Origin of the sequence: Halorussus salinus (genome assembly GCF_004765815.2) — an archaeon.
Taxonomy (GTDB): domain Archaea; phylum Halobacteriota; class Halobacteria; order Halobacteriales; family Haladaptataceae; genus Halorussus; species Halorussus salinus.
Window position 1 is genome coordinate 1 of sequence record NZ_ML974127.1, and the last position, 203,248, is coordinate 203,248.

General features: G+C 66.6%; 194 protein-coding genes, 4 tRNA genes, 1 other RNA gene, 2 pseudogenes and 1 CRISPR repeat array. Of the genes and pseudogenes, 118 read left to right on the top strand and 83 right to left on the bottom strand.

Annotation, left to right across the window (positions count from 1 at the left end):
* Nucleotides 1-120 (top strand): annotated as a pseudogene (locus tag EPL00_RS00005) (IS6 family transposase); the annotation flags it as partial.
* A 173-nt stretch (nucleotides 121-293) separates the two neighbouring features.
* Here EPL00_RS00005 and EPL00_RS00010 read toward each other — a convergent pair.
* Together EPL00_RS00010 and EPL00_RS00015 are read right to left on the bottom strand one after the other, a co-directional pair.
* Nucleotides 294-2,138: an excinuclease ABC subunit C gene (locus tag EPL00_RS00010; RefSeq protein ID WP_135852428.1), complete on the bottom strand. Its 1,845-nt coding sequence runs from the start codon at nucleotides 2,136-2,138 to the stop codon at nucleotides 294-296.
* A gap of 9 nt (nucleotides 2,139-2,147) precedes the next feature.
* Nucleotides 2,148-2,756 (bottom strand): hypothetical protein, encoded by a 609-nt coding sequence (locus tag EPL00_RS00015; RefSeq protein ID WP_135852427.1) that lies wholly within the window; start codon nucleotides 2,754-2,756, stop codon nucleotides 2,148-2,150.
* 208 nt (nucleotides 2,757-2,964) lie between these two features.
* Here EPL00_RS00015 and EPL00_RS00020 point away from each other — a divergent pair, with 208 nt between their 5' ends.
* On the top strand, nucleotides 2,965-3,225 hold the full coding sequence (locus EPL00_RS00020; RefSeq protein ID WP_135852426.1) for a hypothetical protein: 261 nt from the start codon (nucleotides 2,965-2,967) through the stop codon (nucleotides 3,223-3,225).
* A 48-nt stretch (nucleotides 3,226-3,273) separates the two neighbouring features.
* Here the strand turns inward: EPL00_RS00020 and EPL00_RS00025 are convergent, their stop codons facing one another.
* On the bottom strand, nucleotides 3,274-4,194 hold the full coding sequence (locus tag EPL00_RS00025) for a thermonuclease family protein (protein WP_238398092.1): 921 nt from the start codon (nucleotides 4,192-4,194) through the stop codon (nucleotides 3,274-3,276).
* Between the two features lie 154 nt (nucleotides 4,195-4,348).
* On the opposite strand from EPL00_RS00025, the gene EPL00_RS00030 reads away from it, so the two are divergent.
* The 4 genes from EPL00_RS00030 to EPL00_RS00045 all read left to right on the top strand — a co-directional run bounded on the left by EPL00_RS00030 (nucleotide 4,349) and on the right by EPL00_RS00045 (nucleotide 7,412).
* Nucleotides 4,349-5,275, top strand: a complete 927-nt coding sequence (locus EPL00_RS00030; protein ID WP_135852425.1) for an ABC transporter ATP-binding protein — start codon at nucleotides 4,349-4,351, stop codon at nucleotides 5,273-5,275.
* Entirely contained in the window at nucleotides 5,272-6,153 is an 882-nt protein-coding gene (locus EPL00_RS00035) for an ABC transporter permease (protein WP_135852424.1), read from the top strand. Before EPL00_RS00030 ends, EPL00_RS00035 begins: the two co-directional genes overlap by 4 nt.
* Before the next feature lie 76 nt (nucleotides 6,154-6,229).
* Nucleotides 6,230-6,907 carry a winged helix-turn-helix domain-containing protein gene (locus tag EPL00_RS00040; RefSeq protein WP_135852423.1) on the top strand — a complete coding sequence of 226 codons (678 nt, stop codon included), beginning with the start codon at nucleotides 6,230-6,232 and terminating at the stop codon, nucleotides 6,905-6,907.
* Nucleotides 6,900-7,412 (top strand): hypothetical protein, encoded by a 513-nt coding sequence (locus EPL00_RS00045; protein ID WP_135852422.1) that lies wholly within the window; start codon nucleotides 6,900-6,902, stop codon nucleotides 7,410-7,412. Before EPL00_RS00040 ends, EPL00_RS00045 begins: the two co-directional genes overlap by 8 nt.
* A 5-nt stretch (nucleotides 7,413-7,417) precedes the next feature.
* Here the strand turns inward: EPL00_RS00045 and ligA are convergent, their stop codons facing one another.
* Nucleotides 7,418-9,496 (bottom strand): NAD-dependent DNA ligase LigA, encoded by a 2,079-nt coding sequence (gene ligA / locus EPL00_RS00050; RefSeq protein ID WP_135852421.1) that lies wholly within the window; start codon nucleotides 9,494-9,496, stop codon nucleotides 7,418-7,420.
* A gap of 167 nt (nucleotides 9,497-9,663) precedes the next feature.
* Between ligA and EPL00_RS00055 the strand changes: the two genes are divergently transcribed.
* Complete coding sequence (locus tag EPL00_RS00055) at nucleotides 9,664-10,506, top strand: hypothetical protein (RefSeq protein ID WP_202932512.1); 843 nt, start codon at nucleotides 9,664-9,666, stop codon at nucleotides 10,504-10,506.
* A 124-nt stretch (nucleotides 10,507-10,630) separates the two neighbouring features.
* On the opposite strand, the gene EPL00_RS00060 is transcribed toward EPL00_RS00055, so the two are convergent.
* Nucleotides 10,631-10,867: a PRC-barrel domain containing protein gene (locus EPL00_RS00060; RefSeq protein WP_135852420.1), complete on the bottom strand. Its 237-nt coding sequence runs from the start codon at nucleotides 10,865-10,867 to the stop codon at nucleotides 10,631-10,633.
* Between the two features lie 196 nt (nucleotides 10,868-11,063).
* On the opposite strand from EPL00_RS00060, the gene EPL00_RS00065 reads away from it, so the two are divergent.
* A complete protein-coding gene (locus EPL00_RS00065; protein ID WP_135852419.1) occupies nucleotides 11,064-12,251 on the top strand; it encodes a pyridoxal-phosphate-dependent aminotransferase family protein in 1,188 nt (395 codons plus the stop codon).
* 12 nt (nucleotides 12,252-12,263) lie between these two features.
* Nucleotides 12,264-13,696: a CRISPR direct-repeat array (repeat unit 37 nt; unit sequence GTTTCAATCCCGTGCTGGGTTTTCTGGGTTCTGCGAC).
* Between the two features lie 109 nt (nucleotides 13,697-13,805).
* Here EPL00_RS00065 and EPL00_RS00070 read toward each other — a convergent pair.
* Nucleotides 13,806-15,038 (bottom strand): MFS transporter, encoded by a 1,233-nt coding sequence (locus tag EPL00_RS00070; protein ID WP_135852418.1) that lies wholly within the window; start codon nucleotides 15,036-15,038, stop codon nucleotides 13,806-13,808.
* Between the two features lie 134 nt (nucleotides 15,039-15,172).
* On the opposite strand from EPL00_RS00070, the gene EPL00_RS00075 reads away from it, so the two are divergent.
* Nucleotides 15,173-15,511, top strand: coding sequence for an AbrB/MazE/SpoVT family DNA-binding domain-containing protein (locus tag EPL00_RS00075; RefSeq protein WP_135852417.1), 339 nt, complete (start codon nucleotides 15,173-15,175; stop codon nucleotides 15,509-15,511).
* A complete protein-coding gene (locus EPL00_RS00080; RefSeq protein ID WP_135852416.1) occupies nucleotides 15,508-15,975 on the top strand; it encodes a type II toxin-antitoxin system VapC family toxin in 468 nt (155 codons plus the stop codon). The genes EPL00_RS00075 and EPL00_RS00080 overlap by 4 nt, the downstream gene beginning before the upstream one ends.
* A gap of 4 nt (nucleotides 15,976-15,979) precedes the next feature.
* Here the strand turns inward: EPL00_RS00080 and EPL00_RS00085 are convergent, their stop codons facing one another.
* The gene (locus EPL00_RS00085; protein ID WP_135852415.1) at nucleotides 15,980-17,053 is read right to left on the bottom strand and encodes a S66 peptidase family protein; all 1,074 of its coding nucleotides are present in this window, start codon (nucleotides 17,051-17,053) and stop codon (nucleotides 15,980-15,982) included.
* Nucleotides 17,054-17,156: 103 nt separating this feature from the next.
* Here EPL00_RS00085 and EPL00_RS00090 point away from each other — a divergent pair, with 103 nt between their 5' ends.
* Together EPL00_RS00090 and EPL00_RS00095 are read left to right on the top strand one after the other, a co-directional pair.
* On the top strand, nucleotides 17,157-17,357 hold the full coding sequence (locus EPL00_RS00090) for a hypothetical protein (RefSeq protein ID WP_135852414.1): 201 nt from the start codon (nucleotides 17,157-17,159) through the stop codon (nucleotides 17,355-17,357).
* Nucleotides 17,354-17,632 carry a hypothetical protein gene (locus EPL00_RS00095; RefSeq protein WP_135852413.1) on the top strand — a complete coding sequence of 93 codons (279 nt, stop codon included), beginning with the start codon at nucleotides 17,354-17,356 and terminating at the stop codon, nucleotides 17,630-17,632. The genes EPL00_RS00090 and EPL00_RS00095 overlap by 4 nt, the downstream gene beginning before the upstream one ends.
* Here EPL00_RS00095 and EPL00_RS00100 read toward each other — a convergent pair whose 3' ends face one another.
* The gene (locus EPL00_RS00100; protein ID WP_135852412.1) at nucleotides 17,633-18,715 is read right to left on the bottom strand and encodes a family 43 glycosylhydrolase; all 1,083 of its coding nucleotides are present in this window, start codon (nucleotides 18,713-18,715) and stop codon (nucleotides 17,633-17,635) included. It abuts the gene before it with no gap.
* A gap of 366 nt (nucleotides 18,716-19,081) precedes the next feature.
* On the opposite strand from EPL00_RS00100, the gene EPL00_RS00105 reads away from it, so the two are divergent.
* The 3 genes from EPL00_RS00105 (at nucleotide 19,082) to EPL00_RS00115 (ending at nucleotide 22,906) form a co-directional block, all read left to right on the top strand.
* Nucleotides 19,082-20,416 (top strand): O-acetylhomoserine aminocarboxypropyltransferase/cysteine synthase family protein, encoded by a 1,335-nt coding sequence (locus EPL00_RS00105; RefSeq protein ID WP_135852411.1) that lies wholly within the window; start codon nucleotides 19,082-19,084, stop codon nucleotides 20,414-20,416.
* Nucleotides 20,413-21,624, top strand: a complete 1,212-nt coding sequence (gene metX, locus EPL00_RS00110; protein ID WP_135852410.1) for a homoserine O-acetyltransferase MetX — start codon at nucleotides 20,413-20,415, stop codon at nucleotides 21,622-21,624. The genes EPL00_RS00105 and metX overlap by 4 nt, the downstream gene beginning before the upstream one ends.
* Nucleotides 21,625-21,886: 262 nt before the next feature.
* Complete coding sequence (locus tag EPL00_RS00115) at nucleotides 21,887-22,906, top strand: matrixin family metalloprotease (RefSeq protein ID WP_135852409.1); 1,020 nt, start codon at nucleotides 21,887-21,889, stop codon at nucleotides 22,904-22,906.
* 8 nt (nucleotides 22,907-22,914) lie between these two features.
* Here the strand turns inward: EPL00_RS00115 and EPL00_RS00120 are convergent, their stop codons facing one another.
* A complete protein-coding gene (locus EPL00_RS00120) occupies nucleotides 22,915-23,370 on the bottom strand; it encodes a hypothetical protein (RefSeq protein WP_135852408.1) in 456 nt (151 codons plus the stop codon).
* 70 nt (nucleotides 23,371-23,440) lie between these two features.
* Between EPL00_RS00120 and EPL00_RS00125 the strand changes: the two genes are divergently transcribed.
* Complete coding sequence (locus tag EPL00_RS00125; protein ID WP_135852407.1) at nucleotides 23,441-23,620, top strand: hypothetical protein; 180 nt, start codon at nucleotides 23,441-23,443, stop codon at nucleotides 23,618-23,620.
* 195 nt (nucleotides 23,621-23,815) lie between these two features.
* Here EPL00_RS00125 and EPL00_RS00130 read toward each other — a convergent pair whose 3' ends face one another.
* A complete protein-coding gene (locus tag EPL00_RS00130) occupies nucleotides 23,816-24,913 on the bottom strand; it encodes an aminopeptidase (RefSeq protein WP_135852406.1) in 1,098 nt (365 codons plus the stop codon).
* Nucleotides 24,914-24,993: 80 nt separating this feature from the next.
* Nucleotides 24,994-26,076 carry a CNNM domain-containing protein gene (locus EPL00_RS00135; protein ID WP_135852511.1) on the bottom strand — a complete coding sequence of 361 codons (1,083 nt, stop codon included), beginning with the start codon at nucleotides 26,074-26,076 and terminating at the stop codon, nucleotides 24,994-24,996.
* A 173-nt stretch (nucleotides 26,077-26,249) separates the two neighbouring features.
* Here EPL00_RS00135 and EPL00_RS00140 point away from each other — a divergent pair, with 173 nt between their 5' ends.
* Nucleotides 26,250-26,741 carry an Lrp/AsnC family transcriptional regulator gene (locus EPL00_RS00140; RefSeq protein ID WP_135852405.1) on the top strand — a complete coding sequence of 164 codons (492 nt, stop codon included), beginning with the start codon at nucleotides 26,250-26,252 and terminating at the stop codon, nucleotides 26,739-26,741.
* A 10-nt stretch (nucleotides 26,742-26,751) separates the two neighbouring features.
* On the opposite strand, the gene EPL00_RS00145 is transcribed toward EPL00_RS00140, so the two are convergent.
* Nucleotides 26,752-29,382, bottom strand: coding sequence for a valine--tRNA ligase (locus EPL00_RS00145; RefSeq protein WP_135852404.1), 2,631 nt, complete (start codon nucleotides 29,380-29,382; stop codon nucleotides 26,752-26,754).
* Nucleotides 29,383-29,606: 224 nt separating this feature from the next.
* On the opposite strand from EPL00_RS00145, the gene EPL00_RS00150 reads away from it, so the two are divergent.
* A complete protein-coding gene (locus EPL00_RS00150; RefSeq protein ID WP_135852403.1) occupies nucleotides 29,607-30,317 on the top strand; it encodes an endonuclease/exonuclease/phosphatase family protein in 711 nt (236 codons plus the stop codon).
* 327 nt (nucleotides 30,318-30,644) lie between these two features.
* On the opposite strand, the gene EPL00_RS00155 is transcribed toward EPL00_RS00150, so the two are convergent.
* Nucleotides 30,645-31,274, bottom strand: coding sequence for a hypothetical protein (locus tag EPL00_RS00155; RefSeq protein ID WP_135852402.1), 630 nt, complete (start codon nucleotides 31,272-31,274; stop codon nucleotides 30,645-30,647).
* 327 nt (nucleotides 31,275-31,601) lie between these two features.
* Between EPL00_RS00155 and gnd the strand changes: the two genes are divergently transcribed.
* Nucleotides 31,602-32,507, top strand: coding sequence for a phosphogluconate dehydrogenase (NAD(+)-dependent, decarboxylating) (gene gnd / locus EPL00_RS00160; RefSeq protein ID WP_135852401.1), 906 nt, complete (start codon nucleotides 31,602-31,604; stop codon nucleotides 32,505-32,507).
* 456 nt (nucleotides 32,508-32,963) lie between these two features.
* Nucleotides 32,964-33,764, top strand: coding sequence for a hypothetical protein (locus EPL00_RS00165; protein ID WP_135852400.1), 801 nt, complete (start codon nucleotides 32,964-32,966; stop codon nucleotides 33,762-33,764).
* Nucleotides 33,765-33,767: 3 nt separating this feature from the next.
* Here the strand turns inward: EPL00_RS00165 and EPL00_RS00170 are convergent, their stop codons facing one another.
* On the bottom strand, nucleotides 33,768-34,382 hold the full coding sequence (locus EPL00_RS00170; protein WP_135852399.1) for a DJ-1/PfpI family protein: 615 nt from the start codon (nucleotides 34,380-34,382) through the stop codon (nucleotides 33,768-33,770).
* A gap of 171 nt (nucleotides 34,383-34,553) precedes the next feature.
* Here EPL00_RS00170 and EPL00_RS00175 point away from each other — a divergent pair, with 171 nt between their 5' ends.
* From EPL00_RS00175 to EPL00_RS00195, 5 genes are all read left to right on the top strand, one after another.
* Complete coding sequence (locus EPL00_RS00175) at nucleotides 34,554-35,195, top strand: helix-turn-helix domain-containing protein (RefSeq protein ID WP_135852398.1); 642 nt, start codon at nucleotides 34,554-34,556, stop codon at nucleotides 35,193-35,195.
* An 80-nt stretch (nucleotides 35,196-35,275) separates the two neighbouring features.
* Nucleotides 35,276-35,623, top strand: a complete 348-nt coding sequence (locus EPL00_RS00180) for a HalOD1 output domain-containing protein (protein ID WP_135852397.1) — start codon at nucleotides 35,276-35,278, stop codon at nucleotides 35,621-35,623.
* A 104-nt stretch (nucleotides 35,624-35,727) separates the two neighbouring features.
* Entirely contained in the window at nucleotides 35,728-36,303 is a 576-nt protein-coding gene (locus tag EPL00_RS00185) for a 2Fe-2S iron-sulfur cluster-binding protein (protein WP_135852396.1), read from the top strand.
* A 115-nt stretch (nucleotides 36,304-36,418) separates the two neighbouring features.
* Entirely contained in the window at nucleotides 36,419-37,882 is a 1,464-nt protein-coding gene (locus tag EPL00_RS00190) for an MATE family efflux transporter (RefSeq protein WP_202932513.1), read from the top strand.
* A 49-nt stretch (nucleotides 37,883-37,931) separates the two neighbouring features.
* Nucleotides 37,932-38,004: transfer RNA gene (locus EPL00_RS00195), tRNA-Arg, on the top strand.
* A gap of 175 nt (nucleotides 38,005-38,179) precedes the next feature.
* Here the strand turns inward: EPL00_RS00195 and EPL00_RS00200 are convergent.
* Together EPL00_RS00200 and EPL00_RS00205 are read right to left on the bottom strand one after the other, a co-directional pair.
* Nucleotides 38,180-38,632 carry a hypothetical protein gene (locus EPL00_RS00200; RefSeq protein ID WP_202932514.1) on the bottom strand — a complete coding sequence of 151 codons (453 nt, stop codon included), beginning with the start codon at nucleotides 38,630-38,632 and terminating at the stop codon, nucleotides 38,180-38,182.
* Entirely contained in the window at nucleotides 38,629-39,288 is a 660-nt protein-coding gene (locus EPL00_RS00205; RefSeq protein ID WP_135852395.1) for a nucleotidyltransferase domain-containing protein, read from the bottom strand. Before EPL00_RS00205 ends, EPL00_RS00200 begins: the two co-directional genes overlap by 4 nt.
* Nucleotides 39,289-39,524: 236 nt before the next feature.
* Between EPL00_RS00205 and EPL00_RS00210 the strand changes: the two genes are divergently transcribed.
* The 6 genes from EPL00_RS00210 (at nucleotide 39,525) to EPL00_RS00235 (ending at nucleotide 45,934) form a co-directional block, all read left to right on the top strand.
* On the top strand, nucleotides 39,525-40,559 hold the full coding sequence (locus EPL00_RS00210) for a C40 family peptidase (RefSeq protein ID WP_162224115.1): 1,035 nt from the start codon (nucleotides 39,525-39,527) through the stop codon (nucleotides 40,557-40,559).
* A gap of 108 nt (nucleotides 40,560-40,667) precedes the next feature.
* The gene (locus EPL00_RS00215) at nucleotides 40,668-41,711 is read left to right on the top strand and encodes a DUF1611 domain-containing protein (RefSeq protein WP_135852393.1); all 1,044 of its coding nucleotides are present in this window, start codon (nucleotides 40,668-40,670) and stop codon (nucleotides 41,709-41,711) included.
* 47 nt (nucleotides 41,712-41,758) lie between these two features.
* Nucleotides 41,759-42,832, top strand: a complete 1,074-nt coding sequence (locus EPL00_RS00220) for a dipeptide epimerase (RefSeq protein ID WP_135852509.1) — start codon at nucleotides 41,759-41,761, stop codon at nucleotides 42,830-42,832.
* 59 nt (nucleotides 42,833-42,891) lie between these two features.
* Nucleotides 42,892-43,626, top strand: coding sequence for a helix-turn-helix domain-containing protein (locus EPL00_RS00225; RefSeq protein WP_135852392.1), 735 nt, complete (start codon nucleotides 42,892-42,894; stop codon nucleotides 43,624-43,626).
* The gene (locus tag EPL00_RS00230; protein WP_135852391.1) at nucleotides 43,623-45,794 is read left to right on the top strand and encodes a S9 family peptidase; all 2,172 of its coding nucleotides are present in this window, start codon (nucleotides 43,623-43,625) and stop codon (nucleotides 45,792-45,794) included. Before EPL00_RS00225 ends, EPL00_RS00230 begins: the two co-directional genes overlap by 4 nt.
* Nucleotides 45,791-45,934: a hypothetical protein gene (locus EPL00_RS00235; protein ID WP_162224116.1), complete on the top strand. Its 144-nt coding sequence runs from the start codon at nucleotides 45,791-45,793 to the stop codon at nucleotides 45,932-45,934. Before EPL00_RS00230 ends, EPL00_RS00235 begins: the two co-directional genes overlap by 4 nt.
* Nucleotides 45,935-46,120: 186 nt before the next feature.
* On the opposite strand, the gene dacB is transcribed toward EPL00_RS00235, so the two are convergent.
* From dacB to lysA, 8 genes are all read right to left on the bottom strand, one after another.
* Complete coding sequence (dacB, locus tag EPL00_RS00240; RefSeq protein WP_162224117.1) at nucleotides 46,121-47,527, bottom strand: D-alanyl-D-alanine carboxypeptidase/D-alanyl-D-alanine endopeptidase; 1,407 nt, start codon at nucleotides 47,525-47,527, stop codon at nucleotides 46,121-46,123.
* Nucleotides 47,524-48,816, bottom strand: coding sequence for an ABC transporter ATP-binding protein (locus EPL00_RS00245; protein WP_135852389.1), 1,293 nt, complete (start codon nucleotides 48,814-48,816; stop codon nucleotides 47,524-47,526). Before EPL00_RS00245 ends, dacB begins: the two co-directional genes overlap by 4 nt.
* Entirely contained in the window at nucleotides 48,813-49,865 is a 1,053-nt protein-coding gene (locus EPL00_RS00250) for an ABC transporter ATP-binding protein (protein ID WP_135852388.1), read from the bottom strand. Before EPL00_RS00250 ends, EPL00_RS00245 begins: the two co-directional genes overlap by 4 nt.
* The gene (locus tag EPL00_RS00255; RefSeq protein ID WP_135852387.1) at nucleotides 49,865-50,914 is read right to left on the bottom strand and encodes an ABC transporter permease; all 1,050 of its coding nucleotides are present in this window, start codon (nucleotides 50,912-50,914) and stop codon (nucleotides 49,865-49,867) included. The genes EPL00_RS00250 and EPL00_RS00255 overlap by 1 nt, the downstream gene beginning before the upstream one ends.
* Before the next feature lies 1 nt (nucleotide 50,915).
* The gene (locus EPL00_RS00260) at nucleotides 50,916-51,866 is read right to left on the bottom strand and encodes an ABC transporter permease (protein WP_135852386.1); all 951 of its coding nucleotides are present in this window, start codon (nucleotides 51,864-51,866) and stop codon (nucleotides 50,916-50,918) included.
* An 82-nt stretch (nucleotides 51,867-51,948) separates the two neighbouring features.
* Nucleotides 51,949-53,673: an ABC transporter substrate-binding protein gene (locus EPL00_RS00265; protein WP_135852385.1), complete on the bottom strand. Its 1,725-nt coding sequence runs from the start codon at nucleotides 53,671-53,673 to the stop codon at nucleotides 51,949-51,951.
* 78 nt (nucleotides 53,674-53,751) lie between these two features.
* Nucleotides 53,752-54,225: a hypothetical protein gene (locus tag EPL00_RS00270; protein WP_135852384.1), complete on the bottom strand. Its 474-nt coding sequence runs from the start codon at nucleotides 54,223-54,225 to the stop codon at nucleotides 53,752-53,754.
* A 27-nt stretch (nucleotides 54,226-54,252) separates the two neighbouring features.
* Nucleotides 54,253-55,596 (bottom strand): diaminopimelate decarboxylase, encoded by a 1,344-nt coding sequence (gene lysA / locus EPL00_RS00275; protein WP_135852383.1) that lies wholly within the window; start codon nucleotides 55,594-55,596, stop codon nucleotides 54,253-54,255.
* A gap of 426 nt (nucleotides 55,597-56,022) precedes the next feature.
* On the opposite strand from lysA, the gene EPL00_RS00280 reads away from it, so the two are divergent.
* Together EPL00_RS00280 and EPL00_RS00285 are read left to right on the top strand one after the other, a co-directional pair.
* On the top strand, nucleotides 56,023-57,102 hold the full coding sequence (locus EPL00_RS00280; protein WP_135852382.1) for a M42 family metallopeptidase: 1,080 nt from the start codon (nucleotides 56,023-56,025) through the stop codon (nucleotides 57,100-57,102).
* Nucleotides 57,099-58,001 carry a serine hydrolase gene (locus EPL00_RS00285; RefSeq protein ID WP_135852381.1) on the top strand — a complete coding sequence of 301 codons (903 nt, stop codon included), beginning with the start codon at nucleotides 57,099-57,101 and terminating at the stop codon, nucleotides 57,999-58,001. Before EPL00_RS00280 ends, EPL00_RS00285 begins: the two co-directional genes overlap by 4 nt.
* Nucleotides 58,002-58,030: 29 nt before the next feature.
* Here EPL00_RS00285 and EPL00_RS00290 read toward each other — a convergent pair whose 3' ends face one another.
* Together EPL00_RS00290 and EPL00_RS00295 are read right to left on the bottom strand one after the other, a co-directional pair.
* A complete protein-coding gene (locus EPL00_RS00290; RefSeq protein ID WP_135852380.1) occupies nucleotides 58,031-58,852 on the bottom strand; it encodes an ABC transporter permease subunit in 822 nt (273 codons plus the stop codon).
* Entirely contained in the window at nucleotides 58,849-59,796 is a 948-nt protein-coding gene (locus tag EPL00_RS00295) for an ABC transporter ATP-binding protein (RefSeq protein ID WP_135852379.1), read from the bottom strand. Before EPL00_RS00295 ends, EPL00_RS00290 begins: the two co-directional genes overlap by 4 nt.
* Nucleotides 59,797-60,085: 289 nt before the next feature.
* Here EPL00_RS00295 and EPL00_RS00300 point away from each other — a divergent pair, with 289 nt between their 5' ends.
* Nucleotides 60,086-61,627: an MATE family efflux transporter gene (locus EPL00_RS00300; protein ID WP_238398094.1), complete on the top strand. Its 1,542-nt coding sequence runs from the start codon at nucleotides 60,086-60,088 to the stop codon at nucleotides 61,625-61,627.
* 26 nt (nucleotides 61,628-61,653) lie between these two features.
* Here EPL00_RS00300 and EPL00_RS00305 read toward each other — a convergent pair whose 3' ends face one another.
* Entirely contained in the window at nucleotides 61,654-62,694 is a 1,041-nt protein-coding gene (locus tag EPL00_RS00305) for an ornithine cyclodeaminase family protein (RefSeq protein WP_135852378.1), read from the bottom strand.
* A gap of 54 nt (nucleotides 62,695-62,748) precedes the next feature.
* A complete protein-coding gene (locus tag EPL00_RS00310) occupies nucleotides 62,749-63,060 on the bottom strand; it encodes a DUF5789 family protein (protein WP_135852377.1) in 312 nt (103 codons plus the stop codon).
* A 429-nt stretch (nucleotides 63,061-63,489) separates the two neighbouring features.
* Between EPL00_RS00310 and EPL00_RS00315 the strand changes: the two genes are divergently transcribed.
* Nucleotides 63,490-64,227 (top strand): creatininase family protein, encoded by a 738-nt coding sequence (locus EPL00_RS00315; RefSeq protein ID WP_135852376.1) that lies wholly within the window; start codon nucleotides 63,490-63,492, stop codon nucleotides 64,225-64,227.
* A 57-nt stretch (nucleotides 64,228-64,284) separates the two neighbouring features.
* On the opposite strand, the gene EPL00_RS00320 is transcribed toward EPL00_RS00315, so the two are convergent.
* Nucleotides 64,285-64,791 (bottom strand): DUF5790 family protein, encoded by a 507-nt coding sequence (locus tag EPL00_RS00320; RefSeq protein ID WP_135852375.1) that lies wholly within the window; start codon nucleotides 64,789-64,791, stop codon nucleotides 64,285-64,287.
* 182 nt (nucleotides 64,792-64,973) lie between these two features.
* Between EPL00_RS00320 and EPL00_RS00325 the strand changes: the two genes are divergently transcribed.
* On the top strand, nucleotides 64,974-65,378 hold the full coding sequence (locus tag EPL00_RS00325; RefSeq protein ID WP_135852374.1) for a CBS domain-containing protein: 405 nt from the start codon (nucleotides 64,974-64,976) through the stop codon (nucleotides 65,376-65,378).
* Between the two features lie 462 nt (nucleotides 65,379-65,840).
* Here the strand turns inward: EPL00_RS00325 and EPL00_RS00330 are convergent, their stop codons facing one another.
* Nucleotides 65,841-66,191, bottom strand: a complete 351-nt coding sequence (locus EPL00_RS00330; RefSeq protein WP_135852373.1) for a dihydroneopterin aldolase family protein — start codon at nucleotides 66,189-66,191, stop codon at nucleotides 65,841-65,843.
* Nucleotides 66,192-66,362: 171 nt separating this feature from the next.
* On the opposite strand from EPL00_RS00330, the gene EPL00_RS00335 reads away from it, so the two are divergent.
* The gene (locus EPL00_RS00335) at nucleotides 66,363-66,971 is read left to right on the top strand and encodes a translation initiation factor IF-2 subunit beta (protein WP_135852372.1); all 609 of its coding nucleotides are present in this window, start codon (nucleotides 66,363-66,365) and stop codon (nucleotides 66,969-66,971) included.
* 51 nt (nucleotides 66,972-67,022) lie between these two features.
* Here EPL00_RS00335 and EPL00_RS00340 read toward each other — a convergent pair whose 3' ends face one another.
* Nucleotides 67,023-67,250, bottom strand: coding sequence for a DUF7860 family protein (locus EPL00_RS00340; protein WP_135852371.1), 228 nt, complete (start codon nucleotides 67,248-67,250; stop codon nucleotides 67,023-67,025).
* A gap of 90 nt (nucleotides 67,251-67,340) precedes the next feature.
* Here EPL00_RS00340 and EPL00_RS00345 point away from each other — a divergent pair, with 90 nt between their 5' ends.
* Together EPL00_RS00345 and azf are read left to right on the top strand one after the other, a co-directional pair.
* The gene (locus EPL00_RS00345) at nucleotides 67,341-67,577 is read left to right on the top strand and encodes a hypothetical protein (RefSeq protein WP_135852370.1); all 237 of its coding nucleotides are present in this window, start codon (nucleotides 67,341-67,343) and stop codon (nucleotides 67,575-67,577) included.
* Nucleotides 67,578-67,629: 52 nt separating this feature from the next.
* Nucleotides 67,630-68,385, top strand: coding sequence for an NAD-dependent glucose-6-phosphate dehydrogenase Azf (azf, locus tag EPL00_RS00350; protein WP_135852369.1), 756 nt, complete (start codon nucleotides 67,630-67,632; stop codon nucleotides 68,383-68,385).
* Between the two features lie 21 nt (nucleotides 68,386-68,406).
* On the opposite strand, the gene EPL00_RS00355 is transcribed toward azf, so the two are convergent.
* Nucleotides 68,407-69,024, bottom strand: coding sequence for a DUF309 domain-containing protein (locus EPL00_RS00355; RefSeq protein ID WP_135852507.1), 618 nt, complete (start codon nucleotides 69,022-69,024; stop codon nucleotides 68,407-68,409).
* Between the two features lie 122 nt (nucleotides 69,025-69,146).
* Between EPL00_RS00355 and EPL00_RS00360 the strand changes: the two genes are divergently transcribed.
* Nucleotides 69,147-70,511: an outer membrane protein assembly factor BamB family protein gene (locus EPL00_RS00360; RefSeq protein WP_135852368.1), complete on the top strand. Its 1,365-nt coding sequence runs from the start codon at nucleotides 69,147-69,149 to the stop codon at nucleotides 70,509-70,511.
* Nucleotides 70,508-71,707 carry an outer membrane protein assembly factor BamB family protein gene (locus tag EPL00_RS00365; RefSeq protein ID WP_135852367.1) on the top strand — a complete coding sequence of 400 codons (1,200 nt, stop codon included), beginning with the start codon at nucleotides 70,508-70,510 and terminating at the stop codon, nucleotides 71,705-71,707. Before EPL00_RS00360 ends, EPL00_RS00365 begins: the two co-directional genes overlap by 4 nt.
* A 364-nt stretch (nucleotides 71,708-72,071) precedes the next feature.
* Here the strand turns inward: EPL00_RS00365 and EPL00_RS00370 are convergent.
* Nucleotides 72,072-72,144 (bottom strand) — tRNA-Arg (locus tag EPL00_RS00370).
* 127 nt (nucleotides 72,145-72,271) lie between these two features.
* Here EPL00_RS00370 and EPL00_RS00375 point away from each other — a divergent pair.
* Entirely contained in the window at nucleotides 72,272-72,877 is a 606-nt protein-coding gene (locus tag EPL00_RS00375) for a hypothetical protein (RefSeq protein WP_135852366.1), read from the top strand.
* A 197-nt stretch (nucleotides 72,878-73,074) separates the two neighbouring features.
* Nucleotides 73,075-74,523, top strand: coding sequence for a single-stranded DNA binding protein (locus EPL00_RS00380; RefSeq protein ID WP_135852365.1), 1,449 nt, complete (start codon nucleotides 73,075-73,077; stop codon nucleotides 74,521-74,523).
* 36 nt (nucleotides 74,524-74,559) lie between these two features.
* On the opposite strand, the gene EPL00_RS00385 is transcribed toward EPL00_RS00380, so the two are convergent.
* Nucleotides 74,560-74,778 (bottom strand): hypothetical protein, encoded by a 219-nt coding sequence (locus tag EPL00_RS00385; RefSeq protein WP_135852364.1) that lies wholly within the window; start codon nucleotides 74,776-74,778, stop codon nucleotides 74,560-74,562.
* Between the two features lie 306 nt (nucleotides 74,779-75,084).
* Between EPL00_RS00385 and EPL00_RS00390 the strand changes: the two genes are divergently transcribed.
* The 4 genes from EPL00_RS00390 to EPL00_RS00405 all read left to right on the top strand — a co-directional run bounded on the left by EPL00_RS00390 (nucleotide 75,085) and on the right by EPL00_RS00405 (nucleotide 77,555).
* Complete coding sequence (locus tag EPL00_RS00390; protein ID WP_135852363.1) at nucleotides 75,085-75,516, top strand: histone family protein; 432 nt, start codon at nucleotides 75,085-75,087, stop codon at nucleotides 75,514-75,516.
* Between the two features lie 215 nt (nucleotides 75,517-75,731).
* Nucleotides 75,732-76,751: a histone deacetylase family protein gene (locus EPL00_RS00395; protein ID WP_135852362.1), complete on the top strand. Its 1,020-nt coding sequence runs from the start codon at nucleotides 75,732-75,734 to the stop codon at nucleotides 76,749-76,751.
* A 182-nt stretch (nucleotides 76,752-76,933) separates the two neighbouring features.
* Nucleotides 76,934-77,176 (top strand): antitoxin VapB family protein, encoded by a 243-nt coding sequence (locus tag EPL00_RS00400; protein WP_135852361.1) that lies wholly within the window; start codon nucleotides 76,934-76,936, stop codon nucleotides 77,174-77,176.
* A complete protein-coding gene (locus tag EPL00_RS00405; RefSeq protein WP_135852360.1) occupies nucleotides 77,157-77,555 on the top strand; it encodes a PIN domain-containing protein in 399 nt (132 codons plus the stop codon). Before EPL00_RS00400 ends, EPL00_RS00405 begins: the two co-directional genes overlap by 20 nt.
* 2 nt (nucleotides 77,556-77,557) lie before the next feature.
* Here the strand turns inward: EPL00_RS00405 and EPL00_RS00410 are convergent, their stop codons facing one another.
* Complete coding sequence (locus EPL00_RS00410; protein WP_135852359.1) at nucleotides 77,558-80,062, bottom strand: heavy metal translocating P-type ATPase; 2,505 nt, start codon at nucleotides 80,060-80,062, stop codon at nucleotides 77,558-77,560.
* 413 nt (nucleotides 80,063-80,475) lie between these two features.
* Nucleotides 80,476-80,921, bottom strand: an RNA gene (gene rnpB, locus EPL00_RS00415) — RNase P RNA component.
* 186 nt (nucleotides 80,922-81,107) lie between these two features.
* Between rnpB and EPL00_RS00420 the strand changes: the two genes are divergently transcribed.
* Nucleotides 81,108-81,710 carry a TIGR00296 family protein gene (locus EPL00_RS00420; RefSeq protein ID WP_135852358.1) on the top strand — a complete coding sequence of 201 codons (603 nt, stop codon included), beginning with the start codon at nucleotides 81,108-81,110 and terminating at the stop codon, nucleotides 81,708-81,710.
* Between the two features lie 212 nt (nucleotides 81,711-81,922).
* On the opposite strand, the gene EPL00_RS00425 is transcribed toward EPL00_RS00420, so the two are convergent.
* Nucleotides 81,923-83,074, bottom strand: coding sequence for a nicotinate phosphoribosyltransferase (locus EPL00_RS00425; RefSeq protein ID WP_135852357.1), 1,152 nt, complete (start codon nucleotides 83,072-83,074; stop codon nucleotides 81,923-81,925).
* 108 nt (nucleotides 83,075-83,182) lie between these two features.
* A complete protein-coding gene (locus EPL00_RS00430) occupies nucleotides 83,183-84,703 on the bottom strand; it encodes an Hvo_1808 family surface protein (RefSeq protein ID WP_135852356.1) in 1,521 nt (506 codons plus the stop codon).
* A 148-nt stretch (nucleotides 84,704-84,851) separates the two neighbouring features.
* Here EPL00_RS00430 and EPL00_RS00435 point away from each other — a divergent pair, with 148 nt between their 5' ends.
* Both EPL00_RS00435 and EPL00_RS00440 read left to right on the top strand, forming a co-directional pair.
* Nucleotides 84,852-85,424 carry a cysteine hydrolase family protein gene (locus tag EPL00_RS00435; protein WP_135852355.1) on the top strand — a complete coding sequence of 191 codons (573 nt, stop codon included), beginning with the start codon at nucleotides 84,852-84,854 and terminating at the stop codon, nucleotides 85,422-85,424.
* A 101-nt stretch (nucleotides 85,425-85,525) separates the two neighbouring features.
* Nucleotides 85,526-86,971 carry a short-chain fatty acid transporter gene (locus EPL00_RS00440; RefSeq protein WP_135852354.1) on the top strand — a complete coding sequence of 482 codons (1,446 nt, stop codon included), beginning with the start codon at nucleotides 85,526-85,528 and terminating at the stop codon, nucleotides 86,969-86,971.
* A 25-nt stretch (nucleotides 86,972-86,996) separates the two neighbouring features.
* Here the strand turns inward: EPL00_RS00440 and EPL00_RS00445 are convergent, their stop codons facing one another.
* Nucleotides 86,997-87,506 (bottom strand): DUF7344 domain-containing protein, encoded by a 510-nt coding sequence (locus EPL00_RS00445; protein WP_135852353.1) that lies wholly within the window; start codon nucleotides 87,504-87,506, stop codon nucleotides 86,997-86,999.
* Nucleotides 87,507-87,684: 178 nt separating this feature from the next.
* Complete coding sequence (locus tag EPL00_RS00450) at nucleotides 87,685-88,692, bottom strand: hypothetical protein (protein WP_238398095.1); 1,008 nt, start codon at nucleotides 88,690-88,692, stop codon at nucleotides 87,685-87,687.
* Here EPL00_RS00450 and EPL00_RS00455 point away from each other — a divergent pair.
* From EPL00_RS00455 to EPL00_RS00465, 3 genes are all read left to right on the top strand, one after another.
* Nucleotides 88,691-89,392: a lipoate--protein ligase family protein gene (locus tag EPL00_RS00455; protein ID WP_135852352.1), complete on the top strand. Its 702-nt coding sequence runs from the start codon at nucleotides 88,691-88,693 to the stop codon at nucleotides 89,390-89,392. The genes EPL00_RS00450 and EPL00_RS00455 overlap by 2 nt on opposite strands.
* Before the next feature lie 60 nt (nucleotides 89,393-89,452).
* A complete protein-coding gene (locus EPL00_RS00460) occupies nucleotides 89,453-89,896 on the top strand; it encodes a DUF5518 domain-containing protein (RefSeq protein WP_135852351.1) in 444 nt (147 codons plus the stop codon).
* A 135-nt stretch (nucleotides 89,897-90,031) separates the two neighbouring features.
* Complete coding sequence (locus EPL00_RS00465) at nucleotides 90,032-91,342, top strand: dihydroorotase (protein ID WP_135852350.1); 1,311 nt, start codon at nucleotides 90,032-90,034, stop codon at nucleotides 91,340-91,342.
* Between the two features lie 454 nt (nucleotides 91,343-91,796).
* On the opposite strand, the gene EPL00_RS00470 is transcribed toward EPL00_RS00465, so the two are convergent.
* The 7 genes from EPL00_RS00470 to EPL00_RS00500 form a co-directional block, all read right to left on the bottom strand.
* Nucleotides 91,797-91,958 (bottom strand): hypothetical protein, encoded by a 162-nt coding sequence (locus tag EPL00_RS00470; RefSeq protein WP_162224118.1) that lies wholly within the window; start codon nucleotides 91,956-91,958, stop codon nucleotides 91,797-91,799.
* 49 nt (nucleotides 91,959-92,007) lie between these two features.
* Complete coding sequence (locus EPL00_RS00475; protein ID WP_135852349.1) at nucleotides 92,008-92,376, bottom strand: DUF7268 family protein; 369 nt, start codon at nucleotides 92,374-92,376, stop codon at nucleotides 92,008-92,010.
* Nucleotides 92,377-92,378: 2 nt separating this feature from the next.
* On the bottom strand, nucleotides 92,379-93,335 hold the full coding sequence (locus EPL00_RS00480) for an ABC transporter permease (protein ID WP_135852348.1): 957 nt from the start codon (nucleotides 93,333-93,335) through the stop codon (nucleotides 92,379-92,381).
* Between the two features lie 2 nt (nucleotides 93,336-93,337).
* Complete coding sequence (locus EPL00_RS00485; protein WP_135852347.1) at nucleotides 93,338-94,351, bottom strand: ABC transporter permease; 1,014 nt, start codon at nucleotides 94,349-94,351, stop codon at nucleotides 93,338-93,340.
* Between the two features lie 122 nt (nucleotides 94,352-94,473).
* A complete protein-coding gene (locus EPL00_RS00490; RefSeq protein ID WP_135852346.1) occupies nucleotides 94,474-96,219 on the bottom strand; it encodes an ABC transporter substrate-binding protein in 1,746 nt (581 codons plus the stop codon).
* A gap of 122 nt (nucleotides 96,220-96,341) precedes the next feature.
* Entirely contained in the window at nucleotides 96,342-98,021 is a 1,680-nt protein-coding gene (locus EPL00_RS00495; protein ID WP_135852345.1) for an ABC transporter substrate-binding protein, read from the bottom strand.
* A 239-nt stretch (nucleotides 98,022-98,260) separates the two neighbouring features.
* Nucleotides 98,261-100,756, bottom strand: coding sequence for an ABC transporter ATP-binding protein (locus tag EPL00_RS00500; RefSeq protein WP_135852344.1), 2,496 nt, complete (start codon nucleotides 100,754-100,756; stop codon nucleotides 98,261-98,263).
* A 576-nt stretch (nucleotides 100,757-101,332) separates the two neighbouring features.
* Between EPL00_RS00500 and EPL00_RS00505 the strand changes: the two genes are divergently transcribed.
* The 3 genes from EPL00_RS00505 to EPL00_RS00515 all read left to right on the top strand — a co-directional run bounded on the left by EPL00_RS00505 (nucleotide 101,333) and on the right by EPL00_RS00515 (nucleotide 103,237).
* The gene (locus EPL00_RS00505) at nucleotides 101,333-101,764 is read left to right on the top strand and encodes a universal stress protein (RefSeq protein WP_135852343.1); all 432 of its coding nucleotides are present in this window, start codon (nucleotides 101,333-101,335) and stop codon (nucleotides 101,762-101,764) included.
* A 109-nt stretch (nucleotides 101,765-101,873) separates the two neighbouring features.
* Nucleotides 101,874-102,152 (top strand): hypothetical protein, encoded by a 279-nt coding sequence (locus tag EPL00_RS00510; protein ID WP_135852342.1) that lies wholly within the window; start codon nucleotides 101,874-101,876, stop codon nucleotides 102,150-102,152.
* A 68-nt stretch (nucleotides 102,153-102,220) separates the two neighbouring features.
* Entirely contained in the window at nucleotides 102,221-103,237 is a 1,017-nt protein-coding gene (locus EPL00_RS00515; protein ID WP_135852341.1) for a carbohydrate kinase family protein, read from the top strand.
* Here the strand turns inward: EPL00_RS00515 and EPL00_RS00520 are convergent.
* A complete protein-coding gene (locus EPL00_RS00520; RefSeq protein WP_135852340.1) occupies nucleotides 103,234-104,043 on the bottom strand; it encodes a BtpA/SgcQ family protein in 810 nt (269 codons plus the stop codon). The genes EPL00_RS00515 and EPL00_RS00520 overlap by 4 nt on opposite strands.
* 153 nt (nucleotides 104,044-104,196) lie before the next feature.
* Between EPL00_RS00520 and EPL00_RS00525 the strand changes: the two genes are divergently transcribed.
* Both EPL00_RS00525 and EPL00_RS00530 read left to right on the top strand, forming a co-directional pair.
* Nucleotides 104,197-104,820, top strand: a complete 624-nt coding sequence (locus EPL00_RS00525; protein ID WP_135852339.1) for a hypothetical protein — start codon at nucleotides 104,197-104,199, stop codon at nucleotides 104,818-104,820.
* Between the two features lie 9 nt (nucleotides 104,821-104,829).
* Nucleotides 104,830-104,970, top strand: a complete 141-nt coding sequence (locus EPL00_RS00530) for a hypothetical protein (RefSeq protein ID WP_162224119.1) — start codon at nucleotides 104,830-104,832, stop codon at nucleotides 104,968-104,970.
* Here the strand turns inward: EPL00_RS00530 and EPL00_RS00535 are convergent, their stop codons facing one another.
* Entirely contained in the window at nucleotides 104,971-106,116 is a 1,146-nt protein-coding gene (locus EPL00_RS00535) for a DHH family phosphoesterase (RefSeq protein ID WP_135852338.1), read from the bottom strand. It abuts the gene before it with no gap.
* A gap of 343 nt (nucleotides 106,117-106,459) precedes the next feature.
* The gene (locus tag EPL00_RS00540; protein WP_135852337.1) at nucleotides 106,460-106,882 is read right to left on the bottom strand and encodes a DUF5807 family protein; all 423 of its coding nucleotides are present in this window, start codon (nucleotides 106,880-106,882) and stop codon (nucleotides 106,460-106,462) included.
* Between the two features lie 182 nt (nucleotides 106,883-107,064).
* On the opposite strand from EPL00_RS00540, the gene EPL00_RS00545 reads away from it, so the two are divergent.
* Both EPL00_RS00545 and EPL00_RS00550 read left to right on the top strand, forming a co-directional pair.
* Complete coding sequence (locus tag EPL00_RS00545; protein ID WP_135852336.1) at nucleotides 107,065-107,643, top strand: DUF1684 domain-containing protein; 579 nt, start codon at nucleotides 107,065-107,067, stop codon at nucleotides 107,641-107,643.
* Nucleotides 107,640-108,065 carry a hypothetical protein gene (locus tag EPL00_RS00550; RefSeq protein ID WP_135852335.1) on the top strand — a complete coding sequence of 142 codons (426 nt, stop codon included), beginning with the start codon at nucleotides 107,640-107,642 and terminating at the stop codon, nucleotides 108,063-108,065. The genes EPL00_RS00545 and EPL00_RS00550 overlap by 4 nt, the downstream gene beginning before the upstream one ends.
* Nucleotides 108,066-108,097: 32 nt before the next feature.
* Here EPL00_RS00550 and EPL00_RS00555 read toward each other — a convergent pair whose 3' ends face one another.
* Complete coding sequence (locus EPL00_RS00555; protein ID WP_135852334.1) at nucleotides 108,098-108,778, bottom strand: class I SAM-dependent methyltransferase; 681 nt, start codon at nucleotides 108,776-108,778, stop codon at nucleotides 108,098-108,100.
* Nucleotides 108,779-108,913: 135 nt separating this feature from the next.
* Between EPL00_RS00555 and EPL00_RS00560 the strand changes: the two genes are divergently transcribed.
* The gene (locus EPL00_RS00560) at nucleotides 108,914-109,354 is read left to right on the top strand and encodes a DUF2391 domain-containing protein (RefSeq protein WP_135852333.1); all 441 of its coding nucleotides are present in this window, start codon (nucleotides 108,914-108,916) and stop codon (nucleotides 109,352-109,354) included.
* Nucleotides 109,355-109,462: 108 nt separating this feature from the next.
* Complete coding sequence (locus tag EPL00_RS00565) at nucleotides 109,463-110,050, top strand: DUF7090 family protein (protein WP_135852332.1); 588 nt, start codon at nucleotides 109,463-109,465, stop codon at nucleotides 110,048-110,050.
* A gap of 470 nt (nucleotides 110,051-110,520) precedes the next feature.
* On the opposite strand, the gene engB is transcribed toward EPL00_RS00565, so the two are convergent.
* Nucleotides 110,521-111,141, bottom strand: coding sequence for a GTP-binding protein EngB (gene engB / locus EPL00_RS00570; RefSeq protein WP_135852331.1), 621 nt, complete (start codon nucleotides 111,139-111,141; stop codon nucleotides 110,521-110,523).
* 396 nt (nucleotides 111,142-111,537) lie between these two features.
* On the opposite strand from engB, the gene EPL00_RS00575 reads away from it, so the two are divergent.
* The 3 genes from EPL00_RS00575 (at nucleotide 111,538) to EPL00_RS00585 (ending at nucleotide 115,145) form a co-directional block, all read left to right on the top strand.
* Entirely contained in the window at nucleotides 111,538-112,842 is a 1,305-nt protein-coding gene (locus EPL00_RS00575; RefSeq protein WP_135852330.1) for a TIGR00341 family protein, read from the top strand.
* 84 nt (nucleotides 112,843-112,926) lie between these two features.
* Nucleotides 112,927-113,676, top strand: a complete 750-nt coding sequence (locus EPL00_RS00580) for an SIMPL domain-containing protein (protein ID WP_135852329.1) — start codon at nucleotides 112,927-112,929, stop codon at nucleotides 113,674-113,676.
* A 143-nt stretch (nucleotides 113,677-113,819) separates the two neighbouring features.
* On the top strand, nucleotides 113,820-115,145 hold the full coding sequence (locus EPL00_RS00585) for a TIGR00341 family protein (protein ID WP_135852328.1): 1,326 nt from the start codon (nucleotides 113,820-113,822) through the stop codon (nucleotides 115,143-115,145).
* Between the two features lie 115 nt (nucleotides 115,146-115,260).
* On the opposite strand, the gene EPL00_RS00590 is transcribed toward EPL00_RS00585, so the two are convergent.
* A complete protein-coding gene (locus EPL00_RS00590) occupies nucleotides 115,261-116,226 on the bottom strand; it encodes an NOG1 family protein (protein ID WP_135852327.1) in 966 nt (321 codons plus the stop codon).
* Between the two features lie 162 nt (nucleotides 116,227-116,388).
* Here EPL00_RS00590 and thiD point away from each other — a divergent pair, with 162 nt between their 5' ends.
* The 4 genes from thiD to EPL00_RS00610 all read left to right on the top strand — a co-directional run bounded on the left by thiD (nucleotide 116,389) and on the right by EPL00_RS00610 (nucleotide 118,992).
* Nucleotides 116,389-117,777, top strand: coding sequence for a bifunctional hydroxymethylpyrimidine kinase/phosphomethylpyrimidine kinase (gene thiD, locus EPL00_RS00595; RefSeq protein ID WP_135852326.1), 1,389 nt, complete (start codon nucleotides 116,389-116,391; stop codon nucleotides 117,775-117,777).
* Nucleotides 117,778-117,948: 171 nt separating this feature from the next.
* Nucleotides 117,949-118,533 carry a hypothetical protein gene (locus EPL00_RS00600; RefSeq protein ID WP_135852325.1) on the top strand — a complete coding sequence of 195 codons (585 nt, stop codon included), beginning with the start codon at nucleotides 117,949-117,951 and terminating at the stop codon, nucleotides 118,531-118,533.
* A gap of 2 nt (nucleotides 118,534-118,535) precedes the next feature.
* Nucleotides 118,536-118,700 (top strand): hypothetical protein, encoded by a 165-nt coding sequence (locus EPL00_RS00605; protein WP_162224120.1) that lies wholly within the window; start codon nucleotides 118,536-118,538, stop codon nucleotides 118,698-118,700.
* A gap of 7 nt (nucleotides 118,701-118,707) precedes the next feature.
* Nucleotides 118,708-118,992 (top strand): hypothetical protein, encoded by a 285-nt coding sequence (locus tag EPL00_RS00610; protein WP_135852324.1) that lies wholly within the window; start codon nucleotides 118,708-118,710, stop codon nucleotides 118,990-118,992.
* A gap of 16 nt (nucleotides 118,993-119,008) precedes the next feature.
* On the opposite strand, the gene EPL00_RS00615 is transcribed toward EPL00_RS00610, so the two are convergent.
* Both EPL00_RS00615 and EPL00_RS00620 read right to left on the bottom strand, forming a co-directional pair.
* The gene (locus tag EPL00_RS00615) at nucleotides 119,009-119,359 is read right to left on the bottom strand and encodes a four-helix bundle copper-binding protein (protein ID WP_135852323.1); all 351 of its coding nucleotides are present in this window, start codon (nucleotides 119,357-119,359) and stop codon (nucleotides 119,009-119,011) included.
* 103 nt (nucleotides 119,360-119,462) lie between these two features.
* A complete protein-coding gene (locus EPL00_RS00620) occupies nucleotides 119,463-120,140 on the bottom strand; it encodes a DUF4396 domain-containing protein (RefSeq protein ID WP_135852322.1) in 678 nt (225 codons plus the stop codon).
* Nucleotides 120,141-120,324: 184 nt separating this feature from the next.
* Here EPL00_RS00620 and EPL00_RS00625 point away from each other — a divergent pair, with 184 nt between their 5' ends.
* From EPL00_RS00625 to EPL00_RS00680, 12 genes are all read left to right on the top strand, one after another.
* Nucleotides 120,325-120,522: a heavy-metal-associated domain-containing protein gene (locus tag EPL00_RS00625; RefSeq protein ID WP_135852321.1), complete on the top strand. Its 198-nt coding sequence runs from the start codon at nucleotides 120,325-120,327 to the stop codon at nucleotides 120,520-120,522.
* A 658-nt stretch (nucleotides 120,523-121,180) separates the two neighbouring features.
* Entirely contained in the window at nucleotides 121,181-123,994 is a 2,814-nt protein-coding gene (gene mutS, locus EPL00_RS00630; RefSeq protein WP_238398096.1) for a DNA mismatch repair protein MutS, read from the top strand.
* Between the two features lie 107 nt (nucleotides 123,995-124,101).
* The gene (locus EPL00_RS00635) at nucleotides 124,102-126,093 is read left to right on the top strand and encodes an acetate--CoA ligase (RefSeq protein WP_135852320.1); all 1,992 of its coding nucleotides are present in this window, start codon (nucleotides 124,102-124,104) and stop codon (nucleotides 126,091-126,093) included.
* Between the two features lie 657 nt (nucleotides 126,094-126,750).
* Nucleotides 126,751-128,589, top strand: coding sequence for a bacterio-opsin activator domain-containing protein (locus EPL00_RS00640; RefSeq protein WP_135852319.1), 1,839 nt, complete (start codon nucleotides 126,751-126,753; stop codon nucleotides 128,587-128,589).
* 180 nt (nucleotides 128,590-128,769) lie between these two features.
* Nucleotides 128,770-130,761: an acetate--CoA ligase gene (acs, locus tag EPL00_RS00645; protein ID WP_135852318.1), complete on the top strand. Its 1,992-nt coding sequence runs from the start codon at nucleotides 128,770-128,772 to the stop codon at nucleotides 130,759-130,761.
* 83 nt (nucleotides 130,762-130,844) lie between these two features.
* Nucleotides 130,845-131,363, top strand: coding sequence for a DUF4212 domain-containing protein (locus tag EPL00_RS00650; protein ID WP_135852317.1), 519 nt, complete (start codon nucleotides 130,845-130,847; stop codon nucleotides 131,361-131,363).
* Complete coding sequence (locus EPL00_RS00655) at nucleotides 131,360-133,051, top strand: VC_2705 family sodium/solute symporter (RefSeq protein WP_135852316.1); 1,692 nt, start codon at nucleotides 131,360-131,362, stop codon at nucleotides 133,049-133,051. Before EPL00_RS00650 ends, EPL00_RS00655 begins: the two co-directional genes overlap by 4 nt.
* Nucleotide 133,052: 1 nt before the next feature.
* Nucleotides 133,053-133,517, top strand: a complete 465-nt coding sequence (locus tag EPL00_RS00660; RefSeq protein ID WP_135852315.1) for a universal stress protein — start codon at nucleotides 133,053-133,055, stop codon at nucleotides 133,515-133,517.
* The gene (locus tag EPL00_RS00665; protein WP_135852314.1) at nucleotides 133,514-133,759 is read left to right on the top strand and encodes a hypothetical protein; all 246 of its coding nucleotides are present in this window, start codon (nucleotides 133,514-133,516) and stop codon (nucleotides 133,757-133,759) included. Before EPL00_RS00660 ends, EPL00_RS00665 begins: the two co-directional genes overlap by 4 nt.
* 70 nt (nucleotides 133,760-133,829) lie before the next feature.
* Nucleotides 133,830-136,004: a DNA mismatch repair endonuclease MutL gene (gene mutL, locus EPL00_RS00670; protein ID WP_135852313.1), complete on the top strand. Its 2,175-nt coding sequence runs from the start codon at nucleotides 133,830-133,832 to the stop codon at nucleotides 136,002-136,004.
* 1,184 nt (nucleotides 136,005-137,188) lie between these two features.
* Nucleotides 137,189-137,800 (top strand): DUF7342 family protein, encoded by a 612-nt coding sequence (locus EPL00_RS00675; protein ID WP_202932515.1) that lies wholly within the window; start codon nucleotides 137,189-137,191, stop codon nucleotides 137,798-137,800.
* A gap of 7 nt (nucleotides 137,801-137,807) precedes the next feature.
* Nucleotides 137,808-138,269 (top strand): RidA family protein, encoded by a 462-nt coding sequence (locus tag EPL00_RS00680; protein ID WP_135852311.1) that lies wholly within the window; start codon nucleotides 137,808-137,810, stop codon nucleotides 138,267-138,269.
* A 4-nt stretch (nucleotides 138,270-138,273) separates the two neighbouring features.
* Here EPL00_RS00680 and EPL00_RS00685 read toward each other — a convergent pair whose 3' ends face one another.
* From EPL00_RS00685 to EPL00_RS00700, 4 genes are all read right to left on the bottom strand, one after another.
* On the bottom strand, nucleotides 138,274-139,578 hold the full coding sequence (locus EPL00_RS00685; protein ID WP_135852310.1) for an O-acetylhomoserine aminocarboxypropyltransferase/cysteine synthase family protein: 1,305 nt from the start codon (nucleotides 139,576-139,578) through the stop codon (nucleotides 138,274-138,276).
* Nucleotides 139,579-139,706: 128 nt separating this feature from the next.
* Nucleotides 139,707-140,522 carry an SIR2 family NAD-dependent protein deacylase gene (locus tag EPL00_RS00690; protein ID WP_135852309.1) on the bottom strand — a complete coding sequence of 272 codons (816 nt, stop codon included), beginning with the start codon at nucleotides 140,520-140,522 and terminating at the stop codon, nucleotides 139,707-139,709.
* An 82-nt stretch (nucleotides 140,523-140,604) separates the two neighbouring features.
* Entirely contained in the window at nucleotides 140,605-141,261 is a 657-nt protein-coding gene (locus EPL00_RS00695; protein ID WP_135852308.1) for a hypothetical protein, read from the bottom strand.
* Nucleotides 141,262-141,351: 90 nt separating this feature from the next.
* Nucleotides 141,352-142,323 (bottom strand): oxidoreductase, encoded by a 972-nt coding sequence (locus EPL00_RS00700; RefSeq protein ID WP_135852307.1) that lies wholly within the window; start codon nucleotides 142,321-142,323, stop codon nucleotides 141,352-141,354.
* 93 nt (nucleotides 142,324-142,416) lie between these two features.
* Here EPL00_RS00700 and EPL00_RS00705 point away from each other — a divergent pair, with 93 nt between their 5' ends.
* Nucleotides 142,417-142,836, top strand: a complete 420-nt coding sequence (locus tag EPL00_RS00705) for a hypothetical protein (RefSeq protein ID WP_135852306.1) — start codon at nucleotides 142,417-142,419, stop codon at nucleotides 142,834-142,836.
* Nucleotides 142,837-142,888: 52 nt separating this feature from the next.
* Here EPL00_RS00705 and EPL00_RS00710 read toward each other — a convergent pair whose 3' ends face one another.
* Complete coding sequence (locus EPL00_RS00710; RefSeq protein WP_135852305.1) at nucleotides 142,889-143,068, bottom strand: hypothetical protein; 180 nt, start codon at nucleotides 143,066-143,068, stop codon at nucleotides 142,889-142,891.
* A 135-nt stretch (nucleotides 143,069-143,203) separates the two neighbouring features.
* Between EPL00_RS00710 and EPL00_RS00715 the strand changes: the two genes are divergently transcribed.
* Together EPL00_RS00715 and EPL00_RS00720 are read left to right on the top strand one after the other, a co-directional pair.
* Complete coding sequence (locus EPL00_RS00715; protein ID WP_238398097.1) at nucleotides 143,204-143,962, top strand: DUF7119 family protein; 759 nt, start codon at nucleotides 143,204-143,206, stop codon at nucleotides 143,960-143,962.
* 262 nt (nucleotides 143,963-144,224) lie between these two features.
* The gene (locus EPL00_RS00720) at nucleotides 144,225-144,479 is read left to right on the top strand and encodes a hypothetical protein (RefSeq protein ID WP_135852304.1); all 255 of its coding nucleotides are present in this window, start codon (nucleotides 144,225-144,227) and stop codon (nucleotides 144,477-144,479) included.
* A 111-nt stretch (nucleotides 144,480-144,590) separates the two neighbouring features.
* On the opposite strand, the gene EPL00_RS00725 is transcribed toward EPL00_RS00720, so the two are convergent.
* Nucleotides 144,591-144,719: an integrase gene (locus EPL00_RS00725; RefSeq protein ID WP_135852303.1), complete on the bottom strand. Its 129-nt coding sequence runs from the start codon at nucleotides 144,717-144,719 to the stop codon at nucleotides 144,591-144,593.
* 160 nt (nucleotides 144,720-144,879) lie between these two features.
* Complete coding sequence (locus EPL00_RS00730; RefSeq protein ID WP_135852302.1) at nucleotides 144,880-146,154, bottom strand: M20/M25/M40 family metallo-hydrolase; 1,275 nt, start codon at nucleotides 146,152-146,154, stop codon at nucleotides 144,880-144,882.
* 83 nt (nucleotides 146,155-146,237) lie between these two features.
* On the opposite strand from EPL00_RS00730, the gene EPL00_RS00735 reads away from it, so the two are divergent.
* Both EPL00_RS00735 and EPL00_RS00740 read left to right on the top strand, forming a co-directional pair.
* Nucleotides 146,238-146,350 (top strand) — tRNA-Lys (locus EPL00_RS00735).
* 465 nt (nucleotides 146,351-146,815) lie between these two features.
* Nucleotides 146,816-147,946: an NAD(P)/FAD-dependent oxidoreductase gene (locus EPL00_RS00740; protein WP_135852301.1), complete on the top strand. Its 1,131-nt coding sequence runs from the start codon at nucleotides 146,816-146,818 to the stop codon at nucleotides 147,944-147,946.
* 33 nt (nucleotides 147,947-147,979) lie between these two features.
* Here EPL00_RS00740 and EPL00_RS00745 read toward each other — a convergent pair whose 3' ends face one another.
* Nucleotides 147,980-149,029 carry a DUF1611 domain-containing protein gene (locus tag EPL00_RS00745; RefSeq protein ID WP_135852300.1) on the bottom strand — a complete coding sequence of 350 codons (1,050 nt, stop codon included), beginning with the start codon at nucleotides 149,027-149,029 and terminating at the stop codon, nucleotides 147,980-147,982.
* Between the two features lie 103 nt (nucleotides 149,030-149,132).
* Here EPL00_RS00745 and EPL00_RS00750 point away from each other — a divergent pair, with 103 nt between their 5' ends.
* The 3 genes from EPL00_RS00750 (at nucleotide 149,133) to EPL00_RS00760 (ending at nucleotide 152,660) form a co-directional block, all read left to right on the top strand.
* Entirely contained in the window at nucleotides 149,133-149,828 is a 696-nt protein-coding gene (locus EPL00_RS00750; protein WP_135852299.1) for a helix-turn-helix domain-containing protein, read from the top strand.
* A 137-nt stretch (nucleotides 149,829-149,965) separates the two neighbouring features.
* A complete protein-coding gene (locus tag EPL00_RS00755; protein ID WP_135852298.1) occupies nucleotides 149,966-151,444 on the top strand; it encodes an APC family permease in 1,479 nt (492 codons plus the stop codon).
* Nucleotides 151,437-152,660: a M20 family metallopeptidase gene (locus EPL00_RS00760; RefSeq protein ID WP_135852297.1), complete on the top strand. Its 1,224-nt coding sequence runs from the start codon at nucleotides 151,437-151,439 to the stop codon at nucleotides 152,658-152,660. The genes EPL00_RS00755 and EPL00_RS00760 overlap by 8 nt, the downstream gene beginning before the upstream one ends.
* Nucleotides 152,661-152,687: 27 nt before the next feature.
* Here the strand turns inward: EPL00_RS00760 and ddh are convergent, their stop codons facing one another.
* From ddh to EPL00_RS00780, 4 genes are all read right to left on the bottom strand, one after another.
* Nucleotides 152,688-153,623, bottom strand: a complete 936-nt coding sequence (gene ddh, locus EPL00_RS00765; protein WP_135852296.1) for a D-2-hydroxyacid dehydrogenase — start codon at nucleotides 153,621-153,623, stop codon at nucleotides 152,688-152,690.
* Between the two features lie 686 nt (nucleotides 153,624-154,309).
* Nucleotides 154,310-155,173 carry a halocin C8-like domain-containing protein gene (locus tag EPL00_RS00770; RefSeq protein WP_135852295.1) on the bottom strand — a complete coding sequence of 288 codons (864 nt, stop codon included), beginning with the start codon at nucleotides 155,171-155,173 and terminating at the stop codon, nucleotides 154,310-154,312.
* A gap of 243 nt (nucleotides 155,174-155,416) precedes the next feature.
* Nucleotides 155,417-156,688, bottom strand: a complete 1,272-nt coding sequence (locus EPL00_RS00775; RefSeq protein WP_135852294.1) for an eIF2B alpha/beta/delta subunit family protein — start codon at nucleotides 156,686-156,688, stop codon at nucleotides 155,417-155,419.
* 82 nt (nucleotides 156,689-156,770) lie between these two features.
* Nucleotides 156,771-158,363 carry an Hvo_1808 family surface protein gene (locus tag EPL00_RS00780; protein WP_238398098.1) on the bottom strand — a complete coding sequence of 531 codons (1,593 nt, stop codon included), beginning with the start codon at nucleotides 158,361-158,363 and terminating at the stop codon, nucleotides 156,771-156,773.
* Between the two features lie 144 nt (nucleotides 158,364-158,507).
* Between EPL00_RS00780 and EPL00_RS00785 the strand changes: the two genes are divergently transcribed.
* The 3 genes from EPL00_RS00785 to EPL00_RS00795 all read left to right on the top strand — a co-directional run bounded on the left by EPL00_RS00785 (nucleotide 158,508) and on the right by EPL00_RS00795 (nucleotide 161,319).
* On the top strand, nucleotides 158,508-159,041 hold the full coding sequence (locus tag EPL00_RS00785) for a metallophosphoesterase family protein (RefSeq protein ID WP_135852293.1): 534 nt from the start codon (nucleotides 158,508-158,510) through the stop codon (nucleotides 159,039-159,041).
* Nucleotides 159,042-159,497: 456 nt separating this feature from the next.
* Complete coding sequence (locus EPL00_RS00790; protein WP_135852292.1) at nucleotides 159,498-160,289, top strand: coenzyme F420-0:L-glutamate ligase; 792 nt, start codon at nucleotides 159,498-159,500, stop codon at nucleotides 160,287-160,289.
* A complete protein-coding gene (locus EPL00_RS00795) occupies nucleotides 160,276-161,319 on the top strand; it encodes a 5,10-methylenetetrahydromethanopterin reductase (RefSeq protein WP_135852291.1) in 1,044 nt (347 codons plus the stop codon). Before EPL00_RS00790 ends, EPL00_RS00795 begins: the two co-directional genes overlap by 14 nt.
* A 7-nt stretch (nucleotides 161,320-161,326) precedes the next feature.
* Here the strand turns inward: EPL00_RS00795 and EPL00_RS00800 are convergent, their stop codons facing one another.
* Complete coding sequence (locus EPL00_RS00800) at nucleotides 161,327-161,533, bottom strand: hypothetical protein (RefSeq protein ID WP_135852290.1); 207 nt, start codon at nucleotides 161,531-161,533, stop codon at nucleotides 161,327-161,329.
* Between the two features lie 111 nt (nucleotides 161,534-161,644).
* On the opposite strand from EPL00_RS00800, the gene EPL00_RS00805 reads away from it, so the two are divergent.
* Nucleotides 161,645-162,025 (top strand): DUF7573 domain-containing protein, encoded by a 381-nt coding sequence (locus tag EPL00_RS00805; RefSeq protein ID WP_162224121.1) that lies wholly within the window; start codon nucleotides 161,645-161,647, stop codon nucleotides 162,023-162,025.
* Between the two features lie 30 nt (nucleotides 162,026-162,055).
* Here EPL00_RS00805 and EPL00_RS00810 read toward each other — a convergent pair whose 3' ends face one another.
* Nucleotides 162,056-162,664, bottom strand: coding sequence for a TetR/AcrR family transcriptional regulator (locus EPL00_RS00810; RefSeq protein ID WP_135852289.1), 609 nt, complete (start codon nucleotides 162,662-162,664; stop codon nucleotides 162,056-162,058).
* 256 nt (nucleotides 162,665-162,920) lie between these two features.
* Between EPL00_RS00810 and EPL00_RS00815 the strand changes: the two genes are divergently transcribed.
* The 5 genes from EPL00_RS00815 to EPL00_RS00835 all read left to right on the top strand — a co-directional run bounded on the left by EPL00_RS00815 (nucleotide 162,921) and on the right by EPL00_RS00835 (nucleotide 168,565).
* Nucleotides 162,921-163,895, top strand: coding sequence for an AAA family ATPase (locus tag EPL00_RS00815; protein ID WP_135852288.1), 975 nt, complete (start codon nucleotides 162,921-162,923; stop codon nucleotides 163,893-163,895).
* Between the two features lies 1 nt (nucleotide 163,896).
* Nucleotides 163,897-164,979, top strand: coding sequence for a DUF58 domain-containing protein (locus EPL00_RS00820; protein ID WP_135852287.1), 1,083 nt, complete (start codon nucleotides 163,897-163,899; stop codon nucleotides 164,977-164,979).
* Nucleotides 164,976-167,255 (top strand): transglutaminase TgpA family protein, encoded by a 2,280-nt coding sequence (locus EPL00_RS00825; RefSeq protein WP_135852286.1) that lies wholly within the window; start codon nucleotides 164,976-164,978, stop codon nucleotides 167,253-167,255. The genes EPL00_RS00820 and EPL00_RS00825 overlap by 4 nt, the downstream gene beginning before the upstream one ends.
* A gap of 168 nt (nucleotides 167,256-167,423) precedes the next feature.
* Nucleotides 167,424-167,717, top strand: a complete 294-nt coding sequence (yciH, locus tag EPL00_RS00830; protein ID WP_113276842.1) for a stress response translation initiation inhibitor YciH — start codon at nucleotides 167,424-167,426, stop codon at nucleotides 167,715-167,717.
* Between the two features lie 437 nt (nucleotides 167,718-168,154).
* Entirely contained in the window at nucleotides 168,155-168,565 is a 411-nt protein-coding gene (locus tag EPL00_RS00835) for a DUF5809 family protein (protein WP_135852285.1), read from the top strand.
* A gap of 1 nt (nucleotide 168,566) precedes the next feature.
* Here EPL00_RS00835 and EPL00_RS00840 read toward each other — a convergent pair whose 3' ends face one another.
* Nucleotides 168,567-169,085: a metal-dependent transcriptional regulator gene (locus EPL00_RS00840; RefSeq protein WP_135852284.1), complete on the bottom strand. Its 519-nt coding sequence runs from the start codon at nucleotides 169,083-169,085 to the stop codon at nucleotides 168,567-168,569.
* A gap of 209 nt (nucleotides 169,086-169,294) precedes the next feature.
* On the opposite strand from EPL00_RS00840, the gene EPL00_RS00845 reads away from it, so the two are divergent.
* Together EPL00_RS00845 and EPL00_RS00850 are read left to right on the top strand one after the other, a co-directional pair.
* A complete protein-coding gene (locus EPL00_RS00845; protein ID WP_135852283.1) occupies nucleotides 169,295-169,825 on the top strand; it encodes an NUDIX hydrolase in 531 nt (176 codons plus the stop codon).
* Complete coding sequence (locus EPL00_RS00850) at nucleotides 169,822-170,400, top strand: NUDIX hydrolase (RefSeq protein ID WP_135852282.1); 579 nt, start codon at nucleotides 169,822-169,824, stop codon at nucleotides 170,398-170,400. Before EPL00_RS00845 ends, EPL00_RS00850 begins: the two co-directional genes overlap by 4 nt.
* Before the next feature lie 12 nt (nucleotides 170,401-170,412).
* Here EPL00_RS00850 and EPL00_RS00855 read toward each other — a convergent pair whose 3' ends face one another.
* Both EPL00_RS00855 and EPL00_RS00860 read right to left on the bottom strand, forming a co-directional pair.
* On the bottom strand, nucleotides 170,413-171,060 hold the full coding sequence (locus tag EPL00_RS00855) for a helix-turn-helix domain-containing protein (protein ID WP_135852281.1): 648 nt from the start codon (nucleotides 171,058-171,060) through the stop codon (nucleotides 170,413-170,415).
* Between the two features lie 62 nt (nucleotides 171,061-171,122).
* Entirely contained in the window at nucleotides 171,123-171,782 is a 660-nt protein-coding gene (locus EPL00_RS00860) for a uracil-DNA glycosylase (RefSeq protein WP_135852280.1), read from the bottom strand.
* Nucleotides 171,783-171,859: 77 nt separating this feature from the next.
* Between EPL00_RS00860 and EPL00_RS00865 the strand changes: the two genes are divergently transcribed.
* On the top strand, nucleotides 171,860-172,405 hold the full coding sequence (locus EPL00_RS00865; RefSeq protein ID WP_135852279.1) for a GNAT family N-acetyltransferase: 546 nt from the start codon (nucleotides 171,860-171,862) through the stop codon (nucleotides 172,403-172,405).
* Nucleotides 172,406-172,414: 9 nt separating this feature from the next.
* Here the strand turns inward: EPL00_RS00865 and EPL00_RS00870 are convergent, their stop codons facing one another.
* From EPL00_RS00870 to EPL00_RS00880, 3 genes are all read right to left on the bottom strand, one after another.
* Nucleotides 172,415-174,358 (bottom strand): hybrid sensor histidine kinase/response regulator, encoded by a 1,944-nt coding sequence (locus tag EPL00_RS00870; protein WP_135852278.1) that lies wholly within the window; start codon nucleotides 174,356-174,358, stop codon nucleotides 172,415-172,417.
* A gap of 155 nt (nucleotides 174,359-174,513) precedes the next feature.
* Nucleotides 174,514-175,791, bottom strand: a complete 1,278-nt coding sequence (locus EPL00_RS00875; protein WP_135852277.1) for a ribonuclease catalytic domain-containing protein — start codon at nucleotides 175,789-175,791, stop codon at nucleotides 174,514-174,516.
* A gap of 135 nt (nucleotides 175,792-175,926) precedes the next feature.
* Entirely contained in the window at nucleotides 175,927-176,226 is a 300-nt protein-coding gene (locus tag EPL00_RS00880) for a DUF7562 family protein (RefSeq protein WP_135852503.1), read from the bottom strand.
* 184 nt (nucleotides 176,227-176,410) lie between these two features.
* Here EPL00_RS00880 and EPL00_RS00885 point away from each other — a divergent pair, with 184 nt between their 5' ends.
* Complete coding sequence (locus EPL00_RS00885) at nucleotides 176,411-176,809, top strand: rhodanese-like domain-containing protein (RefSeq protein ID WP_135852276.1); 399 nt, start codon at nucleotides 176,411-176,413, stop codon at nucleotides 176,807-176,809.
* 12 nt (nucleotides 176,810-176,821) lie between these two features.
* Here the strand turns inward: EPL00_RS00885 and EPL00_RS00890 are convergent, their stop codons facing one another.
* From EPL00_RS00890 to EPL00_RS00900, 3 genes are all read right to left on the bottom strand, one after another.
* Nucleotides 176,822-177,298: a DUF5810 domain-containing protein gene (locus tag EPL00_RS00890; RefSeq protein WP_135852275.1), complete on the bottom strand. Its 477-nt coding sequence runs from the start codon at nucleotides 177,296-177,298 to the stop codon at nucleotides 176,822-176,824.
* 389 nt (nucleotides 177,299-177,687) lie between these two features.
* Complete coding sequence (rimI, locus tag EPL00_RS00895; protein ID WP_135852274.1) at nucleotides 177,688-178,200, bottom strand: ribosomal protein S18-alanine N-acetyltransferase; 513 nt, start codon at nucleotides 178,198-178,200, stop codon at nucleotides 177,688-177,690.
* 790 nt (nucleotides 178,201-178,990) lie between these two features.
* Complete coding sequence (locus EPL00_RS00900) at nucleotides 178,991-180,967, bottom strand: aconitate hydratase (protein ID WP_135852273.1); 1,977 nt, start codon at nucleotides 180,965-180,967, stop codon at nucleotides 178,991-178,993.
* Between the two features lie 167 nt (nucleotides 180,968-181,134).
* On the opposite strand from EPL00_RS00900, the gene EPL00_RS00905 reads away from it, so the two are divergent.
* The 4 genes from EPL00_RS00905 (at nucleotide 181,135) to EPL00_RS00920 (ending at nucleotide 183,582) form a co-directional block, all read left to right on the top strand.
* Nucleotides 181,135-181,629 carry a deoxyuridine 5'-triphosphate nucleotidohydrolase gene (locus EPL00_RS00905; protein WP_135852272.1) on the top strand — a complete coding sequence of 165 codons (495 nt, stop codon included), beginning with the start codon at nucleotides 181,135-181,137 and terminating at the stop codon, nucleotides 181,627-181,629.
* Between the two features lie 110 nt (nucleotides 181,630-181,739).
* Nucleotides 181,740-182,768: a hypothetical protein gene (locus EPL00_RS00910; RefSeq protein ID WP_135852271.1), complete on the top strand. Its 1,029-nt coding sequence runs from the start codon at nucleotides 181,740-181,742 to the stop codon at nucleotides 182,766-182,768.
* A gap of 69 nt (nucleotides 182,769-182,837) precedes the next feature.
* Nucleotides 182,838-182,987, top strand: coding sequence for a hypothetical protein (locus tag EPL00_RS00915; protein WP_162224122.1), 150 nt, complete (start codon nucleotides 182,838-182,840; stop codon nucleotides 182,985-182,987).
* A gap of 10 nt (nucleotides 182,988-182,997) precedes the next feature.
* Nucleotides 182,998-183,582: a hypothetical protein gene (locus EPL00_RS00920; RefSeq protein WP_135852270.1), complete on the top strand. Its 585-nt coding sequence runs from the start codon at nucleotides 182,998-183,000 to the stop codon at nucleotides 183,580-183,582.
* A gap of 75 nt (nucleotides 183,583-183,657) precedes the next feature.
* Here EPL00_RS00920 and trpB read toward each other — a convergent pair whose 3' ends face one another.
* Complete coding sequence (trpB, locus tag EPL00_RS00925; RefSeq protein WP_135852269.1) at nucleotides 183,658-184,830, bottom strand: tryptophan synthase subunit beta; 1,173 nt, start codon at nucleotides 184,828-184,830, stop codon at nucleotides 183,658-183,660.
* Between the two features lie 225 nt (nucleotides 184,831-185,055).
* On the opposite strand from trpB, the gene EPL00_RS00930 reads away from it, so the two are divergent.
* From EPL00_RS00930 to EPL00_RS00945, 4 genes are all read left to right on the top strand, one after another.
* Nucleotides 185,056-185,355: a DUF5789 family protein gene (locus EPL00_RS00930; RefSeq protein WP_135852268.1), complete on the top strand. Its 300-nt coding sequence runs from the start codon at nucleotides 185,056-185,058 to the stop codon at nucleotides 185,353-185,355.
* Between the two features lie 514 nt (nucleotides 185,356-185,869).
* Nucleotides 185,870-187,414 (top strand): alpha,alpha-trehalose-phosphate synthase (UDP-forming), encoded by a 1,545-nt coding sequence (locus tag EPL00_RS00935; protein ID WP_135852267.1) that lies wholly within the window; start codon nucleotides 185,870-185,872, stop codon nucleotides 187,412-187,414.
* Between the two features lie 26 nt (nucleotides 187,415-187,440).
* The gene (gene otsB / locus EPL00_RS00940; RefSeq protein ID WP_135852266.1) at nucleotides 187,441-188,328 is read left to right on the top strand and encodes a trehalose-phosphatase; all 888 of its coding nucleotides are present in this window, start codon (nucleotides 187,441-187,443) and stop codon (nucleotides 188,326-188,328) included.
* A gap of 139 nt (nucleotides 188,329-188,467) precedes the next feature.
* Nucleotides 188,468-189,385 carry a hypothetical protein gene (locus EPL00_RS00945; protein ID WP_135852265.1) on the top strand — a complete coding sequence of 306 codons (918 nt, stop codon included), beginning with the start codon at nucleotides 188,468-188,470 and terminating at the stop codon, nucleotides 189,383-189,385.
* Between the two features lie 78 nt (nucleotides 189,386-189,463).
* Here the strand turns inward: EPL00_RS00945 and EPL00_RS00950 are convergent, their stop codons facing one another.
* Both EPL00_RS00950 and EPL00_RS00955 read right to left on the bottom strand, forming a co-directional pair.
* Nucleotides 189,464-191,428 (bottom strand): ABC transporter ATP-binding protein, encoded by a 1,965-nt coding sequence (locus EPL00_RS00950; protein ID WP_135852264.1) that lies wholly within the window; start codon nucleotides 191,426-191,428, stop codon nucleotides 189,464-189,466.
* Nucleotides 191,429-191,587: 159 nt separating this feature from the next.
* Nucleotides 191,588-191,857 carry a DUF7538 family protein gene (locus EPL00_RS00955; protein ID WP_135852263.1) on the bottom strand — a complete coding sequence of 90 codons (270 nt, stop codon included), beginning with the start codon at nucleotides 191,855-191,857 and terminating at the stop codon, nucleotides 191,588-191,590.
* A gap of 91 nt (nucleotides 191,858-191,948) precedes the next feature.
* Here EPL00_RS00955 and EPL00_RS00960 point away from each other — a divergent pair.
* Both EPL00_RS00960 and EPL00_RS00965 read left to right on the top strand, forming a co-directional pair.
* Nucleotides 191,949-192,022 (top strand) — tRNA-Val (locus EPL00_RS00960).
* 343 nt (nucleotides 192,023-192,365) lie between these two features.
* Nucleotides 192,366-193,598, top strand: coding sequence for a PQQ-binding-like beta-propeller repeat protein (locus EPL00_RS00965; protein ID WP_135852262.1), 1,233 nt, complete (start codon nucleotides 192,366-192,368; stop codon nucleotides 193,596-193,598).
* A gap of 97 nt (nucleotides 193,599-193,695) precedes the next feature.
* On the opposite strand, the gene EPL00_RS00970 is transcribed toward EPL00_RS00965, so the two are convergent.
* Nucleotides 193,696-194,217 carry a hypothetical protein gene (locus EPL00_RS00970; protein WP_135852261.1) on the bottom strand — a complete coding sequence of 174 codons (522 nt, stop codon included), beginning with the start codon at nucleotides 194,215-194,217 and terminating at the stop codon, nucleotides 193,696-193,698.
* A gap of 177 nt (nucleotides 194,218-194,394) precedes the next feature.
* The gene (gene glnA2, locus EPL00_RS00975; protein WP_135852260.1) at nucleotides 194,395-195,759 is read right to left on the bottom strand and encodes a gamma-glutamylputrescine synthetase; all 1,365 of its coding nucleotides are present in this window, start codon (nucleotides 195,757-195,759) and stop codon (nucleotides 194,395-194,397) included.
* 258 nt (nucleotides 195,760-196,017) lie between these two features.
* Between glnA2 and EPL00_RS00980 the strand changes: the two genes are divergently transcribed.
* The 6 genes and pseudogenes from EPL00_RS00980 to EPL00_RS23410 form a co-directional block, all read left to right on the top strand.
* Nucleotides 196,018-197,379: a diaminobutyrate--2-oxoglutarate transaminase gene (locus EPL00_RS00980; protein WP_135852259.1), complete on the top strand. Its 1,362-nt coding sequence runs from the start codon at nucleotides 196,018-196,020 to the stop codon at nucleotides 197,377-197,379.
* Nucleotides 197,376-198,902, top strand: a complete 1,527-nt coding sequence (locus EPL00_RS00985; protein ID WP_135852258.1) for a pyridoxal phosphate-dependent decarboxylase family protein — start codon at nucleotides 197,376-197,378, stop codon at nucleotides 198,900-198,902. Before EPL00_RS00980 ends, EPL00_RS00985 begins: the two co-directional genes overlap by 4 nt.
* A 17-nt stretch (nucleotides 198,903-198,919) precedes the next feature.
* Nucleotides 198,920-200,830, top strand: a complete 1,911-nt coding sequence (locus EPL00_RS00990) for an IucA/IucC family protein (RefSeq protein WP_135852502.1) — start codon at nucleotides 198,920-198,922, stop codon at nucleotides 200,828-200,830.
* Nucleotides 200,827-201,414: a GNAT family N-acetyltransferase gene (locus tag EPL00_RS00995; RefSeq protein ID WP_135852257.1), complete on the top strand. Its 588-nt coding sequence runs from the start codon at nucleotides 200,827-200,829 to the stop codon at nucleotides 201,412-201,414. Before EPL00_RS00990 ends, EPL00_RS00995 begins: the two co-directional genes overlap by 4 nt.
* Nucleotides 201,411-202,919, top strand: a complete 1,509-nt coding sequence (locus EPL00_RS01000; protein WP_202932517.1) for a lysine N(6)-hydroxylase/L-ornithine N(5)-oxygenase family protein — start codon at nucleotides 201,411-201,413, stop codon at nucleotides 202,917-202,919. Before EPL00_RS00995 ends, EPL00_RS01000 begins: the two co-directional genes overlap by 4 nt.
* Nucleotide 202,920: 1 nt before the next feature.
* Nucleotides 202,921-203,248 (top strand): annotated as a pseudogene (locus EPL00_RS23410) (IucA/IucC family protein); the annotation flags it as partial.

The following is a 203,248-nucleotide window of genomic DNA, read 5'->3' on the forward strand; positions in this document are numbered from 1 at the left end:
TTCCGCGAGGTAAAACGACGAACTTCTTCGTTTTCGAACGCGTTCCGCAACGCCGAGCTAGAAACAGCAGAATCGTGGTTGCAAGCCTTCGCCGTCTGGCACAATTCATGCCAAACTTAACACGACCTATGTGGGAACGGTATATAATGCTCGTGGGAGGAATATATAAGGCCTGTGGGAATCAGGGAAAGCGGTCTTGTGCTTGGTCAAGCAAACGGTGGTATCGAACGCAGGGTTTTGATACCGAAGCGAACTTTTTCACGCACGTAAAATTCGCCGGGCGACGGCGACACTCACAACCGCGTCCGAATCGTTTCGGCCGTCTTCTCGCCCACGCCCTCGACCGCCTGCAACTCCGCGAGCGACGCCTCCCGAATCCCCTCGACGCTCCCGAACCGGCGAAGGAGCGCGCGGCGGGTCTTCGGGCCGATACCGGGAACGTTGTCGAGTTCGGTCGAGACCTCGTCGCGCAGGGTCTGGTGGTACTGGACCGCGAAGCGGTGGGCCTCGTCGCGGACGCGCTGGAGGAGGTGGAGATGGTCGGCGTCGTCGGGCCAGTCGAAGGTGCCGTCGGGCGTCACGACTATCTCCTCGTCCTTGGCGAGCGCGACCGCGGGCACGTCCCAGTCGGCGTCCGCGAGGGCGTCTCTGGCCGCCGAAAGCTGACCTTCGCCGCCGTCGATGAGCAGGAGGTCCGGGTCGGGCCGGTCGTCTCTCCCTTCGACCGCACGAGAAGCGCGCCAGCGAATCAAGTCGTACATGTTCGCGTAGTCGTCGTTCTCGTCGGTCAGCTTCTTGCGGCGGTAGCCCGACTTGTCCGCCGACCCGTCATCGAAGGCCACGTCGCTCCCGACCGCGTGCTTGCCCTGCGCGTGGCTCACGTCGAAGCCCTCGATGCGCCGGGGCACCGTATCGAGGTCCAGCGCGTCGCGGAGCGCGGCGAGCGCGTCGGGTTCGCTCGCGCCCCGTCGGGCGTTCTTCAGCGCGAGGTCCACGAGCGTCGCCTCCCGGCCAGCGCCGGGGACGCGGGCGGCGACGCCCTCGCTGTCGAGCCAATCGAGGACCTCGTCGTCGTCCGGGCGGTCCGAAACGAGGAGGGCGTCGGGCAGGTCGCGTTCGGCGTAGTACTGGGTGACGAACGCCGAGAGGACCGCGCTGGCGCGGGTGTCGGCGTCGTCGCCCTCCGGAATCGTCACGGCGTGGCGCTCGCGGTCCACGAGTTGTCCCGACTCGCTGTGGAGGCGCGCGACGGTCGCCGAGTCGCCCTCCAACGCGACCCCCAGTACGTCCACCGCGCGCTGGTCGCTCCGGTCGGCGACCGCCTCGCCCGCGCCGCCGTGGAACCCCTCCACCGCGTCGAGTTTGTCCCGGAGGTTCGCGGCGCGCTCGAACTCCCGGTTCTCGGCGGCCTCCTCCATCTGCCTGCGGAGCGGGTCGGCGAGGACGCCGGTCTCGCCCTCGAAGAACCGGACCACCGACTCCACGTCGGCGACGTAGGATTCCCGGTCGATTTCGTCGGTGCAGGGTGCCGTACAGAGGCCGATGTCGTAGTCCAGACACGGCCGGTCGCGGTTGCTGTACTTGTGGTCCGAACAGCCCCGGACGCCGTAGGTCTCCCTGAGCGCCTTCACGACGACCTCGACCTGCGTCTTTCGAGTGAAGGGACCGAACACGCGCGGGCCCGAGACGGTAGGGCCGCCGCCGGGCGCGCCCCCGCCACCTCCGGCCGCGCTCGCGCCGCCGTCGCTCCGCGTCCCGCCGGTCCGCCGCGCACGAGCCTCGGGGTCCGGGTCTCGCGTAATCTCGATGCGGGGGAACTCGTGGCCGGTGAGTTGCACGAGCGGGTAGGACTTGTCGTCTTTCAGTCGGACGTTGTACCGCGGTTGGAACCGCTTGATGAGGTTGGCCTCAAGCAGGAGGGCTTGGGTCTCGGTGTCCGTGACCGAGTAGTCGATACTGTCGGCGCGCCGGACCATCCGGCGGATGCGCCGACTCCGAGGGTCGGCGTACGACCGCACGCGGTCCCGGATGTCCACGGCCTTGCCGACGTAGACGACCGTCCCGCCGTCCTCGAACTGGTAGACGCCGGGCTGACGTGGCAACTCCCCGGCGCGCTCGCGTACCGCGTCCCCATCCATCGACCGCCGCTAGTCGCTACGCGGTTTTGAACTTGTTCCTACCGCGGCCCGGAGCCGTCTGGCGACCTCCTCGGCGTCGTCGTCTCGGACCGGCACCCGCATCGGGTCCCGGCCTGCGCGTTCGATGACGAGTTCGCGTTCGCGGGAACTGAAGTAGAATCCGATGAGGGCGAGCGCACCGACGACCAGCAGTCCGCCGCCGACGAGGAGAACCGTCGTCAGCATCCCCAGCGCTTGCGGGAGAAGAGAGACGAGTTGCGCGATACCAGCGCCGGGGGCGTCCTCGGGCGGCGTCACGCCGCCGAGGCTGTCGAGGAGACCGCTGGTCTCCAACAGCAGGCCGCCGCCGAACAGCACCGCGCCGTAGACGCCCGCGCGGACGCCCCACCCGACGTAGGAGTCCTCGCCCGTGGTCTCGACGGTAGCGTCTACGACGTTCGGCCGGTCGGCGTGGTCGAACCGGCGGCCCTCCCCGTCGGGCGTGAACACGAGGACGCGGTGGGTCGTGACGGCGACGCGGGCCCCTTCGACGGTGAACTCGTCTTCGACCTCCTCGCCCTGAAACAGCATCTCGGAGAGTCGGTCGTCCGTCGCTTGGGACAACGGAGACTGGCTCATCGTCATCGGGTCGCCGACGGCGAGTCGAAACCATTCCGGCCGATACCCCGTCCTCCGGGTCCCCAACTGTCCTGCAACCCGTAGTCCATCATTTGAATCTCGATACGCCGCTTTCCATCTTAACGCTACTGGCGTACAGTGTGTCGCACGTTCACGTCGTTCACCGACGACCCGGAGGTTTCAACTCGCTCCCGAGAGAGGTGCCGACATGGACGACGAGCGACTCTGGCTGGTCGAACGAACCTACACGGACAAGGGACTCGTCTCGCTGGTGTACGCCACCACCGACGGCGAACGCTATCTTCAGAAACAGCGGTCGATGAACATGCTCAACCACGTGGACGTAACCGCGGCCGTCGAAGCCGACCCCGACTCGCTGGACGCCGTCGAGGAGGCCGAGACCCGCGAGCAGTACGCGGGCGAGGCGACTCGGATGGCCGACGAACACGACCCCGACGACGCGGTTTGAGCGGTCGCTGTCGGTCGTTTCGTCAAAAACGATAAATGCGAGTCGGCGTCAGTAGGACCGACGGTCCACTTCCTCGCCGTTCTCGTCGTAGAGGTACGCGGTGTCGCCGTAGTCGTTCCAGATTTCGTAGCCGAAGTCGGCGTAGAGGTCGTCGTAATCGTCGTAACCGCTTCCGGAGTGGACCCAGACCGACTCGCCCGCGCCGAGCGTGAAGCCGCTCGGGAAGGTGTAGCTGTTTCCGGCCTCGTCTTCGAGCGTGTAGCCCGAGAGGTCGAGTTCGCCGGTGCCGGTGTTCTTGATGTGGACGCGCTCGTCGTTCAACTGGTCGCCGCCGGTGTAGACCCACTCGATGGAGGCGGTGCCGCTGTCGGTGTCGCCGCCGCTACCGCCGTCGTCGAGCGTCGTACAACTCCAGAGACCGACCAGATTGTTCTGCGCGGTGGTCTCGGCGCTGTAGAACGTCTCGCTCTGGCTGAAGGTGCTGTCGTAGACGCGAGCGTGACCGTTTTCGATGAGGTCGAGGTTGAAGTTCTCGCCGTTCACGTAGATGTAGGCCAGCAGGCGACCGTAGTCGCCGCGTCGGTCCGACTGGCTGTCGAACTTGAGCGTGACCGTCTCGCCGACCAGCGTGTCCTTCGTGAACTGGCTGGCCTCCTCTCCGGCGCTCCGAAGACAGTCCGCGCCCTCTTGGGTGTTCGGGACGCCCTCGAACTCGCTGGGGGAGTTCTCGACGTTGACCTCGGGCGTGTCCACGCCGAGGAGACGCACGGTGTCGGTCGAACCGTTCTGGTACTCCACGTCAACGGTGTCGCCGTCCGCCGCGCTCGTGACCGTCACGGTCACGGAACCACTGATGCTACTCGTCGATACGTCTTCGGTCGTCGGAACGACCGCCGCGCTTCCGGCGACGGTCAGACTCCCGACGAGCGCCACTACCATCAGAATCGAAAGGAACTGTTTTCGTGCCACGATTCCGCGTAGTAGTTTTTATCGTAAAAGTACTTCTAATAAATCTCGCCGGGCTACGTTCGGGTATTTTCCGCACGGTTGTCCGCTGGCGTTTTCCAAATTCGGCGACACGATAAGACAAGGGTTTACGTAGGAGAACGCAAAACCCCCGCGCATGGCCGCCATCGAAATCGACGGAGTAACGAAGCGGTACGGCGACGTGGTTGCCGTCCGCGACCTCTCTTTCGAAGTCGAGGAGGGCGAGGTGTTCGGCTTCCTCGGTCCGAACGGCGCGGGCAAGTCCACCACCATCAACATGCTGTTGGACTTCGTGCGCCCGACCGACGGGGAGATTCGAGTCCTCGGCCGCGACGTTCACGACGAGAGCGTCGCGGTCCGGGAACACCTCGGTGTCCTCCCCGAGGGGTTCTCGGTGTACGACCGACTGACCGGCAGACAGCACTTGGAGTTCGCCATCGAGTCCAAGGAGGCCGACGACGACCCCGACGCCCTCTTGGAGCGCGTCGGCCTCTCGGGCGACGGCGACCGGAAGGCCGGTGGCTACTCGAAGGGGATGGCCCAACGCCTCGTCCTCGGGATGGCGCTGGTCGGCGACCCCGACCTCCTCGTCCTCGACGAACCCTCCACCGGACTCGACCCGCAGGGTGCCCGCCAGATGCGCGACATCGTGCGCGAGGAGGCCGACCGCGGCGCGACGGTCTTCTTCTCCAGTCACATCCTCGGACAGGTCGAGTCTGTCTGCGACCGCGTGGGCATCCTCCGGGACGGACAGTTGGTCGCCGAGGACTCCATCGAGGGCCTGCGCGAGACGACCAGCGCCGACACCGTCCTCCGAATCACCGTCGGCGACGTGCCCGAGGAGGCCCTCGCCGAGGTGCGCGCCCTCGACGGCGTCTCGGAGGTCGAGGCGAACGAAGACGGCGACCGCCTCACCGTCTCCTGCGAGAACGACGTGAAGACGACCGTCCTCTCGACGCTGGAAGACGCGGGCGTAGACGTGGTTGACTTCGAGACCGACGAGGCCTCGCTCGAAGACCTGTTCATGGACTACACCACCGACCAACGGGCGGTGGAAGCATGACGTGGCAGGCCATCGCCCGGAAGGACTTCCGGGACGCGGTGCGCTCGAAGTGGCTCTGGGGACTGTCGGCCATCTTCTTCGGTCTCTTCGTCGGGAGCGCCTACCTCATCGGCTCGAACGTCGAACCGAACGGAAACGGCCCCATCACCGCCGAAGTGTTCATCCCGACGCTCGGGGAACTCGTCGTCGCGCTCGTCGTCCCGCTGGTCGCCATCGTCGTCGCCTACAGTTCCGTCATCGGCGAGCGCGAGTCGGGCGCGCTGAAGCTACTCCTCTCGCTTCCCCACTCCCGGCAGGACGTGGTGGCCGGGAAAGCCACCGGTCGGAGTACCGTCCTCGCGCTCCCGATTCTCGTGGCGATGCTCCTCGCGGCGGTGGTCTTGGCCATCTACGGCGTGGACGTGGGACCGCTGAAGTACCTCGCGTTCATCGGCCTGACGCTTCTCCTCGGGGTCACGTTCGTCAATCTCGCAGTCGGCGTCTCCGCGGCGGCGTCCACGAACCGCCGGGCGATGCTCGGGACGGTCGGTCTCTACGTCGTCCTGACGATGCTCTGGACGCAGGTCCGGCGCGTCCTGCTGGTGTTCAACGACAAACTCGGACTCGGCTGGGAGCAGATGACCCTCGTGAAGTACGGGCTGTTCATCAAGTTCTTCAACCCGATTCGAGCCTACGAGACGCTCGTCACCCGACTCTACACCGACAGCGTGCTGAGCGCGCGACTCTACGGCGCGGGTCGGCAGGGTCAACTCATCGCCCAGCAACTCGGCGACGTGCCCGTCTACCTCACGGATTGGGTCGTGCTGGCCCAGTTCCTGCTGTGGTTGCTCGTCCCGGTCGCACTCGGCTATCTGGTGTTCCGGAACTCGGACCTCTGACCGGAACCCAAACCGCCGGATTGAAAACTATATTTTTGGCCCAAAATATTACTTTCTTGCCACCGTCTGTCGAGACATGTCCAACGACGAGTCCGGCAATCCCGACACGCCCGGCAATCCCGACACGCCCGGCGATACCGACACTTCCGACGACGCCGACACCCCACCGTCGATAGACGACGTGGACCCCTTCGAGTCGGAAGCACTGGCCGGTGAGGTTCCCGACGACCTCGACGGAGCAGTCACCGCCGAGTGGAAAGCAACGACCACGGCGTTCCAGCGCATCCACACCGTCCTCGAAAACACCTACGAACCGAAGACGACCGCCGAGGTAGCGGACGCGGCCGCCACGACGAGACCGACGGTGCGCAAGCACGTCGAACCCTTGGTCGAGGCCGGACTGGTCGAGGAGCGCGACGACGGCCGCGCGACGCGATACGCGTGGAGCGAGACCCAGCGGCGCGTCAATCGCGTCGCCGACCTCGCGGAGCGACACTCGGCGGCCGACCTCGACGCGAAGGTCCGGCGGGCCAAAGAGCGAATCGCCGAGTTCCGCCAGCGGTACGACGCCGACGCGCCGAACGACCTCGCGGAAGCCCTCGACTCGGACGACACCGAGGGGTGGGACGACTTGGCGACGTGGCGGACGCTCGAAGCCGACCTGAAGCGTCTGCGGGCCGCCCAGTCGATGGCCGACTACCTCGCTGACTCTGGACCGAACACAGGGCGACGCGACCGGTCGAACCATGCGTAGCGAGAGAGGGACCGTCTCCCGGAGCAAACTCGAAACCGTCGAGGCGACGTTCCGCGACAGACTCGGCGGACTCGTGAAGTCGGTCGAGTGGGTCCCGGAGTATCACGTCGGTCCGAAGGAACTCCGAATCCGACTCTGGTCGGGCATCCTCGCCGACGAAGGGCGGTTCGACGTGACGTGGTGGACTCGCCACGGGTACAAGTACCACTACGTCGAAGGAGAGCCAAACGGTGAGAAGGGTCCGGATACCGAGGAGAACCGGGACACCGAGGAGCGCGACGCGGATGGAGCGACCGCTGGCCTCCAGTTCCGGTTCGGGTGGGAGCGACGCGCTGGCGTCCCGAACAAGCACTTCCACCCGCCCGACGACCTCGACGCGCATCGGGAATCGTGCATCCGCCACGAGGACGTGACGCGGGTGACGCTCGCAGTCATCAAGTGTTGGCACGCCGCCGCGACCGCAGGCGACCCGGAGAAGCTGAACGCGCTCGCGGACCCGCCCTAATCGGGTTACCGAACTTCGCGGTCGTCCAGCAGTTCCTCGAACTCGCTCTCGGAGAGTACCGGGACCTCGTTCTCGTCGGCGTCGTCCAGTTTCGTCCGGCCGGGACTGTCGCCCGTAACGAGGTAATCCGTGTTGCCCGAGACGCTACCGGTCGCGTTCGCGCCGTGGTCCTCGACCAGTTGCTGGGCCTCGTTCCGGGTGTAGCCGTCGAGCGACCCCGTGAAGACGAAGGTGAGGCCCGCGAGTTCGTCGCCGGTCTCGGTCGCGCTCGGGGTCTCCAGCGGGCCGATGGCGTCGAGCAGGTCGTCGATGACCCGCTCGTTCTGTTCGGACGCGAAGAACTCCGCGATTTGGTCGGCGACTTTCGGACCGATTCCCGCGACCCGTTCCAACTCGTCGCGGGTCGCGGTCCGAATCGCGTCGAGGTCGCCGAACTCGCGGGCGAGGTCCGCGGCGGTCGCCGGGCCGACCTTCGGGATGCCGATGGCTGAGAGGAACTCGCGGAGTCGCGGGTGTTTGGACCCGTCCAGTTCCGCCAGCAGGTTCCGGGCGCTGGTCTCGCCCCAGCCGTCGAGTCCGGTCAGGTCGTCCTCCTCGATGCGGTAGAGGTCCGCGAGGCTATCCTCCACGAGTCCGGCGTCGATGAGTTGCTCGACGCGCTCGCCGCCCAGTCCCTCGATGTCCAACCCGTCGTCGCTGGCGTAGTACTCAACCGCACGCTGGAGCTGTGCGACGCAGGCCAGTCCGCCGGTGCAGTAGGCCATCGGGCCGTCGAACTCCACCGCGCTGTCGCAGACCGGGCAGTGGTCGGGGAATTCGTAGTGGCCCTCGGCGTGTTTCTCGACCACCTCGGCGACGTAGGGAATCACGTCGCCCGCGCGCTCTACGTCCACCTCGTCGCCCACGTTGACGTTCATCTCCGCGATTTCGTCGGGGTTGTGGAGGCTGGCGCGCGAGACGGTGACGCCGCCCACGTCCACGGGTTCGAGGAGGGCCACCGGAGTCAGTCGCCCGGTCCGGCCGACCTGCACCGTGATGTCGGTGATGGTCGTCACCTCCGAGCGCGCGGGGAACTTGTAGGCGAAGGCCCACCGGTAGTGGCGCTCGGTGGTGCCCAACTCCTCGCAGAGCGAGAGGTCGTCTACTTTGACGACGACTCCATCTATCTCGTAGTCCAAGTCCGGGCGGGCTTCCATCAGACGGTTGCGGTAGTCGATGGCGGCTTCTACGTCGTCGGTGCGCTCCGAGCGGTCCTCGACCCGCAGGCCCCACTCGGGCAGGGTCTCGTGCTGTTCCCAGTGGCTCTCGAAGTCGTACGACGAGTCCAGTACGTCGAAGAAAAAGCAGTCCAGCGGCCGCCCGGCGGTCACGGAGGGGTCGAGTTGGCGGAGGGTGCCCGCCGCGGCGTTCCGTGGGTTGGCGAAGGGGTCCTCGCCGCGCTCGACGCGCTCGCGGTTGAGTTTCCGGAAGGCCTCCTCGGGGATGTGGACCTCGCCCCGGAGGACGAGTCGGTCGGGGTAGTCCCCCCGCAGTCGGTGGGGCACGCTGGCGATGGTCCGGACGTTCTCGGTCACGTCCTCGCCGGTGTAGCCGTCGCCCCGCGTGGCGGCCCGGACGTACTCGCCCTCTTCGTAGACGACTTCGACCGAGAGACCGTCGAACTTGGGTTCGCAGACGTAGCGCAGGTCGTCGGCTCGCTCGCCGACCGCTCTGCGCACGCGCTCGTCGAACTCCCGCACGTCCTCGGCGTCGCCGCCCGAGTCGATAGAGAGCATCGGCGTGACGTGTTCGACCGTCCCGAGTTCGTCCAGCGGTTCCCCGCCGACGCGCCGGGTCGGACTGTCGTCGGTCCGGAGACCGAACGCGTCTTCGAGGTCCTGCAACCGGGTGAAGAGGGCGTCGTACGTCCGGTCGGCGATTACCGGGTCGTTCTCGACGTAGTAGCGGTAGTCGTGGTAGCGAATCGCCTCCCGCAACTGTTCGGCCTGTTCGCTGGCCTCGTCCTCGCTCAACTCCTCGACCGGCCGGAACTCGGTCGGCGGCTCCTCGACGTAGGGGTTCTCGTCGGCGCTCGCGCTCGCCATTAGGTGGGGATTGTTCCTTCTCCGGTAAAAAGTCGGGTCTCCTCGGTAGTCCGCGAGGACTGGCTTAAACTTCCCACGGTACGCGTCGAAACCGAGAGGAGGGAGCCGTCCGACGCGCCGAAATGCAAAACGTTATGTGGGGGTGGTGATACCACCTCTCAAGGTCGATGTCCGCCCCCAACGACGCCCCCGAATCGAACGACGACCACCCCCACGAATCGAACGCTAACTACCCCTCCACACGGAACGCAGACCGTCCTCTCGACTCGAACGACGACGTTCCCGAAGAACCAGCCGACGCCTCCACGGACCCACGCCTGAACGAGAAGTACGTTCGCCGACTCCCCGACGCGAACCTGACGCTCGTCGGGGTCGTCCACGACCACCCGGCGAGCGTCCACCGCGCACGTGAGGTCGTCGCCTCGCGCGCCCCCGAGGTCGTCGCGCTCGAAGCGCCGCCGCTGGCGGTGCCCCTCTACGAGGCTTACGCCCGCGAGTCCCGTGCCCCGCCGACGTTCGGCGGCGAGATGAGCGCCGCCGCGCAGGCCGCCCGCGACGAGGAGGCCGAGGTCGTCGGCATCGACGGGCCGACGGTGGCGTTCTTCGCGCGACTCGCCCGGAACTGCCGGGCGGCCGACGCCTCGCTCGGGACGCTCCGGCGAGTCGTCTCGGGCGTCACCTCGGTCACTCGCCACGCGCTGACCTGCCGGGTCGCGGCCGCCGTCGCCTCGCGGACCGCGCTCCGCGTCGAGGTGGACGACCCAGTGGCCCACGACTGCGACCGGTGGGACCCGCCCGCGGTGCAGGCCAGCGACGAGCGCGCCCAAGCCCGGCGCTCCCAGTCGCTCCTCCGAGCGTTTGACCCTCCTCGGCCGGTTCGGCTCCGGGACGAGACCCGCGAGGAGTGCATGGCCGAGAACCTCTCGGCGCTGTGCGAGCGCGGCGAGACGGTCGCTGTCGTCGGTCTCGACCACCTCGACAGCGTTGCCGAGCAGGTCGAAGTCGAGTGAGCAGGACGACCCCCGAGCGAGCAGGACGACCTCGAGTACGCAAGCGCAATTGAACGAACGAGCGAAGCCGAGCGAACTGCGGAAAAATGAGCGATGAGCGTCTGCGGTCGCACGAAGACTCGCGCTACAGGTCGCTTCGGAGTCGGACCTCGTCGTCGGTGACGGCGTCTACCCGACTCTCGTCGAGCGGGTAGGTGTCCTCGTCGCTGTCGCCCCAGTCGAGCGAGGCTTTGATCTTGTCCGTGATGCCCGCATCCGGGTTGACGTAGGCCGTGTCGCCGCGGACTTCCTGAATCATTCCTACCTTGTCGTCGCCCATCATCACGGGCTTGCCCTCGTCGCTGTCACTGAATTGTGCCATAGCAACGGGATTACCACGGGATGCCTGATGGGTACTGTGGCCTTGGACTGTCAGGTCGCGGTCGAGTTCGGCGAGGAGCGTCCCCGGCCTTGTCGGATTCGGGGACGAGACGCCCCGAATCAATCACTCCCTGCAGAGATGGCGGGTATTGCGACGACCCCGCGTACTTAAGCCCAGTCCGTCCGAGGAGGGACACATGCGTGAGGACTTTCTCCTCCTGAATCCGGGGCCGGTTCCCGTGACCCGCGAGGTACGACAGGCGATGAGCGAACCCATGGTCTCGCACCGCTCCGCCGAGTTCGAGGCCGTTTACGAGCGCGCCCAAGACGCGCTCGACCACGTGTTCACCGGATCGACGCTCGACGGCGAATCGACCGCGAGCGACGGGACGAGTCTCGTCTTCAACGGCACGGCGACGATGGCGATGGAGGCCGCAGTGGCGAACCTCGTCGGAACCTTGAGCGGGCGCGGCGACGACGGCAAGGTCGTCCCGCTCGTCAACGGCAAGTTCGGGCGGCGCTTCAAGCGAATCGCCGACCGGTACGCCTCCGTGGACCCCGTGGAAGCGACGTGGGGCCACTCCCTCGACCTCGACGAAGTTCGGGAGACGGTGGACGATGAGACGGACGTGGTGACGATGGTCCACAACGAGACCAGCACGGGCCTGCTGAACCCGGTCGAGGAGGTCGGGGAAATCGCCGCGGAACACGACGCCCGCTTCGTCGTGGACGGCGTGACCTCCATCGGCGGCGACGAGTTCCGCATCGACGACTGGAACGTGGACGTGGCAGTCACCGACGCCCAGAAGTGTCTGGCGGCACCGCCGGGGACCTCCGCGATGTACGCGACCGAGGAGGCCCAAGAAGCGTTCGACGGCGACGCCGCGCCGTTCTACGAGGACTTAGACTGGCACCTCCGGAAGGCCGACTCCCACCAAACGCCGTTCACGAGCGCGGTCCCGCTGTTCCGCGGGCTGGCAATCGCCGTCGAGGATATCGTCGAGGAGGGCATGCCCGAGCGAATCGAGCGCCACCGCGAGCAGTCCAAAGCCTTCCGCGAGGCGTTCACCGCGATGGGGCTGGACCTCTTCGCCGAGCGCAACGACGCCACGGAGTACTCGAACACCCTGACGGCGGTGTCGCTCCCGACCCACACCCGCGAGGACCCCGAGGCCTTCTTCGACGCCATCGAGGAGCGCGGCGTCTCCATCTCGGGCGGACAGGCCCACCTCGGCGGGGAAATCTTCCGCGTGAGCAACATGGGCAACCTCTCCAGCGAGCAGATTCTCCGCGGGATTCGCACCATCGGCGAGGCCTTCGAGGAGACCGGCGAGGACGTGGACACTGAGGCTGGCGTCGAGGCGGCGCGCGAAGTTCTGCGGTAGGTCGCCGTAGGGGTTTCAATCCCGTGCTGGGTTTTCTGGGTTCTGCGACAAGGTCGCATCCCACGAGACGCGCTCGAAGTTCTCCGAGTTTCAATCCCGTGCTGGGTTTTCTGGGTTCTGCGACCTCGATGGAAGCGTGTGACGGGTCGCTCCTCATCATGTTTCAATCCCGTGCTGGGTTTTCTGGGTTCTGCGACCGCGTCGTTCGCGGCGGCCGCGGTACCGACTCCGAGTTTCAATCCCGTGCTGGGTTTTCTGGGTTCTGCGACCGACCAGTGGGTCCAACAGCGGGGCTTCCCCGGTCCGTTTCAATCCCGTGCTGGGTTTTCTGGGTTCTGCGACGCAACGACGTTCTGGTCGCCGACCTCGATGTGCGTCCGCGGTTTCAATCCCGTGCTGGGTTTTCTGGGTTCTGCGACAGCTGTATCGACATACAGTTTACAGATAGCTGTATACGTTTCAATCCCGTGCTGGGTTTTCTGGGTTCTGCGACAGGGAGGACGAAGCGGTTCCAGTCGTCGGTCGGACGTGGTTTCAATCCCGTGCTGGGTTTTCTGGGTTCTGCGACACGTGTTATAGTTCACCTTCTCCGGGCTGAGTCCAACGACGTTTCAATCCCGTGCTGGGTTTTCTGGGTTCTGCGACTCGTCAAGTGGCGCTCGAAGAAGATTCGCCAAGAGTTGTTTCAATCCCGTGCTGGGTTTTCTGGGTTCTGCGACAATCACCACGTAGCCGGTGACGACTGCGAGTGCCAGGTTTCAATCCCGTGCTGGGTTTTCTGGGTTCTGCGACCACGATAAGACCGGCTGGGTGATTCGGCGATTTGCAGAGTTTCAATCCCGTGCTGGGTTTTCTGGGTTCTGCGACTCGCGGCCTCGTAGAACCACTGGGCTTGCTCGATGTTTCAATCCCGTGCTGGGTTTTCTGGGTTCTGCGACGGTGGTCGAACTGGGCTTTGATGGTCGCGGCGTTCGTTTCAATCCCGTGCTGGGTTTTCTGGGTTCTGCGACGCGGCGAAGAGTACGAGCGCCTGTGGAACGACATGTTTCAATCCCGTGCTGGGTTTTCTGGGTTCTGCGACGGATTATCTCACCGTTCATCGTCCACCTCGGGACGTTTCAATCCCGTGCTGGGTTTTCTGGGTTCTGCGACTCGCGGGTCTGGGCGCGACTCATCGACACGCCCGAGTTTCAATCCCGTGCTGGGTTTTCTGGGTTCTGCGACGCGAGCGCGAACCCGGCCTCCTCGGCGAGGTCCGCGTTTCAATCCCGTGCTGGGTTTTCTGGGTTCTGCGACTGCTGTACAACCGGAAGTACATCAATCGGTCCGACCGAGTTTCAATCCCGTGCTGGGTTTTCTGGGTTCTGCGACATTTCAGGACCCTCAAGGCTTCTTCCCGGTTTTCTCCGTTTCAATCCCGTGCTGGGTTTTCTGGGTTCTGCGACAGGGGGTGAAAATCGGTCCAGAGGCCCCAAAAAGATTTCTCTTGGCGTCGTCGGCGACGCCGACTTCGTGGACCGGGGCTGTACAGAGAGTTTAAAAAGGTCCACGAAGCTACCCGCCGAACGCGCTCGCGCTTTCGGGGTCGATGCTGAGGAACGTTGGAATCGACACGGCGGCGACGGCGATTTCCAGCGCACCCGCCGCGACGAACGCCGCGAGGAAGCCGAACTCGTCGGCCACGGTCCCGCCGACGAGGATGCCCGCGAGGAAGCCAATGCTCCCGCAGGCGTTGAACCCCGCCATCGCGGTCCCGCGGCCCTCCTCGGGCGAGAGGTCCGAGACCAGCGCCATCGTCGCCGGAGCCATCAGCGCGCCGATGACGCCCACGACGACCATCCCGATGCCTGCGGTCGCCACGGTCGGGGCGAGTCCGACCCCCACCACGGCGAAGCCGTACAGCGCCGACCCCGCGACGATGGGACCGGTCCGGCCGATTCGGTCCGAGAGGAGACCGAAGGGATACTGCAGAAGCGCGAACGGCGTGAAGAACAGTCCGAGCATGACGCCCGTCGCGGCGGCGTCGAGACCGAACGCCTCCCGGAAGTAGACCGTCCCGACCAGTGCGAAAAAGCCCGCGGTGAACCGGTCCACGAACCCGAAGACGTAGGGGAGTCCGAGGAGCGGCCGGTCGGTCAGGGTCGCCAACGCGGTGCGAATCCGGCCCTCGGCGTCGGCGTCCGAGCTATCGCTGGCCGACGCGTCGCTGGCCGACGAGGGCGCGCGGTCGGGTATCGAGAGCGCGACCAGTCCGGCGACGACGAGCAGACCTCCGGCGGCGTAGAGCGGGACGAGCGGGCCGACGCCGTAGAGTTGCCCGCCGAGGGGTGCGCCGACCGCGGTGCCGAGACCGATGGCGATGCCCGCCGCGCCCATGTTCTTGCCGTGGCCGCCGGATAGGTCCATCAGCATCGTCATCGCCAGCGAGAACGCGCCGATGGTGGTCGCGCCCTGCACCGCCCGGAGCGCCAGCACCTCGCCGAACGACAGCGAGAGCGCGCCGGGGAGCGCGGCGAGCGCGACGTAGCCGACCGCCCCGCCGAGCGCGCCCGCGGCGACCAGCGGCGTCCGGCGGCCGAGTCGGTCGCTGGCCGCGCCCCAGACGCCCGCGAACGCGACGAACGCCGCGAACTCCGCGGCGAGAAACCACATGCTCGCGTCGAGCGCCGTGGTCGCGCCGACCGCCGCCACGAGGTCCGGGACCCCCGGATAGAGGAGGACCTGCGCCAGCAGGACGGCGAACACGACGGTCGCCAGTCGGATTCGGTCGCGCCTTGGAGTAGTCACTGAGACGTACGGTACTGGGAAGCGCGCGGCCTTGTAAGTCGCGGAAGCGGTCGGCGCTTCCCTCGTGACTCGACGGAGGGAGCCGAGGTTGATACTCTCGAAACGCTTATTCTGTTCCCACCGGTAGTGGGAATATGCCGAAAGTGGACTCGAAAGGCCGTATCGTTCTGCCGCAGGACCTCCGCGAACGACTCGGACTCGACCCCGGAACCGAAGTGGCCGTGCGCGAGGAGGGCGGCCGCGCGGTCGTCGAACCCGGAGAGAGCGCCGACGAGATTATTTGCGACCTCGAAACCCGAATCGAGGAAGCGGCCTCGCGCCGGGAGCGTCCGCGCTACGACGACCTAGAGGGTGAGGCCCGCGACCACCTCGAAACGATTCGGCGGCAGGCAAGCGGTTCAGGGGAGACGGGACACGATTCGGACGAGACCGCGAGCGACACGGACGACGAGACGCCGAACGGGGAGCGATGAGCGACGGCCCCTACCTGTTCGACGTTGGCGTCACCGCGCTCGCTCACGCGGGAACGCCTGTCAGTGAGACGCCGCTCTCGTACGTTCGGGAGGCTATCGCCGGAGAAATCGACGCGGTCGTCCCCTACCCGTCGCTCGTCGGTGCCCACCACGTCCTCACGTCGGTCTACGGATTCTCGAACGAGGATGCGTCGAGTCTCATGCAACGATTCATGGACGCCAATCGCGTTCACTGGTACGACGAGATGCGTGAAGAGACCGTTCGGGAAGGGTTCCAGTGGGCTGGCGATGCGAATATCGAGGGGTGGGACGGGTACTACGCCAGAGTCGCTATCGAGGAGGGCGTCGAGACGATGCTGACGCTGGACGACGACTTTCGGCGCATCGAGGGCATCTCGACCGAAGTCGTCCTCACGACCGACGAGTTCGAGCGATTGAACCGGTATCTGGACCACCGAACCTGATTCCTTACTCGCCGACCGAAATCCGCTCGCTTTCGGGGTCGATTTCGACGCGCCCGCCGACCGGTATCGGGACGCTCGGCGCGGTGTGGCCGAAGTCAACGTCGAAAACGACCGGCGCGTCCGGGTTGTACTCGCCCACGACTTCCGCAATCGTCTCGCGTTGGTCCTCGCGGTACTCGTCGCGGCCCTCCGGGCCGGGGTCCTCGAAGAGGTTGCGGGCCTTCGGGCGGCCGACGAGGAGACCCGCGAACTGCTCCAGCAGGCCGCGCTCGCCCATCCCGATGAGCGTCTGGCGCACGTCCATCGCGGATGGTAGCTCCTCGGAGGTCTCCAACAGGAGGATGCGCCCTGCCAAGTCCTCGGGTGCTGGCAGGTAGCGGTCGGTCCGCAACTGCATATCCACGATTTCGAGACAGCCGCCCCACGTCCGCCCCGAAACCGCGGTCTCCGGCCCGCGGAAGGTCCAGCCCGGATTCGGCTCCATCTCGCGGTGTTGGTCTAAGGTGTCGGGGTCGCCCCAGTCCAAGTCGTCGTCGGTGAACTCGTCGGCCGGGCGGAGGTCGCCGAAGGCGTCGAGGTCGTCGGCGAAGAACGCCGTCTCCAGATGCTCGACCGTGTAGTCGTGCATCGACCCCTGCATGGCGAGGTCGGTCAACAGCGTCCCGCCGTAAAAGGAGACGATGCCGAGGTTCCAGAGGTAGCACGCGAGGTTGGTGTTGTCGCTGATGCCGTAGAATCTGGTCGGGTTCTCCCGCAGGACTTCGGGGTTGAGGTGCTTCAGGATGCGAACTTGGTCGAACCCGCCGATGACGGTGACGACGCCCGAAATCTCGGGGTCCTCGAAGGCGTCCATCACGTCTCGGGCGCGCTCGTCGGGGTTGTCGTAGAGGTAGTCGCTGTCCTTCGTGGCGGTCGGGAACTCGACGGGTTCGAGGTCGAACTCCTCGCGGAGGCGCTCCAGTCCCAACTCGTAGACGTGGGGGTAGTCGGTCGCTCGGTTGGAACCGGGCGCGACTATCGCTACTTTGTCGCCGCGGTCCAGCGCGGGCGGGACGACGAACTCGCCGAACTCGCTCATGGCCCGCGGTTCGGTGTCGCGTTTCCTATACGTTTCGGGACTGCGGGAGCGAGTCCCACGGCGAACCCGCAGATTGATGGCAACGCTCTGCCAGTACTCGCGCATGGCCGACCCCGAACTGCTCGCTCGTCTCGACAGAATCGCCCTCCTACTTGTCGCCCTCCTCGCGGTCGAACTGCTCGAACTGTTGGACGTGGACGCGCTGTTCCTCCTGCTGGCCGGTATCGCCGTCTCCGTCTTCGGCTTCGCGTACCTCTGGGGCCGGTCGGTCGTCGGTCTTCTCTCCGAGGAGGGAGTCCGATGACCGAGGACGGCGGCGACCCGGACCGCGGCGACGACTCGAACCGCGGCGACGACCTCGACCGCCTCGAAGCGAAGGTGGACCGACTCGACGAGAGACTCGCCGGACTCGAAGCCACGCTCGACCGTCTGGCGCTCTTGGTCGGCGCGTCGCTGGTCGTGCAACTCGCGGCCCTCCTCGGCGGCGACCTGCTCTTGAACCTCCTTTTGGTCTTGCTCGCGCTCGGCTTCCTCGGTCTCGTGGTGGTCTTTCTCGTCGCGCTCGGCAAGCGTCTGTAGTCACTCGCCGACCGGCGACGCCTTCCCGACCGGCGACGCCTTCCCGACCGGCGGCACCCTCCCGACCGCGCTCGGCGTGCCGTTCTCGCCGACCGCGGGCCACCCCTCGCGCCAGCGAATCCGGTCGAGCATCAGGACCCGCCGAGGAGTGTCGGCGACCCACGCGTTCCCCCGGACGTAGGCGTGGTACAGGAGCCACCACCCGCCGCGCTCGTCGCGGACGACCGCGCAGTGGCCCGGCCCCACGAACCGGTCGCCGGAGTGGAGAATCGTCGTCCCGGTTGCGCCCGCGTCGGTCAGGGGCGCGCCCGACCGGTTTCGATACGGACCGCGTAGCTCCTCGGCGCGGCCGACCACGAGATGGTAGGTACTCTCCGCGCCGCGACAGCAGGTCCCCCGCGAGCCGAAAAAGTAGTAGTAGCCGCCGCGCTCCACGACGTAGGGCGCTTCCACGCCGTCGCCCGCTATCCGGAACGTCTCGCCCGCCACGGCGAGGCCGTCGGCGGTGAGTCGGACGCCGTAGATGCCCCGCTTGCTCCCCCAGAAGAGGTACGGTTCGTCGTCGCCGCGGACGAACAGCATCGGGTCGATGGAGTTGGGGACGCCGACCTCCTCGCTCCGGAGGAGGCCGCCCCGAGGCTCGAAGGGACCGGTCGGGTCCGAGGCGGTGGCGACGCCGACGCCGGGGTCGTCGGCCCGGAAGTCGGCGTCGGAGTAGTAGAGGAGCGTCCGCCCGTCGAGGCGGCCGACGCCGGGTGCCCAGAGACCCCGGTACCGGGACCACGGCGGTTTCTCCTCGAACGCGGGGCCGACGAACTCCCAGTCTACGAGGTTCGGCGATTCGAGAATCGGAATCAGTTCGCGGTCGGGACCCGCGTCGGGCTTCCACGGGTGGTAGGTGCCGTAGGCGTAGTAGGTGTCGCCGACGCGAAGCACGTCGGGGTCCGGGAATATCTGGTCGTGGACGGGGTTGCGGTAGGTCTCTCGTTGGGATTCTCGGGAGCGTTCGGTCTCGGCGGGGGTGGAGTCTGCTGTTCCGAACCAAGCGACTCCCGCGCTGGCGAGGAGTTCGCGCCGATTCACGCCGGGAGTATGCTACTGAATCGCAAAAAGATTCGGTCGGATTATCGGAACAGCGACGAGGACGCCGGGGACGATTCGACGGAATCGAAATCCGAAGAACAACGGAGAGCTAGCTTCAGGCTTGAGCGATGGAGTCACCGCAACCGCCCCGCACGGCACCGCGACGGCAGGCCTCGCACCTCCCCAACCTCCTCGCTCACTCGTCTCCTCCGGATACTCGTTCGCTCGTCCCTCGCGCGATGGGCGCGTCGCGGTGGGCGACGCGCCCGCACGCGCCAACGTAACAAATCGAATCTCAGTCCCGCCGTCTGCAATCCTTGCCGTAACTGAGGGTTATAACTTCGCGTAGAAATATGCGTGTAGTACATGACTGACCCCGAGGAGGCGGCCGACCAGCCCCGCTTTTCGACCCGGAGCCTCCACGCTGGCCACGGAGCCGACCCCGCGACCGGGGCGCGCGCACCGCCCATCTATCAGACGACCTCCTACGCGTTCGAGGACGCCGACCACGCCGCGGACCTCTACGCGCTGGAGGGCGACGGCGACATCTACTCGCGCATCTCGAACCCCACCGCGGAGTTTCTGGAGAAGCGACTCGCCTCGCTGGAAGGCGGCGCGGGCGCTGTCGCCACCGCGAGCGGGATGGCCGCGTTCGACGCGTTGCTCCTCGTGCTGGCCGAGCAGGGCGACAACGTGGTCTGTTCGACCGACACCTACGGCGGGACCACTGCCTATCTCAGCCACAACGCGAGCAAGCGCGGGGTCGAACCCCGGTTCGTGGACACCCTCGACTACGAGGCATACGAGGAGGCCGCGGACAACTCGACCGCGTTCGTCCACGTCGAGACGGTCGGCAACCCCTCGCTGGTGACGCCCGACTTCGAGCGCGTGGCCGAAATTGCGCACGACGCCGGGGCACCGCTCGTGGTGGACAACACCTTCGCCACGCCCTATCTCTGCCGCCCGCTCGACCACGGCGCGGACGTAGTGTGGGAGTCCACGACGAAGTGGCTCCACGGGAGCGGGACCACCGTCGGGGGCGTCCTCGTGGACGGCGGGAGTTTCGACTGGGAGGGCCACGCCGACCGGTTCCCCGAAATCGCGGGCGACAACCCCGCCTACCACGACACCGACTTCGCGCGGGACTTCCCCGACGCGCCGCTGGCGGCCGCGGCGCGCTGGCGGGCGCTCCGGAGTTTGGGCAACCAGCAGTCGCCTTTCGACGCGTGGCAGACCCTGCAAGGGCTGGAAACCCTGCCGCTCCGGATGGACCGCCACTGCGAGAACGCCGCGATTCTGGCGGAGTACCTCGCGGACCACGACGAGGTAGCGTGGGTCGCGTATCCGGGCTTGGAGAGCCACGAGACCCACGAGAACGCCAGCGAGTATCTGGACGGCGGATACGGCGGGATGATAGCGTTCGGACTGAAAGCGGGCTTCGAGGCCGGGAAGGCCTTCTGCGAGAACGTCGAGTTGGCCAGCTTTCTGGCGAACATCGGCGACGCGAAGACGCTGGTCATCCACCCCGCCAGCACGACCCACGCACAGCTCTCGCGCGACGAACAGGAGTCGGCGGGCGTCTCGCCGGACCTCGTGCGCCTCTCGGTCGGCATCGAGGACCCCGCCGACCTGCTGGCCGACGTGGAGCAGGCCATCGAGAGAGCTACGTCCCCCCGACCCGGAGAGACAGACGACACATGAACCGGACCCGCGACACCGCCGACCTCGGACGCTTCGAGTTCGAGTGCGGTCGGTCGGTCCCCCTCGAAGTCGCCTACGAGACCTACGGCGAGTACGACGGGAACAACGCCGTACTCGTCTGTCACGCCCTGACCGGAAGCGCGCACGTTACCGGCCCGAAGCGCGGCGACACCGACGGACAGGCCGCGGCGTGGTGGAGCGACGTGGTGGGGCCGGGGAAGGCCATCGACACTCGGAAGTACTTCGTCGTCTGCGCGAACGTGCCGGGGTCCTGTTACGGGACGACCGGTCCGGCCAGCGAGGACCCCGAGACCGGCGAGGCGTACGGCACCGACTTCCCGGCCGTGACGGTCGGCGACTGGACGCGAGCGCAGGCGAAACTCTTGGACCTCCTCGGGGTCGGCCCGCTCCACGCCGTCGTCGGCGGGAGCGTCGGCGGCATGAACGTCTTGGAGTGGGCCAAGCGCTACCCCGAGCGCGTCGATAGGGTGGCCCCGATAGCCACCGCGGCGCGGCTCGACCCCCAGATGCTCGCCATCGACAGCATCGCGCGGCGAGCCATCACGACCGACCCGAACTGGAACGGCGGCGACTACCACGGCACCGACGACGAGGGCGACCGACGGCCGAAACCCACAGACGGCCTCGCGGTCGCCCGCCAGTTGGGCCACGTCGGCTACCTCTCGAAGGACTCGATGGACCGGAAGTTCGGCCGCCGGTCGGCGGGCCGGGCCGCGATGGCAGAGGCCTTCGCGCCCGACGACCCCGCGGGCGACTTCTTCCCCTACCGGGAGGTCGAGTCGTACCTCGACTATCAGGCCGAGAAGTTCGTGGAACGCTTCGACGCGACCAGCTACCTCTACCTGACGCGGGCGATGGACCACTACGACCTCTCGTCGGGCTACGACTCGGACGCCGACGCGCTCGCCGGGTTCTCGGGCGAGGCGCTGGTCGTCAGTTTCACCGGCGACTGGCACTTCACGGTCGAACAAGCCGACCTCCTCGCGGAGGCCTTCGAGACGGCGGGCATCGACGCGGCCCACCACGTCGTGGAGAGCGACCACGGCCACGACGCCTTCCTCGTGGAACCCGAGGAGGTCGGGCCGCCGCTCCGGGACTTCCTCGACGCGGGCGTCGAGGGCCGGGCGGTCAGCGACGCCGACGAGCGGGAGTTCGCGCCGGTCCACGCGAGCCTCTTCGGAAAGTGAGCGGTCGGCGAACTTCCGGAATCGGCCGTGGGACCTGTCGGACCGCGTTAAGCCGTCGTTGACGGCGATTAAGGCGAGCGCGAGCAGGTTCGCGCCCCGACTGCTTCGATTAACGTACTGATGTGTTCGGGGTAGCGTCCGGCGGCCGGTCGTTAGCGTCTCGATTGGTCCGGGTTAGTATCTCGGTGGGGAATCGGGGGTCCACGTTAGCGTCTCGGTGGGCCGCAAACCTTGATACGGCACGACGTTGTGCCTCTGGTCGATGTGGCGAACACTGTTCGTCGCTGCCCTCCTCGTGCTGTCGGGGTGCGCCACTCACGCGCCCGGCACCGAGGCGGACGCCGACCGGTCGGCGACCCATCGGGCGCTCACGCCCGAGGAGACGCCCGACCGGCCGAATCCGTGGGGGGAAGGGGAGCTGACGGTCGCTATCAACAACACCGCGAACGAATCGCGGGAGTTCCGGCCGCTGGTGTCCGACGCGCTGGATTTCTGGGCGTCGAACAGCACGCGCTTCGCCGGGTTCTCGCTGAACTACGAACTGGTCCCGAACGCGTCGAACCCCGACATCGTCGTGGAGTTCGTCGAGTCCATCGAGTCGTGCGCCAACGTCAGCGACCCGGCGGGGTGCGCGCCGTACGTGACCGCTGGCGGGCAGGTCTCCCGTCCCGTCTCCATCGAGGTGGTCGGCTCCTACGACAACTCCTCGACGCTCCTCATCCTGAAACACGAACTCGGTCACACGCTCGGGCTGAACCACTCCGCCGAACCGCAGTCGGTCATGGCTCCGACCTCGCAACTCCGGACGCTCCCGCGGCCCAACGCCACCGAGCGCGACCTGCCGTGGACCGACGCTAACTTCTCGGTCTACCTCGACGCGGCCCGGACCGACGACCCCGAGGAGACCCGCGAGCAGGTTCGCCGCGCGCTCGACTACTACGCCGACGGCGCGAACGGGACCGTCCCCGAGAACGCCTCCTTCTCGTTCACGGAGAATCGCTCGGCCGCGGATGTCGTCGTGGCGTTCACCGAGGACCTGCCCTGCCGGACCGGCGACAGCGGTTCCTGCGGTCGGGTCCGGGGCAACGACCCGGACGGCGACGGCGCGCTCGAACGTTACGACCACCTCCGGGTCACGCTGAGCGACATCGACACCGCGGCGGTCGGCTGGCACGTCGGCTACTGGCTCGGCTACGGGTTCGGCTTCGAGGAGGACCCCGACTGGCCCGCGCCGTTCCGGAACGCGACCTACGAGGACCGACGCGAGGCGTGGTGGAAGTAACTCGCGTGTCAGTCCCGAGAGAGTTCGATTTCCGCCTCGCCGCCGGGCGCGGCCCCGGCCGCGAGCGTGCCCGCGACCGCGTAGGCGGTTCCGCAGGCGAGCGCGGCCCCGACGCCAAGAAGCGCATCGTAGCGTGCGGCCGCGCCCGGCGGGAGCCACCGCGCACCGGTCGCCAGCAGGTAGTTGACCGGCCAGAGCGCGCCCTCTGGCGTTCCGGGTTGGAGCGACCACCAGACCGCGACCGCGAGCGCCGCGCCGCCGAGCAGTCCCGCGAGGAGACCGTGACGAACGCGCTCGTGCCACGCCCCGACTCCGCGCCCGGCGAGGTAGCCGCCGACGAGACCGCCAGCGAGGACTCCGGCGAACGCTGGCCAGCGCGCGCCCTCCGGAAGCGCGGTGGCGGCCGCGACGAACGCGATAGCGGCGTCGATGGTCGCGCCGACGAGGACGGCTCTCCGGTTCACGTCGGACCTTGGGCGCGGCGCAGGGAAAAGCGTGAACACTTTTTTCAGAAATCGAACCGAACACTCGCGTATGAATCCGAGAAGTCAGTCGAAACCGGCGCAGGTGGTCGGTCTCCTCGTAGCCGCCGTCGCGGTCGTCGGCTACGTCGGGTTCGGGTGGCGGTTCGGCGGCGAGTCGAGTCCGGTCGCGGTGGGTCTCGCGCTGGTCGCGGTCGTCGCCGCGGCGTACTTCACGGTTCGCGGCGAGTGAGACCGGCGAGAGGACGGCGAGTACTCACTCCTCGAAGCCCTCTTCCCACCGGAAAGTTCCAGTCCGACCGTTTTCGTCGTCGGGTATCCTCGTCGCTTCGCTCACTGCGGACACCCCTCCTCGAAAAACGTCGATGAAAAGCCCCGCTCGCTCCGCCGTCGCTCGCTCGCAAAATCTGGACCGAGAGGTGAACGATTACTCCTCGAAGCCCTCTTCCCACCGGAACGTGCCGTCGCGCTGGACGACCTCGCCGTCTATCTCCATCCGGGAGTCCTCGCTCATATCCGTAATCATGTCCACGTGGACCGCGCTCTGGTTGCCCTGCTGGCCCTCGGGGAGACACGACGAGTAGGCACGGCCGACCGCGAGGTGAACCGTATCGCCCATCTTCTCGTCGAAGAGGATGGAGTCGGTGAACCGGTCGATGCCCCGATTCATCCCGATTCCCAACTCGCCGAGTCGCTTCGCGCCCTCGTCGGTCGTCAGGATGTCTTCGAGCGCCCGTTCGCCCACCTCGGCCGACCAGTCCACGACCTCGCCCTCCTCGAAGGTGAGGTGAACGTCGCGGATGCGCGCGCCGTCGTGAGTCATCGGCACGTCGAAGTAGACCTCGCCCTCGGTGGCCTCGGGGGCGGTGAACACCTCGCCGCTCGGGAGGTTGTGCGAGTCGTAGGCGACCGAGGCGGCGCTGTTGACCGCGGTTCGCTCCTCGATGGACATCGTGAGGTCGGTCTCCTCTTTGACGAGTCGGACCTCGCTCCCCTCGTCGATCAGGTCCTTCATGTTCGCCATCTCGTCGGCGAGGCTCTCCCAGTCCCGGAGGATGGCGTCGTACACGAAGTCCTTGTACTCGCCGTACCCCATCCCGGCGTTCTGGGCGTGGGCGCGGGTCGGGTGCATGGTCGAGACCCAGTCGGTGTCCATCGTCCGAGCCTTGATTTCGGTCCGGGACTTCTTGTACGCGGCGCGGTTCTCGCCGGGCACGGCCCCCTTCGCGGCGGTGTTGCGCTTGGCCCGGAGCGAGAGGACCACGTCGGCGTTCTCCAGCATCGACAACTCGAAGTCGGGGTTCGGGTCGAAGTCGCCGTCGTGGCTCCGGACGAAGGCTGACTCCACCTCGTCGGAGACGTACGTCGCGAGGTAGTTCGCGCCGCGCTCGCCCAGTTTCTCGGCGACTGCGACCGCGAGGTCGTGTGCGCCCTCGTCAACCCGGACGACCACGTCGTCGCCCTCCTCGACGCGGGCGCTCCAATCGACCAACACCTCGGCGTGTTCGGCAATTCGCTGGTCCATGTCGTGTCCGGTTGGTGCGTCGGGGGCAAAACGGCGACGGTTCCGGGTGGGTTTCGATTACGCGCGAAAATGGGGACCGGTCAACTCGGCACCGCGCCGGGTCGAGACTGCCCGTGGTCCAGCGGGTCCTCGATTTCGCCCATCACAGCTTCGAGCGCGTCGGTCGCGGTCAACAGGCCGACCACCTCGCCCTCCGAGAGGACGAGCGCGAGTTCCTGACTCTCGGCTTGGAACTGGTCGATGGCGTCGCTGACGGTCGTGTCGGCCGAGACGGTCATCGGCGGGGCGGCCACGTCCGCCAGCGTGGTCTCCCCGTCGCGCAACTCGTCGATGTTGTCGAGGACCGCTGGCACGTAGACGACGCCGAGGAAGTCCTCTTCGTCGCTTCCGACGAGGGGATAGCGAGTGTGGGGCGACGACGACATGCGGTCGAGGTTCTCCTCCATCGAGTCCTCGGTCGAGAGGTAGATTACGTCGTCGTCCTCGACCATCACCGACTCGACGGCCTTGTCCCCCGCGGCGAGCGCGCTCAGCACCTCGTCGTGGCGCTCGTCGGAGAGTTCGCCCCGCTCCAGCACCGAGTTCAGCCTGTTGTGGAGTTGCGCGCGGGTCTCGATGGCGTCCTCCTCGGCTTCGAGCCACGCGCCGGTCATCTCGACGCCGAACAGCCTGAGCGTCCACTTCGCGACCCAGTCTCCGAGCGTAATGAGCGGGGAGATGACCACGTAGAACCAGTACAGCGGCGTGGCACCGTATCTGCAGACGAACCGGGACCGCTCGACGCCGAGGTACGTCGGGGTCTGCTCGCCGTGCGTGAGGTGGATGAGGTTGATGATGGCGTACGCGATGATCGCCCCCGCTCCTATCGTCGCGAGCGTCGTGCCAGCGAACAGCGGCGCGAACAACGCCGCCAGTGCGGGTTCGGCGACGATACCGACCGCGATGCTCGACGCCGTGATACCGACTTGACACGTCGTCAGGTACAGTTCGAGGTCCTGCGTCATCTCCCACGCCCGTTCGAGCCGGGAGTCGCCGTCCACGAACTCGCTCTCGGTGAACTGGCGGGCGCGCGTCAGCGCGAACTCGATGGCGACGAAAAAGCCGTTCGCCAGAATGAGCAACAGTCCCGCGAGTAACCGAAGACCGATTTGAGCCGTACCCATCGATGCTGACATCGGCGCGAGATTGGCATGCCAGCAATTAGAAAGTTGTGGCTTCGATACGTGATTTAAATACTAACATCACGCTCTGACACTGAGTTCGGTTTTTCCTGTCGAATCGAGCGCCGCCGTGGAGAACCACCGTTATTACGCTCCGGGCGCAACTCGTCGTACAGATGCGAATTCGCGACCTCGACGATTTGGACAAGCAGATAGTTTACGCGCTCCAAGCCGAGGCGCGACACACGTCGTCGAGCGACATCGCCGAGCAACTCGACGTGTCGGCCAGCACCGTCCGGAACCGGATCCAGCAACTCGAAGCCGACGGCGTGATTCGGGGGTACCACGCCGACGTGGACTACGAACGGGCGGGGTTCCAACTGTTCACGCTCATCGTCTGCACCGCGCCGATTCCCGAGCGCGAGGAGCTAGCCGAGCGCGCGGTCGAAGTCTCGGGCGTGGTGGAGGTCCAAGAGGTGATGACCGGCGAGGGCAACGTCCTCGTGCGCGCGGTCGGCGCGGACGGCGACGACCTGAGTCGCATCGGCGAGGAGCTAGACGAACTGGGTCTCAAAGTGACGGGCGAAGACATCGTCCGGAACACGCACCGCCACCCCTACCACCGGTTCGAGAACGGCGGGACGGACGACGAGAAAGACGACGAGTGAGGAGTCGGTTTCAGGGGAAGACGAGCGCGGTCGCGTGGTCGGTCTCCAGCACTTCGACCTCCTCGCCGCTCTCGGCGCGGTACTCCTCTTCGATTTCGACGGCGTCGCCGTCGATGGTGACCTCCTCGTCGTCCACCGTGAGGGTTATCTCGCCCTCTATCTCCTTCTGATTCTTGAGTTGGTTCAGGTCGGCCGATTCGAGCGCGGCGACGACCTGTCCGGCCTTGTCGCGGAACTGCGGGCCGATCTGGCTGTGGTCGGGGTCCACGCCGACCGGGACGAGTTCGACGCTCGGCTGGCCCGCTTCGAGGTAGACCGGCGCGTTGACCGCCTCGCTCAGGTCGTAGGTGTCCCAGCCGCGGCCGAGGTCCGAGTAGACCTCGATGCGGTCGAGTTCGGCGTTGAGCGCCATCCCGGCGTCGGACTTCCACGCACGAATCTCGCTGGCGACCTCCGCGATGAGGTCCCCGCGCTCCTCGGCCTCGGGGTCCGAGAACTCGATGTCGGGCCACGCGGCGGCGTGGACGCTCCCCTCGGTGCCGGGGAGGTGGTCGTAGAGTTCTTCGGCGAAGTGCGGCGAGAACGGCGAGAGCATCCGGACCGACGCCGAGACCGCGGTGTACAGCGCCTTGCGAGCGGCGTCGCGCTCGCCGGGCCGCCCCTCGTAGAGGCGTCCCTTGACGAGTTCGAGGTAGTCGTCGGCGAGGTCGTTCCAGACGAACTCCCGGAGTTTGCGGAGCGCGGCGTCGAAGCGGTAGGCCGCCATGTCGTCCTCGACAGCCTCGACGGTCCGCGAGAGCTTCGTCAGAATCCACTTGTCGGCGTCGCGGTACGCCGGAGCGTCGATGTCGGGGGTGTCCTCGTCCAGATGCTCGGCGGAGAACTGGAAGATGTTCCAGAACTTCGTGAGGAACCGGGAGGCCGACTTGACCTCCTTCCACTGGAACTGGATGTCGCTACCGGGCTGGCCGCCGAGCGCGAGGGCCTGTCGCACCGAGTCGGCGCTGTACTCGTCGATGGCCTCCTCGGGACCGACCGCGTTGCCCCGCGACTTGCTCATCTTGTGGCCGTCGTCGCCGAAGACCATGCCGTTGACCAGCGACTCCTCCCACGGAATCTCGTCTTCGAGCGCAGTGACCCGCAGGAGCGTGTAGAACGCCCACGTCCGGATGATGTCGTGGCCCTGCTCGCGGAGCGTGGTCGGGGTGAACTCCTCGTCGGGCCAGCCCTGAACGTGCATCGGCGAGATGGACGAGTCCATCCACGTGTCCATCACGTCGGTCTCGCCCTCCCAGTCGGTTCCACCGCACTCGGGACAGGCGTCGATTTCGGGGACGGTCTCGGTGGGTTCGACGGGTAGTTCGCCGATTTCGGCGGTGTGGATGTACTCACAGTCGTCGTTCCCGCAGAACCACGCGGGGATTGGCGTGGCGAACACGCGCTGTCGGGAGATAACCCAGTCCCACTCCATCCCCTCGGTCCAGTCTTCGAGACGGTCGTACATGTGGTCGGGAATCCACTCGACCTGCTCGGCCTTCTCTAAAATCTCGTCTTGGCGGACCTCCACGAACCACTGCTCCTTGCTCAGGATTTCGATGGGGGTGTCACAGCGCCAGCACGCGCCGACCGACTGGTCGGTCGGTTCGGTGTCTTGGAGGTAGCCCTCGTCGTCCAAGTCCTCGGCGATGGTCTCCTTGGCGTCCGCGATGGCCATGCCCTCGTACTCCCCAGCGAGTTCGCCGAGACGGCCGTCCTCGGTGAAGACGGGGCGCAGGTCGAGGTCGTGTTCGGCCCACCAGTCCACGTCCTGCTTGTCGCCGAAGGTACAAATCATGACCGCGCCGGTCCCGAAGTCGCCGTCCACGTCGTCGTCGGCCAGCAGTTCGACCTCTTGGCCGAACAGCGGGACCTCGAAGGTGTCGCCGATGCGCTCGGCGTACCGTTCGTCGTCGGGGCTGACCGCCATCCCGACGCAGGCCGCCAGCAGTTCGGGCCGCGTGGTGGCGATTTCGATGTCGTCGTTCTCGACGCCGGGGAAGGTGATGTAGTGGAGCGTCCCCTCGCGGTCGACGTTCTCGACTTCGGCGTCCGCAATCGCAGTCTCGCACCGCGGACACCAGTTGACGGGGTGTTCGTCGCGGTAGATGTAGTCGTCTTCGTCGTCCTCGTCGGACATCTCCACGAACGACCGCTGGGTCTTCTCCCAGTAGTCGGCGTCCATCGTGCGGTACTCCGCCGACCAGTCCTGTGAGAATCCGAGCGACTGCATCGTCTCTTTCATCCCGTCGATGCGGTCCTCGGTGTACTCGACACAGAGGTCCCGGAACTCCTCGCGGGGCACGTCGGTCCGGTGGATGTCCTCTTCCTCCTCGACTTTGACCTCGGTCGGCAGGCCGTGACAGTCCCAGCCCTGCGGGAACAGCACGCTATCGCCGATGAGTCGGTGGAACCGCGCGGCGAAGTCCATGTAACTCCAGCCCAGCGCGTGGCCGAGGTGGAGTTGCCCGGTCGGGTACGGCGGCGGGGTGTCCACGACGTAGTCCGGTTCGCCCTCGGGGTTGTAGACCTCGGAACCGCGCCACTCCTCTTGCCACTTCGGTTCGACTTCTTCTGGGTCGTAACTGTCGGGAACGTCTGTCATAGTGTGGGTGTAGCTGACTCTGTCGGGGGAGTAGTCCTCGGAGAAAGACGCGCCGCTGCGCTGGACAGTTCAACGTACTACCGACGCAGTCAGCCTCATACGTTACAGGAACGGACGGGTACTGATAAAGGTTCTCGTCTGTTTGCGGGAGGTTCAGGCTGATACTCCCTACTTGTCGCTGTCGAACGATTGATTAGCTACCGACATCGGAATATAATTACTGAATGACGACATTTGTGACGTGGAACTGTAACATGGCGTTCCGGAAGAAGCGCGACCAGATACTCCGATACGACCCGGACGTACTCGTGATTCAGGAGTGCGAAAATCCGGCGACGAGAGGCGACTGGTCCGCGTTCTCGGACTGGGTGTGGGTCGGGGAGAACGACGACAAGGGTCTCGGTGTCTTCGCCAGAAACGGAATTACGGTCGAACTGGCAGACGACGACGTAACCGAAAGCCGATACGTCGTGCCGGTGGAAGTAGACGGAGCGAGGAATCTCCTCGCGGTCTGGGCGATGAACGACGAAACCGAGCCGAGAAAACGCTACATCGGACAGGTCTACACCGCTCTCCGCCAGTACCGCGACTTCGTGAACTTGGACACCATCGTCGCTGGCGATTTCAACTGGAACGTCGAATGGGACGAGTCGCCGAAAAGCCCGCTCTGCGGAAACTTCGAGCAAACCGTGAAAATCCTGAACGAAATCGGATTGGAGAGCGTCTATCACAGCCGAACAGGTGCCGAGTTCGGGGAGGATGATGACCCGACGTTTTTCATGCACAAGAAGAGAGTAAGAAATTATCATATTGGCTATATTTTCGTCTCGGAGGGTGTGAGTGAATCGGTCCGAGAGTACACCGTCGGAACCTACGACAAGTGGATAGACGCCAGCGATCACATGCCAACTATCGTCCGATTCGATACGAGGTGAATCGCAAAGTTCTCGGGCGTGTTCGGACGCGAAATCCGCGGATAAATGCTGCCTTGGCAAGTGGCTTGCTGGATTCGAAGCACCGGTCTCCGATATACTTAATACGTATGTGGCCCGTACGTATCGGGTACACAATCGGTACGTAGTCCAAGAGCGACCACCGCCACACGAAACGGCGTGTGTTCACGCTACGGCTACCCATTTGGTGATATTATGAAAGAAAAAGCCCTCGAAATCATGCAGCAGGATGTCGAAGAGAATCGCGCTGCATACCTCAAGATGGCCGAAGCCGAATCCATCGACAGTAACGACCGATAGCTACTGTTTTCATCTTTGTTCGCGTGCGGCGTTGAGCGCACGCCCCAACCGCTCAGTCGAATGAGTATGGCTTCTGTTGGATTCTACGTCCAAGAAGAGGTGCCGGAAGTGGCGGTGCCACACATGGTAGAGTTCGTCTTTCTTCCACAGCGTATCGAACTGGACACTGACGACGAAGTTACGGACGAACTTCGCTTTGAGTACCGTCCGGTCAATTCCACGTCCGGGCCACTCGCTCGGTAGCGGAATCTCGTTTAGATACAGCAACGCTCGAAGACTTCCGATTGCAGTTCGGTGATTTGCGTCCGGGAAGAAATGGAGCCCCGAGATAGCTCGCACCCAGTGAGCGCACTGTTGCACCAGCGGTTCGTGGCGTGGAAGTTCGCGGAGTACACGGTTGAGGTCGCTCTCCGAGACGTTTCCGATACGCCGTTCCGTGACCTGTCGTGACTCTCTGACTAATCCGTACTGGTGTGACTCGTCCTCGTACCGCTCGAAATTGAACGCAATAATCGTCTCGGCGTCGATACCACTTACGTCGGTGATTCGTTCGTCGCGCTCTCGCCATTGGGGTGCGATTCGTGAGGCCTCGACGGCTATATCGTCGTCATCTTCGGGAAGGTCGAGTTCACCTGCCACGTATTCGCGACCTCGGTCGGTCAACTCGTACACGTCGTGAGTGGTCGGTCGGAGAAGTCCGCAGTCACAGAGTTCTCGGCATTGTATTCGGATGACGCTCTCACGCCTGCGGCTTTCCGCGATGGCGCGCGGAGAAGCGGGACCGGAATTAGACAGCCATTCCAATAGTTCGCGGTACGTGAGGAACGCCTGCTCCGAAGAATTCATTACAACTACTAACCCGACCAACTGTTTAAATAATTTTGACATTGGTTGGGCTGACAGCTATCGCTCTACGACTACCGCGAAACCGCAACCCCTACCTTCGCCCCCGAACCACCCTCTCCCATGCAACTGGGCGTCATCGGACTGGGCCGGATGGGCCGCATCGTCGTAGACCGAGTACTCGACGCGGGACACGACGTGGTGGCCTTCGACTTGGACGAGGAGGCCGTCTCCTCGGCCGCCGAAGCGGGCGCGACCCCCGCCGACTCGGTGGTGGACCTCGCGGAGAAACTCGGCGACGAGAAGCGCATCTGGCTGATGGTCCCCGCCGGGGAGGCCGTGGACGCCGCGCTGGACGACCTCGAAGCCCACCTGACCGACGAGGATGTCGTCGTAGACGGCGGCAACTCCCACTTCGAGGACTCGACGCGCCGAGCGGAATCGACCCCCGCGGCGTACCTCGACTGCGGGACCTCAGGCGGACCGGCGGGCGCGGAACTGGGCTTCTCGCTAATGGTCGGCGGGCCGGAGTGGGCCTACGACGAGATGACCCCCGTCTTCGACGCGGTGGCGACCGGTCCGGCGGGCCACGACCGGATGGGTCCTGCGGGGTCGGGCCACTACGTGAAGATGGTCCACAACGGCGTCGAGTACGCGCTGATGCAGGCCTACGGCGAGGGGTTCGAGTTGCTCGCGGAGGGCCAGTACGACCTCGATTTGGAGGCGGTCGCCCGGACGTGGAACAACGGCGCGGTGATTCGCTCGTGGCTCCTCGAACTCTGCGAGGAGGCCTTCGCCGAGGAGGGCACCGACCTCGGGGACGTGGACGACTACGTGGCCGGTGGCTCCACGGGGACGTGGACGGTGCAGGAGGCGTTGGAACAGGAGGTACCGGTGCCGCTCATCTATCAGGCGCTCGGCGAGCGGTTCGGGTCGCGGGCGCGTGACGACGGTCGGTTCTCCCGGCGACTGGCGAACCGACTCCGCTACGGGTTCGGTCGCCACGAGGTCGCGCGACGCGAAGAGTAACTTCCTAAAGTAGCGAAACCGGTGTAGCGCCGAGTTTCACGTCCCGAGTGGCGTCGCCGTGAGTAGCGAGCAGACCGGCGAATCGCAATCGAATCGGGTTAAAGTTAGATTTCCTTCGAAAAATACTATGTGTGAGTGGAAATATCTTACATCCGGAGGTGAACGAGATGATAGACATCTTCCCGCGTAACCCGTACATCTGCATCCATCCCTGCACGCCGTGAGCGACACCCGTGCGAACAGTGCGCCAACCGACTTTCCCCCGATTCCGCGTTCGATACACGGTAGGCTCCTCTCTATCACGTTGATAGAACCCTGTAGACACGCTAAAACTCACTGAACGTCTCCGTGGCCCACACACGTTTCGTTCTTGAGAAACCTTCGTGCGGTAGTTCTATGCTATCGTGGCACACACTGGCGTCGCCTTGATACTCGTCGGACGCCAACGAGACCGATATGTCCGCGCCCGTCTCGCTCTACTTCAGCGACTTCGCGGACGAACGCGGGCGGGTGGACTACTACTGGTCGCGCCTGCGGTCGCTCGACGTGCCGGTCCCCGAGACGACGTTCGTGTCGCTCGAATCGACCGAGGAGGGCTACCGATGGGACACCGACGAGATACTGGCGTTCATGGCCGACCGCGACCGCCACCGGGCGTTCGTCCGGACGCAGTACAAGGCCGCGACGGTCCGCCTCCGCGAGGGGTCGTTCGTGTCGCGGCGGGACGCCGACGCCGTAGACCGGACCGTCGCGTCGCTCCTGAACCAGAACGACGAACAGGGCTGGCCCCACGGCGACAGCCTCGTCGTCCGGGAGTGGCTGGACCTCGACTTCTGTCGGTTCCCGAGCCACTCGTGTCACCCCTCGGTCCGGTTCTTCGTGGACGATGGCGGACTTCTCGGCGGGACGCCGTGTCGCCCGGACGCCTCCGAGATGGTTTGTGCGGGCCGCTACGAGTACGTCGCGCCGATTCTGGAAGGCGTGTCGTTCGAGACGCCGCGCCGGTACGCCGAGCGAATCGCCGCCGAGTTCTCGGAGGCGACGTGGGGCGTCGATTTCGTCCTCGACGCGCGCGGCGACTGGTACTGCACCGAGTTCAACTTCAACGGCGTCTACTGGAACCGACTCGAAGAGCGATGGTGGGACATGTGCGGACAGGGCGACTTCGAACCGCTCGGGCCGACCGAACTCCACTCGGCCGCGCTGTGGGGTCTCCGGCCCGCGTCGGCCGACGACGACCGCGACCGCTGGTGGTGACGGTCAGGACTCGTCGCTTCGGTGAATCGCTCCCCGCGTGTCGTACTCGATGGTTGTCGCCACCTCCTCGGCGACCTCCTCGCCGCAGAGCCGCGCGACCAGATGGAGCGCCAAGTCGAGTCCGGAAGTCACACCGCCCGCGGTCAGCACGTCGCCGTCGTCCACCACGCGGGCGTCCACGACTTCGGCGTCGGTCGCTTCGAGGTCGTCGCGTGCGCTCGCGTGCGTGACCGCGGGCCGACCGTCCAGCACACCGGCCTCGGCCAGCAACATCCCGCCGGTACAGACTGCGGCGAGTTCGACCCCGCGCTCGTGGAGCGCCGCGAGCGCGCGGGGCAGGTCGCCCTTCTCGGCCTCGCCCCACGCGCTCGCGTCCGCCCGGTCGTTCCACCCGCCGCCGGGCACGACCACGAGGTCCGGGTCGGCGTCGCCGAGGAGTCCGTCCACTTCGATTCGGAGGCCGTGGCTCGCGGTGACGGTCTCGTCGGCGTCGAGCGCGCGCAGGCTCACGTCGAGGTCACAGCCCCGAGCCGCGGCGTTCGAGAACACTTCGTAGGGTGCGACCGCGTCCAGTTCGTCGAAGCCGTCGTAGACGACGACCGCGATTTCGGTTGCCATGCCGGAGGCTCACAGCGAGCGAGTAAAAGCGTGTCCTCGCGGACGGTCGGCGTTCGGACGCCGACCCCGGTGATGGGTCGTACTGACGGTGTGTCCCGATTCGCACCGAACGTGTCTCTCGATTGATGAGCGGGGGAAACCGCTATTTGGGTCGGATGCCTCTCTACGTCAATGGCAACCGAAGCCACGTTCGAGGTGGATTCGGACCAGTTCCCGCTCGGAACCGTCTTCGAGAATCATCCGGACGTGACCGTCCAGTTGGAACGACTGGTGCCCGCCGAGGACGCGATCATCCCCTACGTCTGGGTCCGCGGCGTCGACGGCGACGGTCTCGACGCGGCGTTCGAGTCCCATCCGGGGGTTCGACGCGCCCGACTCGTCGACAGCGTGGACGACGACTCCCTCCTGAAAGTCGAGTGGGACCCCGACTCCGAGGGGTTCCTCCGGACGCTCGCGGAGACCGATCTGCTCCTGCTCAGCGCCACGGGGAACGAAACGAACTGGACGTTCGAGATTCGCGGCGACGACCACGGGGACGTGGCCGCCTTCGAGGAGACCTGCCGAAGCCGAGGCATCGACCTGCGGTTAACCGCGGTCCACGCGCTGACGCCGATGGACGGCGACGGCGACTACGGGCTGACCGACGCCCAGCGCGAGGCGTTGGAACTCGCCTACGAGCGGGGCTACTTCGACTCGCCCCGGCAGGTGACGCTGGCCGAAATCGCCGCGGAACTCAACATCTCCCAACAGGCGCTCGCCGCCCGAATCCGACGCGGGACCCGGAGTCTCCTCGGTGAAACGATCACGAAGTAGCCGACCTACTTAAAAAACCGTTGTATAATCAAACGTCAGGATGAATCTCGCGCCCTGCGTACTACCGGGAGTACCCGATTATGCGTGGCAACGACGACGGCGTTCGGCAGGACGGGCGAGACGACGAGCATTCGACTCACTCTGCGGGGTTGGCGGAAGACTCTCCCCATCGAGTTTCGTACGACACTCCCGCCAAGCGCCCGAGTCAGGCGGTCGTGGAGGCCGTCTCGGAAGTAACGGACACCAACCTCACCGACATCGGCCCGCTGTACTCGGCCATCGACCCGGAGGCGCTCGACAAACTGTTCCGACGCGACGACGGCCGAGGAGCGCCGACCGGCCGAGTCACCTTCGCGCTCGACGGCCACGAGGTGACGGTCCGGAGCGGGGGTGTCGTGGAGGTCCGCGCCGACGGCGACGACGAGTGACGAGCGGCGACGGACGGTGAGGACCGACGGCGAATCCCGGTAGCGACCCCCGCTGTCGGCTGGCAATCACAATGCTGTTAAACCACCCTTCCGTAGCCCCACGCATGGTAGACGCACTGGGTCTGGGACTCGGGCTAACGCTCGTCCTCATCGTGGTGGCTCTCCACTACTCCGAGGGCACCGAGTGGCGAACCCCCGACGACATCTCTCAAGAGGTACTCGAACGCCGGGCCGAGACCGTGCCGGAGACCGACTTCCCCGAGCCGATGAACCGCTCCATCGGCGGCGGTGGCGGCGCGGTCGCGGTCGGCGGCGGTGCCGAAGGTGAACTCGAAGGCGAGGACGACGAGGAGGCGGGCTTCGACCCGGCGGCCATCTCCGACGACGAAGTCGAGTACTTCGACGTGGAGTACGTCAACGAGGGCGAGACCGTCGAAGTGGCCAACAACGAGACGCTCCTCGAAGCGGGCGAAGACGAGGGCTGGGACCTGCCCTACGCGTGTCGGCAGGGTCAGTGTCTCTCGTGCGGTGGCAAGGTACAGGACGGTGACGCACACGATTACGTCCGCCACAGCAACAACGAGACGCTCGGCGAGGACGAGGTCGAGAAGGGGTACGTTCTGACGTGTACCGCCTACCCGACCGACGACCTCGCGCTCGAAACGAACGAGACGCCCTGAGACGCCGGTCGCAGTGTACTCGCGTTCCGAACGGGAGCCGCGATCTCTTTTCCGGACGACGGCGTACAATTTCAACCCGAAGCATTAAAATCCTAAGGGGTATTGAGGTTGGACCGTGGCATCGGAATCCGACGACATCACCGAGGGTGGACTGGTCCGTCCCCTCTTCCATCTGGCGTGGCCCATCGTGGTCACGCAGTTGTTACAGGTCGCCTACAACGTGGGCGACGCCTTCTGGTTGGGGCGCTACTCCGCGAACGCGGTCGGCGCGGTGAGCCTCGCGTTTCCCATCATCTTCTTCTTCATCGCGTTCGGCGGCGGGTTCAACGTCGCGGGAAGCACGCTGGTCGCCCAGTACATGGGTGCCGACAGCGACGGGTCGGCCGGAAAGGTCGCGGGCCAGACCCTCGGATTCGTCGTCCTCGTCGGGACGGTGCTGAGCGTCGTGGGTCACTTCGGCTCCGGACCGATGCTGTCGCTGTTCCCGAGCGACGCCGCCACCGCCGACGAGGTGGTTCCGCTGGCGGCCGACTACATGGAGATATTCTTCCTCGGACTCCCGTTCATGTTCGGCTTTCTGGCGTTCTCTGCGCTCCTGCGGGGGTACGGCGACACCCGGACGCCGATGCGCGTCATGGCGCTGACGGTGGTCCTGAACATCGTGTTGGACCCACTGCTGGTCTTCGGGGTCGGCCCGATTCCGGCGCTCGGCATCGAGACCGCCCTCGTCCCCGAGTTGGGCATCGAGGGTGCGGCAATCGCGACGCTCGTCGCCCGCGCGGTCGGCGGTATCGTCGGCGTCTACGTGCTGTTCTTCACGACCACCGGACCGGATGTCCACCTCGGCCACCTCGCGCCGGACCTCGGCTACGTCGAGGACATCGTACGCATCGGGATTCCGTCGGCGCTCGAACAGTCTGCTGGCGCGCTCGCGATGGTGATGCTGACGGTGATGATAGTCACCTTCGAACCGTCGGTCATCGCGGCCTACGGCCTCGGGAACCGACTCATCTCGCTGGTCTTCCTCCCGGCGGTCGGTCTCGGCAAGGCGACCAACACCGTGGTCGGCCAGAACCTCGGCGCTGGCAACGCCGACCGGGCCGAGAAGGCCGTCAAACTCGCGGCGAACGTCGGCGCTGGCGTGATGTTCGCGCTGGCGGTCGTCGCCGCGGCGGTGCCCGAACCGATCGTCGAGGTCTTCATGGCGACCGGCACCGCCGAGGCCGCCAAGACGGTCGAACACGCCTCGGAGTACCTCCGGATTCGGACGGTCGAGTTCGCCTTCATCGGCGTCTTTCAGGTGCTGGTCGGGGCGTATCGGGGCGCTGGCAACACCAAGACCGCGATGGCCTTCTCGCTGGTCACGCTGTGGCTCATCCGCGTGCCAGCCGTGTACCTCCTCGCGTTCGAGACGACACTCGGCGCGACCGGCATCTGGGTCGGCGTCGCGCTCGGCCACATCGTCGGCGCTATCGGCGCGGCGGCGTGGTTCACCCGCGGGACGTGGAAAGAGGCGGTCATCGACAGCGAACTGACGGAGACTACGACCGACGCGGACGCTCCCGTCACCGAGGACTGATTGCGTCTATCACAACCGTTAAGCCGCCGAGCCAAGTACGACCGTGTGAGGGCGGCTAGTTCAGCGGACAGAACGCTTGGTTCCGGACCAAGAGGTCATGGGTTCAAATCCCATGCCGCCCGCGTGAACACTTTCTCAGCTAATTTCTCGCCCTTCGGGACTTAATACGTCATATTTCTTGTTCGGATGGTCTTCCTCTTCGTTCGATAATCGAACGGACTCCCCTATTGGGACTTGACAGATAGTTGGATTCGACCCATCTTCTCGGTCACTGACAGAGACAGTCTTGCGTCCGCGTCAACGCGACCACTTCCTCGTGAAGCGTCTCGGCGAGCGAGAAGACCGTTTCGGCGCGATACTCCCCACCGATGCCCGTTCGATAGTACGATTCCGACCGATCTCGATCCAGAGCTTTTCGAGTCGGTCGGCGATATCCTGCGAGAACAACCCAGCACGGACGCCCTCGTCGTAGACCTCGGTGTGTCGCTGACCGGCAACGTCGTACCCCTTCTCCTCGACGTAGAACTGTATCGACCGCTCGATGGCGACGAACGACGCTTCGATGATTACCGTAAAGTGGCCGTTTCGGTCGAGGAGAAAGCCCGCGGCGTCGAGGAGCCGACACGCTTTCCGCAACTGGAGGACCGACGACTCGGAGACGTACTCCAAGCCGACCTCCGGATTTTCGGGCCTGCGCTGGAAGGCGTCCTCCGTATCGCCGAGTGCCTCCTCCAGTTCGTTCGAGGTCATTCGCCCTCTCCTCCGAACACGTCGCGCTTCATTCGGTCGAACGTCTCGGTCTCGTACAAGACAATCCCTTCTTTGAGAATCGGTTGGAGGTTTTTACCCCGATTTCGGGCACTCTCGACGGATTCGACGAACACCTCGAACTCGTATCGCTGGCCGTCGATGGGTTCCGCTTCGAGGTCGCGCTTCACGTCCGAGATGGTCCGGCGCGCGGTCACCAGCTCGTCGTCGTTCTCGACTAGCACGAACGCGTCGATATCGCTCACGCGGTCGGCCTCGCCACGCGCCACACTCCCGAAGCAGACGACCCCTGCGACCGACGCCACTTCGTCGGCGACTTGCTCCACGAACGCGCGAAGCGGTTCTCGGAACTCCGCCTGCGGAATCTCCAAGAACGGGTCGTCGGCCTCGCGGAGTCGCGCCTCCTCGATTCGGTAGAGGGTCTTTCGGCCGCTATCTCGCCGGACGACTAGTCCGAGCGTTTCGAGTAGAGAGAGTGCCTTCGAGACGCTCGGTCCGCCGAATCCGGTGAGTTCCTGTAGCTCGCTGTTTGTGAACTCGTCGGTCGGATTCTGCGCCGCTATTTCGAGGATGTCGTCCATCGCCTCGTACCTGAAAATCTGGTCGTCGGGGAGGGGAAGTCGTATCTCGATGTGCATCTCTGTTATATATGGCGTAATTGTTTATGCCTCATGTAAAGGTTTGTTATCTCTATTGAACGAGATGCTACCCAGTAGACCGTCAGAGCCTCGATGTAAATATGGAGGTAGAGCCTCTATACTGCCAGAAAGGAACTTAGCGTTCCCGGTCCGAACGAACGCCCATGCCGCCCGTGATTCTACGGCGACCTGTCGAGGCGATAGTTCTTACTCGTCGGCCCGAGATAGGCCGACAGATGACCACGACAGTTCGACTCCGCCACGTACTCGACAAGTGTGAGACCGAGTGGGCACCCGACCCGCGCTCGACAGTCTTCGACCTAACTCCTGACGTGAACGGCGAGTACGTGTCGCTCTCGGGGACCGTGATGACGGTCGAGCAGTTGGCACGTGCGACGATGGCGGTCGAAGCCGTCGTCGGGGTCGCAGTAGACTCGAACGACGTGACGGTTCTCGCCGACGAGCAAGAGCCCCGGAGCGTCACCGAACCGGTCGTCTCGGTCCGCGGGGAACCGGACGAGGAGGCCGAACGAGTGACGCAGGTACGCTACGGCTCGAATCTCGTCGCCTACGACGCCGACGGTGCGTGGCGACGAGTCCGGACTCCCGACGGTTACGTCGCGTGGGTCGAGCGCGCTGCGCTCTGTAAACCCGCGGATATCGACGCCAACGCGGTGGTATCCGCGGCGGTCGTCCGCGACGAAGACGACGGCGGTGACGTTCCCGAAGCGTTGTACGCCGGGACCGAGTGCGAGGTGCCGGAGTTCGCTCGTTCGGACGCCGCTGACGCCAGCGAGTCTGACCCCCACGGACGCGTCCGCGTCCGGTTCCGGACCGGCGAGGAGACCACGCTGCCCGCCGAAGCGGTCGCTCCGATTCCCGACGAACCGACCCGCGAGGGCGTGGTCGCCGCCGCGCGAAGCTACCTCGGCACCGAGTACGTCTGGGGTGGAACGACCGTCGAGGGTATCGACTGCTCGGGGCTGACGTGGATGGCCTACCACCGAAACGGTATCGCGCTCCCCCGCGACGCCGACCTCCAGCGGCGAATCGGCGACGAGGTCGCCAGCGAAGATGTTGTGCCCGACGACCTCGAACCGGGGGACTTGCTCTTCTTCCCCGGTCACGTCGCGCTGAGTCTCGGCGGGGCCGAGTTCGTCCACGCCTACGGCGACGCGAACGAGGTAATCGTGGACAGCCTCGACCCGGACGCCGAGAACTACAACGCGCGACTGGACGAGGAGTTCGAGTTGGCGACCCGACTAATCTGAGAATCCGGCACGAACTCGCTGAAAACTATCCGAGGGAGCGCCCGCGGAACCGTCGACCCTTCCATGCGTGGGGGTCCAATTTTACCGTTCCGTCCGTCAGAGTGACGCATGGATTTACGGAGTGCGTTCGACCCGCCGGTCCCGACCGTCGTCCTCGCGGAGGGCGAGTTCGGCCGACCGGGCGGGAAGACTGCCAACGGCGTCGTCAGTCACAGCGAACTCTTCGCGGCGCGGGCGGTCGTGGACTCGACCCGCGCGGGCCAGACGGTAGACGAGGTCCTCGACCATCCCGGCGACTCGGACGTGCCAATCGTCTCGTCGGTCGAGGAGGCCCTGACGGTCGCCCCCGAGGCCGAGGCGCTGGTCGTCGGCGTCGCGCCCGCGGGCGGCGAGTTGCCCGACGAGTGGAAGGCCGACATCCGGGACGCGATTCGGGCGGGATGCGACGTGGTGTCGGGTCTGCACGTCTTCCTCGGCGAGTCGCCCGAGTGGCGCGAGTTGGCCGACGACGCTGGCGTCCGCCTGTTCGACGTACGCAAACCGCCCGGAGAAGACCAGTTACGCGTCGGCGACGGCCGCGTAGACGACGTGGACGCGACGGTGGTCCTCACGCTCGGCACGGACTGTGCGGTCGGCAAGCGTACGACCACCTTCGAGTTGTATCAGGCCGCGAAAGAGGCCGGACTCGACGCTGGCTGGGTCGCCACCGGCCAGACCGGCACGATGGTCGGCGCGCATCGGGGCGTCGTCATCGACCGCGTGCCCGCGGATTTCACCGCGGGCGTCGTGGAGGAGTTGGTCTGTGGCGTCGCCGAGGACCACGACCTCGTCTTCGTGGAGGGGCAGGCCGCGCTCTCCCATCGGGCCTACTCCGGAGTCACGCTCTCGCTGTTGCACGGCGCGAACCCCGACGCCGTGGTGCTGGCCCACGACCCCGACCGCGAGCGACGAACCCACTTCGACCAGTTCCCGGTCGGTTCGCCGGACGCCGAAATCGACCTGATAGAGTCGCTGGCCGACACCGAGGTCGCCGCCGTCTCGACGTGGGGCGACCCGGCCGACAGCGACCTCGGTCGCCCCGCGGCGAACGTCTACCACGAGGGCGGCCCGGCGCGACTGTTGGACGCCGTGCGGGAGGCGACCGACTCGTGACCGACGACGCCGGAAGCGGCGACCTCGAAGGTGACGCCGGGTCCGAAATCCGGGTCGCCGAGGTCCGAGCCGACCCCCTGAATCTCGAACTCGACGCACCCTTCGAAATCGCGCTCGGCACGCGTCACGAAGCCCGGAACCTCCTCGTGGAAGTCGAGACTGACGAGGGCGTCGTCGGCTACGGCGAGGGGTCGCCCCTGCCGCCCGTGACCGGCGAGACGCAGGGTGCCGCGGTAGCGATTGCGCGGGAGGCCGGAGACCTCCTCGAAGGTCGAAATCTCGCGGACTACCGCGCGCTCTGTAGTGACCTCCGGGCGGCGTTCCCCGGCGCGAACTCGGCGCTGTTCGCGCTCGAAACCGCGGTGCTGGACGCCTACTGCCGGAGCCGAGGGCTGGCGCTCTCGGAGCTGTTCGGCGGCCCTCCTCGACCGGTCGAGACCGACCTGACGATTCCCATCGTCGGGGCCGACGAAGCCCGCCAGCGGGCGAGCGCGGCCGCGACTGCGGGTGACGGCGCGGGCTTCGCGCACCTCAAAATCAAGACCGGCGACGAGGTCGAGGCGGCGGTCGAGCGCGTGGTGGCCGCCCGCGAGGGCGCGCCCGACGCCGAACTCAAGGTGGACGCCAATCAGGGCTGGACGCCCGAGGAGACCCTTCGGTTCGTCCGGCGACTCGGGGAGCGCGGCGTCGAGTTGGGGCTCCTCGAACAGCCGGTCCACCGCGACGACCTCGCGGGGTTGGCGCGGGTCCGGGACCGTGCGCGAGTCCCGGTCGCGGCCGACGAGGCGGTCTTCTCGCCCGAGGACGCGCTCGCGGTCGTCCGGGCCGACGCCGCCGACGTGCTGAACGTGAAGTTAGGCAAGTCCGGCCCGATTGCGGCCGCGGAAATCGCCGCCATCGCAGAAGCCGCGAATTTGGAGTTGATGGTCGGGTGCATGCTCGAAAGCGCGCTCGGCATTCACGCGAGCGCCCACGTCGTGGCGGGCCTCGGGTCGTTCGACTACGTGGACTTGGACGGTAATCGCCTGTTGGCCGAGGATGTAGTGGCGTCGGGCCCGGAGTCGGGTCCCGAAATCTCGATTACCGGGCCGGGTCACGGCGTCGTCCCGGAGCGGTCGTGACGACGCCGCACTGCCGCGAGCGGAACACTCATTACCATCGTGCAATGTCATCATAACTCATGAGCGTGACGCGCATCTCGGAGGCCGACGACGGCGTCTCCTACAAGCAGGTCGAACTCGACCTCTGGCACCCCAACTGCTGGACGCTGGAAGTGACCGACGACCACCCCGATACCCACGTCATCGAGAAGTCGCTGTACCCCACCGACGACCAGATAAAGGGCGACTTCCTGCTGGTCGCTGACGGCGAGACGGACATCGAGACGTTCGTCGAGGCCATCGACGACCACCGCGTCGTCGGCGAGGTCGCGGTCCTCAAGCAGTCGGCCGAGCGCGCTCGCGTCGTCGTCAACTACGAGCGCACGAGCAGTATCGTCCCCGACATCGTGAACTCGGAGTTCATGCCGGTGGACCCGGTTCACATCACCGAGGGCACCGAACACTGGACCGTGCTGGTCAAGGCCGACCGACTCGGCGAAGTGGTCGAAGCGATGCAGGCCGAGTACGACGTGGACGTGAGTTCGATTCGGGAGGCCGACTCGAAGGAGAGCGTCGAGTTCGCCGACTTCGTGGACCAAGTGGAAGACCGCCTCTCTGCCCGCCAGACCGAGAGCCTGCTGAACGCTCGGCGCATCGGCTACTACAACTGGCCCCGCGACGTGTCGGCCGACGCCGTGGCCGACTGTCTGGACGTGAGCAAGCCGACCGTCCTCGAACACCTCCGGAAGGGCGAACAGAAGGTGTTGAACCTCTGTCTGGACGAACTCGAACGCCGGAAGGGTCGCCAGCGATGACCGGCGGTCGGGACGCCAACAGTGACGAGTCGCGGCGAGCCGACGCCGACGCACCGCCACAGGACGACGCCGACGAATCGTCGCCCGACGACGCCGACCTCGAAATTGCAGACGTTCTCGACGTGGACTACCCGAGCGCGCCCGAGTGGTCGGCCGACGGCGCGTTTCTCGGAACGCTCGTGTACGAGGACGACGGGAACGTCCTGCTGGTCGCCGACGCTGACTCTCCGGCCGACGCCGACGCTCCCGCCGACTCGTGGCGCGTCGCGCCGGACGCCGACATCGAGGGCCACGCCACCGGCTTCGCGTGGGCACCCGAGTCCCGACCGACCGAGTTCGTCCTGACGACTGACGCGGGCGAGACCTACCGGGGCGACGCCGCCGACCGCTCGCTCCGACTCGTCGCCCGGTCGCCCGGCGGCGAGGCTCACCACGAGTGGTCGCCGTCGGGCGACCACCTCGCGTTCTACCACGACGGAGCGGTCTGCGTCCGGGACGCCGACTCGGGTGCCGAGCGCCTCCTCGACCTGCCGACCCGCGACACGTTCCTCCCCGGCGAGCGCACGCTGGCGTGGAGCGATTCGGGTGGTCTCCTCGGCTTCTCGTTCACCGACCGCGAGTCCCGGCAGGTCGGCGTCGCGGACGCGGCGTCGGGCGAGTTGCTCTGGCGGACCGACGCGCCCGCGTCGTGTGCGAATCCGACGTGGCTCGCGGACGGCCGGGTCGTCTTCGAGCGCATCGAGGAGAACCGGACCGTCCGGTCGATAGTCGCAGTTGACCCCGACTCCGGCGACGAGACCGAACTGGTCCGCGACGAGGACGAGCGCGGCACCGTCTCGTCGGGCGCGCCGACCGTCTCGCCCGACGGGACGCGACTCGCCGTCGCGCTCCCGCTCGACGGGTGGGAACACGTCTACGTCCTGCATTGCGAGACCGGCGAGCGTCGGCAGTTGACCACGGGCGCGTTCGAGGACAAGGGACTCGCCGGGTCGTCTCCCCAGTGGGTGGACGACGAGACGCTGGCGTTCGCGTCGAACCGCCGGGACCCCGGCGAGCGACAGCTTTTCGCGGTCGATACCGAGACCGAGGAGACCCGCCCGCTGGTCGAATCGCGGGGCACGAACGTCTCCCCGCGACCGTCGCCCGACGGGGACCGACTAGCGTACGTCCACGCCGACGCCGGAGTGTCGCCCGAGGTCCGGGTGCAGTCGCTCGGCGAGGGCGACGGTACGAGCGACAGCGCGGACGACGCGCCGGAGCGAGTCACGCGCTCCGTGGTCGAAGACTGGCCAGTCGCGCCGCTCGCGCCCGAGGCGGTCAGTTTCGAGAGCGCGGACGGCCACGAGATTTCGGGCTACCTGTTCGACCCGCGGGAGGCCGAGGTAGGCGAGGCTGGTGCGGGCGACGGACGGGCGGCCGACGCGACCGACGGCGACGACGAGGCCGACCTGCCCGCGGTAGTCTGGGTCCACGGCGGCCCGATGCGCCAGATGCGCGACGGCTGGCACTCCTCGCGGTCGTACGGCCTCGCCTACGCGTTCCACCAGTACCTCGCGCGGCGGGGCTACGTCGGCCTGCTGGTCAACTACCGCGGCGGCATCGGCTACGGCCGGGAGTTCCGCCAGTCGCTGACCGAGGGGTACGGCCGCGACGAGATGGCCGACGTGGTGGCTGGCGCGGAGTTCCTGCGCGAGCGGGAGTTCACGCCGGGAAACGTCGGCATCTGGGGCCTCTCGTACGGCGGCTACGCCGCGCTCCAGATTCTCGGCACCCACCCCGAGGCGTTCGACGTGGGCGTCAACCTCGCGGGACTGGCCGACCTCGAACTGTACGAGGAGTGGGCGACCGAGACGAAGTTTCCCGCCATCGAGTCCACCCAGTCGCTGACCTTCGGCGGGAACCCGTGGACGGCCGACGACGAGTGGGCCGCGGCGAGTCCGAAGACCCACTTCGGGAACTACGAGGCACCGGTGTACAACTTCCACGGCACGGGCGACTCGTACGTCAACTTCGAGCAGTTGGACGTAGTTATCGAGGGGATGCTCGACCATGAAAACGAGTACGAGGCCGAGTACTACCCCGGCGAGAACCACGTCTTCGCCGAGCGCGCGACGTGGGAGCGCACCTTCGAGAAAATCGAGTCGGCCTTCGAGACGCATCTGAAGTGACCGACGACGTGGTAGACAAACCTATAGACGTTTTCGACATAGATATAGAAAACCGAGAGAAACACCTTTCATTCTCTACCCGGACGGCGACCGACTCGCCCCCGCGAACGCTCGACCGGGAAACCGCCGGGGTGGGGTGAAGGGGCCGCCCGCTCGCGGCCGAAGGCCGTGGTCGGCTCTGCGGGCCACTATTCAAGGCGAACGAAGTGAGCCGAGAATATCCCGCAGAGCGACCGCGAGCGGGCGGGGGCTTCGGGGGCGTTCTTCACTCCGTTTTCCGCGGTCGTTTCCGGAAAAACCTCAACTCGGACGCTACAAAACTCGACTCACTCCGACAACTCTCGGACGAACTCGTCTTGACGCCGCCGCGCCTCGTCGGCTTCGACCGTCAGGCCGCCGTAGACGACCGAGAAGAACACGTCCGGCTCCTCCTCCCGGCGGACCACGCCCGAGAGCGCGCTCGTCCCGGTCACGGTGCCGGTCTTGGCGCGAAGCTCCTCGACGCCCTCCAAGCGCGACGATAAGGTGCCCTCGCCCGGCGCGGGGAGCGAGCCGAAGAACTCCTCGGCCCACGGCGCGTCGTCGGCCCGCGCCAGCAGGCCGACCATCCCCCGCGCGGTGACGAGGTTGTAGCGCGACAGTCCCGACCCGTCGCGGATGCGGCAGGCCGCCGCGCCGCAGTCTTCGAGGTAGTCGGTGGCGAGCGACTCCCACGCCGCCCACGACTCCTCGCCGTCGCGGCGCTCGCTGGCGACGGTCCGGGCCAACTGCTCGGCGACGAAGTTGTCCGACGAGACGTTCATCGCCCGGAGGAGGTCGGCGACCGGCGCGGACTCGACGGTGCGGGCGAACGCTTCTGCGTCCGGTATCGCCGCCGAGTCGGTCGCGGTCGAATCGGCCGATTCGACCGCGAGAACGTCGTCGGACTCCATGGAGCGAACGTCGCCCGCGACGCTCACACCCACCGATTCGAGCGCGTCGAGAAAGACGAGTCCGCAGTGGCGCTCGGGCCGGACGACCGGCGCGCGCTCGGTCCGGTCGGCTCCCGCGGGGAGCGCCCCCGCGACGCGAATCACTCCGCTGTCGGGGTCGGTCGTTACGCGGAGGTCCGACCGGTCGTCTCCGCTCTCTCCCTTCTCGCCATCCTCGTCCTCGCCGTCCGCCTCGACGGCGCACAGGTCGGTCTCGACCGCGATTTCGTCCGAGTTGGGCGCGACCGAGACCCGGAACTCGCCGGTCTCCTCGGGGTCGGTAATTCGGACCTCGACCGCGTTGCCAGCGAGCGCGAGCGCGCTACTCGGCGCGCCGTAGGCGTGTCGCCGGTCGCCGACGGTCCACCCCGGCCCGTAGCGGCCGTCGGTGAACCGCGTCCCGTCGAGGAGAACGTCGCCCGTCACCTCGCCGACCGCCGCGGCGGTCTCCTCGGCGAGCGCGCGCAGGTCCTCGGCGTCGAGGTCCGGCGCGCCCGACCCCCGAAGCAGGAGGTCGCCCGCGAGTCGGTCGCCGTCTCGCTCGCCGCGGCCCTCGACGCGCGTCTCGAACGTATAGTCGGGGCCCAGTGCTTCGAGCGCGAGCGCCGACGTGACGAGTTTGGTGTTCGACGCCGGGGTGAGCGCCCGGTTGGGGTCGAGGCTCGCCAGAATCTGGTCGTTCTCGCCAGCGTCTCGCGCGACGGCCAGCGCCCCGACGCTCGCGCCGTCGATTCCGGCGAGCTGCGCGGTCGCGTCGCTCACCACTCGAAGGCCTCGCTGGCCTCGGCGTCCAAGTGACACGCCGACCGGTGGTTCTCGCCGACCGACTCCAGCGGCGGCACCTTCGACTCGCAGACCGATTCGTGGGGCGCGAGCGCACCGAGCGCGTCGTCCCGGTTCCCGCGGGCGGCCTCCTCGGCGGCCTCCCGGACCGCGCGCTCGGCGTCGGCCGGAATCTCGTTCGTGCGGTCGAAGCGGGCCGCCACCACCTCGTCGGGCGAGCGGTCGGCGTCGATGGCCCCCGACTCCACGTCGTCGCGGAACGCCGCGAACTCGGCGTAGCTCTCGTCGGTGAACCCCTCGGGGACGACGAACGCGGGACAGCGCGTGTGGAACTTACACCCCGAGGGCGGGTTCGTCGGACTCGGCACGTCGCCCGTCAACTCGGCGACGACGCCCGCGGTGTCGGGGTTCGGGTTCGGCACCGCGTCGAGGAGCGACCGCGTGTAGGGGTGGTGTGGCTCGGTGAACAGCCGCTCGGTCGGGCCGGTCTCCACGAAGTCGCCGACGTACATCACCGACACCCGGTCGGCCATGTTGCGGATGACCCCGAGGTCGTGGGTGATGAACAGGTACGTCAGGCCGAACTCCTCCTGCAAGTCGTTCATCAGGCTGAGAATCTGGGCCTGCACGGACATGTCCAGCCCCGAGACCGGTTCGTCGGCGATGACGAGGTCGGGGTTGATACTCAGCGCCCGCGCGAGGTTGATGCGCTGGCGCTGGCCGCCCGAGAACTCGTGAGGATACCGGCCGTAGTAGTCGCCGTCGAGACCCACCTGTTCGAGGAGTTCGACCGCGCGGTCCTTCCGCTCGCCCCGCGACCATCCCGCCGCTTCCAGCGGGTCGGCGATTATCTCGCCGACCTTCCGGCGGGGGTTCAGACTGCTCATCGGGTCCTGAAACACCATCTGGACGTTCTCGCGGAACCACTGCTCGTCCTCGCTCTCGAAGTTCGTCACGTCGCGGCCGTCGAACCGGATGGTGCCGTCGGTGGGTTCTTCGAGGCCGACGACGGTCCGCGCGAGCGTGGATTTCCCGCATCCCGACTCGCCGACGACGCCAAGCGTCTCGCCGGGGTAGAGGTCGAAGTCCACCCCGTCCACGGCCTTGACGCTCGAATCGTCGAGTCTGACCGGAAAGCCCCCGGAGTTCCGGTCGAATCGGAGCGACCCGACGAGTCCCGTGCTGACCGGGAAGTGCGTCTTCAGCCCCTCGACGCTGAGGAGCGGTTGGTCGGCGTCCCTCCGGCGGCGCTCGACGGTCGAACTCATCGGTCACCTCCCGAGAGGCCGCCAGCGGCTCCGCCCTCGCGGTCGGAGTCGCCCGTCTCGTGGAGTCGCGGGTCGGACTTGCTCTCGTCGCCGTAGAGCAGGCAGGCGGTCGCGTGGTCCGGGCCGACCTCGTAGTCGGGGGGTTCGACCTCGGCGCAGTCGGCGAACGCCGCCGGACACCGCGTCCGGTAGCGACACCCCGAGGGCGGGTCGATGGCGCTGGGCATCGACCCCTCGATGGGGTCCAACTCGTCGGCCCGCCGGTCGGCGGTCACGGTCGAGCGGAGCAGGGCCTGCGTGTAGGGGTGCTTGGGATTGCGATACAGCTCCTCGTAGGGCGATTTCTCGGCGATTTCGCCGAGGTACATCACGGCCACCCGGTCGCACACTTCGCGGACGACCCCGAGGTCGTGGGTCACGTATATCATGCTCGTGTCGTACTCCGTCTGGATGTCGTTGAACAGGTCGAGAATCTGGGCCTGAATCGTCACGTCGAGCGCGGTCGTCGGTTCGTCGGCGATTATCAGGTCCGGTTCGCACGACAGCGCCATCGCGATGATGGCGCGCTGTTGCATCCCGCCCGAGAACTCGTGGGGGTACTGGTCGGCGCGCTCGGCCGGGTCGGGGATGCCAACGTCGTCCAACAGTTCGACCGTGCGGTCCCACGCCTCGGCCTCGGTCACGTCGCGGTGATGTTCGATGATTTCGGAAATCTGGCTCCCGACGGTAAAGACGGGGTTGAGCGCCGACATGGGGTCTTGGAAGATGAACGAAATCTCCTTGCCCCGGACCTGCTCGCGGAGTTCGGTCTCCGAGTAGTCGAGCAACTCCTCGCCCTTGAACCGAATCGACCCGTCAACGACGTGGCCCGGCGGCCGAATCAGGCCCAGCAGGCTCTGGACCGCCACGGACTTGCCCGCGCCGCTCTCGCCGACCAGTCCCAGCGTTTCGCCGCGCTCTATCTCGAAGCTGATACCGTCCACCGCCTGCACGATGCCCTCCTCGGTGTAGAAGTACGTCGTGAGGTCTTCGACTTCCAGCAGGGCCATCAGTCGTCACCTCCGCCCTGCGGGTCGGGACCCGGACCGGCGTCGGTCGGGTCGGCGTCCGGCGTCGCGCGGGCCGGGGCGTCGGGGTCGGTGGTCCCCGGCATCGGTAGGTTCTCCTCGTCGTAGGGCTGGCGGAGCGTCGTCTTGGGGTCCATCGCGTCGCGCAGGCCGTCGCCGAGCATGTTGAACCCCATCACCGTCAGGAATATCATCAGGCCGGGGAACGCCGCGACCCACGGCGCGATGAGCATCGCCTGCTGGGCGTCGTTCAACATTCGGCCCCACGATGCGGTCGGCGGTTGGACGCCGAACCCGAGGAACGACAGCGCGGCCGCGCCGATGATGACGCTCCCCAACGAGAGGGTCGCTTGCACCAGCACCGCCGCGAAGCCGTTGGGCACGATTTCGCGGAGCAGAATTTTGTACGTCGGCAGGCCCGCGGCGCGCGCGGCGTCCACGTATTCCTCCTCGCGGATGGACAGCACTTCCGAGCGCATCACGCGGGCGTAGGCCGGGATACCGATGATGCCGTAGGCCAGAAAGAGGTTCCAGATGCTCGCGCCGAAGATGGCCATGAACGTCATCGCCAACACGAGGCCCGGAATCGAGTACAGGACCTCGACCAGTCGCATCAGCACGTCGTCGGTGTAGCCCCCGCTGTAGGCCGCGAACGACCCGACGAGGACGCCGCCGACGAACGAGATGCCGACCGCGACGATGCCGATGGAGAGCGCGACGCGGGTCCCGTAGATGATGCGGGCCAGCACGTCGCGGCCGAACTGGTCGGTTCCCATCGGATGCTCGACCGATGGCGGCGCGTAAGCGTTTATCTGGTCGTGCGCGTGGGGGTCCGCGACCAGCGTCGTGATGATGGCCTTGTCGAGCAGGAACTTGTCCACGGTCGAGACGACCGCCAGCACGACGAGCGTCCCGACGATGAGTCCGCCCGCGAGCGCGGTCGGACTGTGTCGCAGTTCCTTGAGTGTCGATACGATGCCGCTCTCGGTCTCGAAGTCCGCACTGGAGACGGTGGTACTTTTCGAACTCATATCAATCGTACCTGATTCGGGGGTCGATGTAGGCGTACGCGAGGTCGGTCAGCAGGACGCCGACGAGGAACAGGACGGCGAAGAAGATGTTCAGCCCGATGATGACGCCGTAGTCGTTGTTCAACAGGCCGTTGTAGCCGAGCCGTCCCATGCCGGGGATGGCGAAGATGGACTCCACGATGACGCTCCCGTCAAGCAGGAACGACAGTTGGAGTCCGATGATGGTCACGAGGGGCAACAGCGCGTTTCGGAAGGCGTGGCGGAGCAGGATGGTCCGCTCGGGAAGCCCGTAGGCGCGCGCCGTCTCGACGTAATCCTTCGATAGCTCCTCGACCATCGAGGAGCGCGTCATCCGCATCAGCGTCGCGGTCTGTGCCGTCGCGAGTGTGATAATCGGTAACACGAGATGCTTGGCCGCGGCTACGGGGTCCTCGAACGGCGAGACGTACCCCGACGCCGGGAGCGCGTTGAACTCGTAGGCGAACAGGAAGATGAGCATCAGCCCGAGCCAGAAGTTCGGCGTCGAGAGGCCCGCGAGTCCCGCGAACCGCGAGATATGGTCGCCCAACTGGTTGTGTTTGGCCGCCGAGTAGACTCCGAGCAGGAGGGCCGTCGGGAGCGCGATGACGTACGACAGGCCCATCAACATGACCGTCGGCCCCATGCGTTCGAGCATGAGGTCGGTCACCGGCCGCTTGCGCATGAACGACTCGCCGAGGTCGAACTGCAACAGCCGCCAGAGGTAGTCGAGGTACTGCTTCCAGAGCGGTTGGTCGAAGCCGTACCGCCGTATCAGTTCGTCCGCGAGGGCCTGACTCGGGTTCAGGCCCAGATATATCCGAACCGGATTCCCCGGCAGGGCGTGGACCATCACGAACGTGAGGGTGAACACGCCCAACAGGACCGGGATTATCTGGAGCGTCCGACGAATCGCGTATCTGTACAGGCTCATACGTGACGTGTCGTTCGACGTGAGCGTCTCATTGTCATTGGGTAACTATAATCGTGCTGGATGCGGAAACGGGAGAGGGTCGCTACTTTTCGACGTACGCGTTCGACCACTCGTTACAGAGCGGTTGTTGGGCGAACGCGCTCGGTTCGTAGTCTTTCACGTCCTTGCTCCACGCAGTGGCGGCCTGCTCGGAGAACACCGGGATTTGGGGGTACAGCGACTGCCACGTTTCGGCGGCGTCGACGTACATCTGCTTGCGCTCGGCCCTGTCGTTCGTCCGACGGGCCTGCCGAATCGTCTCGTCGGCCTGCTGGAGTTGGTCGCTGTCACTGCTCTGGTAGAGGTACGCGGCCGTCGCGTTCCCGACCACGTTGTCGTTCATGCCGCCCTCGTCGTTGCGCAGGTCCCGGAACATGTAGTAGTAGAACCCGTCGGGGTCCTGTCCGCCCGACCAGCCGTAGATGTTCACGTCGAACTTGCCTTGGTCGAGTTCCGTGAGCCACTGGCCGATGGTGACCTCTCGGACGTTCGACTGTATGCCGACCTTCTTCAGTTCCTTCTGGAGGATGATGGCCAAGTTCTTGAACTTCGAACTGGCCAGCGACGATATCTTGAGCGTCTTGTCCATGCCGCCGCCGTAGCCCGCCTCCTTCAGGAGCTGTTTGGCCTTCTGGTGGTCCTTTGCGGGGTAGTACTTCTCCTTCCACTCCTGCCACGGGAACTCCCACGACTCGTTGACTCCCTGCGGCATGAAGCCGTAGGAACGCTTGCCGAGTTGGCCCTTCGTGGCCTCCAGCATCTCGTCGTAGTCCACGAGGTACTGCATCGCTTCCCGGACTTTCACGTTATCGAACGGCTTGCGCATCGAGTTGAAGACGAGGCCGTTGTAGTCGAAGTGCGAGATGCGTTTCATCTCGATGCTCTGCTCGTTTTGGGCCTTCCCCAGCAAGTTCTTGGGAACGGTGGCCTGATGGACGCCGCCGGAAGCCAGTTCCACGAACTGGACCTGCGGTTTGGGGATGACCCGCATCCGAATCTTCTCCAAGTTCGGCTGTTTCAGGAAGTAGTCGGCGTTTCGCGTCAGGTCGATGTGCGACGACGAGACTTGCTTGTCGAACGCGAACGGGCCGGAACCGACCGGGTTCTGGCCGAACTGCTTCTGGCCTCTCTCCTCGGCGACGCTCTTGGGCACGATGCCCGCGTTCATCCCCGACAGCACCAGTTGGAACAGCGCGAAGGGGTACTTGAGGTTGAACGTCGCTTCGTACTTGCCCGACGCCTCCACGCTGTCCACGAAGTCGAGGTTCGCCTTGTTCGGCGACTTGTTCGCGGGGTCGAGCATCCAGTTGATGGAGTAGGCCACGTCCTCGGCCGTGAACTCGTCGCCGTTGTGGAACGTCACGCCTTCCTTGAGCGGGATGACGAACGTCGTCTCGTCTTGCTGTTTGGGTTGTTCTTTGGCGAGGTGGGGGACGAACTTCTTCCCGTCCGGACTCGGGAGGTACAGCGTGTCGAAGATGTAGTGGAGGAAGCCGTTCACCCACGCGAGTTCGTTCATCCGGGGGTCGAGCGTGGTGGCGTCCTCCGTCGTCGTCCCGATGAACGTGCCTCCACCCTGCACGTTCTGTTGCTGTTGTTCGGTCGTCTCGGTACCGCCCATCGACTCCTCGGATGTGGTACTCCCGCCGCTAGTGGTCGTCTCTTGGCCGCCGTCGCCGCCGGTACAGCCAGCCAACACGCTACCACCCAACAGACCCGAGGTCGCGAGGAAACGACGCCGGTCGAATTTCGTGCGTTCGTCAGTCATGTTTATTGAGTACGGTCAACTCGAACCGTGATAACGAATAGCAAGTCGAATGGGGGTAAATAAGTGCGCCCTATTATACTAGCGGTCGGTGACAACCTTTACCGAGAGTTTGTCGTACGCATCTCGCGCTCGCCAGCCCGAAACGTCGAGATACCCCGTGAACTCGACGGTTCCGGGGCGAGCGACCCACTGGTCTCCCGCGTCACTTCGGCGGCGAATCCGGCCGTCCCACTCCGCTTCGAAGGTCCGGCGTTCGCCGCCGCCCAACACGGTCGTCCGGGTCTGCTCCGGCGGTTCGAGGCCGCGCTCGTCGGCCTCCGGAACGTCGTCCACCCGCCACCCCCAGACGCGACTCGTCGGATGGGTGAGTCGAACTGCGACCGGGAGTCGGTTCCTGACCGCGACGACGAACCGCGCGGGTTCGCCGACCGTTACGGTGTCGGGACCGTGGACTTCGACCGAGAGCGCCCGAATCGCTAGCGACTCGGGGACGAGTCCGGCGAACCACGCGGTACTCCCGCCCTCGTCGTCGGAGAGTGAAAACTGCCGCATTCGTCGGGAGAGTCGGACTCGGCCGACTCAATCCTTTCGCCCCGGCGCGGACTCGTCAGACGAAGCGTCCGGCGAGACGGCCGCCGACCGGCCGGAGGTTGCCTCGTCCCGCAGGTCGCCGGGGATGCGGTCGTTTCCTAACACGTCCTCGCAGGTCTCGCGGGCGCGAATCGACTCGACCTCACCGGATTCGCGCACCAGCACGACCGGGGGTTTCGGTTCGGCGTTGGTGTGACTCGCGCTCCCGAGCGAGTACGCGCCGATTCGGTCCACCGCGAGTACGTCGCCGCGGTCGAGTTCCGGCAGGGTCACGTCCTCCTGAATCACGTCGCCGGTGTAACAGAGCGGTCCGGCGACGTGGTACGATTCGGTGGCGTCGCCCTCCGAGAGCGCGTAAATCGGGTAGGGCCAGTACGAGGAGACCGCGTTCGTTCCGGCGTCCAGCACGGCGAAGGCGGCGTGGGGCGTCTCCTTCACGACGCCGACCGACGCGAGGAGCGTCCCCGCGTTGCCGACGAGGCGGCGCCCCGGTTCGACGCAGAGGGTCGGTTCCGCGAGATCGTGGTCGGCCGCCGCGCTCCGCACCGCGTCGGCCATGCTCGCCACGATGGTCTCGGTGTCGGGAACCTCCTCGTCGTAGGGGACAGGGAAGCCCCCGCCGAGGTCCAACACGTCGATTTCGACGCCGGTCTCGTCGCGCACGTCGGCGGCGAACGAGAGCATCTCGCGGGCCGCGACCTCGTAGGGTTCGACGCCGCGAATCTGGCTCCCGACGTGCAACTGGACGCCGACGAGTTCGACGCCCTCGGCCGCCGCGGCGTCTTTTGCGACCGACAGCGCCCGGCCCGACTCGATGTCCAGTCCGAACTTGCTCTCGCGGGTCGCGGTCGCCACCTCAGGGTGGGTCGGTACCTCCATCGCCGGATTCCCGCGAATCAGCACCTCGGCGGTGGCGTCGGTCCGCGCGGTCGCTTCCCGAATCTTCGCCAACTCCTGTTCGTTGTCCACGAGGAACCGCTCGACGCCGAGGTCCAGCGCGCGCTCCACGTCCTCGACGGGCCGGTTCATCCCGGTCAGAAGCACGTCCTCGGGGTCGAATCCGGCGGCCTGCGTCGCCGAGAGTTCACAGCGTGCGTAGGCCTCGGCGTGACAGCCCTCGTCACGGAGGACCGACAGGACGCCGAGGTTGTAGTTGGCCTTGACCGCGAAGTGAACCGTCGAGTCGGGGTAGTGGTCGTCTAACGCCGACCGGACCTCCCGGTAGTTGCGCCGCAGGTCCTCCTCGAAGAAGGCGTACAGTGGCGTGTCGAACTCCTCGAAGAGCGCGTCTCGGTGGTCCAGCAGTCGGGCTTTGCGTGCCGCTAAGTCCATACTCGGTGCAGGGGCAACGCCGACAAAAGGTATCGACCTAGTATGCGGGGTAGCCGAATTCCTCTCGGACCGTGTAGTCTCGAAGAACCGTAACGACGAACTCGTAGACCAGAAAGTCGAACGAGCAGTTCGAGACTAACTTATTCGTCGTCCTCGTCTTCGTTAATCTCGGGACGAACATTCGGACCGTTCACGACTGTCTGACCCTCTAACACTAAGTCGTCCTCGTCATCGCGTTCCTCGTTAGCGCTATCGGAGTGTAAGTGGGTCATACGCTGTTTCTCCTGCTATCAGTTTGTTACCCTTCCGATAAAATACTTCGGAAGATAGTTTATAACGACGATATTTGGCCCCAAAGCTGATGCGTTCTAATCACTCCCCATGTGACCGAGGAGTTAACACCCCTGCTCTACGAGAGCTTTTCGCATGGACGAACCCGCCGTCCGCTTCGCGGACCTCGAAACGCTGGTCGCGGCGCGCGGCCCGCCGGGCGCAGAGTACCCCGTCGCCGACGCCTTCGCCGAACTGGTCGAACCGCACGTCGATTCGGTGACGTACGACGAGATGGGTAACGTAATCGCCACGAGCGAGGGCGACCCCGACGCGCCCGAGATTTTGCTCGCGGCCCACACCGACGAACTCGCCATGCTCGTGGACGGCGTGACCGACGACGGCTTTCTGGAGTACACGATGCTCGGCGGTCACTACAAGGGGAACTTCCCCGGCCAGCGCGTCCGGGTCGGTCCCGACGGCCTCCTCGGCGTCGTCGGCGCGAAGTCCCGCCACTACATGTCCGACGACGAGAAGGCGTCGCTGGCGGAGAATCTCGTCGTAGACGTGGGCGCGACGAGTCGCGCCGAGGTCGAGGAGTTGAACGTCGAACCCGGCGACCACGCGATGTGGGACCGCGAGGTCGCCGACCTCGCCGGGGACCGCATCACGGGCCGGGCGCTCGACGACCGCCTCGCGCTGGCGGTCCTCCTCGGGGTCGCGCGCGCCGCCGACACCGACGCCACGGTCCACTACGCCGCCACGGTGCAGGAGGAGGTCGGCCTCCGGGGCGCGCGGGCGACCGGGTTCTCGGTGGACCCCGACGTGGCCGTCGCGGTCGAAATCTTCCCGGCCGACGACTACCCCGCGGGCGGCGACGACGGGCCGGATGTCGAACTCGGCGCGGGGCCGGTCGTGGAGTTCGGCGACGGCACCTCCGAGTACATGTTCGGGGGCGTGTTGGTCGATAGGCAGACGCGCTCGTGGCTCGAAAGTGCCGGGGAGTCGGCCGACGTGGCGCTCCAGCAGGCCGTGATGATAGGCGGGACCACCGACGCCACCGAGTTCCAGCAGGTCGCTGGCGGGCGACACGCCGGAGCCATCGCGGTCCCCTGTCGCTACACTCACTCGCCGGTCGAGACGGTCTCACTCGCCGACGCGAACGAGACGGCGGCAGTTCTCACGGAAGCACTGGCGACGGAGTTCCCGTCGCGCGAGGAGGTCCGGTGGGGATGAGACCCGACACGCCCGCACTCGAAACCCGCGACGAACTCGCGGAGTACGTCGAGTCCTACGCCGACCGCATCGACGGGCGACTCGGCGTCTTTCTGGGATTCCCCCGCGGTCCCGACGAGTTCGACGCGGTGGTCGAGCGGAACGCAGCGACCGCCTTCGCCGCCGCGAGCGTCATCAAACTGCCACTCCTCTACGCGCTCTACGACGAGTACGACGGCCGACTCGCGGAGTTGGGCGAGCGACGCGAGATTGCGCCCCGGAACCGCGTCGCGGGGAGCGGTCTCTACCACCTGCTCGACTCGCCCGACCCCTCGGTCGAGGACCTCGCTCGGGCGATGATAGCCATCAGCGACAACGCCGCGACGAACGAACTTATCGACCTCCTCGGGATGGAGCGTATCGAGGAGACCGCCGCCGACCTCGGGATGGCCCGGACCCGCCTGCGCCGGAAGATGATGGCGACGGTCGGCGACAACGACCTCGAACTGAGCGACGACTGGCCCGAGGGCGAACCCGCCAACGCGACCGCGCCCGCCGACTGCGCGCGCCTGTTCGCCGACCTGATTCACCGGGCGACGCTCTCGGAGGCGGCCTACGACCGACTGGCGGTCCCGCTCCGCGAGCAGAAACACGCGATGCTGTTCCCGCGCTATTTCCCGATGGATGTCGAGTGCGTCCACAAGACCGGACAACTCCCGAGCGCCGCGCTCGACGCCGGGTACGTCGAACCGCCGGGGAAGGCGGGCGACGCGTCGGAGTCGGTCACTCCCGACCCCGACGACCCGCCCCTCGTGTTCGCGGTGTTCGCCGACGACCTCGACACCGGCACCGACGGGACCGACGCCATCGCCGAAATCGGTGACGCGGCGTTCTCGTGGCTGTCGAGTCGGTCGGCGTGAGAGCGAAAGAGAGTCTCGATGACTCCGACTCAACGCGCAAGTTCCGAGGTCCGGAATCGAAGATAGCCGAGCGTAATCGGACCGAGGAGCCACAAAAGCAGGACGATTATCATGAACCACTCCTGTAAGAAGAACGGTCTCGTTTCACTTCCGCCGGAGATGAGTCCGTTGCTGGCGAACGCGTACGCCGTCGTGGGACTGAGACGGAAGACGAAGTCGTACAGTTGCGGCATGGCGCTGAGGCCGAACATCGACTCGACGATTTGGGCCGCGAGTTTTCTCGGCTGGAGGAGGATTATCCACCCGAGGACGAAGAACAGGTACGCACCGAGCGCACTCGCGAGCGAGCGACCTCGACTCCCGGTGAGCGCCGAGATACCGATGCCGATAGCAGTCCAGACGGCGGCGAAGTACAGCGTCAGGGCCGTTACGGCCACGTAGGTCGCGACTGGCACGCTTCCGAACTTCACTAGCAGGAGGACGCCGCCGATAGCGAACGCGGCCCCGAACCCGAGTGCCGTCACTGCCGTTCGACCGACGAACTTCCCGACGATGGCTTCGAGTCGCGTGTTGGGGAGTCCGAGGAGAAACGTCGCGCTCCCGGACTCCAGTTCGCCAGTAACTGCGTCGTAACTCGTGACGAGTACCGCGATGGGAAACAGGAGTGTGCCGAGGGTGACGAGACTTGAGAGGGCGGCTTCGAGGGGAGTCAAGTCCGCCTGTTGTGGACTCCCGGACTGCGTCAGAATCGGGACGGCGAGGACGAGCGACACGACTCCGAACAGCGTCCACAACGTCTTCGAGCGTCGAACGTCGCGGAACTCTTTTCGAGCGATGACACTCCAGTTCATGCGGTCACCTCCGCGGCCATTCCGCCGTCGCTCTCGGCCGTTTCGTCGTCGGTGTACGTCTCGAACATCTCTTCGAGGGACGCCTGCTCGGCGATGATGTCGGTCACTCCCACTCGGTCGTGCAGGTACGCGACCACGTCCGCCTTCACCGTCGGATTCTCGCAGGTAACGCGGAGGGTCGATCCATCGACCTCGACGCTCTGGACGCCATCGACCGATTCGAGCGTCAAGTCGTCGGGTTTCGTCCGGACCGTCGCCTCGATGACGCAGTTGGAGAACACCTCCTCGCGGAGATTGTCTATCGTGTCCTGCGCGACGAGTCGTCCGTCGTTGAGAATTCCGACGCGGTCACAGACGGCTTCGACTTCCGCGAGGATGTGACTGGAGAAGAAAACCGCCGTCCCGTCGGCGGCCTCTTCGCGGATGAGTTCGCGCATCTCTCGCATTCCGGTCGGGTCCAACCCCGACGAGGGTTCGTCCAGAATCAGCAGGTCGGGGTCGCCGACGATAGCCATCCCCAGTCCGAGCCGTTGAGCCATTCCTTTCGAGTACTGGCTCACCGGGCGTTCGGCGTCCGCAGGGTCGAGTCCCACACGTTCCACGACGGTATCGACATCCATCTCGACGCCCTTACAGGACGCGGCGAATTCGAGGTGTTCGCGTCCCGTCAACCTGTCGTACGGCGCAGCGTCTTCGGGTAGGATGCCGATACGCTCTCGAATCCGGTGAGACTCCTCGTGGGTATCGTGTCCAAAGACGTAGGCCTCGCCGTCGGTTGGATGAAGGAAATCGAGCAGGAGATTGATAGTCGTCGATTTCCCCGCCCCGTTGGGACCGAGAAAGCCGTACACCTCCCCTTCTTCGACGACCAAGTCCAGCGTATCGACGGCGACGACCGACTCGCCGAACGTCTTGGTCAGGCCATCTGTTTGGATTACTGCCATGTCAGGTGATGCGTAGATGTGGTTCATCAGCTTTTCTAACAAGACGACACGACTAGACCTGTCATTGAACACTATACTATAATTGTGAGGTAATATCTATCAAAGATAAATAATTTCACATTATGTGGGGCGCGGTTAACGTCGCTGACGTGACATGATACTCGTTACCACGTCTCGACAACCGATTTATAAGAAGCCGCGAAACGAACGTGTACGCTCGAATCCCGACGGAAACGACCCGACGACAGACCCACAACTTTCAAACCGACCCCCTTCGTTTCGAAACCTCATGGACCTCGCAGCCGACGACAGTATCACCGAGGGCGGTCTCCTCGGTCCGATGTTCAAGCTCGCGTGGCCCATCGTCGTCATCCAGCTGTTGCAGGTGACGTACAACATCGCCGACACGTTCTGGCTCGGACGCCTGTCGGCCGATGCGGTGGGCGCGCTGAGCCTCGCGTTTCCGCTCATCTTCCTGCTCATCTCCATCGCGGGCGGGTTCACGACCGCGGGGTCGATTCTGGTCGCCCAGTACACCGGTGCCGACAGCGAGGGGTCGGCCGGTGAAGTCGCGGGCCAAATCGTCTCGTTCGTCACGCTGTTGGCGCTCACCCTGAGCGTCATCGGGTACTTCGCCACCGAGCCGATGCTCGGCGCGCTCCCGAGTCAGGCCCAGACGACCGACCAAATCGTTCCGCTTGCCCGCGACTACATGGAGGTGTTCTTCCTCGGACTCCCCTTCCTGTTCGGCTTCTTCGTGTTCACGTCGCTGATGCGAGGCTACGGCGACACGAAGACCCCGATGCGGGTGATGTTCGTCTCGGTCGCGCTCAACGTCGTGTTGGACCCGCTTCTCATCTTCGGCTACGGGCCGTTTCCCGCGCTGGAGATAGAGGGCGCGGCGCTGGCGACCATCATCTCCCGAGGAGTCGCCAGTGCGCTGGGCTTCTACGTCCTGTTCGTGGCGAAGGCCGGGCCGGACGTGTCGGTCGCCGACCTCGTGCCCGATTTGGGGTACATCTGGGACATCGTGCGCATCGGCGTTCCCTCGACCGTCGAGCAGTCGATGAGTGCGCTGGCGATGATAACGCTGACCGCGATGGTCGTCCAGTTCGCCCCGCCGGTCGTCTCGGCGTACGGACTGGGCAACCGACTCGCGTCGCTCGTCTTCCTGCCCGCGATGGGACTCGGCCGGGCGACCAACACGATGGTCGGCCAAAACCTCGGCGCGGGTAAGTCCGACCGGGCCGAGCGAGCGGTCTGGATTGCCGCCAAGGCGGGCGCTGGCGTGATGTTCGTCGTCGCCATCGTCGCCGCACTCGTCCCCGGACCCATCGTCTCGGTGTTCCTCGCGACCGGGAGCGAGGCCGCCCGCGAGACCGTCGCGTACGGCTCGACGTACCTCCGGGTTCGCTCGGTCGAGTTCGTCTTCATGGCGGTCTTGCAGGTCATGCTCGGGGCCTACCGCGGCGCGGGCAACACCAAGACCGCGATGGTGTTCTCGATGGTCGCGCTCTGGCTCGGCCGCGTGCCGACGGTGTACTACCTCGCGTTCGTCGCGGGGTTCGGCGCGACGGGCATCTGGTTCGGGATGGCGCTCGGGAGCATCGTCGGCGGCATCGCGGCCGCGCTCTGGTTCACCCGCGGGACGTGGAAAGAGACAGTCATCGACGACGAGGAGACGGACTCTCCGGACGCCTCCGCGAGTACCGAAGCACCCGAGACGCCCGCCAGCGCCGAACCGCCCCGGTCCGCCGAGAACCCCGACGCGCCGACCCCCGATTCGCCCGATACGGACCTCTCGGAACCCTCCGCCTCGGAGGGGAAGTGACCGACCTCGTTCCTCGACTCGACGCGCTACAACTCGACTTCCGTGCCGATTCCTCGCTCCGCGGCCTTCTCGAAGACGTACTCCGCGCTCGCGGCGTCCAGCACCGCGGTCCCGACGCTCTCGACCACCAGAATCTCGTCGTCGGTCTCGCGTCCGGCGCGCTCCTCGAAGACCTCCGAGAGGGGAACGAAGTCGTCTTCGGCGAGGTCCGCGGCTATCGCGTCCCCGATTTCGGCGACCTCCTCGGGCACGTCCGCGAAGACCCGACTCGCGCGCTCGAACACCTCGGGAGCCAGTTCCTGCATCTCGGCAGTGTAGGCCCCGACCGCGACGACCAGCGCGCCGGGCGCGAGCGCGTCGGCCGGGAACACCGGTTCGGTCGCCGTCGTCGCCGTGACGACCACGTTCGCACCGGAGACGGCGGCTTCCGGACTCTCGGCGGTCTCGACGGAAACGTTTCTCTCCTCGAACTCCTCGCGGAGGTCGGCGGCGCAGGACTCCTTGGAGTCGCTGGGCGAGTAGACCTGGACGGACCGGAGGTCGGTCGCGGCCGCGATTGCGCGGGCCTGCCAGCGCGCCTGCGTGCCCGCGCCGACGAGCGCGAGCGCGAGACCGTCCGTCTCTTGGGGACCTGCGCCCGCGGCCAACTCGGCGGCCGCGAGTCCGCCGATACACCCCGTGCGGGCGTTGGTGATTCGGGTCCCTGCGAGGTAGCCCGCCGGAAGCCCGGTCTCGGCCTCGGTCAGCGCGATTTGGGCGTTGACCGTCGGGAGGCCGCGCTCGGCGTTGCCCTCGTGGACGCCGACGAGTTTCGTCGCGTAGAAGCGCGCGCCGTGGAGGTACGCGGGCATGACGAGGCCGGTTCCGGCGGGGTCGCCACCGTCGCTCGCGTCGTCCGCCGCGGTCGAATCTCGGCCGCCGAGACCGATGCCGACCGGGAAGTGCGGGCGGTCGGGGCGTTCGACCTCGTCGCGGCCCTGCTTGCGGAAAGCGTCGCGGACTACCGGCAGGAGGTCGGCGAGGTCGAGGCAGTCGGCCACGTCACCGTCGGAGCAAACTCTGACCATGCCCGGCGCTTGGAGCGCGGGGGCGTTAGCGTTTCCCCCGGCGAACGCGGAGCCTCAGAACGATTCGTCGGTGTTCTCGCCCTCGTTTCCGGCACCGCGGTCGGAGTACCCCTCCCGACCCACCGCGTCGGCGCTGACCCGGTTGAGGATGGCCTGTTCGACCTCGTCGGCCGACTCGAAGGTCTCGTCGCCGCCCGTGACCATGACCTCCTCGAAGCTCTCCTCGCCGTCCGGCAGGCCGATTTCGTGGTCGCCGAACCGGTCCATCAGCTCCTCGGCGTCCATCGGGTAGTCGGCGTCCCGCAGGTCGTCTTTCAGGTCGCCGAGTTCGAGCCCCATCTCGCGGCTGTCGTCGGTGTCGCTCATAGCGTGGCTACGCCGCGAACTCGAATAAGGCGTGTGGCCCCGAGGAGTTCCGTCGGGCCGAATCGCGCGACTCGGCACCGGTAGCCGCGTTCCGGGCCTCCTCGGCCGACCACGGTTCCGCGTACCGTCACAATCCTCGGGTCCGCGAATATTCACGGCCTACAGGATGCGCCGTGGCCGCGCTCGCACGCCGCGGTTCCGCGCGAGCGCGGACGCACGCGGGGAGGTTCGGGGCGCGGTGCGGTGCCGGTGCGGGTCGATGCGGTACGGGCGGTTGCGGTCTTCATAGCAGTCGGCTTCGGGACGGTTCGCGGTGCTGTACGGTACAGTGGTGACGGCTCCCCATCCAACCCCCGAAAACCATCCGGTCCGGAATCCACCGCCGAGGAATCCACCGCCTACAAGTCCGCACGCGCCGACGCCACCGACATGGACCTCTTCGACTCGACGTGGACCGACGCCGACGCGGCCGCGACCGACCTCGCGCTCCTCCCGGTCGGGAGTACCGAACAGCACGGTCCCCACGCGCCCCTCGGGACCGACGTGCTGACGGCGGAGGCGGTCGCCGACGAGGCCGCCGCGACCTACGACGGCGAGGTCGTGGTCGCGCCAGCGATTCCGGTGGGGGTGGCCGAGGAGCACCGCCAGTTCACCGGGACGCTGTGGGTCAGCGCGGACACCTTCCGGAGCTACGTCCGGGAGACGGTCGCCAGCCTCGCACACCACGGCTGGGACCGGGTGGTGCTGGTCAACGGCCACGGCGGGAACGTCGGCGCGCTCCGGGAGGTCGCGGCGACCATCGCGCGCCACGACGCGGCCTACGCGGTCCCGTTCACGTGGTTCGAGGCGGTCGGCGACCACAGCGACGACATGGGCCACGGCGGGCCGCTCGAAACCGCGATGCTCCGGCACGTCGCGCCCGACCTCGTGCGCGAGGAGCGCGTCGAGGAGGCCCGCGAGGGAGCCAGCGACGGCTGGGGCGAGTGGGTCAGCTATGCGAATCTGGCGGTCGATTCGGCGGAGTTCACGGAGAACGGCGTCGTCGGCGACCCCGCCGAGGGGTCGGTAGAACGCGGCGAGGAGTTGCTGGAACTGGCGGGCGAGGCGCTGGTGTCGCTGTTGGCGGCGGTCGAGTCGCGGGACGTGTCGCTCCCGCCGCACAAGTAGCGCGGTCGAGTGACGGACGTTCGCGCGGTCCGGCGCGTTTCGCGGTACTTCGAGTCGCTACTCGGCGGCCTCGGCTTCTTCGGCGTCCTCGTCGTCGGTCTGGGCCTCGTCGGACTCCTCGTCGGTGTCGGCATCCGCCGCGGCGTCCGCTTCGTCGTCGGCCTCCTCGTCGTCGGCCTGTAGTTCTTCGAGGGTGTTCTTCACCCCCGGAATCGTGCTGGTGAGGTCGCCGACCTGTTCTTTGGCGTCCTCGATGTCCTCGATGGCCTCCTCGACGCGGCCGATTTCGGCTTCGAGGTCGTCGGCCTCCTCGAACGCGTCGGCGCGCTCGCCCATCGTGTACCACTTCTTGGCGTCCCGGAGGTGGTCGGCGGCGTCGCCGGTGTCGAGCGCGGACCGGAGCGCGTTCAGCGCGCCGAGGGTGTTGTCGGCCTCGACGTTCCAGATGTCGTCGGTGTCGGGGAGCGAATCGCTGGCCTGTTCGAGGCTGGCCTCCACGTCCTCGCGGACCTCGCTGGCCGCCTCGCCGAACAGCTCGTCCTCGTCGAGTGTCGATTGGCTCATACGTTTCCGTTCGGCGCGATGCCTTTTAAACCCACGCCCGAAACCGAAAGTGAAACCCGGTCACTGGTCGGCGACCGGTCGGGTCGAACCGAAAGCGACGACGCGAATGGGGAGCGCGACTCCTCGGTCGGGCGGCACTCCTCGGCCGAATATTTATCAGCGGTCGGGAGAAAGACGAACGTATGGAGGACATTTTCGTCGGACGACTCATGTCGTCGCCCGTGAAGACGGTCTCGCCCGACACGAAGGCACACGTCGCCGCCGAGACGATGCTGGACGAAGGTATCGGTTCCGTGGTCGTCACCGACGACGACGGCCAGTTGCTCGGCATCCTCACCGCGACGGACTTCGTTCACATCGCGGCCGAACAGCGGTGGGCCACCGACGCGACGGTCGAGAACTACATGACGACCGACGTGACGACGACCGACGCGAACGCGGAGGTCCGGGACATCGCCGACCTGATGATAGAGGAGGGCTTCCACCACGTCCCGGTCGTGGACGACGACGAGGGCGTCGTCGGCATGGTCACGACGACCGACATCACGGCCTACATGTCCCACGTCCAGACGCCCAGTCCGTCGTAAGCGGACGATTCTGCGGATTTGCCGCTTTTTCGAGTGTAACGGTCAGCTACCGCATCGCGCGAATTTTCACCGACCACAGGATGCGCCGCACGCTCGGCCGCGCATGCGGTTCCGCGCGGCCGAGCGCGCAGGCGGGGAGGTTCGGGGCGCGGTCTGCGGTGCGGTAGCGGTGCTGTGCGTAGTGGTGCTGTGCGTAGCGGTTGCGGTCTGATTGGCGTCGGCGATAGGTCGCCGCGCCGTCGCGGTGCTGTCACGGGACCGTTCATTTTGGTGCTGTCACGGGACCGTTCAGTTTCGGTGCTGTCACGAGACCGTTCAGTTTCGGTGCTGTCACGGGACCGTTCATTTTGGTGCTGTCACGGGACCGTTCAGTTTCGGTGCCGCCGCGGCCCGACACGAACTGACTAGGGATTTCTATAGCCACTTCAAAAATATCTAGACAATGCTAAAGAAATGCCATACCTATGCTACAGACTCGACTCTCATCAGCGGGTAGCCGTCCTCCATCTCCATCCGGGTGACGACGGAGACGCCCTCGTAGTCCACGACGACTTCGACCTCCATGAACCGACCCGTGAGTTCGGTGTACCCGCCGGTCATCTCGTCTCGGAGCTTGTCGGTCAGAATCTCGACGCTCACCGAGTCGGCGAACGGTTGGTTCTCGATGGACTCCTCGATGGCGGTTTCGAGGCTCGGCGCGCTCTCGGGGCTGACGGGCGTCCCGGCGAACTGGTGGTAGAGCGCGCCGAACTTGATGCCCGCCTCGAAGCAGGCCTCCTCGGCGTCGGTGGGGTCGGAATCGGTCGTCTCCATGCTCGAAGGCCTCGCGGGCAATCCGTTAAAGTCGCCCGGTCTGCGTGCCGGTCCAATCGCCCGGACTGTGTGCCGGTCCAGTCGCCCGGCCGGAGCGTCGGCCCGACGCAGACCCGTCCCTGCGCCGGTCCAACACAGAATACCTATCAGTCTCCGACACCTGCCGTACCCATGGACTACGCATCTAACCTCGACAGAGCCATGGACGCGACGCCCGACTTCGAGGGCCAGAGCGAGCGATTCAGCTACCCCGACGCCAACGCGCAGAAGGACGGCGCGTTCACCCGACTCACCAACCTGAGCGACGTTGCCGACGCACTCGGCCGGGACCCCGAACACATCCACAGCGCGCTCCAGCGCGAACTCGGTACCAACGGGAAACTCGAAGACGGCCGCGCGCGCTACAACGGGACCTTCTCCGGGTCGGACTTCGACGCCGCCTTGGAGAGCTACGTCCAAGAGTTCGTCCTCTGTTCGGAGTGTGGCCTGCCGGACACCCGCCTCGTCCGCGAGAACCGCAACCTGATGCTGCGCTGTGACGCCTGTGGTGCGTTCCGCCCCGTGACGAAGCGTTCGACCTCCTCGCAGAACCAGAACCGCGAAGCGGTCGAGGAGGGCGCGACCTACGAGGTCAAAATCACCGGCACGGGTCGCAAGGGCGACGGCGTGGCCGAGAAGGGCAAGTACACCATCTTCGTGCCCGGTGCCCAAGAGGGCGACGTGGTGCAGATCTACATCAAGAACATCAGCGGGAATCTGGCGTTCGCGCGACTCGCCTAACCGCTCTACGGTTTCTCTCGGGACTTCTCCTCTCTCTGAATCTCCCGGTTCTCACTCGGTCAGTGGCATCACGACGCCGAACACCAGCGGCGAGAGCAACGCGCCGAGCGTCCCCAGTATCTCGAAGTTCACGAACAGCGCGTTCTCCCACGCCGGGAGCGTGAGGTGCATCGCCGCCGCGGCGAGTTCGCCGCCCGCCCCGACCGCGAACAGTGCGAGACTGCACAGGAATCCAGTTTTGGCCAGCCACTGGTAGTTCAGGTCTCCGTATCGTCCCATGCGTTCGGGTCCGCCGAGAGGCCGGAAAAACGTTGTCGTTCTTCACGTATCACAAAACACGTTTATGCGTCTAGGTTCTCGGTCGTCGTAATGTACGAACTACTGACCGAACTCGGGACCGAGGCGTTCGCGGTCGTCGCGTACGCACTGGGGACGGTCGCGCTGTCGTTGTTCGGACTCGCCGCGGAGTACAACAGCCTCCAGCGATTCGTCGGCGGGGAGACGCTCCTCGCCGGGTGGTTCGCGGTCATGGGCCTCGTGGCGCTGGCGTTCGCGGTGCAACTCGGCCGCGAGCGGCTCCTGCCACGACTCGCCGCCGACAACTGACTCCGCACCGAATCGTACCTTACTTATCATCCGATTCCCTCTCTCCACCTGAATGGACGACCCAGTCCTGCTAACGGGCGCGGAGGGCCGCGTCGGGCAGGCCATCCTCTCGGACCTCTCGGCTGAGTACGAGTGGCGACTCCTCGACCGGGACCCACCGACCCACGACACGAACCACGAGTTCGTCGTCGCCGACATCACCGACGAGGAGGCCGTCCGCGAGGCCGCCGAGGGCGTCGGGGCCATCGTTCACCTCGCGGGCGACCCCCGTCCCGAAGCGCCGTGGAACAGCGTGCTGAACAACAACATCGACGGCACCCGGAACGTCTTGGAGGCCGCCGTCGCGGAGGGCGTCGAGAAGGTCGTGTTCGCCTCGTCGAACCACGCCGTCGGGGCCTACGAGACCGACGAGCGCACGCCCGACATGTACCGACCGAGCGACGACTACCAACTCGACGGCACGGAACTGCCTCGCCCCTCGAACCTCTACGGCGTCAGCAAGGCGACCGGCGAGGTCTTGGGTCGGTACTACCACGACGAACACGGTCTGAGCGTGGTCTGCGTCCGCATCGGCAACCTGACGAAGAACCACCCGCCGAGAGACTACGAGCGCGGGCAGGCGATGTGGCTCTCGCACAGCGACTGCGCGCACCTGTTCGACCGGTGCATTCAGGCCGATTACGACTACGAAATCGTCTACGGCATCTCGGACAACGACCGGAAGTACTACTCCATCGAGAACGCCCGCGAGGTGCTGGGCTACGAACCCAAAGACAACTCCGCCGAGTTCGCCAACGCCGAGTGCTGAATCCGGCTCGACGGTCGCGTTCTAATCGAACAGTCCCTCTACGTCCTCTTCTTCGTGTCTTCGTTTCCCCACCGCACCCTCCAATCGCTGGAAGATTATCCCGCGGTTCGCCGCGTCGCGCGCGAAGTCCATCACGAACGTCACGAACTGGCTGGTCGCCTTCCCGCCGTCCAAGTCCGCCAGAGCGTACTCGATTGCCTTCTCGACCACGCTCTCGTCGTAGCCGTACTCCTCGGCCACCACCTCGGCGACGACCGCGCTGGCCTCGAAGCGCAGGTCCTCGGGTCGGAGCGGGACCTCCTCGTGAGTCAGGTCGGGGGGCGCGACGCGCTCTACGTGTTCGGGGTCGCTGGCGACCGCCCGGAGATAGTTCCGCACGTCGCCGACGTTCACGCCTCGGTAGTCGGCCGGGAGGTCCGCGAGGTAGCCCGCGCCGCTCTCGGCGAGACCCCGGACGCCCGCCCAGTTCGCGCCGTAGGCGTGGTGGACCGCCGCGGTGAACTGGATGAGTCCGTGGAGGAGTCGCTCGTCGTCGCTCCCCGCCGCCAAGTCGAGCCAGCGGTCCTCCCACGCGTCGTGGGCCGCGTGGAACTCGCCGTCGTTGTAGATGGCGACCCCGGCCCGGAGGTGGTCGGCCATCTCACTCCGGTCGTCGCTCGTGTTGCCCCGGTAGTCGTCGTTCATGCGCCCCGTTGGGCGTCGGCGAGCAAGTGCGTTCGGACTCGAAAGCGTCAACTTCCCGGCGCGAATCTGTCGGCCCGATGCACCGCCGCCACCTCCTCGCGACCCTCGGCGGCGTCGCCCTGTTCGGCACCGCCGGATGCGCGACGAACGCCTGTTCGCCCTCCCCGACGACCGAGTTCGACCCGCCCCGGACGGCGTGGCCCCGGCCGCGCTTCGGCCCGACGAACGTCGCCGCGGCCGACGCCTCCGGAGTCGATGCCCCCGCGGACGGACCGACGGCGCGCGGACCGACGGCACGTGGCCCGTCCGACGACCCCGCGACCGCGTGGACCTGCGACCTGCCCGACGACGCGCGCGACGACGGCGCGACCAGCGCGCCGGTCGTCGCCGACGGCACCGTCTACGTCGCCACCGGTCTCCCCGGCCGATTCGCCGAGGAAGGGAGCGACGGCTCCCTGCTCGCAATCGACGCCGCGACCGGAGAGACGCGCTGGTCGAGCCGCCTCCCCGAGGGCGCGACCGGGCCGCCGACGGTCGCGGACGGGACCCTCCTCGTCGGCGCGAGAGACGGCACGCTCCGAGGATTCGACTTCGAGGGCACCCGAAAATGGTCGGTCGGCTTCGACGCGCCGCCCAACACTCCGACAGTGGTCGGCGACGCGGCTTACCTGACGACGGCGCAGGGGTCCGTGAAGGCCGTCGCGCTCCCGAGCGGCGACGCTTGCTGGACGGTCTCACAAAAGCGACCCCGCGACCACCTCGGCTTCGGCCGGGCGTACCACTCGGCCGCGAAACCGGCGGTCGCCGACGGCACGGTCTACGCTCCGACCGCGACGGCCGACGGCGAGGAGGGCCACAGTATCCGGCAGGGGCGACTCCTCGCCATCGACGCCGAGTCGGGCGAGCGACGCTGGCAGTACCGGTTCGAAACCGACGAACTGCCCCGCGCGCCCGCAGTCCGCGACGGGACTGTCTACGTCGCTGGCGGCGACGCGCTCCACGCCGTCGCGGCGGAGTCGGGCGAGCGTCGCTGGTCGTTCGCCACCGGCTACGACGAGAGTAGCGCCCCGGCGGTCGCCGACGGAACGGTGTACGTCTCCTCGAAGAACGTCTACGCGCTCGACGCCGAGACCGGCGACGAGCGGTGGCGACACGTCAATCTGGCCACGTCCGGGTCGATTACTCACGACGACCAGACTGCGCTCACCGACTCGCCCGCGGTCGCCGACGGGGCGGTCTACGTCGCGGTCGGCGCGCTCGACGCCGAGACGGGCACGGAGCGGTGGGGCGAGTTCGGCAACCGGCCCGACAGCGAGTACTTCTATCCGACGGACCGCGACGACGTGGCCGCTGGCGGCCCCGCGCTCGCGGACGGCGCGGCCTACGTCGCGACGACGTACGGTGTGATTCACAAGTTCGCTGGCGGAGGTGATGGCGCGTGAAGCGTCGGGCGCTCCTCGCGGCCTGCGGCGCGACGCTCTCGGCTGGCTGTGCGGGCTGGAGTCCGCTCGGCGGGCCGGTCGGTTCGGGCTGTGAACTCGCCGAGGAGGTACCGGGCGACGCCGAGTGGGGCGCGCCGAGGGGTGGCCCGCGGAACACCGCCTCGGCACCGGCGAACCGAACGCCAGCACCGCCGCTGTCGGTTTCGTGGACGTTTTCGATACCGGGCGTGATGGGGACGCCGACGCCGACCGTGGTAGACGGGACGGCGTTCGTCACTGACTTGGATGGGAGCGCCTTCGCAATCGACGCTGAGACGGGCGACCGACAGTGGCGAACCGCTGTCGCGGAGATCGAGAGCGGCGTCACGGTCGGCGACGGTCTCGCGGTCGTCACGAGCGACGAGGGCGTGGTCGCGCTCGACGCCGACGACGGGACCGAGCGGTGGGTCGCGGCGGTCTCGCCCGCCTACGAGGCGACGCCGGTCGTCGCCGACGACAGCGTCTACGTGCCGTCTGACCTCGGAATCGTCGCGCTCGACGCCGCCGACGGAACCGAGCGGTGGCGATACGTGACCGGCCTGCGGACGAAGGCATCGCCAGCGGTGGCCGACGGCACGGTCTTCGTGGGGAACGACGACGCCTACGTCTACGCGCTCGACGCCGCGACCGGCGACCCACGGTGGCGGTTCAAGACCCGCGGAGAGGTGGCCTGCTCCCCGGCGTTCGCCGGTGGAACGGTCTACGCGGGGTCCCGAGAGGGACGAGTCTACGCGCTCGACGCCGAGACGGGCAAACGGCGCTGGTCCCGCGCCGTCACGCGATCCGTCGAAGGGGTCGAGGACCTCGCGGTCGGTCACGGGAACGTCTACGTCGGTGCCGACGAGCGACTGCACGCTGTCGGACGCGAGTCCGGCGAGCAGTGCTGGCGCTCGGGGCGCTACGTCAGCCGGTACTCCGGTGGTCCGGCGGTTGGTGACGGACGCGTGTACGCCCCGACGGACCGCGGGGGCGGCGACATCGACCTGCGCGAGACGAGCATCGGCGGGTTCGACGCCGGAACCGGCGAACTCGTCTGGCGGCTCGACGCGGGCGACGACCGGCGGATGGATATCGCCCCCGCGATAGCCGACGGGGCGCTCTTCGCCGGAGGCAACGTAGCCGGGTCGCTCGCAGTCGCGCGACTCGACCCGCGATGAGAACGGAGCGTTCGCTCCTCGGTTGGTTCGATAACTGAGATACGGACGACTCGCTACGCTCGTCGTCGTTGCGTCGCGGCAGAAACGTCCTGACGGAGTCCTCACGAGCGAAGCGAGTGAGGGCACGTCAGGTCGTGAACGAAGTGAACGTCCTGACGGAGATTTGAACTCGCCGAGACGGTCCGGGCGTGCGGCCTTCGGCCGTTCCGGGCGTGCGACTCGTCTGCTCAAATCTCCGTAAATGGAGTTTCCGCGACGCGGACGACTCGCTACGCTCGTCGTCGTTGCGTCGCGGCAGAAACGCCCTGACGGAGTCCTCACGAGCGAAGCGAGTGAGGGCACGTCAGGTCGTGAACGAAGTGAACGTCCTGACGGAGATTTGAACTCCGGTCCCTGGCTCCGCAAGCCAAGAGGATAGTCCACTACCCTATCAGGACTCATCTCTACGTATGCCGGTTCTACTTATAAGGGTCACGGTCTGATGGCGGCGTGATACGGCGGCACACGCCACAAACCAATTTTTCCATCCGTGGGAACTATGAAAGGGGCCGTCGGACACTCCGTATGGACAGACGGGAGCTACTCGGGCGGTTCGGCGGGCTCCTCGCGGTCGGCTCGTTCGGCGGCTGTCTCGCCCAATCCGGAGACGACACCGGAGCGGGCGGCGGAGCGACGACCCGCGAGACGACCGAACGCCCGACGACCGTCACGGACCGGACGACCACCACCGAGGAGACGACCGACGGCGGGACCACCGGCGCGACGACCCGAACCACCGAGAGCGGCCCGACCACCGACGAGGGCCGACCGGGCGCGATAGCCGCGACAGAACTCGAACTCCTCGGGGTGGAGTGTGGCGAGCCGACCAGCGAGGCCAGCGTCGCGTTCGCCGACGGCGGGTCGTCGGTCGTCGTCTCCGGGACGATTCCGGGGTCGAACGGCTGTTATCTCGCCAAACTGGTCGAGGCGAGCTACGACTCCGAGACCCGGACTCTCGACGTGACGGTCTCCTCGGCGGCAAAAGAGGGGTCGCAGGTCTGCACTCAGTGCATCGTCAAGATAGACTACGAGGCGACCGTCTCGGTGTCCGGCGACGGACCCGAGCGCGTGACCGTGACCCACTCGGCGATGGGCGAGTCGAAGACCGTCGCCACTGCCGACTCGTCCTGAGAGACCGACCCGAGCGGTCGAGCGAGCGAAGGTTTATATCCGGAGACGGGACCAACTCGGCCCGTGACTCACCGACCGCCGCGACCGAACGCCGGACCGACGGGGGCGCGACGACCGCCCGACGAGAGCGCGACTGGTCGGCGCTCTCTGCAAAGACAATCCTTAAGCGCGGGCCACTCTTGCGATACGATACGATTATGGGCGCGATAGAGGACGTTCACGCCGACCTCGACGCCGACGTATCTCTCGAGGAGTTCCGCGAGGCGGTCGAGGAGAAGGTCGAGCAGATGGGCGGTCTCGCCGACGAGGAGACGGCCGCGATGCTCATCGCCCACGAGTTGGACGAGGAGGGCGGGGAGGTCGAGACCGTCGCCGACATCGAACCGGGCATGGAGGAGGTCAAGTTCGTCGCCAAGGTCGTCGGGGTGGGCGACGTGCGGACCTTCGAGCGCGACGACGAGGACCGCGAGGACGGCCGGGTCCTGAACGTCGAAGTCGCCGACGAGACCGGGTCGATTCGCATCACCTTCTGGGACCAGCAGGCCGACGCCGGAGAAGAGGAACTGGAACCCGGCGACGTGCTTCGCATCGCTGGCCGCCCCAAGGAGGGGTACAACGGCGTCGAGGTCAACGTCAACGACGCCGAACCAGACGCCGAGACCGACGTGGACGTGCAGGTTCAGGACACCTACCGCGTCGAAGACCTCTCGCTGGGCGTCTCGGACGTGAACCTGCGCGGGAAGGTGCTGGACACCGACGCCGTCCGGACGTTCGACCGCGACGACGGTTCGGAGGGGAAGGTCGCCAACCTGAAACTCGGCGACGAGACCGGCCGCATCCGGGTGACGCTCTGGGACGAGCGCACCGAGGCCGCCGAGCGACTCGACCCCGGCGTCTCCGTGGAGGTCGTGGACGGCTACGTCCGCGAACGCGACGGGAGTCTGGAACTTCACGTCGGCAACCGCGGCGCGGTCGAGGAGATTGACGACGACGTGTCCTACGAACCCGAGACCGCCGACATCGAGGCCCTCGAAATCGGCGACGAGGCTGACATCGGCGGTGTGGTCCGCGAGACCCAAGAGAAGCGCACGTTCGACCGCGACGACGGCTCGGAGGGCCAAGTCCGAAACATCCGGGTCCAAGACGGCACGGGCGACCTCCGGGTCGCGCTCTGGGGCGAGAAAGCAGACGTTGACGTGGCACCCGGCGACGAAATCCAACTCGCCGACGTGGAGATACAGGACGGCTGGCAGGACGACATCGAAGGCTCCGCCGGATGGCAGTCCACCGTCACCGTCCTCGGCGAGGCCGACCCCGGCGCGGGGTCGGCCGGAGCCAGCGGTGGCAGTACTGGCGGGAGCGGCGACGACTCGGGAAGCGACGGCACGGGTCTCGACGCCTTCGGCGGCGACGGCGCGAGCGCATCGGCCGAGTCCGACACTGGCGGGAGCGCGGACGCCGGGAGTGCGGACGCCGAATCCGTGGAGTTCACCGGCACCGTCGTCCAAGCGGGCGACCCCATCATTCTGGACGACGGCGAGGAGACCGTCAGCGTCGCGTCGAACGCCGACGTGACGCTGGGCGAGAAAGTGACCGCGCGCGGCGAGTTGCGCGACGGCACGCTCGACGCCGAAGACGTGTTCTGAACGCGCGAGAAAAACTTCGACGGCCGGACGGCGGCGTCAGCTCTCGAACGGCTCGTCGTCGCGGTGGTTGTCCGCGTTCTCTTGGTCGCTGGCGGCCTCCTCGCGGGCCTCGTTCTCGTCCACGCGAGTTTCGTCTTCGAGTTCCTCCTCGCGGGCCTGCTCGACCTCGGCGGCCTCGTCCTCGGACTCCTCGCCCGGCGCTCGCTTCTCCTTGGCCATCTCCTCGTCTCGCTCGTGGGGATTGTCGTCGGACATGGCTCGTCTTTGCAGAGCGAGTAACTTCAGACTGCTGGCAGATTCGAAGCCGATACGTGGTGTCTCTGACGAGTCGGTCACACGGCGGTTTCCCCGTCACGGTTGCCCTACAGCACGGCACTGCCACGGTTGCCGACACCACGGAATCACCGCACGGCACCGCGACTGCACCGCGGCACAGTACCGGACCGAAGCGGAAGGAGTCGCTTTCCGCTCGGTCGCCGAGGAGACCCGAAAGAGACGCCCGTAGGTTCCTCGAACAACGCTTTGGAAAGAACTAAGGGCGCAAGATTCGCGGCATTGGATATGAGCGTCGAGTTGCCGTTCGCACCGGTCGATACGATAATCAGACGGAACGCTGGCGACCTCCGGGTCAGCGCCGACGCCGCCGAGGAGCTAGCGCGTCGAATTCAACTCCACGGGGCCGACCTCGCCATCGACGCGGCCGAACACGCCACCGCCGACGGGCGCAAGACCCTGATGAGCGACGACTTCGGCGTCGAGCAGGTCGTGGACAAGGAGGACCTCGAACTCCCCGTCGCGCCCGTGGACCGCATCGCCCGCCTCGAAATCGACGACAGCTACCGGGTCGCGATGGACGCCCGCATCGCGCTGGCGGACATCCTCGAAGACTACGCCGACAACGTCGCCAAGGCCGCCGCGGTCCTCGCGCGCCACGCCGACCGCCGGACCGTCAAGGCCGAGGACATCGAGACGTACTTCGAGCTGTTCGGCTGAGTCTCGCCCCGCGAACTCGGACCCGACGAGACCCCCGGCCGCAACCGTCCGCGGTGCCGACCGGCGCAAATCGAGAGTCCGTACGTATCCTCGATTCGAGCGCGGTCGAAATCTCCGCCGCGGTCGAAGCGGTTAAATTCCACTGTCCACGATTGTAACACGTGCTACCGACTACCGAATCCCACGCGGTGGGAGGAGCGACCGACCAGTAATTCATGAACTTCGGCTACAGCGAGGAGTGTCTCGCCCACGACACCGGCGAGCGCCACCCCGAGACCCCCGACCGACTCCGCGCCATCAAAGAGCGACTCGCCCGCAAGCACGGCGTCGAGTACGTCGAATCGAGTCCCGCGACTAGCGACTGCGTCGAGGCGGTCCACGACGCCGACTACGTCTCGGAGTTCCGCGAGTTCTGCGAGACGGGCGGCGGCAACTGGGACCCCGACACAGTCGCGGTCGAGGCGACGTGGGACGCCGCGCTCCGGTCGGCCGGACTCGCCTGCTGGTCGGCCGAGACCGCCCTCGACGGCACCGACGGCCGCGACACGCCATTCTCGCTCGGGCGGCCGCCGGGCCACCACGCCGTCGAGGACGACGCGATGGGGTTCTGCTTCTTCAACAACGCCGCCGTCGCGGCCCGCCACGTCATCGAGAGCGACGACACGGACGCCGACAGCGTGGCCATCTTCGATTGGGACGTGCATCACGGCAACGGCACCCAAGACATCTTCTACGACGCCGGAGACGTGTTCTACGCCTCGCTCCACGAGGACGGTCTCTACCCCGGCACGGGCGAGATAGACGAGACCGGCGAGGGCGAGGGCGCGGGCACGACGTTGAACCTCCCGCTCCCCGCGGGCGCGGGCGACCCGGAGTACCGCGACGCCTTCGACGAATTGGTCACGCCCGCCTTCCGCGAGTTCGACCCGGACCTGCTGGTCGTGAGCGCGGGGTTCGACGCCCACCGCCACGACCCCATCTCCCGGATGCGGGTCTCGACGGAGGGGTACGGCATGCTGACCGACCGTGTCCGGAGCCTCGCCGACGACATCGACGCGGCGCTCGCGTTCGTCCTCGAAGGCGGCTACGGACTCGACACCCTCTCGGACAGCGTGGCGGAGGTCCACGAGACCTTCGACGGGAAGCGACCCCTGACCCCCGACGACGAGGCTAGCGACGACGTGCGGGCGCTAATCGACGAGATTCGAGCGTCGCATCCTGCACTGACGGAATAAATTGGGAAGCTAGCGATCCGTCTAGCGAACACGAAATACCCCCCTGCTCCGGGGCGTTACCGTCGGGTAATAGAGTGAGGTATCACTGTCACCTTGCACGTGCTTCGATAGACCACGTAAATACATTTGGCAAACTGTATCTCCCCGAAATACATTTACGTGTACACGTAAACAACCGACGTATGGCGACGAAGACACTCACGATTAGAGAAGACGTTTATGACCGTCTTAAGTCGATGAAACGCGACGATGAAAGTTTTAGTGACTTGCTCGACCGTCTTTCTGGTGGCGAAGAGGACGTGATGAAAGGTTTTGGTGTGTTCTCGGGCGAAGAAGGTGAGGAGTTCGCCGCAGGTGTCGAGGAAGCCAGCGAGCGAATGGACCGCGATTTCAAGGAGCGAGCAGATGATCTATTTGGACAGTAGCGTTCTCGCTGATTATCTTCGTGGTCGGCAGTACGTCGGTGAGTACGTCCAAAAACACGACTCTACAAAATTTCATACGTCGAGTATCATCATGTGGGAGTTGTTCTATGGGGCACTGAACCACGACTCCTCGTCACGAACGATGGAAACCGTTGCAGAATCACTTTCGTGGCTCGAAGTGGTCCCGTTCACGTTCGAGGATGCCGCCGAAGCGGCCTCCGTCCGTGACGAACTTTACTCGAACGGGACGCCGATACAAGTCCCGGATATGCTCCTTGCAGGTACAGCACGGCAGGCCGGTGGAACAGTAGTAACCTGTGACAAGGACTTCGAACAGGTTCCGAACCTCTCGGTCGAACTCCTTGCTCCCGAAAAGTAGGATTAGTCTTCAGAGTCCGGGTCCACTCTCGCCAACCGCATCGCGTTACCCGTCACGCCCAGACTCATCCCCATGTCGCCGACGACGATGGCGACGGCGACCGAGACGAAGCCGAGGGGCGCGCCGACCGCCAGCACCGCCTTGACCGCGAGGCTGGCCCAGATGTTCTGGCGGATGACGCGGTTGGCCTTCCGCGAGAGTCGGTAGAGGTACGGCACCTTCCGGAGGTCGTCGCCCAGCAGGGCGATGTCTGCGGTCTCGATGGCGGTGTCGGTCCCGGCCGCGCCCATCGCCACGCCGACCGTCGCGGCCGCCATCGCGGGCGCGTCGTTCACGCCGTCGCCGACCATCGCCACCGAGTCGTAGCGGTCGGTCAACTCCTCGACGGCTTCGACCTTCTGCTCGGGCAGGAGTTCGGCCCGGAACTCGTCCACGCCGACCTCGTCGGCGACCGCGCGGGCGGTGCCCTCGTTGTCGCCGGTGAGCATCACCGTCTCGATGCCGAACTCTCGCAGGCGCGCGACCGTCTCCGCGGCGGCCGGGCGCACCTCGTCGGCGATGGCGAGGACGCCCTCCAGTTCGTCCTCGGTGCCGACGAGGACGACCGTCTTGCCCTCGCGTTGGAAGCGGGGCACCACGTCGGCCAGCAGGTCGAGGCAGTCCTCCCGGTCGTCGCACCGACTCTCGGCGGCCTCGGCGACGACCGCGCCGCCGTCGGTCGAGAGGTGGACGTGTTCCAAGTCGAAGCCCAACTCCGAGAACAGCGCGGGCTTCCCGGCGTAGTGGGTCACGCCGCCGAGGTCCGCGCGGACGCCCTTGCCGGTCAGGCTCTCGAAGTTCTCGATGGGTCGGTCGCGGCCCGCCTCGTCGTGGGGGTCGCCGTGGTCGTGGGCATACTCCACGATGGCCTCCGCGAGTGGGTGTTCGCTCCGGCGTTCGAGGTCGTGAGCGCAGTGCAGGAGGTCGGCCTCGTCGTTGCCGTTGAGCGCCACTACGTCGGTCACGGCCAACTCGCCCGCGGTCAGCGTCCCGGTCTTGTCGAAGGCGACGGCCTCGACCGCGCCCATGGATTCGAGGTGCGGGCCGCCCTTCACGAGGACGCCGTTGCGGGCCGCGCTAGTGACACCCGAGACGACCGAGACCGGCGTCGAGATGACGAACGCGCAGGGGCAGGCCACGACGAGCAGGGTGAGGCCGCGGACGAACCACTCGCGGAAGGCACCGCCGAACAGGAGCGGCGGCACGAACGCGGTCAGCAGTGCGCCGACGACGATGATGGGCGTGTAGTAGGCGGCGAACCGCTCGATGAACTGCTCGCGGTCGGTCCGGTCACGTTGGGCGTCGCCGACCAACTCCACGACCTGCGAGAGGGTGGTCTCGTCTGCCTCGGCGGTCGCCTCGACTTCGAGGTAGCCCTCCTCGTTGACCGTCCCGGCGTAGACCTCCTCGCCGGGCGATTTGTCCACCGGGACGCTCTCGCCCGTGATGGGCGCTTGGTTCACCGCGCTCGCGCCCTCCACGACCTCGCCGTCCACCGGAATCTTCTCGCCCGGTCTGACGACGACGACCTCGCCGACCGCGACCTCCTCGACGGGGACGGTCGTTTCGCTTCCATCTCGGCGGACTGTCGCGGTGTCCGGCGAGAGTTCCATCAACTTCCGGACCGAGTTGCGCGCGCGGTCCATCGAGAAGCGTTCGAGGAGTTCCGCCACGCTGTACAGAACTGCGAGCGTCGCGGCCTCGAAGTAGAGGCCGACCGCCACCGCCGCGACGACGCCGGTCCCCATCAGCAGGTCGATGTCGAGACTCAGCGTCTTCGCGGAGTAGTAGCCGTTCCGCAGAATTGCTTGGCCAGCGATTCCGGCCGCGAGCAGGAGGAGGACCGACGAGAGGTGAAACTCGCGGCCCAGCGCGGTGAACAGCAGGGCGTCGGCGCTCGTCAGGAAGAATTCGAGGAGCAAGCCGACGACCATGAGCGCGCCCCCGGCCCACGTCTTGAGCGCGCGCGGACTCGTCCAGACCTCGCTGGGCGCGGCCACGTCCGGGCCGCCGTCGTCTTCCTCGGCGTTCGCGACCTCGTAGCCCGCGCCCTCTATCGCGGCGACGACCTCCTCGCGGTCGGCGTCGCCGGTCACGAGGACCTCACCGGTCGCCGGACTGTTTTCGAAGGACTCGACGCTAGCGACCGCGTCGAGTGCGTTCTCGACCTTGCCCGCACAGGACGGGCAGTCCATCTCGGGGACGGAGAGGCGGAGTTCGCCGTCCGCGTCCGTACCGCCGGTGTCTTCGACCGCGTAGCCCGCGGCCTCGACGCGCTCGCGGACGGCCGCGGCGTCGGTCTCGTCGGCGTCGTAATCGACCCGGAGCGTTCCGGTCGTCGGTGCCGGGTCGGTCGCGCGCACGCCGTCGAGTCGCTCGACGCTCGCGGTCACTTTCCCGGCGCAGGACGGACAGTCCATCTCGGGGACCGAGATGCGGACCGTCCGTTCGCGCTCGTCGGTAGTCATTGCTCGACAGTAGTCACCGGAGAGTTATTAATTGCACTGTCAGAAAACCCCGCCGAGATGAGTGAGATTGTTAATGAATCTGCTCCGAATTAATATCCGTGGCGCAAGCTCCGATTTACGTCGCGTCAAGTTCACGTTTCCGATACCGAGAAACCGTTCACGAGCGTTCATTGCGTTACGGACCGGCCGTAATCGCGAACGAACTCCAACTGTCTGTCCTGCTTATTGTGAATCGTCCACAAACGTAAACCGATGAGCGCCATCGAAGTGGGACTGGGAACGACCGCTCTGAAGATCGGGGCCGCGGTCACGGTACTCACGGCCGAGGTCATCGTCGCGCTCGCGGTCTTGATACTCGCGTTCGGGTGACGAGAATCGACACCGGGGACGGCACGCTCCTCGTAGTCGAAGACGGCTGAGGGGAGTAAGCCCCCTTCTGTTCGTCCGAGTATTCGGCTGAGCGTCCGCGCCGTCGTTCGGGCTACCTTGACGACGCCCGGCGTCGAGACGCCGAGCGTCGCGGCGTGGACTTGCACCGGCGAGGATTCGCCGTTCCATCCGTTCTCTCCCGTCTCACGTAACGTGGCAAAGCCACGCCCTCGGCGGTATGCACCGCCTCACAACGTGGCAGAGCCACGCTAGCCCTCGGTGGGTCAACTCTCCGTTCCTTGCCGCGGCGCGAGCCGCTTCGGGTCGGGATTCGCGCACCTCATCGGTCGAGGAGAGGGGTCTCGTTTCTGTTCCAGAGCCAGTGGTCTCCCACTCCGGACTTGCGTCCGGTCGCCTGCCCGAACGGTGGGGGGACTTTCCTCACGGGGGCGCGCGAGCGCGCCCTCGCGGGAACTCGGCTCCCTCTGCCGAGCGAACGTAGCGCCTCGCCGGGTTTAAGGAATTCGGTGCGACGCGCCTCGAAACCGGTCGTTACCCCACTCTCAGGCCGATGTTACCCCGTGATAACGCGACCCATATGAAACGTAGCGGGAGATTTCCGCGTTTAGTATTGAAGGGAAGACTTGAAGGTACTTCCTGCCCAATGAGTTTCTGTATGGCACAGGCTCAGGCAGTAACTCTCTCCTACGAGGATGGCACGCGGGCCGTCGAACTCGCACGGGAATCCGTCGAATCCTACGTCATCAACGGGCAACGCGAACAGCCCGGTAGCATGCGCGAAGCGTTCTACGCCCGGACGGGCGTGTTCGTTCGACTCTGCTCGACGCGAGGACGCGGCCGACTTCGGGGGTGTGATGGTGCCTACGAGGGCACCGACCAACTCGGTCATCTCATCGTAGATTCGGCCATCAGCGCGGCCAGCGACACCTCGTGTGGCTCCGAGGTCGAGGAGGCAGAGCTTCCGAACCTGAAAATCTCGGTCTGCGTGGTCCGGGACACCGAGTTCACCGAGGAGCCGGTCGAAGACATCGAACTCGGGACCCACGGCGTCGCGATAGAGGGGCGAGGCAACCAAGCGTGGATGTACCCGACGCTTCCCATCGAAAACGAGTGGAGCGTCTTCGAGTACTTGGACCGAACCTGCCGGAAGGCCGGTCTCCCGAAGGGGGCGTGGGAGGACGACGACGTGATGGTGACGCTGTTCGACGGACAGGTCTTCAGCGAGCGTGAACCGGAAGGAACCGTCGAAGAGCTGTAAGACGACCTTTTCCTGCGGTCGGCGCATAAACGCGCCTCCCTCGCAAAAGCTCGATTAAAAACACGTCGTCACCCCTTCACTCGTCTCTCGCTCCGCTCGGGTCTCGTTCGAGGGTTCCTCGGTCCGCTCTCTCGTCGCCGCGCTCCTCGTTCGCGGCGAGTGACCAGTGCGTACCGCTCCGCAACCGCGAGGGTCGCCGAACAGATGCGTCGTTACGCTTCGTCTCGGAACCCGACCGCCTCGGCGTCGGCCAGCGCGCGGTCGGCCGCCTCGTCCACGTCGAACTCCCGGACGAGTTCGCCGTCTCGAATCAGCGGTTCGAGCAACGCCTCGCCGCCCTCGGGGTCTGCGCGGTCGGCCAACCCGACGTGGTGGCCGCCGTCCGGCGTCCGGAACGCCTGCTTCTTCCCGGAGAGCTTGCCCCGCTTGGAGACCAACTCGCCGTCCAGTTCCACGATGTCGAGCGCGAAGTCCAGCGGGTCGGCGTTGCTGACGTGGCCGCCGACGCCGAATCCGTCGGCGAGGTCCCGGAGTTCTCGGAGGTCGGCGGGACCCAACCCGCCGCTGACGAATATCTCCACGTCGTCGTGACCCCGCGCGTCGAGTTCCCACCGGACCTCCCGGACGATGTGTCGGAAGTCGCCGCGGCGCGAACTCGTCGTGTCGAGGCGCACGCCGTCGAGCGCGTCGCCGAGTGCTTCCGCGGCGCGGATGCTCTCGTCTTTCTCGTCGGAGTAGGTGTCACAGATTGCGATGCGTGGCACGTCGGGGTCCACCGTCTCGTCGAACGCCTCCCACGCCTCCTCTTGGTCGCCGAAGGCGATGACCAGCGCGTGTGGCATCGTGCCGCTGGCCTCCCTGCCCAGTACCTCGCCCGCCGCGACGTGCGAGAAGCCGTCGAGGCCACCGACGAGCGCGCCGCGCTCTATCATCGGCGCGATAGCGGGATGGACGTGGCGCGCGCCGAAACTCAGGACCGACGAGTCGGGCGCGGCCCGGCGGGCCTCCAACGCCGCGGTGGCGACGCCGCTCTGGTGGGAGAGAAAGCCAAGTAGCGAGGTCTCGTAGCGCGCGAAGTCGAGGTAGTCGCCCTCGATTCGCATCACGGGACCGCCGTCGAACAACTGCCCCTCGGCCATCGCGTCCACGTCGATGGGGAGTCCTTCCAGCAGGCGGGCCGCGTCTTTCACGCCCGCCAGCAGGTCGAACTCGCCGGTCGGGAACTGGTCGCGCGTGACCTCCGCCACCACGCGGGGGTTGCGGTCGGCTCCTCGAAGGGTCTCCTCGGTCCGCAGGAAGTAGGCGTCGGTCGCCGTCCCGTCACGGATGGCCTCGTCGGACACCACGTCGAACCCGTCGCTCATCGCCGCCACCTCGGGAGATTCATGCTCGCACGTACCTCCGCCGGAGCGAAAAAGCTCCCGCTTGCCGGTCGTCGCTCGCGAGAAAAAACGAGACGCGTCGTCTCCCGTCTACGCCGCCGGTGCCGCACCGGACCGGACGTTCGGGAGTTCCGAGACGGACGGAGCGTTCACGACGACGACGGTGTCGCCGGTCCGCTTGACGTAGAAGGCGTCGGCGAACCCGTTACCGCTGGGGATTCGCCACGTGTTCTTGCGCGTATCGACCTTCTGTGCGCCGTTGTACTTCAGGACCTCCCGGTAGCCCGTGACGAACTCCGAGGCGTCCTGCTGGGAGTCCCAGACGGACTTCCAGACGTAGCCGGTCTCGTTGTCCTTCGCCGCGCCGTTGGTGTAGACCGCGAGTTTGTCGCCATCCCACCCGTTCGAGTAGGTGCTGTTGTAGTTCAGCGGGTCGATGGGGTCGAGTTGGCTCGAACCCTGCTGGCGGTTGAAGAAGTCCCGCGCGGGGACGATCTGGGTCTGCTGGTTGCTATCGTAGAAGGGGTACATGAACATCGCCATCATGCCCGCTTCGCCGACGCTCGCGTAGTTCGGCCGGTTCGAGAACGTCAGGCGCTCCCAGCCGTCGCTCGCGCTGTTCTCGACGGAGAACTCGGCGGGCGAGTCCTCGCCGTACTTGTCGGGGTGGATGACCTGCTCGGTACTCTCCGGCGGGTTCTCGTAGAGGTCGTTGACCGCTTCCCAGCCGCCCTCGTCTTTGACGTGCTTGACGAACGCCGGGCCGTCGCTGTAAGGCTGGAACTTCAGGAGGTACGGACCGATGTTGGCGAGGCCGCCGCTCGCGCTCGACCCCGAGGAGGCCTGCGGGGTCAGACAGTCGCCGTTCCACTCGTCCTGACACCGCTGGGAGTAGAGGTAATCGACGTAGTTGCCGTCGCCCTCGATGACGCCGTCCTTGGCGTTGTGGAGTTCACGCGTCGTCTGGTTGAACGACGAGAAGTTGAACTTCTGGTCCTGCAACGCGTGGAACAGCTCCTGAGAGAGGGTAATCTCGTCGAGTTGCGGCGTCGATTCGTTCTCCGAGATGACGACGATCTGTTGGTTCGTGGGGTCGTAGTAGCCGCCGACCGACGACCCGGAGTTGCTGTTCTGGACTCCGAGCGAGTCGGTGGACTCGTTTATCATGAACAGCGACTCGTACTTCGCGTTGTCGAACGTCCGGCGAGCCTCGGGGGTCCCGTCGCTCGACTGGTTCGCGCGGAACTGTTCGCGGGTCTTTATCTCGACCGGCACTTGCTCCTCGAATTCGAGCTTCCGGATTCGCTCGACGCGAGCCATCGCGCGAGCGACCGTCTTGTCGAGTTCGGTCTCGTTCAGGCCGTCGTTGGGGTTCACGTCGATGGTCTCGTTGTACCAGAGGCCGGACTCCCAGCCGAGAACGTCGGTCTCGGGGTCGTCGGGTTTGACGACTGCGTCCTGCTGGCCGGTCGTCGTGTCCGCCCCGGAACCGGGCTGGGTCGTCGCCTCGGTCGTTCCGTCCATGTCGGTCGTCGTGCCCGCGCCGGGGGCCTGCGAACAGCCCGCGACGACGAGCATCAACACGACCGCGATTGCGATTGTCGTGCGCATTTCCTGTGACCACAACGTAGGACTACACCGACAAAAACCTCTTGAATGACTGCTGAAAAAAGTCGGGACGGAACCGAACGGGCGAAAAGACCGGTGCAGCGCCGAGCGTCGGAAAAACGTTTTCGGCGGCGAGCGAGTAGGTTCGACCATGAGCTTCGACCCGGATTCGACCGCAGTCGTCGTCGTGGACATGCAGAACGGCTTCTGTCACCCCGAGGGAAGCCTCTACGCGCCCGCCAGCGAGGAGGCCCTCGCGGACGTGTCGGCGGTCGTCGCCGCCGGGCGTGACGCGGGCGCGTCGGTCGTCTACACCCGCGACGTGCATCCGCCCGAGCAGTTCGAGGACAGCCACTACTACGACGAGTTCGAGCGGTGGGGCGAACACGTCCTCGAAGGCTCGTGGGAGGCCGAACTCCACGACGACCTCGACGTGCGCGAGGAGGACCACGTTGTCGAGAAGCACACCTACGACGCCTTCTACCGGACCGACTTGGAGGGGTATCTCGACACCCACGGGATAGACGACTTGCTCCTCTGTGGAACGCTGGCGAACGTCTGCGTCCTCCACACCGCCGGGAGCGCCGGGCTTCGGGACTACCGACCCGTGTTGGTCGAGGACGCGCTGGGGTACATCGAGGAGGACCACAAGGAGTACGCCGTCGAACACTCGGAGTTCCTGTTCGGCGAAGTGACGACGAAGGACGCCGTCGAGTTCGCGTAGGGCGACCGGCCGAGCGCCTCGCACCTGTGGTTCGAAATTTTAACTTCTGGCGATTATGACTCCTAATTTTTATATCGCGCAGGTGTGAGAATCGGACACGTATGTCATCGGCTTCCGGCGGTACGGCGATACAACGACTGGGCGCACGGATTTCCGAACACGTGGAGCGGTGGATGCCGAGTCCGTTCCTGTTTGCCATCATCCTCTCGTACGTGGTGTTCGGGGGTGGACTCTCGCTCGGAAACGGTCCGGCGGAGATGGTCGGGTTCTGGTACGACGGCTTCTGGAGCCTACTCACCTTCGCCATGCAGATGGTACTCATCCTCGTGACGGGGTACGCGCTGGCGTACCACCCGTGGGTCCAGCGCGCTATCGGTTGGCTCACGAGCCTCCCGAACGACGGCAAGCAGGCGGTCGTCCTCGTCGGCGTCCTCTCGATGGTCGTCGCGTGGATTCACTGGGGACTGGGCCTCATCGCCGGTGCGGTAATCGCCCGCGAGATGGGTCGCCAAGCCCACGAACGCGACATCTCGGTCCACTACCCCCTGCTCTGCGTCGCGGGCTACATGGGCATGGGGCTGACGTGGCACTGGGGGCTGGCGGCGTCCGCGCCCCTGCTGATGAACACCGAGGGCAACGTCTTCGTCGAGGAGGGCGTGGTGAGCGGACTCATCCCGCCGTCTCAGACCATCTTCCACCCCTACACCCTCGCGTTGACTGTCCTCGGAATCGCCTACGCCGCGGTGGTACTCTACCTCCTCGCGCCGCCGAAGTCCGAGACCGACGGTATCACCGAGTACGTCCCCGAGAACGAACTGTTCGGCCGCGAGGACGAGGCGGCGACCGACGGCGGCGAACTCGACGCCGCGACCGAGGCGGACGCCGCCGACACGACCGCCGACGAGGCCGCCGACCCGACGATAGGCGAGCGAATCGACCACAGTAACCTCCTCGGCGGTCTCATCGCGCTGGGCGGCGTCCTCTACGTCGGGGGCGTGTTCGTCACGGACGGACTCGACGCGCTCAGTCTCGACACGATGAACTTCGCGTTCCTGTTCCTCGGCCTCCTGCTGTACACCGCGCCCAAGGAGTACCAAGAGCAGTTCTACGAAGCGGTCTCCTCGACCGGCGGTATCATCCTCCAGTTCCCGCTGTACGCGGGCATTATGGGCATGATGAACTCGTCTGGCCTCTCGGAGGTGCTGGCCGAGACGCTCGTCTCCGTCTCGACGCCCGCGACGTTCCCGGCGGTTGCGTGGATGACCGCTGGCATCGTCAACGTCTTCGTCCCCTCGGGCGGCGGCGAGTGGACGGTCATCGGCCCCATCGTCATCGACGCGGCGCAGGACCTCGGGGTTCCGCTCGGCCAGACCACGGTCGCCTACGCGGTGGGCGACGCTCACACGAACCTCCTCCAGCCGTTCTGGGCGCTCCCCCTGCTCGGCATCACCGGCATGCGCGCTCGGGACATGTTCGGCTACGCGGTGACGATGCTCCTGTTGCTCGTCCCGTTCCTCGCCATCGCGCTGACCGTCATCCCGTACTGAACGGGCCGGTCGGCCGCTCGGCGCGCTACTCCTCGCGCTCGAAGTGGACGTACTGGAGCGCCTGCCGGATGCAGAAGTCCTTCTCAACGGGGTCGTCGGCCGCGAGCGCGTCCGAGAGGTGTTCGAGAGCGCCGGGGCCAGCGGCCGTGGTCACCGACTTCGCGTCGGCGTCCGGGTCGGCGCGACCGAGCAAATCCGAGACGAGTTCCGACCCGACGTAGCGGACCGTCTCGGTTCGGGGGTCGTACTCGATAACGTCGGCCTCGTCCAGTTTCGACACGTCCTTGTGGTGGAGCGCGACCGCGACCGACTCGAACTCGTCGTCCCGCCTGTCGGCAACGTAACCAGCGAGGTCCGTGACCGTGGCCACGTCGTCCGACGAGCGCAGGAAGTACTGCACGACGAGGCGTCGCCGCGGGTCGGCCAGCGCACCGAAGAGGTCGTCCAGTCGTGACGCCCCGACCGGTGTCTCCGCCCGTCGTTCCCCGTCGTTCGTCTCGCCGTTTACTGTATGGGTGGAACCTTCCCCTTTCACACTCGGATAGACGAAAACGCGGAGGTTGTACTTTCGCCCTCGAAACGAAGGCTAGGGAAACTGATTCGTCGCACGTCGCTCACGTCCTCGCCCCACCGACGACGCTCCACCGCTCTGCGCTCGACCGCGAGCGAACGCGCGGTTTCCCTCGACGGAAATCCCGCCGCGGGCGTCGGGGTCAGCGCGTCAGGCGCACCGCGACCTCCTCGCCGACCGCGAAGTCGGTCTCCGGGCAGACGAGTTTCGCGCCGAGCGCCTCGCGCGCGAAGCAAAACGAGAGGCCCGTGACGGGCGTCCCGTTGGCCACCACGGTCACGTCGTCCCACGTGACGGTCCGCGAGTCGGTCGCTCCGACTCGTTGCCCGGCGAGCGAGACCGACGCGACCGATTCGTTCGCGCCGCTCTCGGCCCGCCCGCCTCCGATTTCGGAGACGCCGCCGTCCCCCGAGGAGTCGGCGGCGACGACGCCGCCGCCCTCGTAGTGGGGGAGGCCGCCGTCTAAAATTCCACCACCGTCGCCGTTCTCGCCGTCCGGCGCGATACCGGCGAACAGTTCGCCCGGCGCGGGGTGGTCGGGTGCGTCGAGAATCGCGTAGGTGTCGCCCGCCGCCACGACCGTCCCGCGGCCGTCCCACGGGACTGCCGCGAGTTCGACCTCGGGGGCCAGTTCGACGGGGAGCGACCCCGAGGCCCGGAAGGGGTCGGCGTCGTGGTCTCGGAATCCGAGATGGACGTGGTTGTCCACCCACGGTGCGAAAAAGCCCGAGCGAATCATCTCGCCCAGCGACTCTCCTCGGGCTATCTCGTCGCCGGGTTCGACCGCCGGTTCGACGTGGAGCATCCGCGCGAGGTACTCGCCCGTGTCCACGACGACGAGGTGGTCGTCCGGTCCCGCGTACTCCTTGGGCGGGGCCGAGACCGTTCGGGTGGCGACGACTTCGCCCGAGACGGGACTCGGCGCGGCGGTCTCGCGTTCGTCGTTGGCTTCCCTGCGCTCGCTCCCCTCGCGCCAGTCGCCCTCGTGGGGGTAGAGGTCGATGGCACACCCCTCGTCGTGGGCGGCGTACGGCGAGTTGTACAGCGAGAATCGCGGGAAATCGTCCAGTAGTTCCGGGCCGACCGTGACCATCGGTCGCCTCTCGGAGACGCGAGGGTTTAGGTACTCCGGATGTGAAAGTGCGGACATGCGCGTACTCCGCGGCCGGGCGGCGAGTCGGGACGCCGACCGCGAAGTCGTCGCGGCGATGCTCGAACGGGCGGCCGAGACCGCCGAGGAGTCCGTCCGGGTGTGGCGGCCCCACCGCCAACTCGCGTTCGGGCGGCGCGACTCGCGGGCCGACGACTACGAGGTGGCGACGAAGGTGGCCGACGCCTGCGAGTTCCCGCCGGTCGAGCGGTCGGTCGGCGGGCGAGCGGTCGCCTACACGGGCAACACCGTCGCGTTCGCCAAGGTCGTCCCCTTGGCCGACATGCGAATCGGGATGGACGACCGCTACGACGAGACCACCCGCGCGGTCCAGCGCGCCCTCTGGCGACTCGGCGCTCCGGCCTCGCGGGGCGAACCCGAGGGGAGTTTCTGTCCGGGCGACTACTCGCTCCAGCAGGACGGCAAATTGGTCGGAGTCGCCCAGCGCGTCCGGAAGAACGCCGCGCTCGTCTCGGGGGTCGTCGTCGTCTGCGACCACGACGAGATAGCCGAAGTCCTCGACCCCGTGTACGCCGCCCTCGACGTGCCCTTCGACCCGGAATCGGTCGGAAGCGTCGCCAAGGCGGGCGGGACCGACGACCCCGAGCGCGTCGCTCGGACCGTCGAGAATCTGCTCGTGGGCGGCGCGACGACGCAAGTCGAACAGGTCGGTGACTCCTCGGACGCCGCGGCCGACTGAGCCGGTTCCGCTCGGTCGTGCGAAGAGTATATGGGGGTTCTTGGTTAGTTTCGAACACGAATGTCCCCGTCGCTCGTCCCGACCTCCTCGTCGGCGTGGCGACTCGCGCTCGTCGGCGCAGTCGCTTCTCTCCCCGTCACGGCACTTCTGAACCGACTCCCGGATTCCGGCGCGACCCTCGGCGGTGGCATCATGGTCGTCGGCGCGTTCGTCGCGGGCGTCGCGGCCGCGATACGCTCGGCGGACTCCGACGTTGCGATAGACTCGGGCGACGCCGGACTCCGTGCCGGTCTCCTCGGTGGCGTCGCCGGAATACTCGCGCCCACGCTGACGGCGGACGGTCCGTCCATCGAGGCGCTGGTAGCGTGGCCCTCGCCGCTCAGACTGGTCGGGTTCGTCGTGGTCGCACTCGCTCTCGCCTCGATGTTCGGCTTGGCGTTCGGTCGAATCGGCGGCTGGGTGGCGACTACCGTCACGACTCGGTGGTCCCCGTCTCCGTCGTAACCGCGAGTTCGGGCGAACTCTCGTCCGGTCGCGTGACGGACCGAGCCGATACCGGTCGCTGATCTCTGCGACGCCACGAGTCCGAATCGCGAATCGGGACGCTTAGGACGGGGACCCCCCAATCCACCGACCAGCATGCTCACCATCCGGAACGCCACGCTCGCCGACGGCCGCGAGGTAGACGTGCGCATCGACCCCGACGCGGGCCGCATCGCGGGCGTCGGCTCGACGCTGACTCACTCGGGCGACTCCATCGACGCCAGCGGGAAGCTCCTCTTGCCGGGGATGATAGACGCTCACGTTCACTTCCGCGAACCCGGCTTCTCCCACAAGGAGACGTGGGAGACCGGCAGTCGCTCGGCCGCGGCGGGCGGCGTGACGACCGTCGTGGACCAGCCAAACACCGACCCGCCGACCGTGGACGGCGAGTCGTTCGACCGGAAGGCCGCCCTCGCGGACTCCTCGTACGTCGATTACGGCATCAACGGCGGCGTCACCGGCGAGTGGAACCCCGAGGAGCTGTTCGACCGGCCGACGCTGGCGCTCGGCGAGGTGTTCCTCGCGGACTCGACCGGCGACATGGGCATCGACGAGGAGTTGTTCCGCGAGGCGGTCGCGGCGGCGACCGACGAGTACCGCGTCGTCACCGTCCACGCCGAGGACGCCGACCTGTTCGACGACGACGCGAAAGACCGACCGGACGACGACTACGATGCGTGGAGCGCCTACCGGACCGCCGAAGCGGAGGCCGCCGCGGTCGAGCGCGCTTGCGAAATCGGGGATGAACTGGATGCGCTGGTCCACATCGCGCACACCAGTACGCCGGAAGGTGTGGACACGGCGAGCGAGTGGGGCGCGACCTGCGAGGTGACGCCCCACCACTTGCTCCTCTCGCGCGAGGACTACGACGAGTTGGGCACCTTCGGGCGGATGAACCCGCCGCTCCGGAGCGAACAGCGCCGCGAGGCCGTCTTCGAGCGCGTCGCGGACGGGACCGTAGACATCGTGGCGACCGACCACGCGCCCCACACCCGCGACGAGAAGGACGCGAGCGTCTGGGATGCCCCCAGCGGCGTGCCCGGCGTCGAGACCGCCCTCCCGCTTCTGCTCGAAGAAGCTCGGAAGGAGAACCTGAGCTACGAGCGCGTTCGGGACTTGACCGCCGCGAACCCCGCCGACGTGTTCGGTCTCACGCGAAAGGGCAAGGTCGAGCAGGGCTTGATGGCCGACCTCGTGTTGGTAGACCCCGACGCGAGCCGCGAGATTCGCGGCGAAGACCTCCACTCGAAGTGCGACTGGACGCCCTTCGAGGGCATGCGGGGCGTGTTCCCCGAGTTGACGATGGTCCGCGGAAACGTGGTGTACCGAAGCGAATCCGCCGAGTTCGAGGGCGTGGACGCCGACGGCGAGTTCGGCGAACCGGTCGGCGAGAACGTCCGCGGATAGGGACCGAGACGGTCTCCGGACGAGAACCGGACAAACCGCAAGTCGGCGGCTGGCGAGGAGACCGTATGAGTGATACTCTAGAAATTTAGCGCGTATTCCGAGAACGTTCGTCTGCTTTTTCCGGAAAGAGATGAAAGAGTTGCCCAAAAGAGCGCAGTTATGTGTATATATCGCATAGGATGTATCGTCGGCGCGCTCCCGCCGACTGATGCACTGTCAACCGACTAGAAGGGTACTCGTCCGCCGACGTACTCGACGCAGGCGCCTACTCGGACGCCTCCGTCATCCACTTTTGCCGTGCGATGTCGATAATCGAGCGGGACTCCTCGGGGTACGGACTGCCCTATCGACTTCCGTAGCCACGCCCGAGGAGAACCGGAGTTTCGACCGACGGGGCCTCCTCGGCGGGAAAATACCGTTCGAGACGCGAGCGTCCCCGGACTCCTCGCGCGGTTCAGTCGGCGATACCGTCGCGGAGGACCGGGGCGAAGGCGTAGCCGACCGCGACGAGTGCCAGCACGACCGCGAACAGCCGACCGGGGTCTTGGTTGGCCTGCCAGACGACGAACGCGAGTCCGAGACCGACGGCGAGAGCGAGGCGCGTAGTCCGATTCATGCCCGGACGTACGAAGTCCACGACTTAAAACCGGCTTACTTCGGCGGTGCTACGCGAGGCCCCCGACGACCAGCGTCGCCGCCATCGCGCCGACCATCCCGCCGAGACCGACGCTGCCGAGGAGCGCCATCGCCTGCCGGGAGTCCGCTTCCGACCAGTCGGAGCGGCCGCCGATGTGTCGCTGGAAGTTCTCGATGCCCTTGCCCGCGAACACCGACCCCGACCAGCCCAGAATCGAGAAGCCGAAGACGAGCGCGCCGACCGCGAACACCTTCTCGCTGGCGAACACCAGCGTCTCGCCCGAGAGGACGAGCAGCGGCACGGCGAGAGCCGCCAGAACCCCGCCGAGCAAGAGCGCGCGCCCGAGTCGCGCCGCGCGTTCCCGGACGGTGGGGTCGGTCGAATCGCCCGAGACCATCGCTAATCGACGGTCTCGCGCATCCGCGGGTCGAGCGCGTCGCGCATCCCGTCACCCAGCAGATTGAACCCGAGGACGGTGATGGCGAGGAACAGACCGGGGAAGAAGGACCACCACCAGTCGCCGGTCAGCAGGCCCTGATTCACGCCGTTCGACAGCATCAGTCCCCACGATGGCGTCCCCGCCTCGGCACCGAACCCGAGGAAGGATAGCGCGGCGATGTCGATGATGGCCAGTCCGAAGTTGAGCGTGGACTGGACCGTGATGGGCGCGAGGCAGTTGGGCAGGATGTGGCGGACGATGACGCGGGGGTCTTTCGCCCCCAGCGCCTCCGTCGCCTCGATGTACTCGTCTTCCAGCACCTTCAGCGCGGCCCCGCGGACGACGCGAGCGAACCGCGGCGTGTAGACGAGCGTCAGCGCGATGACGACCTTCCAGAGGCCCGTGCCGAAGATGGCGACCAGCGCGAGCGCGAGCAGGAGGCTCGGGAACGCCAACAGCACGTCCATGGTCCGCATGATGACGTTGTCGGTCACGTCGTCGTAGTAGGCCGCCATGATGCCGAGTCCGACGCCCAGCACCGTCGAGGCACCGACCGTGATGGTGCCGTACTTCATCGCGAGCCACGCGCCGTACAGCACGCGCTCGAAGATGTCCCGCGACTGGATGTCCGTGCCGAAGGGGTACGCGAACGCGCCGTACTCGCCGACGATGGCGGTCTTCTTCGAGAGCCAACTCGGCGGCGCGAGGTTGGGGTTGGTCCCGATTTGGCTCTGGGTGACCGACGTGAGGTCGATGAACAGGCGCGCGTACAGCGCGATGGCCACCATCGCGAAGATGATGGTCAGACCCGCGACGGCGAGGCGGTTCGACAGCAGTTCGGAGAGGAACGGGGACGCGCGGAGTCGCTCCACGACGCCGCGTTGGCCCACGTCCTCGCGTTGTGTTTCTGTACTCATCGTTATTGGTCGATTCGCGGGTCGAGATACGAGTAGGTCACGTCCACGAGGAGATTGACCAGCGTGAACAGGAACGCGAAGGTGAGGACGGTGCCCTGCACGACCGGGTAGTCACCGACCTGAATCGCGCTCACCAGCAGGGTGCCGATGCCGGGAATGCCGAAGACGGTCTCGGTCAGGACCGCGCCGCCCAGTAGCGTGCCGAACTGGATGCCGATGACCGTCACGACCGGGATGAGCGCGTTCTGGAATCCGTGTTTCATGACCGTAATCCTCGAGCCTTGGCCCTTCGCGCGGGCGGTCCGCATGTAGTCCTGCCGGATGACCTCCAGCATCGACGACCGCATCATCCGGGAGACCAGCGCCATCGAGTAGATGCCGATGACGACCGACGGCAGGAACAGGTGCATCGCCGCAGACTGGAACGCCGCGAAGTTCCCCTGTACGAGCGTGTCGAAGGTGATGATGCCCGTGATGGGCGTGATGCTGAACTCCGAGGCGATGCGGCCGCTCGCGGGGAACCAGCCGAGAATCTGGGCGAACAGCAGGATGAGGAGCGGACCGCTCCAGTAAATCGGGACGCTGATGCCGGTCAGCGCGCCGATGCGGGTCACGTGGTCGCTCAGCGCGTCCTGCTTGACCGCCCCGAGGAGACCGATGGGGATGCCGAAGAGGATGCCGAGGAACTGTCCGAACAGCGCCATCTCAAGCGTGACCGGCAGTTTGAATCGAAGCACCTGCTTGACCGGCGTCCCCTTCTGAATCTGGTAGGAGTTACCGAAGTCGAACTGTGCCGCTTCGAGCAGGAACCTGCCGTACTGTACCCAGATGGGGTCGTTCAGCCCGAGTTCCGTCCGGACCTGCTGGACGAACTGCTCGGACGCCCGCTGGCCCGCGATGACGCGGGCGGGGTCGCCCGGTGCCAGATGCAGGATGGCGAACACGAACGTCGCCACCCCGAACAGCACCGGGACCAACAGCAGGAGGCGTTTGACAACGAACCGCTTGGAAATCATTCACTCGCAAGATTGACCGCGAGGGTCAAAAAAGACTCGCTACGGCGGTGCCCTCACCCGGCGTCGGAAAGTCGCCGAGGACGACGGCCCGCCCGACTGCTGTCGATGGCGTTACGCGCGGCCTACTCGCTTAGCGAGACCTGATTGAGGAACGGGCCGCCGATGGGCGCGATTTCGAAGCCGCTGACGCGCGAGGAGACCCCGCGCATCGTCTTGGTGTGGTCCAGCGCCACCCACGGCTGCTCTTCGTGGAATATCTCGCCCGCTTTCTGGTACTTGGGCTTGCGCTTGCCCGTCTCGTAGGAGGTCTGGGCCTCCTCGGTGAGCTTCATGAACTCGGTGTTGGCCCACGCCGCGGCGTTGAGCGTGCTGAAGTCGTCGTGCTTGCTCGGGTCCGCCCAGTCCTGTCCCTCGGGCACGGCGTCGGTCGAGATGCCGGGGTGCAGCAGCGCGTAGTAGAAGTTGTCCGGGTCGCCGTTGTCGGTCATCCACCCGAGGAAACACGCGTCGTGCTTGTAGTTCTCGGTGTAGGTGAGGTAGGACTTCCACGGCATCGTGTTGAGTTCGACCGAGACGCCGACTTCACCGAGGTTCGACTTGATGAGTTGGGCGGCCTGCCGCGGCGAGGGGAGGTAGGGCCGCGGGTTCTTCATGATGGATAGCTCGAAGCTCATCCCGTCGTATCCGGCCTCTTTCAGCATCTTCTGGGCCTTGTCGGGGTCGTAGGGGTACGGGTCGAGGTCCGGGTTGTACCCCATCACGCTCTCGGGGATGGGCTGGCTGGCTTGCGAGGCGATACCTTTGAAGATGGTGTTGACCATCGACTCCGTGTCGATGGCGTAGCTGACGGCCTGCCGAACCTTCTTGTTCCGGAAGGCTTCGACGCGCGCCATGTTGAACGCCATGTAGCCGACGTTGATGCCGGGTATCGAGACGAGTTCGGCCTTGTTCGACCCCTCGATAATCTTCGAGGACTGGGCACCCAGTCCGTCCACGATGTCCGCGCCGCCCGAGACGAGCGTCTGGGCGCGCGTCGAGTTCTTGCCGACCGTAGTGAACACGAGTTCGCCGACCTGCGCCTTCTGTTCGCCCCAGTAATCGTCGTTTTTCGTCAGGCGGATGCGCTCGTTGCCCTTGTCCCAGTTGTCGAACTGGAACGGTCCGGTCCCGACCGGATTGCTCTTGAGTTCCTTGCCGTACTCCTTGATGGCCTCTAGGGAGTGGACCTTCGAGCAGAACATCGCGAGGTTCGGCAGGATGGGCGCGTACTGCTGGTTGAGGGTGATCGTAACCGAGTACTCCCCGTCGCTCTCGACGGAGTCGATCCAGCTACCGAGCGAGTACGGGCCGTAGGACGACGCGTAGGAACCGCCGGGGTAGTACTCGTAGTCCTCGTCCACGAACCGGCGATACGTCGCCACGAAGTCCTCGGCGGTGAACTCCTCGCCGTTGTGGAACATCACGCCCTCCCGGAGGGTCATGCTGATGGTCTTGCCGTCGACGTTCCACTCGGTCGCGAGTCCGGCCTTCAGCGAAGTCTCGCCGGGTTCGAACTCGATGAGGCTGTCGTAAATCTGGTTGGTGACCTTCGCGACCTCGCCGCTGGTCGTGTTCTGGAAGTCGAGGGTCGCCGAGTCGGACCCGCGGGCGTAGGTCAGCGTCCCGCCGGAACTCCCCGCGTCCTCCTCGGTGGTCGTCTCGTCGGTCTCCTCGCCGCCGGACGTGGTGTCGGTCTCGTCGGTCTCGTCGGTGGTCGTGGCCTCGCCGTCGCCGCCGCCACCGGTACACCCGGCGAGCGTCGCCGCCGCCGTCGCACCGCCTGCCGCCTTCAAGAAACTACGCCGCTTCAAACTATCATCTGTCGCCATAGGGCACCATGCTCACACCGTCCACATAAGTATGCCGAACCAGAGGGATGAGAAAAATAGGACAATTACTCGCTATTGAGTTGTATTTTTGCGAAACGTCGAAAGATGGAAGAATGTCGATGTCAGTTCGAGAGGCTGACCTGCTTGAGGAACGGCCCGCCGATGGGCGCGACGACGAAGTTCTCGACGTTCGGCCCGATTCCCCGAAGCTCCTTGGCGTGGTCCATGAACACCCACGGGACCTCCTCGTGGGCGATTTCGGCGGCCTGTCTGTACAGGTCCGCGCGCTCCTGTCGGTTGTACGTCCGCTGGGCCTGCTCGGTCACGTCCATGAAATCGGTGTTGGCCCACGCCGCCACGTCAAGCGTGTTGAGGCCTTCCGTATCCCAACTCACCCAGTCTTGGCCCTGTGGCACTTGGTCCTGCGAGATGCCGGGATGGAGCAACGCGTAGTAGAAGTTGTCGGGGTCGGCGTTGTCGGTCATCCACCCGAGGAAACACGCGTCGTGCTTCCCGGAACTGGTGTAGTTCAGGAAGGGGTTGAACGGCTGTTGGTTGATGTTGACCGTGACGCCGACCTGCTCCAGATTCGACTTGACCGTCTGGGCCGCCTGAATCGGCGACGGGTTGTACGCCCGCGGGTTCTGGAACGTCGCCAACTCGAAGGTGAACCCGTCACCGTACCCCGCGTCGTTCAGCAGTTGTTGGGCCTGCTGGGGGTCGTGTGGGTACGGGTCTAGCTCCTCGTTGTAGCCGAAGACATTCGACGGAATCGGTTGGCTCGCCTGCACCGCGATGCCGCGGAAGATGGTGTTGACGATGGCTTCGGTGTTGATGGCGTAGCTGATGGCCTTCCGGACGCGCTTGTCGCGGAACGCTTCGACGCGCGCCATGTTGAACGCCAGATAGCCGATGTTGATGCCCTGCTTCTCCAGCAACTCGGCGTTCTGAGACTGGTCCACGATTTGGGCGGCCTGCGCGCCCAACCCGTCGATGATGTTCGCGCCGCCAGAGACGAGCGTCTGGGCGCGGGTCGTGTTCGACCCGATGGCCGTGAACACGACCTCGTTCACGCTCGGCACCTGCCCCCAGTAGTTCTGATTCGCCGAGAGGCGGATGCGCTGGTTGCCGGTGTCCCAGTTCTCGAAGACGAACGGGCCGGTTCCCATCGGATTCGTGCTGAGGTCCGTGCCCCGCTCCTGAATCGCCCGCTCGGACAGGACGCTGGACGCGAACATCGCGAGGTTCCGGAGGAACGGCGCGTACCGCTGTTCCAACTGGATGGTCATCTCGTAGTCGCCGTTCTTCTCGACGCCGCTGACCCAGTTGCCCAGCGTGAACGGGCCGTACGACGAGACGTACTCGTCGCCCGGATAGTACTCGTAGTTCGAGTCGGTGAACCGGCGATACGTCGCGATGAAGTCGTCTACGGTACACTCGTCGCCGTTGTGGAAGGTCGCGCCCTCCCGCATCGTGACCGTGGCCTGCTGGCCGTCGAGCGACCACTCGGTCGCCAATCCTTCGATGAGCGAGGACTGTCCCGGCTCGAACTCGATGAGTCGGTCGTATATCTGGTTGGTGACCTTCACGTCCTCGCCGCTGGTCGTGTTCTGCGGGTCGAGCGTCCCGGAGTCGTTCCCGCGCGCGTACGTGAGCGTCCCGCCGCCCTGTTGTCCGTCCCCTTGCTGTACGTCCTCCGCGCTCCCGGTATCGACGTAGCCCGCCACCGAGGCCGACGCCGCCGCCCCACCGGCCGCCTTGAGCAAGCTCCGCCGCGAAACGGATGTGTCGTTTGAAGTCATCCAACGATACCAATCAATGATTCGGGATATAAGAATACGGGACCACATTGAACCACAGTCGGATTAGTTCAAAACTCCTACCGGTGTGCAACCAGTTCCGTCCGCTGTCACGAACGGGCGGTAGCGGACGACTGCGACGCTCTCGCCCGAGGAGACCGCGACGCTCTCCGGCGAGGCTCCCTCGCGGTTCCCCGCCCGAGGAGCGCGACGGACCGTCGCCGGAGCGGAAAAAGAAGAGGCTACTGCGGTTGGTCGTAGAGGTGGCAGGCCGACGGGTGGGCCTCGTCCTGTAGCACCGGGTCCTCGCGCTCACAGACGCTCTCGAAGTGGTCGGCCAGTAGCGACTCGGCGGATTCCCAGTCGCCCGACGCGAGGTGGTCGAACGACTCGGCGACGAGTTCGCGGGGCCGACCGTCGGGTTCCGCGTCGAACAGGCGGTCCCAGAGGACCGTCTTGAACGCGGCGGGCGAGGCGTCCGGTCGCCCGCCGTCGGCCGCGGTCGCCGTCTCGGTCCGGGCGGCGTCGCCGTCCGCGGCCTCGTCCCACACCGCGTCGAGGTCGATGGCGCGCTCCTCGACGCGTTCGCGGTAGTTCATGATTTGGCGGTAGGCGTCCTGTTCCACGTCGAGGTCGTCCGGCGGGATAATCTGGGGACACCGCGTCCGGAAGTGACACCCCGACGGCGGGTCGATGGGCGAGGGCACGTCGCCTTCGAGGATGACCCTATCCGCGGTGTCGGTACGCGGGTCGGGTTCCGGAATCGCCGAGAGGAGCGCCTGCGTGTAGGGGTGTTTCGGGTCGGCGAACAGTTCGTCGGTGTCGGCGACCTCCACGATTTCGCCCAGATACATCACCGCGATGCGGTCGCAGATGTGGCGGACCACGCTCAGGTCGTGGGCGATGAACAGGTAGGTCAGTCCGAACTCGTCTTGGAGGTCTTCGAGCAGGTTCAGAATCTGGGCCTGCACGGACACGTCGAGCGCCGACACTGGTTCGTCGGCGACGATGAAGTCCGGGTCCACGGCGAGGGCGCGAGCGATGCCCACGCGCTGGCGCTGGCCGCCCGAAATCTCGTGGGGGTAGCGGTCGTACTGGCCCTCTTCGAGACCGACCGCCTCCATCAGTTCCGCGACGCGGTTCCGGCGCTGTTGTTTCTTGGACGTGTCCCCCTCGGGAGCCTCCTCGGGAAGGCCGTGAATTTTGAGGGGTTCGGCGATGATCTGACCCACCGTCATCCGCGGGTCGAGGCTGGACAGCGGGTCTTGGAAGATCATCTGCATGTCCTTGCGCTTGTCGCGCAACTCCTCGCGGTCGAGGTCCGAGAGGTCGGTGCCTTGGAACACGATGCGGCCGTCGGTCGGCTCTTCGAGGTGGAGCAGGGTCCGACCCGCGGTGGACTTGCCACACCCCGACTCGCCGACGAGTCCGACCGTCTCACCCTCGTAGATGTCGAAGTTCACGCCGTCGACGGCTTTGACGCTCTCCACCTCGTCGGCGAGCCACTCGTCCAGCAGGCCGTCGGCCCGCGAGAAGTGCTTTTTCATCCCCTCGACTTCGAGGAGTTGCTCGCCCACCTCGTGGTCGCGGGTCGTCATCGTCTCGAACTCCTCGCCGTACTGGCTCTCGTCGAAGTCTTCGAGGACGCACTTCGCGCGGTGGTCCACGTTCTCCGGCCCGTGCTGGAGGTTCGGAATCTCGCCCTCGGTACACTCCGGTTGGGCCCACGGACACCGCGGCGCGAAGTGACAGCCTTGGGGCATGTCGATGAGGTCCGGGACGTTGCCCTCGATTGGCGTCAGGCGCTCCTTGTCCTCCTGCGGGATAGATTCGAGCAGGGCGTAGGTGTAGGGGTGGCTCGGGTTGTGGAATATCTCGTCCACGGGACCGACCTCCACGATGTCCCCGGCGTACATCACGGCCACGCGGTCGCAGGTCTCGGCGACGACGCCGAGGTCGTGGGTGATGAAGAACACGGACATGCCGAGCTCGTCCTGCAAGTCGTTGATGAGGTCGAGAATCTGGGCCTGAATCGTCACGTCGAGCGCGGTGGTCGGCTCGTCGGCCACCAGCAGTTTCGGCTGGCAGGCCAGCGCGATGGCGATGAGAACCCGCTGGCGCATCCCGCCCGAAAACTCGTGGGGGTACTCCTCGACGCGCTCGGTGGGTTCGGGGATGCCGACCTCTTCGAGCATGTCGATAGTGTCTTCGAGTATCTCCTCGTCAATCTCTTTCCCGCCGAGACTCGGCGCTATCTCCCGGACCGCGTTCCACCACGAGTCCTTCCGACGGCCACCGTACTGGTGGAGTCGCAGGCTCTCGGCGACCTGTTCGCCCACGGTCAGCGCGGGGTTGAGCGAGGTCATCGGGTCTTGGAAGATCATGCTCACCTCGCCGCCCCGAATCTCGCGCATCGGGTCCTCGGGCGTCGAGAGGAGGTCTATGTACCCCTCGTCGGGGAACACGAAGTCCCCGACTCCCGAGGGGTATCGCTCGGCGAAGTCGGCGGCTAGCTCCTCGTGGTGGAAGGCGGCCTCGCCGTCCGCGATTTCGCCGGGGTTGTCCACCAACTGCATCAGCGAGAGCGCGCTGACGCTCTTGCCCGACCCGGACTCGCCGACGAGACCGACGGTCTCACCCTCCCGAATCGTGAGGTCGAAGTCGTCTACCGCCTCGACCACACCGCGTTCGGTGTTGAACTGCGTCCGCAGATTCGAGATTGACAGTAAGTCACTCACAATTACGCGAACGTGGTGCGTCCGCGGGCAAATACCTTTCCACTTTTCTACCGGACTCGGCCGACGAAACGCGGCCGAATCGCCGTAGGGGCCTCGGAAATAACGGCTCGCTCCGATTCGCAAAAATGGCCACGGAAGCCAGCCTGATGCTTCCTTCCGGCGCGCGCGAACTTCGTTACGTCTTCATCCATATAGACTTACGTCTTCATCCATACAGACCGGCGCGTGCGGGCGCGGCGCGTTCACGCGCCGCGCCATCTCGCGCGAGGGATGAGTAGCGCAGGCCTTTGGTCGAGCAACGCAATCGGTTGGGGAGGCGTGTGGCCTGCTGTCGCGGTGCGGCGCGGTGGCGTCTGTGGTGCAGTGCTGTGCTGTTGCAGTGCTGTGCGGTCGCGGTGACTCCTGTGTTCAAGCCTGAAGCTAGGTCACTATACTCGGCCGCGCTCACGGCCGTCGTCGGTCGTCCGGTCGTTCAATCGGCTCTCTTCCAGTTGAATAGTCTCAACGTCCGAAACGCGACTTCCTCGAAGCGCGAACCCACCGAAGTTTAAGAGGCGTCCGACAGTAGGTCCCGCCATGATAGACACCGTCGTCATCGCCACGGACGGGTCCGAGAGCGTCACCCGCGCGGTCCGGGTCGCCCTCGACCTCGCCGAGCGGTTCGACGCCGCGGTCCACGCCCTCTACGTCGTAGACGAGGGAGAGGTAGACTCCTCGCCCGAGGAGTTACGCGACGAACTCCGAGACGCGCTCGAATCCCAAGGGGCCGACGCCCTCGACGCCGTGCGCGACCACGCCGACCGAGACGTGACGACCGCGGTCCGCGAGGGTCGCCCGGCCGCCGAGATAACCGAGTACGCCCGCGAGGAGGACGCCGATATGGTGGCGACCGGGACGCGGGGCCGCCACGGCGAGAACCGCTTTCTCATCGGGAGCGTGGCCGAGCGCGTCGTCCGGTCGTGTCCCGTGCCGGTACTGACTGTTCGGCAACTCGAAAGCGACGAGTAGCGTCCGCGAGCGACCGCGGGTGGCGAGCGTCGAACGGTCTCCTCGCGGTCGCTGGCCCGTACCCCGTTCTAGCCCAAGCCGTTTTTTCGCTCACGCTCGCAGGACCGGCATGGACGACTACGAGCGCGTGCCAATCGAGGACTGGACCGCCGTCGCCGACCACCTCCGGGAGTTCGCCGCCGACGGCGCGGTAGACGAGAGCGACGAGGGCATCGAGGTGACCGTCGGGAGCGCGACCTTCTTCGTCACCAAGGACGGTCGCGTCGCGGCCGGGATGCCCCTCCACGACTTCGAGGACGGCGGCGTCGATGCGCTCTACTTCGACCACGACACCGAGGCCATCCGCGTCGAGGGCGGCGACGTGTCCTACGAGTTCCGGAAACCGTAGCCCGTAGTGGGTGAGGTGGCCCGCCCGCGTCGTAAGCGGTTTCACCCGGTAGTGCCTCGGTCACGGCGATGAGCGATTTCGACAGCGAGGGCGCGGCGGGCGACGACCGCCCCGACCTCGACAGCGAGGGCGCGGCTGAAAGCCTCTCTCTGGACGCGGTGGCGGTCGGGAGCGCGGTCGAAGACCGCATCTACGGCCTGACCAACCTGCCGGAACCCGACGGCGGAGCCTTCGTCCGCGACGAGGAGACCGCGGCGGGCGGCGTGGCCGCGAACGTCGCGGCCGGACTCGCCAGACTGGGCCGCGAGGCGGGCGTCGTCTCCCGACTCGGCGACGACGAGGCCGCCGACCGCGTCCTGTCGGACCTCCGCGAGCGGGGCATCGACGCCCGCCGAGTCCGCCGCGGCGACGCCGACGAGCGCACCACCTACTCGCTGATTTTGCGCGACCCCGACGGCGAGCGCATGATAGTCAACGGCGGCGAGGCCGTGCCGAACCTCCGACTCGACTCCGCGGACCGCGAGTACGTCCGGGAGGCCGACCTCGCGTTCACCAGCGCGTACGCGCCCGACCCGGTGGTCTCGGACCTCGTGAGCGCGAAAAGGGAAACCGCCGACTTCCCGCCGCTGGTCTTCGACCTCGCGGGTCCCCTCTCGGAACTCGAAAATCGCGCCACGCGCCCGGAGACGCTCGACGCGCTTCTGCCGGTCTGCGACTGCTTCCTCGCCAACGAAGTCTCCGCTCGGTCGTATCTCGGCGAGGAGCCCCGCGGCGCAATCGAGAGCCTGCGCGACCGAGGAGTCCGCCGGGCCGCAGTCACCCGCGGGACCGACGGCGCGCTCCTGCTGACCGAGGAGGACGCTATCCTCGAACTCCCCGCGTTCGCGGTCGAGACGGCCGACACGACCGGCGCGGGCGACGCCTTCACCGCGGGGCTGGTTCACGCGTGGCTCCTCGGAAATCGACCGCCCCGAGAGGCCGGGCGCTTCGCCGCGGCGACCGCGGCGCTCAACTGTACCGCCGAGACCGCGAGAGGCGGCTTGCCGACCGCGGAAGAAGTAGAGCGTTTCTTGGACGCGCGTTAGCGGACGCTTTCGACGGCCGCGACGACCTCCTCGACGCGCTCGACCGAGACGGGATTCGTCGTCTCGCCGCCCTCCTTCAGCGCGGTGCCGACGATGGCTCCGTCCGCGACCGAGAGAATGTCGCCCGCGTTCTCGGCGGTCACGCCGCTTCCGACGAACACGGGCGCGTCGAGTCCTGCCTCGTCGCGGGCCGCCGCGACCGCTCGGAGGTGGTCGCCGCCGACCTCGTGGCCCGTGCCAGCGCCCGAGACGACGACGCCCGCCGCGAGGCCGCGCTGGACGGGTTCGGCGACCGCCTCGGCGTCGATGGGTCGCTCGGCGAGCGGCGCGGAGTGTTTCACGTCCAAATCCGCGAGGAGGGCCACCTCCGAGTCGAGGCGGTCGCGCAGGCGGACCGTCTCGTGGGCCTGCCCCTCCACGATGCCTTGGTCGGTCACGCGCGACCCGACGTGGACGTTCACGCGGACGAGCGCGGCCTCGACCGCGGCGGCGACTGAGAGCGCGGCCGTGGCGTCGTTGCGCAGGACGTTGATTCCAATCGGGAGGTCCACTTCGTCCCGAACGTCCGCGGCGACGCGGGTCATCGAAGCGACGACGTGTTTGGGCACGTCGTCGGGGTAGAACGGCGCGTCGCCGAAGTTTTCGAGCATCAGCGCGTCCACGCCGCCCGCTTCGAGTCGCCGAGCGTCGCGCAGTGCGGTCTCGCGGACCTGCTGGAAGTCGCCCGAGAACTTTGGCGCGCCCGGAAGCGGTGGGAGGTGAACCATGCCGACAAGTGGCTTCTCCGCGTCGATGGGGAGAGTCATACCTCCGAAGTCGAGCGGTCTCGGGTTAAGCGGTTCGTTCGCGCCGAGCGGCGATAGGTCACTCGCGTCGAGCGACGACGGGTCACTCGCGTCGAGCGACGGCGGGTCTTGGTTCCCCGACGTTCAAATGCGATGGCGCGGAACGCCGGGGCCATGAGCAGTCGGTCAGATACGTCGGACGCGCTCCCGGCCGAGACCTCGGCGACCGAGGCGCTGGCCAACGCCGTCGAGGAGTCCCGCCGCGAGTACGACAAGAAGGTCGAGACGATGGAGGAGATAGACGACAAGGCGATGCGGAGCGTCAGGACTGCGGTGATTCTGGCCGGGTTGGTGATTTCCGCAGTGGGTATCAGCGACCCGAGTGTCGTCGGAGCGACGACGGTGCTTCCGGCGGTCGTCGGCACGCTCGGTGTCGGAACACTCACGACTTCTATCGTCTACGGACTCGGAGCGTACTCCGCGACACAGTATCCGACAGGTATCGGACAGCTACACCGAAACGACGTGATTTCCGGCGGGTACAGCCACGACGAGTGGCTGGTCAACGTACTGGACGAGTACGGCGAATGGTCGAACGAAATTGCCGGAGAGCTATCGAAGAGTGCGAGATACCTCCAAATCGTCCAGTTCTGTCTTTCGTTCGGTATCGTCGCGTTGCTTATCGCGGCGAGCATGGTCGTCATGAACCGTACGTACGGGATTCGACCATCGATTACCTTCGTCGCCACACTCTCGTCTCTCTTCGTCGTCCGAACTTTGATAGGTAAGGCCGACTAACAATCGACTATGGGTAAGTCACGGAAAACCGGACGAGAACTTGAACCGGCCCGAATTCAGAAGGGGACGCCACTCGCCCGGAAGTTCTTCGCCAAACTCGGCATCACCTCCGCGCGGTACGAGCGCCAGCGAGAGTCCGACGACGAATAGTCAGTTGCTCTCGTCGCTCTCGGCTTCTTCTATTTCGCCCTCGTCCAGTTCCTCGTCGGCCGCCGCGGTCTCGGCCTCCACGTCCCGCGAGACGTGCCAGAACGCCTCGACGATGACTTGCTTGGCGGTCGCGCCGCGGGTCGTCCAGTGGTGGGCGTAGTCGAGCATGTCGTCGTAGATGCGGGGCTTACAGCCCGCGGCCTTCGGGTGGCCGCCGCCGTTGACCTGCCGGGCGACCTCGTGACATCGCTCGAACTCGTCGGTGCCGCGAATCGACGCGCTCCCGGAGGGCTTGACGATGACGGCGGCGTCGGTGCCCTGCTGGCGTAGCTCCTCGGCGACCTCGTTCTGGGAACACCGGCCGTAGGTCACGCCGACGGTCCACGGGCCGATCTCCTCGATGTCGGCGCGGGCGACCGCCTTCTCGATGAGGGCGTCCTTCTCGACGCGCATCTCCGCGAGGAACTCCCGCACGTCCTCGGGGAGGTCCGCGCCGTGTTCGGCGACCGTTTCGATGTACTCCTCGGGGTCGGCCCAGTAGGAGTAGTCCGCGAGGTCGTCGCTTCGCTCGTCGTCGCGAATCCAGAGGTCGTGGTCGCGCGTGACCGCCGCGAGTTCCGCGAGGTAGTCCGGGAAGTCGTAGTCCAGCGACCGGAGCGCCACGTCGGCGGTACACTCCTCGTCGCTGTCGCCGACGACCAACTCGATGCCGGCGTCCCGGACCGCCTCGGCCACGGTGTCGGTCCACTGGTGGTGGTCGAACCACCGGACCTCGCCAGCCTGCTCGACCAGCGCCTCCAGCGACCGGCCGACCTCGTCGTAGCTGTCGGGACAGAGGTCGCAGACGAAAATCTGCGCGCCCGGTTCGCTGTAGTCGGCGACGCGTTCGAGGGCGTCTTCGAGGTCGTGCGGCCCGGCGTCGATGAGCGCCGCGTCCCCGTAGACCTCCCGGACTAGTGCGGTGCAGGCCAGTCCGTCGGCGTCGGGGTCGGCCACGACCGCGACCTCCGCGCCGGTCAGCGCGGCCTCGGCCTCGGCCTCCTCTTTGGCCTCCTCGAAGGAATCCGGGACGAAAAAGCCCTCGCCGGGCAGGATTGACTTGCGTTCGAGAGAGAGATTGTCGTCGTCGATGACCCAGTCTTTCATGCCTTTCCGTGGGGGACCAGCGCGGAAGAATCCTCGGTTGTCGGGCGATAGTGCGACGACGGATGTGGTATCTGGTGGCACAAGAAGTAGCGGACGCTCGGTGAGACAGATGACGGGATGCGCTCGGTGACACGAACCGCAGTTTGGGTGGACTGAAAGGGGCCGCCCGCTCGCGTTCGCGTGGTCGTCTCTGCGGGCTACTATCCGGAGCGAACGAAGTGAGCGGAGGATATCCCGCAGAGCGACCGCGAGCGGGCGGGGGCTTTCTACAACCTCGACTCCGACTCGGGAAAACGACAGCGACAGCTCCGACCGCTAACTACCTACACGACGCCAAAACCGCCTACGTCTCGCCGTCCGTGACCCACTTCTCGGAGTACGCGGTCCCGCACTCGCAGTAGCCGTAGGCGTGGATTACGTCGCCCTCGGCGTAGAGGTCGCCGACCTCGTCGTTTTGCTCCTCGGCGAACGCGAAGACGAACTCCGCCTCGCCGTCGCACTCGGGGCAGTCCCCGCCCGAGAGGTCCCGCGCAATCCCGCCGTCGGTGCCCATCGCCTGCTTGGCGAAGCCCATCGCGTCCATGCCCGTCGCGGTCTTGAACACGCTCCGGCCTTGGTCGCCCTCGACGACGAGGATGACGCCGTTCTCGACCGATTCGCCGTGTTTCGCCAGTCCGTCGCCTTCGCCGTCCACGAACGACTCCGAGAGGTACAGCGCCACGTCCTCGGGCCGCTCGCCGCTGAGGAACTCCTCGCGTTTGCTCATGCCGCCCGGTAGGGCGAGCGAGGGGAAAAGGCCCGCGTTCTCGGTAGGTCGGGACGAGAACGTATATAGGCGTGTTTTAGATACTTATAGATATACTTAAGAAATCTATATAATTGTCTATACTGGCTAGACCACCGACAACGATGAGAAGGGTTACCCGGCGCGAACGACTACGACCGGCCATGACCGAGGAGACCCCGGAAACCGATTTCGACGCCGAGGAGTGGCGCGAGCAACTCAGCGCCCACCGCGCCGAGAAGGACGATTTCTTCGCCGACCACCCTCAGTCGCCGATTCCGCCCAAGGAGCGCGACGACTTCGAATCGCTCGACTACTTCGACCCGGACGCCGACTACCGCGTCACCGCGACCGTCGAGGTCCACGACCAGCCCGAGCCGGTGGAGATGGAGGTCAGCGACGGACCGCCACAGCGGTATCTCCGGGTCGCCACGCTCCGTTTCGAGTTGGGCGAGGGCGACGACGCGGAGTCGTACGAACTCGCGGGCTACCGCCAGCAAGAGGACGACGACGGCCTGTTCGTCCTGTTCCGCGACAAGACGACCGGTCAGCAGACGTACCGCGACGGCCGATACATGGAGTTCGAGACCGAGGAGTTGGCCGACGGCGCGGAGATGGTGCTGGATTTCAACCTCGCGTACTCGCCGTTCTGCGCGTACAGCGAGACGTTCGCGTGCCCGCTCCCGCCCGAGGAGAACTGGCTCGACGCGGAGGTTCGCGCTGGCGAGCAGTTCGACCGGTGATAGCTGGCGGATTCGACCGCGACAGCACCGGCACCGCTTCGATTGGCGACGACACCGATACGGCTTCGACCGGCGACGGCACCGATACGGCTTCGATTGGCGACGACACCGACACTGCTTCGATTGGCGACGACACCGATACCGCCTCGACCAGCGACAGCACTGATACGGCTCTACGTCGAAGTCTCTATGGGGGAGCCATGGCCGGAAATCTCAAACAGCGCATCCGAACCGTCGTCGCCGACCAGCGCGCCGAGACCGGCGCGGAGGGCGTGAGCGAAGCGACCGTCAAGGCCGTCTTCAGCGGGAACGCGGGCGTCGAACCCCGCGACGTGGAGGACGCGCTCGCGGAACTCGTCGCGGACGGAACGCTCGTGGAGACCGACGAGGGGTACCGGCTCGTGGACGAGAACGGCGAGTGACCGGACGATTCCCGGAAGTACGAAACCCTAGGTCAGGGAGCGACGCCGACCGTCAACAGCGTCCCGAACTCCCGGTAGCGTTCGACCATCGCCTCGCGCGTGTCCCAGTTCTCTGTCGGGAACTCGCTGTCGTCGGGAATCTCGGTCTCGCGGTCGGGCACGTTGTCCTGCTCGGCGACGTGGAGGCCCGCGTCGCGGAACGCCTCGCGGTACTCCCGAGCGGACCAGCGGGTCATCTCGACTTCGATGTTGTCCTGCCACGCGTGGGAGTGGACGTTCTCCTCGTAGTAGTTGACCGCGCAGAAGAAGGTCCCGCCGGGCCGGAGGACCCGCGCGATTTCCCGGAGGGCTTGGTGGGGGTCGTTGGCGTAGTAGAACGCTTCCATCGTGAACACGTGGTCCACGCTGTCGTCGGCGAACGGCAGGTCGTCGAAGTCGCCGACGAGAAAGCCCACCTGCGGGTCGTCGGTGTAGCCGGTCGCGTTACGCGCCATCTCCGGCGAGCCGTCGAGTCCGTAGGCCCGACCCGCGCCCTTGGTGTCCCGGAGCGCGCGGACGGCGTACCCGCTCCCGGTTCCGAGGTCCAGCACGGTGTCGCCCTCCTCGACGGGCATCCGCGCCAGCACGTTCTTGGCGGTGTTCCAGTGGCGGTCCTCCATTCCCTTGTCGCGGCCGTCGGCCGCCCAATCGTCGAACTCCTCGCGGACGCTCATGCGAGACGGGAGACGCGGGAGCGACAAAACGGATTCGGAACGAGGCGGTACCGGGACCGCTCGCCGCGGCCGCGGCCCCGCCGGAACGGCGAGGAGGGCGCGGGGCTTTTCCCTTCGCGGTGTGTCACGTCGCGTATGGTCGGACGAAAGAAGCGGTACGCGCTGGCCGACTCCGCCCAGCAGATCGTCGGCGGGTTCCTGCTGGCGGGGCCGTTCGTCGTCACCGCGGAGGTGTGGGAACTCGCCGCGAACATGTCGAACCTCCAAGGGGCGCTCGCGGTCGTCATCGTCTTCCTCATCGGCTACGGTGCGCTCTACAAGGCAGACGACGACCGCGACCCCGACCGCGAGTCCGAGGTCGCGGGCGTCCCCGCGCGGTTCATCTCGCTCATGCTCGTCTCGTTCGGGTCGGTCGCCATCCTCGCGTTCGTCTTCGCGGCCCCCGAGACGTTCCTCGGCGGCCTCTCTCCGGCGGGCGAGGTCTCGATGAACCGCCTCGTGGTCACGCTGAAGGCCATCTCGGTCGGGGCCATCTTCAGCGTCGTCGGCGCGGCCACCGCCGACAGCGTGTTCTGAGGACGCCCGCGAACCGACTCCGAAATCGGGGTCGGCTCCGCGGTCGGTGACCGCTTCCCGGACGACGGACCCGCATTCTTAAGTCGCCTGCACGTATTATCCGTGGATATGGATTATCAACTCGCCATCGAAAACACGCCCGAGACGATACCCGGTGGCACTGGCGTCCTCCTCCTGCATCCGAGTACTGGTGAAACCGACCGCATCGACACCGACTTCCTGAAGACCGACACCGACCACTTTCTGGTCATCTCGACGCGAACGACCGCCCGCGAGGTCAAGCAGAAACTCGACCACTACGACGTAGACGAGAGCAAAGCCGAGATTCTGGACACCCTGAGCATCGAACGTGGCTACTCCCGCCGCAGTACGGAGAACGTCCACTACGTCTCCTCGCCCGACGACTTGGACGGCGTCCTCGACATCACCCGCGAGTTCCTCGAATCGACCGACGGCAAGCGCCGCATCAGCCTCGACTCCATCACCGAGATGGCCTACTACGCCGACGAGTCGCGGGTCCGGGACGTGATTCGACAAATCTTGGGCCTCCTGCGCGAACACGACGCCGTCGGCCTCTTTCACCTCTCGAAGGGCGTCCACGACGAGGAACACGTCGAGAAGTTCATGGGCCTGTTCGACGCCATCATCGACTTGGACCGCGACGGCAACGTGAACAGCGACTTCGAGAACGTCTAACTTCTCCTCGGGCGCTTTTTCCCGACCCGACCACGAGCGCCGAGCCGCTTCTCCCCCGATTTCGCTCCCGCCCCGCCGACGAAGGACTCTTCTCCGACTCGGCGCGCGCTGGCGTGGTCTCCCCCCGGCGCGCACTGGCGGACTCCTCGTGGGTCCGCCATCGGTGCGCGAGGGCCGAGGACCGCAGGCGGTTGGGGAGGACGAGGTGCGGTCGCGGCGCGGTGCCGTGCGGTCGCGGTGCGGTGCCGTGCGGTCGCGGCGCGGGTGCGGTGACTCCTTGGAGTCGGCGATAGACTGTGTTGCTGTCGTGGTTGCGGTCACGCTATGGTCGAGTGCGGTCGCGGTCACGCTATGGTCGAGTGCGGTTGCGGTCACGCTGTCGTCAGCAGTAGCTACTTCCGACAAACCAGACACCACAGACCAACCGAAATCCGAACGGAAAACGACCCACAGAATCCGAACTCGAAAGCCTAGGAGAAGAACTTCAGCAGGTCGTCGCGCTTGGCCTCGTGGAGGTGGTCCTTGACCGCCTCGTTCAGCGCCTCGACGTTCCCGCGTTTCGCGCTAATCGGCGCGATGGTCTCCTGCCACTGCTTCCACGGGGGATGCAAGCCCAACCGGTCGCACAACTCGTCCAGTCGCTCGTCCTCGTCGTCTACCTTGTCCATCTTGTTGACCGCGACGACGGTCGGGATGCCAACGTCCCGGAGGAAGTAGAACATCTCCACGTCGTAGGGCACCTCGTCCTCGCCGGAGTGGCGGTCGATGATGTCCACCGCGCTCTTGCCGTCCACCACGAGGACGCCCACGAGGATGTCGTCGGCGTTGTCCTCGATGTACCGGACGATGTTGGTCTTTATCTGCTCGCGTTGCTCCTCGGGAACGCCGGACATGAACCCGAAGCCCGGCAGGTCGGTCAGCACGAAGTCCTCGCTGGCCCAGTCGTAGTGGTTCGGCGAGCGCGTGACGCCGGGCTTGCTTCCCGTGTCGAACGTGTGACCGGTTATCTCGCGCATCAGCGTGGACTTGCCGACGTTCGACCGGCCGACGAAGATGACCTCGGCTCCTCGGTCCGGGCGACTCTCGAACATACCGACCCTTGCGTGTGGCGGGATTTAACCGTGTGGTTCCGTGGAGTCGGAATTCGAGTGTTTCCGCCGACGAAGTAGCCGACTCGAATCTCGCGTAACGATTCGCGTAGACGGAGAGAGAGGGCGATAGCCTCAGGCTTGAGTAAATCAGACCGCCACAGCACCACGACCGCACAGCGCCGCGACTGCGCCCCCATACCTCCTCGCGTGCATCCCGTGTCTGTGAGGATGCACGATTATTGTGGTCGGTGAAGATGCACGATTATCGTGGTCGTCGAAGATGCGCGATTCCCGTCCCCTCGCCGTCTCACGATTCCGGGGCTCCACGAGCGCCATCGAACCACCGTCGTCCGCGTGCCACGGCTTATTTACCCCTTCCGTGCAATCTCCGAACGTATGCGGCTCGTGCAGGTTTCGATTCCGGCGGGCAAGCGAGAGTTGGTCGCCGACGTTCTCGAAGAGGAGGGCGTCGATTACATGCTGACCGACGAGACCAGCGGCCGGGAGTACACCGCCATCGCGTACTTCCCGTTGCCGACCAGCGCGGTCCAGCCGATTCTCGACAAGTTGCAGGACGCTGGACTGGGCGAGGACCCCCACGCGGTCATCATCGACGCCGAGACCGACACCTCCCGCCAGTATCAGGAACTCGAAGCGCGGTTCGCCGAGGAGAACGACGACCCCTCGACCATCGCCCGCGAGGAGATTCGGACCGAGGCCCGCGAGATGACTCCGGAGTTCCCGACGTTCGTGGCGATGACCGTCATCAGCGCGGTCGTCGCCACCGCCGGAATGCTGTTGGACTCCCCGGCGGTCGTCGTCGGGTCGATGGTCATCGCACCGCTCATCGGCCCGGCGATGGGCGCGAGCGTCGGCACCGTCCTCGGCGACCGGCAACTGTTCCGGCGCGGGGTAAAGTACCAGTTCATCGGCGGTTTCGCCGCTATCGCGGCGGCGACGGTGTTCGCGGTCCTCGTGCGCTACGGACTGCTCGTCCCGCCGGGGACCGACATCCTCGGCATCTCGCAGGTCAGCGGCAGGCTGACGCCCGACTTCCTCTCGCTTGCGGTCGCCATCGGCGCGGGCGCGGCGGGCGTCCTGAGCCTCGCGTCGGGCGTCTCGGTCGCCATCGTCGGCGTCATGATCGCCGCGGCGTTGGTCCCGCCCGCCGCCGCCGTGGGCATCGCCGTGGCGTGGCAACAGCCGCTCGCGGCGGTCAGTTCGCTGGTCCTCGTGTTGGTCAACATCCTCTCTATCAACCTCGCGGGACTGGTCGTCCTCTGGTATCTGGGCTACCGGCCGAAGAACTGGTTCGACCGCAACGAGACCCGGACGGCCCTGTTCAAGCGTATCGGCGTCCTCGTCGTCGCCATCGGCCTCCTCTCGCTGTTTCTCGGCGGCGTCACCTACACCAGCATCCAGAACGCGACCTTCCAGAACCAAGCCCAAGACGAGGTGCAGGGCGTCCTCGGCGAGGAGGGAACCCCCTACGAGCAGGCCCGCCTCTTCGGGATGGAGTTCCGGCAGGGCGGTCGCCTCCCCTTCGACCAGTCCGGACAGGTCGTCGTCACCGTCGGGCGGCCGCCGGGCGAGCAGTACCCAGACCTCGCCGACGTGCTGAGCAGGCGCATCAACCGCAACACGGGCCACGACGTGGACGTGCAGGTGCGGTACGTCGAGTACGACGAGCGCGAATCGTAGGCCGCGACCGGTACCGCGGATAACTCAAACCGGCCTTTCACTTTAGGAGACGTTTTTGACGACCGGCGTCGTACCGACGATGCGATGTCGAGGAGACTACTCGCGACGGTGGGGGTCGCGCTCCTGCTGGTGACGGCCGGGTGTGCCGGAGGCCTGAACCCAGCGGCGAGCGCGAACGCACAGACCGACCAGACGAACCAGAGCGACAACGGGGGCGAGAGCATCAGCGTCTCGGCGTCCGGACAGGCCGAGGCCGACCCCGACCAAGCCGTGTTGCAGGTCGCGGTGCTGGCCAGCGGCGACGACGCGAACGCGGTCCGCGAGCGACTCGCGGAGAACGCGACGCGGATGCGCGAGGCACTCCGGAACGCGGGCGTCACCGACGACCGAGTCCGGACGGTCCAGTACAGCATCGACCAGCAGTACCGCGAGGAGAACGGCGAGCGGCGACCCGCCGGGTTCCGGGGGATTCACGCCTTCGAGATAACGCTCTCGAACGTGGACCGCACCGGACCCGTCATCGACGCGGCGGTGTCGAACGGAGCCGCCCAAGTCCAGAGCGTCGAGTTGACCCTCTCCGAGGAGCGCCGCCGCGAGGTCCGGGCCGACGCGCTCCGGAACGCGATGGACAACGCTCGCGCCGACGCGGACGTTATCGCCGAGAGTGCGAACCTGTCAGTCTCGGGCGTCCACACCGTCTCGACCGGTGACGTGGGCTTCAGCCCCGTCCGGGCCGAGGCGCTGACCGCGCAGGCCGACGCCGGAACGCAGATAGCGTCCGGACCGGTCACCGTCACCGCGCAGGTGTCGGTGACGTACAACGCGACCGGATAAGGTTCCGGTGACGTACAACGCGACCGGGTAGGGAGTCCGTCGCGCGAGCGACCGCGCCGTGCCGTCGCTCGCACCGCGCTACCACGCGACACGTCGCGCGTCGCGGCCTGAACCCTTTTCTCTCACAATCCCGTGGCTCCCGTGTGCGCCTCATCCACGTCCTGATTCCGGCCGAGCGCCGCGGTCCGATTCTCGGTGCGCTCGACTCGAAGGAGATAGACTACGCCGTCCTCGAAACCGACGAGCGGACGAGCGAGGAGGTGATGGTCGAGTTTCCGCTCCCGAGCGACGGCGTCGGCGACGTGATGGATGCGCTCCGGGACGCCGGACTCGAAGAAGACGAGTACACCGTCATGGGGAACGCCGAGACCGCCTCGACGCCGAACATGGAACGGTTGCAGAACCGATACGCTGGTGACTTCGACCCGCTGACTCGGAAGGAACTTCGGTCGAAGGTGCGGGACATGGCCCACGACCGCAACTCGTTCGTCTGGATGATATTCCTGAGCGCCATCATCGCGACGGCGGGGCTACTGCTCGACTCCCCGGCCATCGTCGTCGGGTCGATGGTCATCGCGCCGATGGTCGGGCCGGTCCTGACCGCGAGCGCCGGAGCGGTCACGGGCGACCGGCGGATGCTCGTGGACAGCATCAAGTTACAGGCGCTCGGGCTGGCGGTCGCGGTCGTCAGCTCGCTTGCGTTCGGCTACCTGCTCAAGTCGTTCTCGTTCGTGCCGCAGTTGCAGATTACCGCGCTCGGCCAGATTAGCTCTCGGGTCGCGCCGAGTCTCCTGACCGTGGCGGTCGGACTCGCCGCCGGGAGCGCCTCGGCGTTCGGCGTGACGACGAAGGGGCCGACCTCGCTCATCGGCGTGATGATAGCCGCGGCGCTGATTCCCGCGGCCGCGACGACCGGCATCGCTGTCATCTGGGGGTTCCCCGTGGTCGCGGCCGGGTCGCTGGTCCTCCTTCTGGTCTCGCTGGTCGCCATCAACGTCGCCGCGCTCGTCACGCTCTGGTATCTGGGCTACCGACCGAACGGGTTCGATCGGCGAGTACTCGCGGCCGACGGCCGTCGGCAGGCGGCGATTCTCGCAGTCGCCGTCCTCGCCGTCGCCGTCGTCGTCGCCGGGGCGGGATTTGCAACGTACCAGCAGATAACCTACGAGCGAACCGTCAACCAGCAGGTGAGTTCCGTCCTCGACAATCCGGCGTACACGAACCTCACCTACGTCTCGACCAACACCGAGTACGCCTTCACCGGCAACTGGTTCTCCTCGGAGACGGTCACGGTCACCATCAGTCGCACCTCCGACCGCGAGTACCCGCGACTGGCGACCCGGCTTCAGCGCCGCATCGACGCCGCGACCAGCCAGAATCCGTCGGTTCGGGTTCACTTCGTGGACTACGCGGTGGCGAACTCGACGCAGGTGTCGCTCTCAGGGCCGCGCGGCGAAGCGATTGCCTGACGCATCTCTCGTCCGAAACACGAATCGACGAAGTCGATGCAAAACGGCGTTGTCGTTGCGAATAGCGCCCGAAAACAGCTTTTCGACCGGCCGCGCGACGAAATTCGACCCGTCCCTATTCGCGGTCCTCGAACGGCAGCTCCGGTTCGTAACCGGTCGCGTCCACCGCGGCGTCCAGCACCGAATCGACGTTCTCGCCGTTCTCGACGCTCATGTAGGCGTCCGCGTCCACGTCTTTCGAGAGGTCGGACTTGTTACAGACCGTCAGGACCGACACGTCGCCGAAGCGGTCGGCGAGCGCGTCCCGCAGTTCCAGTTGCGCGTCGAGCGGGTAGCCACAGTACCCGCTGGCGTCCACGACGAAGACGATGGCGTCCGCGAGATGTGTGAGGGCAGAGACCGCCTGATTCTCGATGTCGTTGCGCTCGTCCTCCGGCCGGTCCAACAGGCCGGGCGTGTCCACGATTTGGTACCGGATGTGGTCCTTCTCGAAGTGGCCGACGCGGACGCCCTTCGTCGTGAAGGGGTACTCCGCGATCTCGTTCCGGGCGTTCGTGACCGCGTTGACGAACGACGACTTGCCGACGTTGGGGTAGCCCGCGACCACGATGGTCGGCTCGTCGGGGTCGATGTCGGGGAGCCGCCGGAGGTCTTGGTGGGCGTCGTTGACCCGCTGGAGGTCGGCCTCGACCTCCTCGACGATGTCCGCGAGGCGGGCGAACCCCTGCTTTCGAATCTTGCGGTCGGCGTCGGCGTCGCCCGTGAGCTTCCCTTGGTACTCCCGGCCGAGATTGTGGGTCTTGCGACTCGCCCACTGAATCTCCGAGAGGCTCTGGCGCAACTCGTCTACGTCCACGATGGCGTCGGCGAGTTCGTAGTAGAAGGGGTCTATCACGTCGAAGTCGGGCCACTCGGCCGCGACGTTCTGGAGGTTGTCGCTCAGGATGTTGGTCGCGGTCTGGAGCATCGACTGCTGGGCCTCCGCGCCGCTCTTGGCCCGACCCGCTCGCGCGGCCCGCGAGAACGCCTTGTCGATGAGCTCCTCCGACGTAGGTGTCGTCGGCAGGCTCTCGAAAATCATAGGCGTAGATAGGGTCACGCGGCCTTAAAAGGGCGTCCATACGGCGGTGACAGATTCGACGCCGGTCGAAAGCCCCGACGACCGCTACGGACGACGGTCCGTCGCCGAGGAGCCTCGGACCGACCCCCGGATTGAAGTACCATCGAGTTTTACCACTCGATAATGGCCAGCGAAGACGCCCTCTATTCGGTCGATACTCGCCGTCCCGCCCCGGTCGAGAAACCGGTCGCGCTCACCGTCGCCGGGAGCGACTCCGGAGGAGGTGCGGGCGTGCAGGCCGACTGCAAGACCATCGAAGCCCACGACGCCTTCGGGACGAGTGCCGTGACGGCCGTTACCGCACAGCACACCCGCGGCGTCGAGTCCACGCACGTCCTGCCTCCCGAGGAGGTCGCGGCCCAACTCGACGCCGTGACCGGCGACTTCGACGTGCGGGCCGCCAAGACCGGGATGCTCGCCACCGCGGATATCGTGGACTGCGTGGCCGAGCGCGTGGCCGACGCCGAGTTCCCGGTCGTCGTGGACCCCGTGATGGTCGCCACCTCGGGCGACCGACTCCTCGACGCCGCGGCCGAGGATGCCTACGAGGACCTACTCACGGAGGCCGCGCTCGTGACGCCCAACGCCGACGAGGCCGAGGTGTTGACCGGCGCGACCGTCGAGGGAGAGGAGTCGGCGAGAGCGGCGGGCGAGGCGTTGCTGGCGATGGGTGCCGACGCCGCGCTCGTCACCGGCGGACATCTCCCCGGCGACGCCGTGGAAGACGTGTTGGTGACTGAGGACGGCGTCGAGACGTTCCGCCGCCCCCGCGTCGAGACCGCGGCGACCCACGGGTCGGGATGCACGCTCTCGGCCGCGATTGCGGCCCGGTTGGCCCGCGGCGAGTCGCTTCACGATGCGGTCGAAGCGAGCGCCGCGTTCGTCGCGCGGGCCGTCCGGTACCTCCTCGACGTGGGCGAGGGTCCCGGCGCGGTGCATCACGCCGTCGAGTTGCGAAACCGCGCCGCCCGCGAGGAGACCGCCGAGGAGGTCCGTGAGGTCGTCCGGGCGTTCGTGGACCGAGACGTGTCGCTCCTCGTGCCCGAGGTCGGGATGAACGTCGTCGGCGCGACGCCCTACGCCGAGGAGACCGACGAGACCGCGGCCGTCGAGGGGCGAATCACCCGGACGTTCTCCGGCGTGAAACCCAACCGCGGCGTGCGATTCGGCGCGTCGAGTCACGTCGCGCGCTTCCTGCTTTCCTGCCGGGAGTTCGACCCCGACCTGCGATTCGCGGCGAACTGTCGGTTCGATTCGGACGTGGCGGCCGCGCTCGACTCGCTGGACTGGGCGGTCGCCGAGTACGACCGGAGCGCGGAACCGGAGGGCGTGAAATCGAAGGAGGGGTCTACGATGCAGTGGGGCGCGCGGCGGGCTTTCGAGTCGGTCGCGGGGACGCCGGTCGCGGTCGTGGACCGTGGCGAGGTCGGCAAGGAGGCGATGACGAAAGTCCTCGCGCGGGACGGCGAGGAGTTGACCGAGCGCGTAGTGACGCTATTGGATTGCCGGTGACCCTCGGGGAGAATATCGAAAGTTACATACACATTCTAGTCAAAATTGACTACAATGCGGCGGCGAAGCGGGAACAGACGGAGATACGACCGGGACGGAAACGACCCTACGGGAGAGTTGGTATCCGACCGCATCGACCCTCGGCAAGATGCCATCGATAGATTCGAGCGAATGCTCGACGTGCAAGTTTCGACTCTGAACGGAATCGACGACAAGTCTGCTCGTCTCATCAGTTTCGTCGGGGTCCTTCTAGGCGTGATTGCGACGGTTGCTCGAATCGTGCCGAGGATGGCAGACGGGGATAGCTTCATCGACTCCGGCACGGTCGCTGGCGGGGTTGCGCTCGTCGTGGGCGTCGCCGGTCTCCTCGTCGCACTCGTCTACGCGACGATAACGTATCTGAGCACGCAGTTCGACTATGGGCTGAGTGCCGACGTTGCAGACGCGCTGGCACGAGAAGACGAGGTTCGGCCCGAAACGTATCGGACTATCGTCCTCCGGGCGTACGCGGACTCGATACGGGAGAACAAACCGATAATAAGCCGAAACGCGAAGCGGTTCCGTTACGCGCTCGCCGCGCTCGTCGGCGCGCTCTTCTCGTTGATGTTCTCGGTCGGCTACTATCTCGTCCGCCTTCCCGATTCGGTCGAGTTGCTGACGCTCGCTTGCGGAGCGACCGTTGTCGGATTTCTCTGTATCTATATCCGCGACGAAGCCTATTTAACGACGGCGGCTGAAAAACTGGGAAGGAAGTAACTATGGGTAGTCGAAAGAACAAAACGGACGACACCGACCTCAACTCGTTCGAGAAGCGAGTCCGCGACCTGCTCGGTGACGCTGGTTCTTATTACGTCGAGGACGGCGAGGTGCGGCCGACGAGGGAACGACTGAGCAAAAGCGGTGGCGACGACGAACGCAACTGATTCTACTTTGAAAGATTCCGACGACCTCTCCTCGCTCGTCGCGGACCTGCACGCTCACCTCGAAGCGACCGCCGAACTCCCCGTCGAGACCCGCGCGAGCCAGTGGCTCGGCGAGGCAGAGGCGGTCTGCGAGGACGCACTCGGACCCGAGACTCCCGAGTCCGTCGTGGAGAAGCGCGTCGAACAGGTCCGGATGCTCCTCTCGAACGTCGAGGAGACCGGAAGCGACGCCGCGGACGAACACGTCGCGGCGGCGCTCGAACTGGTCGAAGAAATCGAGTCGCGGCTGTAGCGTTCGAGGCTCGTCTCTACGCCGACCGTTGCATCATCTCGCGGCAGGTCTCGGCGCACTCCTCGACCACGTCGGCGCAGGTCTGGCAGTGGTCGTGGTCGTGACGGCGACACTCCTCGGCGCACTCCTCGGCGGCCCCGGCGGTCGCCTCGGCGAGTTCGACGCTGTAGTTGGAGCTACGCGCCATGAACCGGGCGTGCTGGCTCGCGAGATCCGCCACGTCCCGGCAGAGCCGGATACACTTGGCCATGTCCATCTCCTCGTCGAGACACTCGTCGGCGCAGTACTCGCAGGCTTGCACGGCTTCGAAGCAGTTGTCGATGCACTGGTCTTCGAGGTCGTTGGTGTCGAGTTCGGAAAGTGCCATCGCATAGGATAACAGGCCAGCGAACGCCTTAGACTCGGTGGCTAAAAATCCGAGGCGACGGTGCGGCGTTTCGGGCCGGAACGAGGAGACGACCGAAAAGCTCTCACGCTCCCATCTCGGTCCCCATCTTCGCGGGGTTCATCATCCCCTCTTTGACGCCGAAGTGGATGAGCAGGAGGTTGACCGGATACGCCGCGAGGAGTCCCACCGTCAGCGAGAAGACGAGGCTGGTCCAAAACAGCACGTCTCCGAGTCCGGCCTCGGCCGCCAGCCAGATGTCGGTGCTGATGGCGACGACCTCCATCACGGTGATGCTCGCGGTCTCCGAGTAGAACGCGTCCCACAGGGCCTCGCGCAGGCCGACGCCCTCCTGCATCAGCGGTCCGACCGTCATCAGGTAGCCGAAGAAGTACGCCAGCGAGAACGTCAGGACGACCGTGCCGGTCGTCTTGAATGCGAACAGTCCGACCGCCATCGAGACGCCCAGCACCTCGCCGGTGCCACACCCCGAGTAACAGTGGCTCACCGACCGGAACCCCTTGCGCCAGAACGAGTCGTGATCGATCTGAGTCCGGCCCGAGTACCAGTAGCCCAAGAGTCCGAGCGGCCCGGAGTACAGCACCGTGAAGCCCCAGACGAACTTCATGAGGCTCTTCAGTTCCGAGTTGTTCCGCCAGAGGTCCCAGCCGAGAATCCCGAGCGAGAGGGCGACCAGTAGACCCCACGCTGTGAGGTAGGTGGGGTTCGTCAGCACGTTCTGTAGCGCCTGCTGAATTCCCATGCAGGACGGTACGGGCTTCGGACTTTACGGGATTGTGGCTAAGATGCAAGCCCGGTCTCGCGCCGACGAGCCGCCGGTTCCCGGCGTCCGTGCGCTCGCCGACCTTGGTTTCGAAAGGTATCGGCGAAACGAACTCGGATTCGAAGGGGAAAGTCCGAAAAGGCCCACGCACTAAGTAGAGAGTATGGCGAGACAGATTACCGTCGAAGGCATGAGCTGTGGCGGCTGCGAGGAGAACGTCGAGAACGCGCTCCGGGACGTACCGGGCGTCGAAGACGCGACCGCGGACAACGAGTCCGACAGCGTGACCGTCGAGGGCGACGCCAGCGACGAGGACCTCGCGGCGGCCGTCGAGGATGCTGGTTACACTGCGAAAGTCTGAGCCGCGACGAGGTTACCCCTTTCTTTCAGAAAAACAAAACTCGTATCGTCCTGATTTATAAGATTAATATGGGTAATAAAATATAGGGGCTTCCGTAGTAGTGTCTACACCCTCTCGTCGTCTATTCACACCAAAATAGCTGATTTCCCAAAACTTTATCACTCATCCTCGTCCTATCTCCGATTGTCGGTAGACGACGACTAGGCTTCGACCGCAACCGATGGTAGCAGACGTTCACGCGTATGCTATAAAAAGGAGATCGGTTGGAAGTCTATTCCATCAAGGCCATTACAATCCCGGCAACGAACAGCGGCCAACCCAATGGCATGTCAGTGCCGATAAGGGTGCAACCGCCAACGATGAACGCGGCCGGGATTTCGTTTTCAGTTCGTTTCATTTCTCGGTAGGCAGAGGTTTTCTGCACGCGACGGTGTCCAGCGTCGCGTGCTACGTGAAACCAGTAATCCGCCCCGGATAGTCTTTATCGTCTATAATCCTGCTAGGGATTTCGGTGTCTAGCTCGGCAGTTGTATCCGAAACAGTGGCACGTCACGAATCACGACCATTTTCACCCCGAACCCGCACCGTTTTAGTCGCCGACGCCCCTCCGAACCGACTATGACTCTACTCGCGCGGACGTGCCGAGGAGGTGGCCGACGTGTCCCAATCTGACGGCGAGGTCGGGGGTATCGTCGGGGAGTTCTTCTCGCTCAAGGACGAGACCGACGCCGACTATCTGGTGATGCAGGTCGGGGATTTCTACGAGTTCTTCGGCGACGACGCCGAGGAGGTCTCGGACCTCCTCGACCTCAAAGTCTCCCAGAAGTCGTCTCACGGCTCGAACTACCCGATGGCCGGGGTTCCGGTGGACAAGCTCACGCCCCACCTCAAGCAGTTGGTCGAGCGCGGCTACCGGGTCGCGGTGGCCGACCAACACGAGACCGCCGACGGCCACGCCCGCGAAATCACTCGCGTCGTGACCCCCGGCACCCTGCTGGAGACGACCGACTCCGACGCCCAGTACCTCGCCGGAGTCGTCCGAGGAGACGACGACCGGTACGGCCTCGCGTTCGCCGACGTGACCACGGGCCGGTTCATGGTCACGGAAGTCGCCGGACCTGACCCCGAGGCGGCCGCGGACCGCGCGTTCACCGAACTCTACCGGTTCGACCCCGCGGAGGTTCTGCCGGGACCCGAGGTCCGCAACGACGACGCCTTCGTGGAGCGAGTCCGCGAGCGCACCGACGCGACGCTCACGCTCCACCGCGCCGACGCCTTCGCCCCCGGTCGGGCGACCCACGCGACGAAAGAGCAGTTCGGCGACGAGACGCTGGCGAGCATCGGCTTGGCGGAGGACGGCGGAAGTCGCGGTGCGGGCGGTGGGTCCGGGCGCGGGACCCGGAGCAACGGCCGCGACGACCGCCCGCAGATTCAGGCCGCGGGCGCGCTCCTCTCGTACGTCGAGGAGACCGGCACGGGCGTCAGGGCCTCGATGACGCGACTCCAGAACTACGAGGGCGACGACCACGTCTCGCTCGACGCGACGACCCAGCGCAACCTCGAACTCACCGAGACGATGCAGGGCGACCGGGGCGGGTCGCTCTTTGCTATCATCGACCACACCGCGACGAGTCCGGGCAAGCGCCTGCTGAAAGAGTGGCTCCAGCGCCCCCGCCGGGACCTGCCGACGCTCCGCCAGCGGGCCGACGGGGTGGCCGCGTTCGCCGACACCGCGCTGGCCCGTGAGACGGTCCGCGAGACCCTGAACGACGCCTACGACCTCGAACGACTGGCGAGCAAGGCGGCCCACGGGAGCGCCGACGCCCGCGACCTCCTGCGGGTCCGGGAGACCGTGGCGCTCCTGCCGGCGGTCGCCGAGGCCATCGACAACGACCCTCGACTGGCCGACTCACCGCTCGCGGACATCGTCGCCCGGCCCGACCCCGAGGAGGCCGCCGCGCTCCGCGACGAGTTGGACGCGCTCGCCGACGACCCGCCGGGCACCGTCACCGAGGGCGGTCTGTTCGAGCGCGGTCACGACGACGAGTTAGACGACCTCATCGACCGCCACGACGAGGCCGAACAGTGGCTCGACACGCTGGACGACCGCGAGAAGCGCGAGACCGGCATCACCCACCTCACCGTGGACCGCAACAAGACCGACGGCTACTACATCCAAGTCGGCAACTCCGAGACCGACGCGGTGCCCGACCGCTACGACCGTCTCAAGAGTCTCAAGAACTCCGAGCGATACACCACCGACGAGTTGAACGAGCGCGAACGCCAGATATTCCGACTCGAAGAGCGCCGCGGGGAACTGGAGTACGACCTGTTCACGGAACTGCGCGAGCGGGTCGCGGCGCGGGCGGACCTCCTGCAGTCGGTGGGCCGCTGTCTCGCGGAACTCGACGCGCTCGCTAGCCTCGCGGTCCACGCAGTCGAAAACGACTGGGTGCGCCCCGAACTGCACGAGTCGGGCGACCTCGACATCGAGGAGGGCCGCCACCCGGTCGTGGAGCAGACCACCCAGTTCGTCCCCAACGACCTCCGGATGGACGGGGACCGTCACTTTCTGGTCGTCACCGGGCCGAACATGTCGGGCAAATCGACCTACATGCGGCAGGTCGCGCTCATTACCCTGCTGGCACAAATCGGGAGCTTCGTCCCCGCCAAATCTGCCAGCATCGGCGTCGTGGACGGTATCTACACCCGCGTCGGTGCGCTGGACGAACTCGCGCAGGGGCGCTCGACGTTCATGGTCGAGATGCAGGAGTTGAGCAACATCCTCCACTCCGCGACCGACGAGTCGCTGGTCATTCTGGACGAGGTGGGCCGCGGGACCGCGACTTACGACGGGATTTCCATCGCGTGGGCCGCGACGGAGTATCTCCACAACGAAATCCGAGCCAAGACACTCTTTGCCACTCACTACCACGAACTGACGACGCTGGCCGACCACCTCGACCGCGTGGAGAACGTCCACGTCGCCGTCGACGGCGAACCGCCCTCCTCCGGCGGAACGGGGACCCGCTCGGCCGACGACTCGGCGGGCGACGTGACGTTCCTCCGGACCATCGAGGAGGGACCGACCGACCGCTCCTACGGCATCCACGTCGCAAACCTCGCGGGCGTGCCCGACCCCGTGGTCGAACGCTCGCGCGGCGTGCTGGAGAAACTGCGCCAAGAGAAAGCCATTGAGGCGAAGGGCGGAAGCGAGCGGTCCGGCGAGACGAAGCAGGTCGTCTTCGACGTGGGGAGCGGCGAGCTAAAGACCGGGGAACCAGAGAGCGGGGCGAAGGATGAGAGCGCGAACGAGACCGAGCGCGCCGACGACTCGGCGGCCGTCCGCGACGAGTTCGGCGACGACGCCGACGAGATACTACGCGAGATTGCGGACCTCGAAGTGAGCGACACCGCGCCGATAGAACTGTTGAATCGAGCGCAGGAGTGGCAGGAGCGACTCGATACGTAGCCCTCGATTCGGCCTCGTTCCGACCCCGACCGGACCGCTCTACCGTCCGACCGCGAGCGTCCGGCGAGGCGAACGATTTTTCCCTATTTGCGCGAAATTCGAGACGAATGGTCGAAGGCAGTCCCGACGAGACGCCCCGCGAGCGCGAGTGGGTGGACCCGCCCGAGGAGTTCGTCGCGCAGGCGAACGTCACGGCGGCCGACCGCGACGCGTTCCGGGGAGCGGGGTGGCCCGAGTGCTGGCGGCAGGCGGCCGACCTGCTGGAATGGGACCGCGATTTCGACGCGGTGCTGGCGGGCGGCGCGAGCGCCGGGAGCGGCGACGGTGATGCCGCCGGGGAATCCCCGGCGTCGGAACCGATTCGGTGGTTCCCCGACGGGCGACTCAACGCCGCGCACAACTGCGTGGACCGCCACGTCGAGGCGGGCCGGGGCGACGAGACGGCAGTCGCGTGGGAGGGGAAACTCGGCGAGACGCGCAGTTACACCTACCGGGAGTTGCGCGACGAGGTGAACGCGTTCGCGGCCGCCCTGCGGGAGTTGGGCGTCGGCGAGGACGACGTGGTGACCCTCTACTTACCGATGATTCCGGAGCTACCGGTCGCGATGCTGGCCTGCGCGCGCATCGGCGCGCCCCACTCGGTCGTGTTCGCCGGGTTTTCCGCCGACGCGCTGGCGACCCGCCTCTCCGGCGCGGACTCGGAGTTTCTCGTGACCTGCGACGGCTACTACCGGCGCGGGGCGGCGCTCGACTTGAAGCGTCGCGCGGACAACGCCTGCGTCTCGGTCGAGCATTCCGTCGAGCAGGTGGTCGTCGATCGCTTGGACGACGACCGGCCCGCGGGCGACTACCACGCCTACGCCGACCTCGTGGCGGAACACGAGGGCGAGACGGTCGAACCGGTCTCGCGCGAGAGCGACGACCTCCTCTTTCTCATCTACACCTCCGGCACGACCGGCGAACCGACGCTGGTCCGCCACACCACCGGGGGCTACCTGACTCACGTCGCGTGGACCAGCCACGCGGTCCTCGACTTGGGTCCCGACGACACCCACTGGTGTTCTGCGGACGTGGGGTGGATTACCGGACACTCCTACGCGGTCTACGGTCCTTTGGCGCTCGGCGCGACGACGGTGCTGTACGAGGGGACGCCCGACCACCCCGAGACCGACCGGCTCTGGGAGATTATCGAGCGCAACGAGGTGGACGTGTTCTACACCGCGCCCACGTCCATCCGAGCGTTCATGAAGTGGGGCGAGGAGCATCCCGCGAGCCACGACCTGTCGAGTCTGCGCCTGCTAGGGAGCGTCGGCGAACCGATAGACGAGACGGCGTGGCACTGGTACCGCGACCACGTCGGCGACGGCGACGCGCCGGTCGTGGACACGTGGTGGCAGACCGAGACCGGCGGCATCGTTCTCTCGACGCTCCCCGGCGTGGACCGGATGCGTCCCGGCGCGGTCGGCAAGAGCCTGCCGGGCATCGAGACCGCCGTCGTGGACGAGACGGGCCGCCGCGTCGCCCCCGGCGAGGCGGGCCAACTCGTCGTCACGCGCCCGTGGCCGGGGATGGCCCGGTCGCTCTGCGACGAGTCCGGATGGGGTGCGCGCCGGACGCGCCGAGTCGAGGGCGAGTGGCAGTACGCCACCGGCGACAACGCGGTCCGCGACGACGAGGAGTACCTCCACCTCCTCGGGCGGGCCGACGACGTGGTGAAGGTCTCGGACCGGCGACTCAGCACCGCCGAAATCGAGTCGGCCATCGTCGGCGTCGAAGGCGTCGCCGAGGCCGCGGTAGTCGTCGGCGCGGACGACGAGGCGGCCCACCGCTCGGAGATTCACGCCTTCGTCAGTCCGGCGTCGAACGTCGCGGGCGACGACGCGCTCCGCGAGCGCGTCGGCGAGGGCGTCGAGGAGGCCATCGGTTCCATCGCGGTCCCCGACGCCGTGACGTTCGCGCCCTCGCTCCCGAAGACCCGTTCGGGGAAGGTCGTCCGGCGCTATCTGGCGGCCATCGCTAACGGCGAGGAGTTGGGCGACACCTCGGCGCTCCGGAACCCGGAGGTCGTCGGGGAACTGGAGTCGCTACTGGACCGGTGAGGCTTCGGCGGCGTTTCGTTATTTTAGAAGAAAACGAAATTTGATGGCGCGGTTGGCTCTCAACAAGGCGAGGATTTGTTTAACGTGTTTGTGTATTGCTTAGGGAACCCTAGATGTGTCTTTGGAGTGGGTTTCCGGTGGCCTTGAACGGGGCGACCGCGGACCACACAGCAACTGTACCGCGACCGTACCGCACCGCGACCGCCTCACACCTCCCCAACCTCCTCGTTCGCTCCGCTCGCTCGTCCCTCGCACGACGATGGCGCGAGCTAAACTCGCGCCAGCGTGCGCCGGGTCGGTGGTCGAGGAGAGCGCAAGCACTACCAATCACTCCACCCTGCGACGACCGACCGGACCACCGTCGGGGTGGATAAAGGGGCCGCGCGCTCGCGGGCCGCAGGCCCGTGGTCGTCTCCGCGAGCCACTATTCCCGCGCCGGGCGGTGCGGAGAGGCGCGGGAATATCTCGCGGAGCGACCGCGAGCGGGCGGGGGCTTTCGAAGTAATCGTTCTCGTCACTGGAACTCGCTTCTCGATAGTCGTTCCCACCGCAACTTCGAATTCCTCCCCACGACGGAACAGACGAAACCTCCTCCCCGACATCGCCGAGCGAGTTCACGGAAGCTTTATTCGGGTTCCTTCGAAAAGGCGAAACAGAATGGCCGTCGAATCGAGCGACGACTACCTCACCACCCCGGAGTTCCAGCGTTTTCGCCGCCGGACCGAGACCTACCGCGAGGACCTCGTGGTCGCGCTCGCCGGGCGCGTCGGCCTGCGAGCGGCCGAGATTCCCCGCGTCCGCCCCGCGGACCTGCGCGAGGTCGAGCGCGGCGGGGACCTCCACTACCTCCTCGCGGTCCCCGAGGGCGACGCGACCGAGGGCGGAGGCAGTGACGACAGCGCGGGCGGTTCCGCGACCCGCGACGCCTACGTCCCGCCGGGGGTCGCCCACGACCTCCGGAAGTTCGCCACCGTAGAGGAGGTCGCGCGCCGGGACCCCGTGGTAGACGTATCTCCTCGGCGCGTCCAGATGCTCGTCGCCGACGTGGCCGACCGGACCGCCGACCTCTCGGACGTGACCTGCCGGGACCTCCGCCAGCACTTCGCGTGGCGACTGCTCGCCGAGGAGGGCGTCCCGCCGAACGTCGTCAAGGCCGTCGGCGGGTGGGCGAGCCTCCGGAGCCTCGCGCCGTACCTCGGCGACCCGACCGCCGCTGAAGTCGTGGACGCTTTCGCCGACCGGTCGCGGACCGGGAGTCGGCCGTCGGGTCCACCCCGACCGACCGACTCGCGGAACGCCCCACCGCACCGCGCGGACTCCCGGAGCGACGACCTGCTGGCCTGCGGGGCGGCGCTCGGCGACGCGCTCTCCGACGCCTCGACCGCCGAGGAAGCCGAACGCGCGGTCTGCGACTGTCTCGCCGACCACTTTCGGGCGGTCTGGGTCTGCGACGCGCGGGGCGCAGTCCGGACGAGCGCCGCACCGGAGGGGAGCGACGGCGTGCCCGCCGACGCGCTGGACGGGGCGGACCTGCCCGACGAGAGCGCGACGGACGGCGGTGAAGGCGTATCGGACGCCGAGGAGACGCCGGACGCGACCCTCCTCGACGCCGCGCCGACCGACGGCCCGCTGGCGGGGTGTTCGCTCGCGGTCGCGCCCCTCCGGTCGAGCGAGACCGTTCACGGCCTGCTCTGTGTGGCTCGGGACTCGCTGTCGTCGGCCGACCGGACGCTTCTGGCGGACGCCGGGCGGCGCGTCGGCCGGACGGTCACGGCCATCGCGCGTAAACAGTTGCTGTTGGCCGACACGGGTGTCGAACTCTCGTTCCGGACGACCGACCGCGGGGTCTTCCTCGCGGCCGCGTCCGCGGATTTGGGCTGTCGCTTCGAACTCGAAGGCGTCGTGCCCGTCGAGGACTCGTTGCTGTACTTCGTGACTGCGAGCGGTGCCGCGGTCGGCGACGTGTTAGAGCGCGTCCCGGCCGCCGAGTCGGTGGACGACGCCCGACTCATCCGGGACTACGGCGACGGCGCGCTCTTCGAGTTCGCCGTCTCGGGGGAGTCGGTCGCCTCGACGCTGGTCGAGCGCGGCGGCACGGTCCGCGAACTGTCGGCCGCGGACGGCGAGGCCGACGTTTCGGGCGTCTTCTCGCGGCGCGTGGACGTGCGCCGCGTCGTGGAGGCCGTCGAGGAGTCGTTCCCCGACACGGACCTGCGTTCGAAGCGCGAGGTCGAGGAGCCAGTCCAGAGCGCCGCGACGGTCCGCCAGACGGTCCACGACCGCATCACCGAGCGCCAGCGGACCGTCCTCCGGGCGGCGTATCTCGCGGGCTACTTCGAGTGGCCCCGCGGGAGTACCGCCGAGGAGTTGGCGGCCTCGATGGACGTGTCCGCGCCGACGCTCCACAACCACCTCCGGAAGGCCCAACAGAAGGTCTTCGACGCGGTGTTCGACGACTCCGACCCGTCTGGGACCGACGAGTTCGACGCTCCCTGAGGCTCCGCCCCGACACTAATTGCTTAACCTCGCCCGCGAGCGCGGTTCAGTGAAGACGTGAACCCGACGACATTAAATGTCCTAAAACACACTTACGACGGCTATACATCGAGAAATTAGGGGCTTGAGATAGTTAGTTCCACGACTTATGTGGCTATGACGGGGTTGTGAACACAGCCCATGCCGGAGAACGAAGACGTAGAACTCGAAGCCAGACTCGAAGACCGAGAGCGGTTCGAACCGCCCGAGTCGTTCGTCTCGCAGGCGAACGTCTCGGACCCGTCCGTCTACGAGCGGTTCGAGGAGGACTGGCCCGAGTGCTGGGAGGAGGCCGCGGCCCTCCTCGATTGGGACGAATCGTACGACGAGGTGCTGGACGACTCGAACCCGCCGTTCTACGAGTGGTTCACCGGCGGCGAACTCAACGCCTCGGCGAACTGTCTGGACAGGCATCTGGACGAGCGCGGCGACGAGGCGGCCATCGAGTGGGTCGGCGAACCCACCGACGAGGAGAACCGGACCTACACCTACGAAGAACTCCACCGCGAGGTCAACGAGTTTGCGGCCGCGCTCCGCGAGATGGGCGTCGGCGAAGGCGACGTGGTAACGATGTACATGCCGATGGTGCCGGAGCTACCCGTCGCCATGCTGGCCTGCGCGCGCATCGGCGCGCCCCACTCGGTCGTGTTCGCGGGCTTCTCCGCGGACGCGCTCGCCACGCGCATGAACGCGGCCGACTCCGAATTCCTCGTCACCTGCGACGGCTACTACCGGCGCGGCGACCCCCTCGAACACAAGGCCAAAGCCGACGAGGGACTCGCGGGCGTCGAACACGAGGTCAGCGACGTGGTGGTCGTGGACCGCCTCGGTGACGACTACGACCACCCGATGGGCGAGTCTCACCGCGCCTACGACGACCTCGTGGACGCACACGAGGGCGCTGAAGTCGAACCGGTCTCGCGGGACGCCGAGGACATGCTGTTCCTGATGTACACCTCGGGGACCACGGGCGAACCGAAGGGCGTCAAGCACACCACGGGCGGCTACCTCGCGTGGACCGCGTGGACCTCCCGGTCGGTCCTCGACATCAAGCCCGAGGACACCTACTTCTGCTCGGCGGACATCGGCTGGATTACCGGCCACTCCTACATCGTCTACGGCCCGCTCTCGCTCGGGACCACGACGATGATGTACGAGGGCACGCCCGACTACCCCGAGAAAGACCGCCTCTGGGACATCGTGGAGAGCTACGAGGCCGACCAACTGTACACCGCGCCGACCGCGATTCGAGCCTTCATGAAGTGGGGGAGCCAGTACCCCGACGAACACGACCTGTCGAGCCTCCGACTCCTCGGTACCGTCGGCGAACCCATCAACCCGAAGGCGTGGAAGTGGTACTACAAGCACATCGGCGACGAGTCGTGCCCCATCATCGACACGTGGTGGCAGACCGAGACTGGCGGGATGATGGTCACGACCCTCCCCGGCGTCAAGGACATGAAACCCGGAAGCGCCGGGCCTCCTCTGCCGGGCGTGGACGCGCAGGTCGTGAACGGGCAGGGCGAGGAGGTCGCCCCCGGCGAGGCGGGCTATCTCACGGTCCAGAAGCCGTGGCCGGGGATGCTCCGCACCCTCTACCAGAACGACGAGCGATACATCGAGGAGTACTGGGCGGAGTACTCCGACACCCAATCCGACGACCCCGACGACTGGGTGTACTTCCCGGAGGACGGCGCGAAGATAGACGAGGACGGCTACATCACCGTACTGGGTCGCGTGGACGACGTTATCAACGTCTCCGGGCATCGACTCGGGACGATGGAAATCGAGTCGGCTATCGTCGGCGTCGAAGGCGTCGCCGAGGCCGCCGTGGTCGGCGGCGACCACGAGGTCAAAGGCGAGGCGGTCTACGCCTACGTCATCACCGAGGACGGCTACGACGAGACCGACGAGATGCGCGAGCGCATCGTCGCGGGCGTCGAGGACGCCATCGGACCCATCGCTCGCCCCGAGCAGGTCGTCTTCACGCCCGAACTCCCGAAGACGCGCTCGGGCAAGATTATGCGCCGCTTGCTGGAGGACATCGCCAACGGCGAGGACCTCGGTAACACCTCGACGCTTCGGAACCCCGAAGTCGTCAGCGACATCGAGGCGAAGGTCGGCGACGACTGAGCGACCTCCTCTTTCGACGCTCGAAAGCGACGCCGAGCGACTCACCGACGAGAACTGCGAGAGAACATCACACGAGACGACCTATGTCAGATAATCACTCACGACAGTCAGATACTGACTCACGAACCGACGAATCGAATCCCAGCGTCGAGACCGACGGCGGTGAACCCGAACCGGGCGAACCTCGTCGGGGAGCGACGCGGACCGACGGCGGCGTCGCGACCGGCGGCCCGACCGCGGACACCGACACCGACTACCTCGACTCGCGGGTCAACATCTTCAAGCCCTCGACGCCGTTCATGCGCGACCACCTCCGCATCGTCTGGACGATGTTCGCGGCGTGGGCCGTCTTCGTCTTCGGTCCCGTGACCGCGACGTACCTCGCGACGGACTTCATGACGAGCGTGACGGTGCTGGGCTTCCCGCTCCACTACTTGCTGACCGCCATCGGCGCGCCGACGGGCGCGCTCCTGCTCTCGTTCGTTTACGCGCGAAAGCGCGACCAACTGGACGAGGAGTACGGCATCGACCACTCCGGCGGAGCGACGACTTCCGACGCCGAAAGTGAACCCGCCGCGACAGACGGAGGAGCCGACCGATGACGTTCGCGCCCGTCCCCCTCGACCTCCTGCCGGACGCGCTGAACGCCTCGTTCAAGCTAATTCCCGCGATTATGGTCTCGGCGATGCTGTTGCTGTTCCTCGGCATCGGCTACGCCTTCCGCGTGGCCGACACCGAAGACCTCTGGGTCGCCGGACGCTCCATCGGAAACGTCGAGAACGGGATGGCCATCGGTGCCAACTGGATGTCCGCGGCGTCGTACCTCGGCATGGCGGCGCTCATCGCGCTGTCGGGCTACTACGGGCTGGCGTACGTCGTCGGCTGGTCTACGGGCTACTTCATCCTCCTCATCTTCCTCGCGGCCCAGATGCGCCGGTTCGGGAAGTACACCGCGCCCGACTTCGTGGGCGACCGCTTCGACTCCGACACGGCGCGGGCCATCGCCGCGCTGACGACCATCCTCATCGGGTTCGTCTACTCGGTCGGACAGGCCCGCGGGATGGGGCTGGTCGGCATCTACGTCTTCGGCGGCGACTACGTCACGATGGTCGTCCTGATGATGGGTATCACGGTCGGCTATCTGGCGCTGTCGGGGATGCTCGGCGCGACCAAGAACATGGCCGTCCAGTACGTCATCCTCATCGTGGCGTTCCTCGCTGGCCTCTACGCGGTCGGCTGGACGCAGGGCTACTCCACCTTCCTGCCGCAGGTCGAGTACGGCGCGCTCCTGAGTTCGCTCAGTACCGAGTTCACCGAGCCGTTCTCCTCGGGCGGGTTCTACCTCTGGGTCGCCACCGCGTTCTCGCTCATCGTCGGTACCTGCGGCCTTCCCCACGTTCTCGTGCGGTTCTACACGGTCGAGAGCGAGCGCACCGCGCGCTGGTCCACCGTGTGGGGACTGTTCTTCATCTGCCTGCTCTACCTGAGCGCCCCGGCGTTCGCCGCCTTCGGCACCGACCTCTACGCGAACAAGGTCGGCGAAGTCTACGGCGCGAACGGCATGAGCGGCGCGGAGGGCGACGTTATCGTCGTCATCGCCTCGCAACTGGCGAACCTCCCGACGTGGTTCGTCGGACTGGTCGCGGCGGGCGGCATCGCCGCGGCCATCGCGACGACCGCAGGCCTGTTCATCGCCGCGTCGTCGGCCGCCGCACACGACATCTACACGAACATCATCAACTCCGATGCGACCCAGCGCCAGCAACTCCTCATCGGTCGCGCGACCATCGTCGCGCTGGGCGCTATCGTGACGCTCACGGCGCTCGACCCGCCCGCGCTGGTCGGCGAGTTGGTCGCGCTCGCGTTCTCGCTGGCCGGACTCGTGCTGTTCCCGATGTTCTTCCTCGGTCTCTGGTGGGAGAACGCCAACCGGCCGGGCGCGCTCGCTGGGATGACCACGGGACTACTCATCTGGGTCGGCGCGGTGCTGAACGAACTCGTTCTCGCCACCGACGCCGGGCCGGTCGTGCCCGTCTACGCCGACCTGTTCCCGGCCGTCGGGGCCGCGCTTCTGGGCACGCCCATCGTCTTCGCCGTGACCATCGGGGTCTCGCTGGCGACCGACGAACCGCCCGAGCGCATCAAGCGCATCGTCCGGCAGTGTCACAGCCCGGAGCCGATGGGCCAACAGCAGAGCGCCGAGGACGTGGTTTCGGCCGACGGCGGACAGGTCTCGACGGACGGCGGACGGGTTTCGTCCGACGACGACCACCCACAGGGGGACGACTGAGATGTACGAACGCATCCTCGTGCCCACGGACGGCAGTAAGACGGCGGAGTTGGCAGTCGAGGAGGCCCTCGATATCGCCGAGAAGTTCGACGCCGCGGTCGATACCCTCTACGTCGTGGACACCGACGCGGTCGAGATGAGCCTCGGCACCGAGCAGGTCGAGCGCATCCGACAGGGGCGCTTCGGCGAGATGGACGAACTCGAAGCCCGCGCCCGCGAGGCGACGGAGTTCGTGGCCGAGAGGGGCCGCGAGCGCGGTATCGAAGTCCGAGAACAGTTCCGCGGCGGCCGACCCCACAAGGTCATCGCCGACTTCGCCGAGGACGCGGACGCGGACCTCGTCGTCATGGGGAGCCACGGCCGGTCGGGCATCAAGCGGATGCTACTGGGAAGCGTCACCGAGCGCGTCCTGCGCTCGACCCACCGGTCAGTGCTGGTCGTGGACGAGCGGGAGGCCGAATCGTGACCGCGAGTCGGGTCGGGAGCGTCGCCGCGACCGTCCGCGAGAACGTCCGAAACCACGTCCGCGAGCATCGCTCGGGTATGGTCACGGACTTCGTGTTCGCGGTCGTGTGGGTCGCCGCGGTGTCGGTGCTGTTCGACGCGTTGCAGGGGCCGCGGTGGGCCTATCACCTCTCACTGGCCTGCGGCGTCGTCGCCTACTTCGGCTTCTTCGCCTCGCTAAAGCTGGCCCGCGAGCAGGCATAACGCCCCGCGCACCGCCGACGCCGAGACCCGACGGTTTATCGGTTCCGGCCCACCAACCGCGTGACCAGACGTGAGCCAGCGCATCACCCAACTGGACGACGCGACCGTCCGCAAAATCGCCGCCGGAGAGGTCGTCGAGCGTCCCTCCTCGGTCGTCAAGGAACTGGTCGAGAACAGCCTCGACGCCGACGCCGACCGCATCGACGTGACCGTCGAGGAGGGCGGCACCGACCAAATCGTCGTCAGCGACGACGGCGTGGGCATGAGCGAAGCCGACCTCCGGGCCGCGGTCCGGGAACACACGACGAGCAAAATCGAGGACGCCGACGACCTCGACGCTGGCGTGACGACGCTCGGTTTCCGGGGCGAGGCGCTCCACACCATCGGCGCGGTCTCGCGCGTGACGATAACGTCGAAGCCCCGAGCGGACGCGGACGGCTCGCCCGACGAGCGCGGGACGGAACTCCGACTGGAGGGCGGCGAGGTCGAGTCGGTCGGTCCCGCTGGCTGTCCCGAGGGGACCACGGTCGAAGTCGCCGACCTGTTCTACAACACCCCCGCGCGCCGGAAGTACCTCAAGACGACGACCACGGAGTTCTCGCACGTCAACACGGTCGTCACGCGCTACGCGCTGGCCAACCCCGACGTGGCGGTGTCGCTGACCCACGACGGCCGGGAAGTGTTCGCCACGACCGGTCGGGGCGACCTCCGGTCGGCGCTCCTTTCGGTCTACGGTCGGGAGGTCGCCGAGTCGATGATACCCGCGGACGAGTCCGCGGCAGGCGTCGCGGTCTCGGGCTACGTCAGCGACCCCGAGACGACCCGGAGTACCCGCGAGTACATCTCGACCTACGTCAACGGCCGGTACGTCAGCTCGCCGGTCGTCCGCGAGGCGCTCCTCTCGGCCTACGGCGGGCAACTCTCCGCCGAACGCTACCCCTTCGCGGTTCTGTTCGTGGAGGTCCCGCCGAGCGAGGTGGACGTGAACGTTCACCCACGCAAAATGGAGTGTCGATGGTCGGACGAGAGCGCGGTGAAAGATGCCGTCGAGACCGCCGCCGAGGAGGCTCTGCTCGACCACGGCCTCGTGCGCTCGTCGGCCCCGCGAGGTCGGAGCGCGCCCGACGAGGCCAGCGTCGCGCCCGAGCGAGAGACCCCCGAACGTGAGGACTCCGAACGCGAGAACCCCGAGCGCGAGGACTCGGAGACCCAATCGACGCTCGTGGACGCCGACGACCGCGAGCAGGCGACGCTGGACGAGCGTCCCGACACCGAGTCCGTCGAGGAGGGGACTGCCGAATCCGCCGACCCGACTCGGGAACCGGCTGACTCGACCGGCGACGCCGACGAGCGCGGAACCGGTGCGTCGGGCAGGTCGGGGACCGGGACGGCCGACGCCGGGGCGACTACCGACAGCGCACCGACGGCGACCGGCACTGCCGCGACGACCGACGACACCGCGACGACTACCGGCGGTACCACGACGACCACCGACGCGACGACTACCGACGAAACCACCGAGCCAGCGTCCGAAGACTCAGACCGTAAGTTCTCGGCTCCCACCGAGACCGAGACACTGGCGGGCGAGACTCCCGACGACCCCGGATTTGAGACCTTGCCACGGATGCGCGTCCTCGGGCAACTCCACGACACCTACGTCGTCGCCGAGACGCCCGACGGACTGGTGTTGGTGGACCAGCACGCCGCCGACGAGCGGGTCAACTACGAGCGACTGCGCGAGGAGTTCGAGGAGGACGCGACCACGCAGATGCTCGCCCAACCCGTCGCGTTGGAACTCACGGCGGGCGAGGCCGCCGTCTTCGACGAGTACCGCGAGGCGCTGGAGCGACTGGGCTTCCGCGCCGAGCGAGCAGAGGGTGACGACGAAAATCAGCGAACCGTCCGCGTCCGGACCGCGCCGACCGTGCTGGACGAGACGCTGGACCCCGCGCTACTGCGCGACGCGCTCGGCGAGTTCGTCTCGACCGACCCCGACGACCGAGGAGAGACGGTCGAAGCCGTCGCCGACGACCTGCTGGCGGACTTGGCGTGCTACCCTTCGATTACGGGTAACACGTCGCTCCGGGAGGGGTCGGTGGTGGAACTCCTCGCGGCGCTGGACGATTGCGAGAACCCCTACGCCTGCCCGCACGGGCGGCCCGTGATAATCGAGTTCGGCGAGGAAGAAATCGAGGACCGATTCGAGCGCGACTATCCGGGTCACGCCGGGCGGCGCGAAGAATAGTCTAAATCGACGCTTTTTGGTTATCGGACCGGATACCGAATCGTAGGGATGGCGCTACGGCCGGTACAGTTGGTCGAAGTCGGGTCCGGAGAGCAAACGCGAGTCGGCACCGTCGTCGGCGTAGACGAGTCGGGAAACCCCACGGGAGACTCGAAGCCGTTCGCGGTAGCGGCCGTCTGCTGTGACCGGTCCGAAAGTACACGACTCGCGGAACGACTCGTGGAGTGTGAACTGCACCCGTGGCAGAACAAGTCACGGTCACTGACGGCGGTCGTAAACGGGCGGGACGAACAGACGAACCGAGTCGAGCGATTTGCCGAGGCGATTTCGTCGGATACCATGTCTTGGAGCGTCGCAGTAGGGTGGCAACGGTACGACCTCGTAGAACGTGCGGCCGTTGCCTGCACCGTGACTAGCAAGGCGCTAACGACGCCACACGCGAAAATGTCTTGGTCGGTCGATGGAGATGCTGTACTGCTCCACGACGGCGGTGAAGACACCTACGGGTCGAATCAGCGCGTTCTTCGAGAACAGGCCGCAGAAACGTTCGACGGAAGTTTCCAGTCTCACGTGTGTCCAGTCTTCGTCGCACCGCTAACGAAGGCCGACCTCACGTATCCCGAAGTTATCGCCGCGGACTACCTCGCAGGATTCGTCCGCGAGCGGGTTGCCGATGGAGGTTCTATCGGGGTTCTGCCTCCACAAGCCGTCCGGATAGACGGTAGTTGGACGGGACCGACTATCGCCCCGGCGTCGCTGTTTCGTCTCCGAACGTCCGGGGTATCACAGGCGGACCTCGTTCGGACGAGAATCACGGCGTGGATAGACGGCCAGCGTCCCTCAGAATCCGCGTCACTGACGAACGATGGACACTACGGCCGTCGCGTCACCCAAATCGAGAGCGAGACGCTCCGCTCGTACCTTCGTTCGTTGACAGCGTAGAACGGATGTCATCGGAACGGGAGCCACTACCTCTCGCTCCTCGTCGAACCGCACCCCGCGGCGTGCAAGGGTCCGGTCCGCATCCTCATCGGTAATATCGACGCCGAAGATATAAGGATTTTGTGCCGAGTCGAGCGCGACTATCCGGGACACGCGGGGCGGCGAAGAGAACGGGAAAACTAGATTTTTTGGAGAAAACTATTTTTCCCTCGTCGTACAAGGTATAGACGAGAGCCACGACGATGACCGACCAGAACCAATCGCCCTCCGACCTTTGGGAGGGCGACGTGAACGAGGCGGCGGTCGAGGAGTGGGTCGAGGAGACCACGCCGTTCGAGCGCGTCAAAGACGTTCTCGACGCCACGACCGACCCACAGTTCGCCAAGGAAATCGCCGAGCGCGCACAGGTCAGCGAGCCGACCGCCAGAGACCACCTCTCGACGCTCGCGGAAATCGGACACGCCGAGTCAGTTCCGGCCCAACGGGGAACGCGGTACAAACGGTCCGCACAGAGCGTCGCCGTCCGGCGCATCGCGTCGATTCACCGCGAATACTCGAAATCGGAGCTGACGGACGCCATCGAGCGCCTTCGTGACCAAATCGCGTCGCTCCGCGAGGAGTACGGCGCGAACGACCCGGACGACCTCGCCTACGAACTCGAATCGGGCGACGAGGGGTGGCGAGCGGTCACTCGCTGGCGCACGCTCGAGGAGAACTTGGACGTGGCGAAGGCCGCGCTCTCGCTCTACGACTTCGACCCGGACGACGAGAGTGCCGCGAGAGCGAGCGATGGGCGCGTCGGAGACGAAACGAACGGAGCGTTCGCCGGAAGCGAATCGGGAGCGAACGTCTGAGAGAGCGATGCTCGCCGAAGACGACTTGGACGGCGACGTAGGGCCACCGGACATCGCCGCGATGGAGCAAATCCGCGAGACGTTCTCGAACCTCGACGGACTCGTAGACGAGTCCGAGTCGGGACTGAACGACCTCCTCGACCCCCGAGAGCTTCACGTCTCTCTCGAAGACGGAATCGGCGACGCCGAGTGGGCACGATTCGACGTGACGTGGTACCGGAGTGGCTGCTACACCTTCCACCACGTCGATTCGGAGGACGTGAACTTCCGGTGGGATTGCCATCCGAAAGACGGCGCTCCCGCGCGCCACTTCCATCCGGCACCCAACGCACCGTCGAAAGACGCCGAGGAGTCCTGTATCCGAGTCGAGGAGCCGAACACCGTCGCTCGGGCAGTCCACAAACTGTGGCGGCGCGCGTACGAGTCGGAAAAAACCACGAACCTCAACGACGCCGAAAATCCCCCGTGACCGATTAGGCCCGATTCTGCGCCGCCTCGATGGCCTGCTCCAAGTCCGCGATGATGTCCTCAACGTCCTCGATACCGACCGAGAGGCGCACGAGGTCGGGCGTCGTCCCGCTGGCCAGTTGTTCCTCCTCGGTGAGTTGCTGGTGGGTCGTGCTGGCCGGGTGGATGACCAGCGTCTTCGCGTCGCCGACGTTCGCCAGCAGACTGGCGAGGTCGGTCTCCTCGGTCACTGCGCGACCGGCCTCGTAACCGCCCTCCAGTCCGAACGTAATCATGCCGCCGAAGCCGCCGTCGAGGTACTTCTTCGCGTTCTCGTGGGTCTCGTGGCTCTCCAGTCCGGGGTAGTTGACCCACGCCACGTCGTCGTGGGAGTCGAGGAAGTGAGCGACTTCCAGCGCGTTCTCGGCGTGGCGCTCGACGCGGAGGGGCATCGACTCCAACTTCTGGAGCGTGACCCACGCGTCGAAGGGCGACTGTTGGTTACCCAAGTCGCGCAGACCGCGGGCGCGGGCGGCGTAGGCGAACGCGGCGTCGCCGAACCGCTCTTGGAAGTTGACGCCGTGGTACGCGGGATTCTCGTCGGCGATTTCGGGGTAGTCGTCGGCGTCCCAGTCGAAGGTGCCGCCGTCGATGAGCGCGCCGCCGACGGTGGTCCCGCTCCCGTGGAGCCACTTCGTCGTGGAGTGCCAGACGAGGTCCGCGCCGTGGTCGATGGGGTTGCAGAGGTACGGCGTGGCGAAGGTGTTGTCCACGAACAGGGGCACGTCGTGGTCGTGGGCGATGTCCGCGACGCGCTCGATGTCGGGCGTGACGAGCGCGGGGTTGCCGACGGTTTCGAGGTGGACGAACGCGGTGTCGTCGTCGATGGCTTCCTCGTAGGCGTCGTAGTCGAGCGTGTCCACGAACTTCGCGTCCACTCCTCGGCGCGGCGCGGTGTGGGTGAAGTAGGTGTAGGTCCCGCCGTACAGCGACGAGGCCGTCACCACGTTGTCGCCGACCGAGGCCAGCAGGAAGGTGGCCAAATCGAGCGCGGCCATTCCGCTGGACGTGGCGAGCGCCGCGACGCCGCCCTCCAAGGTTGCGAGTCGCTCTTCGAGCGTCGCGTTCGTCGGATTGGTGAGTCGGCTGTAGATGTTGCCCGGCTCTTCGAGTGCGAACAGCGAGGCGGCGTGGTCGGCGTCCTCGAAGACGTACGAGGTCGTCTGATAGATGGGCGGCGCGCGCGACCCCGTGGCGGAGTCGGGTTCTTGGCCCGCGTGAACGCTGTCGGTGTGGATGCGGCGGTCGTCTGCGTCGTCGGAATCGGTCATGGTCGTTCCCACCCACGCAGGCCAGCGGCTTATGTCGGTGGATGGTCGCAACTTCTGCTCGGCGGCCGGGGTTCCGGCAACTTCTACTCGCCGAGGCGCGAGCGGTCCCCGCGTCGCGGACTGCGACCCTACTCGCCGACCGCCTCGCGGAGCGCGGGCAGGACCTCGGTCACGTCCTCGCGGAACACGTAGTCGGCCCGCGCGTCCAGCGGCGTTTCGTCGAGATTGACCACGACGAGCGTCGCGCCGCCGTCGGCGGCCTCCGCGGGGAGCGACGCGGCCGGTTCGACCGTGAGTGACGACCCCGCGACCAGAAACAGGTCGCTGTCGGCCGCGAGTTCGCGGGCGGTGGCGAGCGCGTCGCGGGGCAGTTGCTCGCCGAACAGCACCGCGTCGGGTTTGAGCGCGCCGCCACAGACCTCGCAGTTGGGCGGTAGGTCGCCCGACGCGGCGCGCTCGCGGGCGTCGTCGGCCGAGGTCGCCCACCCGCAGTTCCGACAGACCGCGCGCCGGGCGTTGCCGTGGAGTTCGATAATCCGGTCCGACTCCCCGAGGGCGTCGCTCGCGGCGTCTCCGCGGTCGGCGAGCGCGTCGGCGGCCGCCCCGTGCAGGCCGTCGATGTTCTGCGTGACGAGCGCGTCGAGATGGCCCGCGGCCGAGAGGTCGGCCAGCGCGTCGTAGGCCGGGTTCGGTTCGAGGTCGGCGTCCAGCAGGTCCGCCCGGAGGTCGAGCCAGTCGGCCCAGAACGCGGCGGGTTCCCGCCGGAAGCGCCACACGTCGAAGGCGTCGGGGTCGTACTCCGACCAGATTCCCTCCTCGCCGCGGAACGGCGGGACGCCGGAGGGCGCGCTCACGCCCGCGCCGGTCAGCGCGACCGCCGCGTCTGCCGCTCGGAGGTCGCTGGCGGCCGCGTCGATTCTGTCCGCGTCGGAGGAGTCACCCATGTCCGACGAGTGGCGGTCGGCGGACAAAAACTGCCCGACAGCGCGGCCGAACGTCAGCTATCCGACGGCTCGACGGCGGACCTCAGCTCACGGCCTCGGCAATCATCGCGGCCTCCCGGTAGTTCGCGGCCGCGAGGAGACCGAGTCCCGCCAGTAGGACCGCGGTCTCCCGGCGGGAAATCGTCCAGTCGCGTGGGGAGCGAACGCGCTCGAACTCCTCGCGCCACCGCGGACCGGACGGTTGGTGCCAGACAATCGCGCCGCGGGTGGCGACCGCGACGGCGACGTAGGCGGTGAGTTCGTAGACGCCGCTCCGGCCGAGCGCGACCGACAGCGAGGGCGCGAAGCGAGCGGTCTCGACGGCGAGCGACCCGGTACCCCAGACGAGCGCGCCCTGCACCCAGTTGACGACCACGACGAGATAGCCGAGCGGCGTCTCGACCGACCGGAACGTGTTGGCGGCGACGACGAGGAGACAGACCCCGAGGTTCCACGCGAGGAGGGTCGCAAACTCGGCGGCGACCGACCCGGCGTACTCCGGGAGCGCGCTCGCGGCGTTCGTCCCGCGGAGCAGGCCCGCCGGGAGCAGGTAGTAGCCGACGGACCACGCCGCGACGAAGAGGGCGGCGCAGACGGCCCACAGCGAGGCGAACCGGACCAGCGGGTCGTCGTGGTTGACGTACGCGCCGAGCGTCGCCAACGCGGCGAGCGCGGGTCGGTCGGTGTGACTCGACGCCATCTCACCGTGCTACGACGCTCCGCGGGAAAAGCGCTGGGCGTCGCTCTCGGGGAAAACGCCGGGCGACGCAGGCGAGAGCGACGCGGCCTCTCAGTCCGCGGTCGCCGAGCGTTCGAGGTCGTAGGTCACGCCGGTCGCCTCCTCGGAGACCCGCCAGAGGCGGTCGGCGCGGTTCCGGTCGTAGGAGATCTCGCTCGACCGCTGGATTTCGGGCGGGCCGCGCATGTTCAGCAGGCCGCCGGGACCGACGTACTCCCCGCCCTCGATGTCGTGGGCGCTCGCGGCGTAGAGCATCGGGAGCGCGCCGTCTTCGGCCGACTGGGCGAGGAGGGCGTTCGCGGCCTTCATCGCCCAGAGCCTGACCGTCGAGTCGCTCATCTCCGGGCCGCGGCGCTGGAGGTTCGTGGCGGCGTAGCCGGGGTGACAGGCAACGCTCGCGACCTCGGCGTCCGCGCCGTCCAGCCTGCGCTGAAGTTCGTAGGCGAACAGCACGTTCGCCAGTTTGCTCTGGGCGTAGGCCGCCCACTCGTCGTAGGACTCCTCGTGGTGGAGGTCCGCGAAGTCGATGTCCCCGCGTTCGTGGACGCCGCTGCTCTGGGTCACGACGCGGGTCCGACCGTCGGTGTTCAGCAGTACGTCGAGGAGGTGGCCGGTCAGCGCGAAGTGCCCGAGGTGATTGACGCCGAACTGCATCTCGAAGCCGTCGGCGGTCTCGCTTCGGGGAATCGCCATCACGCCCGCGTTGTTACAGAGGACGTGGAGGTCGTCGTGGGCCGCGCGGAACTCGTCGGCGAACGCCCGGACCGAGTCCAAGTCCGCCAAGTCGAGTTCGGCCACTTCGAGCGACCCGCGGACGCGCCCGTCGTCCTCGGTGCGGATGCGGCGCTTGGCCTCCTCGCCGCGCTCCTCGCTCCGGCAGGCCATGACGACGTGTGCGCCCTTCCGGGCGAACGCGCGGGTCGCCTCGTAGCCGAGGCCGCTGTTCGCGCCCGTGACGACCACGACGCGGTCGTCCATCTCCGGCATCTCGGCCGTGGTCCACTCGCCGCGGTTCCGTGACATGTACCGGCGTAGGGGCGGGAGCCACAGAAATCCATCGACGGCCGCGACGCGACGGCAAGAACGCCTTTGCTCGTGGAGTCCTCCGAGTCAGGCATGTCGGACGACGACTCGGAGAACGAACCAGCACTCACGGACGCCGAACAGGATGCCCTTCACGAGATGCAGGTCGGCATCGAACACGTTCGCCGGGGGTACGGCCGCCTGTTGGACTGTCACCACGAGGTCGGCCGCGGGATGGACCGCTTCGACGCGGCCCGCGAGACGTTGCGGGAGGCGGGCCACGACGAACTGGCCGACGAGTTGCGGGACCGCCACCTCCCCTCGGGTGCGGTCGGCGACCGCTGGACCTACGAACTGGTCGAGGAGTTCGAGGCGGGTCTCCTCACGGCGCTCTCGGAGTTCGAGGAGTCGGCCCGCGAACGACTGGCCGACGGCCAGAACCACGTTAGTGAACGGGAGTACCAGCGCGAGTGGCGCGACCGGGCCGAGAGCGAAGCGTGGCGCGAGGACTGATTCCGGAAGCGCGACGCGAAGACGGAGTCCGGAGGTGCGACGCGAGGAGCGACTACTCGCGGCGCTCGACGACGAACCCGCGACACTTCGGGCAGACGACCACCGCGCGCTCGGCGAATCTGGCACCGCAGAGCGTGCAGACGTAGTCGCGCGCGTCGTCGGTGCTGTCGCCCGGTTCGTCGGTTCCACCGCCCCGTCGCCGCCGCTCGGCGAGTCGCCTGAGGAGTCTCACGTGTGGACGGAAGCCGTCCACGGAGAAAGCAATTGCTGACGGACGGCGACTTGTCTGCCCGCTGGCGATTCGAGCTAGGGGCGACCATTGTGGCGACCCGCGGACTTTTGCCCGCTGAGTCCGACTGTTCTCCCGATGAGCGAAGACGGACGCGGGGACCGAACCGGGGACGCGCCCGGAGGCGAGTCGTCCGGGAGCGGTCGGGAGTCGTCCGGGAGCGGCCGGAACTCCTCGGACGAGGAGCGCCCGACGCCGCCGACCGACCGCGAGGAGCCGGTCGGCCAGCCAGTCGTGCGCGGCGACGCCGCCGTCGCGGGGCAGGCCGCCGAGCGGGCCAAGGCCTTCGACCCAACCGACCCCGAGAGCGTCGCGGAGGCCGCCGAGACGGTCGCGTCCTTCGCGGCAAACACTGCCGGAGCCGAGGACAACGTGTTCATGCTCCGGGGCGCGGCCGCCTGCGCGGCGCTGGTGCGCGGGGAAGGCTCGTACAAGGCGGCCGCCGAGCGCGCGGGCGGCGACGTGACGGTCGCGTTCATCCGCAAGTGGGCGCGGGTCCACGACCTGCCACAGTCCATCCGGCGCTACGTGGCGATGGGACAGGTCGCGCCGACCGCCGCCAAGCACATCGCGCGGGTCGGCGGCGAGGACCGCTTCGAACTCGCGTGGGCCGTCCTCGATGGTGACCTGACCGTCCGGGAGGTCCGGTCGGTCGCCAGTTCGGTCAACGCCGGGACGCCGGTCGAGGAGGCCCTGTCGGACCACGGCGTTCGTCCCGGCCGCGTCACGCTTTCGCTCCCCTCTGAGACCTACCGGGAACTGCGCCGCGCCGCGGCGATGGAGGGCAAAGACCCCGAGGAGGTCGTCGCCGAGGCGCTGGACGAGAAGTTCTCGTGAAGTGGGGAAGACGGTCCTGTTGGAACTATGACGCCCCGGAACTACTAATAGCTCCACCACATCCGACCATTCACACCCTTTCCAACTACCCGACAGCTTAGTCGAACTAAGTTATACCCCCACAAGTCCATTAATCCTAATTGGCAGATACAGGCCGCCAATACCGATTCTAGATTTAATTCGGTATATTTTCTTTGGGAAAATATCTCGTATTTGCAGGGTGGGGTTTGGCTTTATATGTGACATCCCGGAACCACCAGCTATGGCACAAGAAATCGCAGTCTTAGTCATCATCGCCCTTGCCGCAGGTGCAGACGGAACGTCTCTGCTTCAGAACCTCACGACCACTCTCGGACCACTCGCTACGTTTTCAGTAGCACCCATCTCAGTCCCTATTCACATCTACCTCTCCGCTCAGATTTCCTTATTCTCAACTAATAGTGACGAAGACGGAGAAGATGAGGACGACGAAGACGACGAGGAACTCAAGGCCGGTGGAGTCGTTATTGAATGGTGAGACAGGTCCGACTCGTCTAAATACAAGCTAGAGCGCCTACCGTCGGACGATTTAGCGAAACTCCGAGTAGAGCAAACGAGTACTATCGGAAGCGGTAGCGATTATCGCCACTCAGATGCCCAGTCGGTAGATGTTGTTCCGGTACAACTCCTTCACGTCCTCGTAGTACGTGTGCAGATACGCGTGAATCGGCTCGTTCATCGACCCCTTCCGCACCGAATCACCGCGCATGTACTTCATCAACTCCTCGTTCGCGTTCTACTGGACGTGCCACCACGTCGTGAACCGATGCCGCCCGAAGTGCGACGTGACCGGCTTGTACTCCTCTATCTCCCTGACTCTAAATAGAACACTTTCTCCCGCGAGAAGTTGACGAGTATCTGATTCCTCTCGATGGGGCCTACTTGAGGAACGCTTTCGCCGCGTCCGCAAGCACCTCGCCAGCGGTCAGCACCTCGGCCCACCGAATCGTCTCGTCGGGGAAGTGGGCCTGCTCGATGGTCCCCGGTCCGAACATCACGGTCGGGATTCCGGCCTCGACGTACCAGCGAGCGTCCGCGCCGTAGGTCGCGCCCTGCGGTTCGGTCCGCGAACCGCCGAGGTCGTTCGCCTCCATCGCGCGCTGGACCGCGCCGACGACCGGTTCGTCGGCGTCGATTTCGGAGGGTTCGAACTGGACCGAAAACCGCTCGAACTCCGGCGGATGGGCGGCCAGCCAGTCGTCGGCGGCGACCACCTCGGCGAGTCGCTGGTCGAAGGTCTCCTCGACCTCGGCGACGGTCTCGCCCGGCGCGACGCCGATTCGGACCTCGGCGGTGAGGTCGGCCGGGACCGACGAGGCCCAGTCGCCCGCCTCGACGCGCCCGACGACCACCGGCCACGGGACGGGGAACTCGTCGTAGAGGGGATGGGTCACGGTCTCGCCGCGCTCGGTTTCGAGGTCCCGGAACGCCCGGCGTATCTCCTCGAAGCGCGGGAGAACGTCCTCGCCGCGCCACCGCGTCGCGGCGTGGGCCGACCGGCCTTCGAGTCGGAGGCGCTTCATCAGGCTCCCCTCCGCGGCGGTAACGGGCCGCAAGTCGGTCGGCTCGGCGATGATGGCGGCGTCGCGCTCGAAGGGGTAGGGGTTCGAGAGCGCGGCCGCGGCCGCGCCGACGCCGCCGGACTCCTCGCCGACGACGCTCTCGACTACGACCCGGCCGTCGAGGGAGTTCGGGGCGGTCGCGTCGAGTTGTTTCGCCGCGAAGACGCAGGCCGCGAGACCGCACTTCATGTCGGCCGCGCCGCGGGCAGTGAGCCGTTCGTCGCCGTCTATCTCGCGCCACGTCGGCTCGAAGGGGTCGCTCGACCACGACTCGCTGGCGGCCGGGACCACGTCCACGTGGCCGTTCAACACGAGCGTCCGTCCCGCGTCGGGGTCGCCCAGTTCGAGGAGACCGCCGACAGACGGGCGGTCGGCGACCGGAATCTCGTCGGGGTCGTCCGGGAAGGAGTCGTGGCTGGCCAACTCCTCGGCGTCGGCGGTCCACTCGTAGGTCTCGAACCCGAGGTCGTCCAGACGCTCGCGGACGAACCGCTGGGCTGGCGCTTCGTTTCGCTCGGTGGTGTCGTACCGGAGTAACTCTTCGGCGAACTCCCGCAGGTCGGCGTCCCACTCGCGGGCGAAGTCGTTCATGTCCCGTTCGAGTGACGACGCGGGCGTAAAGCTTCCGAGAAATCCTAAACGTTTAACTACGCCCGGTGCAATCGAACGAGTGAGGGCTGGTAGCTCAGTTAGGCAGAGCGTCTGGCTTTTAGCACGATTCACCCGGAGATTCCGGATGGTCGTGGAAGACACCAGACGGCCAGGGGTTCAAATCCCTTCCAGCCCGCTTCTGCGACGAACGAAGGTGAGGAGCGAAGCGGCCACGACGGGATTTGAACGAGACGAGTCGCACGCCCGGAATGGCGCGACGCGCCACACGCCCGGAACGTCTCGGCGTTGTTCAAATCCCTTCCAGCCCGTTTCTGCGACGAACGAAAGTGAGAAGCGAAGCGGCCACAGCGTGACCGCACAGCACCGCACCGCGAACTGTTGCCGACAAAACGGAGTCTACCGCACCGCCCTGCACAGCACCGCTCCTCGTCCTCCCCAACCGCCTGCGTTGCTCGCTTCGCTGTGCTACTCGGCCCTCGCGCGGTGGGCGCGGCGCGAACACGCCGCGCCCGCACGCGCCGGGTCGAACGTGTCGCCAGCGCGCCCCGCCGGTCGTCGAATCGAGCGCCACTGTCGAGAGAACGAAACGCTTTCGCTCGCGGCCCCAAGTCGCAACACGCCCACCGTCGTATCGTGAGTAATGACCCAGACTCCGGCCTACGAGGTGGTCGTCGTCGGCGGCGGCCCGGCGGGACTCACCACCGCGCTCTACGCGACCCGACTCGGCCACCGGACCGCGCTCGTCAACCGCGAGGGCGGGCGATACGAGTGGGTCGCGTCGGTCCACAACCTGCTGGGCGTCTCGGAAGACACGTCCGGCGGCGAGGTCACGGAACTCGGCATCGACCAACTCGAGGAGTACGGCGCGGACTACTACCCCGACGACGTGCGCGAGATAGGGAGTGTCGAACCCGACCAGTCGCCCGACGCGGCCGACTTCGAGAACGAGAGCGACGGGACCCAGTTCTGCGTGACCGGCGAGAACGTGACGCTCCGGGCCGACCGCGTGGTCCTCGCTACGGGGTTCACCGACACGCCGCCCAACGTCCGCAATCTCCGGCAGTTCACCGGTCGGGGACTCCACTACTGTCTGCACTGCGACGCCTACACCCTCGGCGACGAACCCGTCTTCGTCCTCGGGCACGACGACCACGCCGCCGAGATGGCGATGATGCTGTTGAACTTCACCGACGACGTGGACCTCCTGTTGAACGACGAGGAGGCCACGTGGAGCGACGACGCGGCCGCGCAGGTCGAGGCCCACCCGGTCTCGGTCGTGGGCGACCGCGTGGACCACGCGTTCGCCGACCGAGCGTCCGACCGCGCGAGCGACGCCGACCACCGGAACGAGAGCGAGGAGGCCGACCCGTGGCTCGGCGGCTTGGAGTTCGCCGACGGTCACACCCGCGAGTACGGCGGCGGCTTCGCGGTCTACGGCAAGGAGTACAACAACGAACTCGCCGCGGACCTCGGCTGTGACCTGCGCGAGGACGGAGCCATCGCGGTGGACGACGACCGCGAGACCAGCGTCTCCGGGGTCTACGCGGTCGGCGACGTGACCCACGGCCAGAACCAGACGCCCATCTCGCTGGGCGACGGCGCGTACGCCGGTATCGCGCTCCACAAGGACCTGCGCCAGTTCCCCGTCGCGGCCGACGACTTGGACCGCATCGACGACCTCGACGCGCCCGCGATGGCCGACGACCTCCGGGCGCGGATGTGGCGAGTCCGGGAGGCCGACGACCACGCCGGAATGACTCCCGAGGAGTAGCGCCAGTGGCGACGGCGAGACGGGTCGCCGACCTCAGAGCGCGTCCAGTGTCGCGTCGAGGAGTCGCCCCGGCCCCTCCTCGTCGTAGACGTTCCCGGCGGGCAGTCCCCACGCGGCGGACTCCTCGTCGGCGTCGCCCCACGTCGAGAGTGCGACGACTTCGGTATCGCCATCCGCCAGCGTCTCGACGGCGGCGACCTCGCGTTCGACGCCCGCGACCGAGAAGCGGTCGAAGTCGGTCCGGCCCTCCCTGCTCGGGTCGTCCACCAGCACCACGGCGTCGGGGTTCGCACCGTGCAGTAGCGAGAGCGTCACGCCCGAGTAGGCGCGATGAGTCAGCGCGGCTTGCCCCTCCACGAAGACGACTTCGTGGTCCTCCGCGACCGAGCAGACCAAATCCTCCACGACGCCCGCGGTGAAGTCCGCGGGCACGCGGTCGACGACGACGCCCCGATGCGCGCCGACCATGATACCGGTCTGGCCGGTGGCGACCCACCCCGCGTCGAGACCCGCCTCCGTCGCGGCCCGGTAGAGTTCGAAGGTGGTCGTGCGTTTGCCGACCGCACAGTCGGTACCCATCGTCAGCACCACGTCGGCGTCTACGTCGTCCACGCGGCCGTCGCCAACGCGCAACTCGTCGTCCGCGGGCGGCTTGCGCACGTCGAACAGGCGGACGCCGAACTCGTCTGCCACGTCGCGCCACTGACAATCCTCCGAGAGGAAGGTGTGCAGTCCGGAGACGATGTCACACCCCGCCCGCATCGCCCGCTTGATGTCCTCGACCCACTCGTCGGGCAACTCGCCGCCCGCGGGCGCGACGCCGATTACCAGCGCCTCGGCGTCGGGGGCCGATTCGAGGGCCTCCTCGGTCGAGGAGACCACGGGAACGTCCGGAACGCCCTCCCGGCCGAGTACCTCGGCCGCGTTCTCCCCGGCCTGCGTCGAGTCCACGACGGCTCTGGCCTCGAACAGTTCGCTGTGCATCACCACGCCGTTGGCGGTCTTGCCCTCGGTGGTCCCGAACTCGCCCTCCGCGAGGACGACGGCGGGGACCGGCGCGTCGAAGGCGTCGTAGAGGTCCATGCCGGTTTCGCACGGACGACGCGGCCAAAACCCTACCCCCGTCCATGAGAGGGACCGAGAGACAGCTATTTAAGCGGGGGTTCCATCTCCTCCACCGAGGCGCATGGCACGAGATACCACGGGTGGGTTGCGACTCACGCTCGACATCTGGCATCCCGACTGCTGGACGCTGGAGGTCACCGACCGGACCGCGGGCGGACTGTTGGGCCACGGCGTCCACCGCATCGACGGGATGGCCAACGGCCGGTTCACGGCCTACGGTGACTCGACCGCGGAGGTGGACGAACTGGTCGCAGAGATACGGGCCTCGTCGCTCACCGACTCGGTGTGGGAGACCGCCGACCCGCACGCCGACGCCGACACGCAGGTTCCGGGGAGCGCGAGTCGCGGCATCGTGGTGCGATACGACATGGCAAAGAGCATCAACGACGCGCTGGTCTCGCGGGGGTTCATCCCGGACGAACCGGTCCGGATGTACGACGGCCGGGAGTACTGGACCGTCATCGTCAACGAGAGTCGCACCGGCGTCCACGAGCGCATCGACGCGGTGCGCGACGAGATGGACGCCGACGTGGCGGTCGAACTCATCACCGCGCCCAGCGCCGGGAGCGGGATGTTTCGGACCGACGCGCTCTCGGCCCGCCAGCGCGAGGTCTTCGAACTCGCCCGCCAGCGGGGTTACTACACGTGGCCCCGCGAAGTCTCGGCGACGGAACTGGCCGACGACCTCGAAATCTCGAAGGCGACTCTCCTCGAACACCTCCGGAAGGCCGAAGTGAAACTGCTGGGCGAGGCGTGACGACTCGGTTCCGGTTCTGCCCTATTTACTAGCGAGAACGACCCTTCGGAACGAAATCGACCGATACGACTTCGCCGAGCCTCCCCCTTCCATTCTAGGCACGGGGGCTTTGCCCACCCATTCGAGTATGATAGGGTATGTCATCACAATCCAGAGACGACAGGAGTCTCTCGCGGGACATGGGACCGCTGGCGGCGATGAGTACCGTCGTGGCCGGGACCCTCGGCGCGGGACTGTTCGTCACGCTCGGCACCGCGAGCGCGACCACGGGACCGAGCGTCATTCTCGTGGTTATCCTCTCGGGCCTGCTGGCGATGAGCATCGCTATCAACTACAGTTGGATGGCCACCATCTTCCCGGCGGCCGCGGGGTCGTACGCCTACGTCTCTCGAACGTTCGGGAGTCGCCTGCCGGGCTTTCTCGTCACGTGGTCGAAGTGGCTCGGCTACATGGCCGCCGACGCCGTGCTGGCAATCGGCTTCGGGAGCTACTTGCAGGTGTTCTACCCCTCGGTGGACCCCGCCCTCGCCGGTTTCGGCCTGTTGACCGTCCTGTTTCTCGTGAACCTCGTGGGAACGAAAGGCTACAGCATCTCGCAGAACGCCATCTTCGGCGTGCTGATGCTGTCGATTCTGGTGCTGGTAATTCCGGGGTCGGCAAACGTCGACATGGCGAACTACCAACCGTTTTTCACGGGCGGGTTCGACGGGTTCGTCGCGGCCGCCGTCCCGCTGTTCTACGCCTACATCGGCATCGCGGTCGCCGGGCAGATGGGCGCGGAGGTCAAGAACCCCTCGCGGAACCTCCCGCTGGCGATGGCGGGCGGCACCTTCGTCCTCATCACGCTGTACGTCTGGACCGCGGCGGTCATCTACGGCGTCGTCGGCGACTACACGACGCTGGCGAACTCGGCGCGTCCGCTGGCGACCGCGGCGGAAGCGTTCCTCGGCGACACGGGCACCGCGGTCGTCGCGTTCGGCGGCCTGCTGGCTACGGCCTCGTCGGTCCACGCGGTGATGGCCGCGGGCATCAAGATGCCCTACTCGTGGTCGTGGGACGAGGTCTTCCCCGCGAAGTTCTCGGAAGTGAGCGACCGGTTCGGCACGCCCCACTGGTCGCTGTTGACCCTCTACGTCGTCGCCGCGAGCCTGACCTTCTGGAGTGCGGGCCTGAATCAGGCGCTCGCCATCGCCACCTTCAGCTACCTCATCGCGTACGCCTCGGTCGCGGTTGCCGCGGGCTACCTCTACGCGACCAACCCCGAGAAGGCGGCGACTGCGGGATTCAACCCCGGCAAGTGGCTCTACCTCCCGATAGTCGTCGGCGGACTCGGCTCCGTCGGCCTGCTGACGCAGGCGGCTAACTGGAGCGCGCTCGTCGCGCTCGACTTCGGGGCGCTCTCGACGCTCGCCATCTACCTGCCGTGGCTGGCGGTCGGCATCGTCGTCTTCGGCGTCTACTGGTACCGCGGCGAGCAGAAGGGGACCGACGTGGAGGCAATCCTCGACACCCTGCCGGGCGTCGCCTCCGACGAGTACGACCCGAACGTGGGGCACGCGACCGACGAGAGCGTCGGCGCGAGCGACGACCGCGTCGGAGGTGCGAGCGATGACTGAGGAGGCTCCTTCGACGTTCGAGGTGGACCCCGACGAGACCATCGACCTGCTCCAGCGGCTGGTCCGGATTCCGAGTCCGTACTTCGAGGAGCACGCCCTCGCGGAGTTCGTCTACGAGTGGCTGGACGACCGGGACCTCGACCCCGAGTACCACCACGTCAGCGAACCCGAGATTACCGAGTACGAGGGCGACAACGTACTCGCCCGCTTGGAGGGGACCGACCCCGACGCGCCGACGCTCCTGCTGAACGCCCACATGGACACCGTGAAACTGGTCGAGGACTGGGACGAGGACCCCTGCTCGGGCCGCATCGAGGACGGCAAACTCTACGGGCAGGGAGCCTGCGACATGAAGGGCGGTCTCGCCGCGGTGATGAAAGCGTTCGAGGCGCTGGCGGAGGCCGAGGAGAACGGCCAGTTGCGCGGCGACGTGCTTCTGACCGCGGTCGTGGACGAGGAGGGACCGTACGGTCTCGGCACCGACCGACTCATCCGGGACGGCATCACCGACGACTGCGACGCCGCCATCGTGACCGAACCCGGCCCGATTCTCGCGCAGGCGGACATCGACAACCCCGCGCTCCTGCTCGGGGCGCGCGGGCGCTACCTCTACGACATCACGGTCAAAGGCAAGGCGGCCCACGGCTCGCAACCCCATAAGGGCACGAGCGCGCTGGTGGACGCCGGACGACTCGCCGAGCGCCTGACCGAAATCGAGGTCGGGAGCCACGAGAAGTTGGGCGACGGGTCGGTCTGCCCCTTGCTCCTCGACTCCGGCAGTCAGACGCTCTCGGTGCCCGAACGCGCCCACCTGATGGTGGACCGCCACGTGGTCATCGGCGAAACCGAGGAGGCCGTGCGCGCCGACGCCGAGGAGGCCGTCACGGACTTGGACCTCGACAGCGAGGTCGAAATCAGCTTCCGGGAGGCTCCCGACCCCGGCATCAAGTACGGCCCTTACGTCACCGACGAGGAGCATCCACTCGTCGGGGCCTTGCAGGACGCGACGCGGAGCGTCGCGGGCGTGGACCCCGAACTCGGCTACTTCGCCAGCGTCGGCGACTTCAACTATCTGGGCGACCGCGCGGGTCTCCCGACGGTCATCGTCGGCCCGGACGGCGAGAACATCCACGGCGCGGGCGAGTTCGTCTACACCGACGAGGTGGTCGAGGTGGCCGAAATCGTGACCGAGGCGGCGGCTGAGTTCTGCGGGTAAACGGACGAAGAAAGAGAACTCTGCTTTTCACACTACTCGATTCGTCAACTCCTCGCCCTTCTGCACGCGCTCGACGTTCCGGCGAACCAAGTCCGCGATGTGCCGGTAGTAATCGCGCTCGGCCGCGGCGCGGTGGGGCGTCACGACGACCTCCTCGAAGTCCCACAGCGGCGAGTCCTCGGGGAGCGGTTCCTCCTCGAACACGTCGAGGCCAGCGCCCGCGATTGCGCCCTCGCGGAGCGCGGCGACCAACTCGTCTTCCACGACGACCGACCCGCGGGCGACGTTGAGCAGGTAGGCCTCCTCGGCCATCGCGTCGAACTCCGGGGCACCGACCAGTCCCTCGGTTTCGTCTGTCAGCGGCACCGCGAGGGCGACGAAGCGAGCGTCCGCGATGGCTTCGTGGAGTCGGTCGGGCGTGTAGACCTCCTCGGTGTGCGGCGTCGGTTCGCCCGAGCGCCGGACGCCGACGACTTCCATGCCAAGCGCGTCGGCGCGCTCGGCGATGCCCCGCCCGAGGGTCCCGAGACCGACGACGCACAACTCCTCGCCGTCGAGCGTGAACGGCTCGTCCCATTCGGGGTGGGTCCACTCGCGGGCCTGCTGGCTCCGGACGTACGTGTGGATGCGGCGCGCGAACGAGAGCATCAGGCCGACCGCGAACTCGCCGACGCTGGCGTCGTGGATGCCCGTGCTGTTGGTCAGGGCGACGCCCTCCGCTTCGAGACGGTCGAGGGGAAACCTGTCGTACCCGGCCTGAATCGAGTGAATCCACCCGATTTCGGCGTCGAGGAACTCCTCGGCGTACTCGAAGGTCACGACCGCGTCGCAGTCGGCCAGTTCGTCGTCACCGACGACGGGGACCGCGAGGTCCGACTCCTCGTCCGCGAGCGCGTCGCGGAGTCGTTCGGGCGGGAACACCGCGCCGACGGACTCGTGAACGCCGAGACGTTGTAACTGCATGGCTGGCAGTCGGTCTCCTCGGCGGTTGAATCTTCGGGTCGCAGAAGTTCTTCGGTTCCGTTTCGGAAGGCGGCTCGGATGAAAGGCCTCGTCACAAGGGGCTCGGTGGGGGTAACCCTCGTCACTGCCGCCATCGACGAGTAGACGGGGTAGTATAAAAAGCGTCACGCAAGACAATCCACTCCGTCGCAACACACTCTAAAACTGCTCGGTGTTTTCTGCGAGACGACGTTACTCGTCGTTCGACCTCGTTTTTCTTCCGAGGAGCCTATCCTAATTCGCTACCCGATAGGAAGTTGGTGAGGATGGTCGGGAGTATCACACCGACGACCAATCCGACGCCGATAGCTATCGACGTGCTACCCGTCAGCTGCTGAACAGCGTAGAAAGAACCGATTGCGAGTACTATCGCCGCCAAGATGATGACGTTGTTACGTGAGTTCATATTTCAGTATCTTACCTGTGCGTATTTTATACAGTATAGTGCATATACTTTTTGCCAGTGTCTTTTTATGTCGTTCTTCGAAGAGGACGGATCGACGCGGTTTAACCGCGCTCGAACGTGGTCGATCTGAGCAGACTACCGGTAATACGAAGAATGTGATAGGACAGCGAGCAACCATCAGCAAAAAAGAAACGAATTGGAAAGTATGCGGTGCAGATCGTCGCCGGAACTATCGGCCAACTCAGCAGAGACCGACTTCTTCGCACGCCGCCTCGCCGACGCCCGTCTCCGAGCAGCCGTAGTAGGCCGCCAGCGAGCAGGTGACACTGACGAGCGTCGTACAGGCGACACCGCCGATGGCGGTGATGCCGAGGATACCACAGGCGAGACCGCCAGCGAGTCCACAGCCGTTCTGACAGATGAGGACCGCGGCCCACTTACACTCGCCACAGACGCCTTGCGTGGTGATCTGGTCTCCAGACTCGCCCTCGATGCGGTCTTTGGCGTTGTCGATGGCCGTCCGAATCTCGTCCTCGACCTCGACGACCTTCTTCGTCGCGCCGAAGCTCGTCGACTCGATGGCGACGTTGTCGGTGGTCGCGGTGCTGAGGTCGGCGTCGCTCAGAACGTCGTAGACGACTTTCTTCTGGAGAATGCCGTCGTCTGCGTAGAACTTCTCGGTGACGTTAGCGACCGAGACGCCCTCGCTGAGGTCGCGGCCGATGTTCACGAAGAGTTCGCCCTCGGAGTCCGAGTCGACGGCAACCGAGACGACTTCGCGGGTCTTACCGTTCGCCTCGAGACGCGCGGCCTCGGAAGTTTCGGTAAGTTCGCCACCTTTCTCGGCGACGATGTCGAGGAGCTGGTCGTACTCCGACGTTTGGCTGAGACGCTTGAGGAGGCCCTTCTTTCGGCCGCCTTCGATCTCCGTGAAGTCCCACGGAATGTCGGACTCGCTGAGGCCGCCCTGCGTTTTCGCGGCGGCGTTACCGAGACCGAACGCCGTCGCTGCGGCACCAGCACCGAGCGTCTTCAGTACGTTACGTCGATCGAATCCACTGTCCGCTTCGCTGTCGTTGCTTCGGGGAATGTCTTTGTCGGACATTGCAATAATTCATTAGTGCCATGGTTGAATAAAATATTCGGACGCGGAGAAATAAAAGTAATTAAGTAAGGAAATGTATCTTAGGCAGAGTATAGTGAGTCATTATGATTATAAACCAAAATAAACCTGTTCTCGATGTATTAAGTCCTGTTGAAATATTAGAAGTTCTACTAATTGGGCCAAACTACGACAAACGTCATCCTCGGGTGCGGACCTGCTCTCGTCGCGGTACGTGAACTCGACTCATTTGTCGCGCCACGCCGCCGAGACCCGCAGTTCGTCAGCTACGGCTCCGATGCTGTTCTCGGCCAGCACGCCCCGCTCCGTGACGACCCGCGAAATCGCGGCCGCGGGCGTCACGTCGAAGGTCGGATTCAGCGCCGTGAGTTCGGCGTCGCCGTCGTACACTGCCGCGGGGTCGCCGTTCTCCAGATGCACCGCGTCGTCGGTCCGCACCTTGTCGCTCGCGGCGACGGCGTAGACCGGGATGCCCTCGCGACTCGCGGCGAGTGCCGCGCCCCGCGTCCCGGTCTTGTTCACGACGCGCCCGTCGGGCAGAATCGCGTCCGCGCCGACGACCATGCGGTCTACCTCCTCGGTCGCCAGCACGTGGGCGACTGCGGCGTCGGTGTGGAGCGTCACGCGGGGACCGGAGCCGTCGGATTCCCCGCCGCTCGCGGCCAACTCTGCGGCGACGCCGACGCCCTCCCGTGCCGGGCGCGACTCGGCGACGAAGACCCGCCGGGCCGCGGGCAGGGCGTCCAGCAGGGTTCCCGACCGCGAGAGGGTCAGGACCGACTCGCCCCGAATCTCGTCGGCGGCGTTCGCGGCGGCCTCCTCGTCCGCGCGGTAGGCTCGCTCGATGCCCTCGCGGGCGGCGCGCTCGACGGCCGTCGGGCTTCGCTCCTCTGCGGCCGCGGCCATCGCGCGGTTCACGCGATTGGCGACCGCGGCCATGCTCGGGCGGGCGTCGAGGAGCTTTTCGGCGACGGCGACGAGTTGCGCCCACCCGACTCCGTCGCGCTCCGCGAACGACCCCGCCCGGTCGCGCAGAACCTCCAGCGCCCGGACCGAGAGGTACGCCGACCCGTGGTCCGAATCCTCGGCGACCTGCCGGATGGTCGGGCCGACCCGCGAGTACGACGCCCAGAGGTTCGGGACGGTCTCGCGCCGCAGTATCTCGGTCGGGTGGACCCACTCGAACTCGCTAGTCTCCCAGTCGGTCTCGGCGTCGCGGCGCTCGCAGTCGAAGAGATAGGGGTGGACGGTCCACGCGATACCGAGGTCCTCGTCCTCGAAGGTGAACGTCACGCCTTCCCGAGCGAGCGTGCAGGCGTCCAGAAGCCCCGTCTCCTCTGCTATCTCGTCGCGGGCCGCCCGGTCGGGGTCGCCCTCGGCGTGACCCGCGACGCCGCCCCATCTGCCGGGATAGGACCCGACCTCCTCGGAGCGACGCAGGAGGAGTACTTCGCCGCGGTTCCGCAGGAAACAGGTCACGACGTGGGTCTCGTCCATGCCCGACACGTCGGTCCCGAGTAGCAAAAAAGGTCGGCGGGGTCGTGTTCGACTACTCCTCGTCGCGCCGTGTCGTCTCGCGCTACGTCGCCGTCGTCTCGTTCGCGTCGCTCGATTCGGTCGTCGCGTTCGTCACCGTCACCGGACCGACTTCGGGCCGGACTTCCGATAGCTCCGCGACGGTCGGCGCGTTTACGATGGTCACGTTCCGGCCGTCGATGTCCACGTAGAACGCGTCGGCGAACTTGCCGTCCGGGATGCGCCACGCGTTCGGGCCGATCTGCTGGCCACCCCAGTACTGCAGCAGTCGCTCGTAGCCACCCACGAACTGCTGGGCGTTCTGCGGTGAGTCCCACGCCAGCTTCCAGACGTAGCTCAGCGAGCCGTTCTCGTTCTCGTAGACGTGGAGTCGGTCGCCGTCCCACCCTGTCGAGTAGTTCGACTCGTAGTTCAGCGGGTCGAACTCGCTGACGTTGCCCGACTGGTTGTAGTCGAACCACTCGGCGGCCGAGACGAGTTGCGTCTGGCCTTGGCTGTGGTAGTAGGGGTAGACGAACGACATCATCACCGCGGCCTCGCCGAGTCGGGCGTAGCCCGGCCGGTCGGGCGCTCGCACGCGCGACCAGCTATCGGTCGCGGTGTCGTTCAGCGTCACGTTGGTCGGCGGGTCGCTCTCGTACCGGAGCGGGTGGATGACCTGCTCGGTACTCGCGGGCAGGTTCCCGTAGAGGTCGTTGACGGCCTCCCATCCGCCGACGTTCCGGACCATGCGGACGAACGCCGGACCGTCGCTGTAGGGCTGGAACTTCATCAGGTAGACCCCGATGTTGGCGAGCTGACCCGCGCTCCCGCTCCGCGTCGCGTCGAGACAGTCCCAGTTCGCGCCGCACTGTCGCTGGTAGAGCGTCTCGGTGTAGCTCGCGTCCCCCTCGACGACGCCGTTCCGGGCGTTCACTTGGTCGCGCAGTTGCCCGTCGAAGGGACTCCCCGCGAGGTCGAACTGCTGGTCCTGCCACGCGTGCATCAGTTCGTGAGCCAGCGTGAGTTCGTCGATTCGTAGCTCCTCGGCGCTCTCGGCGATGACGACGATGCGGTCGTTTCGCGGGCTGTAGAACCCGAGGACGCCGCTCCCCCGGTTCTCGTTCTGGACCGCGATGGAGTCCTCGTCCTCGCCGACGAGGAGCAACGCCTCGAACTTCGCGTTGTCGAACGTGCGGAGTTCCGCCGACGCGTTCTGGCTGGCCTGTCGCTGGCGGAACTCCTCGCGGCTGAGGACCGACACGGGCACGCGTTGGTCGAACTCGACGCACCGCACCGCCTCGACGCGGGCCATCGTCCGCGAGACTATCTTGCGGCGCTCGGCCCTTTGCACCCCGTCGTCTTGGTTCACGTCGATGGACTCGTCGTACCAGACGCCGTTCTCCCACCCTTTCACGTCGGAGTCGGGGTCCGCCCCGTTCTCGGGTGGAGTCGCCGCGCAGTTCGTCCCGGTCTGTCCGACGCCGGTCCCGTCCTGTGTCGTCGCGCTCCCGTCCTGTACGCTCGCGCTCGGCGTCCGTTCCGTCGGGGCCGCCGCGTCGGCGGTCGTCCCCCCGAGTGTCGCCCCGGCGACGCCGGACCCGAGCATCGCGATTACCAGTAGTACGGCTGTAAGCTTACTGCCCTGTGATAGCATTACCCACTTCTCCCCCGTGGGTAATCACGGACGCGCCGGGCAAAAGGTCGTCGCCTACGCCCGCGGGTGGGCCTCCTCGCCGTTTCCACGCTTTTCGCGGAAATCGCCTCCACGCTTTTGACTGATGCGGCCGAAGGCGCTGGCATGGAAGTCGCTATCCTCAGTGACACGCACGTCCCGTCGCGCGCGGACCGACTCCCCGACTGGGTGGCCGACCGGGTCCGCGAGGCCGACCACACCATCCACGCGGGCGACTTCGACAGTCCCGCGGCCTACGAGACCGTCGCGGACCTCGCGGCCGAGGAGTTCACGGCCGTCGCGGGGAACATGGACCCGCCGTCGCTCGACCTGCCGACCGTCGCCACCGTCGAGGTGTCGGGCACGACGTTCGTCGTGACCCACGGAACGGCGGCCACGGAAGCGGAGTACGAGGAGACCATCGCGGAGGCCATCAGCGACGAGTTGACTGGGCCGGGCATCGCGGTCGCGGGCCACACCCACGCGGTCGTGGACGACGACATCGAGGGCATCCGGTTCTTGAATCCGGGGAGCGCGACCGGTGCCGACCCCGCGAACGTGGCGACGATGATGGCGGTCGAGATTCTGGAGGGCGACGTGACCGTCGAGGTGTACGTCGAAGACGAGCGCGTCGAGGAGTTCGATGAGTATCCGGAGTAGGGGGACGTTGGGATTTTTGCATCGGTTTTCGAAACGGCTGTGGGGTCGATAGAACGTGATGACTGGCGTTCGACGAAACCGCGACCGCACAGCACCGCGACCGCGAACTGCACAGCATCCGCGAACCGCCCTGATGCCGACGCCTATCATACCGCACCGCTCCTCGTCCTCCCCAACCGCCTGCGTTACTCACTCCGCTTCGCTCCGTTGTGTTACTCGGCCACCGGAAGACAACCCGCGTCTTCCGAGCCTGCACTCACGTCCGTTCGCGCAGACCTCGCGCGGAAAGGCGCGACCACGCAGGGTCGCGCCCGCACGCGCCGGGTCGTTGCTCTCCTCCAGCGCACGCCGAGTAGGGTGTCGAATCGCGGGTTTCGTCCCACTCCCTGCTTTCGCCGCTCGTATCGCTTGCCCCTATTGGACGGGTTTTTACTGCCGACGCGCCAATTCGACTGCATGAACGTGTTCGCGGTGCCGGGACTCCCCGAGGTCCGGCCGGGCGACGATATCGCCGCCCTCGTAGACTCGCAGGCCGACCTGCGTGACGACGACGTACTGCTGGTCGCCAGCACCATCGTCTCGAAAGCGGAGGGTCGTCGCGCCGACTTGGCGGACTTCCCGGCGGGACCCAGAGCGAGAGAAATCGCGGAGCGACTGGAGGAGATTTCGGGCGACGAGAAAGACCCCCGGTTCGCGCAGGCCGTGCTGGAGGAGAGTACCGAGATAATCATGGAGGCACCGTTCCTGCTGACCGCGACGAAGTTCGGCCACGTCGGCGTCAACGCGGGCATCGACCGGTCGAACGTCGGCGGAGCGGGCGAGGGCGAAGCGGGCGACGACGGCGCGGACTTGCTCTTGCTCCCGGAGCGCCCGAGCGAGAGCGCGGCCCGGATACGCGAGAATCTCGAATCGGACCCCGCCGTCGTCGTGACCGACACCTCCGGGCGACCGTTCCGGCACGGCCAGCGCGGCGTCGCCATCGGGTGGTCGGGCATCCCGGCGAGTCGGGACTGGCGCGGCGAGGAGGACCGCGACGGCCACGAACTCGAAGTCACCGTGGAGGCCGTGGTGGACGAACTCGCGGCCGCGGCGAACCTCGTGACCGGCGAGGGCGACGACGGCCTGCCCGTGGCGGTCGTCCGCGACTGGGAGTTCGGCGACCACGAGGGGAGCGACAACCTCTACCGGGACATCGAGGGCGACTTCGTGCGACAGGCGCTCAGGGGGTGGGAGTTTGCGCGGGATTGAACTCACGCCCGAGCATCCCGTCTCGGACCTCGTGGACATCGGCCAGTGGGCCGAGGAGGCCGGGTTCGACACCCTCTTCGCCAGTTGCCACTACAACAACCGCGACCCCTTCGTCGTCCTCGACCGGGTGGCCGCGGCGACCGACGACCTCCGGGTCGGGCCGGGCGTCGCCAACCCCTACGAGAGCCACCCCGTCTCGCTGGCCTCGCGGGTCGCCACGCTGGAGGAAACCAGCGACGGCCGGGCGGTCTACGGTCTCGGCGCGGGCGACCGCTCGACGCTCCGGAACCTCGGATTCGAGCGCGACAAGCCCCTCCGGCGCGTGCTGGAGTCGATGAAGGTCGCCCAGAAGCTCTGGTCCGGCGAGCGCGTGGACCACGACGGGACCTTTCGGGCGACCGACGCGGGCCTGAACTACGCCGACGCCATCGGCGGGGGCGAAGTGGGTGAGGCTGAGCGAGCAGGTGACGACGCCGACGCCAGCAGTGAGATTCCGGTCTACGTCGGCGCGCAGGGACCCCACATGATTCGGATGGCGGCGAAACACGCCGACGGCGTGCTGGTCAACGCCTCCCACCCCGACGACTTCGCGTGGGCCGACGAGCAGGTCGCGGAGGGACTCGCAGACCGGCCCTCCTCGCGGGGCGGCCCCGAAGCGTTCGACTTCGCGGCCTACGCCAGCGTCAGCGTCGCCGACGAGACCGACGAGGCTCGGGAGGCCGCGCGCCCGCCGGTCGCGTTCATCGCGGCCGGAGCGGCCCCGCCGGTCCTCGACAGGCACGGTATCGAGAGCGACGCGGCCGAGCGAATCGGCGATGCCATCGAGTCGGGCGAGTTCACCGACGCCTTCGAGCGAGTGACGCCCGCGATGATAGACGCCTTCTGCATCGCCGGGACGCCAGACGAGGCCGCCGAGAAGATAGCTGGCGTGTTGGAGTACGCCGACAGCTTCGTCGCCGGGTCGCCGCTCGGCCCGGACCCTAAGGAGGCGGTCGAACTCGTCGCGGCGGCGCTGGACGAGACCGAGTAGAACGAGTCTACTGGCGCTGTGCGGGCGGTTTTCCGGCCGACTCGGGGACGAGGAGGTCGACGACCGCGCCAGCGGTGAGATACGCCAGCACCAGCGACGACCCCGCGACGAAGATGAACCCCATCGCCAGCAGGATGATGGAAGTCGGGAACGCCAGCGCGGCGTCGGTGAAGTAGCCGATCATGTCCACGACGTTCTGGATGATGCTCGCCATGTCTACCCCTCCGGAGTCCGGATACTTGTTTGCTCCGTCTGCTGACGAGGAGTCCGGAACGAACGACTGCGCTCCGGCACGCTTACGACGGGGGCCTCCGTAGTCCGGTGCGTGCCAGAGGACGCATCGCTCGACGCCTTCGCTTCGACCGGCGACGACGAGACCGACTCGACCGACAGCGAGTCCCGGAGCGGCGAGTCGGCGGCGACCGACTGCGAACCTCCCGAAACCGATTCCGCCGAGTCCACTGAGTCTGCCGAGTCCACTGAGTCTGCCGAGTCCACTGAGTCTGCCGAGTCCACTGAGTCTGCCGTTGGCGACCCTGCCGAGTCCGCCCCGACCGCCGAGGAGGCCGACCCCGCCGTCTCGACCTACCGGTGGTCGCCAGCGGGCGGCGAGTGCGCCGACTGCGGCGAGACCGCCTCGCGTCGCTGGCGGGCAGACGGCGAGCGAGACGGCGCGCTGGTCTGTGGCGACTGCAAGGAGTGGTAGGCGGCGGTCCCCGCGGCGCGCGGCGTGCGCTCAGTCCGCCTTCGAGAGGCAGTTATCGACGTAGGCGTCCAACTCCTCGTGGACATCTCGCGTCGCGTCCGAAGTCTCGGTCGTCACGCAGTCGGTCATCGCGCCGTTGGCGAGCGTCAGCAGGAACGACGCGGTCCGGTCCGGGTCCACCTCCCGGAAGAGTCCGGCCTCGATACCGTCGGCCACGATGCCCGCGATGTGGTCGCGGAAGAACTCGTTGCTCCGGGTGAAGTGGGCCGCGTAGTCGTCGTCGTGGACCGCCTGCATGCGCAGTTCCACGACGACGCCGACGAACTCCTCGCTCGGTCCGTCGTCCGGGGCGGCCAGCGACCCGACGAGCGACCGGAGTCGCTCGTCGGGGTTCGCCCCCTCGCTCAACGTGATTCCCTCCTCGAAGTGGTCGAGGACGAATTCGAGGAAATCGACAAGCAGGTCGTCTTTCCCGTCGTGGTGGTGATAGAGCAGCGACTTGCTCTTGGAGAACTCGTCGGCGATGCGCTGTATCGTTAGGTCGGCGTACCCGTGTTTCACTAGTGCCTGATACGTGGCTTCCATGATGGCCGTACGGGTGTCGTCGGCCGAGTCGTCGAAGAGACCGTCGGGCGGCATATGATTGAGTGAAGACGTAGCGCAGAGGGAACCTTTAACCCTCGGGCTTTACTTAGGATAATTTACTATTATGCCGGTGAAAGTCGGAAAGATATCCCAGAGCGGGGCGCGGGCGGAACTCCCGGTTCGCCCGCGTTCTTGCCGGGACAAAAGTTTCAAAGGTGGCGTCGCTACGTACGAGTAGTATCCGCACGCTTCGGCGGCCAGCGGACCGGTCGCCGAGTTCGTCGCCCTCCGCGTGCAGACCCACTCACCCATGACGGAAGCCAATCCCCCTCAGCGCCGAACCGACGCGTCACCCGACCCCTTGCCGGTAGACGAGGCGGCCGCCGTCGCCGAGCGAGTGGTCGAGAACGTCGAACGTGTCATCGTGGGCCACCACGACGTGACCGAACAGATAGTCACCGCGATTCTCGCGCGGGGCCACCTCCTGTTGGACGACGTGCCCGGCGTCGGCAAGACGATGCTCGCTCGGTCGCTCGCCCGCTCCATCGACTGCGAGTTCTCGCGGGTGCAGTTCACGCCCGACCTGATGCCGACAGACGTGACCGGCGTGAACGTCTTCGACGAGCGCAGTCGCGAGTTCGAGTTCCGGCCCGGTCCCGTCTTCGGCAACGTGGTGCTGGCCGACGAGATAAACCGCGCGCCGCCGAAAACCCAGTCGGCCCTGCTGGAAGCGATGGAGGAGGCCCAAGTCACCGTGGACGGCGAGACCTACGAACTCGACCAGCCGTTCACCGTCATCGCGACCCAGAACGACGTGGAAGCCGACCGGACCTACGAACTCCCGATCGCCGAGGTGGACCGGTTCGCCAAGCGCCTGACGCTCGGGTACCCCTCGCCGGAAGACGAGTCGGAGGTCCTCCGGCGCGTGACCGGCGGCCACCCCATCGACGAGTTGGGACCGGTCGCCACCGCCGCTGACGTGCTGGCGGCCCGCGCCACCGTCGAGAACGTCACCGCCGAGGAGGCCGTCCGGGCGTACGTCACCCGACTGGCCAACTACACCCGCGACCACGCCGACCTCGGGGTGAGTCCCCGCGGGTCCATCGCCCTCCTCCGGTCGGCCCAAGCCCGCGCGGTGCTGGAGGGCCGCGACTACGTGATTCCCGACGACGTGCAGTCGGAGGCCCCGAGCGTCCTCGCCCACCGGGTTCGGACCGGCGCGTCCGGCGGGCAGTCGGGCCGAGAGCTGATAACCGAGGCGCTGGACGCGGTGCCGGTGAAGTGAGATGCTGACGCGACGCGGCTGGGCGCTCGCGGCCGTCACCCTCGCAGGGTTCGTGATGGCCGCGTGGTTCAGCGCCCGCTCGTTGAACGCGGTCGTCGGTCCCGTCGCGGTCGCCGTGGTCGCGGGGTACGTGCAGGTCAAGCGCGCCGGACAGCCCGAACTCCGGACCGAGTCGGCGGAGTACGGCTTCGCGGGCGAGACGGTCCCGGTCTCGCTGTCGTTCGACTCCTCGACGCCGCTGGCCGCGACGGTCCGCCTCGACGCCGACGACGGACTCGCCGTCGCCGACTCCGAAGTCGAGACGACCGTCGCCGACGAGACGCTGTCGTTCGACGTGACCCTGCGCGAGCGGGGGTTCCAGTCGGTCGGGCCGGTCGAAGTCGTCGCCGAGGACGTACTCGGCGTCTGGTCGGAGACCTACTCCTACCCCGTGAGTCGAGAGGTCGTCGTCTTCCCCGAGATTCACCGCCTGCGGGACGCCAGCGACCTCGCGGCGCTCCGCCGGGAGTTCGGTCTCGGCGGACGCGACCGCTTCGACCAGTTGCGCGAGTACGAACGAGGAGACCCGCTTCGGGACGTTCACTGGAAGTCAAGCGCCAAGCGCGCCGACGACGAACTCGTCGTGATGGAGTTCGAGGCCGAGGAGGAACGCCAACAGGTCGAACTCCTCGCGGAGGCGGAGGGCGGCCGGATGGACGACGTGGCCGAGGCGGCCGCCAGCATCCTGACCTACCTGTTGGACGCGGGACTCGCGGTCGGCCTGACAGTCCCCGGCGGCCGGGTCGAACCCGGCACCGGACCGGACCACCGGACCGAACTGCTGACCCTGCTGGCGCGGACCCACCCCGGCACTGTCAGCGACTCGCGCCGGGAGCGAGCGGACGTGTTGGTCGAGTCGTCGGCCGACGACGAGGAGGTTCGGGTGACGGTCGGCGACCGGACCGTCGCGTTCAGTCAGCTGTCCGGCGAAAGTCGAGACGCAGAAACCGGTCGGGAGTCCCCCGGTCGGTCGTCGGCGGACGCGGACGACCGGACCGCGTTCGCCGACGGCGGGTCGAACGTCTCGGGAGGTGAACGCCGATGAGTACCGACCGCGCGGTCGGGACCGACTTCGAGTTGGGCGACGTAGAAGTGTCGTACCACTGGCTCGCGGTCGGGTCGCTCGGCGTCACGATGGTCGCGTACCTGAGCGTCCTCTTTCACATCACCGACATCGTGGGCGGGACCGCGACGCTGGCCGCGCTGGTCGTCGGGACCGCGCTGGCGGGGGTGGCGACCGCCCGGCGACTCCGCCCGTTGCAGGCGGCGACGCTCGCGGTCGTCCTGTTGGCGGTCGGGCTGGTCGGCTACTATCTGGCGGTGCCCAGCGCCTACCTCGTGGCGCTCTCGCTCGGGAAGGTCGTCGCCGACAACGTGGCGCTGTTGACCGGCCTGTCGGTCCTCCGGATGACCGAGGTCGGCGCGTGGGCGCTCGGAGTCGCCCCGGCGATGGTGTTCGCGCCGGTGTATCTCGTCTCCCGGCGGCGCTACGCGCTGGCGGTCGGCGCGGCCGGGACCGCGCTCGGGTTCTTCGTGTTGACCGGCGACTTGGGCAACTTCGCCACGCTGGTCGGCACGCTCGGTGCGACTGCCGCCCTCGGGTTCGGAACCCTCGCGCGCCGAGGAGGCACGGCCGCGCAGGTCGATACGCTGGCGGTCGTGCTGGTGGCGATGGTCCTGCTGGCCTCGACGGTCAGCGTCGTGCCCGGCGGCGCGAGAAGTCCCATCCTGCCGGGGGGCGGCGCGTCCACGCCGACGGTCGAAGACGCCTTCGTCACCAACGAGGAGCGCGTCTCGATTCAGGGGTCGATTCGGCTCTCGCCGAAGGTCCGGTTCACCGTCGAGTCCGACGAACCGGCCTACTGGCGCGTCGCGGCCTACGACCGCTACGACGGTAGCGGCTGGATTCGGACCGGCGACAGCACGCCCTACCGGTCGCAGCCAGCGCCGCCCGGTCCGACCCGGACCGTCGAGCAGACCGTGAGCGTCGAGGCCGAGCGGATGGCCGCGATGCCCGCGGCGTGGAAGCCGACCCGGTTGGAGTCGGGCGACCGGGACAACACCCGCATCAGTTCGCTCGGGGCGTTCGACCCGGTGGGCGCGCTCCGACAGGGCGAGTCCTACACGGTCGTCAGCCGGGTCCCCGACCCCACCGAGAGCCAACTCCAGCGAACGGGCACCGACTACCCCGAGTACGTCGAAAAGCTCTACCTGCAAGTGCCGGAGAGTTCGGCCGACCGCATCCGCCAGCGCACGAACCGGATTACGGGGTCGGCGAACGCGACGACGCCCTACGAAAAAGCCGAGGCCGTCGAAGCGTGGCTGGAAGCCAACAAGGCCTACTCGAAGGACGTGTCCCGGCCCGAGGGCGACGTGGCCGAGCAGTTCATCTTCGAGATGCAGGAGGGCTACTGCACGTACTACGCCACCTCGATGGTGACGATGCTCCGCTCACAGGACATCCCGGCGCGGTTCGTCGTCGGCTACACCTCGGGCCAGCGCGTCGCCGAGGACGAGTGGGTCGTCCGGGGACTCGACTCTCACGCGTGGGTCGAGGTCTACTTCCCGCGGGTCGGGTGGGTGAAGTTCGACCCGACGCCCGGTGGCCCGCGCCAGCAGGTCGAGAACTCGCGCGTCGAGCAGGCCCGCGAGGGCAACGTCTCGAACGTGGACACCGACGAGAGCGACGAGGGCACGTGGACGCCCACGACGACCGAGACGACCGCCGACCCCGGCGACACGGAGACGACCACCGTCGTCGGCAACGAGACCACCGGACCCGCCACGGCCGCTCCCGGTCTCGGCGACCGCCAGCCCATCAACCCCGGCGACGGAATCGGAGGCACCGTCGGCGAGTTCACGACGACCGCGGGCGGCGGGACGGGCGGCGACTCCGGCGACGAGGGCGGCGGGATTCCGATTTCGATGCCCTCGCGCGAGCAGACGGCGCTCGGCGCGCTCGTGGTCGCGGGCCTGCTCGCGGCCGCGCGCCGGACCGGCCTGCTGGCGCGACTCCAACGGGCGGTCTGGCTCCGCTGGCAACCGCGTCGGGACCCCGAGACAGACGTGAACCGCGCGTTCGAGCGACTGGAACGCCTGCTCGCCGACGAGTACCGCGAGCGCGACTCCGGCGAGACGCCCCGCGAGTACCTCGCGGCGATTCGGTCCCACTACGACGTGGACGACCGGGCCGAGCGCGTCGGAGCCATCTACGAGCAGGTCCGCTACGCGGGCGCGACCGACGACGGCCTCGCCGACGAGGCGGTGTCGCTGGTGGACGAACTGGTCCGGGACCACCGGGGCCTCCTCGGCGGGCGGTAGTCCCGGCCGCGCGTTTCGTCCCTCGCGCAACACTACCCCCGGACGACCGGAGGCGAGACGGACTCCGGCGTCCGAGCGCGCTGGCGTCTCCGTTCGCTTTTTCTCGCGGCTCGACTCGGGTAACTAGCGACACAGTTTTGTACCCCTACGACCAATTCCCGAATTGTAATGTCGGAAGTGTGCTCGACGTGCGGGCTGCCTCAAGAGCTTTGCGTCTGCGAGGACGTGGCCAAAGAGTCCCAGCAGATTAACATCCGCATCGACGAGCGACGCTACGGTAAAGAGGTAACGATTATAGAAGGCTTCGACCCCAAGGACGTTGATCTGGACAGTTTGTCCTCGGACCTCAAGTCCAAGTTCGCCTGCGGCGGGACCGTCGAGGAGGGCCAGATAGAGCTTCAGGGCAATCACACCGGGCGCGTCGAGGATTTCCTACGTGACAAGGGTTTCAACGTAGCCTAACCTCGCGTCGGTTTTGCGCTGTGTAGAGGGTCAACGAGTGACGACTACGACTCGCGCCGGGGCGTCGTAATCCGTCGCCCCGCAATCTTCATCATTCACCGAACACGATATTGGTTGCTTAGGAAAATATATAGGTTGCTTTCGGAACGCTGTAGTGGTGGCTCCGTGCGAGCGGCGGAGGCGTGCAGTCCACACAGGGGTTCGCGCTCGGACTCGCCGCCGAGACAGTGCGACGATACTGACAGTCGCGGGGTATTTTCCCGGTCGCGGGCGTAGGCTCTCGTATGAGTTCCCGCTCAGACACCGACTCGAACGACGACGAGAGCCAGAAGAACGACCTCCTCGACCGCATCGTGAACTTCCTCGCGACGTACCTCCCGTAGCGCAACCGACCCGAGGACGAAACCCAGTAGTCCCCGGCCTCCGAAGGCCCGCCCATGGAGACTCACGGCTTTCTCGCGCCCGAGACCGAGGCGGAGGCCCGCGACCGCTACGACGAGACTGGTCCCGCGGCCCAGACCGTCGTCAAGGAGACTGCGAAAGCGATGGCGTTCGCACCCGACGAGTACGACGAGCGCGTGACCGGCGAGGTCATCGAGACCGCACGGGACGCGCTGTTCGCGTCGCTCCTGACCGTCCGGACCGGCACGCGCGAGGAGTTCGACGACTGGCTGGCCGACCGCGACCGCGAACTCCTCGAAGAAGGCTCCGAGAACGTCGAGAACGTCGCGTGGCACGACGCGCTCGGCGAGACGGTCGTCGCCGCCACGTACCAGAACGAGGAGCGCGCCGCGGTGGCGACGCTCCGGCGGCAGGCGTTCGGGCGCGTCTACCGGGAGTTGCTGTAGCTCAGGACTCGGACTCGGACTCGACGCGCTCGGCGGTCGTCCGGACCTCGCTACTGCACTCGCTGTACTCGTCGTGTGGCGCGCGACACGCGCCGTCGCAGGGGTGGTCCACGATATCCTTGAGCCGGTGGACCGCCTCGTCGGAGAGGACCTGCCCGAGCGCGCGGGGGTCGGTCGCGTCGTCGGCCTCCTCGTCGCGGTCGGCCTCGCGGAGCGCCGTCACGTCCAGTTCGAGGTCGTCTTCGAGGAAGTTCTCGGCGACACAGCGCCGCCACGCGAACTCTCGGGCGGCCGACTCCCCGTCGTCGGTCAGCGTGACGCCCTCGTACTTCTGGTAGTCGGCGAGGCCGCGGTCGGCCAGCGTCCCGACCATGCCGGTGACGCTCGCGTCGCTCACGTCCAGCACCTCGGCGAGTTCCCCGGTCTTCGCCCGGCGGTCGGTCTCGGCGGTGAGGAGGTGGACGGCCCTGAGATAGCGCCCCTCACTCTCTGAGACCTCGCGTTCCGAAGCGTCGCTCATAGGTGGAGTGTAGGCGCGCGTGGTCATAATTTTGTTCCCGGACACCTCCGAGATGGGTATGGACGTATCTCGGTTGCGTGTCCCGTAGCTACTGCCGACTCGGACGGACCGTCTCGATGCAGTGAGGCCGCGCTGGAGGTACCGGAGAAGCGAGCGACCCTCGACGCCGAGGAGTCACGCTTTACTCGCCCCGCCCCGACCACTCGCGCATGAGCGACGACTGGCGCGTCATCGAGTCGGTCGCGGAGTACGAAACCGGCTGGTACACCGGCGGCTACGACCTCGTGGAACAGCCCGACGGCTCCACGAAGAAATACTACTGGGCCGAACTCCCGCCCGCAGTGGTCATCTTGGCCGTCACCGACGGACAGGTCGTCTTCGTCGAGCAGTACCGGCCGGTCATCCGCGAGGAGTGTCTCGAATGCCCGGCCGGAATCGTCGAGGACGGCGAGTCCTACACCGAGGCCGGAGCGCGCGAGTTGCGCGAGGAGACCGGCTTCGACCCCTCGGGAATCAGCCTCATCGAGGACTTCTACTGCTCGACCGGCGTCCTGCGCCACGAGCGGGGCATCGTCTTCGCCGAGGGGCTGACGCCCGTCGAGCGGGACCTCGACGGCAACGAGTTCCTGTCGGTCCGGTCGATGCCTGTCGAGGACGCCCTCGCCGCCGCGCGCGAGGCCCCGGCCAACGACGCGACCATCGAGGCCCTCCTGCTGGCCGACGAGGAGGGCCTGCTTTGAACTGGTCGCGGGAAGCGAGTCTCACCGTTCCGACGCCGTGGGGTGACGTGGGCTACGACCGCCTCCGGCGACCCGACGGCGAGAGCGACGGCTCCGCGTGGGCCGACCCCCGCGACGCGGTGGTCGTGGTCGCGGTCCGCGAGAACGACGACGAGTCCACCGACGCGACCGGCGACGACGCTACCGCCGCGACCGCCGACCGCGAAGTCGTCCTGATAGAGGAGTACCGCCCGAAACTCCGCGAGACGGTCGTCACCTGTCCGGTCGGCAGGCTCGAAGACGGCGAGTCCTTCGAGGCGGGCGCGGCCCGCGAGTTGCGCGAGGAGGCGGGCTTCGACCCCGGAACAACGCGGCTCCTCGACGTTCACTACCCGGTGAGTTGGCTCCGCAAGCGACGAGGCGTCGTCTTCGCCACGGACCTGACGCCGGTCGAACCCGACCGCGACGACGGCGAGTTCACCGACCCGCGCACGGTCCCGGCCGACGAGGCCATCTCGCGGGCGCGCACCACTGGGCCGACGACGGGGTGGACGCTCGCGCCGCTCCTGCTCGCGGACCACGAGGGTCTGCTCTGAGAAGACCGGCCGTCAGGTCTCCGTGACCAGCGTCCGCGCGATGAGTTTCGCCTCGGCGCGGCGCATCCGGCCCGACACCGCGGTCGGCGACAGCCCCAACTCGTCGGCGAGTTCTTCGAGCGTGATGTCGCGTGGCTCCTCGAAGTAGCCCCGGTCGAGCGCGGTCAACAGCGTCTCGCGCTGTTCGGGCGTCAGGTCGTAGCTCCCGTCGGTGCCGACCGCCGACAGCGAGTGAAGTCGCCGGAGTTCGAGTCCGACCTCGCTGTCCACGCACTCGGCCTGAAACGACCGCACGCCGTCGTGGTCGGTGAATCGGAGTTCGAAGTGCCACGCGTCGTCCCGCCCGCTGGCTTCCAGTACGGTGGCGTCGGCGGTCCGGAGGACGCCCCCGAGGTCGGTCGTCGCGTCGGTCCACTCCACTCGGTAGAGACTCCGGTCGTCAACCCCTTCGACCCGCTCTAACACCGCGACGCCGGACTGCTCGCGGACCGTCTCGGCGAACGCGTCCAACTCCGGCCCGCGCGCCCAGAAGAACGGTACCACCTCCTCGCGGGTCGGCACGACTTTCTCCAACTCGACGCGCACGTCGGGATGGGCGGCGAGCGCGCCGCCCAGCACGAACTCGTCGGCTGGCGTCGTGAACTCCGCGATGATACTCATCTCCTCTGACGACGGTTCGCACACCTAAAATAGAAGTGGCAACGTGTATCACAAAGTGACGCTTACTCGCCGCGCCCTCGACGCTCGCCGACGACCGCACCGATTTCCGCGACGTACTCCTCGCGCGAGTAGCCGATTCGAGGGAGCCAGACGTTCTGGTACGAAGGATGCAGGAGGGGCAGGACGGTCGCGTCGAACTCGTCGGACGCGACCGGTTCGAGGACCGAATCGAGGAATCCCCCCGGCAAATCGCCGAGGAGCGACAGGGTGGCGTGCTTGCCGGTCGTCGCCACCACCGCGGGGGAGACCCGCTCGATTTCGGTCCGGAGGTGGGCGCGGCAGTTCGCGCGCTCGTCGGCGGTCGGTTCGCGGTTCGTCGGGGCGTCGTCGCTCTCGTCGTTCTCGCCGCGCTCCTCGGCCGGGAAGCACTTCACCGCGTTCGTGAAATAGAGGTCCTCGTTCGCGAGTCCCGCGTCGGCGAACAGGTCCCGGACCGCCCGGCCGGAGTGTCGGGAGGTGTAGGCCATCCCGGTCCAGTTGCCGCCCCGCCAGCGGTCGGCGTCGGGGTTCCCGTAGGCGGGGGCCTCGCCGACGACCAGCACGTCGGCGTCGAGCGACCCGTTGCCCCACGCGACGGACTCGCGGGACTCGACCAGCGCGGGACACCGCGCACAGTCCGGTTCGAGGAGGGCCCGCGAGTCGGGGTCGGGAAACTCGGCCATACTCCACGTTGGCGGTCGGCGCTACTCAATCCCACGCTCGCGGAAGCTATTTGTCGCCGGTCGCACACCCCACACGCATGGACGCGAACGTTCGCCCGGCGACGACGAGCGACGTGGCCGACGTGCGCCGGGTCGCCCGCGAGTCGTGGCACGCGACGTACGACGACCTGCTGGGACCCGAGGCGGTCGAGTCGGTCGTGGACGACTGGTACGACCTCTACGCGCTCCGGCAGTCCGCCGAGCGCGACGATGGCGTCTTTCTGGTCGCCGAGCGCGAGGCGGGTAGCGGGGACGACGAGAGCGGGGGCGACGAGACCGACCCCGAACTCGTCGGCTTCGGACAGGGACTCCTCCCCGACGAAGCCGAGGACGGCGCGGCCGAACTGCCCCGACTCTACGTCCACCCCGACTGCTGGGGCGAGGGCGTCGGCACGGCGCTCGCCGACGAGATAGAGGCGTGGGCCGCCGAGCAGGGGGCCGAGCGCCTCCGTCTCGTCGTGCTGGCCGACAACGAGGTCGGCAACGCCTTCTACGAGTCCCGAGACTACCGGACGGTCGGCTCGCGCGAGTCGGAACTCGACGGCGAGACCGTCACCGACTACGTGCGAGAGAAAGAGCTGTAGTCCGGCCTCTCAGGCTCCCACGTCGTTGAACCGTATCTCGACGCGGAGACCGCCCGACGCCGAGTCGGTCGCCCGGACCGACCAGCCGTGGGCCCGCGCGATGTCCTCCACGATTCGGAGGCCGAGTCCGGTTCCGCCGTCACCGGTCGTGTAGCCCCGCTCGAAGAGTCTGTCGTAGTCGCCGTCCACGCCCGCGCCGTCGTCGGCGACGTAGAACCCCTCGGCGTCCGCGAGACCGCCAGCTTCGACCGTCACGGTGGTTTCGCCGTGTTCGACCGCGTCGTCGGCCGACGGCTGACCGCTCGCGGAGCCGTGTTCGACCGCGTTCCGGAACAGGTTCTCGAACAGTCTGCCGAGTCGAGACTCGTCGCCCGACGCCTCCGCGGGCAGGTCGTCGGCCCGGAGCGCGGCGTCGCCGGTTTCGACCATCTCCCACGCCTCCCGGACCGCCTCGGGGAGCGAGAGCGTGGTCGGTTCCCGGACAGTCCGGCCCTGTTCGGCGAGCGCGAGCGCCTCCTCGACCAACTCGTCGATTCGGCCGAGCGCGTCCCGGAGCGGTTCGACGTACTCGCTGTCGCAGTCTTCCGCCAGCAGTCGAGCGTTGCCGTCGGCGACTTCGAGCGGGTTTCGCAGGTCGTGGCCGAGGACGCCCGCGAACTCGTCGAAGCGTTCGTTCTGGCGCTGGAGTTCGCGCTCGCGGCGCTTCTGGTCGGTGATGTCCGTGTAGATGACGAAGCCGTTGGCGTCCTCGTCGGGCGCACGGACCGTGTGCAACAGGAAGTCCCGCGGGCCGTCGGCGGTGACGCGCCGAACCTCCTTGCCGGTGACGTGGTCGCCCGCCCGCATCCGGCGGTTTATCTCGGCGGCCTCCGCCGCGGCCTCGTCGGTGTCGGGGACGATGCGGTCGTCTACGGGTTCGCCAGCGATGTCCTCTATCGCCCACCCGAACACCTCCTCGAAGGTCGGGTTCGCCTCGGTGATTATCGGTTCGTCCTCCTCGAACGCGCCGATGCCGATGGCGTGGGGAATGTTGTGGAACAGCGCGGCGAACTTGTCGCGCTCGTTGCGGAGTTGCTCGTCGGAACCGATGCGGTCGAGCGCGGCCGAGACGTGGGCCAACAGCAGTTCCGCGAGTTCGCGGTCGCGGTCGCCGAAGCCGTTCACGTCGCGGGCGACCGCCTGAAACACGCCGTGGTCGTCTATCGGGACCGTCAGGGCCGACCGGTAGTCGGACTCGGCCGGAGCGAACTCGTGGCTGTCGAGGTCGGTGACGCGTATCGACTCGCCCTTGCGGTACGCGCGGGCCGCGAGGTTGCCGTCCGAATCGACGGGCGTCGAGCGGTAGTAGCCGTCGGAGGGGACGCCCTTCGAGACGGCCTGCGGAACGAGTTCGCCGTCCACCACGAGGCTGAGGTCACAGAGGTCGAACTCCAGTATCTCCTCGGCGGCCTCAACCGCGAGTTCACAGAGGTCCGTCCGGTCGGTGCAGGTCGCCGCCTGCGCGGCGGTCTCGTGGAGCGCCTCTATCTTCTGGCGGGTCCGCCGGAGTTCCACCTTGGCGCGGTTCTGGGAGATGGCGTTCTCGATGCGCTTTGCCAGCACCTCGTAGTGGTCGGTGCCGGTCTCCTTCTGGAGGTAGTCGGTGACGCCCGCCGAGATGGCTTCGGACGCTATCTCCTCGCTTCCCTTCCCGGTGTAGAGGACGAACGGGAGCGAGGGGTACCGCTCGCGGACCGCTTCCAGCAGTTCCAACCCGTTCATCTCGGGCATGTTGTAGTCGCTGACCACGCAGTCGAACTCGCCCTCCTCGTCCAGTCGGTCGAGGGCGTCACTGGCCGCGGCCGCAGTCGTGACCGACATGTCGTCACCGATTCGCTGGAGGTACTCGGCCGCCACGTCCGCGAGACCCGGTTCGTCGTCCACGACGAGGACGCGCTTGCTAGAGGCTACCATTGCTCGTTAAAGGCAGATATCACGTTATAAATTTCTCGAAAATTATATCGAGATTTAGGAGTCGGGATAGTCAATATGTTCGAAGTTGGTTCGGGTGTGGCTGGTCGGATAGTAAATTTCCGAGGAGGGACGGCGAAGTAATCGACCGGCGGTCGCTACTCCTCGACCACTTCGAGGCCGCGGTTGTTGACCGCCGCGGCGTCGAGACCGACCTCTTCGAGGAACTGCTTGTACTCGCGCTCGCAGGCCTCGGCGTCGGCCTGCTTGTCGCTGGCGCGGTCACAGAGCGCCACGAGGTCCTCGGGCACGTCGTTGGTGTACACTATCCAGTGGTTGATGAGGTCGGAGAGTCGCCGGATGGGCGAGGTGAAGTGACCGTAAATCTCGAAGTTCAGAGCGTGGTGGCCGCCGAAGGGGTCGTTCATGTAGCGCGCTCGCGGCATGACCTTCATCACGGCCCACTGAATCTTGTCGAGTTGTCGGTCCGGGGCGTCTTCGAGCGTCGCGTTGACGGCCTGACGGGGGTCGTCCCACTTCGACCCCGGAATCGAGACGCCGTCGAGGTCCTGAATCTCCTGCAACGCTTCGCTCCACTCGTCGGGACTGGGTTGGGGGTGGACCCGGTACATCGCCTCGACGCCGCGGTTCCACATCAGTTCGTGGGTGACGGCCTTGTTGGCCTTCAGCATCGACTCCTCGATGATGGTGTGGGCGCGGTCCCGGCGGGGATTGAGGACGAGACTCCCCTCGTCCTTGCGCTGTTCGTGCATCTGGTCGGCCAACTCGAACGCGAGTTTGTTCTCGTGGTGGAGGTCGGCCTCCTCGTCGTCGATGCGGCGCTCGGCCTGCGTGTAGGTCAGTCGCTCGTCGCTGTTGATGACCGACTTGTAAATCTCGATGTTCTCGTAGCCCAGATTCTCCTTGTCGAGATGCATCTCGACGGTGTGGGCGAGTCGGTCCTCGTTGGGCACCAGCGAACACACCGTCTCCGCGAGGACCGGCGGGAGCATGTGCATCGTGTAGGCTGGCAGATAGACCGTGTTCGCGCGCTCGACGGCCTCCTCCCACATGTTGGTCTCGGGGTTGACGTAGTGGGTCACGTCCGCGATGTGGACCCAGAGGACGTACTCGTCGTCGCGCTCCTCGATGGAGAGGGCGTCGTCGAAGTCTTGGGCGTCCACCGGGTCGGTGGTCCACGTCGTCATCTCGCGGAGGTCTTTCCGCTCGTCAACTTCGTCCTGAATCTCCTGTTGGATGTCCTCGGTCCGCTTCTCGGCCTCGGTCAGTACCTCTTGGGGGAACTCGTCGCGAATCTCGAACTTCTCGAACAGCTCCTCGCGCTTCTCTTCGAGTTTGTCGGCGAGTTCCGGCGAAATCTCGACCGGGCCTTGTCCCTCGGGAGTTCCGGCCTCGGCCTGCGTGTCACTCGTCATACAGAGGAGTAACGGAGTCGAGTAGTTAGGCGTATCGGAGCGATACCGAGTCGAAACCGGCGGCGGCCGGACCGCGCCGGGGTTCCCGAGCCCGGTAGGCGTTGCTTACCGGTCGGCGCTCGTCGTCGCGGCGGCTCATCGCTCGTGGTCCAGCGGACCGTAGCGCTCCTCGACGGCGTTCCAGTACGCGTCCAGAAACTCCAGTTCGGTCATCCCTCCGGCGTCGATGTCCACCAGCAGGTCTTCGAGTTCGTCGCGCGGCTGGTGACAGAGGTCGGTGTGACAGCCCTTACAGAGATGTTCGAACTCTTTGCCCTTCCGGTCCCAGCGGTCGCCCTCCTTGTCGTACTCGCGGGCGTCCGAGCGCCGGACGGTCTCGCCGCAGGCGATGCAATCGACCGAGTCTCTGCCCCGGTTGCTCCGGGAACCCCACATACTCGTAGTCACGGGCCGGGATTACTTGCTGTTTTTGGTCACTTTTCGGGGAGATTCGCGCAACCAACCGACGAAAGTAACGACGGCTTACCTCGAAGCTTCCGCGCCGGACTGGTCCGGAGCGGAACCGGAACCGCTCCGCGCATCGCGGGGCTTATCCACTCGGACGGCCAACGTGGGGTCGATGGACGCCGAAATCGCTCCCGACGAGGTTCGGGACCTCCTCGACGCCGACGACGAGGTCCGCGTCGTGGACATCCGGTCGGAAGCAGAGTTCGAGCGCGGACACATCCCCGGCAGTGAGAACGTGCCGTTCCACGCACTGGCCGACGAGATAGAGCGATTGGACGGCGCAGAGCGCGTCGTCACGGTCTGCCCGCACGGAAAAGCCAGCGTGCAGGCCGCGCGACTGGTCGCCTCCTACGAGGGCCTGCCCGAGGAGGCCCGCGTCGAGAGCATGGCCGGTGGTCTCTCGGAGTGGGACTACGAACTGGAGACCGCCGACGAGTCGGCGGGCGAGTCCGACTCGGTGGACGAGTCCGACGCGACGGACGCCGACGAAGGGCCGGAAGCGCCGTTCTGAGTCCGCAGGTCGTTACTCGTCGTCCGACTCGCCGTCGGCCCCTTCGTCTTCGTCCAGCATCTCCTCGGTCATCGCTCGGGCCTCTTGGAGAATCGACTGGGCCTCGCCGTCGAGCGACCCCGCGCCCGCCCCGCCTGCGCCTGCACCACCTGCGCCCGTGCCCGCACCCGCGCCGCTGGCCATCGACCCGCGACCCTGCGAGTTGGCGCGCTCTAACTCGTCTTCGAAGAGGTCGCCGCCCTGCGGTTCGTCGCCGTGACTGTGGTCGTGGGTCGTGTCCTCGAACACCTGCGGGAAGCCGACCTCCTTGGCGTACTCCTCGACGCGCTCGGCGAGTTCGTCCTCGCCGTCCTCGTTCCACCCCGGCGCGTGGTCGTCCAGCCACTCCTCGTGGTCGTCGTCGCCGAGCATCGCCGTGAACGCGAGGTGGTTGGCGAGGTGTTCGGCGTCGGACTGGGGCGTCTCGCAGACCGGACAGGCGTATCCCATGTCTCCCGATTGGTCGCGCGCGCCGAAAAGCGCCACGCTCGATGAGTGGGCGAAGATGGTTTTTGAGAATCTGGCGTGTGTGGGCGCAACTGCTCGTGGGTCGCGCCTACCGTACTCGGTGCGACAGGCCACGCGCGGACGCTCAGTTCGATATCCGGGCGTTTGGGTGGACTGAAAGGGGCCGCGCGCTCGCGTGCAGTTCAGTCGTCTCTGCGGGCCACTATCCGAGACGAGTCGAGCGAAGCGACGACGAATCGAGGATATCCCGCAGAGCGACCGCGAGCGCGCGGGGGCTTTCGAAAACTGCATGACGGTGCTAGGAGTGTAGACGACGGCCGAAACGCCACTTTCGATGAACTATCTCCCGAAATGGACACCGACTCAGACCGCTATTCGTCCAAGTCCACGACCAGAATCAGCGCGTCCTCGCCGTCGTCGTAGTACCGCGGGATGGTCCGCAGGTACTCGAAGCCGAACTCCTCGTACAGCCCCACCGCGCGGTCGTTGCTCGCGCGGACCTCCAACTTCACGCTCTGGGCACCCCGCGTGCCGAGAATCGCCAGCGCGCGGTCGAGGAGGCCCGCCCCGATGCCCTCGCCGCGGTACTCGGGGTGGACCGCGATGTCCTTGACGTGGCCGAACGCCCGGCCGTGGTTCGGCACGAGGTTGGCGACGACGTAGCCGACGACGCTCTCGTCGCCCTCGCCGTCGAGGTAGCCCGAGGACTCCTCGCTGGCGACCGCGACCAGAAAGCCGGGTTCGCCCAAGTACCGCTCGAACGCGGAGAACGGCCACGGCTGGTCGAAGGAGGCCCGTTCGATGCGGAGGACGGCCAACAGGTCGGCCTGCACCGCCCGCCGAATCTGCACGTCGTCGCCGCCCTCCTCGGGAGTCGTTGTCACTGCCCGCGATTTCTCGCCCGACCCTTAAGAGTGTCATGCCCGATACCGACCCCGTAATTCTTTAGTAGGACTAATCATAAGAACGAAATGCACTCTCCGGCCGGAGGTGCAAGCTCCCGAAATCTCCCCCACCCACCCCCACCTTTTGCGTGCTGTGCGTCGGAGTCGGCTATTCGTTCGCTAGAAGAACTACGGTCGTAGCTGTTTCCGAGTCGGACTAATCGCAATACCGTGCTAGAGTTGATTCAGACGTGGTTAGATACTATCGTACCAGTGGAAGTGAGATTCATGTCCGGATTCATCACGAGCCGATGTGGCTACCCGCCGCACGACGAACCTGCCTGTATGTACTGACGGGACCGGCTCGATGGGCCGGTAGACACCATTCCCGGCGACTTCGACGGGTTCGTACCCGTCACCACCGTCCGGGTTCGCCGTCCGTCGAGAGCGGAGCGTTACGCCGTCCGGTCCCCGCAGATGCGACCGCTCCGTAGGAAACACGGCAGTAAATTTTATATATTTTAGCACGCAATAAATTTCAACGGAGGTGAGAGATAATGTTCGGAATCAATCTGTTCCATCACTGCGAACTTACCGACCCGGCCTGTCTCCACTGAGGGACTTCGGAGGAGCGTATCGTACGCGAATCGACCGTTTCTCGACGGTGAGAGGCGTATCCGAGAGACTGCTCCGTCGGCGTTTCGACGCGACGGTGAGACGCGTCACCCCGCGGTGACGCCGCCCCCGGCACTAACGAACGCGAGAAAAAACGGGGAAAGTAGCGCGCTACTTAGTCGTCTGCGGGCGCGGGCGAGTCGCCGCCGGACTCGGCCTGCTTCTTCGTGTGCGAGAGCTTGCCACCGTCGGCGAGAATCTCGCGCTCGCGCTGGGACGCGTCGAGGTGGGCCGTCGCTTCCCACTCGTCGTTGACCCGAACCGTGAACTCCTCCTGACCGGAGCGGACCGCTTCGGCCACGTCGTCCACGATTTCGATGTTGTCGCCTTGGTCGATCTTCTCGTAGGTCTCCTCGTCGATGGTCAGCGGGATGAGACCGAAGTTGAAGAGGTTCGCCTTGTGGATACGGGCGAAGCTCTGGGCGAGGACGCCCTCGACGCCGAGGTACATCGGACACAGCGCCGCGTGTTCGCGCGAACTACCCTGTCCGTAGTTCTCGCCAGCCACGAGGAAGCCGCCGTCGGACTGCTGGGCGCGGGTGGCGAAGTCCTCGTCCACGCGCGAGAGCGTGAACTCCGAGAGTTTCGGGATGTTCGAGCGGAACTTCAGGATGTCGCTGGTCGCCGGGATGATGTGGTCGGTCGTGATGTTATCCTCCATCTTCAGGAGGTTCGGACCGGCCAGTTCCGAGTCCAGTTCGTCCTTCAGCGGCACGTCGCCGATGTTCGGCCCCTTGATGAGTTCGTCGTCGGGTGCCTCGTCGGGCGAGATGAGGTCGGTCTTGCTACCCGTGTACTTGTCGGGCATCTCGAATCCGGGGTCCTCGAGGTCGCCGAGTTCGTCGGCGAGGTCCCGCGGGTCCACGATTTCGCCTTTGATGGCGGCCGCGGTGGCGACCTCCGGCGAGCAGAGGTAGACGTTGTCGTCCTCGATACCCGAACGACCCTCGAAGTTCCGGTTGAACGTACGGAGCGACACCGAGTCGCTGGCCGGGACGTGGCCGATGCCGATACAGGCACCGCACGTCGCCTCGGAGAAGTTGACCCCTGCGGCCATCATCTCGGAGACCCAGCCTTCCTTCGCCAGCATCTCGGAGGCCTGCTTGGAACCGGGCGCGACGATCATCTCGGTCGTCTTGTTCGTCTCGCGGCCCTCCAGCATCTTGGCGGCCGGGAGGATGTCCTCGTACGCGCCGTTGGTACAGGAGCCGATCATGACCTGATCGACTTCCGTGCCTTCGACCTCGCGGACGGGCACGACGTTGTCGGGCATCGACGGCTTGGCGATGAGCGGTTCGAGGTCGCTCAGGTCGATGGTGATCTGGTCGGCGTACTCGGCGTCCTCGTCGGGCGTGACTTCGACGTACTCGTCGCCGCGGCCGAGGCGTTCGAGGTAGTCTTTGGTGTTCTCGTCGGTCGGGAAGATCGAGGAGGTCGCACCGAGTTCCGTCCCCATGTTGGTGATGGTCGTCCGCTCGGGGACCGAGAGGCTCTCGACGCCCGGACCGGTGTACTCGAAGATCTTGCCGACGCCGCCCTTCACGCTGAGACGACGGAGCATCTCCAAGATTACGTCCTTCGCGGTGGCCCACTCGGGGAGTTCACCTTCGAGTCGGACTTCGACGACTTCCGGCATCTCGATGTAGTAGGCACCGCCGCCCATCGCGACCGTCACGTCGAGACCGCCGGAACCGATGGCGAGTTCGCCCATCCCGCCGGGCGTCGGCGTGTGGGAGTCCGAGCCGAGCATCGTCTTGCCGGGCGCGGCGAAGTTCTCCTTGTGGACGTTGTGACAGATGCCGTTGCCGGGTCGCGAGAAGTGCGCACCGAAGGTGCCCGCCGCCGAGCGCAGGAAGCGGTGGTCGTCGGTGTTCTTGAAGTCGAACTGGTAGGTCTGGTGGTCGCAGTACTGCGCCGCCAGCTCAGTCTGCACTTCGTCGAGTCCGAGCGCTTCGAACTGCAGCCAGACGAGCGTCCCTGTCGTGTCCTGTGTGAGGACCTGATCGATCTCGATGCCGATCTCCTCGCCAGTTTCGAGGTCGCCCTCGACGAGGTGGTCCTCCAGAATTTTTTCCGTTAGCGTCTGTCCCATATCGACCGAATATCGACCCTCCAAGCGTATAAATCCCGCGTGTTTCCGTTCTCTACGGCGGTTGTAAATCCCGACGCCGTGTGGCAATAATTGTACGAACCGAGTCGCCGACCCACGCCCGAGGAGACTCCGTCAACGCTATACTCCCTCGGTGGAACCGAACGCACATGTTCGAGAGCGGCCCCTTCGTCGCCGAACACGTTTCCGACACCGACGAGGACCAGATTCAACCCAACGGCGTGGACCTCACGCTGGAGGCGGTGTACGAGCAACGAGAACCCGGACGAATCGGGCGCGAGGAGAAAGAGGTCGGCGAGCGCCAGCAGTTGGAGACCGAGCAGGTCGCCGACGACGCCCCCGAGACGTACTACCTCACACCGGGCGGCTACGTCGTCCAGTACGCCGAGACGGTCCGGATTCCCGAGAACCACGTCGGCTACATCTACCCGCGCTCGTCGCTCCTGCGCAACTCCTGCATGCTGAACACCGCGGTCTGGGACGCTGGCTACGAGGGCAAGGGCGAGGGTCTGCTCGAAGTCCACCACGACATCGAAATCGAGACGGGCGCGCGCATCGCGCAACTCGTCCTCGCGGAGGCCGACCACGACGGCACCTACGACGGGTCGTATCAGGGCGAGAACGTCGCGCTGGACGAGTTCTGAGTCGAGCGGTTCGGCTCTCCCCTTCTACCCGGTGCGGTTTCGCGGTCGGTCCGCACGACCGCAGGTGGTTTATCTGCGTTCCGACCGACCCTTCTTCCGGTGTGGGAAAAATGACACACGATAGACGAGAGTTTCTGCAACTCGGTGCGCTGGCGGGGGTCGGCGCGTTCGGGGGCGACCGACTGACCGACGTACCGATTCGATTCGAACAGGACGACCAGCGGAGCGGCGTTCGCGCCGACTGGCCCGGCCTCGAACTTCGGGTCACACAGGGGTCGGACCGGACCGCTCACTGGGTCCTGCCGGGGCGACGCCGCATCAGCGCGTACGTCTTCGGGACGCCCGAGAACCCGCGGACGACGGGCCAGCACTGGGTGAACGTGGCCGAAGGACCCGTCAAGTCACTCTTGGAAGAACAGACGTTTCAGGTCGGTCTACCGGTCGAACAGCGCCGGACGAGTTCGGATGGGTCGAGCTACACCGTCACCGAGATTCTGACCGGCTACAGCGACTCGGCCCAAGAGGCCGACGGCGAACTCGACGTGACCTACGTGGACCGCCAGCCGTACGACACGCCGGGCGACCCCGGCGACACGCTCGACACCGCCGAGGTCGAGGCGAGTTTCCGGGACCCCGCGGGCAACCGCTACGAGGTCCTCCTCGACCACGTCGTCCAGCCGCCGTTTCCGCCGTGGGAGACCGGCGGCGGCGTCGTGACCGGAACGTGGCTCCACGGCGTCACGGGCACCGGGACGCCGCTGATGCCTCGCCTGTTCAACTACGGCGCGCTCTGGGGCGTCGGCGCGCTCCGGGTCAACGGCGAACTGGCCGAGGAGGGCCGCGTGATGCACTTCATGACGACCGAGAACGTCCGGAAGGCCGACAGCTACGCGCTGGCGCTGGACGAGGAGCTACCCCTGAGCGAAGACGAGGCGTACCTCGGTCGCCAGCACCACACGCACCTGTTCCTGCCGCCGATAAAGGCGACTCCGGAGGGGCCAAAACCGAGTCCGGTGCCCACCGCGTTCGAGTTGCCCAACGGCGAGACTCAACCGTTCGTCCACTTCATGTGGGACGAGGACACCATCGAGGAGTTGGTCGTCCGCGGGACGGGCGAGGGCGGCGAGACGACGACGTAAGCCCTCCCACGGCGACCTGAACTTTTTATACTGATACGGACAATCAGTTCACGTCAGGAGGATTCAGGGATGACGACAGATTCGTCGGACTACAGTGACGCGATTCAGGAGTACGTCGAAATCGAACTCGAAAGCTCGTTCGAGTTCGACCGTCTCAGCCCGGACGAGGAGGACCCGCTCTACGACGAGGAACGAGTCGGAGGAGACGACTCGGAGTAAATCGCTTTCCATGTCTCACGTCCGTAACCGCCGACCAGCGACAGCTTTACAACGCCACTCGGAAGCCGACCTCACTCCGCAAACGCAGGGACCGGTCAACTTCGCGCTCGGAAAGGAGGCACTCCTCGCGCTCTACACGACGCTTCGCTCGGAGCAACACTCCGTGGTCGATTACCTGTTTCGAGAGGCGAAGCGACGAAATGCAGGCGTCTTCACGACCTCGCACGTCCTCGCCGAGGTCGTCGGAACCGTAAAGAGCAAGCGAGACGCGGATGCCGCCGTCCGATTCTGGAATGTGGTCGTCGATTCGAAAATCGTCGTCCTTCACGGAGCGCGCCCGTGGGGCAGGACGGACGCCGGACTCGGCGAGAAGGCCATCGGTACCGGCGTCAAAAATCTCTATCGCCAGTGGACGACCGTCGATTTTAAGTTCCACGAAGGAACGCTCGTCATGGACGCCGTCAAACTCAACGAGGAGCGTGCGGCAGAAGAGACGTTCGTCGTCTCGCTCGACGGAAGCCTCACGAACCTCGCGTGGAACGAAAATCTGAACATTCTCCCCTCACGGACGCCCCATCGCTCCGACGCCCGCTGAGACGCCACGTTTCCCCGGCCGTTCTGTCTCGGCCGGAGTACTCCATCTCGACAGGACTACGCCGACTCGATTCGACTACCCGAGGTCGAACATCTCGGCGGCCTGCTCCATGTCCTTGTCGCCACGGCCCGAGAGGTTCACCAAAATCACGTCGTCGTCGTCCATGTCCGCGGCTAGCTCCTCGGCGAGCGCGATGGCGTGGCTGGATTCGAGCGCGGGGATGATGCCCTCCAACTCCGAGAGTTTGCGGAAGGCGTCGAGCGCGTCGTCGTCCTCGACCGCCCGGTAGTCGCACCGACCGACCGCCTCGAACATGGCGTGTTCGGGACCGACCGCGGGGTAGTCGAGTCCGGCCGACACCGAGTGGACCTCGGTCTCCTCGTCCAGCGTCCGGGTCTTCATGCCGTGCATCACGCCCTCCTCGCCCTCCGCGAGCGGCGCGGCGTGCTGGCCCGACCCCTCGCCCTCGCCGCCGCCCTCCGCGCCGTAGAAGGCCACGTCGTCGTCGCGGAACGCGTGGAACAGGCCGATTGCGTTCGACCCGCCGCCGACGCAGGCCACCGCGGCGTCGGGGAGTTGCCCCGCTTTCTCCCGTATCTGCTCGCGGGCCTCGCGGCCGATGACCGACTGGAACTCCCGGACCATCCGCGGGAAGGGGTCGGGTCCGACCACCGAACCGACGAGGTAGTGGGTGTCCTCCATATTTTCGGCGAAGTCTTCGAGCGCCACGTCCACCGCGTCGGCGAGTCCGGCCCCGCCCTGCGTGACCTCGGTGACCTCCGCGCCCATCAGGCGCATCCGGAAGACGTTCATCTTCTGGCGGTCGGCGTCCTTCTTCCCCATGTAAATCTCGGTGTCGATACCGAGAAGGGCACCCACCATCGCGGTGGCGACCCCGTGTTGCCCCGCGCCGGTCTCGGCGATGAGGCGGGTCTTCCCGGCCTCCTCGGCGAGGAGGCCCTGCCCGAGGCAGTTGTTTATTTTGTGCGCGCCGCCGTGGAGCAGGTCCTCGCGCTTCAGGTAGATTTGGGCACCGAACTCCTCGGAGAGTCGTTCGGCGTGGAACACGGGTGTCGGTCGCCCCGCGAAGTCTTCGAGGTAGCTCCGGAACCGCTCGCGGAAGCGGTCGGTGTCGTGAATCTCGTCGAACGCCGCGGCGAGGTGGTCGAGCGGTTCCTCCATCGGTTCGGGGACGTGTCGGCCGCCGAAGCCCTCGAAGTCGCCGGTGTCCGTGTCTTCAGTTGGCATACCCCATCGTTGAGCGTCGGCGTATATAAATGTACGATTCTGCACACGACGGCGTTCCGTGGCCACCGGCATCTTCGTCGTCGCTCTCTCGAAAAACAAACCCGATTGTTTCTCCATCGAAGACAGATTTATATTCCGAACGAAATCTCTACCCACCGAATACACTACTAAACGTTGCTAGACGTGGCCGTCGGACCTATCCGCGCGAGTCCCGAACGAACGACGATGACAGATTCCCACCGAGAACTCGGCGTGGAGTTCGGCGACCTCGCCGCGCTCCTCGACGGCCACGACTACCCGGCGACCACGCAGGAACTGACCGACGACTACGGCGACCGACCGGTCGAACACCCCGGCGGGGCCGAGGAGTTCGGGGCGCTCCTCGCGCCGTCCGAGGACACCTATCGGTCGGCCACCGAGGTCCGGCAGGCGGTCTTGAACGCGGTCGGGCAGGGCGCAGTCGGTCGGAAGGGCTACACCGACCGAGGAGCGTTCTCTTCGACGCCCGACGACGTGTCGTTTTGAACCTTCGGAGAGCCGTCGATTCACCGACTGTCCGACCGTCCGGCCGAAGCGGCGAGGCAGACCGGCTGACTCGGTTCCCGGCACGATTGTACGTTCTTCTCCCGCAGAGAATTAATACAGAAAACACAAAATTTATCGGCCGATGGAAGTACGGTGTGGGTGGAGGTAACTTGACAATGTTTGCCATCGAGCTGACTCCGCTCAAGCGCTGTTACCACTCGCTCGGTTGCGGTGGGCCCTAAACGGTCACGAAGCGCCGAATCAGTACACTTCTTTCGCGCCACGGTCGCTTCACGCGATTGACCGCCGCCACACGCAGTTCCCCGAAATAATCGGCGATTACCGGCCGGTAAACGCTCCCTACTCCCCGCCGAGAACCGTTTCAATCGCCGAACGGTTTTGAACGGACGACTACGTTATTTCCGCGTATCGGCATTCTTCCCGTAGAGACGCGCGGTTGGCGGACGGTCGGCCCGCGGCCGGTCCGCCGGGAGACGGGAGAGCTACCCACAGGATGAACACGAACACGACAGGGGCGACGGCCGAATCGGCCGCCGAGACAGTCGCCGAACTCTGCGAGGAGCGCGAACTCGTCGTCGTATCGAACCGCGAACCGTACAGTCACGCTCGCGAGGAGGGCCGACTCACCGTGGACCGACCGGCGGGCGGATTGACCGCCGCGCTCGACCCCGTGATGCAGGCCGCCGAAGGGACGTGGGTCGCGTGGGGTGACGGCGACGCCGACCGCGAGGTCGTCGGGCCGGACGACGCCGTGGCGGTCCCGCCCGACGACCCGGCCTACGACCTCCGGCGCGTCTGGCTGACCGACGAGCAGGTCGAGGGCTACTACCGGGGGTACAGCAATCGGGTCCTCTGGCCGCTGTGTCACCTCGACACGGCGAAGATGACTCCGCGCGAGGAGTTCTGGCGGGCGTACCGGGAGACCAATTCGGAGTTCGCCGACGCCCTCCTCGACTCCACCGCCGACGCCGACCGAGACCCCGTGGTCTGGTTTCAGGATTACCACCTCGCGCTGGCCCCGCGGGCAGTCCGGGAGTCGCGCTCCGACGCCTTTTTGGCGCACTTCTGGCACATCCCGTGGCCCTCGCAGGACGTGTTCCGGGCCTGCCCGCAGTACGAGCAGTTGCTCGACGGACTCCTCGCCAACGACCTCGTGGGCTTTCACACCGACGAGTACTGCCGGAACTTCCTCGACTGCGTGGAGTCGGCGACCGACGCCCGCGTGGACCGGTCCAGTCGGAGCGTCGCCCACCGGGGCCAGCGCACCTTCGTCCGGGCGCTCCCGCTCGGCATCGACGCCCGACGACAGGCCGACCTCGCCGAGCGCGACGCCGCCGACGAGTGGTGGGCCGACTTCCGCGAGGAGGAAGGCATCGACCCGAGTACGAGCGTCGCGGTCGGCGTCGAACGCCTCGACTACACGAAGGGCATCGAACCTCGCCTCCGCGCGCTCGAACGCTTCTGGGCCGACAACCCCGAGTGGCGCGGCGAGTTGACCTACGTCCAGAAGGGCACCGAGAGCAGGTCGGGCATCCCGGCCTACGACGCGCTCCAGAAGCGAGTCGCCGACGCCGTAGAACGCGTCAACGACCGGTTCGCCACCGAGGAGTGGACGCCGGTCGTCTACACCACCGACCACCTGCCCGAGGAGGCCATCGCGGCGCTCTACCGGGAGGCCGACCTCGGTCTCGTGACGCCGGTCCGGGACGGGATGAACCTCGTCGCCAAGGAGTTCGTCGCGGCCCAGACCCGCGACCCCGGTCTCCTCGTGTTGAGCGAACTCGCGGGCGCGACCGACCAGTTGGGCGACGAAGCCCTCCTCGTCCACCCCTACGACACCGCGGGGTTCGCCGACCGACTCGGGGACGCTCTCGCGCTGTCGCGCGCCGAGCGCCGCAGGCGCGTCGCCGACCTCCAGCGGGAGGTCCACGCCGAAGACGTGTACGACTGGCTAGAATCGACCTTCGAGACCGCGGCCGCCATCGAGCGCGGCCGTCGCTCGGTCCGGACGACCGGACCCCGAGCGACCGACGACTGACACCCGACCCACGACCACCTCCCAAGATGGTTTCCGACGACTCCGAACCGAATGCACGCACCGACCCGACCGAGACCGACCACGAGATTCCGGCCCCGCTCCGGGACAACCTCCACGCCATCGTGACGGAACTGGTGGCCCACGAGGGCCTGCTGGTCGCGCTCGACTTCGACGGGACGCTGGCGGCCATCGAGCGCCGCCCCGACGAGGCCGCCATCCCCGACCCGACCCGCGAGGCGGTCGCCGCGCTCGCCGCCGCGGAGAACGTCGAGGTCGCGGTCGTCAGCGGCCGGGAACTCGCCGACGTGCGCGAGCGCGTCGGCCTGCCCGGCGTCTCCTACGCCGGGAACCACGGTCTCGAAATCCACGCCGACGAGTACGAGGTCCACCCGACCGCCCGCGAGGCCGAGGCGGACATCGCCGACCTCTGTGACCTCCTCGGCGACCGACTCGCGGACGTAGAGGGCGTCATCGTGGAGAACAAGGGCGTGACCGCGACGGTCCACCACCGACTCGTTGACGACGACGAGGTCCCCGCGGTCGAGAACGCCGTCGAGACGCTGGTCGCCGCCCGCGACGACGTGCGCCTGACCACCGGCAAGGACGTGTTGGAACTCCGGCCCGCGGTCGAGTGGGACAAAGGCGAGGCGGTCCGGGAACTCTACGACGAACTGGTCCCCGACGACCAGCGGTGGCTCCCGGTCTACCTCGGCGACGACACGACCGACGAGGCGGCGTTCAGCGTGCTGGACGAGCGCGGTCTCGGCGTCAAGGTCGGCGAGGACCCCGCAACCGAGGCACCCTATCGCGTGGCTGACCCCGACTCGGTCCGAGCGATACTGACGTGGTTGAGCGACTACGGCGTCGGTTTCCTCGACGCCGACCGCCGGGGCGTCCCGGTCGGCACCGCGTGAGACTCGCCGTCCTCGACGCCGCCGTCCCCGCGTCGTCCCCGCGCCGTCTCCGTAATGCACCGTTGAACCCGACCCGCGCGCCGCGAACGGTGTGAACGGTCGGTCCCGTTTATTCGCCGAATCGGTCAACTCTCACGCCATGGCAACCGACGACGGAGACGACGAGCGCGAGTACAGCGCGGGACCGGAAGACCGGCCGGGTTCGCCCGACCCCGCCGACGCCCCGGAGTCGTCCGAAGCCGACCGCTCGATTTCCGAGCCCCACGATTCCGACACCGAGACCGACCGGACCTACGTCAACGGCGGTCGGGAACCGACCACTCAGACCAGCCAGCAGTCCCGGACCGGCGACACCCAGACTCCCCGGCGATACGGGTCGAAAGCGCCCGCTACGCCCCCGAACCGACGGTACGGTGCGCGCCCACCGAGCGGCCGGTCGCCAGCGCCCGGCGGCGACCCGACGGGCGGGACTCCTCGGGCCGGAGAATCCCGGCCCGAGGAGTCACCCGCCGAGGAACCACCCGCCGAGAAACCCCCTTCCGAGGAGCCACCTGCCGAAACGGGTCGTAGACCACCGGCAACAGAACCGGACGAGGAGACCACCCTACCCGACGAGCATCCTCGCGGTCCCGAACAGCCACGTCGAGCGGCCGACGAGCAGGCCCGTCGGCCCGACGAGTCGGTCCCGGACGACGACGAGAGCGCACCCGACGAGTCGAAGCGACGACCGACCGAACGAGCGCCGCCCGAAGGCGCGCCGCCGAAGCGGACCCAACCGCTCCGGGAACCGTCCGAACCGCCGACGGAGACCCGCGAGCGCGCCGCAGACGACGCGAGAGTCGCCGAGCGAACGGAGTCGCCCACCGCCGAGGAGGCCGACGAAGAGGTCCCGAAGTACGGCGGCCTCTGGGACCCGAGTTGGGAGACCGAACGCGGCGGCCCGACCTCGGAGCGCGAGCAGACTCGCCGGGAGTACGAGCGGCGGTTCGACCGCCAGCGCGCGCGGCAACGGGACTTTCAGCGAGACAAGAGCGGTGGGCAATACCGACGCCGGTAGCCGTCGGGCAAACCACCGCGGACAGAGAGCGTCGGGAACACCGACGAAAATAGGACGTAGAACTGCGGAGAACGCGGCTCAGTCGTCGGCGTCGGTCTCGACGCTGGCGGTCCGGCGGGCCGCGCGCTCGATGAACTCCTCGGGCAGTTCGTCTATCTCTCCGGCCTGCACGCCCCAGAGGTGGGCGTAGAGTCCGTCCTCGCCCAGCAGTTCGTCGTGGCTCCCTCGCTCGACGACGCGGCCGTCTTCGAGGACGACGATTTTGTCGGCGTCCTTGATGGTCGAGAGCCGGTGGGCGATGGCGAACGTGGTCCGGTCCTCCGTGAGGTCGTCCAGACTGCGCTGGATGAGCATCTCGGTCTCGGTGTCCACGTCGCTGGTCGCCTCGTCCAACACGAGGATTTCGGGGTCTTTCAGCACCGCGCGGGCGATGGAGATGCGCTGGCGCTGACCGCCCGAGAGCTTGACGCCGCGCTCGCCGACCTCGGTGTCGTAGCCCTCCGGCAGGTTCTGGATGAACTCGTGGGCCTCGGCGGCCTTCGCGGCCTCCACGATATCCTCGTCGTCCACGTCGAAGGTGCCGTAGGCGATGTTCTCCTTGACCGTGCCGTAGAACATGAACGTGTCTTGGCTGACGTAGCCGATGGCCTGCCGGAGACTCGGCAGGCTCACGTCCCGCAGGTCGGTGCCGTCGATGCGGATGGCTCCGTCGTCAACGTCGTACATCCGGAGCAGGAGTTTCAGGACCGTGGACTTGCCCGCGCCGGTCGGCCCGACCAGCGCGAGCGTGTCGCCGCCCTCCACGTCGAAGGAGATGTCGTCCACGATGGTCTCGTCGTCGTCGTAGCCGAAGGTCACGTCGTCGTAGACGACTTCGCCCTCCGAGACGGTGAGGTCTTCGGCGTCGGGCTCCTCGCGGATGCGACTCGGCTCGTCCATCAGCCCGAAGATGCGGGAACTCGACGCGTACGCGCGTTGGTACATGTTGATGATGGAGCCGAACTGCGCCATCGGCCAGATGAACCGCTGGGTAAACAGAATAAAGGTAACGAACTCGCCGGGCCTGAGGGTCCCGGTGAAGAACCACGGTCCCTCGCCGTTGAACACCCAGAGGCCGCCGACGACGAACGTCAGCGCGAAGCCGAGTCCCGAGAGAATCTGGAGCGAGGGGAAGAACTTAATGCGGGTGACGATTGCGCCCCAGTTCGAGTCGAAGTAGTCGTTAGACACGTCCTCGACGCGGTCGGACTCGTAGCTCTCGGTGTTCGAGGTCTTGATGACCTGAATCCCGCCGAGGTTGTTCTCCAGTCGGGAGTTGACCTTCCCGACCGCCGAGCGCACGTCGGCGTACTTGGGCTGGATTATCTCCACGAACTTGTAGGTGAACCCGGCGATGAGCGGTACCGGTACCATCGCCACGAGTGCCAACTGCCAGTTGATGGCGAAGAGGAAGGCTGCGATGGCCAGTACCATCACGCCCAACCGGAACGCCGAGTTCATTCCGTCGTTGAGGAACCGCTCCAGTCGATTCACGTCGTTCGACAAGATGGACATCATCTCGCCGGTCTGCTTGTCGGCGAAGAAGTCCATGTTCAGTCGTTGCATCTTGTCGTACGTGTCGGTACGGACGTTGTGCTGGATGTTCTGTGCGAAGGAGTTCCAGCCCCAGTTTCGTGCCCAGTGGAATGCCGCGCCGACACCGAATGCGGCCGCGACGATTCCGACCGAGAACCAGAACTGGTCGGCTCGTCCTGTTGGCGTGATAGATGCTACCAAACTACTCGATACGAATGGCAACTGACCCGCAAGCGCATCCGCATACGGTATCTGGTTCGACTGTTTACCGAATAGCGAGTCGATGGCGACTCCGAGGATGACAGGCGGGAGCAAGTTTAACACCCGTGCGAAGATGCTCGCCACGACGCCCGTGACGAACGCGAACGTGTTCTCGGACCCGTATTCGAGGAACAGCCGTTTCATCGGATTCTCGGCCTGCTCCCGTTGCTCCTCGAACGGGTCGTCTTCTTCGTCAGTGAGACTCATTATCATCCAGAAATAGTTCGGCTCTTGAAAAGGTTTCCTTCGAATCGAAACATCGGGTCGTTGCGGGGAACTCTCTCATCGGACTTCGAATTGACGCAGAGCGTGAACTTATGGCTAGCGATAGTGTGCGAACGGTTGTCGAAAAGGGGTCCGGTCGCGCTACAGCGACCGCGACTCGATGTCCGGGTCCACGTCCGCCTCGGCCAAGTCCTGCCGAATGCGCTCGCGCAGGGGGTCGGGCACCGTGTCGCGGCCGACCGGGACCGCGACCTCGCCGTCGCCTCTGACCTTCCAGTAGAGGACGCACTCGCTCGGCGCGTAGAACTCGATGCTGTAGGAGTCGCTCCCGCCCTGATAGTGGACCCGCGCCGCGAACTCCTCGGCCTGCCAGCCGTCCTGTTCGGCTAACTCCTCGATTCGCTCGTCCATACCGGGGCGTGGTCGGGTAGCGTGGTAGTGGTTACGAAAGTCGAGCGAGAAGGTAACAGTTATTTCCGGCGAGCGATTTGTGGCTGGTAGCGGGTCTGTGGTCTAGTTGGTCATGACGCGGCCTTTACAAGGCTGAGGTCGGCGGTTCGAACCCGCCCGGACCCACTCAGTTCTCGTTGCGCGACACGACGAGCGAAGCGAGGAGTCCGCGCCGCGCGTCTGCTGTTCGGGAGAGTGGTCGAACTCCACAGGACGCGCGCCCCCGAAACGACGTGAGCGGGAACGTCTTGCTCCGGGGCGACCTCACCCGGATCCACGTTACAGTAGCTCCGAGAAGTCTGCATTTTTACGAGACACTCCCGTCAGTGACTCACGACTGAATCGGGGGCAACGTCAGTGTCTCCGCTCCCACGTCCGTCGGCATCCACCGCTTCGAGAGGGCCGGTTTCGTGATTTATCGACCGAGTATCAGTAAGGCTATTTCCGATAGTGGTCAATCGAAAACACGATGACGCCCTCCAGACGCCGATTTCTCGAACTGTCCGGACTCGCGCTCGCGGGAGTGGGCGGGAGTCCGGTCGCTGGCGGTCGAAAGGACTCCGGTCGCAAGGAGTCCGGTCGCGAGTCCGCGTTCGACTGGCCGATGGCACGGTACGACCCCGCCGGAACCGGTCACAACCCCGACGCGTCGGGACCGAAAACCGATGTCGAACTCGCGTGGAGCCACGGCGCGACGGACTGGTTTCTCGGAACCTCCTCGCCGATTCGTCGCGGAGAGACCGTCTATGCGGCGGGAAACGGACTCGTCGCGCTCGACGCTGAGACCGGAGCGCGGCAGTTCGGCCATCCCGGCCCGTACCAGTCGAGTCCGGCGCGCGTTCGCTCGTCGGTCTACACCACCGACACGCTCGCGGTGACCGCACCGTCCGGCGTCTTCGGACTGAACGCGGACGGCGGAGTCGAGGTTCCGGTACTGAATCTGTCCCTCGGCGTCGAGCGATGGGAAGGACCGCGGTCTCCCGGCGGCGGTTTCTTCGGAGCGAACGATTCGGTAACGCCCGTCGCGGCCGACGGCAGTATCTACACCGCGATTCCGGGGACGAACGCCATCGCGGCACTCGACCCCAACACCGGAGGAGTCCGTTGGCGCAGGACTCACCACGAAGACGACGCGGTGGGCGTCGATTTCAACAGACCGGCCGTGAAAGACGGCCTCGTCTTCCTCACGAACTGGCCGCGACAGGCGACAGCCTACCGGACCGACACCGGAGCGCGACGGTGGCAACGGGAACTCTCCGAGCAACTCCTCCTCCCGCCGGTGGCGACCGAGGAGGGCGTCGTCGTCCCGTCACGCAACACGGTCTGGTTGCTCGACGCCGACGACGGCACGACGTTGTGGAAACACGACCACGAGGGGAACGCGACCGACGGCGCACCGGCGGTCGCCGACGGCACCGTCTTTTTCTCCGACGAACAGGAGTCGCTGTACGCCCTCGACCTCGCGACGGGCGAGACGGTGTGGACGACGCCGTTCGACGGCCCGGCGTCGCCGGTCGTCGCCGACGACACGGTGTACGCCGTCCGGTCGGGCTTCGCCCTCCTCGCACTCGACGCCGCGTCGGGCGAGCAGCGTTTCGAGTACCGGCCGTCGCAGGTCCCGCTCTCGACGCCGGTGGTCGGCGACGGCGTCCTCTACGCCACCAATCGCAGACGAGTTATCGCGCTGGCGGCGGCCGCGTGACGACCGACCGGTGAGAGAGTCGGCCCCTCCTCGGCGGTGCCGCATTCGACTTCGACGGCCGATTCACGGCGGGGTGGACTGACCGACGCCGATAGGTTCAGTTCGGTAGCAGCCAATCGACGCTGGACGCGCAGGTGGCCGACCCGCTCGTCCCGCCGTCTTCGAGCGTCAGGCTGTGTTCCTGTTGTCGTTCGGTACACGTTCTGATGGTCGTGTGAACGTGGGTCCGGTCGTCGCCGAGGTCTTCGACGAGGTAGACCGTGACGTTGCCGGGCGTCCAGCCGTCGATGGTCGTCGTCACCTCCTCGCCCGGTTCGACGGTGATTCGCTCCGTGGGAATCCCGTCGTCGGCCAGCGTCACGTTCCGGAAGCCCTCCGGCCAGTAGAGTTGCGAGAGCGTCGCGAGCCGGCGCTCGCCCTCGCGGGTCGTGACCTCGAAGTTCATCAGTAACGCCGCCTGTCTGCTCTCGGCGGTGTAGGCGGTCACTCGGTACGTCGTGTCGTCTTCGTTCGTGACCGTCAGCGTCGGCGGTGCCTCGTACACGTCGCCCGCGACGACGGAGAGGCCGCCGAGGAGGACGAGGCAAGCGAGGAGGGCGGTCGTTCGTCGGGAGGCCATGGTACTACCAGTGTCGGCGTCACGGAAATAATCTCCTCGTTTCGGGCGTCCGACAGCTCCGGTGATATCGAATGTCGGTTCCTCGTCGGTCGTTCTCTCGTCGGCGTTCGACGGCCGCGAGGAGCGTCGATTGTAGCCGCGTCTCCTCGGCGTCGGCGTCTCGATTACGCCTTCGCTTCAGTACACGGTTCGGAGTCGGTCGCGCTCCCACGAGACCGCGCTGTCGGTGAACGCCTCCCAGTGGCTTCGCTTGACTTCGAGGTACGTTTCGAGGAGGTCGGCCCCCAGCGCCGCCCCGAGGACCGAGTCGGCTTCGAGCGCGTCGAGCGCCTGCCCGAGCGTCCGGGGGAGTCGCTCGATGCCTCGCTCGGCGCGCTCGCTCGACCGGAGGTTTCCGGGGTCGGCCGATACGGGTTCGGGCGGTTCGAGGTCGCGCTCGATGCCGTCCCTCCCGGCCGCGAGGAGACCGAGCAACGCCAGATAGGGGTTGGCGGTGTTGTCGGCCGCCCGGAACTCCAACCGGGTCGAAGCGCCGCCGTCGTCGGGTTTCGGCGCGGGAATCCGGACCAGCGCCTCGCGGTTGCCCCGGCCCCAGCAGACGAACGCGGCGGCCCCGATTTGGGGTCGCAGGCGGGCGTAGGAGTTGACCGTCGGGGCCGCGAGCGCGACCAGCGCGGGCGCGTGGTCGAGGATGCCTGCGACGAAGTGGCGGCCGGTGTCGCTCAGTCCGTCGCGGTCCGGGTCGTAGAAGGCGTTTTCGTCCGATTCGTCGTCTGCCGCGGCGGCGTCCCACAGCGAGAGGTGGACGTGACAACCGTTGGTCGAGTGGTCGAAGGGCTTGGGGAGGAACGTCGCGCGGTAGTCGTGGTCGCGCGCGACGCTCTCGACGGTCTCGCGCAGGAGGACGTGGTGGTCGGCCGCCCGGACGCCGGGTTCGTGGCCGGTGACGAGTTCGTGTTTCCCGGCGGCGTACTCGGGGTAGTACTTCTCGACCCCAACGTCTTGGGCTTTCAGTGCGTCCACCATCGCGAGCATCGTCTCGTGGGTCTCGCGCGTGCTGCCGGTGGCGTACGCGCCGCGCTCGTCCACCCTGATGGGGTCGCCCGCCTCGTCCTCGGCGAACAGGTGAAACTCGCTCTCGAAGGCGACCTCCGGGGCGAGTCCGTCGCTCCGGAACGACTCACAGAGCGCGCGAAGCGACGACCGCGGGTCCACCGACCACGGGTCGCCGTCGAGGGTCTCGACGTTGCAGAGCATCGCGCCAGCGCGCTCGGCGTAGGGGAGCGGGCGGAACGTCTCGGGGTCGGGGACGAGTCGGACTTCTCCGGCGGCGTCGAAGCGGCCGTCCTTGTCCCTGAGTCCGAGCGCGTTGTACGACTGGACGAGTTGCGAGAGCGTCACGCCGTCTTCGACGGCGGATTCGACTTTCGAGGAGTCGACCGAGTGAGCGCGGACCGCCCCGCTCTGGGTGACGAACAGTAGTCGCACGAGGTCTACGTTCGCGTCGCGGCACGACTCGGCGACCGACGAGTGTCCTGACATAGAGTCTCCTGTACTGCGGAAGTGTTTTAGGTAAGCCTAAAAAAATTTCGAAGCGGAGTCGTGCGACGAGAGTCCTCGGTCGGACCGACGCCACCTGCCTTTATATAGTTTAGGCTAGCCTAAATTATAAAAGCCGGAGAAGATGGAAATACTTTTCAATTTTTAGGTCGGCCTAAAAATCGTGACGCAAACGACGCGACCCGCTCGAAGTCGAACCGACAACGAACCGACCCGCGCCCGCCGAGGAGGCCTCCTCGCATGAGCGACGCCGCGCCCTCGAACGACCGACTCCTCGGCAAGCAGGCCGACCGGGAGTCGAACGCGCGGAGCTACCCCCGCTACCTCCCGATGGCGATTCGGGAGGCCCAAGGCGTCGAAGTGACCGACGCCGACGGGAACACCTACTACGACTGTCTCGGCGGGGCCGGAACGCTCCACCTCGGGCACAACCACCCCGTCGTGGTCGAGGCCATCGAGGAGGCCATGGCGGCCGACCGGCCGATGCACACCCTCGACATCACGACGCCGGTCAAGGAGGCGTTCGTGGACACGCTGTTCGACAGCCTGCCCGACGAGTTCGCCGACACCGCCAAGATTCAGTTCTGTAGCCCGGCGGGCACCGACGCGATAGAGGCCGCGCTCAAACTCACCAAGACCGCCACGGGCAACCGCTCGGTCCTCTCGTTCCGCGGGGGCTACCACGGGATGACCCACGGCTCGCTCGGGCTGATGGGCGACACCGACGCCAAGGAGGAGGTCCCCGGTACGATGGGGAACGTCCACCACCTGCCCTATCCCTACCCCTACCGCTGTCCCTTCGGCGTCGGCGACGAGGGCCACGAGGTCGGAAGCGAGTACGTCGAGCGACTGCTGGATGACCCCGAGCGCGGCTTCACCGACCCGGCCGCGATGGTCCTCGAACCCGTGCAGGGCGAGGGCGGCTCCATCGCGCCGCCCGCCGACTGGCTCCGGGAGATGCGCCGCATCACGCGCGAACACGACGTGCCGCTCGTCGTGGACGAGATTCAGTCCGGACTCGGCCGGACCGGCGACCTCTACGACTTCGAGCGCGCCGACATCACTCCCGACGTGGTGACGCTCTCGAAGGCGGTCGGCGGCGGACTCCCGCTGGCCGTGATGCTCTACGACGAGGAGTACGACGACTGGGAGTCGGGCGCGCACACCGGCACCTTCCGGGGCAACCAGTTGGCGATGGCCGCCGGGCGAGCCACCATCGAGTACATCGTCGAGGAGGACCTGCCGAGTCACGCCGAGGCGATGGGCGCGCGACTGCGCGACCACCTCGACGCCGCGGCCGACCGGTTCGATTCGGTCGGCGACGTTCGCGGCCGGGGCCTGATGCTCGGAGCCGAGATGGTCGATGCCGACGCCAACCCCGACGACCTCGGCGCGTACCCGCCCGACGCCGACCTCGCGGAGGCGATTCAGTCCGAGTGTTTCGACCGCGGCCTGATAGTCGAACGCGGCGGTCGAGAGGGCGCGACGGTCCGGTTCCTCCCGCCGCTGATTATCTCGAAAGAGCAAGTCGAGGAGGTCGGCCGCATCTTCCGCGAGTCGGTCGAGGCCGCCGTCGCCGAAGCGACCGCTCCATCGCCATGACGACGGCCGACGACCTGTTCCTCGGCACCGACGCGGGGAACGACGCCTACCGGAAGGCGGTCTCGCGGGCCAGCGAAGCGGTCGTAGAAGCGTTCGCCGACGAGGCGACGCCCTACTCCGGGGCGTCGCCGGGGAGTCACGACGACCGCTTCGCCGCGGTGGACCCACTCCCCGACGAGGGCCAGTCGCTCGCCGAGACCGTCGAGGAGGTCGGCGACAGAGTTCTCTCGGAGTCGGTCGGCGTCTCGGACCCCGAGTGCGTCGCCCACCTCCACTGTCCGCCGTTGGTACCGGCGCTGGCGGCCGAGACCGCAATCGCCGCGACGAACCAGTCGCTCGACTCGTGGGACCAGAGTCCGGCCGCGACTCACGTCGAGCGCCGGATGGTCGAACGCCTCTGCGAGTTGTTCGGCTACGGTCCCGGCGGCGACGGCGTGTTCACCAGCGGCGGCACCCAGTCGAACTTTCAGGCGCTCCTGTTGGCCCGCAACCGGTTCGCCCGCGAACGACTCGGCCGCCGCGTGAAAGAGAGTGGCCTGCCCCACCGCGCGAAGTCGATGCGACTCCTCTGCTCGGACGCGGCCCACTTCACCGCCGAGCAGGCCGCCGCCCACCTCGGACTGGGCGAGAACGCGGTCGTGACCGTCCCGACCGACGACGAGTACCGGATGGACCCCGAGGCGCTGGACGCGACGCTCGCGGACCTCCGGGAGCGCGACCGGGACCCCTTCGCGCTGGTCGGGACCGCGGGCACGACCGACTTCGGGAGCATCGACCCGCTCGACGCGCTCGCGGACCGCGCCGAGGCCCACGACTGCTGGTTCCACGTGGACGCGGCCTACGGCGGGGCGCTCGCGCTCTCCGAGACCCATCGCGGGAAACTGGCCGGAATCGAGCGCGCCGACTCGCTGGCGGTCGATTTCCACAAGCTGTTCTACCAGCCCATCAGTTGCGGGGCGCTCCTGCTCGGCGACGGCGACGACTTCGACCTGATTCGGCGGTCGGCGGCGTACCTCAACCCCGAGGAGGCCGACCTCGACGCGCCGAATCTGGTCTCGAAGTCGGTCCAGACGACCCGGCGCTTCGACGCGCTGAAACCCTACGTCACGTTCCGGACGCTCGGCCGGGAGCGACTCGCCGAACTGGTCGAATCGACGCTCGAACTCGCCGACGACGCGGCCGCCCTGCTGGCGGACGCGCCCGACTTCGAGTTGCTGAACGACCCGACGCTCAACGCGGTCGTCTTCCGGTACCGGCCGGAGGGCGGCCGCGCCGGAGGCGGTCGCGGAGACCCCCGCTCGGACGACGCCGAACGCGTCGGCCGACTCAACGCCGCGATTCGGGAGGCCCTGCTCCGGAACGGCGACGCCGTAGTCGGCCGGACCGAGGTCGATGGCCGGACCTGCCTCAAACTCACCCTGCTGAACCCGAAGACCACCGTCGAGGACGTGGCCGGGATACTCGACGCCGTGCGGAATCGCGCGCGAACCATCGAAGTTGCGGAGACGGCACTCCGACGATGACCGACGACACGCAGACGATGAACGCCACAGAAATCGCAGAATCGGCGACGTTGCACAGCTTCCTGAACTGCTACCTCCGCGAGACCGGCGACTACGAAGTCGTAGCCGCCGAGGAGGTCCCCGTCCCGGCGAACGGCCGCGAGCGGGTCGTCCGCGCGCCCCTGCCCGAGCAGGCGACGACGCTGTACGTCCCGCTCCGGTACCGGTCGCCCACGGACCGCCACCTGTTCGACCTACCGGGCTACTACCGGCACGGCGAAGGCGGACGAGCGGACGGGCGAGGAGACCGGACGCTCGAACTCGACTACCTGACGCTGGCGTCGCTCGCGACGAAGGAACTCGCGCTCTCGCGGGACGACACCGGGAACCGCGACGAACTCCTCCTGCGGGTCCTCAAGAGTTGCAAGAACGTCGCCCGGTTCGTAGACGCGCGACGGGACGACGAAGACCAACTCTACGGCTTCGACACGACGTTCCGGGAGGCCGAGCAGTCGCTCGTGTTCGGCCACCTCCTCCATCCGACGCCCAAGAGTCGCCAAGGCATCGCGCCCCACGAGTCGCCGACCTACGCCCCGGAGTTGGAGGGGTCCTTTTCGCTCCACTACTTCCGGGCCGACCCCGAGTTGGTCTGGGAGGACGCGGCGCTCGACGCGACCGCCGCGCTCGATGTGGCGGCCGACTCGGCGAGCGAGTGGGTGAAGGCGGCGCTCCGGGAGGACCCCGCGGTGGGTGAGTCGTTCGTCCGGCAACACGTCGAGAGCGACGACGTGCTGATTCCGGTCCACCCGTGGCAGGCCGACTACCTCCTCGAACAGGACGGCGTGCGCGAGCAGTTGGGCGACGGCCTCGAATCGCTCGGGCGGGTCGGCCGGGAGTTCCACCCGACGACCTCGGTCCGGACGCTGTACGCCCCCGACGCGCCGTTCATGGTCAAGGCGTCGCTCAACGTCGCAATCACCAACTCCGAGCGCACCAACAAGCGCCCGGAACTCGACCGAGGAGTCGCCATCGCAGAACTGCTGGACACGCAACTGGGCGACGACCTCCGCGAGCGGTTCCCCGACTTCGACGTGGTGCGAGACCCCGCCTCGCTGACGCTCGACGTGGGCGAGGGGGCCGACGGCGAGTCCGAATCGGGCTTCGAGGTCGTCCTGCGCGAGAACGTCTTCCGGGGCGCGGACGCCGAGAACGCGGGGCCAGTGGTCGCGCTCTGTCAGGACCGAATCGAGGGCGACGGCTCGCGGCTCGGTACCGTGGTCGAGACCATCGCCGAGCGCGAGGGTCGTTCGACCGAGGAGGTCAGCCGCGAGTGGTTCCGCCGGTACCTCGAAATCTCGCTCCGGCCGATTCTGTGGCTCTACCTCGAACGCGGACTGGGCGTCGAGGCCCACCAGCAGAACGGCGTCCTCGCGCTGGACGAGGGGTACCCCGACCGGTTCTACTACCGGGACAATCAGGGCTACTACTTCCCCGAATCGAAGTACGACGAGTTGGACGACCTCCTGCCGGGCGTCGGCGAGCGCGCGGACACCATCTGTCCGGACGCGGTGGCCGACGAGCGCATCCGGTACTACGTCGTGCTGAACAACGTCTTCGGCGTCGTCAACGTCTTCGGGACCGCGGGACTGGTGGACGAGCGCGACCTCCTCGCTATTCTGCGCGAGGAGCTAGAACGCTGTCGGGAGTTCGACCGCGACTCGTCGTCGCTGTTAGACGGCTTGCTGGAAGACGAGACCCTGCCGTGCAAGGCGAACCTCCTCACGCGGTTCCACGACATGGACGAACTGGTCGGGTCGCTGGAGAACCAGTCGGTGTACGCCGACGTGGACAACCCCATCGTGACCGCGGTCGAAGCGGCGGGCGAGAGCGACGCGGACACCGCCGACGAGACCGACGCCGAGGGCGAACCGGAGGTGCCCCCGCGATGACCGGTCCCGGCGGCGTCGTCGCCGCGCCCTACGATTTCCAGACGTACGACGACGACATCGAGAAGACCGTCTCGTTCCGGCGGGCCGAGATGGACGACTTGGGGATGCTCCACGCGTGGCTCAACGAGGACCACGTCCTACCCTACTGGCAGTTGGACGACCCCCTGCCCGAGTTCCGGGAGACGCTGGCCGAGAAGTTGGCCGACGACCACATGACGCCGTACGTGGGGCTCCTCGACCACGTGCCGACGAGCTACTGGGAGTGCTACTGGGCGGCCGACGATCCCATCGCCCAATACTACGACGCCGACCCCGCCGACCAAGGCGTCCACCTGCTCATCGGGCCGCCGGAGTACGTCGGGGAGGGCTACGCCGAACCGCTCCTGCGGGCCGCGACCCGGATGCAGTTCCGCCACGGCGAGACCGACCGCATCGTCACCGAACCCGACGTTCGCAACGAAATCGTCCACCACGTCTTCGAACAGTGCGGCTTCGAGGCCCGCCGCGAGATAGAGATGAACGAGAAGACCGCCCTGCTGATGGTCTGCGAGCGCGAGCGGTTCGAGCGGGAGGTGGTGGCGTGAGCGACCCCGACCCGACCCCGACGAGCGACGCCGACGCTGGCGAGATTTACGACGTGGTGGGCGTCGGTCTCGGGCCGTTCAACCTCGGACTCGCGGCGCTGTTGGACGGCGCGGGCGACCGCACGGCCGCCAACGCGGGCGACGGTTCGGCCGCCGACGCGAGCGACGATACGGACGCCGACGTGGACGCGCTCTTCCTCGAACGGGACGCCGAGTTCGCGTGGCACGAAGGGATGCTCATCGAGGGGACGACGATGGAAGTCCCCTTCCTCGCGGACCTCGTGACGATGGCGGACCCGACCAACCCCCACAGCTACCTCAACTACCTGCGCGAGCGGGGTCGGCTCTACGAGTTCTACTTCTACGAGACGTTCCAGATTCCCCGCCGGGAGTACGACGATTACCTCCGGTGGGTCGCCGACCGCCTCGACTCCTGTCGGTTCAGCCGCCGGGTCGAATCGGTGACGTGGGTCGAAGGCGACGACGGCGAGGAGGGCCACTTCGCCGTCACCGCGCGCGACCCCGAGACCGGCGAGGTGCGGAGCTACCGCGCCCGGAACCTCGCGCTCGGCGTCGGGAGTCGTCCGCGGGTCCCCGAGGAGCTACGCGGCCACCCCGAGGCCGACGTGTTCCACACCGCCGAGTACCGCTTCCGGCGCGACCGGTGTCTCGACGCCGACTCGATTACGGTGGTCGGGTCGGGCCAGAGCGCGGCCGAGGTGTTTCGGGACCTCCTCGACCGCCAGCCCGACGGCGACTACCGGCTCGACTGGCTCACGCGCTCGGACGGGTTCTTCCCGATGGAGTACTCGAAGCTCGGACTTCAGCACTTCACGCCCGAGTACGTGCGGTACTTCTACGACCTGCCCGACGACGAGAAGGACGAGATTCGGGCCGACCAAGACCTGCTGTACAAGGGTATCGACCCCGAGACGAGCGCGGAGATATACGACCTCCTCTACCGGCGCTCCGTCGGCGACCGCGACCCCGACGTGGGGCTGTTCGCCATGACCGAAGTCGAGGACATCCGCGAAACTGAGGCGACCGATGCCGACGCGGCGAGCGCGTACCGCCTCGACTGCCACCAGTGGCAGGCCGACGAGTCGTTCGCTCACGAGAGCGACGTGGTAATTTTGGGCACGGGCTACCACCGGCCGGTCCCGGAGTTTTTGGACCCCATCGAGGAGCGCGTCGCGTGGGACGACGAGGGTCGCTATCGCGTGACCGAGGACCACCGGCTCGTCCTCGACGCCGCGGGCGACGCCTTCGTCCAGAACGGCGACCTCCACAGCCACGGCGTCGGCGCGCCCGACCTCGGGTTGGGCTGTTACCGCAACGCTCGCATCGTGAACCGGCTGGTCGGCCGGGAGGTCTACCCCGAGGAGACCGACACGGTGTATCAGGACTTCTCGGTCGAGTCGTTCCTCGAACGGCCGGGTCGGGGCGAGAGCGACACCCGCGACGACGAGCGCCGCCGACCGACCGCCGCGCCGGAGGGCGAGTGAGATGGAGAACCTCGACACCTTGCGGTCGGCGCTGACCGACGAGACGTGGGCGCGGGTGAACCGCGACTGCTTCCGGAAGCTCCTCGCGGAGTTCGCCTACGAGGACATCGTGGTCCCCGCGCCGGTCGGGACCGTCCCGGCCGACGACTCGGAACCCGGCGAGTCGTGGACCCGGTTCCACCTCCGACTCGACGGCGGCGTGACGTACCGCTTCGACGCACAGCGTCGGCTCTTGGACAGCTACCGAGTCCGCGAGGGGTGGGGGGTGGGGGGGGCCCCCCGCCGCACCGACCCGCCCGGCGGGGCGGGGGGCGGGGGGGGGGGGGGGG

What these genes read in the sequence shown, in the direction of transcription:
- EPL00_RS00010 (WP_135852428.1), bottom strand. Translation starts at nt 2,138, where the DNA reads ATGGATGGGGACGCGGTACGCGAGCGCGCCGGGGAGTTGCCACGTCAG.
- EPL00_RS00015 (WP_135852427.1), bottom strand. Translation starts at nt 2,756, where the DNA reads ATGAGCCAGTCTCCGTTGTCCCAAGCGACGGACGACCGACTCTCCGAG.
- EPL00_RS00020 (WP_135852426.1), top strand. Translation starts at nt 2,965, where the DNA reads ATGGACGACGAGCGACTCTGGCTGGTCGAACGAACCTACACGGACAAG.
- EPL00_RS00030 (WP_135852425.1), top strand. Translation starts at nt 4,349, where the DNA reads ATGGCCGCCATCGAAATCGACGGAGTAACGAAGCGGTACGGCGACGTG.
- EPL00_RS00035 (WP_135852424.1), top strand. Translation starts at nt 5,272, where the DNA reads ATGACGTGGCAGGCCATCGCCCGGAAGGACTTCCGGGACGCGGTGCGC.
- EPL00_RS00040 (WP_135852423.1), top strand. Translation starts at nt 6,230, where the DNA reads ATGTCCAACGACGAGTCCGGCAATCCCGACACGCCCGGCAATCCCGAC.
- EPL00_RS00045 (WP_135852422.1), top strand. Translation starts at nt 6,900, where the DNA reads ATGCGTAGCGAGAGAGGGACCGTCTCCCGGAGCAAACTCGAAACCGTC.
- ligA (WP_135852421.1), bottom strand. Translation starts at nt 9,496, where the DNA reads ATGGCGAGCGCGAGCGCCGACGAGAACCCCTACGTCGAGGAGCCGCCG.
- EPL00_RS00055 (WP_202932512.1), top strand. Translation starts at nt 9,664, where the DNA reads ATGTCCGCCCCCAACGACGCCCCCGAATCGAACGACGACCACCCCCAC.
- EPL00_RS00060 (WP_135852420.1), bottom strand. Translation starts at nt 10,867, where the DNA reads ATGGCACAATTCAGTGACAGCGACGAGGGCAAGCCCGTGATGATGGGC.
- EPL00_RS00065 (WP_135852419.1), top strand. Translation starts at nt 11,064, where the DNA reads ATGCGTGAGGACTTTCTCCTCCTGAATCCGGGGCCGGTTCCCGTGACC.
- EPL00_RS00075 (WP_135852417.1), top strand. Translation starts at nt 15,173, where the DNA reads ATGCCGAAAGTGGACTCGAAAGGCCGTATCGTTCTGCCGCAGGACCTC.
- EPL00_RS00080 (WP_135852416.1), top strand. Translation starts at nt 15,508, where the DNA reads ATGAGCGACGGCCCCTACCTGTTCGACGTTGGCGTCACCGCGCTCGCT.
- EPL00_RS00085 (WP_135852415.1), bottom strand. Translation starts at nt 17,053, where the DNA reads ATGAGCGAGTTCGGCGAGTTCGTCGTCCCGCCCGCGCTGGACCGCGGC.
- EPL00_RS00090 (WP_135852414.1), top strand. Translation starts at nt 17,157, where the DNA reads ATGGCCGACCCCGAACTGCTCGCTCGTCTCGACAGAATCGCCCTCCTA.
- EPL00_RS00095 (WP_135852413.1), top strand. Translation starts at nt 17,354, where the DNA reads ATGACCGAGGACGGCGGCGACCCGGACCGCGGCGACGACTCGAACCGC.
- EPL00_RS00105 (WP_135852411.1), top strand. Translation starts at nt 19,082, where the DNA reads ATGACTGACCCCGAGGAGGCGGCCGACCAGCCCCGCTTTTCGACCCGG.
- metX (WP_135852410.1), top strand. Translation starts at nt 20,413, where the DNA reads ATGAACCGGACCCGCGACACCGCCGACCTCGGACGCTTCGAGTTCGAG.
- EPL00_RS00115 (WP_135852409.1), top strand. Translation starts at nt 21,887, where the DNA reads ATGTGGCGAACACTGTTCGTCGCTGCCCTCCTCGTGCTGTCGGGGTGC.
- EPL00_RS00125 (WP_135852407.1), top strand. Translation starts at nt 23,441, where the DNA reads ATGAATCCGAGAAGTCAGTCGAAACCGGCGCAGGTGGTCGGTCTCCTC.
- EPL00_RS00130 (WP_135852406.1), bottom strand. Translation starts at nt 24,913, where the DNA reads ATGGACCAGCGAATTGCCGAACACGCCGAGGTGTTGGTCGATTGGAGC.
- EPL00_RS00135 (WP_135852511.1), bottom strand. Translation starts at nt 26,076, where the DNA reads ATGGGTACGGCTCAAATCGGTCTTCGGTTACTCGCGGGACTGTTGCTC.
- EPL00_RS00140 (WP_135852405.1), top strand. Translation starts at nt 26,250, where the DNA reads ATGCGAATTCGCGACCTCGACGATTTGGACAAGCAGATAGTTTACGCG.
- EPL00_RS00145 (WP_135852404.1), bottom strand. Translation starts at nt 29,382, where the DNA reads ATGACAGACGTTCCCGACAGTTACGACCCAGAAGAAGTCGAACCGAAG.
- EPL00_RS00150 (WP_135852403.1), top strand. Translation starts at nt 29,607, where the DNA reads ATGACGACATTTGTGACGTGGAACTGTAACATGGCGTTCCGGAAGAAG.
- gnd (WP_135852401.1), top strand. Translation starts at nt 31,602, where the DNA reads ATGCAACTGGGCGTCATCGGACTGGGCCGGATGGGCCGCATCGTCGTA.
- EPL00_RS00165 (WP_135852400.1), top strand. Translation starts at nt 32,964, where the DNA reads ATGTCCGCGCCCGTCTCGCTCTACTTCAGCGACTTCGCGGACGAACGC.
- EPL00_RS00170 (WP_135852399.1), bottom strand. Translation starts at nt 34,382, where the DNA reads ATGGCAACCGAAATCGCGGTCGTCGTCTACGACGGCTTCGACGAACTG.
- EPL00_RS00175 (WP_135852398.1), top strand. Translation starts at nt 34,554, where the DNA reads ATGGCAACCGAAGCCACGTTCGAGGTGGATTCGGACCAGTTCCCGCTC.
- EPL00_RS00180 (WP_135852397.1), top strand. Translation starts at nt 35,276, where the DNA reads ATGCGTGGCAACGACGACGGCGTTCGGCAGGACGGGCGAGACGACGAG.
- EPL00_RS00185 (WP_135852396.1), top strand. Translation starts at nt 35,728, where the DNA reads ATGGTAGACGCACTGGGTCTGGGACTCGGGCTAACGCTCGTCCTCATC.
- EPL00_RS00200 (WP_202932514.1), bottom strand. Translation starts at nt 38,632, where the DNA reads ATGACCTCGAACGAACTGGAGGAGGCACTCGGCGATACGGAGGACGCC.
- EPL00_RS00205 (WP_135852395.1), bottom strand. Translation starts at nt 39,288, where the DNA reads ATGCACATCGAGATACGACTTCCCCTCCCCGACGACCAGATTTTCAGG.
- EPL00_RS00210 (WP_162224115.1), top strand. Translation starts at nt 39,525, where the DNA reads ATGACCACGACAGTTCGACTCCGCCACGTACTCGACAAGTGTGAGACC.
- EPL00_RS00215 (WP_135852393.1), top strand. Translation starts at nt 40,668, where the DNA reads ATGGATTTACGGAGTGCGTTCGACCCGCCGGTCCCGACCGTCGTCCTC.
- EPL00_RS00225 (WP_135852392.1), top strand. Translation starts at nt 42,892, where the DNA reads ATGAGCGTGACGCGCATCTCGGAGGCCGACGACGGCGTCTCCTACAAG.
- EPL00_RS00230 (WP_135852391.1), top strand. Translation starts at nt 43,623, where the DNA reads ATGACCGGCGGTCGGGACGCCAACAGTGACGAGTCGCGGCGAGCCGAC.
- EPL00_RS00245 (WP_135852389.1), bottom strand. Translation starts at nt 48,816, where the DNA reads ATGAGTTCGACCGTCGAGCGCCGCCGGAGGGACGCCGACCAACCGCTC.
- EPL00_RS00250 (WP_135852388.1), bottom strand. Translation starts at nt 49,865, where the DNA reads ATGGCCCTGCTGGAAGTCGAAGACCTCACGACGTACTTCTACACCGAG.
- EPL00_RS00255 (WP_135852387.1), bottom strand. Translation starts at nt 50,914, where the DNA reads ATGAGTTCGAAAAGTACCACCGTCTCCAGTGCGGACTTCGAGACCGAG.
- EPL00_RS00260 (WP_135852386.1), bottom strand. Translation starts at nt 51,866, where the DNA reads ATGAGCCTGTACAGATACGCGATTCGTCGGACGCTCCAGATAATCCCG.
- EPL00_RS00265 (WP_135852385.1), bottom strand. Translation starts at nt 53,673, where the DNA reads ATGACTGACGAACGCACGAAATTCGACCGGCGTCGTTTCCTCGCGACC.
- EPL00_RS00270 (WP_135852384.1), bottom strand. Translation starts at nt 54,225, where the DNA reads ATGCGGCAGTTTTCACTCTCCGACGACGAGGGCGGGAGTACCGCGTGG.
- lysA (WP_135852383.1), bottom strand. Translation starts at nt 55,596, where the DNA reads ATGGACTTAGCGGCACGCAAAGCCCGACTGCTGGACCACCGAGACGCG.
- EPL00_RS00280 (WP_135852382.1), top strand. Translation starts at nt 56,023, where the DNA reads ATGGACGAACCCGCCGTCCGCTTCGCGGACCTCGAAACGCTGGTCGCG.
- EPL00_RS00285 (WP_135852381.1), top strand. Translation starts at nt 57,099, where the DNA reads ATGAGACCCGACACGCCCGCACTCGAAACCCGCGACGAACTCGCGGAG.
- EPL00_RS00290 (WP_135852380.1), bottom strand. Translation starts at nt 58,852, where the DNA reads ATGAACTGGAGTGTCATCGCTCGAAAAGAGTTCCGCGACGTTCGACGC.
- EPL00_RS00295 (WP_135852379.1), bottom strand. Translation starts at nt 59,796, where the DNA reads ATGGCAGTAATCCAAACAGATGGCCTGACCAAGACGTTCGGCGAGTCG.
- EPL00_RS00300 (WP_238398094.1), top strand. Translation starts at nt 60,086, where the DNA reads ATGGACCTCGCAGCCGACGACAGTATCACCGAGGGCGGTCTCCTCGGT.
- EPL00_RS00305 (WP_135852378.1), bottom strand. Translation starts at nt 62,694, where the DNA reads ATGGTCAGAGTTTGCTCCGACGGTGACGTGGCCGACTGCCTCGACCTC.
- EPL00_RS00310 (WP_135852377.1), bottom strand. Translation starts at nt 63,060, where the DNA reads ATGAGCGACACCGACGACAGCCGCGAGATGGGGCTCGAACTCGGCGAC.
- EPL00_RS00315 (WP_135852376.1), top strand. Translation starts at nt 63,490, where the DNA reads ATGGACCTCTTCGACTCGACGTGGACCGACGCCGACGCGGCCGCGACC.
- EPL00_RS00320 (WP_135852375.1), bottom strand. Translation starts at nt 64,791, where the DNA reads ATGAGCCAATCGACACTCGACGAGGACGAGCTGTTCGGCGAGGCGGCC.
- EPL00_RS00325 (WP_135852374.1), top strand. Translation starts at nt 64,974, where the DNA reads ATGGAGGACATTTTCGTCGGACGACTCATGTCGTCGCCCGTGAAGACG.
- EPL00_RS00330 (WP_135852373.1), bottom strand. Translation starts at nt 66,191, where the DNA reads ATGGAGACGACCGATTCCGACCCCACCGACGCCGAGGAGGCCTGCTTC.
- EPL00_RS00335 (WP_135852372.1), top strand. Translation starts at nt 66,363, where the DNA reads ATGGACTACGCATCTAACCTCGACAGAGCCATGGACGCGACGCCCGAC.
- EPL00_RS00340 (WP_135852371.1), bottom strand. Translation starts at nt 67,250, where the DNA reads ATGGGACGATACGGAGACCTGAACTACCAGTGGCTGGCCAAAACTGGA.
- EPL00_RS00345 (WP_135852370.1), top strand. Translation starts at nt 67,341, where the DNA reads ATGTACGAACTACTGACCGAACTCGGGACCGAGGCGTTCGCGGTCGTC.
- azf (WP_135852369.1), top strand. Translation starts at nt 67,630, where the DNA reads ATGGACGACCCAGTCCTGCTAACGGGCGCGGAGGGCCGCGTCGGGCAG.
- EPL00_RS00355 (WP_135852507.1), bottom strand. Translation starts at nt 69,024, where the DNA reads ATGGCCGACCACCTCCGGGCCGGGGTCGCCATCTACAACGACGGCGAG.
- EPL00_RS00360 (WP_135852368.1), top strand. Translation starts at nt 69,147, where the DNA reads ATGCACCGCCGCCACCTCCTCGCGACCCTCGGCGGCGTCGCCCTGTTC.
- EPL00_RS00375 (WP_135852366.1), top strand. Translation starts at nt 72,272, where the DNA reads ATGGACAGACGGGAGCTACTCGGGCGGTTCGGCGGGCTCCTCGCGGTC.
- EPL00_RS00380 (WP_135852365.1), top strand. Translation starts at nt 73,075, where the DNA reads ATGGGCGCGATAGAGGACGTTCACGCCGACCTCGACGCCGACGTATCT.
- EPL00_RS00385 (WP_135852364.1), bottom strand. Translation starts at nt 74,778, where the DNA reads ATGTCCGACGACAATCCCCACGAGCGAGACGAGGAGATGGCCAAGGAG.
- EPL00_RS00390 (WP_135852363.1), top strand. Translation starts at nt 75,085, where the DNA reads ATGAGCGTCGAGTTGCCGTTCGCACCGGTCGATACGATAATCAGACGG.
- EPL00_RS00395 (WP_135852362.1), top strand. Translation starts at nt 75,732, where the DNA reads ATGAACTTCGGCTACAGCGAGGAGTGTCTCGCCCACGACACCGGCGAG.
- EPL00_RS00400 (WP_135852361.1), top strand. Translation starts at nt 76,934, where the DNA reads ATGGCGACGAAGACACTCACGATTAGAGAAGACGTTTATGACCGTCTT.
- EPL00_RS00405 (WP_135852360.1), top strand. Translation starts at nt 77,157, where the DNA reads ATGATCTATTTGGACAGTAGCGTTCTCGCTGATTATCTTCGTGGTCGG.
- EPL00_RS00410 (WP_135852359.1), bottom strand. Translation starts at nt 80,062, where the DNA reads ATGACTACCGACGAGCGCGAACGGACGGTCCGCATCTCGGTCCCCGAG.
- EPL00_RS00420 (WP_135852358.1), top strand. Translation starts at nt 81,108, where the DNA reads ATGGCACAGGCTCAGGCAGTAACTCTCTCCTACGAGGATGGCACGCGG.
- EPL00_RS00425 (WP_135852357.1), bottom strand. Translation starts at nt 83,074, where the DNA reads ATGAGCGACGGGTTCGACGTGGTGTCCGACGAGGCCATCCGTGACGGG.
- EPL00_RS00430 (WP_135852356.1), bottom strand. Translation starts at nt 84,703, where the DNA reads ATGCGCACGACAATCGCAATCGCGGTCGTGTTGATGCTCGTCGTCGCG.
- EPL00_RS00435 (WP_135852355.1), top strand. Translation starts at nt 84,852, where the DNA reads ATGAGCTTCGACCCGGATTCGACCGCAGTCGTCGTCGTGGACATGCAG.
- EPL00_RS00440 (WP_135852354.1), top strand. Translation starts at nt 85,526, where the DNA reads ATGTCATCGGCTTCCGGCGGTACGGCGATACAACGACTGGGCGCACGG.
- EPL00_RS00455 (WP_135852352.1), top strand. Translation starts at nt 88,691, where the DNA reads ATGCGCGTACTCCGCGGCCGGGCGGCGAGTCGGGACGCCGACCGCGAA.
- EPL00_RS00450 (WP_238398095.1), bottom strand. Translation starts at nt 88,692, where the DNA reads ATGTCCGCACTTTCACATCCGGAGTACCTAAACCCTCGCGTCTCCGAG.
- EPL00_RS00460 (WP_135852351.1), top strand. Translation starts at nt 89,453, where the DNA reads ATGTCCCCGTCGCTCGTCCCGACCTCCTCGTCGGCGTGGCGACTCGCG.
- EPL00_RS00465 (WP_135852350.1), top strand. Translation starts at nt 90,032, where the DNA reads ATGCTCACCATCCGGAACGCCACGCTCGCCGACGGCCGCGAGGTAGAC.
- EPL00_RS00470 (WP_162224118.1), bottom strand. Translation starts at nt 91,958, where the DNA reads ATGAATCGGACTACGCGCCTCGCTCTCGCCGTCGGTCTCGGACTCGCG.
- EPL00_RS00475 (WP_135852349.1), bottom strand. Translation starts at nt 92,376, where the DNA reads ATGGTCTCGGGCGATTCGACCGACCCCACCGTCCGGGAACGCGCGGCG.
- EPL00_RS00480 (WP_135852348.1), bottom strand. Translation starts at nt 93,335, where the DNA reads ATGAGTACAGAAACACAACGCGAGGACGTGGGCCAACGCGGCGTCGTG.
- EPL00_RS00485 (WP_135852347.1), bottom strand. Translation starts at nt 94,351, where the DNA reads ATGATTTCCAAGCGGTTCGTTGTCAAACGCCTCCTGCTGTTGGTCCCG.
- EPL00_RS00490 (WP_135852346.1), bottom strand. Translation starts at nt 96,219, where the DNA reads ATGGCGACAGATGATAGTTTGAAGCGGCGTAGTTTCTTGAAGGCGGCA.
- EPL00_RS00495 (WP_135852345.1), bottom strand. Translation starts at nt 98,021, where the DNA reads ATGACTTCAAACGACACATCCGTTTCGCGGCGGAGCTTGCTCAAGGCG.
- EPL00_RS00505 (WP_135852343.1), top strand. Translation starts at nt 101,333, where the DNA reads ATGATAGACACCGTCGTCATCGCCACGGACGGGTCCGAGAGCGTCACC.
- EPL00_RS00510 (WP_135852342.1), top strand. Translation starts at nt 101,874, where the DNA reads ATGGACGACTACGAGCGCGTGCCAATCGAGGACTGGACCGCCGTCGCC.
- EPL00_RS00515 (WP_135852341.1), top strand. Translation starts at nt 102,221, where the DNA reads ATGAGCGATTTCGACAGCGAGGGCGCGGCGGGCGACGACCGCCCCGAC.
- EPL00_RS00520 (WP_135852340.1), bottom strand. Translation starts at nt 104,043, where the DNA reads ATGACTCTCCCCATCGACGCGGAGAAGCCACTTGTCGGCATGGTTCAC.
- EPL00_RS00525 (WP_135852339.1), top strand. Translation starts at nt 104,197, where the DNA reads ATGAGCAGTCGGTCAGATACGTCGGACGCGCTCCCGGCCGAGACCTCG.
- EPL00_RS00530 (WP_162224119.1), top strand. Translation starts at nt 104,830, where the DNA reads ATGGGTAAGTCACGGAAAACCGGACGAGAACTTGAACCGGCCCGAATT.
- EPL00_RS00535 (WP_135852338.1), bottom strand. Translation starts at nt 106,116, where the DNA reads ATGAAAGACTGGGTCATCGACGACGACAATCTCTCTCTCGAACGCAAG.
- EPL00_RS00540 (WP_135852337.1), bottom strand. Translation starts at nt 106,882, where the DNA reads ATGAGCAAACGCGAGGAGTTCCTCAGCGGCGAGCGGCCCGAGGACGTG.
- EPL00_RS00545 (WP_135852336.1), top strand. Translation starts at nt 107,065, where the DNA reads ATGACCGAGGAGACCCCGGAAACCGATTTCGACGCCGAGGAGTGGCGC.
- EPL00_RS00555 (WP_135852334.1), bottom strand. Translation starts at nt 108,778, where the DNA reads ATGAGCGTCCGCGAGGAGTTCGACGATTGGGCGGCCGACGGCCGCGAC.
- EPL00_RS00560 (WP_135852333.1), top strand. Translation starts at nt 108,914, where the DNA reads ATGGTCGGACGAAAGAAGCGGTACGCGCTGGCCGACTCCGCCCAGCAG.
- EPL00_RS00565 (WP_135852332.1), top strand. Translation starts at nt 109,463, where the DNA reads ATGGATTATCAACTCGCCATCGAAAACACGCCCGAGACGATACCCGGT.
- engB (WP_135852331.1), bottom strand. Translation starts at nt 111,141, where the DNA reads ATGTTCGAGAGTCGCCCGGACCGAGGAGCCGAGGTCATCTTCGTCGGC.
- EPL00_RS00575 (WP_135852330.1), top strand. Translation starts at nt 111,538, where the DNA reads ATGCGGCTCGTGCAGGTTTCGATTCCGGCGGGCAAGCGAGAGTTGGTC.
- EPL00_RS00580 (WP_135852329.1), top strand. Translation starts at nt 112,927, where the DNA reads ATGTCGAGGAGACTACTCGCGACGGTGGGGGTCGCGCTCCTGCTGGTG.
- EPL00_RS00590 (WP_135852327.1), bottom strand. Translation starts at nt 116,226, where the DNA reads ATGATTTTCGAGAGCCTGCCGACGACACCTACGTCGGAGGAGCTCATC.
- thiD (WP_135852326.1), top strand. Translation starts at nt 116,389, where the DNA reads ATGGCCAGCGAAGACGCCCTCTATTCGGTCGATACTCGCCGTCCCGCC.
- EPL00_RS00600 (WP_135852325.1), top strand. Translation starts at nt 117,949, where the DNA reads ATGCTCGACGTGCAAGTTTCGACTCTGAACGGAATCGACGACAAGTCT.
- EPL00_RS00605 (WP_162224120.1), top strand. Translation starts at nt 118,536, where the DNA reads ATGGGTAGTCGAAAGAACAAAACGGACGACACCGACCTCAACTCGTTC.
- EPL00_RS00615 (WP_135852323.1), bottom strand. Translation starts at nt 119,359, where the DNA reads ATGGCACTTTCCGAACTCGACACCAACGACCTCGAAGACCAGTGCATC.
- EPL00_RS00620 (WP_135852322.1), bottom strand. Translation starts at nt 120,140, where the DNA reads ATGGGAATTCAGCAGGCGCTACAGAACGTGCTGACGAACCCCACCTAC.
- EPL00_RS00625 (WP_135852321.1), top strand. Translation starts at nt 120,325, where the DNA reads ATGGCGAGACAGATTACCGTCGAAGGCATGAGCTGTGGCGGCTGCGAG.
- EPL00_RS00635 (WP_135852320.1), top strand. Translation starts at nt 124,102, where the DNA reads ATGGTCGAAGGCAGTCCCGACGAGACGCCCCGCGAGCGCGAGTGGGTG.
- EPL00_RS00640 (WP_135852319.1), top strand. Translation starts at nt 126,751, where the DNA reads ATGGCCGTCGAATCGAGCGACGACTACCTCACCACCCCGGAGTTCCAG.
- acs (WP_135852318.1), top strand. Translation starts at nt 128,770, where the DNA reads ATGCCGGAGAACGAAGACGTAGAACTCGAAGCCAGACTCGAAGACCGA.
- EPL00_RS00650 (WP_135852317.1), top strand. Translation starts at nt 130,845, where the DNA reads ATGTCAGATAATCACTCACGACAGTCAGATACTGACTCACGAACCGAC.
- EPL00_RS00655 (WP_135852316.1), top strand. Translation starts at nt 131,360, where the DNA reads ATGACGTTCGCGCCCGTCCCCCTCGACCTCCTGCCGGACGCGCTGAAC.
- EPL00_RS00660 (WP_135852315.1), top strand. Translation starts at nt 133,053, where the DNA reads ATGTACGAACGCATCCTCGTGCCCACGGACGGCAGTAAGACGGCGGAG.
- EPL00_RS00675 (WP_202932515.1), top strand. Translation starts at nt 137,189, where the DNA reads ATGACCGACCAGAACCAATCGCCCTCCGACCTTTGGGAGGGCGACGTG.
- EPL00_RS00680 (WP_135852311.1), top strand. Translation starts at nt 137,808, where the DNA reads ATGCTCGCCGAAGACGACTTGGACGGCGACGTAGGGCCACCGGACATC.
- EPL00_RS00685 (WP_135852310.1), bottom strand. Translation starts at nt 139,578, where the DNA reads ATGACCGATTCCGACGACGCAGACGACCGCCGCATCCACACCGACAGC.
- EPL00_RS00690 (WP_135852309.1), bottom strand. Translation starts at nt 140,522, where the DNA reads ATGGGTGACTCCTCCGACGCGGACAGAATCGACGCGGCCGCCAGCGAC.
- EPL00_RS00695 (WP_135852308.1), bottom strand. Translation starts at nt 141,261, where the DNA reads ATGGCGTCGAGTCACACCGACCGACCCGCGCTCGCCGCGTTGGCGACG.
- EPL00_RS00700 (WP_135852307.1), bottom strand. Translation starts at nt 142,323, where the DNA reads ATGTCACGGAACCGCGGCGAGTGGACCACGGCCGAGATGCCGGAGATG.
- EPL00_RS00705 (WP_135852306.1), top strand. Translation starts at nt 142,417, where the DNA reads ATGTCGGACGACGACTCGGAGAACGAACCAGCACTCACGGACGCCGAA.
- EPL00_RS00715 (WP_238398097.1), top strand. Translation starts at nt 143,204, where the DNA reads ATGAGCGAAGACGGACGCGGGGACCGAACCGGGGACGCGCCCGGAGGC.
- EPL00_RS00720 (WP_135852304.1), top strand. Translation starts at nt 144,225, where the DNA reads ATGGCACAAGAAATCGCAGTCTTAGTCATCATCGCCCTTGCCGCAGGT.
- EPL00_RS00725 (WP_135852303.1), bottom strand. Translation starts at nt 144,719, where the DNA reads ATGAAGTACATGCGCGGTGATTCGGTGCGGAAGGGGTCGATGAACGAG.
- EPL00_RS00730 (WP_135852302.1), bottom strand. Translation starts at nt 146,154, where the DNA reads ATGAACGACTTCGCCCGCGAGTGGGACGCCGACCTGCGGGAGTTCGCC.
- EPL00_RS00740 (WP_135852301.1), top strand. Translation starts at nt 146,816, where the DNA reads ATGACCCAGACTCCGGCCTACGAGGTGGTCGTCGTCGGCGGCGGCCCG.
- EPL00_RS00745 (WP_135852300.1), bottom strand. Translation starts at nt 149,029, where the DNA reads ATGGACCTCTACGACGCCTTCGACGCGCCGGTCCCCGCCGTCGTCCTC.
- EPL00_RS00750 (WP_135852299.1), top strand. Translation starts at nt 149,133, where the DNA reads ATGGCACGAGATACCACGGGTGGGTTGCGACTCACGCTCGACATCTGG.
- EPL00_RS00755 (WP_135852298.1), top strand. Translation starts at nt 149,966, where the DNA reads ATGTCATCACAATCCAGAGACGACAGGAGTCTCTCGCGGGACATGGGA.
- EPL00_RS00760 (WP_135852297.1), top strand. Translation starts at nt 151,437, where the DNA reads ATGACTGAGGAGGCTCCTTCGACGTTCGAGGTGGACCCCGACGAGACC.
- ddh (WP_135852296.1), bottom strand. Translation starts at nt 153,623, where the DNA reads ATGCAGTTACAACGTCTCGGCGTTCACGAGTCCGTCGGCGCGGTGTTC.
- EPL00_RS00770 (WP_135852295.1), bottom strand. Translation starts at nt 155,173, where the DNA reads ATGTCCGACAAAGACATTCCCCGAAGCAACGACAGCGAAGCGGACAGT.
- EPL00_RS00775 (WP_135852294.1), bottom strand. Translation starts at nt 156,688, where the DNA reads ATGGACGAGACCCACGTCGTGACCTGTTTCCTGCGGAACCGCGGCGAA.
- EPL00_RS00780 (WP_238398098.1), bottom strand. Translation starts at nt 158,363, where the DNA reads ATGCTATCACAGGGCAGTAAGCTTACAGCCGTACTACTGGTAATCGCG.
- EPL00_RS00785 (WP_135852293.1), top strand. Translation starts at nt 158,508, where the DNA reads ATGGAAGTCGCTATCCTCAGTGACACGCACGTCCCGTCGCGCGCGGAC.
- EPL00_RS00790 (WP_135852292.1), top strand. Translation starts at nt 159,498, where the DNA reads ATGAACGTGTTCGCGGTGCCGGGACTCCCCGAGGTCCGGCCGGGCGAC.
- EPL00_RS00800 (WP_135852290.1), bottom strand. Translation starts at nt 161,533, where the DNA reads ATGGCGAGCATCATCCAGAACGTCGTGGACATGATCGGCTACTTCACC.
- EPL00_RS00810 (WP_135852289.1), bottom strand. Translation starts at nt 162,664, where the DNA reads ATGCCGCCCGACGGTCTCTTCGACGACTCGGCCGACGACACCCGTACG.
- EPL00_RS00815 (WP_135852288.1), top strand. Translation starts at nt 162,921, where the DNA reads ATGACGGAAGCCAATCCCCCTCAGCGCCGAACCGACGCGTCACCCGAC.
- EPL00_RS00820 (WP_135852287.1), top strand. Translation starts at nt 163,897, where the DNA reads ATGCTGACGCGACGCGGCTGGGCGCTCGCGGCCGTCACCCTCGCAGGG.
- EPL00_RS00825 (WP_135852286.1), top strand. Translation starts at nt 164,976, where the DNA reads ATGAGTACCGACCGCGCGGTCGGGACCGACTTCGAGTTGGGCGACGTA.
- yciH (WP_113276842.1), top strand. Translation starts at nt 167,424, where the DNA reads ATGTCGGAAGTGTGCTCGACGTGCGGGCTGCCTCAAGAGCTTTGCGTC.
- EPL00_RS00835 (WP_135852285.1), top strand. Translation starts at nt 168,155, where the DNA reads ATGGAGACTCACGGCTTTCTCGCGCCCGAGACCGAGGCGGAGGCCCGC.
- EPL00_RS00840 (WP_135852284.1), bottom strand. Translation starts at nt 169,085, where the DNA reads ATGAGCGACGCTTCGGAACGCGAGGTCTCAGAGAGTGAGGGGCGCTAT.
- EPL00_RS00845 (WP_135852283.1), top strand. Translation starts at nt 169,295, where the DNA reads ATGAGCGACGACTGGCGCGTCATCGAGTCGGTCGCGGAGTACGAAACC.
- EPL00_RS00855 (WP_135852281.1), bottom strand. Translation starts at nt 171,060, where the DNA reads ATGAGTATCATCGCGGAGTTCACGACGCCAGCCGACGAGTTCGTGCTG.
- EPL00_RS00860 (WP_135852280.1), bottom strand. Translation starts at nt 171,782, where the DNA reads ATGGCCGAGTTTCCCGACCCCGACTCGCGGGCCCTCCTCGAACCGGAC.
- EPL00_RS00865 (WP_135852279.1), top strand. Translation starts at nt 171,860, where the DNA reads ATGGACGCGAACGTTCGCCCGGCGACGACGAGCGACGTGGCCGACGTG.
- EPL00_RS00870 (WP_135852278.1), bottom strand. Translation starts at nt 174,358, where the DNA reads ATGGTAGCCTCTAGCAAGCGCGTCCTCGTCGTGGACGACGAACCGGGT.
- EPL00_RS00875 (WP_135852277.1), bottom strand. Translation starts at nt 175,791, where the DNA reads ATGACGAGTGACACGCAGGCCGAGGCCGGAACTCCCGAGGGACAAGGC.
- EPL00_RS00880 (WP_135852503.1), bottom strand. Translation starts at nt 176,226, where the DNA reads ATGTGGGGTTCCCGGAGCAACCGGGGCAGAGACTCGGTCGATTGCATC.
- EPL00_RS00885 (WP_135852276.1), top strand. Translation starts at nt 176,411, where the DNA reads ATGGACGCCGAAATCGCTCCCGACGAGGTTCGGGACCTCCTCGACGCC.
- EPL00_RS00890 (WP_135852275.1), bottom strand. Translation starts at nt 177,298, where the DNA reads ATGGGATACGCCTGTCCGGTCTGCGAGACGCCCCAGTCCGACGCCGAA.
- EPL00_RS00900 (WP_135852273.1), bottom strand. Translation starts at nt 180,967, where the DNA reads ATGGGACAGACGCTAACGGAAAAAATTCTGGAGGACCACCTCGTCGAG.
- EPL00_RS00905 (WP_135852272.1), top strand. Translation starts at nt 181,135, where the DNA reads ATGTTCGAGAGCGGCCCCTTCGTCGCCGAACACGTTTCCGACACCGAC.
- EPL00_RS00910 (WP_135852271.1), top strand. Translation starts at nt 181,740, where the DNA reads ATGACACACGATAGACGAGAGTTTCTGCAACTCGGTGCGCTGGCGGGG.
- EPL00_RS00915 (WP_162224122.1), top strand. Translation starts at nt 182,838, where the DNA reads ATGACGACAGATTCGTCGGACTACAGTGACGCGATTCAGGAGTACGTC.
- EPL00_RS00920 (WP_135852270.1), top strand. Translation starts at nt 182,998, where the DNA reads ATGTCTCACGTCCGTAACCGCCGACCAGCGACAGCTTTACAACGCCAC.
- trpB (WP_135852269.1), bottom strand. Translation starts at nt 184,830, where the DNA reads ATGCCAACTGAAGACACGGACACCGGCGACTTCGAGGGCTTCGGCGGC.
- EPL00_RS00930 (WP_135852268.1), top strand. Translation starts at nt 185,056, where the DNA reads ATGACAGATTCCCACCGAGAACTCGGCGTGGAGTTCGGCGACCTCGCC.
- EPL00_RS00935 (WP_135852267.1), top strand. Translation starts at nt 185,870, where the DNA reads ATGAACACGAACACGACAGGGGCGACGGCCGAATCGGCCGCCGAGACA.
- otsB (WP_135852266.1), top strand. Translation starts at nt 187,441, where the DNA reads ATGGTTTCCGACGACTCCGAACCGAATGCACGCACCGACCCGACCGAG.
- EPL00_RS00945 (WP_135852265.1), top strand. Translation starts at nt 188,468, where the DNA reads ATGGCAACCGACGACGGAGACGACGAGCGCGAGTACAGCGCGGGACCG.
- EPL00_RS00950 (WP_135852264.1), bottom strand. Translation starts at nt 191,428, where the DNA reads ATGAGTCTCACTGACGAAGAAGACGACCCGTTCGAGGAGCAACGGGAG.
- EPL00_RS00955 (WP_135852263.1), bottom strand. Translation starts at nt 191,857, where the DNA reads ATGGACGAGCGAATCGAGGAGTTAGCCGAACAGGACGGCTGGCAGGCC.
- EPL00_RS00965 (WP_135852262.1), top strand. Translation starts at nt 192,366, where the DNA reads ATGACGCCCTCCAGACGCCGATTTCTCGAACTGTCCGGACTCGCGCTC.
- EPL00_RS00970 (WP_135852261.1), bottom strand. Translation starts at nt 194,217, where the DNA reads ATGGCCTCCCGACGAACGACCGCCCTCCTCGCTTGCCTCGTCCTCCTC.
- glnA2 (WP_135852260.1), bottom strand. Translation starts at nt 195,759, where the DNA reads ATGTCAGGACACTCGTCGGTCGCCGAGTCGTGCCGCGACGCGAACGTA.
- EPL00_RS00980 (WP_135852259.1), top strand. Translation starts at nt 196,018, where the DNA reads ATGAGCGACGCCGCGCCCTCGAACGACCGACTCCTCGGCAAGCAGGCC.
- EPL00_RS00985 (WP_135852258.1), top strand. Translation starts at nt 197,376, where the DNA reads ATGACGACGGCCGACGACCTGTTCCTCGGCACCGACGCGGGGAACGAC.
- EPL00_RS00990 (WP_135852502.1), top strand. Translation starts at nt 198,920, where the DNA reads ATGAACGCCACAGAAATCGCAGAATCGGCGACGTTGCACAGCTTCCTG.
- EPL00_RS00995 (WP_135852257.1), top strand. Translation starts at nt 200,827, where the DNA reads ATGACCGGTCCCGGCGGCGTCGTCGCCGCGCCCTACGATTTCCAGACG.